Source organism: Niastella caeni (assembly GCF_004834005.1).
Classification (GTDB): Bacteria; Bacteroidota; Bacteroidia; order Chitinophagales; family Chitinophagaceae; genus Niastella; species Niastella caeni.
On sequence record NZ_STFF01000001.1, the window covers coordinates 939,403 to 1,170,088 of the forward strand.

Annotated in this window: 191 protein-coding genes and 1 pseudogene (2 of these 192 running past the window's edge); 80 read left to right on the top strand and 112 right to left on the bottom strand. The window is 42.9% G+C overall.

What is annotated here, in order from left to right; genetic code table 11:
* The 3 genes in view from FAM09_RS03585 to FAM09_RS03595 are tightly spaced (at most 19 nt apart) and all read right to left on the bottom strand, a layout consistent with a single transcriptional unit that may run on beyond the window.
* Positions 1-287 carry the 5' end (the start) of a RagB/SusD family nutrient uptake outer membrane protein gene (locus FAM09_RS03585; RefSeq protein ID WP_136575697.1) on the bottom strand. It extends 1,306 nt beyond the left edge of the window, so only the first 287 of its 1,593 coding nucleotides appear in the window; it begins with the start codon at positions 285-287; the stop codon falls past the left edge of the window.
* Positions 288-304: 17 nt separating this feature from the next.
* Positions 305-3,421 (bottom strand): SusC/RagA family TonB-linked outer membrane protein, encoded by a 3,117-nt coding sequence (locus FAM09_RS03590; protein ID WP_136575698.1) that lies wholly within the window; start codon positions 3,419-3,421, stop codon positions 305-307.
* A 19-nt stretch (positions 3,422-3,440) separates the two neighbouring features.
* A complete protein-coding gene (locus tag FAM09_RS03595; protein WP_136575699.1) occupies positions 3,441-6,296 on the bottom strand; it encodes a TIM-barrel domain-containing protein in 2,856 nt (951 codons plus the stop codon).
* Positions 6,297-7,086: 790 nt separating this feature from the next.
* Between FAM09_RS03595 and corA the strand changes: the two genes are divergently transcribed.
* The 4 genes from corA to FAM09_RS03615 all read left to right on the top strand — a co-directional run bounded on the left by corA (position 7,087) and on the right by FAM09_RS03615 (position 15,365).
* Positions 7,087-8,061: a magnesium/cobalt transporter CorA gene (gene corA / locus FAM09_RS03600; RefSeq protein ID WP_136575700.1), complete on the top strand. Its 975-nt coding sequence runs from the start codon at positions 7,087-7,089 to the stop codon at positions 8,059-8,061.
* A gap of 210 nt (positions 8,062-8,271) precedes the next feature.
* Positions 8,272-9,702: a tail fiber domain-containing protein gene (locus FAM09_RS03605; RefSeq protein WP_136575701.1), complete on the top strand. Its 1,431-nt coding sequence runs from the start codon at positions 8,272-8,274 to the stop codon at positions 9,700-9,702.
* Positions 9,703-10,190: 488 nt separating this feature from the next.
* Positions 10,191-11,879, top strand: coding sequence for a CBM96 family carbohydrate-binding protein (locus FAM09_RS03610; RefSeq protein WP_166437015.1), 1,689 nt, complete (start codon positions 10,191-10,193; stop codon positions 11,877-11,879).
* A 36-nt stretch (positions 11,880-11,915) separates the two neighbouring features.
* Positions 11,916-15,365: a PQQ-dependent sugar dehydrogenase gene (locus FAM09_RS03615; protein ID WP_136575703.1), complete on the top strand. Its 3,450-nt coding sequence runs from the start codon at positions 11,916-11,918 to the stop codon at positions 15,363-15,365.
* A 110-nt stretch (positions 15,366-15,475) separates the two neighbouring features.
* On the opposite strand, the gene FAM09_RS03620 is transcribed toward FAM09_RS03615, so the two are convergent.
* From FAM09_RS03620 to FAM09_RS03635, 4 genes are read right to left on the bottom strand one after another with little or no spacing between them, the layout of a single operon-like run.
* Complete coding sequence (locus FAM09_RS03620; RefSeq protein ID WP_136575704.1) at positions 15,476-18,316, bottom strand: outer membrane beta-barrel protein; 2,841 nt, start codon at positions 18,314-18,316, stop codon at positions 15,476-15,478.
* A gap of 4 nt (positions 18,317-18,320) precedes the next feature.
* The gene (locus FAM09_RS03625; protein WP_136575705.1) at positions 18,321-19,550 is read right to left on the bottom strand and encodes a 6-bladed beta-propeller; all 1,230 of its coding nucleotides are present in this window, start codon (positions 19,548-19,550) and stop codon (positions 18,321-18,323) included.
* Between the two features lies 1 nt (position 19,551).
* Positions 19,552-20,157: a hypothetical protein gene (locus FAM09_RS03630; protein WP_136575706.1), complete on the bottom strand. Its 606-nt coding sequence runs from the start codon at positions 20,155-20,157 to the stop codon at positions 19,552-19,554.
* A gap of 25 nt (positions 20,158-20,182) precedes the next feature.
* A complete protein-coding gene (locus FAM09_RS03635) occupies positions 20,183-21,448 on the bottom strand; it encodes a 6-bladed beta-propeller (RefSeq protein WP_136575707.1) in 1,266 nt (421 codons plus the stop codon).
* 136 nt (positions 21,449-21,584) lie between these two features.
* Between FAM09_RS03635 and FAM09_RS30620 the strand changes: the two genes are divergently transcribed.
* Positions 21,585-21,746, top strand: coding sequence for a hypothetical protein (locus tag FAM09_RS30620; RefSeq protein ID WP_153825440.1), 162 nt, complete (start codon positions 21,585-21,587; stop codon positions 21,744-21,746).
* A 537-nt stretch (positions 21,747-22,283) separates the two neighbouring features.
* On the opposite strand, the gene FAM09_RS03645 is transcribed toward FAM09_RS30620, so the two are convergent.
* The 4 genes from FAM09_RS03645 to FAM09_RS03660 form a co-directional block, all read right to left on the bottom strand.
* Positions 22,284-23,690 (bottom strand): hypothetical protein, encoded by a 1,407-nt coding sequence (locus FAM09_RS03645; RefSeq protein WP_136575708.1) that lies wholly within the window; start codon positions 23,688-23,690, stop codon positions 22,284-22,286.
* Between the two features lie 16 nt (positions 23,691-23,706).
* The gene (locus tag FAM09_RS03650; protein ID WP_136575709.1) at positions 23,707-24,822 is read right to left on the bottom strand and encodes a hypothetical protein; all 1,116 of its coding nucleotides are present in this window, start codon (positions 24,820-24,822) and stop codon (positions 23,707-23,709) included.
* 59 nt (positions 24,823-24,881) lie between these two features.
* Positions 24,882-26,300: an FAD-dependent oxidoreductase gene (locus FAM09_RS03655; RefSeq protein WP_136575710.1), complete on the bottom strand. Its 1,419-nt coding sequence runs from the start codon at positions 26,298-26,300 to the stop codon at positions 24,882-24,884.
* 316 nt (positions 26,301-26,616) lie between these two features.
* Complete coding sequence (locus FAM09_RS03660) at positions 26,617-26,865, bottom strand: helix-turn-helix domain-containing protein (RefSeq protein WP_136575711.1); 249 nt, start codon at positions 26,863-26,865, stop codon at positions 26,617-26,619.
* Positions 26,866-27,816: 951 nt separating this feature from the next.
* Between FAM09_RS03660 and FAM09_RS03665 the strand changes: the two genes are divergently transcribed.
* The 7 genes from FAM09_RS03665 to FAM09_RS03695 all read left to right on the top strand — a co-directional run bounded on the left by FAM09_RS03665 (position 27,817) and on the right by FAM09_RS03695 (position 36,203).
* The gene (locus FAM09_RS03665; protein WP_136575712.1) at positions 27,817-28,962 is read left to right on the top strand and encodes a glycosyltransferase family 2 protein; all 1,146 of its coding nucleotides are present in this window, start codon (positions 27,817-27,819) and stop codon (positions 28,960-28,962) included.
* Positions 28,963-29,177: 215 nt separating this feature from the next.
* Positions 29,178-30,893 carry an NPCBM/NEW2 domain-containing protein gene (locus FAM09_RS03670; protein ID WP_243751580.1) on the top strand — a complete coding sequence of 572 codons (1,716 nt, stop codon included), beginning with the start codon at positions 29,178-29,180 and terminating at the stop codon, positions 30,891-30,893.
* Positions 30,894-31,155: 262 nt separating this feature from the next.
* Positions 31,156-33,255 (top strand): TlpA family protein disulfide reductase, encoded by a 2,100-nt coding sequence (locus tag FAM09_RS03675; RefSeq protein WP_166437016.1) that lies wholly within the window; start codon positions 31,156-31,158, stop codon positions 33,253-33,255.
* Positions 33,256-33,359: 104 nt separating this feature from the next.
* Positions 33,360-33,596, top strand: a complete 237-nt coding sequence (locus FAM09_RS03680) for a WG repeat-containing protein (protein ID WP_136575715.1) — start codon at positions 33,360-33,362, stop codon at positions 33,594-33,596.
* A gap of 96 nt (positions 33,597-33,692) precedes the next feature.
* Positions 33,693-34,259, top strand: a complete 567-nt coding sequence (locus FAM09_RS03685) for a transposase (protein ID WP_136575716.1) — start codon at positions 33,693-33,695, stop codon at positions 34,257-34,259.
* 41 nt (positions 34,260-34,300) lie between these two features.
* Positions 34,301-35,200, top strand: a complete 900-nt coding sequence (locus tag FAM09_RS03690; RefSeq protein ID WP_243751618.1) for an IS3 family transposase — start codon at positions 34,301-34,303, stop codon at positions 35,198-35,200.
* Between the two features lie 781 nt (positions 35,201-35,981).
* Complete coding sequence (locus FAM09_RS03695) at positions 35,982-36,203, top strand: hypothetical protein (protein WP_136575718.1); 222 nt, start codon at positions 35,982-35,984, stop codon at positions 36,201-36,203.
* Between the two features lie 7 nt (positions 36,204-36,210).
* Here FAM09_RS03695 and FAM09_RS03700 read toward each other — a convergent pair whose 3' ends face one another.
* Positions 36,211-36,804 carry an RteC domain-containing protein gene (locus tag FAM09_RS03700; protein WP_136575719.1) on the bottom strand — a complete coding sequence of 198 codons (594 nt, stop codon included), beginning with the start codon at positions 36,802-36,804 and terminating at the stop codon, positions 36,211-36,213.
* Positions 36,805-37,265: 461 nt separating this feature from the next.
* On the opposite strand from FAM09_RS03700, the gene FAM09_RS03705 reads away from it, so the two are divergent.
* The 4 genes from FAM09_RS03705 to FAM09_RS30870 all read left to right on the top strand — a co-directional run bounded on the left by FAM09_RS03705 (position 37,266) and on the right by FAM09_RS30870 (position 43,286).
* Positions 37,266-40,043, top strand: coding sequence for a hybrid sensor histidine kinase/response regulator transcription factor (locus FAM09_RS03705; RefSeq protein WP_243751581.1), 2,778 nt, complete (start codon positions 37,266-37,268; stop codon positions 40,041-40,043).
* Between the two features lie 315 nt (positions 40,044-40,358).
* Positions 40,359-40,724, top strand: a complete 366-nt coding sequence (locus FAM09_RS31645) for an HYC_CC_PP family protein (protein WP_449406772.1) — start codon at positions 40,359-40,361, stop codon at positions 40,722-40,724.
* A gap of 117 nt (positions 40,725-40,841) precedes the next feature.
* A complete protein-coding gene (locus tag FAM09_RS31195) occupies positions 40,842-41,276 on the top strand; it encodes a heavy metal-binding domain-containing protein (protein WP_136575720.1) in 435 nt (144 codons plus the stop codon).
* Positions 41,277-42,224: 948 nt separating this feature from the next.
* Complete coding sequence (locus FAM09_RS30870) at positions 42,225-43,286, top strand: T9SS type A sorting domain-containing protein (protein ID WP_166437017.1); 1,062 nt, start codon at positions 42,225-42,227, stop codon at positions 43,284-43,286.
* A 475-nt stretch (positions 43,287-43,761) separates the two neighbouring features.
* Here FAM09_RS30870 and FAM09_RS31515 read toward each other — a convergent pair whose 3' ends face one another.
* The 14 genes from FAM09_RS31515 to FAM09_RS03780 form a co-directional block, all read right to left on the bottom strand.
* The gene (locus FAM09_RS31515; protein WP_394347798.1) at positions 43,762-44,046 is read right to left on the bottom strand and encodes a helix-turn-helix domain-containing protein; all 285 of its coding nucleotides are present in this window, start codon (positions 44,044-44,046) and stop codon (positions 43,762-43,764) included.
* 268 nt (positions 44,047-44,314) lie between these two features.
* Positions 44,315-45,019 (bottom strand): restriction endonuclease, encoded by a 705-nt coding sequence (locus tag FAM09_RS03720; RefSeq protein WP_136575721.1) that lies wholly within the window; start codon positions 45,017-45,019, stop codon positions 44,315-44,317.
* 113 nt (positions 45,020-45,132) lie between these two features.
* Positions 45,133-45,504 (bottom strand): very short patch repair endonuclease, encoded by a 372-nt coding sequence (locus FAM09_RS03725; RefSeq protein WP_243751582.1) that lies wholly within the window; start codon positions 45,502-45,504, stop codon positions 45,133-45,135.
* Positions 45,497-46,681, bottom strand: a complete 1,185-nt coding sequence (locus FAM09_RS03730) for a DNA cytosine methyltransferase (protein WP_136575723.1) — start codon at positions 46,679-46,681, stop codon at positions 45,497-45,499. The genes FAM09_RS03725 and FAM09_RS03730 overlap by 8 nt, the downstream gene beginning before the upstream one ends.
* Positions 46,674-47,744, bottom strand: coding sequence for a PD-(D/E)XK nuclease family protein (locus tag FAM09_RS03735; protein WP_208025472.1), 1,071 nt, complete (start codon positions 47,742-47,744; stop codon positions 46,674-46,676). Before FAM09_RS03735 ends, FAM09_RS03730 begins: the two co-directional genes overlap by 8 nt.
* Positions 47,744-53,851, bottom strand: a complete 6,108-nt coding sequence (locus FAM09_RS03740) for a DEAD/DEAH box helicase (protein ID WP_136575724.1) — start codon at positions 53,849-53,851, stop codon at positions 47,744-47,746. The genes FAM09_RS03735 and FAM09_RS03740 overlap by 1 nt, the downstream gene beginning before the upstream one ends.
* The gene (locus tag FAM09_RS03745; protein ID WP_136575725.1) at positions 53,848-56,673 is read right to left on the bottom strand and encodes a hypothetical protein; all 2,826 of its coding nucleotides are present in this window, start codon (positions 56,671-56,673) and stop codon (positions 53,848-53,850) included. Before FAM09_RS03745 ends, FAM09_RS03740 begins: the two co-directional genes overlap by 4 nt.
* Positions 56,674-57,389: 716 nt before the next feature.
* A complete protein-coding gene (mnmE, locus tag FAM09_RS03750; protein WP_243751583.1) occupies positions 57,390-59,018 on the bottom strand; it encodes a tRNA uridine-5-carboxymethylaminomethyl(34) synthesis GTPase MnmE in 1,629 nt (542 codons plus the stop codon).
* A gap of 30 nt (positions 59,019-59,048) precedes the next feature.
* Positions 59,049-59,882 carry a TonB family protein gene (locus FAM09_RS03755; protein ID WP_136575726.1) on the bottom strand — a complete coding sequence of 278 codons (834 nt, stop codon included), beginning with the start codon at positions 59,880-59,882 and terminating at the stop codon, positions 59,049-59,051.
* A gap of 328 nt (positions 59,883-60,210) precedes the next feature.
* On the bottom strand, positions 60,211-61,044 hold the full coding sequence (locus FAM09_RS03760) for an energy transducer TonB (protein ID WP_136575727.1): 834 nt from the start codon (positions 61,042-61,044) through the stop codon (positions 60,211-60,213).
* A gap of 245 nt (positions 61,045-61,289) precedes the next feature.
* On the bottom strand, positions 61,290-62,126 hold the full coding sequence (locus FAM09_RS03765) for an energy transducer TonB (RefSeq protein WP_136575728.1): 837 nt from the start codon (positions 62,124-62,126) through the stop codon (positions 61,290-61,292).
* A gap of 53 nt (positions 62,127-62,179) precedes the next feature.
* Positions 62,180-62,722, bottom strand: a complete 543-nt coding sequence (locus FAM09_RS03770; protein ID WP_136575729.1) for an ExbD/TolR family protein — start codon at positions 62,720-62,722, stop codon at positions 62,180-62,182.
* Between the two features lie 38 nt (positions 62,723-62,760).
* On the bottom strand, positions 62,761-63,420 hold the full coding sequence (locus FAM09_RS03775; RefSeq protein WP_136575730.1) for an ExbD/TolR family protein: 660 nt from the start codon (positions 63,418-63,420) through the stop codon (positions 62,761-62,763).
* A gap of 122 nt (positions 63,421-63,542) precedes the next feature.
* The gene (locus FAM09_RS03780) at positions 63,543-64,409 is read right to left on the bottom strand and encodes a MotA/TolQ/ExbB proton channel family protein (protein WP_136575731.1); all 867 of its coding nucleotides are present in this window, start codon (positions 64,407-64,409) and stop codon (positions 63,543-63,545) included.
* A gap of 540 nt (positions 64,410-64,949) precedes the next feature.
* Between FAM09_RS03780 and FAM09_RS03785 the strand changes: the two genes are divergently transcribed.
* Positions 64,950-67,478 (top strand): zinc-dependent metalloprotease, encoded by a 2,529-nt coding sequence (locus FAM09_RS03785; protein WP_136575732.1) that lies wholly within the window; start codon positions 64,950-64,952, stop codon positions 67,476-67,478.
* A gap of 271 nt (positions 67,479-67,749) precedes the next feature.
* Here FAM09_RS03785 and FAM09_RS03790 read toward each other — a convergent pair whose 3' ends face one another.
* Positions 67,750-69,024, bottom strand: coding sequence for an ABC transporter permease (locus FAM09_RS03790; protein WP_136575733.1), 1,275 nt, complete (start codon positions 69,022-69,024; stop codon positions 67,750-67,752).
* Between the two features lie 213 nt (positions 69,025-69,237).
* Between FAM09_RS03790 and FAM09_RS03795 the strand changes: the two genes are divergently transcribed.
* The gene (locus tag FAM09_RS03795; RefSeq protein WP_136575734.1) at positions 69,238-69,852 is read left to right on the top strand and encodes an outer membrane beta-barrel protein; all 615 of its coding nucleotides are present in this window, start codon (positions 69,238-69,240) and stop codon (positions 69,850-69,852) included.
* A gap of 244 nt (positions 69,853-70,096) precedes the next feature.
* Here the strand turns inward: FAM09_RS03795 and FAM09_RS03800 are convergent, their stop codons facing one another.
* The 20 genes from FAM09_RS03800 to FAM09_RS03890 form a co-directional block, all read right to left on the bottom strand.
* Positions 70,097-71,485: an NADH-quinone oxidoreductase subunit N gene (locus tag FAM09_RS03800; protein ID WP_136575735.1), complete on the bottom strand. Its 1,389-nt coding sequence runs from the start codon at positions 71,483-71,485 to the stop codon at positions 70,097-70,099.
* A 102-nt stretch (positions 71,486-71,587) separates the two neighbouring features.
* Positions 71,588-73,054 carry a complex I subunit 4 family protein gene (locus FAM09_RS03805; RefSeq protein ID WP_136575736.1) on the bottom strand — a complete coding sequence of 489 codons (1,467 nt, stop codon included), beginning with the start codon at positions 73,052-73,054 and terminating at the stop codon, positions 71,588-71,590.
* A 135-nt stretch (positions 73,055-73,189) separates the two neighbouring features.
* The gene (gene nuoL, locus FAM09_RS03810) at positions 73,190-75,106 is read right to left on the bottom strand and encodes an NADH-quinone oxidoreductase subunit L (protein ID WP_208025473.1); all 1,917 of its coding nucleotides are present in this window, start codon (positions 75,104-75,106) and stop codon (positions 73,190-73,192) included.
* A 131-nt stretch (positions 75,107-75,237) separates the two neighbouring features.
* The gene (nuoK, locus tag FAM09_RS03815) at positions 75,238-75,567 is read right to left on the bottom strand and encodes an NADH-quinone oxidoreductase subunit NuoK (protein WP_136575737.1); all 330 of its coding nucleotides are present in this window, start codon (positions 75,565-75,567) and stop codon (positions 75,238-75,240) included.
* 99 nt (positions 75,568-75,666) lie between these two features.
* A complete protein-coding gene (locus tag FAM09_RS03820) occupies positions 75,667-76,164 on the bottom strand; it encodes an NADH-quinone oxidoreductase subunit J family protein (RefSeq protein ID WP_136575738.1) in 498 nt (165 codons plus the stop codon).
* A gap of 18 nt (positions 76,165-76,182) precedes the next feature.
* Positions 76,183-76,740: an NADH-quinone oxidoreductase subunit NuoI gene (gene nuoI, locus FAM09_RS03825; protein WP_136575739.1), complete on the bottom strand. Its 558-nt coding sequence runs from the start codon at positions 76,738-76,740 to the stop codon at positions 76,183-76,185.
* Between the two features lie 106 nt (positions 76,741-76,846).
* Positions 76,847-77,914 carry an NADH-quinone oxidoreductase subunit NuoH gene (gene nuoH, locus FAM09_RS03830; RefSeq protein ID WP_136575740.1) on the bottom strand — a complete coding sequence of 356 codons (1,068 nt, stop codon included), beginning with the start codon at positions 77,912-77,914 and terminating at the stop codon, positions 76,847-76,849.
* Between the two features lie 9 nt (positions 77,915-77,923).
* Positions 77,924-79,012 carry a 2Fe-2S iron-sulfur cluster-binding protein gene (locus tag FAM09_RS03835; protein WP_136575741.1) on the bottom strand — a complete coding sequence of 363 codons (1,089 nt, stop codon included), beginning with the start codon at positions 79,010-79,012 and terminating at the stop codon, positions 77,924-77,926.
* A 40-nt stretch (positions 79,013-79,052) separates the two neighbouring features.
* Positions 79,053-79,262: an endonuclease domain-containing protein gene (locus FAM09_RS31520; protein WP_394347800.1), complete on the bottom strand. Its 210-nt coding sequence runs from the start codon at positions 79,260-79,262 to the stop codon at positions 79,053-79,055.
* 11 nt (positions 79,263-79,273) lie between these two features.
* On the bottom strand, positions 79,274-79,423 hold the full coding sequence (locus FAM09_RS30995) for a DUF559 domain-containing protein (RefSeq protein ID WP_208025507.1): 150 nt from the start codon (positions 79,421-79,423) through the stop codon (positions 79,274-79,276).
* A 59-nt stretch (positions 79,424-79,482) separates the two neighbouring features.
* Entirely contained in the window at positions 79,483-80,847 is a 1,365-nt protein-coding gene (gene nuoF, locus FAM09_RS03845) for an NADH-quinone oxidoreductase subunit NuoF (protein ID WP_136575742.1), read from the bottom strand.
* Between the two features lie 63 nt (positions 80,848-80,910).
* Positions 80,911-81,411: an NADH-quinone oxidoreductase subunit NuoE gene (nuoE, locus tag FAM09_RS03850; protein ID WP_136575743.1), complete on the bottom strand. Its 501-nt coding sequence runs from the start codon at positions 81,409-81,411 to the stop codon at positions 80,911-80,913.
* A gap of 27 nt (positions 81,412-81,438) precedes the next feature.
* The gene (locus FAM09_RS03855; protein ID WP_136575744.1) at positions 81,439-82,455 is read right to left on the bottom strand and encodes a WG repeat-containing protein; all 1,017 of its coding nucleotides are present in this window, start codon (positions 82,453-82,455) and stop codon (positions 81,439-81,441) included.
* 119 nt (positions 82,456-82,574) lie between these two features.
* On the bottom strand, positions 82,575-83,798 hold the full coding sequence (locus FAM09_RS03860; protein WP_136575745.1) for an NADH-quinone oxidoreductase subunit D: 1,224 nt from the start codon (positions 83,796-83,798) through the stop codon (positions 82,575-82,577).
* A gap of 98 nt (positions 83,799-83,896) precedes the next feature.
* Entirely contained in the window at positions 83,897-84,400 is a 504-nt protein-coding gene (locus FAM09_RS03865) for an NADH-quinone oxidoreductase subunit C (RefSeq protein ID WP_136575746.1), read from the bottom strand.
* Between the two features lie 85 nt (positions 84,401-84,485).
* Positions 84,486-85,064, bottom strand: a complete 579-nt coding sequence (locus FAM09_RS03870) for an NADH-quinone oxidoreductase subunit B (protein ID WP_136575747.1) — start codon at positions 85,062-85,064, stop codon at positions 84,486-84,488.
* Positions 85,065-85,209: 145 nt separating this feature from the next.
* Positions 85,210-85,620, bottom strand: a complete 411-nt coding sequence (locus tag FAM09_RS03875) for an NADH-quinone oxidoreductase subunit A (protein ID WP_243751584.1) — start codon at positions 85,618-85,620, stop codon at positions 85,210-85,212.
* Between the two features lie 157 nt (positions 85,621-85,777).
* Positions 85,778-87,478 (bottom strand): tetratricopeptide repeat protein, encoded by a 1,701-nt coding sequence (locus tag FAM09_RS03880; protein ID WP_136575748.1) that lies wholly within the window; start codon positions 87,476-87,478, stop codon positions 85,778-85,780.
* A gap of 62 nt (positions 87,479-87,540) precedes the next feature.
* Positions 87,541-88,473 carry a PstS family phosphate ABC transporter substrate-binding protein gene (locus tag FAM09_RS03885; RefSeq protein ID WP_136575749.1) on the bottom strand — a complete coding sequence of 311 codons (933 nt, stop codon included), beginning with the start codon at positions 88,471-88,473 and terminating at the stop codon, positions 87,541-87,543.
* Between the two features lie 143 nt (positions 88,474-88,616).
* Positions 88,617-88,850 carry a hypothetical protein gene (locus FAM09_RS03890; RefSeq protein ID WP_136575750.1) on the bottom strand — a complete coding sequence of 78 codons (234 nt, stop codon included), beginning with the start codon at positions 88,848-88,850 and terminating at the stop codon, positions 88,617-88,619.
* Positions 88,851-89,101: 251 nt separating this feature from the next.
* Between FAM09_RS03890 and FAM09_RS03895 the strand changes: the two genes are divergently transcribed.
* The 5 genes from FAM09_RS03895 to FAM09_RS03915 all read left to right on the top strand — a co-directional run bounded on the left by FAM09_RS03895 (position 89,102) and on the right by FAM09_RS03915 (position 94,715).
* A complete protein-coding gene (locus FAM09_RS03895; protein WP_243751585.1) occupies positions 89,102-89,587 on the top strand; it encodes a low molecular weight protein-tyrosine-phosphatase in 486 nt (161 codons plus the stop codon).
* A 97-nt stretch (positions 89,588-89,684) separates the two neighbouring features.
* On the top strand, positions 89,685-91,061 hold the full coding sequence (gene hisS / locus FAM09_RS03900) for a histidine--tRNA ligase (RefSeq protein ID WP_136575751.1): 1,377 nt from the start codon (positions 89,685-89,687) through the stop codon (positions 91,059-91,061).
* Positions 91,062-91,083: 22 nt separating this feature from the next.
* Positions 91,084-92,775, top strand: a complete 1,692-nt coding sequence (locus FAM09_RS03905) for a DUF4836 family protein (RefSeq protein ID WP_136575752.1) — start codon at positions 91,084-91,086, stop codon at positions 92,773-92,775.
* 92 nt (positions 92,776-92,867) lie between these two features.
* Positions 92,868-93,509: an ATP-binding cassette domain-containing protein gene (locus FAM09_RS03910; RefSeq protein WP_136575753.1), complete on the top strand. Its 642-nt coding sequence runs from the start codon at positions 92,868-92,870 to the stop codon at positions 93,507-93,509.
* Positions 93,510-93,518: 9 nt separating this feature from the next.
* On the top strand, positions 93,519-94,715 hold the full coding sequence (locus tag FAM09_RS03915; protein WP_136575754.1) for an FtsX-like permease family protein: 1,197 nt from the start codon (positions 93,519-93,521) through the stop codon (positions 94,713-94,715).
* Positions 94,716-94,727: 12 nt separating this feature from the next.
* On the opposite strand, the gene FAM09_RS03920 is transcribed toward FAM09_RS03915, so the two are convergent.
* From FAM09_RS03920 to FAM09_RS03940, 5 genes are all read right to left on the bottom strand, one after another.
* Positions 94,728-95,303 carry a hypothetical protein gene (locus tag FAM09_RS03920; protein WP_136575755.1) on the bottom strand — a complete coding sequence of 192 codons (576 nt, stop codon included), beginning with the start codon at positions 95,301-95,303 and terminating at the stop codon, positions 94,728-94,730.
* Positions 95,303-95,749 (bottom strand): DinB family protein, encoded by a 447-nt coding sequence (locus FAM09_RS03925; RefSeq protein WP_136575756.1) that lies wholly within the window; start codon positions 95,747-95,749, stop codon positions 95,303-95,305. The genes FAM09_RS03920 and FAM09_RS03925 overlap by 1 nt, the downstream gene beginning before the upstream one ends.
* 49 nt (positions 95,750-95,798) lie before the next feature.
* Positions 95,799-97,508: a WG repeat-containing protein gene (locus FAM09_RS03930; protein WP_136575757.1), complete on the bottom strand. Its 1,710-nt coding sequence runs from the start codon at positions 97,506-97,508 to the stop codon at positions 95,799-95,801.
* Between the two features lie 96 nt (positions 97,509-97,604).
* On the bottom strand, positions 97,605-98,180 hold the full coding sequence (locus FAM09_RS03935) for a hypothetical protein (protein ID WP_136575758.1): 576 nt from the start codon (positions 98,178-98,180) through the stop codon (positions 97,605-97,607).
* A 212-nt stretch (positions 98,181-98,392) separates the two neighbouring features.
* A complete protein-coding gene (locus FAM09_RS03940) occupies positions 98,393-99,592 on the bottom strand; it encodes a thiolase family protein (protein WP_136575759.1) in 1,200 nt (399 codons plus the stop codon).
* A 299-nt stretch (positions 99,593-99,891) separates the two neighbouring features.
* Here FAM09_RS03940 and FAM09_RS03945 point away from each other — a divergent pair, with 299 nt between their 5' ends.
* The 5 genes from FAM09_RS03945 to FAM09_RS03965 all read left to right on the top strand — a co-directional run bounded on the left by FAM09_RS03945 (position 99,892) and on the right by FAM09_RS03965 (position 104,933).
* The gene (locus tag FAM09_RS03945) at positions 99,892-100,677 is read left to right on the top strand and encodes a DUF6438 domain-containing protein (RefSeq protein WP_136575760.1); all 786 of its coding nucleotides are present in this window, start codon (positions 99,892-99,894) and stop codon (positions 100,675-100,677) included.
* Positions 100,678-100,788: 111 nt separating this feature from the next.
* Positions 100,789-101,841, top strand: a complete 1,053-nt coding sequence (gene rlmN, locus FAM09_RS03950) for a 23S rRNA (adenine(2503)-C(2))-methyltransferase RlmN (protein ID WP_136575761.1) — start codon at positions 100,789-100,791, stop codon at positions 101,839-101,841.
* Between the two features lie 319 nt (positions 101,842-102,160).
* Positions 102,161-102,790 carry a Spy/CpxP family protein refolding chaperone gene (locus FAM09_RS03955; RefSeq protein ID WP_136575762.1) on the top strand — a complete coding sequence of 210 codons (630 nt, stop codon included), beginning with the start codon at positions 102,161-102,163 and terminating at the stop codon, positions 102,788-102,790.
* Positions 102,791-102,895: 105 nt separating this feature from the next.
* Entirely contained in the window at positions 102,896-104,221 is a 1,326-nt protein-coding gene (locus FAM09_RS03960; RefSeq protein WP_136575763.1) for a pseudouridine synthase, read from the top strand.
* Positions 104,214-104,933: an RluA family pseudouridine synthase gene (locus FAM09_RS03965; protein WP_136575764.1), complete on the top strand. Its 720-nt coding sequence runs from the start codon at positions 104,214-104,216 to the stop codon at positions 104,931-104,933. Before FAM09_RS03960 ends, FAM09_RS03965 begins: the two co-directional genes overlap by 8 nt.
* Before the next feature lie 71 nt (positions 104,934-105,004).
* On the opposite strand, the gene FAM09_RS03970 is transcribed toward FAM09_RS03965, so the two are convergent.
* Positions 105,005-106,276: a metal-dependent hydrolase family protein gene (locus tag FAM09_RS03970; RefSeq protein WP_136575765.1), complete on the bottom strand. Its 1,272-nt coding sequence runs from the start codon at positions 106,274-106,276 to the stop codon at positions 105,005-105,007.
* Between the two features lie 185 nt (positions 106,277-106,461).
* On the opposite strand from FAM09_RS03970, the gene FAM09_RS03975 reads away from it, so the two are divergent.
* Complete coding sequence (locus FAM09_RS03975; protein ID WP_136575766.1) at positions 106,462-107,058, top strand: DUF6436 domain-containing protein; 597 nt, start codon at positions 106,462-106,464, stop codon at positions 107,056-107,058.
* Positions 107,055-108,824, top strand: a complete 1,770-nt coding sequence (locus FAM09_RS03980) for an ATP-binding protein (protein ID WP_166437018.1) — start codon at positions 107,055-107,057, stop codon at positions 108,822-108,824. The genes FAM09_RS03975 and FAM09_RS03980 overlap by 4 nt, the downstream gene beginning before the upstream one ends.
* A 72-nt stretch (positions 108,825-108,896) precedes the next feature.
* Here FAM09_RS03980 and FAM09_RS03985 read toward each other — a convergent pair whose 3' ends face one another.
* Positions 108,897-109,532: a peroxiredoxin gene (locus FAM09_RS03985; RefSeq protein WP_136575768.1), complete on the bottom strand. Its 636-nt coding sequence runs from the start codon at positions 109,530-109,532 to the stop codon at positions 108,897-108,899.
* 171 nt (positions 109,533-109,703) lie between these two features.
* Positions 109,704-110,849, bottom strand: a complete 1,146-nt coding sequence (dinB, locus tag FAM09_RS03990; RefSeq protein WP_136575769.1) for a DNA polymerase IV — start codon at positions 110,847-110,849, stop codon at positions 109,704-109,706.
* Positions 110,850-111,163: 314 nt separating this feature from the next.
* On the opposite strand from dinB, the gene FAM09_RS03995 reads away from it, so the two are divergent.
* A complete protein-coding gene (locus tag FAM09_RS03995) occupies positions 111,164-111,727 on the top strand; it encodes a DinB family protein (protein ID WP_166437019.1) in 564 nt (187 codons plus the stop codon).
* Here FAM09_RS03995 and rimM read toward each other — a convergent pair.
* From rimM to FAM09_RS04015, 5 genes and pseudogenes are all read right to left on the bottom strand, one after another.
* Positions 111,724-112,239: a ribosome maturation factor RimM gene (gene rimM / locus FAM09_RS04000; RefSeq protein ID WP_136576521.1), complete on the bottom strand. Its 516-nt coding sequence runs from the start codon at positions 112,237-112,239 to the stop codon at positions 111,724-111,726. The two genes, FAM09_RS03995 and rimM, sit on opposite strands and share 4 nt — an antisense overlap.
* 406 nt (positions 112,240-112,645) lie before the next feature.
* Positions 112,646-112,870, bottom strand: a complete 225-nt coding sequence (locus FAM09_RS31525; protein WP_394347803.1) for a hypothetical protein — start codon at positions 112,868-112,870, stop codon at positions 112,646-112,648.
* A gap of 30 nt (positions 112,871-112,900) precedes the next feature.
* Positions 112,901-113,077 (bottom strand): annotated as a pseudogene (gene rpsP / locus FAM09_RS31530) (30S ribosomal protein S16); the annotation flags it as partial.
* Positions 113,078-113,352: 275 nt separating this feature from the next.
* Complete coding sequence (ffh, locus tag FAM09_RS04010) at positions 113,353-114,669, bottom strand: signal recognition particle protein (protein WP_136575772.1); 1,317 nt, start codon at positions 114,667-114,669, stop codon at positions 113,353-113,355.
* A 308-nt stretch (positions 114,670-114,977) separates the two neighbouring features.
* Complete coding sequence (locus tag FAM09_RS04015; RefSeq protein ID WP_208025475.1) at positions 114,978-115,853, bottom strand: sigma-70 family RNA polymerase sigma factor; 876 nt, start codon at positions 115,851-115,853, stop codon at positions 114,978-114,980.
* A 313-nt stretch (positions 115,854-116,166) separates the two neighbouring features.
* Between FAM09_RS04015 and FAM09_RS04020 the strand changes: the two genes are divergently transcribed.
* Positions 116,167-116,547 (top strand): START-like domain-containing protein, encoded by a 381-nt coding sequence (locus FAM09_RS04020; protein ID WP_136575773.1) that lies wholly within the window; start codon positions 116,167-116,169, stop codon positions 116,545-116,547.
* Here FAM09_RS04020 and FAM09_RS04025 read toward each other — a convergent pair.
* Positions 116,544-117,155, bottom strand: coding sequence for a hypothetical protein (locus FAM09_RS04025; RefSeq protein ID WP_136575774.1), 612 nt, complete (start codon positions 117,153-117,155; stop codon positions 116,544-116,546). The two genes, FAM09_RS04020 and FAM09_RS04025, sit on opposite strands and share 4 nt — an antisense overlap.
* Positions 117,156-117,403: 248 nt before the next feature.
* Between FAM09_RS04025 and FAM09_RS04030 the strand changes: the two genes are divergently transcribed.
* The 5 genes from FAM09_RS04030 (at position 117,404) to trmD (ending at position 122,907) form a co-directional block, all read left to right on the top strand.
* Entirely contained in the window at positions 117,404-118,864 is a 1,461-nt protein-coding gene (locus tag FAM09_RS04030) for an LptF/LptG family permease (RefSeq protein ID WP_243751586.1), read from the top strand.
* A gap of 51 nt (positions 118,865-118,915) precedes the next feature.
* Positions 118,916-119,899 (top strand): cation diffusion facilitator family transporter, encoded by a 984-nt coding sequence (locus FAM09_RS04035; RefSeq protein ID WP_136575776.1) that lies wholly within the window; start codon positions 118,916-118,918, stop codon positions 119,897-119,899.
* 200 nt (positions 119,900-120,099) lie between these two features.
* Positions 120,100-121,461: a dipeptidase gene (locus FAM09_RS04040; RefSeq protein WP_136575777.1), complete on the top strand. Its 1,362-nt coding sequence runs from the start codon at positions 120,100-120,102 to the stop codon at positions 121,459-121,461.
* Positions 121,462-121,803: 342 nt separating this feature from the next.
* Entirely contained in the window at positions 121,804-122,202 is a 399-nt protein-coding gene (locus FAM09_RS04045) for an RNA-binding S4 domain-containing protein (protein ID WP_166437020.1), read from the top strand.
* 24 nt (positions 122,203-122,226) lie between these two features.
* Positions 122,227-122,907, top strand: a complete 681-nt coding sequence (gene trmD / locus FAM09_RS04050; RefSeq protein ID WP_136575779.1) for a tRNA (guanosine(37)-N1)-methyltransferase TrmD — start codon at positions 122,227-122,229, stop codon at positions 122,905-122,907.
* A gap of 384 nt (positions 122,908-123,291) precedes the next feature.
* Here trmD and FAM09_RS04055 read toward each other — a convergent pair whose 3' ends face one another.
* Together FAM09_RS04055 and FAM09_RS04060 are read right to left on the bottom strand one after the other, a co-directional pair.
* Positions 123,292-125,760: a TIM-barrel domain-containing protein gene (locus tag FAM09_RS04055; RefSeq protein WP_166437021.1), complete on the bottom strand. Its 2,469-nt coding sequence runs from the start codon at positions 125,758-125,760 to the stop codon at positions 123,292-123,294.
* A gap of 145 nt (positions 125,761-125,905) precedes the next feature.
* A complete protein-coding gene (locus FAM09_RS04060; protein ID WP_136575781.1) occupies positions 125,906-126,628 on the bottom strand; it encodes a LolA family protein in 723 nt (240 codons plus the stop codon).
* A 208-nt stretch (positions 126,629-126,836) separates the two neighbouring features.
* On the opposite strand from FAM09_RS04060, the gene ade reads away from it, so the two are divergent.
* From ade to FAM09_RS04100, 8 genes are all read left to right on the top strand, one after another.
* Entirely contained in the window at positions 126,837-128,483 is a 1,647-nt protein-coding gene (ade, locus tag FAM09_RS04065; protein WP_136575782.1) for an adenine deaminase, read from the top strand.
* Between the two features lie 216 nt (positions 128,484-128,699).
* The gene (locus tag FAM09_RS04070; RefSeq protein ID WP_136575783.1) at positions 128,700-129,353 is read left to right on the top strand and encodes a Crp/Fnr family transcriptional regulator; all 654 of its coding nucleotides are present in this window, start codon (positions 128,700-128,702) and stop codon (positions 129,351-129,353) included.
* A 378-nt stretch (positions 129,354-129,731) separates the two neighbouring features.
* The gene (locus FAM09_RS04075; protein ID WP_136575784.1) at positions 129,732-130,592 is read left to right on the top strand and encodes a LiaF transmembrane domain-containing protein; all 861 of its coding nucleotides are present in this window, start codon (positions 129,732-129,734) and stop codon (positions 130,590-130,592) included.
* Between the two features lie 35 nt (positions 130,593-130,627).
* On the top strand, positions 130,628-130,987 hold the full coding sequence (locus FAM09_RS04080; protein ID WP_136575785.1) for a DUF4288 domain-containing protein: 360 nt from the start codon (positions 130,628-130,630) through the stop codon (positions 130,985-130,987).
* Positions 130,988-131,084: 97 nt separating this feature from the next.
* Positions 131,085-132,122, top strand: a complete 1,038-nt coding sequence (locus FAM09_RS04085) for a sensor histidine kinase (protein WP_136575786.1) — start codon at positions 131,085-131,087, stop codon at positions 132,120-132,122.
* 60 nt (positions 132,123-132,182) lie between these two features.
* Complete coding sequence (locus tag FAM09_RS04090) at positions 132,183-132,923, top strand: LytR/AlgR family response regulator transcription factor (protein ID WP_136575787.1); 741 nt, start codon at positions 132,183-132,185, stop codon at positions 132,921-132,923.
* A gap of 207 nt (positions 132,924-133,130) precedes the next feature.
* A complete protein-coding gene (locus FAM09_RS04095; RefSeq protein WP_136575788.1) occupies positions 133,131-134,036 on the top strand; it encodes a T9SS type A sorting domain-containing protein in 906 nt (301 codons plus the stop codon).
* Between the two features lie 350 nt (positions 134,037-134,386).
* On the top strand, positions 134,387-134,779 hold the full coding sequence (locus FAM09_RS04100; RefSeq protein WP_136575789.1) for a hypothetical protein: 393 nt from the start codon (positions 134,387-134,389) through the stop codon (positions 134,777-134,779).
* A 149-nt stretch (positions 134,780-134,928) separates the two neighbouring features.
* On the opposite strand, the gene FAM09_RS04105 is transcribed toward FAM09_RS04100, so the two are convergent.
* Complete coding sequence (locus FAM09_RS04105; RefSeq protein WP_136575790.1) at positions 134,929-136,659, bottom strand: M28 family peptidase; 1,731 nt, start codon at positions 136,657-136,659, stop codon at positions 134,929-134,931.
* Between the two features lie 228 nt (positions 136,660-136,887).
* Positions 136,888-138,006, bottom strand: a complete 1,119-nt coding sequence (locus FAM09_RS04110) for an anhydro-N-acetylmuramic acid kinase (protein ID WP_136575791.1) — start codon at positions 138,004-138,006, stop codon at positions 136,888-136,890.
* A 97-nt stretch (positions 138,007-138,103) separates the two neighbouring features.
* Between FAM09_RS04110 and upp the strand changes: the two genes are divergently transcribed.
* A complete protein-coding gene (gene upp, locus FAM09_RS04115) occupies positions 138,104-138,754 on the top strand; it encodes a uracil phosphoribosyltransferase (RefSeq protein ID WP_136575792.1) in 651 nt (216 codons plus the stop codon).
* 153 nt (positions 138,755-138,907) lie between these two features.
* Positions 138,908-139,930, top strand: a complete 1,023-nt coding sequence (locus tag FAM09_RS04120; protein ID WP_243751587.1) for a PorP/SprF family type IX secretion system membrane protein — start codon at positions 138,908-138,910, stop codon at positions 139,928-139,930.
* Positions 139,931-140,094: 164 nt separating this feature from the next.
* Here FAM09_RS04120 and FAM09_RS04125 read toward each other — a convergent pair whose 3' ends face one another.
* Genes FAM09_RS04125 through FAM09_RS04140 form a run of 4 tightly spaced genes read right to left on the bottom strand, consistent with a single transcriptional unit; the run spans position 140,095 to position 141,886 of the window.
* Positions 140,095-140,673, bottom strand: coding sequence for a YdeI/OmpD-associated family protein (locus tag FAM09_RS04125; protein ID WP_136575794.1), 579 nt, complete (start codon positions 140,671-140,673; stop codon positions 140,095-140,097).
* A 13-nt stretch (positions 140,674-140,686) separates the two neighbouring features.
* Positions 140,687-141,067, bottom strand: coding sequence for a DoxX family protein (locus FAM09_RS04130; RefSeq protein WP_136575795.1), 381 nt, complete (start codon positions 141,065-141,067; stop codon positions 140,687-140,689).
* A 6-nt stretch (positions 141,068-141,073) separates the two neighbouring features.
* Complete coding sequence (locus FAM09_RS04135) at positions 141,074-141,556, bottom strand: SRPBCC domain-containing protein (protein ID WP_136575796.1); 483 nt, start codon at positions 141,554-141,556, stop codon at positions 141,074-141,076.
* Positions 141,557-141,562: 6 nt separating this feature from the next.
* Positions 141,563-141,886, bottom strand: a complete 324-nt coding sequence (locus FAM09_RS04140) for an ArsR/SmtB family transcription factor (protein ID WP_136575797.1) — start codon at positions 141,884-141,886, stop codon at positions 141,563-141,565.
* A gap of 189 nt (positions 141,887-142,075) precedes the next feature.
* Here FAM09_RS04140 and FAM09_RS04145 point away from each other — a divergent pair, with 189 nt between their 5' ends.
* The gene (locus FAM09_RS04145; RefSeq protein WP_136575798.1) at positions 142,076-143,188 is read left to right on the top strand and encodes an SGNH/GDSL hydrolase family protein; all 1,113 of its coding nucleotides are present in this window, start codon (positions 142,076-142,078) and stop codon (positions 143,186-143,188) included.
* Between the two features lie 132 nt (positions 143,189-143,320).
* Here the strand turns inward: FAM09_RS04145 and FAM09_RS04150 are convergent, their stop codons facing one another.
* Complete coding sequence (locus tag FAM09_RS04150) at positions 143,321-143,944, bottom strand: DNA-3-methyladenine glycosylase (RefSeq protein WP_136575799.1); 624 nt, start codon at positions 143,942-143,944, stop codon at positions 143,321-143,323.
* A 181-nt stretch (positions 143,945-144,125) separates the two neighbouring features.
* On the opposite strand from FAM09_RS04150, the gene FAM09_RS04155 reads away from it, so the two are divergent.
* Both FAM09_RS04155 and FAM09_RS04160 read left to right on the top strand, forming a co-directional pair.
* The gene (locus tag FAM09_RS04155; protein WP_136575800.1) at positions 144,126-144,896 is read left to right on the top strand and encodes an EI24 domain-containing protein; all 771 of its coding nucleotides are present in this window, start codon (positions 144,126-144,128) and stop codon (positions 144,894-144,896) included.
* Between the two features lie 166 nt (positions 144,897-145,062).
* The gene (locus tag FAM09_RS04160; RefSeq protein ID WP_136575801.1) at positions 145,063-145,773 is read left to right on the top strand and encodes an SAM-dependent methyltransferase; all 711 of its coding nucleotides are present in this window, start codon (positions 145,063-145,065) and stop codon (positions 145,771-145,773) included.
* Positions 145,774-145,878: 105 nt separating this feature from the next.
* Here FAM09_RS04160 and FAM09_RS04165 read toward each other — a convergent pair whose 3' ends face one another.
* Positions 145,879-146,253 carry a hypothetical protein gene (locus tag FAM09_RS04165; protein WP_136575802.1) on the bottom strand — a complete coding sequence of 125 codons (375 nt, stop codon included), beginning with the start codon at positions 146,251-146,253 and terminating at the stop codon, positions 145,879-145,881.
* Between the two features lie 131 nt (positions 146,254-146,384).
* Positions 146,385-147,749, bottom strand: coding sequence for a M20/M25/M40 family metallo-hydrolase (locus FAM09_RS04170; protein WP_136575803.1), 1,365 nt, complete (start codon positions 147,747-147,749; stop codon positions 146,385-146,387).
* A 29-nt stretch (positions 147,750-147,778) separates the two neighbouring features.
* On the opposite strand from FAM09_RS04170, the gene bshA reads away from it, so the two are divergent.
* Positions 147,779-148,981, top strand: a complete 1,203-nt coding sequence (gene bshA / locus FAM09_RS04175) for an N-acetyl-alpha-D-glucosaminyl L-malate synthase BshA (protein ID WP_243751588.1) — start codon at positions 147,779-147,781, stop codon at positions 148,979-148,981.
* A gap of 50 nt (positions 148,982-149,031) precedes the next feature.
* Here bshA and FAM09_RS04180 read toward each other — a convergent pair whose 3' ends face one another.
* The 7 genes from FAM09_RS04180 to porU form a co-directional block, all read right to left on the bottom strand.
* Positions 149,032-150,258: a murein hydrolase activator EnvC family protein gene (locus FAM09_RS04180; protein WP_136575804.1), complete on the bottom strand. Its 1,227-nt coding sequence runs from the start codon at positions 150,256-150,258 to the stop codon at positions 149,032-149,034.
* A 144-nt stretch (positions 150,259-150,402) separates the two neighbouring features.
* Positions 150,403-151,794 carry a murein hydrolase activator EnvC family protein gene (locus tag FAM09_RS04185; protein WP_136575805.1) on the bottom strand — a complete coding sequence of 464 codons (1,392 nt, stop codon included), beginning with the start codon at positions 151,792-151,794 and terminating at the stop codon, positions 150,403-150,405.
* Positions 151,795-151,883: 89 nt separating this feature from the next.
* A complete protein-coding gene (locus FAM09_RS04190; protein ID WP_136575806.1) occupies positions 151,884-152,702 on the bottom strand; it encodes a DUF4292 domain-containing protein in 819 nt (272 codons plus the stop codon).
* 3 nt (positions 152,703-152,705) lie between these two features.
* Complete coding sequence (gene dut, locus FAM09_RS04195; RefSeq protein ID WP_136575807.1) at positions 152,706-153,149, bottom strand: dUTP diphosphatase; 444 nt, start codon at positions 153,147-153,149, stop codon at positions 152,706-152,708.
* Positions 153,150-153,286: 137 nt separating this feature from the next.
* Complete coding sequence (gene ispF / locus FAM09_RS04200) at positions 153,287-153,760, bottom strand: 2-C-methyl-D-erythritol 2,4-cyclodiphosphate synthase (protein ID WP_136575808.1); 474 nt, start codon at positions 153,758-153,760, stop codon at positions 153,287-153,289.
* A gap of 224 nt (positions 153,761-153,984) precedes the next feature.
* Positions 153,985-155,160 (bottom strand): type IX secretion system outer membrane channel protein PorV, encoded by a 1,176-nt coding sequence (gene porV / locus FAM09_RS04205; protein WP_136575809.1) that lies wholly within the window; start codon positions 155,158-155,160, stop codon positions 153,985-153,987.
* A 176-nt stretch (positions 155,161-155,336) separates the two neighbouring features.
* On the bottom strand, positions 155,337-158,768 hold the full coding sequence (gene porU / locus FAM09_RS04210; protein ID WP_136575810.1) for a type IX secretion system sortase PorU: 3,432 nt from the start codon (positions 158,766-158,768) through the stop codon (positions 155,337-155,339).
* 297 nt (positions 158,769-159,065) lie between these two features.
* Between porU and FAM09_RS04215 the strand changes: the two genes are divergently transcribed.
* Positions 159,066-160,649: an SUMF1/EgtB/PvdO family nonheme iron enzyme gene (locus FAM09_RS04215; protein WP_136575811.1), complete on the top strand. Its 1,584-nt coding sequence runs from the start codon at positions 159,066-159,068 to the stop codon at positions 160,647-160,649.
* Positions 160,650-160,868: 219 nt separating this feature from the next.
* Positions 160,869-162,149 carry a UDP-N-acetylmuramoyl-tripeptide--D-alanyl-D-alanine ligase gene (locus tag FAM09_RS04220; protein ID WP_136575812.1) on the top strand — a complete coding sequence of 427 codons (1,281 nt, stop codon included), beginning with the start codon at positions 160,869-160,871 and terminating at the stop codon, positions 162,147-162,149.
* Positions 162,150-162,284: 135 nt separating this feature from the next.
* Here FAM09_RS04220 and FAM09_RS04225 read toward each other — a convergent pair whose 3' ends face one another.
* The 3 genes from FAM09_RS04225 to FAM09_RS04235 all read right to left on the bottom strand — a co-directional run bounded on the left by FAM09_RS04225 (position 162,285) and on the right by FAM09_RS04235 (position 165,203).
* Positions 162,285-163,091, bottom strand: coding sequence for a CHAD domain-containing protein (locus tag FAM09_RS04225; RefSeq protein WP_136575813.1), 807 nt, complete (start codon positions 163,089-163,091; stop codon positions 162,285-162,287).
* A 208-nt stretch (positions 163,092-163,299) separates the two neighbouring features.
* Positions 163,300-164,463, bottom strand: coding sequence for an O-succinylhomoserine sulfhydrylase (locus FAM09_RS04230; RefSeq protein WP_136575814.1), 1,164 nt, complete (start codon positions 164,461-164,463; stop codon positions 163,300-163,302).
* Positions 164,464-164,756: 293 nt separating this feature from the next.
* Positions 164,757-165,203 (bottom strand): OsmC family protein, encoded by a 447-nt coding sequence (locus FAM09_RS04235; RefSeq protein WP_136575815.1) that lies wholly within the window; start codon positions 165,201-165,203, stop codon positions 164,757-164,759.
* Between the two features lie 69 nt (positions 165,204-165,272).
* Here FAM09_RS04235 and metX point away from each other — a divergent pair, with 69 nt between their 5' ends.
* The 3 genes from metX to FAM09_RS04250 all read left to right on the top strand — a co-directional run bounded on the left by metX (position 165,273) and on the right by FAM09_RS04250 (position 167,288).
* Positions 165,273-166,295, top strand: a complete 1,023-nt coding sequence (gene metX, locus FAM09_RS04240; RefSeq protein WP_136575816.1) for a homoserine O-acetyltransferase MetX — start codon at positions 165,273-165,275, stop codon at positions 166,293-166,295.
* A gap of 178 nt (positions 166,296-166,473) precedes the next feature.
* Complete coding sequence (locus FAM09_RS04245) at positions 166,474-166,794, top strand: ArsR/SmtB family transcription factor (RefSeq protein WP_136575817.1); 321 nt, start codon at positions 166,474-166,476, stop codon at positions 166,792-166,794.
* Positions 166,791-167,288, top strand: a complete 498-nt coding sequence (locus FAM09_RS04250) for an SRPBCC family protein (protein ID WP_136575818.1) — start codon at positions 166,791-166,793, stop codon at positions 167,286-167,288. The genes FAM09_RS04245 and FAM09_RS04250 overlap by 4 nt, the downstream gene beginning before the upstream one ends.
* A 300-nt stretch (positions 167,289-167,588) precedes the next feature.
* Here the strand turns inward: FAM09_RS04250 and FAM09_RS04255 are convergent, their stop codons facing one another.
* From FAM09_RS04255 to FAM09_RS04315, 13 genes are all read right to left on the bottom strand, one after another.
* Positions 167,589-167,771, bottom strand: a complete 183-nt coding sequence (locus FAM09_RS04255) for a hypothetical protein (protein WP_136575819.1) — start codon at positions 167,769-167,771, stop codon at positions 167,589-167,591.
* 569 nt (positions 167,772-168,340) lie between these two features.
* The gene (locus FAM09_RS04260) at positions 168,341-169,942 is read right to left on the bottom strand and encodes a hypothetical protein (RefSeq protein WP_136575820.1); all 1,602 of its coding nucleotides are present in this window, start codon (positions 169,940-169,942) and stop codon (positions 168,341-168,343) included.
* A gap of 676 nt (positions 169,943-170,618) precedes the next feature.
* Positions 170,619-173,270 carry a T9SS type A sorting domain-containing protein gene (locus FAM09_RS04265; protein WP_166437022.1) on the bottom strand — a complete coding sequence of 884 codons (2,652 nt, stop codon included), beginning with the start codon at positions 173,268-173,270 and terminating at the stop codon, positions 170,619-170,621.
* 229 nt (positions 173,271-173,499) lie between these two features.
* Entirely contained in the window at positions 173,500-176,535 is a 3,036-nt protein-coding gene (locus FAM09_RS04270; protein WP_243751589.1) for a TonB-dependent receptor, read from the bottom strand.
* Positions 176,536-176,776: 241 nt separating this feature from the next.
* Entirely contained in the window at positions 176,777-178,294 is a 1,518-nt protein-coding gene (locus tag FAM09_RS04275; RefSeq protein ID WP_136575822.1) for a TSUP family transporter, read from the bottom strand.
* Positions 178,295-178,309: 15 nt separating this feature from the next.
* Positions 178,310-179,995: an assimilatory sulfite reductase (NADPH) hemoprotein subunit gene (cysI, locus tag FAM09_RS04280; protein ID WP_136575823.1), complete on the bottom strand. Its 1,686-nt coding sequence runs from the start codon at positions 179,993-179,995 to the stop codon at positions 178,310-178,312.
* A 43-nt stretch (positions 179,996-180,038) separates the two neighbouring features.
* Positions 180,039-181,787, bottom strand: coding sequence for a diflavin oxidoreductase (locus tag FAM09_RS04285; protein WP_136575824.1), 1,749 nt, complete (start codon positions 181,785-181,787; stop codon positions 180,039-180,041).
* Complete coding sequence (cobA, locus tag FAM09_RS04290; protein WP_136575825.1) at positions 181,771-182,634, bottom strand: uroporphyrinogen-III C-methyltransferase; 864 nt, start codon at positions 182,632-182,634, stop codon at positions 181,771-181,773. The genes FAM09_RS04285 and cobA overlap by 17 nt, the downstream gene beginning before the upstream one ends.
* Positions 182,635-182,646: 12 nt before the next feature.
* Positions 182,647-183,621 (bottom strand): cysteine synthase A, encoded by a 975-nt coding sequence (gene cysK, locus FAM09_RS04295; RefSeq protein ID WP_243751590.1) that lies wholly within the window; start codon positions 183,619-183,621, stop codon positions 182,647-182,649.
* Positions 183,622-183,635: 14 nt separating this feature from the next.
* Complete coding sequence (epsC, locus tag FAM09_RS04300; RefSeq protein WP_136575826.1) at positions 183,636-184,463, bottom strand: serine O-acetyltransferase EpsC; 828 nt, start codon at positions 184,461-184,463, stop codon at positions 183,636-183,638.
* Positions 184,464-184,505: 42 nt separating this feature from the next.
* On the bottom strand, positions 184,506-185,744 hold the full coding sequence (locus tag FAM09_RS04305) for a sulfate adenylyltransferase subunit 1 (protein WP_136575827.1): 1,239 nt from the start codon (positions 185,742-185,744) through the stop codon (positions 184,506-184,508).
* Between the two features lie 76 nt (positions 185,745-185,820).
* A complete protein-coding gene (gene cysD, locus FAM09_RS04310) occupies positions 185,821-186,729 on the bottom strand; it encodes a sulfate adenylyltransferase subunit CysD (protein ID WP_136575828.1) in 909 nt (302 codons plus the stop codon).
* Between the two features lie 29 nt (positions 186,730-186,758).
* Entirely contained in the window at positions 186,759-187,475 is a 717-nt protein-coding gene (locus FAM09_RS04315; RefSeq protein WP_136575829.1) for a phosphoadenylyl-sulfate reductase, read from the bottom strand.
* Positions 187,476-188,086: 611 nt separating this feature from the next.
* Between FAM09_RS04315 and FAM09_RS04320 the strand changes: the two genes are divergently transcribed.
* From FAM09_RS04320 to FAM09_RS30875, 4 genes are all read left to right on the top strand, one after another.
* Entirely contained in the window at positions 188,087-188,779 is a 693-nt protein-coding gene (locus tag FAM09_RS04320) for a ClpP family protease (RefSeq protein ID WP_136575830.1), read from the top strand.
* Between the two features lie 167 nt (positions 188,780-188,946).
* Positions 188,947-189,591 (top strand): ClpP family protease, encoded by a 645-nt coding sequence (locus FAM09_RS04325; RefSeq protein WP_136575831.1) that lies wholly within the window; start codon positions 188,947-188,949, stop codon positions 189,589-189,591.
* A 123-nt stretch (positions 189,592-189,714) separates the two neighbouring features.
* The gene (gene clpX, locus FAM09_RS04330) at positions 189,715-190,959 is read left to right on the top strand and encodes an ATP-dependent Clp protease ATP-binding subunit ClpX (RefSeq protein WP_136575832.1); all 1,245 of its coding nucleotides are present in this window, start codon (positions 189,715-189,717) and stop codon (positions 190,957-190,959) included.
* 145 nt (positions 190,960-191,104) lie between these two features.
* A complete protein-coding gene (locus FAM09_RS30875) occupies positions 191,105-191,254 on the top strand; it encodes a hypothetical protein (protein WP_166436976.1) in 150 nt (49 codons plus the stop codon).
* A gap of 25 nt (positions 191,255-191,279) precedes the next feature.
* On the opposite strand, the gene FAM09_RS04335 is transcribed toward FAM09_RS30875, so the two are convergent.
* The 3 genes from FAM09_RS04335 to FAM09_RS04345 all read right to left on the bottom strand — a co-directional run bounded on the left by FAM09_RS04335 (position 191,280) and on the right by FAM09_RS04345 (position 194,072).
* Positions 191,280-191,729 carry a c-type cytochrome gene (locus FAM09_RS04335; RefSeq protein ID WP_136575833.1) on the bottom strand — a complete coding sequence of 150 codons (450 nt, stop codon included), beginning with the start codon at positions 191,727-191,729 and terminating at the stop codon, positions 191,280-191,282.
* Positions 191,730-191,880: 151 nt separating this feature from the next.
* A complete protein-coding gene (locus FAM09_RS04340) occupies positions 191,881-193,023 on the bottom strand; it encodes an acyl-CoA dehydrogenase family protein (RefSeq protein ID WP_136575834.1) in 1,143 nt (380 codons plus the stop codon).
* Between the two features lie 116 nt (positions 193,024-193,139).
* Positions 193,140-194,072, bottom strand: a complete 933-nt coding sequence (locus FAM09_RS04345) for a ComEA family DNA-binding protein (protein WP_136575835.1) — start codon at positions 194,070-194,072, stop codon at positions 193,140-193,142.
* A gap of 199 nt (positions 194,073-194,271) precedes the next feature.
* Between FAM09_RS04345 and FAM09_RS04350 the strand changes: the two genes are divergently transcribed.
* Genes FAM09_RS04350 through FAM09_RS31370 form a run of 3 tightly spaced genes read left to right on the top strand, consistent with a single transcriptional unit; the run spans position 194,272 to position 196,937 of the window.
* The gene (locus FAM09_RS04350; protein ID WP_136575836.1) at positions 194,272-195,411 is read left to right on the top strand and encodes an FIST signal transduction protein; all 1,140 of its coding nucleotides are present in this window, start codon (positions 194,272-194,274) and stop codon (positions 195,409-195,411) included.
* A gap of 13 nt (positions 195,412-195,424) precedes the next feature.
* Positions 195,425-196,753, top strand: coding sequence for an ATP-binding protein (locus FAM09_RS04355; protein WP_136575837.1), 1,329 nt, complete (start codon positions 195,425-195,427; stop codon positions 196,751-196,753).
* Positions 196,740-196,937, top strand: a complete 198-nt coding sequence (locus tag FAM09_RS31370; RefSeq protein WP_136575838.1) for a response regulator — start codon at positions 196,740-196,742, stop codon at positions 196,935-196,937. The genes FAM09_RS04355 and FAM09_RS31370 overlap by 14 nt, the downstream gene beginning before the upstream one ends.
* Before the next feature lie 11 nt (positions 196,938-196,948).
* Here the strand turns inward: FAM09_RS31370 and FAM09_RS04365 are convergent, their stop codons facing one another.
* From FAM09_RS04365 to porX, 3 genes are all read right to left on the bottom strand, one after another.
* Positions 196,949-197,725, bottom strand: a complete 777-nt coding sequence (locus FAM09_RS04365; protein WP_136575839.1) for an MBL fold metallo-hydrolase — start codon at positions 197,723-197,725, stop codon at positions 196,949-196,951.
* A gap of 119 nt (positions 197,726-197,844) precedes the next feature.
* On the bottom strand, positions 197,845-198,132 hold the full coding sequence (locus tag FAM09_RS04370; RefSeq protein WP_136575840.1) for a hypothetical protein: 288 nt from the start codon (positions 198,130-198,132) through the stop codon (positions 197,845-197,847).
* 220 nt (positions 198,133-198,352) lie between these two features.
* On the bottom strand, positions 198,353-199,909 hold the full coding sequence (gene porX, locus FAM09_RS04375) for a T9SS response regulator signal transducer PorX (protein WP_136575841.1): 1,557 nt from the start codon (positions 199,907-199,909) through the stop codon (positions 198,353-198,355).
* 141 nt (positions 199,910-200,050) lie between these two features.
* On the opposite strand from porX, the gene FAM09_RS04380 reads away from it, so the two are divergent.
* The 5 genes from FAM09_RS04380 to FAM09_RS04400 all read left to right on the top strand — a co-directional run bounded on the left by FAM09_RS04380 (position 200,051) and on the right by FAM09_RS04400 (position 205,953).
* Positions 200,051-201,271 carry an HD domain-containing protein gene (locus tag FAM09_RS04380; RefSeq protein ID WP_136575842.1) on the top strand — a complete coding sequence of 407 codons (1,221 nt, stop codon included), beginning with the start codon at positions 200,051-200,053 and terminating at the stop codon, positions 201,269-201,271.
* 151 nt (positions 201,272-201,422) lie between these two features.
* Complete coding sequence (gene lpxD / locus FAM09_RS04385) at positions 201,423-202,475, top strand: UDP-3-O-(3-hydroxymyristoyl)glucosamine N-acyltransferase (RefSeq protein ID WP_136575843.1); 1,053 nt, start codon at positions 201,423-201,425, stop codon at positions 202,473-202,475.
* A gap of 417 nt (positions 202,476-202,892) precedes the next feature.
* Complete coding sequence (locus tag FAM09_RS04390) at positions 202,893-204,296, top strand: bifunctional UDP-3-O-[3-hydroxymyristoyl] N-acetylglucosamine deacetylase/3-hydroxyacyl-ACP dehydratase (RefSeq protein ID WP_136575844.1); 1,404 nt, start codon at positions 202,893-202,895, stop codon at positions 204,294-204,296.
* A gap of 171 nt (positions 204,297-204,467) precedes the next feature.
* Positions 204,468-205,331 (top strand): acyl-ACP--UDP-N-acetylglucosamine O-acyltransferase, encoded by an 864-nt coding sequence (gene lpxA / locus FAM09_RS04395; RefSeq protein WP_243751591.1) that lies wholly within the window; start codon positions 204,468-204,470, stop codon positions 205,329-205,331.
* Positions 205,312-205,953 (top strand): ABC transporter ATP-binding protein, encoded by a 642-nt coding sequence (locus FAM09_RS04400; protein ID WP_136575845.1) that lies wholly within the window; start codon positions 205,312-205,314, stop codon positions 205,951-205,953. The genes lpxA and FAM09_RS04400 overlap by 20 nt, the downstream gene beginning before the upstream one ends.
* Before the next feature lie 113 nt (positions 205,954-206,066).
* On the opposite strand, the gene FAM09_RS04405 is transcribed toward FAM09_RS04400, so the two are convergent.
* The 4 genes from FAM09_RS04405 to tsaE form a co-directional block, all read right to left on the bottom strand.
* On the bottom strand, positions 206,067-207,317 hold the full coding sequence (locus FAM09_RS04405) for a hypothetical protein (protein WP_136575846.1): 1,251 nt from the start codon (positions 207,315-207,317) through the stop codon (positions 206,067-206,069).
* 217 nt (positions 207,318-207,534) lie between these two features.
* Positions 207,535-208,794 (bottom strand): hypothetical protein, encoded by a 1,260-nt coding sequence (locus tag FAM09_RS04410; RefSeq protein ID WP_136575847.1) that lies wholly within the window; start codon positions 208,792-208,794, stop codon positions 207,535-207,537.
* 291 nt (positions 208,795-209,085) lie between these two features.
* On the bottom strand, positions 209,086-210,300 hold the full coding sequence (locus FAM09_RS04415) for an alanine dehydrogenase (protein ID WP_136575848.1): 1,215 nt from the start codon (positions 210,298-210,300) through the stop codon (positions 209,086-209,088).
* Positions 210,301-210,509: 209 nt separating this feature from the next.
* Complete coding sequence (tsaE, locus tag FAM09_RS04420; protein ID WP_136575849.1) at positions 210,510-210,923, bottom strand: tRNA (adenosine(37)-N6)-threonylcarbamoyltransferase complex ATPase subunit type 1 TsaE; 414 nt, start codon at positions 210,921-210,923, stop codon at positions 210,510-210,512.
* Positions 210,924-211,063: 140 nt separating this feature from the next.
* On the opposite strand from tsaE, the gene FAM09_RS04425 reads away from it, so the two are divergent.
* The 3 genes from FAM09_RS04425 to FAM09_RS04435 all read left to right on the top strand — a co-directional run bounded on the left by FAM09_RS04425 (position 211,064) and on the right by FAM09_RS04435 (position 215,701).
* Positions 211,064-213,184, top strand: a complete 2,121-nt coding sequence (locus FAM09_RS04425; RefSeq protein ID WP_136575850.1) for a heavy metal translocating P-type ATPase — start codon at positions 211,064-211,066, stop codon at positions 213,182-213,184.
* Positions 213,185-213,429: 245 nt separating this feature from the next.
* On the top strand, positions 213,430-213,747 hold the full coding sequence (locus FAM09_RS04430) for a four helix bundle protein (protein WP_243751592.1): 318 nt from the start codon (positions 213,430-213,432) through the stop codon (positions 213,745-213,747).
* A 49-nt stretch (positions 213,748-213,796) separates the two neighbouring features.
* Positions 213,797-215,701 (top strand): RecQ family ATP-dependent DNA helicase, encoded by a 1,905-nt coding sequence (locus FAM09_RS04435; RefSeq protein WP_136575852.1) that lies wholly within the window; start codon positions 213,797-213,799, stop codon positions 215,699-215,701.
* A gap of 61 nt (positions 215,702-215,762) precedes the next feature.
* Here the strand turns inward: FAM09_RS04435 and FAM09_RS04440 are convergent, their stop codons facing one another.
* From FAM09_RS04440 to FAM09_RS04450, 3 genes are all read right to left on the bottom strand, one after another.
* Positions 215,763-216,305, bottom strand: coding sequence for an ester cyclase (locus FAM09_RS04440; protein ID WP_136575853.1), 543 nt, complete (start codon positions 216,303-216,305; stop codon positions 215,763-215,765).
* Positions 216,306-216,415: 110 nt separating this feature from the next.
* Positions 216,416-217,978 (bottom strand): helicase HerA-like domain-containing protein, encoded by a 1,563-nt coding sequence (locus FAM09_RS04445; RefSeq protein WP_136575854.1) that lies wholly within the window; start codon positions 217,976-217,978, stop codon positions 216,416-216,418.
* Between the two features lie 380 nt (positions 217,979-218,358).
* On the bottom strand, positions 218,359-218,730 hold the full coding sequence (locus FAM09_RS04450; RefSeq protein ID WP_136575855.1) for a co-chaperone GroES: 372 nt from the start codon (positions 218,728-218,730) through the stop codon (positions 218,359-218,361).
* Positions 218,731-218,953: 223 nt separating this feature from the next.
* Here FAM09_RS04450 and FAM09_RS04455 point away from each other — a divergent pair, with 223 nt between their 5' ends.
* Complete coding sequence (locus tag FAM09_RS04455) at positions 218,954-219,655, top strand: response regulator transcription factor (RefSeq protein WP_136575856.1); 702 nt, start codon at positions 218,954-218,956, stop codon at positions 219,653-219,655.
* Positions 219,656-219,854: 199 nt separating this feature from the next.
* Here FAM09_RS04455 and ruvB read toward each other — a convergent pair whose 3' ends face one another.
* On the bottom strand, positions 219,855-220,901 hold the full coding sequence (gene ruvB, locus FAM09_RS04460) for a Holliday junction branch migration DNA helicase RuvB (protein WP_243751593.1): 1,047 nt from the start codon (positions 220,899-220,901) through the stop codon (positions 219,855-219,857).
* A 121-nt stretch (positions 220,902-221,022) separates the two neighbouring features.
* Here ruvB and FAM09_RS04465 point away from each other — a divergent pair, with 121 nt between their 5' ends.
* The 3 genes from FAM09_RS04465 to FAM09_RS04475 all read left to right on the top strand — a co-directional run bounded on the left by FAM09_RS04465 (position 221,023) and on the right by FAM09_RS04475 (position 223,148).
* Positions 221,023-221,670: an NADPH-dependent F420 reductase gene (locus FAM09_RS04465; RefSeq protein WP_136575857.1), complete on the top strand. Its 648-nt coding sequence runs from the start codon at positions 221,023-221,025 to the stop codon at positions 221,668-221,670.
* Positions 221,671-221,693: 23 nt separating this feature from the next.
* On the top strand, positions 221,694-221,978 hold the full coding sequence (locus tag FAM09_RS04470; protein ID WP_136575858.1) for a hypothetical protein: 285 nt from the start codon (positions 221,694-221,696) through the stop codon (positions 221,976-221,978).
* Between the two features lie 87 nt (positions 221,979-222,065).
* Positions 222,066-223,148 (top strand): DUF6688 domain-containing protein, encoded by a 1,083-nt coding sequence (locus tag FAM09_RS04475; protein WP_136575859.1) that lies wholly within the window; start codon positions 222,066-222,068, stop codon positions 223,146-223,148.
* 14 nt (positions 223,149-223,162) lie between these two features.
* On the opposite strand, the gene FAM09_RS04480 is transcribed toward FAM09_RS04475, so the two are convergent.
* Positions 223,163-223,873 (bottom strand): peptidoglycan DD-metalloendopeptidase family protein, encoded by a 711-nt coding sequence (locus FAM09_RS04480; protein ID WP_136575860.1) that lies wholly within the window; start codon positions 223,871-223,873, stop codon positions 223,163-223,165.
* Between the two features lie 237 nt (positions 223,874-224,110).
* On the opposite strand from FAM09_RS04480, the gene FAM09_RS31375 reads away from it, so the two are divergent.
* Positions 224,111-224,242: a hypothetical protein gene (locus FAM09_RS31375; RefSeq protein ID WP_262711641.1), complete on the top strand. Its 132-nt coding sequence runs from the start codon at positions 224,111-224,113 to the stop codon at positions 224,240-224,242.
* 3 nt (positions 224,243-224,245) lie between these two features.
* Here FAM09_RS31375 and FAM09_RS04485 read toward each other — a convergent pair whose 3' ends face one another.
* Positions 224,246-224,731 (bottom strand): hypothetical protein, encoded by a 486-nt coding sequence (locus tag FAM09_RS04485; RefSeq protein ID WP_136575861.1) that lies wholly within the window; start codon positions 224,729-224,731, stop codon positions 224,246-224,248.
* Positions 224,732-225,069: 338 nt separating this feature from the next.
* Between FAM09_RS04485 and FAM09_RS04490 the strand changes: the two genes are divergently transcribed.
* Positions 225,070-226,110, top strand: coding sequence for a hypothetical protein (locus FAM09_RS04490; RefSeq protein ID WP_136575862.1), 1,041 nt, complete (start codon positions 225,070-225,072; stop codon positions 226,108-226,110).
* Positions 226,111-226,209: 99 nt separating this feature from the next.
* Here the strand turns inward: FAM09_RS04490 and leuS are convergent, their stop codons facing one another.
* Positions 226,210-228,981 carry a leucine--tRNA ligase gene (gene leuS / locus FAM09_RS04495; protein WP_208025476.1) on the bottom strand — a complete coding sequence of 924 codons (2,772 nt, stop codon included), beginning with the start codon at positions 228,979-228,981 and terminating at the stop codon, positions 226,210-226,212.
* Between the two features lie 277 nt (positions 228,982-229,258).
* Here leuS and FAM09_RS04500 point away from each other — a divergent pair, with 277 nt between their 5' ends.
* The 3 genes from FAM09_RS04500 to FAM09_RS04510 form a co-directional block, all read left to right on the top strand.
* Positions 229,259-230,134 (top strand): cell division protein FtsX, encoded by an 876-nt coding sequence (locus tag FAM09_RS04500; RefSeq protein WP_136575864.1) that lies wholly within the window; start codon positions 229,259-229,261, stop codon positions 230,132-230,134.
* Between the two features lie 135 nt (positions 230,135-230,269).
* Positions 230,270-230,524, top strand: a complete 255-nt coding sequence (locus FAM09_RS04505) for a DUF3098 domain-containing protein (protein WP_136575865.1) — start codon at positions 230,270-230,272, stop codon at positions 230,522-230,524.
* Positions 230,525-230,654: 130 nt separating this feature from the next.
* Positions 230,655-230,686 carry the start of an undecaprenyl-diphosphate phosphatase gene (locus FAM09_RS04510; RefSeq protein ID WP_136575866.1) on the top strand. It continues 766 nt past the right edge of the window, so only the first 32 of its 798 coding nucleotides appear in the window; the start codon lies at positions 230,655-230,657; its stop codon lies off the right edge, out of view.

The following is a 230,686-nucleotide window of genomic DNA, read 5'->3' on the forward strand; positions in this document are numbered from 1 at the left end:
TTGTCAAATTCATCCATCATTTGAATACCTAATCCGTCTGAAGCACCACCTCCGCCATATGCGTTGTCAGACATTATCTCTGTTGCCAGGGGCAAAGCAAAACCGCCTGACCATACACGTTGTAATCCATCATAGGTGCCAACCAATGCTTTCCACGCATCGTCGGTTGTTTTGTAAAAGTTCTGCTCTGTGGCAGTGGTTACATCCTCTGTGTCGAGAAAACTTTTTTTACAGGCTGCCAGCGACAACAGAGCGATGACTGGTATATATAATCTTAATTTTTTCATTTCTCTTACGATTTAAATTAAAAGCGAATATTTGCACCGATCATTACTGTTCTGGGCCTTGGATAATAACCCAGGTCAACGCCCGATGAAAAGCCTTCATTATAGCCCACTTCAGGGTCCATACCATTGTAATTGGTAAAGGTGAAAGCATTTGTTACGGCAGCATACAACCTTACTTTGCCCAGGTAATTTTTCTTGAGTATGTGCGCAAAATCGTAACCAAGCGTAATGGTGCTGATGCGCAGGAAACTTCCATCATGAATGTACAGATCAGAGAATTGCGTCCAGTTGCGGTTGTCTTCGGTCACTCTTGGAATTTTATTCGAGGTACCGGGTCCATGCCAGCGGTCAAGGATCTCGCTGGAATAATTACTGTTTGCACCCGACTGATTGCGCCATGACTGTACAATTTGATTACCGGCTACACCGGAAGCCTGCACGGCGAAGTCGAATCCTTTATAATCCAACGCTATATTAAAACCAAAGGTGAAATCAGGATTAGGATTGCCGATGTTCGTTTTGTCTCTGTTATCGATCACACCATCATTGTTCCGATCAACATACCGAACATCGCCCGGTTGTGCATCAGGCTGTATCTTTTTGCCAGATTTGTTAACATGGGCATTAACTTCTTCTTCGGTCTGGAAGAGCCCGTTCGTTTGGTATCCCCAGAAGTAACCTACCGGTTCTCCATTATGGGCCCTGTAAAATTCGCCTGCATTGGCATATAGAACGTTTGTATTTCCATGCAGGGTGCTATCGGCAGTAGGAATGTTGCCGATGGTGTTTTTATTATAGGCCCCGTTGATCCCGATCGAATAATTCAATTTACCAATATTGTTGTGGTAATTCAATGCCAGTTCCACACCGGTATTCTTTACATCGCCGCCATTGATCAGTACACCATCAACACCAGAGGATGCCAGCAATGGTTTAAAGATCAACCAGTCTTTTGTTTTCTTAACATAATAGTCAAACGAAACATTCAAATTCTTCATCAGCGTAGCGTCTAAACCGATATTTGTTTGCTCGGAAGTTTCCCATTTCAGATCGGGGTTACCGAGGCGGTTGGGAAATGCACCCTGTGTAGACCTGCCTTCTCCCGTTCCGAACATATAGCCGGCATTACTAAAACTGATGCCAGACAAATATTGATAAGCCGCTACGTTCTGGTTACCAACCTGGCCCCAGCTTGCGCGCACTTTCAGGTAATCCATCCAGGTTAAGTCACGCATAAAGTCTTCGCTCGACGTAACCCAGCCTGCTGATATAGAAGGGAAATAACCCCAGCGGTGATCAGGTGCAAACTTCGACGAGCCATCGGCCCTGAATGTAGCATTCAGCAAATATTTTTCCCGGAAATTATATTGCAACCTGCCAAAGTAAGACATCAATGCATTTTCATAAGGGGCACCGTTCAGGCCTATATAATTCGCGTTGTTCACATTTTGCGCAACTGACAGATACGCATAGTTGATATCGGCAACCCGAAGGTCCCAGTTGGAGCCATACATGCTGCTACCCTTTGATTTCAGCGATGAGCTACCGGCCATTACACTGAAACTATGGTCCATGCCTGCCCTGAAATCATAACTGAGCAAATTGTCGAACTGGATGGTTCGGCCATTACCCATCGATTGCCAAACCCTGGCCGTATCATTAAATGCATAAATAGACAAATGATAAACCGGCGTATAACCATGGCCCTGATCGGAGTTATAATTCAAACCGATGCTTGAACGGAACTTCAACCCTTTGATGGGTTCAACCTGGATATACACATCGCCCACCAAACCCTGTCTGCTGTTGCGGTTACGGTTGTTATAATCCATTCCGGCATATGGATTGGATTCACCATTGTTCCATGCCTGGTCGGGTTTTCCGGGATACCAGCCTGTTTTATCAGCGCTGAAGTATTTGCCGGCTGAATCGTACATGGGCAGGAAGGGGCTGGTGCCGAATGCAGACCGTAAGGTGTTATTATACTGGCCATCAACCAAAATGCCGCGGGTATTTTGATAATTGAAAGTAAGGTGTTCACCCAACTTTACGATATTCTGATATAGATTATGTTCCGAGTTCATGCGGAACGTGTAGCGTTCAAAATTTGAAATGCCTGAACCACCCACTATACCGCCCTGGTTGGTATAACCTAAAGAGGCAGAATAAACAGATCCTGCTCCACCGCCCTGTAGTCCCAAAACATAGTTTTGAAAAGGCACATTCTTTTTAAACATCTGGTCCATCCAGTTGGTGCTTACAGGCAAATTGTTAATGACATCATTGGTGAAATAAGGTGCTTTGCCCGAATTGATGGCCGCTTCATTCATCATGATGGCATATTCTTTTGCGTTCAGCAGATCAGCTTTGCGGGCTACATTCTGCGAACCATAAAAACCATCGAGGGTAATCGTCATTTTTTGGTTACTCTTTCCTGTTCTGGTAGTGACGAGGATAACACCGTTCGCAGCCTGTGAACCGTAAATGGCAGCAGAAGCCGCATCTTTCAGCACATCTATAGATTCGATATCGGCGGGGTTCAGGTAAGAAATATCGCCGGTTTGAACACCATCCACAACATACAGGGGACCGAAACTACCAATGGTACCCTTACCACGAATGATCACATTCAATCCCGAACCAGGTTGTCCTGAATAAGAAGTGATCTGTACGCCGGGCGCCTGTCCCTGCAAAGCCTGCAGGGCATTGGTGGTGCTTTGTTTTTGAATGTCGGCGCCTTTAACCTGTACATTGGCGCCGGTAACCAGCTTTTTCTTTTGTGTACCGTAACCGATCACCACAACATTTTCGAGTTGTATGTCGGTTTCCTGCAATGAAATTCTCATTTCACCGGAACCAATAGTTGCTTCCTGTGAAGCAAAGCCGATGGAGCTTATGACAAGCACTTCGCCGGCAGCAGCATTAATGGAAAATTTTCCGGTAAGATCACTAATCGCCGTGCGGTTGGTGTTCTTTACACTAATCGTAGCTCCTGCCACGGGTTCGGATGTACGTTTATTTATAACCGTACCGTTCACCCTTTCCAATTGGGCAGTAACAGTGCTAACAAGGAATATCGTCATTATTCCCCATAGTAGCGATGATCGCAAGCAGATCGTTTTGGTTGATTTCATGATTAATTGTTTAGCTTAACTAGAGTTTAATTATCAGTTTTTTTCCTTCATAAACAACTTCTTTGTCACATTTTGCCTCAAGGTCAAAAGGCTTTATTCCATTAGGTGTGATGATATTTATACGGAAGGCCCTTTTCTGCAACATTCCATTGAATGATCCTTTACGATCACCCACTGTTATTGTTTTTGTTGCTTCGCTGTATTTTATTGGAATGATGGAGAATGCGCCTTTCTCATAATCGTAATTGGTGCCTTCATCTTCGTACAGATCGAAGGAAGCGTCTGCACCCGCGTACACATTCAGCGTAATGGTGTCTGCCGGCTTTTCGGTTGTGTATTGCAGCTCGGGCCCGAAAGGAATTATAGAACCTGCTTTTACAAACAGCGGCATTCGCTCATACGGCGCTTCTGCCGTAATTTTCTGGCTGCCGGCATACCATTTTCCTGAATAGAGGTCATACCAGCCTGCGCATTTTGGTAAATACAGTTCGCGTTTGGTTTGTTTGTATTCACAAACTGGATTTACCAGTAAAGAAGAACCGAACATATACTGATCAGCGATATTTAATACGGCTGTATCTGACCCAAAATCCATCGCCAGGCCACGCATAATAGTATAGTCGTCGTGGTAAGCTGCGCCCGCCAAAGAATAGATATAAGGCATTAACCGGTAACGCAGTTTATCGTAATAAAGAAAGCTTTGGTAAGCCGGATGTGTTTCAGGCGCCGTGTTGAATACTTCCCGGAATGGAAACTGTCCATGCGAGCGGAACAAAGGAACAAAAGCGCCGAATTGCGTCCATCTCGTCATTAGCTCCCGCCATTCTTCCAGGCTTTCTGCATCGGGTTTCTCAAATTTTTCGGGCACTACAAATCCGCCGATGTCCATAGTCCAGTAAGGAAGCCCCGACATTGAGAAATTAACACCTGCGGCAATTTGTGTTTTCATATCGTGCCAGGTAGAGCCGATATCACCGCTCCATATTGACGCAGCATAGCGTTGTGAACCTGCAAAACCTGAACGTGTTAATAAGAACACGCGCTTGTTGGGATCTGTTGAACGCTGTCCTTCATAAATGCCTTTTGCATTTTGTAAAGGATATGCATTCAAATATTCTGCTGCACTACCCAATGCGGTAGGTGTCATTTGCAGTTTTCTTTTTTCGGGATCTACATTGGATAGGATATCGGGTTCGCTGGCATCCATCCACCAGGCATCAATTCCTTTGGTATATATTTTTTTGTTGATCAGGTTCCAGAAACCTTTGCGCGCTTTTTCGTTAAAGGCATCGTAGAAAGTAGAAATATATCCTTTGCCAATCCAGTCTCTTTGCCTGTCGGCAATGTTTCTTTTATACAGCCAGCCGTTCTTATCAAACTCGTTGTAGGTGGTGATGCCTTCATAAAATTTCGGCCACACAGAGATCATGATCCGGGTGTTGTATTTTTTATGTAACACATCGATCATGCTGTCGGGAGCAGGAAAACGTTTTTCGTCAAAATCCTGGCTGCCCCATTCGGCTTCGCGCCAATAGCTCCAGTCTAATACAATATTGTCGATGGGGATCTTTCTTTTACGCAATTCATCAACAGTAGTAAGAATTTCATCCTGCGTTTTATATCGTTCCCGGCTTTGCCAGAAACCCAATGCCCATTTTGGTACAATAGTAGCTTTACCGGTAAGTGTTCGATAACCGGAAATCACTTCATCCATGTTATTACCATAGATAAAATAATAGTCTACCTGTTTGCCCGCTTCAGAGCTGAAGCTGAAAGCATTTTTTTCTTCCTGCGTAAGTGGTTCCTGCCATTTCACTGCCATATACGATTCAGCTCCTTCAGGGACCCATTCAATGCGAATGGCCACTTTTTCACCGTTTTTAAAATGAACAGGAAGCAGTGCCGGTGCGGGATTCCATGCTTTACGCCAGCGATCGAGCACTAATTTCCCGCCTACCCAAACTTTAAGGCTGCCACCAAATACAAACCTGAATTTATGCAATCCTGAACAATAACTTGCGAGACTGCCTTCCCAAATTACAGACCCGGTGGCCGGGGTAAATGCTGCTGGAAGAATAATTTTAGAATCGCCGAGAAACTCCATATTGATAGCTGATTCTGATCTTTCCAGCGTTATATCTCCGGGTTTCAGTTTGTTATTGCAATAAGAAGCGGTCAACCAGCCCTGCTCTCCATTCTTCGAAAAAAGCTGCAGGGAAGTAAGCTGCTTCATCGCCCTTACATCGCCTGCTTTCGTAAGAGAATAATTATCCCACAGAATGCCGTAATTTTTATTCGAGATCAAAAATGGAATAGCTACCTCCGTATTATTCTGGAAGAAAGTAACCTGCTGGTCTTTATAATTGATAATACCATCCTGGTGTTGTCCTAAACCATACCAGGCATCATCGGCGGTTGTTTGAAATGTTTGCTTACATGCGTACAAACGTTGGCCATCAAATACCGCGGGTTGAAAATTTCTACCGAGCGGCTGCTTTTCAGCCAGTATTTTCTTGCCTTTTTGATCAAGAAAAGAAACGGCACCCGATTTCAGGTCTACAACCGCAGTAATGTATTTTGTTTTTAGTGTGAGGCTGGTTTTTGAAGGGATCACATTCCACACGATGCCCCGCTTTTTGGAGTAGGTAGTGATCAAACTTTCGGTAGCAGCGATCTCCTTTCCCGGAGCCGCAATCACTCTTATAATATTATCTGCAATCACTTCCAGCTTAACCGCTCCAGGTGCACCTGTGACCAGGGGATCGGTGAAAATAATTACGCCATCAGGGGTTGTTCTATATGCAGGGGATTCTGCCAATACGGCATTAAAAAGCGAAGTGCACAGAATACTAAAAAGTAGCAATCTTAATTTCATATACAGCAATGCAATGCGTTAATTGATGCTGTAAATGTATCGCTACCAAAATTGACACTGGGGGTATAAATGTTACAAACTAGGGTATGAAATGTAATAAAATAACTGAATGTCATTGGGTTGTGATCCATCACGAAGGGCGCGATGACTTATACGGATAGTTCCCGGTTCTTAGTTTTAGGTTCTTAGTTTCTGGTTTCAGCTTCTAAACTGGAAGCCGTTTGAATTGAAAAATTGGCAACCAAATAGCAGGTCGTTTGTCAATTAGCAGGCCGGGTAATTGAATCAGAAGGCCATATAATTGAATTAACAGACCGTGTAATTGAACTGGCAGACCGTGTAATTGAATTAGCAGACCGTGTAATTGCTTGAAAGGTTGATTAAAATCAAATGACATAGAGTCGCTCTTAAACAAATCGCCTTGATTATTAATAAAATAGAAACAATTACCTATAAAAGCTGACTACACAGGGCTTCGGCGAGCCAAAGGAAAAGGGGGACCCGGGGAGCGGGATCCCCTGAAATTGAGCATCTCATCATTCGATTTACCTTTTTATAACTGACCAACCGTCCGGCATTCAATTGCCCCCCTATCCAGAAATCGCAGTACCTGCAGGCAGATACACCTTTTGCTTTTTGATGGTATTGAGACCAACAGCGGTGATACCATTAATATATGGATCGTTATACCGGAATTTTTATAAAACTGTTGTTGTACCATTTAATTTGCAGCGGTTCTTTACGAACTTTCAGGTACGGATTTTAATTGCCACTTTGAAAAAACAGCGTTATGAAAGAGATAGTCAATTGCGCCGCCTATTCAGCCGGCCACCGCACTGCCGATGTTGAACTAAACGATATACATGAAATACTTAAGGATCCCAGCCAGTTTGTATGGATAGGCTTGTATGAACCTTCAGAAGAATTATTACAACGGGTACAGAATGAATTCGGCCTGCATGACCTGGCCGTTGAAGATGCGCACCGGGCCCACCAACGACCCAAGATAGAGCTATACGGCGACTCGCTTTTCATTGTACTTCGAACTGTGCAAATGACGCCGGATTGCCACATTCAATTTGGAGAAACACATTTTTTTGTAGGTTCAAACTTTATTGTGGTAGTTCGGCATGGTTCATCTGTGCCTTATACAGATGTGCGGGTACGTTGCGAAACCATGCCCGAATTATTAGGCAAAGGGCAGGGATTTGTTTTATATGCCATCATGGACTTTATAGTTGATATGTATTTTCCCGTAGTACAGGAACTGGAAGTAGCTTTGGAAAACATAGAAGATAAGGTATTTAAGGAAAACCCCAGCCGTAAAACCACAGAACAAATATACCAGTTAAAGAAAGATCTGTTGGAAGTGAAACGGGCGGTATCGCCACTTATAGACATTTGTAACCGCCTGATGCGATTTGATATTAAATATATTTCTCCTGAAACACAACCTTATTTCCGCGACATCTATGACCATGCCCTACGCATAAACGAAATGGTAGATAACACCAGGGAATTGCTGAACACAGCATTAGACGCTAATTTTTCATTGATCTCTATTTCTCAAAACGACACGTCAAGAAAATTCGCCGGCTGGGCTGCTATTATTGCGGTACCAACCATGGTGGCGGGCTTTTATGGAATGAATTTTAAATTTATGCCTGAATTGGAATGGGCCTATGGCTATCCGATCGTTGTGGGACTTACGTTCATTATTTGCGTTACCGTTTATTATTTCTTCCGCCGATCTGGCTGGCTATAGTTTTTCATGTGAATATATAACTATAATGAGCAGTTGATATCTTCTGATTTTATTCTACCTTGCAGCTCAATCAATAACCGGCTTCATTACTACCGCTTGCCGGTAATTTCCGCTTAATATTTTCTGGCCCATAGGGCATACTGTTAAATTCACTACTGGCATAGGGATAGAGGGCGCTATTTTCCCTAACCTTAAATTTTTTAATTAATTATGAAAAAGAAAATTACAACACTGTTCGCTATTGTGTTAATGGCCGCCACCGGCCAGGCACAATGGAGCCTTACAGGAAATGCGGGTATAAATCCTGCAACTAACTTCATCGGCACAACTGATGCACAACCCCTGTTATTCAGAACCAATAATTTTTCCTCGGGCATTATTGACCCAAGCAAGTATAACGCTGCCCTCGGCTGGCGCGCGTTTGAGTATAATACTACAGGAATTTATAATGCCGGTTTTGGTACCTATGCCTTGTTTTGGAATAACACGGGCGAATACAATACTGCCATGGGCACTTACTCGTTGATGAACAACAAAGCCTCTAACAATACTGCTATGGGTGCCTTTTCGATGTACTTTACCGATAGCGGCGAATACAATACAGCGGTAGGCCATTCTGCATTAGTCTTAAATAAGGCGGGCCATTATAATACTGCAACAGGGTATGGCGCACTTTATAACACCGCTGCCGAAGGCAACTCGGGATTTGGCACCAGTGCACTTGGCAAATGTGAAAATGGCTGGTATAATACTGCAATAGGGTTCCTGGCAGATTTCAATACCTGGGCTTCTTATTCAAACTCAACAGCAATAGGGAATCAAACCATTATTTCTGCTTCTAACCAGGTAAGAATCGGTGACAATAATGTTACCAGCATAGGTGGTATCGTGGACTGGACAACGCTGTCGGATGGAAGATTCAAATCGAATATACAACCTAATGTTCCGGGTCTGGCCTTTATTAAGCAATTAAAACCGGTTACTTATACATTAAACATTACAGCGCTTAATAAATTTCTCCATCCAAATGGCATCACCGACAAGGATGGAAAAAAGATAGAAATTCGCGGCGCAGGTGCTGACATAGCTGCCAGTGAAAAAATTGTACGTACCGGTTTTATTGCGCAGGATGTTGCAACAGCCGCTGAAAAAGCAGGCTTTGATTTTGATGGGGTAGACAAACCAAAGAATGAAACTGATGTTTATGGACTTCGGTATGCAGAATTTGTAACGCCTTTGGTGCAGTCGGTGCAGGAATTGAGCAATATGAATGATAGCTTAAAAGCACAGATCAGCGACCTGAAATCGCAGCTCACCGATCTGTTGCAGCAGGTAAACAACCTGAAAAACAGCATCGTTTCAACTTCTATAAACGGCACCCTTCCTGTTTTAAAACAAAACAGCCCCAACCCGTTTACCAATAATACGGTAATCAGTTACTATCTTCCTTCCACTACAAAGCATGCGCAACTGGTAGTAAGTTCTGTAAAGGGGCAAATATTAAAAAACATTCCCCTGAAAAGTTATGGCGAAGGACAGGTTACCATAAGTGCCGGTGAACTGGCTGCAGGCAGCTATTTTTATACACTAACAGTAGATGGCCAGCGAATAGATACCAGGCAAATGATCTTAACGAAGTAAATAATAAAATAGAAATGCCCTGGGGCTGACCAAAAAGGTTAGCCCCTTTATTTTTGCATTGTTTGATGTCTGTTTTGCTTGTTGGTTAATCGTTGAATAATTAGCTTTATGAATATTTGAATGAAACCCGAATATTCGCGGCCTCAGCCATCTGGCAATCAATCCATCTAACCAGGGAAAAGAGTCGGGGCCGGACTTTTTAATCAGCCCCGTATCATGAAATTCCCAACATACAATAATGATAATATAAGAATAAGGTATTATTTGAATCAATACATATTCATTACCGTTATAATTTATTAAGGTTAAAATAGTTTATTATTCGGCCAATTGCCTGTATGCTGTATATAATAGAATGTAGTTACTTCAGATAACCTTCTTCAAATTACGATTCCCCTTCACCTCCTACCCGCCTACCGTATATGCCAACAGGTTGTATTAATAACCTGAACGAGTATGCATTTTTTACACTTAAAGCCTTATTCAACATGAAACCTTTACAATTTACAGGGTTTATTATAGCTGCTACAGTTATAATATTACTGTTATCCAAAGTTCCTTTGCAGGCACAGGTTACATTGAGCGCTACCGGTTCGGGTAGTGCATATGACCTGATTGACTCAAAAGGATTTGGTAATGAAAATCCCGATTGCGGGCATACTTCATTTGGCCCGCATGTTACCCAGGCATTTGATAATGCGCTGGGAAAATATGTTTTTGTATTTCACAGTCATGCTGATGCCGATGATGACCGTTGTACAAACGAAGACCGGGTTCGCATGGAAATCAAAGGCGGTTCAGGCTCTCCTGCCGATATGCAGCATACACAGGGACAAACGGCCTATTATCGTTGGAAATTCAAGCTGGATGCCGGTTTTATTCCTTCCAGCAGGTTCACCCATATTTTCCAAATCAAAGCAATAGAGGGCGATGCCGGTGCGCCGCTGATCACTATTACTCCCAGGGCTGGTAATCCGCAAAAGATCCAGATCATTCATAGTTCAGGAGAAGGAAGCGGTAGTTTGGGTACCGTTAAAGAAGCCGACCTGGCCCCATTTAAAGGAAACTGGGTTGAAGCTTACGTGAAATACAAAAGCAGTAATGGCAGTGCCGGAACATTTGAGATCACTTTAACGCGGGTAAGCGATGGCGCTGTTTTGCTTTCTTATACCAACAACAGCCTCGATATGTGGCGCGAAGGCGCAGATTACAACCGGGGCAAATGGGGCGTGTATCGTGGTAAAGCAGTTGTTTTACGTGATGAACAGGTGCGGTTCAATGATTTTTGTATTACCGAAAGCAGCGCCAGTCTTTGTCCCAGCGACATTGGCGGTAACCCCGGACAAACAATTAATCTTTCACCGCAACACGATGCGTATGTACGGGATGGTACAAATGCTGCTATTACCCATGGTACAACAGATGCGGCCAACCTGATCACCAAAGTTGCTCCAACTGGTCAGTTGAACAACAACCGCGAAACGTATCTCACCTTTGATTTGTCTTCCCTTTCCGGTAATATTACCGGAGCTACTTTAAAAGTTTTCGGGCGTACCGAAAGCACCAGTGATGCCAATGTAGGCGTAGGCGCGTATGCCGTTTCCAACACTACCTGGACAGAATCGGCCATTACCTGGAACAATAAACCAGCTTCCGCTTCTTCAGCCATTACCACTGCTACTGTTACTGATGCTACAGGCCGGTATTACAACTGGAATATCACCAGTTATATTCAGAGTGAAATTGCAGCAGGCCGAACTAAAATTTCATTGGTACTGAAAAATCAACAGGAAACTTCAGGCCGCTTATTATGGAGTTCAAAAGAAACCGGCAGCAATGCACCCCAGTTAACGATCACTACATCCTCTTCACTGGCGGCTGCACGAAAGGAAACAGACGAAGTAATAATTCCAACCACTATAACCAGCGGATTGAACAGTTTTCCCAATCCATTCAGGGAAAACAGCACCATTACATTTACGCTCGAAAAACCAGCATATACCCATCTTGCGGTGTTCGATATAGCCGGCAAACAGGTAGCCCTTTTAGTAAATGGCCTATTGCAACCAGGAAATCACAAAGCCATCTTTAATGCAAACCGCCTTTCTCCCGGCATTTACACACTGAAGCTACTATATAATGGCAAAATCATTACTAGAAAAATGTTGAAGAATTAAACAGATACACCTTATCGTCACCAACCATTTAACCATATGAGAAAAACAAACATCCTCAAAGCATGGCACGCATGCGTACAACTGTGCATTGCACTATTTTTATTATTGTCGCATACGCAGGGACAAACCCTGCCGGCCAATTTTCAACGTGTTCAGGTAACTGCATCATTAAGTAATCCAACCGCTATGGCCTTTACCCCCGACGGCCGCGTTCTTATTTGCCAGCAGAGCGGCCAGTTACGGGTAGTAAAAAATGGCAGCCTTTTATCAACGCCTGCTGTTTCATTATCAGTAAACACCAGCGGCGAAAGAGGGCTGATCGGGGTGGCCGTTGATCCGGGCTTCACCACCAATCAGTACATTTACCTGTATTACACCCATACCTCGGGGCCGCATAACCGCGTTAGCCGTTTTACCATGAGCGGTGATGTGGCAGGTTCAGAAACGCCTATCCTTGATTTACCTACGTTAAGCGGCATTTATCACAATGGAGGTGGTTTAGCTTTTGGCAATGATGGCAAATTATATGTTGCCGTGGGCGAGAACCAGGTAGGCTCCAATTCGCAAAACCTGGATAATTACCTAGGTAAATTATTGCGCATCAATTCAGATGGTACGGTGCCAACGGGTAATCCATTTACAGGTAATGCCGCCCGCAGCAGGATATGGGCGTACGGATTGAGAAATCCATTTACCATTGCATCTGACCCGGTAAGCGGAAAGATCTTTGTGAACGACGTGGGCAATGCAACCTGGGAAGAGATCAATGACGCCACTGCCGGCGGACGCAATTTCGGCTGGCCCAATAAGGAAGGTATGTGCACCAGCGGATGTACGGGATTAACCAATCCCATTTATGTATATGCCACCAATAGAAATGATCCGCCACCCGCCGGTCAGGGCTGTGCCATTAACGGCGGTACGTTCTTCAATGGCGCTATCAGTAATTATCCTTCTACTTACAACGGCCGATACTTTTTCCTGGATTATTGTGGTACATGGATCGATAATATCAATCCGGCTGTAGCTTCTCCAACCCGCAGCGGTTTTGGTACAGGTGTTGGCAGCGGATTAGTATATATTAAACAGGGAACAGATGGTAACCTGTATTATTTAAGCAGAAACAACAATGCCCTGTATAGAATTATTTACACTGGCACACGGGGGCCGGTGATCACCACGCAGCCGCAAAGTATTTCTGTATCGCAGGGTAATACGGCTACGTTCAGCGTTACCGCAACAGGTAATCCTGCTCCCACGTACCAATGGCGAAGAAATGGCACCAACATTTCAGGCGCTACGTCGGCTACTTATTCTATTACCAATGTACAACCCTCGCATGCCGGCACGTACAGTGTGGTAGTCACCAATAGCGCCGGTTCTGTTACCAGCAATAATGCAACATTAACCGTAACACAACCCAACACGGCGCCGGTAGCAACTATTACCAGTCCCGCCAATGGCGGTTCATTCAGAGCCGGTACAACAATTAGTTTCAGCGGTACTGCCACCGATGCGGAAGACGGCACGTTACCGGCCGCTAATTTCGAATGGTGGGTAGATTTTCATCATGCCAATCACATTCACCCGGGTCCGGCGATCTCGGATGGTGTTAACAGTGGTTCATTCCCTATAGATGCCGAAGGACATACCGAAACTGATATCTGGTACCGCCTGTACCTGGTGGTGCGTGATGCACAAGGCGCCCGTGATACAACCTATGTTGAAATATTCCCGGTACTGTCTACGTTTAACCTTCGCACAGTGCCATCGGGTTTGCAGATCCGGCTGAATTCTGTTCCCGTTACTACACCGTATACAACACCTTCTTTATCGGGCATGGTACGACCAGTAGAAGCGATATCGCCGCAAACAGTGAATGGCACTACCTACCTGTTCGATTTCTGGGAGCATGGCGGCACCGCATCTCAAAATATAACGATCACCGACAACGAAGCTACTTATACAGCTCATTACAAAGTGGCGCCTCCTGCTATTACCTATACACCTGTACACGATGCTTATGTGCGGGATGGCACCAATGCAGGAACCACCTACGGAACAACTGATTCAACCCTGCTTATTACCAAGCTATCGCCCAGCGGACAATTAAACAATGCCCGCGAGTCGTACCTTATGTTTGATCTTACATCACTTACCGGTAATGCAGCCTCAGTACAGTTGAGAGTGTATGGCAAGGTTGACCTTACCTCGGTGCCCAGCGTACCAGTTGGTGTATTCTCTGTAGCCAATACCACCTGGACGGAAAACACCCTTACCTGGAATAATAAACCGGCTACGTCAACAGCGGCGCTGGCTACAACAACCGTTACCAATACAGCCTTTACTTACTATACATGGGATGTAACCAATTATGTAAAAGCCGAACTGGCGGCCGGTCGAAAAAGAGTGGCCTTTGCATTGAAAAGCGGGCTGGCGCATGATCCGCGCATATTTTGGAACTCCAGTGAATTTGGCTCCAATCCGCCGCAATTATCAGTTATTGCCGATGGCGGCAATGCATTGCCTGTGGTGAATATTACATCGCCTGCCAATGGCGCGGTGTTTACGGCGCCGGCTACGGTTACCATTAATGCTACGGCAACCGATGGCGATGGCAGTATTAGTAAAGTAGAATTTTTCAATGGCAGCACCAAACTGGGTGAAGACAACACCTCGCCCTATAGCTTTACCTGGAACAGTGTAGCAGCAGGTTCATACAGCCTTACAGCCAAAGCTACCGATAATGCAGCCGGTGTTACTACATCTGCTGCTGTGGCTATTACGGTACAGGCTGCACCCGTGTGCGACCCGGTTACTGCGAGTGGTAATGATGGCAATGTGCCTGCCAATGTGCTCGACAATGATCTCAATACCCGTTGGTCGGCTAACGGCGACGGCCAATGGATTCAATTCTGTTTGGCAAACACCGCCACAGTTACAGGCGTACAGATCGCCTTCTACAATGGCAATACACGCACTTCTACCTTTGATGTATTAACAGGTACCGATGGTGTTAACTGGACTACCGCAGCAACAGGACTTGTAAGCAGTGGCACTACGCTGAACCTGCAAACATTCACCTTTGCAGCCCGTACCGCCAAATACGTTCGCATTGTAGGGCATGGCAACAGCGTGAACGCATGGAATAGTTATACAGAAGTAAGAATACAAACCAGTACCTTAACGCGGTCAATGACACCGGTAGAAACTTCTGTTGCCAATGTTTCAAAAGTAACATTGGGCAGCTATCCCAATCCATTCAGGGAAAGCAGTACCATTACATTTTCATTGCCAGTAGCTGGTCATACACAACTGGTAGCGCTTGATATGATGGGTAAACAGGTGGCGGTGCTGGTGAATGCCAATTTACCGGCAGGCAATCATCGTACAACCATTTCATCGCAGCAGTTGCCGGCCGGCGTATATCTGCTGAAACTGTTGTATAATGGAAAAGTTATAACGAAGAAGTTATTGAAAGAATAGAACGAGGACCTGCTATTTGCATAATTAAACCTGTAGGGTGGCATGCCCACCTTACAGGTTTTTAATATTAATATAAGTTATCTATACATCAGGCTACTTACAAGCCTTATTTATTTGGGACTATCCTTCTTTCCAAATTTTCTGGGGAAATAAGCGAATGTGAGCATAAAATATTGTTGCAATACATTTACATTTCCGAGGGTTAGGCTATTATTGTTACCGTAGCTGATAATACCTGTATTTTGATGTAACAGATCCAATGCGGAAAACTTTATCTCTGAAGTATTGCCTTTTAAGAACCTATATGCAACGCTTGCATTCCAAATAGTGAATTTAATATCCCTGGAATACGAAGTAATATTTTTGTTATAGGTAATATTAGTGTTTACGGTAAAATTTTTTGGGAAATTTAAACTTGCACCGATTGCGGTATTAATAGCCGTACTTGTCAATTGATATTTATATACACCTGATTGATTTGATTTGTAAAAATTCAGGGTTTGTGAAAGGTTTAACGCCAGCAGATCTTTTAACGTATAGGTTAAATTAAGATTATAATTGTTGTTTAGGTTGTTCGACAAAATTCGATCGCCATTTACGAAACTCGGCTGCTTGTTGATGTTTAATGACGCAAATGCTTTCATCTGCACCAGGTTTCCTTTAATCTTAAATGCTTTATTCAGGTTCGCAAGCATATTAACATATCTATTCCCGGATACATTTACAGAATAATGAATATTTCTACCAAGATTATCAAACAGACTGCTGTCGGAAAAATTATTGCGAACAGCACCTCCCTTTATTTCAATAAAATAGTTAAAAACATTCTTCGACTTGCTACTGGTATTTTGAATTGATAATTCCACCTCCTCTTTGTAAGATGGCTTTAAATCGGGGTTACCAAGATGCCGGTAAAAATTATTAGAACTATCAACTAAAGGTGCAAGTTGGTTAACCGTAGGATAATACGTTGATGTATTGTAAGCTATAGTATAGGTAGTATAATGCTCTCCAAATTGATCATTCGTATAAGTTATGCTGGCTTTGGGTATGAATCGGTTATAAGAGTGATCAAAATTCTGAAAGCTCTTCCTTGCATCATTTCTCTGATTAAAAAACTGCTCTCTCGCTTCAATGTTTATGGCCAGTGTTTTTTGATATCTGTTAGAAAGCCCTTTTAAAAAAAATCTCGAGAAGTTAATACTTGGTATTTCCTCCACCGTACGATATCGACTATTATTGGTAAGGTAAGGGTTAACCAGTAACTGGCCTGTTCCGGCATCAAAATCATTTATGGCATTATTTTCTTTTTCCGTATTTATTTTTAAATAATTGAAAAAGGAAATCCTTATTTTATATAAGTTCATTCGCCCGAAAAGTAAACCGTTCAGGTTGTTATATTTAAATTCGATCAAATTCGATATAGATCGCATATTGGTTTCATAATTCCTGTCGAATTTTATGTTTTGTGAAGGGCGCAGTATCGATATGAAATCAGATTTTTTAGATTCTCTACTATCAACCTCATTATGAAAAAAGGTATAATCTATTTGAAAATCACCCGGAATGCGCGAAGCCCTGGAGTTGTCGGCTTTATTTTTGAAACCTGTTTTAAATGTAAAAGCATGGGTCTGGTTATTTATTTCATCTACAGTGCTATCCTGGCTTTGTTTACCCAGATGGGTGCTTTCTGAGGCATTTGCCTGCCGGGTATAATTATAGCTTTTATTAATTCTGACAGAGGGCGAGATATAAAATTCGTTTCTACTTTTCTTTAAATCATAATTTAAGTTTAGGTACTGGTCGGTATTGTCAACGATTTGTGCCAAATTACTTTTTTGATTCAAAATGCTATCTAGCCCTAATGTAATTACTGTTTGCGAATTTTTAATAAGGTTGCTTTTGCTGTCATTGATGAAATAGTCGGCACTCAAACGGTTGTTTTTATTGTATCCGGCATCAGGTATAAAATCGTGTTGAAAAGTTACCCCGCCCGACCGTGTGCTAAATATTCCCTGTTTGCCAAAATCGGGTTGAAATTCAATATTTGCGCCAACACCCTTAAAAGCACTATTGAGCATAAGGGTATTTACGTCGGCGGCTATTTTATTAGTATTGTTTATGGAGCTTCCTGCACTGATTTGTGTACGCGGAGTAAACACATTAATCATTCCCTCCCCTAAATACCGATCATCTGTTCCATAGCCTGCCCCAATTTTTCCAAATAACCCCGATTTCTTATTTCTCTTCAACTTAATATTCACATTTGTAGTTGAATCTAACCGATTTTTCTCATTTACCTCTTTATATACCTGTATTTTATCTATGGCGTTTTTAGGTAAATTTTGTGTTGCAATCCTTGCGTCTTTAGTAAAGAATGGTTTCCCCTCCACTAATACACTCTTCACGGGTTTTCCATTAACCGTTATCGTTCCATCGCCCCAAACAATAATCCCGGGTAATTTTCGTAGCAAATCTTCCACTACAGCATTGGCATCCAGTTTGAAAGCGTCGGCATTAAATTCCAGGGTATCTCCGTTCATCTGCATAGGCGGCTTGCGGGCAACAATAACTACTTCATTTAGCACGTTGTCGCGTCTTATCAGGTAAAACGTGTCTAAAATTATTTTTTTAGCATCCGCCGGTATGCTGAACAGCTTATTGAAGTGCTTATAACCGGTGTAACTCACGCTAATCAACAACTGTTGTTCTCTAGGCAGCTTCCTGAAGTGAAATTCACCGAAACTATTCGACAACTGGTAGCTTAGCAGGCTGGTATCTTTTGCTTTGTAAATGGATACTGTCGCTGATGGCAAAAAATAATGATACGCGGAATCTTTGATAAATCCCATCGCATAACCAGTAAATGTTGAATCTGCACTCTGGGTGAACGCAGGTAAAAAATACAACAGTGAGAGGATAAGACTTGTAATTCGGCAATACCGCTTCATCCGGTTATAAGTTTTCTTTGGGTTTTAATTGTACAATAACCGGGTTTTGCTTTTTATTTCCGGTAGCAAAATATTTTTTCAACTCATCACTGAACTGAGCATTCCTGCCGGCAGTATTGAGGTGTGCCTGGAACATCGTCAAAGACGAATAGGAAGTATACAGATAATTTCCATCGCAGGCTAAAAAGTTTTTAACCATGAATTCAACCCCCTCATCCATTATGGGTAAAAAGCAGGATAGGCTGTCGGGTGTGATACGGCCCAGGGAAAGTAAATTATTTGATTGCAGATTATATATAAATGACTGATTCCTGTCAAACGCTTTTCTGCCCAGCCTGAAGAATAAATTATTGCCTATTTGATAAGTGTATGCTATATCAGAAATTTGTTGGGGGTAAGTTTCCAAATGCATAAACCTTTTGCCAATATAAGATGCATTGGTAGTAAAATCGTCTGGGAGCGTATTGACCAAAGGGAAAACGCAACTAAACGCTTTTTGAACGGTGTCGGGGGTTAATCTGTAAATGCTGTAGTCGTATGGTCGGCAAAAGAAGATAGTTGAATTATTGCCCGATTCGTAGAATGGCTCGTGATCCGGGGCGGAGGCCTCCCGGCTTGGCAGCGGTGCTTTTTTCATATTATATGGAAAAAATGTAGCCGTTACTTTATTTTTAATTGTGTAAATGAGTTCATAATTCAAGGAATCTGGCCAACGCTCGTCTACAGAATAATTGTGGTACACAACTTTATTCCCGGGGAATGAATGAAAAAAAATGTTTTTGGATCCTGCCGCTTCTTCCTTTAATTTCTTACCGTTAAAATCATAGTACAAATAATATAAAGTGTTTTTTTTCCATTTATGTAACACGATTTGCTTTCTTTCTTTATTTATTACGCTATGAGCAAGGTTGGTGTTAATAACACTGCCTTGTAACTTGCAATGGAATTTCCCGTTTTTAAAGAATAATAATATACAATCGGTATCCCTGTCATAGATGATGAAATACTGATCAGTGACGTTTAGTTCATTGACGTCTCCAAAAAGACTTTCTCTGGTAGTTTCAAGCGGGATGTATTTTACTTCGTTGAATACTTCTGAAGCGGTTCCGCCCATTGCGGAGGCGGGGTCTATCCGTAGTGTAGTTAAGGAAGTGGAACCCTGCGCATGAATGTTAACCGTGGCTAAGAGTAAACATGCTGCTGTTAATAAATAAGCTATATTCAAAGTACGCATGTTAAAATTTTGATGTTACTTCATCACAGTATGCCTGTGTTAAATCGGGTAAGGCTTTTTCAGCCAGGAAGACATTTGATATTCCGTTGGTCGATTTGTCTGCCTTAAAATAGTACGGCGAATATAATTGCTCGATGGCTAATTTAACAGGAGCGGCCTCAGGAACAATATTGTATGCGTCGACTTCTATATTGTTTTCCTGTAGAAAGATCTTTAGCATTTTCATATTACTGAATGAAGCAAGGATAGCAACATTCTGCTTTCCTATTTTACCCGATATTTGCTTCATAAAAGAAAATTGTGATTTGACGCATTCCATACAATATGATTCCGCTATTCTAAAAACAATTTTTTTAGGCGAGTTTAAAAACGTTATGAAAGAAGCCTGTTTCCCGCTCGTGTCTTTTACAATAAGCTTATTTAAATCTAACGGAATGGATGAAACTTTACTCTGAATCATTAAATTATTGGCTAATGCCTTGTTTACTGTTTCCAGTCTTGCAATCGCGTGCGTCATTTTTTCCTTATCCTTCTCATTTTTCTTCCAATATAATAAAAATCCCAGTGAGATCAGTATTAATGAGCAACATAGAAATATCGTTTTCATATTAACCTTTTTTTTCATTGATTATTTAAAACTGCTTTAACTTATAGAACAGAAGTACCGGATTGTCGTTTTCATTCATGGTGGAAAGTATTTCCTGTAAATGATGCTCCCTTGGAGATTGGGGAAGCTGATTCTCTCTGGCAATCCTGGCAAAAGTTCTTTCCTGCCTGGCAATTATATCAGGGTCCATTACGCTTATAAATTCATCTCCTGTTGAGGCAATGGGGTATGAATAATATGAAACATGTACTGTATCCTTAACCTGCACATTCAATATAGGATTCCAGCCAATGATCTTTCCTGTTTTTTGTGAATAAAAAATACCTGTATTGAAAGTTTTTCTGGTTAATTCAATAAATAAGACATCATTGGCAACAAAACATTTTCCATCGAAATTGTAATGGCCGGCCTGTGTTAGCATTTCAAGGTCTTTTACAGTAGTAACCTGGGACTTATTGTCGATTATCGAGTTTTTTGCAGAAAAGTTGAATTTTATTTTGCCGGTTATTTCAGTTGTCTTGTCATTTTTAATTTCATAAATGGTATGGGAAAATTTTGGACAGAAATAAACTGTTTCTCCTGAATTTGGAAGGTTTAAATTATAATCATAACTGCTGATTGTACTATCATTTCGATAAGCTGTATAGCTGATATTGCATTTTTCATCTCCAATGGCCAAAAGAAAATCGTTGTACCCACCCCCTACTCCTCTGTTTACGCTTGGTTCATAAAATGCAAATTTGTTTTTCCCTATATAGTTAAATCGCATGAACGATAGATCGCTACTGCGGTATCGATTTAAATATTTTCCACTTTCAGTAAACTGGTAAATATAGTTTGCTTTATAATCGTATACAATTATTCGGTTGTTATCATAGTCATATGTCATATCTTTAATATTTTCCAGCCGAATTGAATCTGAAGGTTTATTTACACTTATTTTACCTGCAAACTGTCCCTGTTTAGTAAAGAAAAACACCGAATTGGATATATAGAAATCACCAATAACAATGAAATCAGGTGTTACAATTACTTTACTGATCGTTCCAATTAAGCACTCATTATTTGATTCAAGTTTCACATAACGTACATCCCGTAACATGTCATTGTAGTAAAAATGCATTGAATCCAGACTTTCCGGAATATTTACAGTTTTTGTATATGCCGCAACTGAATCTAATGGAAATAGTTCGATTGCTGAATTTTCTGAATTGGTAAAATGACAACTCGAAAAAAAAAGAATTGCAAGGATAGAAAAGTAAAAGCGGCCTGGCTGGATTAATATATTCACTGTAAATAATTAAAATTATGAAGAGAAAAAATTGCTGATACAATTTTTAAGCGAAGCAATCTGCTTAGTTACACTATAGGAAATATAGAGTCACCAAATCTTCTTTGGTAACTCTATATTTTCCTTACCAAAACGAATGGAATCCACTGTTGCTTTTTTTATCTTTAAGAACAGCCCAAAAGACAGGCTTTTACAGGAGGACATGGAGTACAGCCAAGACCAGGCTCATTCCTACATTCAATCCAGGAAGTATTGTATGCTGGAAAAGTTGTCGGGTTTGTGGTATAAGATCCTGTAGCTGTTTGGCTGGCATAAGCACCTGCTGATACCAACCCATTACTATACACTGTTTTAACAACCTGACCTATAGTCTGGTAATAATATACCGTTGCATTAATAGTTTGTGCCGGACAAGCGTAATTCAAGTGTGTTATAGGTAACCAGAAAAGCGAGGCATCACTCTCGGAACTGCTTGATGAACCGGATGAATTAGAAGAACTGGATGTACCAGACGTACTTGAAGTACTTGAGGTACTTGAGGTACTAGAGGTACTGGAAGTACTGGATGTACTGGATGTACTGGATGAGCTGCTGGAAGAAGTTGCAACATCTGCCAGTACCCGGTTAGTAAATCCTACATGTGGATCTGATTTGGCATTTTTACCTAATACTTCAGAGACATTCGAAACGCATAAAGCGACTGTCGCCACTATTGCAAATAGTGTGAACACTTTTCTTTTCATACAAAGTTTTAATTGATTGGTTAAAAATAGTGGTCCTTTTATTTTGGTATAAGTTTAATAGTTAGCGTAGCTTATGATTCAAGCTTTTTTATTTATACGGTTTCATTTCTTACGCTCTCCGGTTTCGGCATTGTACCAAAACGTTTAAATATTAATATTTGACTAAATTGCTCTGTCAGGTATAAAAACAGCGGAAGTGGAAGCAGCCACATAACACGAATCTGATAACGTGGGAATACACCTGAGAAAGTTCCACAAACCCATGCATTGGCTATAAGACTCAATAAAATGAATGCTATAAAAAACCGGTACCTAACAGTCATTTTATTGAATATAAAAACAAGACTATAAATAACCAGGCAAGCGGCCACAACAATGTTTTGTGCAAAATTGATAAATCCAAAACTTATTGAATCGGTACTTTGTTTTGACCGGGAATGTCTTAGGGATTCCGCAGAAGCGTAATTTGCAGCTATTGCTTCATTTACCCGGTTACTTGGGACCTTGACTTCGACAATATCGAAATTAAAGAACTGCTTACATGTATATACCCATGATTTATAACTAAACATCCGCAGGTATTTGGGGGTCATTAACATGTCTTTAATTATTGTCGCATATTTCTTTTCATTGCCTTCCCAGCCACCTGTTTTATAGATGGGTCCATTTTCAGCCCACAGGAAATTATTTGGAAGACTATCTTTGTATCGGCATAATTCATAGTTTTTCTCTTTGCAACTTTCGGTAAGGTATCTGTCGATGATACCCATTTCAATCAGGTTGCTCATAATGAAGATGCTTCCGCCCCGCGAGCTTTTGAACCTTCCTTCAAACATATAATGTACAGCGCCTACAAAGAGATTACCGGCAATAATCAGGATCATCACAAAAGCTATTCCTTTTAATCGCACCCCTGCAACCCGGTATATTTTCAGAATAGATCTGAAAGCAAAGCCTATCAACAATAACAGAGAAAGCCCCATGCAGATATAGAAATGCGAATTGTGTATACCAATACTTAGAACAAGCAACGACGATATGATGATATTGTCCCTTACTTTCAATTCATTTGCCAATAGCAGCCCCATGCACAACACGCACACAGGGGTGAATACATCAGGCATCAACCAACTGACATTAAACGAACCTCCCATAAAAAAAGAAATGAGCAGCGTAAAACCCAGATAAAAGGGTATGAAATTGGAGGCAGGTGCAAAATACCGGAAATAATAATATATGATCAATGATACGATCAAAGCTTGTGTGATCACAGAAAACCACAAAGTTTGCTGAAGACTGGAAAAGTAAAGGAATAACCCATATAGGATCGGACGGTCATAAGCAACTGTTCCGCCAAATCCGTTTTCCAAATACACGCCCGAATCATGATTGAATGTTAATGGATATCTATTATATAATGCCAGAAAGCACAGGATGAATGCGGAAACCAATATGGCTACGAGATGATTATATTTTATTTTATGCAGGTAGGTCCTCATGTAATGACGTTATTTTTTACGAGATTTTATTTGTGCCAATTTTATTCCACTTACTTATAAAGGGTGCTTCGGATAAATAAATAAACAAGGGTATTGGCAGCATCCAGATGAGGTGGCCGGGAATGTTATTATTTCTTCCATAAACCAACGCGCCGGTAAGTATTTGTATAATTAATGCAATGAAAATGTAAAAAAAGAGGTTCCGTTGGCGATAAAACGTTTTACGGAGCAGTAACAGGAGGTTAAGACCTAGACACAAGATGGCCGATATCACCTTGCAGTAATTCAAATAGTTCAATGACAACCATCCCTGAAATTGCCGGCTGAGATAATATTCTCTTACTTCATCTTCATACCATTTGCAAAGACCAATAAGCGTATTCCCACTTACTCTTGAATATCTTTCCTTATTTATGGCGTACATCGAATTTAGCAGCCGTGGTAACATGGAAATTTTATTTTCCCGAACAATACCCAATCCGGCACCAAGGAAAAAATGGATAAGAGATACAAGCGCACAGGCCGAGAGAAGGAGGGCTCCCGTAATAAGTAGCTGCTTTGGATTTGTTTTTATGGGATCTTGCATTTGTTCTTTTTTAGTCCATAAACAGCGCAAAGTATAAAGAACCAACACCAGGAATGTTGTAATAAGGTTCATTATATCCATTCCAAGACTGAGAACAAAAACAATGGTAATGATGGCCAAATCCCGCTTAGAAACATTTTTTGCAAATAACAAAAGCATCATGCACAATGATGCAATATTTGAAAATACCGCAGCAGACACTGTGCTTGCAGTAACAGATGCCGACATAAAAAAAGCAATAAAGAACAGGCATGGGAGAAAAAATAAAGTACCATTTATACTGCTTGAGAAATAGCGAAAACAATAAAACAACACGAGAGAAAGGATCAGTGCCTGACTAAAGATCACAAGCCATAAAGAATTTCCCCAGCTTGTATGTGCAATAAACAGGCCATACAAGACCGGCCGGTCAAATGGAACATTCCTGCTGAACCCCGAGTCTATATACACGCCGGTATCGTTTGTAAGCAGCGGAAATTTATTATTAAATCCTGCAAAACACAGGATAATGGCGCCAATCAATACCAACGCTATTTTTTGTTTCATTGTTTATTCATTTTATCAAATGAAGGTGCACAGGCTCACTTGTTAAACGACAATGGGAATTATTGCTTTTGCAAACCCGTTTCTGTGATAACATAGGATTCCTGGTAGTTCTCGTAATCAGTATTAATCTCAAACAGGTTGTGTTTCGTTTTTACAACAATATTTTCAGCAGCTTTTAAACCCATAAGGATACTGTGGTCCTGGTTGTTATATTTAAAAGAGCCGTACCTTCCTATAACAGAAAGATTTTCTATTGAAGAAACATAGTTATTGATAGGGCTTACTATTTTTTTATACCCTTTATTATATACCGGGTAGCACTTATTGATCCGATATACATAACCATCTTCGATCAACGCAGGTTCTACAAGCCCGGTTTTAGCCATCTCTGTTGAAGCAAGCTTAATAAAATCCTGATCTTTATAATTCCATAGTTCCGAATTATGGTTACACCAGTATTCAATGGCTAAAATGGTTTTTTGCTCATTGTTATTAATATGTGGTACCCAATTACTGAAATTAGTCACCCGGCCCATTAATAATTCGGATGAATGAATGTAAAGCCAGTTATCGGGAAAGAGGTTAGTACGATTAATGAGCAAATACACAATTACTGTATTTCTAAATGTAAGCTTTTGGGCAAGTGCAGTAATTTCCCCGGGAACCTCGGTTAAGGTTTGTACCATTAAAGTATAAGGCATGGTAGAAACCACATGGTCATATTCTTTAAAAGTTCCGTCTTCCAGTTCAATTCCCATTACCCGGCTGTTATAATTTACTACTCTGTAAACCGGTGTATTTAAATAAACGTGATTTCCGGATTGTTTTACAAACCTGGCCATTCTTTCGTAAACCATACCCGTGCCTCCCAATGGGTAAGCGAATTGATCAACCAGTGTCTTATGTTTATTGCCTCTTCCTCTTAATACTGCATTCTTTATGGCCTCAAACAGGGATAATTTTTTGATCCGCTGGACTGCGAAATCTGAATCAAGTTCACTGCATGGTATACCCCATAGCTTCTCTGAATAGGTTTTAAAAAAGATGGAAAACAACCTTCTTCCAAACTTGCTTTGTACCCAGGCTTCAAATGATCCATCCTGGTTTGATGCATTGAATCTTTCAATTAAATAACTAAAGAGGCATCTGCCGGCTTCAAGCACACCCAGATTCCTTAGCGTATCGCCTATTCTGAGCGGGTATTTAAAAAAATTATTGTTATAGTATATACGGGTAAGCCGGTTTACCATTTCATAATCATCGCCTACCACCTCTAACCAAAGATCGTTCACTTGTTTATCGTTACTAAAAAACCGGTGCGGGCCAATATCAACCTTTTGATTCCATAAAGTAATGGTAGCTGCCATCCCTCCAACCCTGCCGCCTGCTTCAAAGACATCGACCTGGCAATTTCTTTTAGTAAGTGAATAAGCAGTTGTTATACCTGCTACACCTGCTCCTATAACAGCAACTCTCATATATTAGGTTTGGTAAAAAATCAGCTTCCTGAAGTTTTAATACTGTCAACCGCACTCTTTGCAGTATTACCGGTTATCGCATATAATAAAATAGTAATTCATGGTAATAGTGTAGCTGCCCTGGCTCTTTGTCAAGAGCTGGTTCATTGCAGAATAACCACTATAAAATCATGCAAAAACGAACCACATAATTTCAATCGGAAGTTTCCATTACATTTAAAACCAAAATTACACCCCACTGCTGCAATTTATTTGCAGCGATGAATCAGTCGATAATTTTTAGAACAGCTTAACATAAGAAGACAAATGGGAATGATCAATTCTCAGTTACGCTTTTGTCTTTTTTGAACTTAAAGTAAAAGCTACCGCTCTCGGTATAATAATAAGTTTCTTTTTCTTTATTATAAGCTATGGGTGCACCGAGAGATTTCAATATATCAATATAGCCAAAGATAGTTCGCACTGATAGGTGTAATTTTTTTGCCAGGCTATCAGGGTTGCCGGTTGCCTTAAGTCGAATTAAATAATCAAGATGTTCAAGGCGGTTAAAATGGTGTCTTGCCATAAGAAGCCATAAGGTTTAGAATTACTAATAATTCAATAATTCCTTGTAAGGAAACATTTATGCTTAAATCTTTTTATGATTTATGTTATAAACCGTTTTGAGCAGGAGGTTGCTTCAGCAACAAGGCATAAGTGATATTGACCGTGGTCCAATTTGATCTCACCTGATGGATCAATGTGATTCGATTTAGTAGCAGATGTGGGTTAGTTGCTTCTTTCAGAAGCCAATCAATTTTCAACATGGCAATGTTTAATTAAGGGTTAAGATATTCGATTAATCTATCTAAAGGTAAAAAGGTTTTAGTAGAAACAATACACTAAAGATGTTAATTTGATAAGTGTGCAGATTTGAAGTAAAACCGTGTAGATTTTGGATATAAGTGTGAATTGCACGTTTAAATAATACCTAAATTAACCTAATTAAAGGTATTTAATACATTTATTAACCTCAATTATCAACCAGGCAATAAAAATAAGCTCCAGCGGGCATTGCAGGCATTTATCATAGCACAAAAAAATATCTTATTTCGGGTGTTTGGGGATTATTGATCTTTAAATTCTTTTGTCTAACATATCAGGCTGCCATTATAAAAATGTCAGAAATGATCTCACCTGCACGTTAGTATTATAAATATAAAAAGCTCATAAAATTAACTCGCTTCTATCTGCTGCAAGTTATTTGCAGTGCTGGATAGTAATTTTGAATTCAGCTTTTCAAACAATCAACAATACTTAAGTAACAAGAAGTCGTGAATAAGATTTGCGCCTGTCACTGTGCAGGGCAGGCAACGTTTTGCACATTAATGAAAAGAACAGGCAACTTTTTACCCAACAAAGTGAACGTAGGATATAAGATAGTGATTGCAGCATAACTGCATGCGTAAGAAACTTTCTGTTATAAAAACAGCACGATAATTAAACCCAATTTAGAAAAAACAACAAGGTTATTTTTATGGAATTAACCATTCTAATGCCATGCCTTAATGAAGAAGAAACGATCAAAGCGTGTGTATTGAAGGCACAACATGCACTGAAAGCAAATAAAATAGATGGTGAAATTTTGATTGCAGACAATGGCAGCATTGACTGTTCGCCCACAATAGCAAAAAGCCTGGGAGCACGGGTGATTCATGTAGTTGAAAAAGGTTATGGTAAAGCTTTACGTGCAGGCATTGAACAGGCAAAAGGCAAATATGTAATTATGGGTGATAGTGATGATAGTTATGACTTTACTGACATTCTTCCTTTTGTTAACAGGCTGCGCGACGGCTACGACCTGGTTATGGGTAACAGGTTTAAGGGTGGGATTGAAAAGAATGCCATGCCCTTTCTTCACAAGTACCTCGGCAATCCAGTATTATCTTTTATCGGCAGGCTTTTTTTTAAAACAAGCATTGGTGATTTTCATTGCGGGTTAAGAGGGTTTAATCGCAGCTCAATTTTAGACATAGGATTATGTTCTTCCGGGATGGAGTTTGCTTCGGAAATGATCGTAAAGTCTTCATTAAATAACTTAAAGATCTCGGAGGTTCCCATAAAACTATATCCCGATGGCAGATCTAAACGTTCCCACTTAAGAACATGGCGCGACGGCTGGCGGCATTTACGGTTCCTCTTATTGTTTAGTCCAAAATGGTTATTCTTATATCCCGGTCTTGTGTTTATGATGATTGGCATGCTTACTACCGCAGTGCTTTTTCAGGGACCTGTAAAAATCGGGGCTGTGCAGTTTGATATTCATACCATGCTTTATTCTGCCATAACAATAGTGATAGGCTTTCAGTTGGTAACACTTTACTTTTTAGCAAGGATCTTCGCCATAAAATCCGGACTTGATAATAACAATGAATGGCTTAAAAAATTCAACAGATACTTTTCCTTAGAAAAAGGTTTAGGTACCGGAGTATTTGTTCTATTATCAGGAGTTATTTTATCGGTATATAGTTTCAGTATATGGAACAGGCATTTATTTGGAAATCTTAACCCTTTGCACGTTTTGCGTTTTGTTATTCCGGCTGTTGCCTGCCTGTTACTGGGAATTCAAATAATCTTCAACAGTTTTTTCACCAGTATACTGCATCTCAAAGTAAAACAGTAAAGTTACACGAGTAAGAAACGGGTTTAAATTTATCACTTCTATTCACCGAAGTCTGATCGGCTTCTACGCTATTCAATAAGGCTGTATTTTTTATGACAACAAGGTCCGTATCAAATAAAATTTTAAAGTTTGTTCTTTTAACAATTACTGTATGTACCGCATGTACGCAGCCCGGCAAAAAAAATGATTTTCACAGTTGGTCACCAACACCTCCTATGGGCTGGGACAGTTGGGATTGCTATGGTCCAACCGTTACAGAAGCAGAAGTAAAAGCCAATGCGGATTATATGGCCACCCATTTAAAGTCGTTCGGATGGGAATATATCGTGGTAGACATCCGGTGGTATGTTGGGAACGATAAAGCACATGGATATAACGAAAAAAATCCCGAATATTCAATCGACTGCTACGGCAGATTTCTGCCTGCTGTAAACAGGTTTCCGTCTGCGGCGGATGGCAGGGGATTTCAACCGCTGGCTGATTATCTCCATAAAAAAGGGCTGAAGTTTGGTATTCAGATTATGCGTGGTATACCGGTAGAAGCAGTAAAACGAAACCTTCCCATTAAAGGTACACAACTCACCGCCAATGACATTTATACACCAGACGATCAATGCCGTTGGCTGCATGATATGTACACCATTGTTCCCGACAAAGCGGGCGCCCAGGAATATTATAATTCCATTTTTGAATTGTACGCTTCCTGGGGAGTTGATTTAATTAAGGTCGATGATCTAACAGCGCCTGTTTATTTTTCCGGCGAAGTAGAAATGATCAGAAAGGCCATTGAGAAAACAGGCCGCAAAATTGTGTTAAGCACTTCACCAGGTGAAACCCCGCTTAATTATGCAGCGCATGTGCAGCAACATGCCAATACATGGCGCACTTTAAACGATTTCTGGGATACATGGCCGAAATTAAAAGAACACTTTGAAATATTTGAGCTATGGAACAAATGGCGTTCATACGGAGCATATCCTGATGGCGACATACTGCCACTGGGTCGAATAGGCATCCGTGCTGAAATAGGGGACCCAAGAATGACCAATTTCACCAAAGATGAACAATACACATTGATGACGCTTTGGAGCATATTTAAATCGCCATTGATGTTTGGAGGTAACCTTCCGGATAATGATCCGTTTACAGATTCGCTAATTACCAACAAGAACGTATTGTATGTGTTGAATAAAAGCGTCAATAACCGGCCGCTTTTCCGAAATGAAAAGCAGGCTGCCTGGATAGCGGAAGACCCCGCCAATGGTAATAAATTTTTGGCCGTATTCAACATTGACGACCTGGATGAAATGATGGAAAGTAAAGCAATATGGAAAAGCAACGTAATCAACAGGCAACGGCAATCCCAAACACTCGATATAAAAATCAATGGTGATAAAAAACTGTTTCTGGCCGTTTCAGGGATAGAGAATATTGAAGCTGACCATGGAGACTGGATAAATCCCATATTATATAGGGGAAATGATTCCATTTCATTAACTACGCTTACCTGGAAGAAGGCTACTACAGGATGGGGGAAGCCGGGTGTTAACAAATCAACATCAGGCGGCGACTTAATAGTCGAGGGCAAAAAATACATTTCGGGCCTTGGGGTACACGCCAATTCGATAATTGAATATAACCTTCCTGAAGGAGTAACCCGATTTACAGCCATGACAGGTCTTGATAAAGGAGCCGCCGATCAGAACATCGGCGCTACCATTAAGTTTATGATCTTTACGCAGAATCCTTCAGGTCCGGTGCCACCCGCTTCAGCAATCATTGATATAGATCTGGCGACGTTGGGCTTGCAGCAATGTAACATCCAGGATTTATGGACCGATAAGCAATTAGGGTTGTTTAAGGATACATTTTCTGTTAGCATAAGAAAACATGGTGCAGGTTTATACAGACTTACCAGCGTGAAAAAATAACAGATGTTGTTAAAGCATAGTGGTGTTTGAGTATTGTTCAGCCAGAGCAAACCACCCAATACAAGATAAAGACCTGCCTCTTATCTTTGTTACCATGTACATAATTGGCACAATCTTCATCCGGCCCGCATCCCTTTCAGCCTTTCGGTTAGTTACCCTGTATTTAACAATACACTTATACCTTTCGGCAGGTTTTATATATTCCCAAAGCCCCACAACCCGGGCTAATTATGCCTGCGTAGAGAAAAACGGGAAATTCGGTTTGATTGACACTACCGGGGCTATTATCATTCCTGTTTGCCACGACGGGTTCATCACGGCTTATAACGACAGTACTTTCTCTGTAAATGGAGACAGTGCAATAGTGATAACTGCCCGGTCGCAGCAGTATGCAGCATTTTCGCTGAAGCTGGATGGAAACTGGTTTCTTCAAACAAATACCAACGTATGGGTGATTGGCTTTTATGACAAGCTCGTTTATTTCAAAAATGATTTCTGGCAATACAAAGTGGTTACAAAAAAGGAGAATGATCTACAAATCCTGCTACAAAAAGGGAAGAAGAGCTTTCTATTGCCTGTAACCATTAACAGCGATAGTACTATAAAAGTCACGCACAATGCTACGGCCCTTTTACTAACTAATAAGCGACGCAGGATGGCTGCAGAAGAAGTGCTACCGCCCTCAAAAGAAATCAAAGACACCGCTTTTATAAAGGGTTATGTTGACCACCGGCAATTAACCAGCTTGAAGCTTATGGAATTCAGGGTGAGTAATTTAATATTAGGTAATACGACGGTTCAGAATGCCACGGTTGATGAAAACGGACAATTCAATCTTCGCCTGCCACTTCAATTCCCTTCTTCTTTGGTAATTATTGAGTTTGGTGGAGTGTTTGAGTATGTATTCATGCGCCCGGGCGACACCGCCATCGTTTATATAGATATTTTACCATATCAAAATGCAAAGTCAGCAGATGAAATACGCAATATCAATTGCAACATGGCGATAGCCGGAACCAGAGGCGCATTTAACAATGAATACAGGGACTACAGATTGTATGTAAAAAGACCGGATGATTATAAGGAGCAAGCTAAAATGATCCGGGAAAGTGATCAAAATACATACAAAGAGTATGAGCTTACCAAAAAGCAATTCTCTGATTCTTTGGTCGCAGCATACCGCGCACAATTCACCATGAGCAACCTTTTATGGCAAACTATTAAAGAAACAAATAAGTATCATCTTGCCAATTCGCTATATCGATACCGGTGGCTGCACAAGCCGGATAAAGAAGTGAGTCTTTCTGCAGGGTATCTTAACCTGGTTTATTCATTTACTGCAGATGATAATTATGCCCATTTGGCCGGATTTGAGTTTGATGGTTTTATAAGAGAAGTGATAAACAAGGCTGTCAATGAACACCTCACAAACAGGAAAGAGATAGACAGTTTTATTACTATCAATTCATCGTTGAAAAAAGGATTGCAATATGTTCAGAAAAATGATAAATCATTGACCGAAGATCTGATAAAGAGCATTGAAAGTTTAAAAGAGTTTGGGCCAACCTTTGGGGCTTCTACGAGTGGTTTTTCGGTCAGGTTTTCGACAAAGGATTCCGCGGAAGCAATAAAGTTCATGCAACAATACGGCCATCTCATGAAATTTTTGGATAATAATGATTACTGGTATTATTATTATTCAGGAATGGAGTTGTTGTATGGTCTTTCCCGAATTGACTCCTTGTTCCCAAAAGGTATTTTTAGAAATTACTTATTAGGTCATTACCTGTATACCTGGTTTATTGAAAACAACCGGCTAAACCCTGATGAAGGTATTTTAAACAGGATAAAAATGATGTGCAGTGATTCTGGAACTTATGCCATCATTGCCAGGGAGATTTTTCGAACAAAACGACAATTGGAAGAAGAGAAATATGAGGACATGGTTTCATCCACTTGGTTACGTGAGAAGGAGACCGTAATCAATAAAATTGCCCGCGAAAACAAAGGCAAGGTAATATATATAGATATTTGGGCAACCTGGTGTGGACCCTGCATAGAACAATTTCCTTACAGTAAGGAGTTGCAAAAGCATTTTGAAGGAAAACCAGTTTCTTTTGTTTATTTATGCGCAGACTCTGAAAAAAGTAATTGGCAAAGCTCCATAAAAAGGTATGGCCTTTCCGGGCAACATTTTTTTGTGGATTCTGATGAAATTTCCAAGTTGCGGGCAAGATATAATTTCAGCGGTTATCCCCGATACATGATCATTAATAAAGAAGGAAGACTTGTTTCCAGCAATGCTTTGCGCCCTCAGATCAAGGAAGCACTTATATCAATAATTGAAGATCTGCTTAAGTAACCAGCAACGTAAAGGATGGACAATGGATCCTTCAGCCAGTATATGACACCATTGATACAAGAAGTTTCAATACATGGAAGGTAAGAAAGAACGGAAAGATCACCATGTGCGATACCACAGGAAAAATGTTAGCGCCCCTTCGCTTTAGCGATATAGGTTACCTGGATGGCAATTTCCTCGACGTAAGTCAGAACGGTAAATGGGGTATCTATAATTCAGGCACCGACAGTGTGGTTATTCCTATTCAATATGACGGCTTTGATCTTTGTGGCGGATGCAGCCATAGCGCCGATTATGTACTAGCCCATTATTTATTCCGCGCAAAAGTTGTCAATGTGTGAGCAAAATTGGTAAACATTACAGGCAAAGTAGTCAACTAAATTTTTATCACACCTTGCCTCGTCCTAAAAAAACTATACACTTTAAACTTAAAATGTATGGTAGAAAACGACAAGGAACAACAATTAATTGGGCGTTATAGCGCCACCGGCTTTTATGACAAACGATTCATATCCCAGGTTTTAGAAGAAATTCACAAGGGAATGCCCCACCAATTGGCATGTAAACAGTATAATGTCAAGCCAAGAACTTTAAGCAGATGGATGGAGCTAAATGAATTAGGGCTCACATCCAATGGGCTTAACAAGCCAGCGACTATTCAGTTTAAAAGATCTGTTGTACGTGCTGTTGAGAGTGGAAGTTTGAGTATTAAAGAAGCCCAACGCACCTATGGCATAGGATGCTCTCAAACGATCAAAAACTGGATTGAACAATTAAAGCAGGAAAATGACGATCTTGCCATTGTTTACGACAGCGAAATGAAGAAAAAGAAAGCATCCAGGAATAGTTCTACAGATGACAATCAAGATGTCAAAGCCTTACAACGGGCTCTAGAAGAAGCGCAGCTAAAAATAGCAGCCCTCAATACCCTCATTGATGTAGCAGAAGACCAGCTTAAAATCAATATCAGAAAAAAGCCTGGCGCCAAACAGTCCAACGATTAAAACAAGATTTTCCTAAAGCAGGAATAGGAAAGTTATGTCAACTGTTTGGCAAAACCCGTCATGCCTTCTATGACTATGGGTGGCGTGCCAGCCAACAAGGTCTGCAGGAGGATATTATTCTGTATTATATACATCAACAAAGGAAACTAGTACCTAACTTGGGAACCCGTAAGCTGCATCTCAATATTGCACCGCTATTGCAAGAACATGGAATTCAAATTGGCAGGGATTATCTTTTTGATTTACTACAACGCCACAAGCTACTCATACGGCGCCGTAAAAGAAAAGTAATCACCACTGATTCCCGTCACTGGATGCGCAAATACAGTAATCTTACTATTGATTTTCGTTGCGAACGATCAGAACAGTTATGGGTGAGTGACATTACCTATATCCGCATGGGTAATCAGTGGGGCTATCTAAGCCTTATTACAGACGCTTACTCCCGAAAGATTATGGGTTATTGCCTACGGATGGATCTGTCCACACAGGGATGCATCGATGCCTTAGAAATGGCCCTTGCCAACCGGCTTTACGCCAAACGGGCTCTTATCCATCATTCTGACAGGGGTTCACAATATTGTTCTGCTGATTATGTGCGCATACTAAAGGAAAATGAAATAGCTATCAGCATGACAGAAAATGGTGATCCTTATGAAAACGCCCTGGCTGAACGGGTTAATGGAATTCTTAAAACAGAGTTTAATCTTTACAGTTCATCCTCTGGTTTTGAACAAACCCGCGAGCTTGTAAAAAGCAGCATAACAGCCTATAACGAGCATAGGCCTCATAGTAGCTGCGATATGCTAACTCCAGCCCATGCTCATCTGAAACAAGGTGTTTTAACCAAAAGATGGAAGCAATACCCTAAAAAACGAGTTGACAGCAATCTGCAGTCTGAAAATGTAATGCAGAACTTGCAGCCTGTTGATGACAGGTAGTAACCAGTAAAAAGAGGCGGGGCGGCTCCCTTTTTAAGCCAGGCCCCGCCTCTTTTTGCGGATTAATAAAACCAATCCCTTATTTTTGAAAACTCAACCTGTAAAGTAACTTTAGGATTATCACTTGCCTATGTATAGCTTCTTCAGGACTATCAACTGCTTGTGTATAGTTACTTCAGGATTTTTTCTTCACATGTATAGCTATTTTAGGACGAGACACCTCTAATGTATTATGCCGCATTAGTAACTTACTATGACTCATCAATAGCTAACTTTGGACCAACCTGACTAAACTTTGGAGCATCTTTTCAAACTTTGGGGCAACTTTAATTAAATATGGGAAAGCCTTTACAACATTTACTAATAAGTTCATAACTATGGAGCATAAGTAATTAATTAATCATGTAAAGTCATTACTTACATGCACAAGTTATATACTTATGCCGCAATATTACGTACTGATGCTCCATAGTTGGTTATTGATGATCTATTTAAAAGAATTGATACAAAATAATCAGGAATCGATGCAAAATAATACGTCATTGATCATTCTTAATGAACGAGGGTTAATTCAGAGAATGGAGACAGCACAAGAATGCTACTCGATCGTGCCGGTAATAGACTGCTTCCGTAATATTACACTAATATTATGGAGGTGGAAGGTGATGGCAAAGCACCGGGTTATTCTCTGTTTTTAAAAATGATAAATACGGTTTGTATAATCGCCCGTCGCGGAAGCTCACGCCCCCGAAATATGATGATAATCCGACCCTCTGGCTTAATGAGTATATTATCATTGAACGCTCAGGCAGGGAAGGCGGAAGATGGGACGTTTATCATACCGCCTGTTTATGATGACATCCAGTCGAATGATATCAATCCATACGGAAATGTTGCTAATTTGGTTTTTCCCTTGCTATGCTATGACGGGAAGAACTGGAAGTATATAACCTTGTCTGGCAATGTCCTTCCTTTTACGGCCAGTAAAATTACACAGCCGTGATGCCTGTTCAATTAGCCGAGGATTGGCGTTCCAAATACAGGTCATTTTCCAACGAACCTGTGGTTTCATTCAATTTACTCTGGATGTACTTTTCATATCTTTTCATAGCAATCAACCTGCCGCGCAAATAGCTGTAAGAAATATCAGTAAAATTATTCCGGCTTACGTTGAGTCCGAAAAGTAATGGTTGCTGATTGTTTTGTTCCAGAAAATAGATATCCGTATTGGACAATTCCTGCTCATAATACTGGCAGCCTGAATGATATATGAAGAGCAACTCCCTACAATTCTTTAATTCATGTTTCCAGTATGCGATAGAATCATCTGGCTGAAATACAACAGATTTATAAAGAAGAGTAAAATATTCAATCAGCCCGATAAATTCCGGCTTCAGGTTTTTATAAAAGTATATTTCTTCTTCCCGATCCAAAAAATGGTTATTACTGGCCATTTCCTCTATGTTGAGCCAGGTTTTCATAACCAACCCAAACGCCCGCTCAATCCATTTTCCCTCGTCGGTTTCCAGTGTACCTTTCTCAATTTGCTGTTCAATTAATTTATAAACCTGGCTGCTTTCTGTTAATAGGGATGAGTATTTCATACATTTTTACTTAAGTATTTAAAAAAGAGGGTAAGTAAATACAAACCCTGGCATTAAATCATTCACAAAGGCGGATTTCAATTAAAAAGTATGATATCGGTCAACATCCCGGAAGCAAGTTTTCCTTATTCATACCACAGGCAATCGTCTGCAAAATACTTTAGCTGAAGGCTTCGGATGTTCTGATCCTGTTCTAAATGATTTCTAATTAATAAAAAGAGCTTATGCTCTTATAAAAGATTAATGTTCAATAAATAGTAGAATTAAAGTTTTTACCCGCAGCTTAAAGTATTTAGAAATTGTAATGTGGTCTTTCAAATTTGTTTCAAAATTGTACCCAATAAGTTGCTCAAAAAACTGTACATCCCATCTTGACTTCTTAAATTTATAATAGAAGAGGATGATCTGTTTGCTTTCCATATAGTGCCGGTATGATTACAATACGACCAATTATGAAGTGCTTGTCATCAATCGAACCGGGCAGCTTTGTTAAAGCCCGCCTGGTTTTATGGACCATTGTTTTGCTTGTATTTTTCGGGGCTTGTACCAGTGAACAGAAGCAGAGGTATTATACAATCGCGTTCTCGCAATGTGTAGAATCAGATGACTGGCGAAAAACCATGCTGCAGGAAATGAATCGCGAACTGGCTTTTCATCCCAATATAAATTTCCTTTACCGGCAAGCGGATGGTAACAGCCAGAAGCAGGTAGTGCAGGCGAACGAGTTGCTAAAGGAAGATCCTGATCTGTTTATCATCTCTCCCAACGAAGGCGAACCATTGACCCCCGTGGTTAAACAGGCTTTTCTTAAAGGTATCCCTGTAATAGTGGTTGACCGCAAAGTAGCCACGCCCCATTACACCGCTTATATAGGCAGCGACAATTATGAAATTGGCAAAACGGCCGGCCAGTATGCTGTGCATCTGCTCAAAGGCAAAGGAAAGATCATTGAAATTACCGGGTTGCCTAAATCGTCGCCTGCCATAGAACGACACAACGGATTTGCCGACGCTATCAAAAACTATCCTTCGCTACAGGTGATACAACAGATAAACGGCGAGTGGTTACCCGAAACGGCAAAAATTGAATTGTCGAAAATAGCAGCCCGTTATCCGGATGTAGACCTGGTATTTGCCCAAAATGATATGATGGCGCAAGCTGCTTACGAGGTATTTAAAAACATGGTGGGCATTAAACCGTACATCATTGGAGTGGATGGTTTGCCGAGCACCGGTTTGAAATTCGTTTCCGACAAAACAATAACTGCTACCATGCTTAACCCTACAGGGGGAGAGGAAATTATCAGTACAGCCGTAAAGATCCTTAATAAAGAAAATTTTCCCAGAGAAAATCTGATTCAAACTACGGTCATCGATTCAACCAACGTGCGCATTATGCAATTGCAGGTTGCGAAAGCTGCCAGTCAGCAATCACAAATTGAGCGGCAGGAAAACAGGCTGGAGGAACAAAAAAGGATCTATAACAACCAGCGCACATTTGTATACATACTGGTTTCATCGCTTTTTTTATCGCTTGTTTTAGGAGGCCTGGCATTTTACTCGCTGCAGCAATATCGCAAAATCAGTAAAAAGTTGCAGATACAAAACCAGGAAGTTCTTGAACAGCAGGCGCAATTGGTTCAAATGTCGGAAAAAGCAAAAGCTGCCAACGAGGCAAAAGTGAACTTTTTTACCAATATATCCCATGAATTCAGAACGCCTTTAACCCTGATCTTAGGACCACTGGAAGATCTGATGGCCAGTAACAAAAACCAGTACAACACCAGCCAAACCATTGGTTTAATTCAAAAGAATGTAATGCGACTATTGCGACTGGTGAACCAGCTAATGGATTTCAGAAAGATAGAGGTGGATAAAATGAAATTAAAAGCATCTGAAAACGATTTAATAGTTTTCGTTTCAGACATAATTCAATCGTATAAAAGCATTGCTCAAAAGAGAAATATTGATTTAAGGTTGATCACGAAAGAACCACATTTGAATATCTGGATGGATGTAACGATGCTGGACAAGGTTATTTTTAATTTGCTTTCCAATGCGTTCAAGTTTACCAGGGACAATGGCTATATACATGTTTATATCAGCAAAAACGAAAACAGTAACAATGCTGTTATAAAAGTTGAAGATAATGGGATGGGCATGTCGAAAGATGCTCTTGAACATGCATTTGATATATTTTACCAGGGTGAATATGAGAACTACAAAGGGTCGGGGCTTGGTTTGGCGTTGTCGAAAAATCTGATTGAACTGCATAAAGGTTCCATTACTGTAGCAAGTGAAAATTTAAAAGGTACTACATTCGAAATTCGCCTGCCGCTGGGCAGTGAACATCTTGCAAAAGACGAAAGAGTGAATTCATCGCCTGAGGCAATTAATTTAATCAGATACGAACATGAAAAGATATATACTGCTGATCTTACTACCGAACCAACCGTAAAGCCTGAAGTAGAATCAAGCCAAACAAAAAAAGAATATACGGTTTTGATCATCGAAGACAATGCAGATCTTCGGCAATTTCTGGCAAAAAAATTAAATACGCAATACGAAATACTGGAAGCAGATAACGGCCAAACGGCTTTGCAGCAGGCTTTCGATCATATTCCAGACCTGATCATTTGCGATGTGGTGATCCCTGGTAAAGATGGCCTGGCGCTAACCCGTATTATTAAAACCGATTTCCGTACTTCGCATATCCCTGTTGTTTTATTAACTGCCAAAACTTCGATAGAGCAGCAAATTGAAGGCATGAAAAATTGGGCAGACGCCTATGTTACAAAGCCTTTCAACACACTATTTCTCGATCAAACTATAAAAAGCCTGTTGACCAACCGCGCGCGGTTGAAAGAACATTTTACCGGTGAAACACCTGTTGCTTTAAATACACAAACAATAAGTAAACCCGACAGGAAGTTTGTTAGTGAATTTACAGCTTTGGTAGAAAGTAATTTGTCGAACGAAGATTTCAGCGTAGACAGCATTTGTAAGAACATGGGCATTTCAAGAGTTCAGTTGTATAAGAAGGTAAAGGCATTATTGAATATGAATGTTAATGATTATATTTTGAATACGAGATTGCAGAAGGCCAAATACCTTTTAAAGAATGAATCCTTTACTATTGCAGAGATAGCATCCAGAACAGGGTTCACCTCTCCGGCTTATTTCTCAACTGTCTTTAAAACAAAAGTGGGGGTAACACCGAAAGAATTCAGGGAGAAGTAAATTTTGATGGTTGCTTTAACTACTTCGATTTCCATTCCTTTGGCTTTCAAATATTTGCCTATCAAGAGGTACAATTCACGGCCATGCCTATCTCAATATTTTTCGTTTCCTGCTTTACGTTAACACCTGCAAGTCATCCCCATAAAACGATTATATGTTCCTGATGCTACCAAATAGCCAAAGCGGTATAGGGAAAGTTGCCAGGCGCTCTTATATTGCTTATAAAGTACATGATAAAAATCATACCCACCTATAATGCCAGTCATTCACGCTGAGATATCATTAAAATAGCTTTGGGATGTGAAAAAAATCAAAGTGATATTACTTCTCCTGATTTACGCTGGCAGCGTATTTGGAGTAACTGTTAATTATCATTATTGCTGTGGGAACCTGGTAAAAATTTCAATCCTGGGTTCTAATAAACCCCAAGGCTGTGCCTGCAATCCAAAGAAAATGAAGGGTTGCTGCAAAGACTACTTTAGCTACCAGAGGAATGAAAACCATAGAGTGGCACAAAACTATGAATGCATCATTGCTCCACCAATGATACATGAATCGACTACATTATATTATATTGATCTCTTTTTTTCACCTGACCAAGATGTAGCATACTATATCAAAGGTACTCCCCGAAGTAAATCCGAGCCTCTTTTTCTATTCTTCCATGTACTTCGAATTTGATACCCGTTATATAGCCTTCATTATTACCTGAATGGGTATTTAAAATATTTCTATAGAACTCATTCTCAGCCCTATTTCATATACTGACCATTATTAACCATTTCTAAATAAACTAAAATGAAAAATATAATAATACTTACAATGGCATTGCTATTCGCTTCTCCTGTTGTTTTTGCACAAACAAAAGCAGGCAAAACAGATACAACAAAGCATGCAACATTTTATACCTGTGAGAAGCACCCAGACTTCATTAGTGACAAGCCTGGGAAATGTCCAAAATGTGGTATGGAACTTAATCTCTCTACAAAGGAACAAATGAAAGCAGGTATAACAAAAAATTATGCCTGTCCTGTACATCTGGATGTTCAAAAACATGATCCTGGTAAATGTCCCAAATGCGGGAGGAAACTGAATCTGTCTCCAAAGGAACAAATGAAGGCTGAGGTTGCAAAAGTTTATACGTGTCCCATGCATCCCCAAGTAGCGTTGGATAAAGATGGTAAATGCCCAAAGTGTGGTAACGCCCTGGTTGAAAAGAAACAAAATAAATAACAGCAGGCGGTGGCATCCAGTACCAAACCCATAAAGCAGTCTGTTCACAACTCGCGGCTTCACTACGAAAATATTATTAAACAATCGTGGTGAAGCCGCATGGGCAGACTAAAAATTTCAGTTCTTTAGAATGGCGTTTGCCCACGAGGGTTGGTACTTAGTGTAAGAGACCAGGTCCGTTGGGCCGGAATTGCATGCAATCGGAGATTCAGAAATTCACGCCTGGTATATTGTTTGTTTGCGGATTCCAACCCGGCGGATAGTAATCTATGTACAGGCTAATCGGGCAAATACCTGCTTCATAAGGAAGCATTGAACAGCATTACGGATGTGCAACCTTCCGTAATGCTGTTTGTTCGCTGTTGTTGCGGAAATATCTATAACAGAAGGAAGTATAGCATCAGCAAGCTCCGTATAACTTCATTTAATGAACCCAGTAACTATCTCATCACATTTAAGGTCTCACTCCAGCTTGTTGCGAGGGGCTTATTGAAATACTTTATTAAAGTGCGTATGGGGTATCAGTTAATACCAAACATAAATTTTACAAAGCACGGTTATTTGCCTAACCTAATCAATGAGCGCCATCAGCATTTTACGGTTTAAAGATGAAGGCAGCCGAAGTGGTATCGAAAGGCATTGTGAGTATTATTCTTTGGTAGATTTATTAAGGATGTTTGTAACCATAACTGGTTCACCTTTCACATTAGAGTCATGATATAAGGGAAGAATAGAATTAGCCGGTCTTTTGTAAAGCGCCTGGTAATATATATTAGTGTTAGTGATGATAGCAATCATTTTATTTTTTCCTGAAATAACCGTTCTTTGTATAATCACAAACAGTTTCATTAAGATTCTGCCCCTGATAAAAGCTTCCTGTTTCCCACCAATCCAGCCATAACATCTTTTTTAGACAGATCCGGATTATTCACTTAAAAAGTTATAGTTATGACAAGTAATTTTTACTTCCTGAACAAAGCTTTCAAAAGGATCTTTGGCAAGATTTTATGCGCATTATTTGCTATTTTAATGACAGGCAGCGTACAGCAGGGCCATGCACAAAACTTTGTTATCGGGGGCGTTAGTTATATTGCCTGTTCTCCTTCCGAGACTGTCGTGGCGCCCTTCACTACCACAGCTGGTGGTGTCACAACGAATCTTTATTCGAGCTTGGTTTTGATCAAGGTTTCGGGAACCGGCCAGGCGTCCGGTACGTCATTGAATGATGCGTTCTATTTTAATCTTCCGGAAAATCCCACGCAGGATCCCAATATCTCTCTCCTGGTCATAACCACAGGAGCATCTGTCTTTGAAGCGCCTGTTAATCCCAATACTGCGACGCGGCACATTGTTTATGATGTGGATGCTGGTACTGCTGTAACGCCGCCTTATGTGCCCGCATTCAGGGCAGACAATACCTACACCTTTGTTATAAACATGAATACGTTAGTGCCGGCGCCCACTGGTCCCGCTATGCTAAGGTTCGGTGTAAATGACCTATTTACTATTGATAACAGCGGAGCTTATACCGTTCAGGTTACCCAGCTATGCGAAGGATGTGGCAAAAATGGCGATAAAGCCCTTATCTGTCATAATGGAAATGAGATCTGTGTCAGCCAGAGTGCTGTAAAAAGCCATATCGGTCATGGAGATGTATTTGGTCATTGCCCTTTAGCCTCTATACAGAGTGGGAGTGAAACAAGAAGGGAAACTGTAGAGACTGATGGCGTACTGCCCGATAAACTGCAGGTATCGGTATCTCCAAACCCTGCATTAAATTCAACCAGAATATTTTATGAACTCCCATTTGATGGCCATGTTGTTATAAAGGTTTATGACCTTTTAGGCAAAGAAATTGCAACGCTTGTAAATGCAGACAGCAGAGCGGGTTATTACAGCAAAGAATTCAATGTATCAACGCTTCAGAAAGGTTTATATTTTTATCGAACTACTGTAAAAACAAAAAGCAAAGTATGGGTGCAAACCGGAAAGATCAATGTCGTAAAATAAATTCTTTATTGCCTGTTCAAATAATTCATTCACTGGGCCAACACCTGGTTGAACGATAAACCTTTAGTTCTGGCGCCACGCTTGATGTCAACAGGAAGCTGTGGCGCCAGTTTTTTACTGAAAAGCATTAACATAGGAAAGCTGATGAAAACAAGGAAAAGTAAAAGAAAGGCCCTACTTCCCAATACAGAATTTACATTCCGTTGACTTTCAAACATTTGCTTACCAAGAGGTACAAACGAGGTACAATTTACGGCCATGCCTATCTCAATATTTTCGTTTCTTGCTTTAAGTTAACGAGACATTCCATAAAGCAAATTTATGTTCCTGATACTACCGATAAATAAGCTGGCTATTTATTAAGAATGCCTAAATAGAATAATAAGAGGTTCGCAATATACAAACGACACCTGTGACTGCCTTCACAATGTGGCAGTCTTCACATCGAAATATTTTTCTGTTAACGAACTTCAAACTACTGTAGGTTTGAAAACGACTTGATATCTTCTTTCAATTCCGACAAGTAAAAATATTTTTTCTTACTCCCTAAATCGTGCCGTCTGATATATCCGAGTTGTACATATCTCCGCAACGTAGGCGCCGATACACTCAAATATTTACAAGCTTGTCTTATTGTTAACTGTTGCTCTTCATTCCCCATTTGTAGTTTATATTCATTCAAGCAGTCTTTAACGATGTTTTTAATGAAGCTTTTTGCTTCATCCTCAGTATATCCCACAAATAATATTTCACGTCTCATAAAAAATACAGCAAGAAGTACTAGTACACTTCCTCTTAAATATTTATCCAGAAAATCTGTTCGAGGTACAAAAATATATATAAAGCCAGTCAATTATACATAGCAATAATAATCAATCAAATAGATTCTGCGCGGGAAACGCCGGTCAGCAAACGCTCACTATTGCTAGCCGCCACGGCTGCAGGGGCGTACAGTACGACTAATTTCTCATAAACGTTCCTGCCAATAACATTGTAAAGACTTGCCAAGCTTTTCGTGGTCGGATAAGCTACATAGGCCTTCTATCAATGATTTCGTATGTACCATTTCCCATTACTAGTATTAAATAATTTCCTTCCCTCTGCTCTTCATTTTGCTGCCCTTCTGGTTCTATGGATGTAAGCCAAAACCAAGGGCCTTTGCAAGCGCATTGCCATTCATCTTCCTTTCCCAAAGCATTTCTATTTCCGCACCCCCAACACCACACATGGAATTTGCCACATTCATCACATTTGCCAGTTGATTGCACAACAACAGTACCCTCAACAATAATTCCGGGCGTCGCATCCCAAAGCACCAAACCATCGATACAGCTTAGGTTTCTGCATTTATCCCATGAATTGAGATCAAAATATTCTATCTGCTCCGGCGAGATTAATCTAATTCCTATATGATCCTGAGCCCTTCGCCCAGCCGCCTTCGTATAGCCATTTGAACATACAATAAATCCCCTCTGTGCGCCCACATCCTTCATCAAACCTTCAAATGCCTCAACTTCTTTTATATCGACGGGTCGACTTCTATTTTTAGCATCAATAATTATCCGTTTACTCAAATCTGTATTATATCTATAATCGACTAAAACATCAATCTGTCTTTTGCGCTGGCTAATATGACCTTTGATGCGAGCATTAGGAATTACTGTAAATGAATCATAATACTCATCGGAAGTTAGTAAAGCTACAAGCCTTTCAAAAATTCGCCATTCTTTCATTATTGCACGTTGAAGTTCTTATACTGTATATACATCGTGACTGAAATTAATGTCGGATTTACCAAAAAATTCTCCACGGGATTTCCTTTACCGCTATTATTAGACAATAAAAGCTATTTAAGGTTAGAGACAATTTTATTCAAAGTCATTTCAAGTTGCTTTTCGATTTCACATTCCCAAACCACTATTACATTCCAGCCAGCTAATTCCAAAGCGTCAATATTTATTTTATCCTTTTTGATATTTCGCTCCAATTTCTCTTTCCAAAATTTTGAATTACTAGAAGGTACGCGACCTTCCCTGCAATCTTTATGATAATGCCAAAAACATCCATGGACAAAGATTGCAGTTTTATACTTTGCCAAAACAATATCAGGCGTCCCTGGCAACTTTTTTACATGAATCCGGTATCTGAGTCCTAATCGAAAAAGGGCAGATCGCAAAAGCCGTTCTGGCTTTGTGTTTTTCCCTTTAATTTTAGCCATTACCAGACTTCGCTTTTGCTTTGACCATATGTCCATTGAACTTAAAGGGCTTTATAATTTGATTAGTTTCCAAAAATTCCTTCATAGCCGATGCAATGGCTTTAGCCATCGGCACAGGCACACCATTACCGATCATCTTAAATTTCTTCGACAAAGGTAGTTCAGGCGGCAAAACATACTCATCTGGTACTCCTTGTATTCTAAGGGCTTCCCTTACAGAAATCCTTCTATGTTTGTACGGGTGTAAATGCACTTCATTGTTTCCATAACAAGCTGTAGGACTGTATCTAAAGCGATGTAGCCGCTTGAAAGAAGGTCTGTTTGTTTGACCTTCATGTATTTTTCTTAGTTTTTCCTCACTTACATGTAATTTGAAATACTCGTTTGCGTTTGAAATCTTGTCCATTTGTTCCTTAGGGATAAGACAATTTTCCACACATAACTCTATTGGGATATCAGGAGGTTTACTCAATTTCTTTCCAAAATCAGATGTATCTGGCCATGCATATTTGTTGAATGAATCTTCATAAATTTTATTTACTGGCCAAGGAAACCATTGACCACTCAAATCAACCTTAATTGCTTCTTTATTTATAATTTTCTTTTTGATCCCAGTAAAGAAAACACGTTCACGATATTGTGGTACCCCAAAGTTTAAAGCATTTATAGTATTATAATCAATATAATAGTGGTTTTGGAGTTTTGTTAAAAGTTTAACCAGATGTTCTCTGTTTGACTTCTGCCTTATCAGACCTGTAACATTCTCCATAACGAAAAAAGTGGGCTTAAGCTCAATGATTTTATTGAAGAATAAAACGGTTAGCTTACCTCTGTCACCTTCAAACCCGCCACGACTTCCATAAACGCTAAAATCTTGGCAAGGCGGCCCCCCAATAATTCCAAAATGATCAGGTTTTCCATTGGGGAACGCTTCCTTTAATATAACCGATGTCTTTATTTCCTCTATAGACTTTGTATTAAAAATTTCGGCCTTGATACCATTACCTTGGGATTTTCGCCAAGATGTAATTCCTGCAGCATGAAGCTTTGCGAAAAGCTCATTGTTTTCATTTGTCCAAACAATTTCAAATCCGGCCTGTTCAAAACCCATATCCATGAACCCACCCCCGGAGTAGAAAGAGAGAATTTGAATTTTATGCTTGAGATGGCTATTCATAAATCATTGTCGTCTTTGTTGCAGAATAAACAAACCCGGTTGCTTCTTTCCGCAAATTATAAATGCTTAATTGTTTATTCCTGGTATCGTTCAACTCATCAAATTTTTCAGACGGGAAACTTGTAACAGTAATCTGCTTCCCACCATTCTGTAAAAACACACTCACATTTCCATTTTGATATCTCACAACATTCCTAACTAATCCAGAAACATCATTGAAAGAATAGTCCATTCCAATGTGTTTCAAAAAGAAGGAGCAAGCGGGTCTGTATAAACAATATTTGCAATTTGCTTCTGTCGGATTTGCTGCAAATATTCCTTTCTTTATACTTTCATTTGTAGAGTGAAGTAACCTTTTTGCTTCTTCATAGATAGCGCTACACTCAGACTGGGAGAACTCAACCGTGAACTTTTGCTTAGCCAAATCAACTAAACTCAAATGCGTTGGGAACTTTCCCATGTTCTCAAAATACAGGTACGCATACAATTTAAGTTGCTCTTTGTATCCTTCTTTTACTTCTGAAAAAACTTCTCCGGCATCATCTAAAACATCTTCAGTTATCGCTCCAGTTTTGAAGTCAACTACTTCAGTTTCATCTCGATTCTCAATTAGTAAATCTATTTTTCCACCAATTAATTTGTCCTTTGATTCAAACCACTTTTCGGAATGATACTTCACACCACCTGACTTTAATGGTTGTTCTGAAACTGCCCGCAAATGCTTTTTCAATAGAATTTTTTTCATTCCAAAGTCCCTTACATTTTTTTGGAGTGGAACATAAAAGCTGTAGCCCTGCTGCTGCAAACTTTTTTCAATTGCTTTCACTTGCTCATCAAACATTCTATTGAAATCATTTTCACTTTGCACAACTCCATTTGCAATCAGTTCAAGCATTTTGTGCAACACTGTTCCAAAGTAGGCATTGGGTGAAATCGGCAACAATGGCTTGTTTTCAAATGCCGCCGCCAAAAGAGATTTGTAAGCACAATTCTTCATTGAGTAAAATTGGCTTGGCGAAATCCTCTTAATTTCCTTGAAACTAATTTTTCCAATATTTTTCATTATCTGCTTACTAACTTTTCGTAACACCATCCGGGGCGCCGGTGTAAATTAAATGTGTCAATAATACTTACAATACCATTTCTGCTACTTGCATGCTCATCAATCTCCGCTTTGATTTCAGCCAACCAATTTGCTTCCCTGATATTTCTCAAATCCCAAAACGGATGAACAATCATAATTATATTTTTTTGATTTCTTCCGAACCTGATTATTGGCAAATCGTTTATCTCTGTCAAATGAGTAAAGCCAAAACTTTGAGCAAAATTGTTTCTTAATTCAGTTGCAAAATCGAGCCAATCGTGCAATTCAAGATATGGGGCAAAATTTCCATCAGCACCACACACGAAAGTTGAATCGCTTAAGATACGCATCATTGCTAAACCTAATTTCCAGTCCAGCAAGCTGTGGTAGTTCATGTTCCTGTAAACTTTCAGGCAGTCGTAACACGCATCCTTACATTTTCCATAATGCGTATCTGAATGAATTTTCCCCAAATAATTATTTGGATCAGACGGATTCATTGTTTCACTCAGAATATTTTGAAAGTCATTGTATAAGTATCTCACAAAACCCGACCCGTTAGGCAATTCATCCGTCAAAATAATTTCTGAAATTCGCCTGTCTGTACCGTCGTCAAGCGTTTTCATTGAGATGTCAGCGATTTCAATTTCAGTAGGATCAACATCAAGCTTATCTGCTAAAATTCTTTGCAGTAAAAATGCTGCTGAATAATAGCCCGAACGAACTCCGTTGCTTTGTGCTTTGATGTGAGGCACGTCCGTTTCCCTTGAAAACATATTCAGGTCAAGCTCTAAAGGAACACTTGCCGGTGCTATTCTAAATATTTCTGTTTTTTTGCTACTTGCCAATGCAATTTGTTCCTCAACACCTGCCGCATTCGTTTGAATGAAAATTGAGTAGCCGTTCCCATTTGAGTTCACCGCAAAATCATTCAACAACCATTGGTCGTTAAACCAGAAACCAGTTGCAGAGTTGAAAGGAAACCGGTTATTTACGTTGTAAAGTTTTCCGGTAAAGTAGCGATCAGAGTTTGTATTCACTCTCCAGGTAACATCTTTGTCACTAATAGTTAAATCTGCATTGTTTATAACTTGGTTTTGCTCGGGGTTAGCAGGGTCATTTATTTTCTCCGCAAAAATTGGCGGCCTAGAAAGTAGTAATTCAGATTCGTCCTTTGAATCACTGCCCGATGAAAGATTCGTTCTGTAAGCCCGCGGTGACTTTAATTTAACAGGCCGTTGATATTTGTCGGGATTTATTTCTCCGCAGTTGGGGCAACTGTCGAATTGGCTTTGATTTTCCAACTCTGTTTTTCTTTCTTCAGAATAGGTCTCAAAAAAACCACAAGCCCTGCATCTAACAAACCAACGGTTCAGAGAAAAAGGAAGTTTTCTAGTATTTGTTACAGTTTCATTACCGTTTATACGTGTTTTTATGATGTCACTTGTAAAGCCGATTACCTGATGAATGGCCTTGTCCTTTGTTTTCTGCGCTCCCGGTGCAAACTCGTAAATCGCCATTGACTGTGCCCTGTCAATAGACAGTGGTTCAAGATCCTCGTTGATACCATGATATAAATTTCTTACTGTGGTTGGCATTCCAAACATAGGAAGGATTCCTCCTTCAGCCAATTTTTCAGAAACATCAGTTGTAGCAATTTCATCATTATCAATTATGCTTTGGGCCTTTCCAATAAGACCATTTGCAGTTGTAGTGTCTGCAATCCAATTGATGAAGTCATTTTTCCTAAAAAGCAATTGGGGCGTTATCAAAGCATCGATCGTTTCTTCTATTTGTGACCTGCTGGTGGTTATCCAGTGAATGATTTGACTTTTATAAACAGTCCAATTCATTTGTACATCTCCAATATTCCCAAATTCGCCATGAACACTTGACTTTTCATCTGCAGAAACGTCAATTCCTTCACCAATATAAGCCCTTCTTAAAATTTCTTTTGCAAGCAATCGCTTGAAAATTCTTTCCTGTCCCATTGTAAGGAAAGGTGTTGGGGGTGAATCTCCTGTTATTTTTTTAGGACTTGCAAAATAAAATTCGTCATGACTTCTACCTCTGCAAAAAGTCAGGATTACAGAATATGCCTGTCCTCTCCGTCCAGCCCGCCCGACTCTTTGTTGGTAATTGAACCGTTGTGGGGGCATATTTCCCAACATAACTGCTTGAAGTGATCCAATGTCAACACCGACTTCAAGTGTCGTTGTAACACTCAACAAATCAATTCTTTTTACCTGACTCACCCCTTCATCCGGCAGGATAATATTTCTAAAATGTCTTTGCCTTTCAAACTGGTCGTCCGTTTGTCCGGTAAGTTCCTCGCAGTGCAAACGGATTGGTGGCCGTTGCTCTTTGATTGCATTGTATGAGAGATAATTTTCTCCCCAAATGTCATCACATACACCTCCAGGCCGTGTTTGTAGTGGTGTAACGGAATACGTGCAAACACCAGCACTAAAGTGCAGGTGCGGTCTGCTCCCACGCGTACTTTTCCATACAGGATCCGTTGCCTGGGCAACCTTTATGAAAAGATTTTCAATTTGAATTCCGGTGTCACCTGTCAGTAAACCACTTGCTGACAGTGTAGTATAAACTGCTTCACCAATTTCATTTTCCTGCTTTGATAAGCGTGCGGCAACGGCGCGGATATATTTTTTTACCTGCCCAGGTAATTCCCTATATGATGTGAAGTTGAAAGGATTAGGATCATCAACTTTATTATGCTTGTATTTGTCGCCCAGAATTCTAATAGTGGAATTTATGATTTGTAAAAATTCATCTCTTGCAATAGCTACTGTAGCGGCCTGATCAGTGATAATCCGTAACTCAGGGTTGATACTCACATAACCTAATGCAGAAGATTCGAAAGAATAAAATAGTGAACCAAAAAAAATTGCTGCAAGGCCAGCATAATTCCCTGTCCTGATTTCTTCAATAAAAGTATCGCCGATTCCCACCTTCCATTCTTCCCTTTCAAAATCTATCAATTCATACCAGGGAATAAATCTTCCATCGTGCAACCAACTCTGTATTGAAATACCATTGCCTCCTGGATTGATCCCCAATTCAGAAAACCTCTTAATGATTGGTGCAAGATTTAGTGAATTGGAAATATGAACCATTTCCCTCACATTTACTATTAGTGAACGGAATTCGTTCAACTTTGAAATTGAATCCTGTTTTTCACGTAACCGGTTTGTGTTTGTTCCAGTGTAAATTGATTTATCAAAGAGGTATTCTATTTCGTCAAAAATTGTTTCTGATTTTTGACGGAATTCTGTTTGTTTTGCTATATCACCACTATCAAAAGCATTTACAATTTTGGAACGCAGCAACAGATTTGTATGTAGCTCATTCACCAATATTTCCCGCATTAAATCTGTGAAATGATTTCTCTCAATACCATCTGCAATTTGCGCAGCATCTTCTCGACTGTCAGAAAACACAACTAACTTCCTTTCTTCTTCATTGCTTGGAAGCTGATACATTAGCTCTTTTGCAAATATTTGAGTTGTCTTTGCAAAACCGGTCCTGAACCCGCGAATTGAAGATGTTTTTCTTTTGTTCCAATCTTGTCTCCGTTTTTGATGATTGACCCCACAACAAGGACAGACATTAGGTAATGCTCTGTGCGTCTCCCTTGTATCAATATTTCCGTTTGCATCAGGAAAAGCAATATCACGAATTGAATTGTTTTGTGTGATAGTGAAGTAATAACCCTTTATCCAGTGTATACTGTCTATATTGGCTTTATCGTGACTGAAATCGATATCTCCTGAAATACAATTCAAAGAAGCTGGAATCCAGTTAGCTTCATAGTCCGTTTGCTGAAAGCTTCCTGTTGTTGCCTGCCTCCAAAAATTCGCTGAAATACCCGGCTCTGAATCATGCCGTGTAAACTGCTGATTGCCACATGGCCAAAACACTGCATATTCCTGATAACTCCTTTTCTCAACGAGTTTTGCCGGTGTTTTTTCAGGGATGCCTTCAATGTTCGGACTGATTGGAAGTAATTCAAAAGAATGGTTGCCTGATTCATTTCTCGTGACTAACCGGCTTCCTCCAAACAAAGTTGTTCCACAATTATCGCAATAAAGTAATTCCAAAACCCTGTTGCCTCTCTCAGAATTTATCCTTGTAGTTGAATAGAGTTTTCCCATTGTCCGTTCGCCATCTGAAAAGGCTGTATTGTCAATGTCGTCTGGTTTAACGGATGCCCAAACACCTTCAATGTTTCTAAAGAAGTAATGAAACCGGAATCGCGGTAATTTTCTTTCATCAGGAATTTCATCGGCAATAGCTTTAAATTCAGCCTCATCCAACATTGCTCTCGTAATTAATAAGCCACGCAGAGCATTCTGTAAATCTTCCTTGTTATCTATCTCTTCAAAAAGAGTTTCAGCAAAGTATTTTCCCGTAGCATCATCACCATTTGCTTTTATTGAACAAACCGCTTTATAATTATCGCAGGGCGAATACAATCGTTCTTTTAGTTTAAATAAAGGATCTGTAATTAAGGTAAGAAGTTTTGAAATTCCATTGCCAGTTTGTGTCAAACCAAAAGCTGTTGCAAGTTCCGTTGCTGCGATTTCACAAGCCGCAATGAAATCTACATCTGCCATATTCCCCTTTGCTGCTGAAAATTGAATTGCTATTTTTTTGAACGGGCTCACAGGAAGCTTTCCTTCATTCTCTGGAAATGCAGTCACAGGATTGTTTCTTCCCTCAATTAATTTGAACTTTTGGTCAAAATGTGCTTGGCTTACACCAAAGAAGTCACATACAAAATTTTTACTATCCTCGTCACCCGTTTCAAGAGATGCACTGGATGCAAGTATGCGCAATTGAGTATGATGGGGGTGTAATCCTAACCGGTTGAGCACGAGTTTAAGCAGATAAGCTACCTCTGTTCCTTGTGTGCCTCTATACAAGTGCAACTCGTCAATAATTAAATGGAAAATTCTGTCCTGCTTTTCTACTTCTCTTTGATTTTCTGGCAAATCTTCACAAGCCAACCATTGTCTTGTTTCATCGAAAATTCCTTTGTCGATATCACGCATCAGCATAATACTTAGCATGGAATAGTTCGTAATCAAGATGTCAGGTGGCGCAACTTGCATATCAAACCGGCTTCTCATTTCTGCTCCGTCCAAGCGTTGGAAAAACGATCTCAAGTCTTTCGCCTCACTTCCGGTTTTTCCCGTTGAATGAATGTACTCGGCAACACGGTTTGAATCAATTTCAATCTGCTGCAAATGTTCTTTAAGTTCGTCTACTTTCTTCGTATTAATTGCAAGAGTTCCATCATCTTTTATTTTTTTCAACTCTCCCGCCACAGGGGAACTACCATTGTATCTGCCGAAGTAGATTGCATTTCCATTTGCACTTGAGTTCAACCATTGCCGTGTATCGTCTGAATCAAGTGCTTTTCTCAAACGGCTCATTTGGTCTTCTACCAATGCATTCATCGGGTAAAGAATCAATGCTCTTACCCCTGCTTTTCTTTTTTCGTGTTGCCTCTGCCTTACCGCATCGCTCAAAGTGAAGTTTGAAACGTTTACAATTTGTGTTGTAGTGAGTCCTCCGTCTGCTCTATCCTTCCACCAGGTATTTACTGTTGACGGCTTTGCATGAGGTTGTTGCCAATTTGTAAATTCCTTTGCAAGCTGTGCAAACAATGGTAATAAAAAGGATTCCGTTTTCCCCGACCCTGTGCCTGATGTGATAATACAGTTATTACCCCTTAATGCTTCCTTCAACATCTCCGCTTGGTGCAAATACAATTTTCCAGATTCAGGAAATAGCCCAGTCTTCGCAAGCCCCCTAAAAGTTCTTGCTTGGTTTTCGTTTAATGCATTGCCTAAATCCTCAATTGTTAAATCATCAATCCGCTTGTTGCTTGAAACATAATCAGGCAAAGGTTCAATCCACGGCTTCCGGTAAAGAACCTTGTCGTAATTTAGCAAAGCATATCGCTCTCTTTCGAGGCCGTTGAATTTTGTCCCGAAAGCCGTCTCAACATACCTGATAAAATTTTCTTTTATCGTTTCAAATGAACCAATTGGATCTTTCATTTTAATTCTGTTTTTATTGGCTGTTGACTTAATTTGCGAAATAAGTTTTCAGTGAATATACCTGGAATATTTTCATATACCCAGTAATACTTCCCATCAATTTCTCTAAAATCGGGAGCCAACCCACTTAATAGCATAATTGATTCTGATAATAATCTTGGTACTGGAGTTTCCCATGGAATGGCTACCCGGTTCCGGTCATTGTCAAATAAAATCACATTCTTGTGGATCCGTTTCAATGCAAGATACTTTCCCCAATTCCTGTCTACCTGATAACACCTGCCGTCTTCCCAAAGCTTATAATAGTAGGTGTATTCGTTCAATTTGTATTCTATCATTGAAAATGATTTGTCCAATGTTGCTAATTCGCTTCTTTCAAAACTCAAATTTTCTGCATTGAAAACCCTTCTCGCCCAACCATAATCATTCTCATCTGTTAGTTGCTTTGAACTTTCATATTCCGAAATACCGGAAGAAAACTCTTGTAAGGCAATCTGCGGAAAGTAGTCGTTTGAGTATTTTATTTGCAATTTTTTGGCAAATTCGGCCAGGTTTCTCTCTCCATAATTTTCAGTTGAATTACCAAACGATCTAATAGTGATTGCATCTGGCAAAAGCAATTTTTCATTGGAAGAAAATTGCTTTATGACTTCAACCTGAAGATTGTATTTCGGAGCAGTGTTTATGATTTCTTCAACCAGCGCTGAATCTCGTCCCCCGATTAGTAAAACTTTTCTTCCGTGTGAAGCCGGAATGAAAATGAGTTGTGGTGGATTTACAACAATCTTTTTCATTTCATAATCGTAATCCAGGATTCCAGTGTAATCATAAAAATTTAGCGCTGTCTTTTTTGTTCTTGTAAGATTGAAACTTGCGGTTGTTTGTCTCTCCGAAAATTCTTTAGAGTAGTAGAATTCAAAAGCACTGAAAAATTCTCCTGTGGTTAAAACATTCTTCAAAGTAAGGAACCCGCACAGCATGTTTCCACAATGATTGTTGAAGGTTGCTTTTGAAACTTGCGAAGCAATTTCCCAATTAGTTGATGTAAAAAGATGACTATATGGAGAATAAAGCCTCATACTTGATTTATGTGGATTAACAATGTTGCTTCCTATACAATATTGGTTCGCGTGCCCTTCAATGTACTTCCCAAATGAGTCCCGCTTCGGGAGTTGCATTCCATCGATCCTAATCGCTGTCCCATTTGATGAAGTGAGATTGTAGGCAATCTCATTTCCTGAAAAATTTTCATTTTCAACTTTTATGTAGAAGTCAATATTCAGCAAAGTGTCTGGCGGTAGCAGCCAGCGGCTGATGTAGGATTGTTTTTTAGCAAGGAAGATTTTTTCTTCTGTATTCCTGTATTGCAGATAAACCTTTTCGTTGCCGTCTGAATTTGATATTTGAACTTCCGGTAAAAAGTCATTGATAAATGTTCTGAAATTTACTTTCAGTCCTCCAGTAAGTTCAATTCTTTTTTGCGTGTAAAGCGTCAATAGCGGAATGCTGGGGTGGCTCTTTACAGGATTGAGAATTTTAAATAATGAATAGCCGTCTGGCAATCCATCCAAATCTTCGATTCTAAAATTCCCACTACTAAATGTTTTTCCCCATTCAATAATTGAATCACGCTTACCGTTCCTACAAAGCAGATACATTGGATCTGTTTTTGAAAGCGATTCAGTTTCTATCCAATAGCCTGTGCTTAACTGATAAGTTCCTGCACTTAGAAATAATCTCACATCACGATCGGGAAATCTTGCAACCCACTTATTGAAATCATCTTTGAGTTCAAAAGATTCTTTGAAATCAAAATGCAATGTTTTTGACCAGCCATTTGTCTCATAAATATTTTCATTCGTACCAAAACACAAATCTTCGGGATAATCATTTGAAGAATATGTCCTGAATGAAAACGAAATGAATCCATCATTATCATTGACACTGAATTGCAAAAATAACGGAGCGACCGTGTAATTTCTGCTTATGCGCTGGGTAGTTCCTCCTTCTTCACCATCATGTGTTTCACCTGTCCATTTTCTGTATTCACGAATAATAATTTCTATTATTGATTGTCCTAATTCATTTGAATCACTTTTTCTGATAAGCTCAAGCACACTTTCTTTAAGTCCAAGGATATTCGTACCATGCCTCAAAAGGATTCTCCTGAATTCTTCCTTTGAGAAAGCGGAATTAGGAATCAAGCCGGCCTCAAAAAACAGTTCAGGAAGTTTGTTTATTGTACTTGGCGGTAAAACACACTGTGAAAATGGTTTTCCAACATGGATCCAATTTTGATTACCGAATTTCTTGAGTTCAAATATCCCAAGGTCGCAGTTCTTTGTAAGAATTGACCACTCTTCAAGTTCGTTCCAAAGATGGGAGATGTTTTGAAAATTGCCCGTGCCAATAGATTGTTCTGTATGTTCATTCAGGATTCTATATTTTTTGAAAAACACATTGACCTTGCCGTAATAGTTTGTCGCATTAAAATGTTCATCGTATGTTTCTGTAAGAGGAATGATATATAAAATCAGATAAGCAATAAATGGTGGTGTGTCTGTTCCATTCCAATTTGAAAAGAGCTCCAGGGGTCGCTCTATTGGCGAATAGGGTGTTCCCGAATTGTTTCCACCTTTTTGACCGTATTTGATTGCATAAACAAAATCAGTCCAAATTTCGTCGTCAGATTTATCAGCAAAAATAGGCCTTGAATATCTTATTAAATCTTGCTTGGTGAGATAGAAAAGAATATCCCTGCCTGCATTTTCAGGTTTGAAAAAAAATTTTGCTATATGGTCATTCCAATCAAGATATTTCATAAGGAATAAGACTAGCGCTTAGGAAATAATTTACTTTTAAATCTTGTGTTTCAATAAAGCTTGCGTGGACAATTGTGCAATTTGGTTGGGAGTAACTTCTAAAAAAGTTATGAATAGTCGAAAAAGTAAAACATTGAAGCCTTGTATAGTGTATGTTTTTGTTATTAAAATAAACTACCTTGACATATGCAATTAATTCTTAATAATTAATACTTGTACCCCTTGAACTTCCGCTCATTAAGTTTAATCAACATGTGATAAATATAAGAATTTTTACGGGGTGGCAGTATTTTAATCAATTTTTTGTCAGCAGTTCGCATACCTTAAAGAAGTAAGTAAAACTTAATGCACTTGACAGTATCTAAAGCGATTTAATTCTTCTTCTAGCTCTTATAAGTAAAAATATTTCTTTTGGGGGACGGAGATCATGACGTTTTATGTTTACAATCTTACATTCAAAACAACTTCAGAGATCATAGTCCCGTACAGATTACACTTTTACAAATCATTTCTCCCAGCTTTCTCCCATCTGTGAGAAATCGCTTTTTCGAAGCTTCATATTTGCTTATAATATCGGGATAAGAGCGAATTGCATAACGAAAAAAGAAAGCATTATGATTCCAATAACTTAGGAAGTTTATACGATATTTTTAGAGCGTTTTTCGCGACTTTTATTATTAAGTGTATATGAAAAAATACACATAATGATTTTCTATCTACTTCCCAATACAAAACTTACTAAAAATATAATCCAACTGATCTTCGGTTGTGATCTCACCGGTGATCTCGCCCAAATAGTGTAAACACCTTCGTATATCCAACGCTACTAAATCACCGGGAATTTTATTTTCCAATCCTGTACGAATATCAACTAATGATTGCAGCACTTCCTGCAGCGCATGGTAATGCCGCGCATTGGTGATGATGGTATCATCAGTTTGCACTTTGCCTTGCAGTACCAGGTCTACCAGTTTCTCCTTTAAGACTTCGGTATGCTGGTTTGCTTTGGCGGAGATATAAATAATGCCGGGGATATTGCTGAACTTTTCGCGCAGCCCGGCTTCGGGCAACATGTCGGACTTGTTACCCGCCAGAATGTATTTCAGCTTTTTGTTGTTCAGTTCGTTGACGATAGATTGCAACTCCTGTACCGCCACTTCGTTTACGTCAAACAGGTAGATCACCACGTCGGCCTGTTGCATTTTGGCCAACGCTTTTTCCATTCCTATGCTTTCTATTACATCGTGGGTATGTTCGCGGATACCGGCCGTATCTATTAGCCGGAACAGAATACCATCTATATTCAGCACTTCTTCGATCGTATCGCGAGTAGTACCGGCGATATCACTCACAATAGCGCGGTTTTCATTGAGCAGGGTATTCAGCAGGGTCGACTTACCGGCATTGGGTTTTCCGATAATGGCTACGCTTACGCCATTCTTGATCACATTGCCCAATTGAAAGCTGGCAGCCAGTTGTTGCGTGGTTTGTTGTGCTTCGTTCAACAGATCGAACAATTGGGTGCGGTCGGCAAATTCTACGTCTTCCTGTGAAAAATCCAGTTCCAGTTCTATCAGGGCAGAGAACATGATCAACCGTTCCCGCAAACTTTTCAACCTTTCCGAAAACCCACCGCGGATATTATGCAGGGCTGTTTTTCGCGAAGCTTCGGTATTGCTGGCAATCAGGTCGGCCACAGCCTCGGCCTGCGCCAGGTCGAGCTTGCCATTTAAAAAGGCGCGTTGGGTAAATTCTCCCGGTTTGGCCAACCTGGCTCCCTGGTTCACGCAGGACTGTATTATCTGCTGTAAAACATAGGGAGAACCATGACCTGATACTTCTACCACATCCTCGCCCGTGTACGATCTTGGGCCTTTAAACAGCGATACAACCACTTCATCGAGCACCTTCCCATTTTCTTTTAAATAGCCTACATGCAGTGTATGTGAGGCTTGCTGCGTGAGGTCCTTGGCAGGGTATAACCGGTTGATAATATCAAATGCCTGGCGGCCGCTTAAGCGTATTACGCCAATGGCGCCTATCCCCTGCGGTGTTGCCAGTGCTACAATAGTATCTTCCCAGCCGATTGATTTTCCCTGCATAACGTTTGTCCTTTTTAAACGAATGCAAAAATACGCTACAAGCTGCACGCTGCAAGCTATAATATAAGCTGAAGGCAGGGAAAGAAATAAGGAATGAAAAACAGAGGAATTAGGAAGGGAAAAGAAAGTTGACAAGTTAACCGGGAACTGGTACCCGGCAACCGGTAACTGGTAACTGGTACCCGGCAACCGGTAACCGGCAACTAAAAAAGGTGCGCCTCCCCTCGCCTGCGGGAAACGCACCTTTTTCCTGTGTGAAATAAACCTAACTACCTACTCTTCGGGAAGCTGAAAGCCCAATGGCTGTTTTTTGTACGATTTTACCTGGCGCCCGTTTTGAACGGCGGGTGTCCATTTACCGCTTTTCTTAATTACCCGAATGGCTTCTGCCCGTAATTCTTCCGGACCGCTCACCGCTTCTACATTACTTACATTGCCATCCTTGTCAACAACGAACTGAACCACTACAAAACCCTGAACGCCCTGGTCTATCGCAGCCTGTGGATAATGGAGGTTCTTGCGCAGGAACCGCTGCCAGGCTGCTTGCCCGCCGGGGTACTCCGATTCAATTTGCACAGAAACAAAGATCCCATCATCGTCCTCTTTTTCTTTTTTAGGCAACTCAACTACATTTCCATTACCATCTCCGGGCGGAGCAATCACTGTTCCATCATCACCTACTCCATCCGGGTTGTTCATTGTACCAATCTTTGCATTTTCCAGGTCTGCATTAACAGGTGGTTTGTCTACTTCAGACACTTTATCATCCGGTACAATGGTGAGTGTAGTGTTCCTGATCGTTTGTACCTGAACGGGCGGTGGCGCCGGGGGCTTCATCGGTGGTGGTGGCGGCTCTACTGGCTTCTCCCGCGGTTCTACCGAGGCCAATTCAATGTCCTTCGTAAGGAACACAGGGTCCACCTGCTTTTTTTTGCCGGCAAAAACAAACCCGATGAACAACATGAAAATTACAGACAACATAACAGTGATGGACAATGTTAAACGCTTTTTGTATGTGCGTCGCAGATCATATGCGCCATACTCTTTATTGCGCCCCTCGAATAAAATGTCGAGTACATCTGCCGTTAGAATGGTTGAAGTTTCCATGGCTATGCTTTATTACTAAGATGCATGCCTTGATGGTTTCCACAACCTTTTTGCTTTTAAGTTATCTTTTAGTTTCTCAAAATACCAATGTGCAAATTAGCAAATTCGAAAATGTACAAATGGAAAACTAAAGTACTCAGTTATTTCATTAATAATGATTATCAAGGCATCAACCATCAGTAATTATAGTTTTAATCACTATGCTACGCTTAGCTTCATTTGCACAATTGCTAATTGTCACATTTGCTAATTTGCTTCTAACTACCTCCATGAAACAAAAAATCCCCTCCGTTACCAGAGAGGATCTAAAATCTTTATTGAGTAATAACTATTCTTCTACAAGACGAAATGCGATCCCTTGATTTTTATACGATTTTACCTGATGGCCATTTTGTATCGCCGGTGTCCATTTACCACTTTTCTTAATTACCCGCACTGCTTCTGCGTACAATTCTACCGGCCCGCTTATGGCCTGCACATCACTCACCATACCATTTTGATCTACAATGAACTTTACCACTACAGTGCCTTGTATCTGGTTATCTATAGCTTCCTGCGAAAAGCGAAGGTTTTTTGTGAGGTAGCGCTGCCAGGCAGGCGGCCCACCTGGGTATTCGGATTCAATTTCAACCTTCGTAAAAGTTTTTTTCCAGTTTTCTTCTTCCTCTTTCTTTGGCGCTACTATTACTCCGTTACCACCATCTTCTATTGGTGGGGCTACAATACCTTCATCTTTCAAACCTTCCTGGTTCATGATGCCAATTTTGGTATCTTCCAGTTTCGCGGTTTCAGGTGGCTTCTCATCTTCTTTTACCTCTTCATCCTTTACAATTTTGGGTGGTGTGAATTTGGCCATCTCTACCTTTGGCGGATCTGGTGGCTTTGGTGGTGGCGGCGGTGGTGGTGGTTCTACCGCACGATCTGGCTTAATATCTGCCAATGTTGCGTCTGGTGGAATAATAAATTCTTTCGCCAGTTGTGTTTTTTTGCCGGCAAAAACAAACCCGATGAACAACATGAAAATTACAGACAACATAACAGTGATGGACAATGTTAAACGCTTTTTGTATGTGCGTCGCAGATCATAAGCGCCATACTCTTTGTTGCGCCCCTCGAATAAAATATCGAGTACATCTGCCGTTAGAATGGTTGAAGTTTCCATGGCTATCATTTATTACTAAGATGCATAGCCTAACAACTTCCATAATCTATTTGAAAATTTGAAGATGTGCTAATTTGAAAATGAAGAACAGCTACGCTATCGCATTCTAATAATAATACAAGTACTACTCAATAAAAGCGATTGCAGTATTAATTCATAAAGCTTCACTTTCAAATCTGCACTTATAGAAACAAAAAATCCCCTCCGTTACCGAAGAGGATTTAAAATTTTTTATTGTGTGATAATTATCCTTCAGATTCAAGACGGAATACGATCGGTTGCTTTTTGTACGATTTTACCTGGCGTCCGTTTTGTACGGCAGGTGTCCATTTACCACTTTTCTTAATTACACGTACAGCTTCAGGGCGTAATTCCTGTGGTCCGCTGATGGCTTCTACATCGCTCACATTTCCTTCCTTGTCTACAATGAACTGTACCACTACAGCACCTTGTACTTCGTTATCGATAGCTTCCTGGGGATAGCGGAGGTTCCTGTTCAGGTAGCGCTGCCAGGCGGCGGCTCCACCGGGATACTCCGACTCAATTTCCACCTTGGTAAAGGTTTTATCCCAGTCTTCTTCGTCTTTTTTGGGTGCTTCCACAACCCCTTTTCCGCCATCGTCAACAGGAGGAGCCACAATTCCTTCATCTTTCTGACCTTCCTGGTTCATTGTACCAATCTTGGTCTCTTCCAGTTTGTTAACTTCTGGTGGTTTTTCTTCCTCTTTTACCTCTTCATCTTTTACGATTTTAGGAGGTGTGAACTTTGCCATCTCCACTTTGGGTGGATCTGGTGGTTTTGGTGGGGGCGGCGGTGGCGGCTCTTCTTTCTTCTCCTCTTGTTTTATTTCTTCAAGCTGCACGTCTTGCACCACCACGTTCTTGGCTTCAGCTTTGTCATCGAGTAAATTGGATACTACGTACCCAACAAACAACAGAAGACAAAGCGCGCCTACTATAAGAAGCGATGTTACCAGTCGCTTATTATAGCTCTTGCGCAGTTGATAAGCACCGTAGTCCTTATTCCTGCCCTCAAAGATGATGTCGAGAACATCAGCGCTTAATATTTTATTGACTTCCATATTAAAAAATCTTTGTAATTAGATGCATTGAATGCAAAATTCCATAAAGCAGCTTATTTAATCCCCGCGTTTTGCTCTGTAGCTCTCATCAACTGAATTTCAGTATCAAAGATATCTACCATCGCATACCGCTTTACATCATTGATGGTCATTTCATCAAGCATGTCAACGGTGTTTTTGTAGGTTGCCTCAGGGCCAGGTTTAATAACCACTACAAAATCTTCCGGCTGGGTCGATTTCTTTTTATTGATGATAACTTCGCGGATATCTTTAAAGTTGCTTGGTTTGAAGTTGGAACCATCTGGTAATAACTCCCCTTCATAATAATAAACACCATCTTTCTTACCCAACATAATGCTCAAAGCGCCAGACGCTTTTATTTTATTCTGCTCTTCTGGCTTATCCGTGTCTTTCGGCAGGAAAAGCTTCATAGCAGTGGGTTGGCTCATTGTGGTGGTAAATATGAAGAAGGTTATCAGCAGGAATCCCAAATCCACCATTGGCGTCAGGTCAACGCGTGTAGAAAGTTTCTTACCTTTCTTAACACCAGGCCCTTTTTTATGTCCCCCGCCCGACGAGGTATCCATTTCTGCCATATCGCACTTTTTTTAAAAGTTAAGAATTTAATTCGCTGTTAATCCTCTTTGGCACCTGATTCTCTCTTGGTAGCCAGTGCAGTTCCCTCAGGTACACCCTCTGGGTCGGTGATCATCGAAAACTTAAATATTTCGTTTTTCTTGAATGCATCGATCACCCCTTTGAATGTTGGATATTTAGCGTCGTTATCACCTTTTACCAGCAGGGTCATTTTAGAACCCGTGAAGGCATGGTTAGCAGCGCCCATCCATACAACCAATTCATTATTAGCCGTATCGAGCGGAATGCCTGGAGCAGTGTATTTTTTTAACTGATCTTCATTCAGTTGCAGGTACGACTTTAACATTGAAAAAGGAACCCCAACATATGAACCGCTTCGCGTAAATGCAGCTTTTTCCTTGTCGGTTAAGCCCAGCGATTTCTGCTGGTCTACCGCATCAATGATTTCCTGTTTTTCCTCTGTGGTGTTGTCACCAAGGGAAAAGTAGGCTTTTCCGTTCTTGTCCATAGTGATCATTACCACGTTCTTCTCTTCCGCAGGCTTGGTTGAAACCGATTTTGGGGTTACAACTGTCACATCTTCAGCCGCCTTGAACTTGGTAGTGAGGATGAAGAAAGAAAGCAACAGGAATGCCACATCACACATCGCCGTCATGTCAACAGTGGTACTCTTACGCGGCATTTTTAACTTTGGCATATCTTAAAAATTTCTGATTCAGGTATAAGATTCACTTTCTTCCAATTTCCACATGCATTTCCTGCATTTTTATCCCGATAGCTATCGGGAAGCATTTATTCCCCAAATTGGGCAATTACCGCTTATTTGTACAGAGATGCAAAGCTTTGCGTGAGGGTGAAACCAGACTCATCGATACCATAAGTTATTGAGTCGATCTTAGTAGTAAAGATATTATACATGATGATCGCGATAGCTGATGTACCGATACCCAATGCGGTATTATACAACGCTTCAGAGATACCTCTTGATAACTCTGCAGCAGCGGCGCCACCACCTTCAGCACCCAGGGCCGCAAATGAAGTGATCATACCCAATACGGTTCCTAACAGACCCAACAGGGTTGCCACCGAAGCGATCGTTGAAAGAAACACCAGGTTCTTCTCCAGCATAGGCAGTTCCAATGCAGTAGCTTCTTCCACTTCTTTTTGAATTGCTAAAACTTTTTGCTCAGTATCCAACTCAGTATTAGAGATCATTTCTTTGTACTTGCGCAAACCGGCTTTCATTACATTACCAACACTTCCGCGTTGACGATCGCACTCAGAAATAGCCTGGTCAACATTCTTGTTAGCCAGGTGGTATTGCACTTTACGAATGAACTCTGCAATGTTACCTGTACCGGTAGCTTTAGAGATCGTTAATAAACGCTCAATAACGAAAGTAATAACGGTTAAAAAGGTAGCGAGCAACAGCGGTACGATAATACCTCCTTCATACATTCTCACCAAACCGCCTTTAGGTCCTTTATGATGAGGCCAGAAGCCACCGGAAAGATCGGGTTGAGTAAAGTTGCTGGGGTCCCCAAGCAAAAAACGCCAGATTACATAACCGGCGATGATACAAACAACAGGGGCTACCCATGAAATGGCATTGGATTTCTTTTTTGGTTGAACGGAAGTACTACTCTTCGCTGCGGTTGCAGTCGCAACGGGTCTTGTTTCAGCCATGATTGTGTTTTTTAGTGTTTTATAAATTTTAAGCTATCAGTAGATCCTAAATGGGCTCACAATTCTAAGGAAAAAGTCATTTCCCTCGATCAATTTGATCAAGAAAAATTTTGATAAGGTTCACAAGTTAAGAAATTTCTTAACTGATCGCCTAAAAAACAGGCGATTTGATTGAATAGAACGGCAACAATATATGCCATAATTAGAAACAAAACAAGCCTGCCAAATCGATAGGTAATAAGCAATAATCAATTGATAAATAGATATAGGTATTGGAAGGGCCCTTGACCATTGCGAATTACCCATTGTCCATTATCAATTTCTTAGTCTTCCAAAGCTCCATACTTTAGTTTTTTGATCAGCGGTAATAAGGGTTGTACAGTTAGAAATTGATTTTCTTACCTTCATCCATTGAATTTTCTACATGGTTTAATCTTTCAGATGGAAAATCTAATACAACGTTTTCGTAAATAATCCACGGTTATGAAAAATTGGTATAGGTTTTATATCCATCTGGCCCAAAACAATTATTAAATACTGATGAAAAAATGTTTGTCTTTACTGGTGTTAATGGTGTGGTGTAGTGTAATGGTTATCGCTCAACAAAAAAAATCCGTTACCCCATCACCTGCCGATACTGCTAAACGCCCTGCCGCTTTAGCCCCCCGACCGCCACAAACCGGCCCTAAACCTTACAAAGAAGTTATAACCGATAAGGCAACAACCCGCAAAGGTTTGTTTACGGTTCATAAGCTCGAAGACAAATGGTACTTCGAACTGGCCGACTCTTTATTAAACAGGGACGTACTGGTAGTGAACCGCATTTCCAAAGCGCCCATCAATACCCGGGCCGGCTTCTATGGATATGCCGGCGATGAGATCAATGAAAACGTGATCCGCTTTGAAAAAGGCCCGAATAACAAGATCTGGCTGCGTAATATTTCCTACTCGGTATATGCCAAGGATTCTTCCAAACCCATGTACAAGTCGGTACTCAACAGTAACATTCAACCTATAGCCGCCGCTTTCGATATTAAAGCCTTCTCAAAAGACAGCGCCGGTGTAGTGATTGACATAACGGACTTCATTAACAGTGATAATGATATTTTGTTCTTTGCGTCTTATTTTAAATCATCGCTTCGTATCGGCGGCGTTCAATCAGATAAATCTTATATAGCCGATATAAGGTCGTACCCCATCAATACCGAAATAAAAACGGTTAAAACTTATAGCAAAACGCCCGCGCCCGGCTTAATTCCTGGTATGCCGGTAGCGCCTGCCGGTAATGCCACCTTCGAGCTTAACAGCTCCTTGGTACTATTACCGAAAGTGCCTATGCGCCCCCGCTTTTACGACGACCGCGTAGCCTATTTCACTACCGAGTACACTGATTTCGATGCCGACCCCCAGGGCGTAAAAGATATTAATATTATTACCCGCTGGCGCCTGGAGCCCAAAGAGGAAGACATGGAGAAGTATAAACGGGGGGAACTGGTTGAACCTAAAAAGCCCATCATCTTTTATATTGACCCTAACACCCCTGCCAAATGGGTGCCCTACCTGATCCAGGGGGTAAACGACTGGCAGAAGGCTTTTGAAAAGGCCGGCTTTAAAAACGCCATCATGGCCCGCAGAGCGCCTACCCGTGAGGAAGACAGCACCTGGAGCCTGGAAGACGCCCGCTATTCTGCCGTGGTATATAAACCTTCCGAGATCCCCAATGCCCGCGGTCCGCACGTGCACGACCCCCGCAGCGGTGAGATCCTTGAATCGCATATCGACTGGTACCACAACGTAATGTCGCTGCTGCGCAACTGGTACCTGATACAGGCTTCGCCCAGCGATCCCCGCGCCCGCAAAGCCCATTTCGATGATGAGCTGATGGGCGACCTCATTCGTTTTGTATCCTCACACGAGGTAGGCCATACCCTTGGCTTACCGCATAATATGGGCGCCTCTTCCGCCACGCCGGTTGAAAAACTGCGCGATAAGGCCTGGGTAGAAGCGAATGGCCATACATCCTCCATCATGGATTACGCCCGCTTTAATTATGTGGCGCAACCCGAAGACAAAATAGGACCCGCAGGTTTGTATCCACGTATTGGCGAATACGACCTATGGTCTATTGAATGGGGATATAAATTATTGCCTGGCAAAACCGAGGAGGAAGAAAAAGACATTTTAAATGATTGGGTGAAAAGCTGTTTCAGCAATGCGCGGTTGCGCTTTTTGCATGCCGATGGCATGGACCCACGGGCGCAGACCGAAAGCCTGGGCGATGATAACATGAAGGCCAATGAATATGGCATCAAGAACCTGAAATGGATTGTGCCGCAATTACCAAAGTGGCTCAATGAAAAGGGTGAAGACTATAAGAACCTCGACCAGGTATACGATGAAGTGTACACTACCTATAGCCGGTATATGGGCCATGCGGTAACGTATATTGGCGGAATATATACCGACCTGAAGACGACCGACCAGGATGGCGCCGTGTATACCGTTGTGCCCAAAGCGTTGCAAAAAGAGGCCCTGGCTTTCCTGCAAAAGAACCTGTTCACTACCCCTACCTGGCTGTTAAATAAAGCTATTATGGAGAAGGTAACCTCTCCGGTAGAAGAAAAGATCAGCAGCCTGCAGGATACCTGGCTGGGCGCCCTGCTGAACACCTCCCGTTTACAACGGTTGATCTCATCTACCAACCGCGATGCCAATGCGTATCACCTCGATGACTATATGAATGACCTGAAAAAAGGCATTTGGAGCGAATTGACCACTCGCGCACCAATTGACAACTACCGCCGTAACCTGCAAAAGGCCTTTGTAGAAAGGTTGAGCGTACTGGCTTCCAATACTCCGCCTACTGGCGGCGGCGGTGGCGGTATTTCAATTTCGTTTGGCCCATCGGTTGAAGTAAAGAAAACCGACATCATTTCTGTTGCCCGGGGCACCTTGCGTGCGCTGAAAGCGGAGATTGCAGCAGCCATCCCTGCTTATGCCGACAAAATGAGCCGGTACCATTTACAGGACCTGAATGAGCGAATAGACAGAGTGTTGAACCCCAGATAGTTTGTGGTTTGTGGTTTGAGGTTTGAGGTTTGTAGTTTGTAGTTGCTTCGCAGTTTGATCCTTACTACCAACCCGGGCTCAAAGATTTTCGCAGAAATAGTTTATACTACAACATAAAGTCCGAAAGAAGGAATGCCGTAACAGGCACCTCTTTCGGACTTTCTTATTAGGTTTTGTAAATTGAGAATTGAGCTTGCGATCGGGGGCGAAATTTGAAACCTGGACTTTAGGTTCAACTTGGGGGAACAACCATAAACCACAAACAATAAACCTACTCATACCTCAACGCTTCAATCGGGTTTAACCGGGCGGCCTTGATGGCAGGATACAACCCCGCTAATAAACCAACTAACGAGCAAATAAGAACACCGGTAAACACCCAATCCCACGGTACCACAAAACTGGTACTTAATAATATACCCACCACGTTCCCTAAAATAATACCCAGCACAATACCGATACCGGCGCCCAGCAAACTGATGATGATAGATTCATAAAGGAACTGGTACCTCACATTCTTTCTTTTACCCCCGATGGCCTTTACCAGGCCAATCTCTTTGGTACGTTCGGTAACGGCCACCAGCATAATATTCATCAATCCAATAGCCGCGCCCACCAGGGTAATTACCCCTATCAGCAAGGCCGCCACGGTAATAAAGCTCAGGTTGCGGATCAGCATTTCGGCAAAACTGTCGCTTTTGTCGACCATGAAATTATCGGTTTCGGTAACGGTTAGTTTACGAATGGTGCGGAAGGTGCCGGTGGCTTCGCCAATAGCGCCGTCAATGAGTTTTATATCGGGCACCTTAACCTGTATATTAAAGGAGGCATTGGGATTGGAATTTAAAAACCGGCGTACGTTGGAATAAGAAGTGATGATGATATTATCCAAACTTCTACCAAAGGTAGACCCCTTTGGCTTTAACGTTCCGATTATGCGGAACGGAATGTTATTAATGCGGATGACCTTATCCAACGGTCGTTCGAAGCTTTCGCCAAAAAAGCGGGTAGCTACATCTTTTCCGATCAAACATACATTACGACTTGTTTGAATATCCAATGTATTCAGATCGCGGCCATATAAAACAGAAAAGCCATTTAAGCTGGTGTAGTTCTCATCGCCACCAATTACATATACGTTGGGATTGGTCTTTTTGTTTTCATAAGAAACGATCGCATCCCGCGCTCCCATGAGGCTGGTGCTTACGAGCGCCGGAAAATGATAGGTACTTTTAAACGCTTCAGCCTGGGTTTTGGTAATAGGCTTGCCCATGTTCGACTTTTTCTCTTTCCTGGCGCCCTTCTTTTCTTTCTTCACTTCCTCATTATTGAAATGACGGCGCGGCTCCTGGTAGCGGAGGGTAAAACCGGTTGCGCCCATGGTAGAAAAGCTCTCAAGGAATTTTTGCCTGATGGCGGCAATGGCGGTATTAATGCCAATAAGCGCCGTAATACCCAGGGCTATAATAGCCACTGTGATACCCGTACGTAACTTATTACTGCGCACCGTACGAAAAGACAGTGAAAGCGTATCGCGAAGTGTCATGATTTATTGGTACAACTAATGTAAGAAATATTACGAGCCTGAAACAGGAAAGTTGGATGGGTGGTGAAGGCAAGGGTTAGACTTATAAAAAATTAATGTCATTGGTGCAGTTGTATTGGCCTTTATTAGTTTTTCATTCACAGAAGTATATGTTAAAGGGATTGTTCACCAATTTCTTTTTGTATTTCTTGCATCATCACTAAAACTTTATTTATGAAAATCATTTTTACATTACTGTTAGTTTCCATGATTTGTTCTACCTCCTATTCACAAAAACCTTCCTTTGGAATTAAGGCCGCTGTCACTTCCAACTACCTCAGCCTTCGTAGTACTATCACCTCCGGTAAAATGGAAGGACAACAGATAGGCTTTTATTTTGGCGGCATTTTAAATATGCAGTTGAGTAAGCATCTCGCTTTTCAACCGAACCTGTTAATTGCGAAGAAGGGTGCGGTGGTTGAGGAGTTGAAATTTAATACCTGGCATATAGATCTGCCGCTACACCTGCTATATACTCATGCAGGTTTTTTTGCCGGTGCAGGACCTGTTTTGTCATATGGGATGGATGGAAGAGTAAAATCAAAGCTGATTCCCGATGGGGAAACAGATATTTATGCGCAGGGAGAAATGAATAATAACGAATTTAAGCGTTTTGAAATAGGCTCCAATGTATTGATGGGATATACACTCCCCGGTGGCGTTTCGCTCAGCGCCAGCTTTGCACATGGCTTTAATAACATTTGGTCAGGAGAAACCAAGACACTTAAAACCCATTCCAAAACATTTGGTTTTTCAGTTGGGTATATATTTGGTTCCAGGAAACATTAATTCAGCTAATGGTCGGCCATATTATGACATGGGGCTTTACCTAAAAGGTTAGCCCCATTATTTTGGGATTGTTTGATGGCTGAATTGCTTGATGGTTTTGATCGTTGAATAATTAGCTTTATGAATATTCGCAGTAAACCCGAATATCTGCAGGCCTGGCCATCAATCCATCTAACCATGAAAAGAGGCAGGGACGGACTTTTTAATTAGCCCCACTAATTATGTTAACTGACCAATTATGTCATTACAGATAAAAGAAAGAATACAACTGATTGAGCAACCAGTGCGGGAAGATACCCAGCAGGATCACCACCGCGGCAATAACGATCAACAAACCTTTGAAGCTGCGGGAAGTTTCTATTTCCTGGGGATCACCGTCTTTAAAATACATGGCCTGTATAACGCGGAAATAATAATACACGCTGATGGCGGCGCATAACACCCCAACTATAACCAGCCACAATACATTACCATCTTCTACAGCGGCTGATAACATATAGAACTTGGCCCAGAAACCGGCCGTGGCGGGAATACCAGCCAATGATAACAGGAATACAGTATTGGTAGCAGCCAGTACCGGTTGGCGTTTGGCCAGTCCATTGAAACCTTCAAAGGTGTAGTCCTTCATTTTCAACAGTACGGCAAAAATGCCAATGGTAGCCAGGCTATAGGCGGCAGCATAAAAGATCATCCCCTCTTTGGCCATATTGTTCATGGCCACCAGGGCAAACAACATGAAACCGGCTTGCGCAATACTTGAATACGACAACATTCTTTTTACACTTTGCTGGAACACAGCCGTAATGTTGCCGATAAACAAAGTTGCAGCCGTAATAATAGCCGCCAGCAATTGCCATTGTCCTTTTACGTCGCCGAAGCAACCTTCGAACAAACGGATAAAGGCAATGAAACCGGCCACCTTCACGATCGTTGCCATGAAAGAAGTGAACACGGTTGGTGCGCCGTCGTATGCATCAGGCGTCCAGAAGTGAAAAGGCACCGCAGATACTTTGAACGACATGGCAAACAACAGCAGCAATAAACCGGCTGCTATCATCGGCGTTAAATTCAACGTACCCTGGCGGATCACTTCCATATCAAAACTACCTTTTACGCCATAGATAAGGGTAATACCCATGAGCATAATGCCGGTAGAAAAAGAACCCATTAAAAAGTATTTGAGCGCAGCTTCATTGCTTTTGAGATTGCGCTTATCGCTTCCGGTTAAAATATACAGCGGAATAGAAATGATCTCGATACCCAGGAACAGCATCAACAGTGAATTGAATGACGACACGATGGCAATTCCGCACAGCACAAAAAATATCAATGCAAAGTATTCAGCCAGGTTCACGCCCACGCGTTCCATATCCCTGCCCGACAGCAGAAAATAGATCCAGGTGCTGCCAAAGGCAATGGTATTGAACAGCAAGCCAATTATGTCGAAGGACAACATGCCCCTTACGTTCACCTTTTCAAAAAAATGATATCCGCCCATGTCCAGCACATTGGATACTACCAAACCCAGCAGGCCAATGATAGCTACCGTGCGTACAGCGGTTTTACTATTCGTGAACACGCCACAGAACATCATCACTACACCCAGAACAGCTGAAATTACAATTGCATTCATAAATCAATTTGAAAATTAGCAAATTAGCAAATGTGCCAATGGAATACAGGATTTTCATTTTCGCATTTGCACATTTTCACATTTGCATATTTATACGTTCGCTTATGGTAATTTGATAAACATCTTTGAGTAAATGGCATCTACCGCATGCCTGGTTGCTTCGATCATTGGTTTTGGATAAACACCCATTACCACAATGCCGATCAGCAGCACCGCCAGCACAAATTTTTCATTGAACCGGATGTCGCGGGCATTTGCCGTTAAACTGCTGGTATTGCCATACAATACTTTCTGGATCATATTTAAAGTATATATAGCCGACAAAATGATGCTGATACCGCCTACTACCGTAAAGATGTAATGATAGTTAGATGATTTGGAACCAAACACCCCGTTGAACATCATGAACTCACCAATAAAGGCATTGGTAAGCGGCAGCGCCACATTGGCCAGTGATACTACCACCAGCATGATCGACAGGGACGGCGCTTTCTGTGCCAGTCCGCCCAGCTCACTCATTTTACGGGTACCAAACTGACGCTCGATCAGTTCTACCACGATCCACAGCCCGATGATGTTGATACCGTGATTGAACATTTGCACCATCACGCCTTGTATACCTACCGCAGATGTTACGAATATAGCGAGGCCCATTAAACCCATGTGGGCAATAGATGAATACGCGATCAGGCGTTTAAGGTCATCCTGTTGCATGGCCACGAACGATGCATACAGCATGCCTACCACACACAGCGTAGCGGCCGTGTCGCCCCAGCCCCATAAACCTACTGGTAATACCGGCGCCAGCCAGCGCAGGATCCCAAACACCCCCATCTTTACCATGATGCCGCTCAATACCATGGTAACCGCCGTGGGCGATTGTTCGTAGGTATCAGGCTGCCAGGTATGAAATGGGAACAGTGGTATTTTAATGGCAAAAGCCAGGAAGAACAACCAGAACAACCAGCCCTGTGTATTACCGGGCAGGTTCACTTTGTAAAAAGAGCTCATGGCAAAGGAGTGATCGGTTGTATGGAAGTAAACCCAGATAATACCGATCAACATCAACAGCGAGCCTACAAAAGTGTAGATGAAGAATTTGAAAGTAACAGCGATCCTTCTTTCGCCCCCCCATATGGAGCAAAGGAAATAAGCAGGTATCAACGCCAGTTCCCAGAAGAAGTAGAACAACAACGCATCAGATGCTACGAACACACCCATTAAACCCGTTTGCATCAACAGCATCAACGCAAAGAACTGGTGGGCATTTTTATAACTTGTATTCCAGGTGGCTATGAGTATACCGGGGTAAGCAATACCTGTAAGCAAACACAACAGCTTGCTCATACCGTCCATAGTCACCGAAAAACTGCTGCCCAGGTTAGGCAACCAGGGTACATTGGTTTGCAGGTATTCAGGTTTGTGTAATACAGCTATGCCCAGTATGGTAACAACCATGGTAACAAGGGATGTTAATAATGCCCATACTTTCGCACTCTTTTCCTGTTTGATCAGGAAAGCAAGCAAACCACTCACCAACGGAATAACTATCAGCAGAACAGGTATCATAATAAGTTATAAAATTCGTGAAACGTGAAACGGATTTCGTGAGTGGTCAGTTGTCAGTGGTGAGTTGGCTCCTAAAATTTCAGATCTCCTTTTTTCGCGAGCCCTATTCACCCTCACTACTCATCATTCACCTTCTTATTTCTTCAAAAAAAACTTTACCACAAACAGTGCGAGCATGCTCAGCACCATCAACAATACATAGTTGCCCACCAGTCCGCTTTGCAACAGGCGAACCTGGCGGCTGGTATAATTCACCGTACGGCCAACGCCATTTATCAACCAATCAATAAAGTTCTTTTCGATAATATTATTCAGGAACCTGGCGAACCACTGCATGGGCTTTACAATAATGAATTGATACAATTCATCGATGTACCATTTGTCGGCCAGCACTTTTCCAAAACCGGCGGGTTCATGCACTTCAGGTTTCTTGCTGTAGCGGAACAGGGCAACCAGGATGGCCAGCACTGCCACGCCTACCGAAATGCCCATGAGCATATATTCGGTTTCATGATCGAGGTGCGGCACTTCTTTATAACTGGCTGAGGCCTCAAATATCGGGGCCAGAAAATGCTCCAGTTTGTGTTCACCCATGTTAAACACCTCCGGCATACCAATAAAACCACCTGCAATGCTCAGAATGGCCAGCACGATCAAAGGAATGGTCATGGCAGCAGGGCTTTCATGCAGGTGATGTTTTTGTTCTTCGGTACCGCGAAATTTACCCAGGAAGGTAGTAGCGTATAACCGGAACATATAAAAAGCAGTCATCAAAGCACCGGCAACACCCAGGTAATAATACAGGTGGTCTTTGGCGAAAGCGGCTGCTAATATTTCATCTTTTGAGAAGAAACCACTGAAAGGGGGTATACCGGCAATAGCGATACAACCGATCAGGAAGGTCAGGTGGGTGACGGGCAAATGCTTTTTCAATCCACCCATGTTACGAATGTCCTGCTCGTGGTGCATGGCATGAATCACAGAACCTGCACCCAGGAACAACAGGGCTTTAAAGAAGGCATGCGTCATAACATGGAACACCGCGCCGGTATAAGCGCCAACGCCCAAACCCAGGAACATATAGCCTAACTGGCTTACCGTACTATAAGCCAGTACTTTTTTAATATCGTTTTGTTTGATGGCAATGGTAGCAGCAAACAAGGCGGTAGCCAAACCAATAGCAGCCACCACGCTTTGCGTTTCGGGCGCCATGGTATACAGGATGTTGCTACGGGCGATCATATAAATACCGGCCGTAACCATCGTAGCGGCGTGGATCAATGCCGACACCGGGGTTGGACCCGCCATCGCATCTGGTAACCAGGTGTACAAAGGTAGCTGCGCACTTTTACCGGTAGCGCCTACAAACAGTAATAAGGTAATACCGATATAATCAGTTCTTGTTAATTTATTGAACACGTCGAACACACCGGTGCCTTCTGGTGTAGTATAAGTAACAGTGCCCAGTTTGGCAATGAGCCAGAAAATAGCGATCAAAAAGCCGAGGTCACCGATCCGGTTCATGATAAAGGCTTTCTTCGCCGCATTGTTGTATTCGGTATTCTTGAACCAGTAACCGATGAGGAGGTAAGAACACAATCCAACGCCTTCCCAACCAATGAACATGATCACATAGTTGGCGCCCAGCACAAGCAACAACATGGAGAACACGAACAGGTTCAGGTAACAGAAATAGCGGCCGAAGTGATCATTCCTTTCTTCATGCATGTAGGCGGCAGAGTATACATGTATCAGGAAGCCTACGCCGGTAATGATCAGCAGGAAGAGAGAAGAAAGCTGATCTATTTGAAAGGCGAAAGGAATAGATAATGAGCCAAAGCTAATAAAGTCAAACAGGTTGGCTACATGGGTGTTCCCGTTCTTTACCTCGGTAAAAAGCAGCACACTCACAACAAACGAGGCCAATACCATACCGCTGCCAATAATACTGATCAGCGATTTGGAAAGCTGTTTTCTGAACAAACCGTTGATCAGAAATCCAACCAGTGGAAAAAAGGGAACCAACCAAACTAATTGTAACACGTTGTTCATACAGTTTAAGCTTAACGCTTAACGCGTAATGCTGAACGCTGCTCTCCGAATTTCGGACCTCCCGCAAAGAAACCAGACATCTTGAAATGCGGGCGGGGGCGTTGAGCGTTCGGCGTTTAGCGCTCCGCGTTTTAGTGTTTTAACCTGTTTAAAAAATTTACATCTACCGAATGCGTATTGCGGTACATCATCACAATAATGGCCAGGCCCACACTCACTTCCGCAGCAGCCACCACCATGATAAAGAATACGAATAATTGTCCATCGATACCGGCCGAAGCACTTTTGGCAACGCCTGCCACGTGATGCATTTTTGAAAATGCTACCAGCAACAAATTCACGGCATTCAACATCAGCTCAATGCACATGAAGATGATGATGGCATTCCGGCGTGCCAGCACTCCTACAATGCCGATACAAAAAAGGGCAATAGCCAGGTAGATATATCTTTCAATTAACATAACTCTTTATAATATGCTGAACGCCTAACGCAAAACGCTTAACGCAAAACCAAATCTGTATTTGCTTGCAGCGTGAAGCGTGTAGCTTGCAGCCGTTTTTTATTTCTTACCGATAACAACCGCACCAACCATGGCGCTTAAGAACAAAATACTGCTTATTTCAAAAGGCACTACGAAATCGGTGAACAGGGCATTACCCAGGTTCTTTATCAAACCAATATCACCGGTTCCCAGCTCCGCCACTTTTCCTTTTACTTCTGCCTGTTTTAATGCAGCTACCAGAACCAGCAGCAGGCAGCCACCTGCTACCACACCGGCCAGCTTCAGCCATTTATTCTTTTGTGGTTCGGTTTCGGCATTCAGGTTCATTAACATGATCACGAACAGGAACAATACCATGATGGCGCCTGCATACACGATCAGGTTCACAATACCCAGGAACTGGGCATTCAATAAAATATAATGTCCTGAAATGGCAAAGAATGTAATGATGAGCCACAATACACTGTGTACCGGGTTACGACTGATCACGACCATAATGGCGCTGCCCAGTGCCATTGCACTTAAAGCATAAAATAATACTTGTGATATATCCATTGCAGCTTGTTGGTTCTGTTAATTGCTCTGTTCTTTATTTGCTTTCCGGTTGCCCACAGCTTTCCAGTATTCGCCGGGGTTTTCTTTCGGGTTCGGGATCAAGAGATCCTCTTTTCCATATATAAACCCTTTACGCTGATAATTTGAAGGCGCAAAGGTTTCACTTAAATACACAGCGTCTTTCGGACAAGCCTCTTCGCACAATCCGCAGAAAATACACCGCAGCATATTGATCTCGTATTTAGCGGCATACTTCTCTTCACGATACTGGTTTTCTTCTCCCGGCAAACGCTCGGCTGCTTCCATAGTAATGGCTTCGGCCGGACAAGCCAACGCACACAAGCCACACGCAGTGCAACGCTCGCGTCCTTCTTCGTCGCGATTCAGGATATGCAAACCACGGAACACCGGGCTAAACGGACGTTTTTGCTCGGGATAGCTGATGGTCGCTTTCTTTTTAAATAGATGCCGTAAGGTAATCATCATGCCCTTCGCGATATTCCACATGTAGAGTTTCTCCACAAGGGTCATGGGCTTACGACTTACCGGTTTGGCTCTGTTTGTTAATGCTTGCATTATAATAAGTTAACTTAATCTGCTTAAACAATCTTCACTACTAAAACCGCAAATGTATTTTTCTCCTTTCAATACGCCAACTTAAATCTCCCGCGGTGTGGCGGGATTAAAATTTCCAGCCATTGCTTTTCAACAATACGATGGCGGCGGTTACGATCATATTGATAAGGCTCAGGGGAATTAACCCTTTCCAGCCCAGGTTCATCAACTGGTCGTAGCGGAAGCGCGGGATGGTCCAGCGCACCCACATGAACAAAAATATAAATATAGCCACCTTAATGAACAATGCCAGTCCCTGTAAAGCCGCCAGCCAGTTACCCCAACCGGCGAGGCTGGCATCATTCACGAACGGAATATCATATCCACCCCAGAATAAAGTAGCCATCACCACGCTGCTGATGAACATGTTGATGTACTCAGCAAACAGGTAAAAACCCAGTTTCATAGAGGAGTATTCCTGGTGGTAACCAAAGTTCAATTCATTTTCTGCTTCGGGCAAATCGAATGGCGTACGGTTACACTCGGCAAACGCACACACCAGGAAAATAAAGAATCCCAGCGGCTGGTATAATACATTGTACCAGCTATCGATCTGCTGGCCTACGATCTCACTCATTTTTAAAGAGCCGGTGAGCATCAGCAGGGCAATCAGCGAAAGGCCCATAGGCAATTCATAACTGATAACCTGGGAAGCGCCGCGCAGGGCAGCCATCAACGAGAATTTGTTGTTAGAAGCCCAGCCGCCGATCATGATACCATATACACCCATGCTCACCACGCCAAATACGTATAAAATGCCAATATTAATGTCAGCGATCTGCAGGTTCATTTCCCTGCCAAACACATTGATCTTGCCACCCCAGGGAATTACCGCCGATGTCATCATGGCCGCCAGCATTGCCAGGCAGGGCCCCAGGATGAACAGGAAACGGTTTGAGGTATTGGGAATGATCTCCTCTTTCATGAACAGCTTTAACCCGTCGGCCAGTGGTTGTAAGATACCAAACGGTCCGGCGCGGTTTGGACCCCGGCGATCCTGGATCCAAGCAGCTATTTTACGTTCAAAATAGGTTTCATACATGGCTATGCCCAACGATATGGATACAATGGCTATAATGAGGACCAGTTTCTCGATCACAAAAAACACGTCAATAGCTAATAAAGCAGAATGCATTTTATTCTTTTAGTTAGATTCTTTAAAGTCGTTCGAGTGCGCCGGGCCCTGGATCTTCGACAGGTCCACATTCGGTTTGTTCACTTTACTTATCGAATGAATGTCCATCAACAGGCGGGGCTGGCGTCCACCCATTACTTCGGGTAAGGCTTCATGTGGCTTTTTCACATCCACATAATGGTTGGCGCTGATCACCGAATGACGGCTTACTTTGGTTGGGCCATCAATTACCCAATCGCTTGTTTTCTTTTTCTCGAAACGGCATTCGTTACAGATCCAGTCTTTTACTTCACCCCACTCGTCTTTACGGCCTGTAACGCGGAACACTTCATCACCACGATGCCACAATGTTACTTTGCCGGAACATTTGGAACAATTGCAATGCGCATCTACCGGTTTCAGGAACCATACACGGTTTTTAAACCGGAAGGTTTTATCGGTTAGGGCGCCTACCGGACAAACGTCAATAACGTTTCCGATAAAATCATTATCCAGCGATTTCTCTATGTATGTAGCTATTTCAGCGTGATCACCACGGTCTAATACGCCGTGCACGCGTTTATTGGTAAGCTGGTCGGCAGTGAATACACAACGGTAGCACAGGATGCAACGCGTCATGTGCAGTTGTATATAGGGGCCGAGGTCATGCTTTGCGAATGAACGACGGGGAAATTCGTACCGGGTCCCTTCTCCTCCATGTTCGTAGCTCAGGTCCTGCAGGTGACATTCACCGGCCTGGTCGCAGATAGGACAATCGAGCGGGTGGTTGATGAGTAACAACTCTACCACACCCTTTCTGGCATCCATTACGCGTTCGCTGGTAATATTCTTTACCACCATGCCATCCATCACGTTGGTACGGCAACTGGCCACCAGTTTAGGCATCGGCCGCGGATCGGCCGTAGAGCCTGCCGATACTTCTACCAGACAGGTACGGCATTTACCACCGCTGCCTTTCAGTTTGCTGTAATAACACATCGCCGGCGGCGCTACTTCTCCCCCAATCATACGCGCCGCATTCAGGATACTGGTTCCCGCTTCCACCTCAATGGTGATGTTGTCGATGGTTACTTTAAATAATTTAGGTTGATCAGCCATATTCACCCCAAACCCCTAAAGGGGCTTTATGAACCTTCCGTTAAGAAAGCTCGTTGATTAATAAATTTATCTTTTCTATTACTCTTTCCTTCGTCTTCAATATTTCTTCGTTTGTAAAACGAACAATCTTTAAACCATCCAATTCTAATTGTCGCTGCCTCTCCACATCAACATCTTTTACTGCCTGCAGATTGTGTATACTCCCGTCCACTTCAATTACCAATTTCAATTTGTGGCAGTAAAAATCCACTATATAAATCCCTAAGGGATGTTGCCGTCTGAATTTGAACCCAACGGATGTTGTCTCAAATACTCCCAAAGAACTAATTCTGCTTGAGTCATGTTTTCACGAAGCGCTTTTGCCCTGTCAAAAAGCAAATTAGATGCTCCGTAAAACATTTTCTTTTTCATATGCACCCTTTTAACTTCACCTGCTCCCGTTTTGCTCCCCCTTTAGGGGGGACAGGGGGTTAGGCCACTCCTTTTGAAGCTGCAGGCAACGGATCGGCATAATGCGCCAAACCATAATTCCTGTTCTGTGCCGCATTCGGATATTGCACATGCCATTCAAATTCATCTCTGAAATGACGAATGGCCGCAGCTACCGGCCAGGCAGCAGCGTCGCCTAACGGACAAATAGTATTTCCTTCTATCTTCCGTTGAATATCCCACAACAGATCAATATCGCTCTTCTTGCCTTTCCCGTATTCAATGTTCTTCAGGATCTTCTCCATCCAACCGGTCCCTTCGCGGCAGGGCGAGCATTGTCCGCAACTTTCATGGCGGTAAAAACGCGCCAGCGTTAAGGTATGCCGCACCACGCACTGGTCTTCATCCAACACAATAAAACCGCCCGACCCCATCATGGTACCAGTGGCAAAACCGCCATCAGACAAACTTTCATAGTTCATTATCCTGTTCTCGCCTTTGGCTGTTTTCAATAACAGGTTCGCCGGCAAAATAGGAACTGATGAACCACCCGGGATACAGGCCTTGAGGCGTTTGCCATTGGCAATACCACCACAATACTCGTCGCTGTAAATAAACTCTTCCACCGAAATGGTCATGTCTATTTCATACACGCCGGGTTTATTAATATTACCGCAAGCCGAAATGAGCTTGGTACCGGTAGATTTTCCAACACCTATTTTAGCGTATTCATCACCGCCAATATTAAGGATAGGCACTACAGCGGCAATCGTTTCTACGTTGTTCACCACTGTTGGGCAATCCCACAAACCTTTTACCGCGGGGAACGGAGGTTTTATTCTCGGGTTACCTCTCTTCCCTTCCAGCGATTCTATCAGGGCAGTTTCTTCACCGCAGATATAAGCGCCGGCGCCACGTTGTACATATATTTCACAATCGAAGCCGCTGCCCAGGATATTCTTACCCAGCCAGCCATTGTTCTTTGCTTCTGCAATGGCCTGCTCCAGTATATCAACGATCCACGCGTATTCACCACGGATATAAATAAATGTTCTGTTCGAACCTAACGCAAAAGAGGCAACGATCAGTCCTTCTACCAGCAAATGCGGAATAAATTCCATCAGGTAACGATCCTTGAAGGTACCGGGCTCCGATTCGTCGGCATTGCATACTAAGTAACGGGGAACGCCTTCAGGCTTGGCCAGAAAGCTCCATTTCATACCGGCAGGGAAACCCGCGCCACCACGACCCCGCAAACCACTTTTCTTTACTTCTTCAGTTACCTGGTCGGGACTCATGGTCTTGAGCGCCTTTTCTACGCTGCGGTAGCCGCCTTCACGACGGTATACATCGTAATTACGGATTCCCGGAACATGCGCTTTTTCTAATAATAATTTTCTTCCCATATTAATATGTTACCGGTTACCGGTTGCCAGTTCCCGGTATCCGGTAACTGGCAACTGGTAACACTAATTATTCGTCACTGCATTTCTTTCACACTCTTCGATGATCGCATCGATCTTTTCTTTCGTCAGGTGTTCGCGGTAATGTTTGCCCAATTGCATCATGGGAGCATAACCGCAAGCGCCCAGGCACTCTACTGTTTTCAGGGTGAACAACCCATCGGCAGTTGTTTCCCCTACTTTAATGCCCAGCTTGTTCTTTATATAATCAATAATGTCGTCGCTGCCGTTTATCATACACGGACCGGTTTGGCACACTTCAAAAACATACTTACCTACCGGCTTCAGGTTGTACATTGAATAAAAAGTGGCTACTTCATACACCTCAATAGGTTCTATTTTGAGTATAGAAGCCACATAATCCATGGTTTCTGCACTCAACCAGCCACCAAATTCTTCCTGTGCAATATGCAATACGGGTATCAGGGCACTTTTTTGCTTTCCTGCCGGATAGCGTGCAATGATCTCGTTTACCTTATTTAATTTCTCTGCAGAAAATTGAGCCACTTTCTTTATTATAATTTATGTTTATAATCAGTCTTCGAAATATTCGGTGCCTTTTGCATCAATCAATCCTCTTTTGCCTTTATACTTTACCCAGCACAAAGTTATTTTCCTTATAAAATAATCACATTCATCGTACTTACAGGGAATAACCAGTTTTCCATCTCTGTTTATAAAACCCCATTTGCCATTTTTTTGTGCCGGTGAAAGTGTAAACCAGTAAAAAGCATCGATTCTTAATCTTTCATATGGTTCAGTAGTCAGCTTTTTACCATCTATATCATAAAGTGTATTTCCAATTTTATCACTCATGCATATCAGGCTGGTATTACGACTGTATGGCAAAAAAACGTCGGTATAAATGGTAGGGATGATCAGGTTATTATTAACAATTACACCCACCTTCCCTTTATTACTCACTTTATATGCGTTGCATTCAACTCCGTTCTTTTGTACTTCAAACAACCGTTCAATTTCGTCAAAGGAAGGTTCTACTTTCCATTTTTCCGGTTTCACATCTAAAATGCCCCATTTACCATTCAGTTTCGCCCGCACTTCATACAATTCGTTATGCCTATCCCAGTATATATAATCGAAGCGCGCCGTCAATACGGTATCCCGGCCATAGATCAATCCGAATTTTTTCGAAGCCGGATCTCTAAATATTTCTCTTGTTTTATCGTCTGCAGGCAGCGACATTCCCATCGGAGGCAATTCTCCCATCGATTCCTTTTTGGGTAATTCAACCTCTTCAATTGACCTCAGTTTCCCTGCTCTGTTTATCAAATAATCCTTCGTTCCTTTTTTCACCCAGGCCAGGGTATCGGGTACTTTAATTTTAAGATGAACGGGCGTTTCTCCAAACGTTCGAACATCATCAAAGCTCACGGGAATTATGATCTTTTTATTCCTATCACAAAATCCCCATTTATTTCCCTTACGATATGGAATCCTGTCGGGCAATGAACCTACCTTTTGACCATATATTGACGATTCGCATACAACCAACAACAAAAAACAAAGAGCTTTACCAAATACCTTTTTCATTACCAAATACCTATTTAAATGTGAAGTAAACGAACAAATTATTGCCGATTACTTTTCCCCTTAGCTTTTCCTTTATCATCACCCGTCTTAGCCAAGGCTACGGACGGGCAAGCATTAACCTAAGCATCCATCTCCCCTGCAATCAAATTCAGGCTACTCATGGTAATGATGGCATCACTCAGCATGGCGCCTTTCGTCAACTCTTCATATGCCTGGTAATATATAAAGCACGGACGACGGAAATGCAACCGGTAAGGCGTACGGCCGCCATCAGTGATCAAATAAAATCCTAACTCACCATTGGCGCCTTCTACCGATTGGTACACTTCACCAGCCGGAATATCTATTTCGCCCATGATGATCTTGAAGTGCCAGATCAGCGCTTCCATCTTCGTATATACATCCTTTTTCTCGGGCAGGTAATACTCCGGAATATCGGCATGGAATACTTCGGCTTCTTTTCCTTTAAACTCTTTCACCTTGCGAAGCGCCTGTTCAATGATGCGCAGCGATTGCCACATTTCCCCGTTACGAACAAGGTAACGATCGTAACAGTCGCCGGTGCTGCCCACCGGTATTTCAAATTCAAAATCTTCGTAGCTGCTGTAAGGCGTATGCACCCGTACATCGTAATCAACGCCGGCTGCCCGCAGGTTCGGACCGGTAAAACCATAATTCAACGCACGCTCGGCACTGATAGGCCCGCACCCAATGGTACGTTCCATGAAAATGCGGTTACGGGTGAACAGGTTCTCAAACTCCTTCAACACCTTAGGGTATTCTTTCAGGAATTTCTCGAGCTTTTCAAAAGCTGTATTGTTGAAGTTCCTTTCAAAACCACCGATACGTCCAATATTGGTAGTAAGGCGGGAACCACATATTTCCTCATATATTTCGTAAATCAGTTCACGGTATTGCATCACATACAGGAAGCCTGTATAGGCGCCGGTATCAACCCCAACAATAGAGTTACAGATAAGGTGATCGGCTATGCGCGCCAGTTCCATTACAATCACGCGCAGATAATCTACCCGTTTGGGGATCTTCACGCCCAGCAACTTTTCGCAGGTCAAATGCCAGCCCATGTTGTTAATGGGAGCTGAACAATAATTCAACCTGTCGGTAAGCGGGGTGATCTGGTACAAAGGCCTGCGCTCGGCAATTTTTTCAAACGCACGGTGAATATAACCTACGGTTTGTTCGGCAGAGATAATCCGTTCCCCATCCAGTTCCAGGATATTTTGAAATACACCATGGGTAGCCGGGTGGGTAGGCCCTAAATTGAGGGTTGTGGTCTGTTTCTCAATAGAACCCTCGGGTAATTTTATATGCTGATCACTCATAAAGTCAATTTGAAAATAAATCAATTTGAAAATTTGAAAATAAATGCCCAAGGCCTGTGCCAACCATTTTCAAATTAGCACATCTTCAAATTTTCAAATTATCTACCAAACATATCATCGTCCTTGTCAACACGGGTTTGCTCTTCCAGCGGAAATTCTTTGCGCATCGGGAAGTAATCCATCTCATCCACATTCAGGATCCGCTTCAGGTTAGGGTGACCGATAAAGTTCACGCCGTAAAAATCATAGGTCTCCCGTTCCATCCAGTTAGCGCCGGAAAATAAAGCAGTAGCACTGTAAACATCCGGTGTTAAAATATCGGTAAACACTTTAAACCGGATCCTCACATTGGCACTGAGGCTATGCAGGTGATACACTACCGCCAGTTCACGTCCTTTATTATCGGGATAATGAACGGCCTGCAGATCGGTCAGGAACCGGAATGCCAGCTCATCTTCATCGAATAAGTACTGAAGCACTTTCAGATTAAGTTCTTTAGGCGCTTCAAACGTGAGCATGCCATAGGGCTCCAGAAATCCCTGAACCTGGTCGCCAAACTTTTCAGTTAACCGCTGTTTGATATATTCGTTCGTTAAAGCCATACCCCATCCCTAAAGGGAGAAATTTATTTTAGTTAAAAAGACACCATTAACAACCGCCCTACTCCCCCTTTAGGGGGCTGGGGGGTTATTGTATTCCGTAACTCTCCATTAATTGCTTATACTTATCGCTGTTCCTTCTGCGCAAGCTCTCTTTCCCTATCAGGTCCTGAATTTTGATAATGCCATCGATTACTGCTTCAGGCCGGGGAGGACAACCAGGTACATATACATCTACGGGAATGATCTGGTCTATACCCTGCAAAACGCTGTAGGTATCAAAGATGCCGCCACTGCTGGCGCAAGCACCCATAGCCAGCACCCAACGGGGTTCGGCCATCTGTAAATATACCTGTTTTACAACGGGCGCCATTTTTTTGGCAATGGTGCCCATCACCATCAACAGGTCGCACTGACGGGGAGAAAAACCCACCCGCTCAGACCCAAACCGGGCCAGGTCGTAGTGTGCGCCCATAGTAGCCATAAATTCAATTCCACAACAGGAAGTAGCAAAAGGCAGTGGCCAGATGGAATTCTTACGGGCCAGCCCAACTACTTTATCGAGGCTGGTTGAAAAGAAACCTTCGCCCATATAACCTTCAGGACCTTCCTTAACCAGTTTCACATCGGTTTGACCGTATATATTGTATTGAACGGGACGTGCCATAAATTAAATTTGAAATTTAGCCAATTAGCAAATGTGCAAATGATATTTTATATAACAACCCACTTATAATTAGGTTGCTTTTTCCCTAAATGAATGCAGCAAAGGCATTTTCACATTTGCTAATTTTTACATTTGCACATTGATTTTAGTCTTCCCACTTTAACGCTCCTTTCTTAATAATGTATATAAAGCCTGCCAGAAAAAATGCAATGAACATCAACACCGCAAAAAAGCCATTCCACCCCAGTTCTTTAAAGTTGACGGCATAGGGGTAGAAAAAGATCACCTCCACATCGAAAAGCACAAATAAGATCGCTACCAGGAAGTATTTAATGGCCATAGGCTGACGGGCGTCGCCATGGCTTTTAATACCGCTGGCAAAGGTTTCCAGTTTGTCGGCTGTATTACGTTTAGGCCCCAGCCAGTGGGTAACACCCATCATAACAGCTACAAAAATTACAGCGAAAATTAATTGAATAGCAATAGGGAGATACCAGTAGGAACTATCGGGATCGTGGGCAACGGTATTGGAGACTTGTAACAGGTACATATTCATAACCCGTTTTGGTTTAGTGGCAAAAATAAGACAGGGTTTTAAATTTTCAACTTTAAAATCAATTAAATAAAAATCCTCCCGACCCTATTTTTAAAAAAAACGGGTCGGGAGGACTGAATATGATACGATTAATTGTTAGTTTACCATTTGTTAACCGTTATTTCTTCGCAGCGCCGCCTGGTTTGCTGGTGGTACTGCTGCTTCCACCTGTTCTTTTGGGTTGCGGAGCCGGTTGAGCCGGTCTGCTGTTAAGCTGTTTCTGCAATACAGGTTTGGCCGCGTTGGCAAACTGATTGGTAGGATCTATTGCCAAAATTTTATCAACATACGTCAACGCTGTTTTGCTGTCTTTTTTAGCATCATTATAATAAGTGGTGAGGTAAGTGAATGCACTCACTATTTGCGCCTTGAATTTTGTTGAATCGAGCTTGGCAGCCATTTCTGCCAGCTTTTCATACGGTGCTACGGCAATTCCCTGGGTCATAGCAGTATCCATAGCCTGTTTTGCGCGGGCGCACCACAGGTAACCATAGATCTGATCAGGGAATTTAGATTGATAAATACCGCAGAAAATGCTGTCGGCAGTGGTGTAGTTAGCTGCCTGGTAATGGGCATAGCCCCAGTTATACAGATCACTTTGTGTGGGCTCTTTCTTCAATTTATACGCTTCACCCAGCCAGTTGGCTTCCTGTTTGCGATCGCCCATTTTTTTAGCGAGGGCGGCCGCTTTGGTGATGTATTTTACCTTGTTTTCCGGAATCGTATCCAGGTCAACTGCTTTTTGCAGGTTGACAAAAGCCTGGGTTTCGCTGCCTGGTGTTTTTGTGTTCAGGTTGGCCAGTTCTTCGTAGTCAGCGGGCAATACATCATCCGGGTTCTGCTTGGCAAAATAATCGGCTATGTATTTATTGGCGCAGTTGATATCCTTCAGGGTATCGCAGGCATACGCCACCATTTTATACATACGGGGCGCTACTTTATCACCAAACTGGCTGATCAGGCTCAAAGCTTTGTCCTTCGCTTCTCCAAATTTGCCAGAGGCATATAAGAAGTCGGTTTTCAGGTATTCCACATCGGGGCCCTGATCGGCATTGGCGGTATAGCTGGCCAGGTAAGGAGCGGCTTTATTTACATCTTTAAAATACCAGTAATAGAACAATTCAAAATAAGTAGGCGCATAAGCCGGATCTATCTTTATAGCTTCCTCGAAAAGTGGTAAAAACATTTCAGGGTTCCGCTGGGTAAGATATACTTTAGCGCTCTTATGCTTGGCGGCCGCATATTTAGGATCGAGCGTAAACGCTTTGTTGTAAGAAGTAATGGCATTGCCACCATCAATTAATTTACGGTAAGCATCGCCTATGAGAATGTAGGTCTCAGGATCTTTAAACCCTTTAACCTGTGTAGCCAGGTTCAGCTTTTCGATGGCATAAGTAGCATCGCCGTTTTTGGCATCTACATTAGCGCGGCCAATAGCGTTGAACACTTCTACATCTTTTCCTTTTGTTAAGGAGATGGCAGTTTCAAAACGCTGGCGGGCATCATTGGTTTTACCTTCGCGCAGTTCTATTTCGCCCATGCCTACTAAGATCAGCGGGGCATTGCCATTTTGTTGCAGCGCTTTCTGATACAGATTTTTAGCGCCAACAGAATCTTTTTGTTCCAGCAAGGTTTGGCCAAGCCAATATGTAGCATCGATATTATTCGGATTCGCTGCCAGCACTTTTTCAAAATTCTCCCTGGCACTTTTGTATCGTTCGTAATAGAAAAACTTCCTTCCCTGCTCCACACTCTGGGCAAATAGCACATTGCTACCCAGTACAACCATGGTTACAAAACTGATGAATCGCTTGCTCATTGTAAGTTGCTATTTTTTTAAAAGTTTTATAATGTATTAGGAATCCGTAGTTTAAAGTTTAATTACTGGATCTGCATCTTTCGTTCTCCGAAGCTCATTCTGGCCGGCAATAAGTATGCCCGATAGAATATTTTTTGTCCCTTTTCGTAGATAAGAAAATTTGCAAAACCGTTGCCAAGCCCGTCATAATTTTCCTTTAAAATATAATATAGCGGTCTGAGCATGGGGTATCGGCCATACGCGATATTATATTGTACCGGATCAACATATGTGCCATTACACCCCCGGCACTCGATTTGTGCAATTTTAACCTTTTTTAGGAAACTAAGCTGGGTGGTATCATCTTTATTACCGATCCAGCTTACCCCTAGCAAACCTATAGCGTCCTGATTATTAGAAATATAGTCTATTACACCTTCGGTATTTTGAGCCGCCACTATATTAGGGCTCAATGATTGTCCCTGCAATAATGAGTCCACTACAAACCGTACCGTGCTGGTAGCCGTTTTCCCATCCAGCAACATTTTGTATTTATAGCCGCTGGTGCCCTTGGCAATGGAACGGATGTCCTGCATGGTGAACAAAGTGTCTTTTACCTGGTTGTTCACGATCACCGCAATAGCATCATAGGCAATGGGGCCAAACACCGGCTTGAATGATAATTTATTGGTAAGTGTAGTTTCCTCCGTTTCACTCAGGCCCCTGGTTACAATTACCATGCGAATACTGTCAACATTCAGGTCGCGCAAGCATTCCGCCTCTGGCTTATACTGTACCACAATATGTGCGTCGGGATGTTGAGATTCAAATACCTTGATCTGTGAGTCGATTACCGGTTTAAAGCTTTCATCCACACTGATGTGAATGGTACCGCTGGTAGTAGTTTCCTGGGGCTTATTTGTTGGAGCTGAACTACATGCAGTTACAAACAAATTGATTCCACCGATCACTACCAAAACCCGGAATACCGATTGAGCTAACCCTATCCATTTCATCTTAGTATCTTCTTTTTTCTGGAAAACCACGTATTAAAACTGTCTGGTTTAATCATAATTTAATACTGGTTCAGTCCAGTAAGTTTATCAATTTCAATTACTGCTGCAGCCTGGTGTTTAATGACTGCGTTTAGTGAACTGCTTTATCGATAATAATTTTTCCTAATGCCGCGGTAGATCCTAAACCCGCCATACAACAGACACAGACCGCCGAAGATGTAATTAAAAGGCTCAGAGAACACGCTGTCTAACCCAACCTTGCTGGCAAAAAACATCAATATAGCCATACCGGTATAAATGATTCCCATGCCAAGGTCCATGATAGCTCGCCTGTTGATATAAGCCCTTTGTTTTTTATCATCAAATTCCGATGCCATGTGTACGTTTTTAGGGTCCGGGCAAGATAAGAAATAAACACCGAATGAAAATCTTGCATTTAATGACTTTATACAAAAAATAAGATGCAAAATGAGCAGGTTTCCATAAACGGGATGAATTGGACGTTTTACTATGTATTTGAAGTACACCTCAAACACATTTTCTATACCCCGCCCCGAACATACCATTCGGTACGGGCGGGCTTAAACCTTAAACCACAAACCAGAAACTAAAACTATCTTTGCCGACTATGAAAATTTTAATGGTTTGCCTCGGCAATATTTGCAGGAGCCCGCTGGCCGAAGGCATTTTGCAACATAAAGCCCAACAGGAGGGATTGTCATGGACCGTTGATAGCGCCGGCACCAACGGTTATCATGTAGGGGAAGCACCGCACCGGCTATCACAGAAAGTAGCCCTGTTGAACGGCATAGATATCAGTCACCAACGTGCGCGCCGCTTTACGGCCGTCGATTTTAAACAGTACGATAAGATCTATGCCATGGCGGAAGATGTGATCGATGAAATGCAGCGCATAGCCCGGAAAGATTTTGACGCTGCCAGGGTTGATCTGCTGATGAATGAACTATACCCCGGCAAAAACATGGACGTGCCCGACCCCTGGTATGGCACCGAACCCGGCTATCATGAAGTATACGAGATGATCGATAAAGCATGCGATAAAATCATAGATAAATATCGAATACTGAATGAAGAACGCCGAATGTCGAAGTAAAGGCAAAGCTAATCCGGTATTCACTTCAACATTCAACATTCGATATTCGACATTCAATATTTAACAATCAGGATACTATAAAATTCAGCAATAATAAATGTCAAAACCGTCATTACCACAGGGAACAAGAGACTTCGGACCAGAGGTGGTTCGCAAACGACAATATATTTTCAATACCATTCGTAGTGTTTTTGAATTGTATGGATTTCAGCCGCTTGAAACGCCCGCCATGGAAAACCTGGAAACGCTTATGGGCAAGTATGGCGAAGAAGGCGATAAGCTGATCTTTAGAATATTGAACAACGGCCTCGAAAATCCCGACAAACATCAACAGGCCCGGGCCGATTTTGAAAAAGTGCTGGAAGGAAAGAATGTAAAAGGCCTTACCGAACGCGCCCTCAAATACGATCTTACCATTCCGTTTGCCCGCTATGTGGCCATGAACCATGGGCAGCTCACCTTCCCGTTCAAACGCTACCAGATACAACCGGTATGGCGGGCAGACAGGCCTCAAAAAGGACGCTACCGCGAGTTTTATCAATGCGATGCAGACATTGTAGGCAGCAATGCTTTATTAAACGAAGTGGAACTAACGAATATTTATAATGAAGTATTCACACAATTAGGAATAGCCGATTACGAACTGCGCATCAATAGCCGCAAAATACTCACCGCACTGGCAGAGTTCTGCGGTGGCGCCGATAAAATGATCGATATTACCATTGCCATCGACAAACTCGATAAAATTGGTCTTGATAAAGTAAAAGCAGAACTGGCGCAACGCGGCCTGAACGACGAACAGATCGCCACTATTGAAAAATACCTGAACATTTCCGGAACGAATGAAGAGAAACTGCAATTGATCAAATCATTGATCGGCCATCTCGAAACCGGAAAGAAAGGTATTGAAGAGCTTGAATTCGTGAATCGGTCCCGCTCGGAAGCGGGAGCAATCGGCAATTTAATTATTGATTTCACGCTTGCCCGCGGCCTTAACTACTATACTGGTATCATCTTTGAAGCCAAAGCTCCTGCCACCGTTAAGATCGGCAGCATCGGCGGCGGCGGCCGGTACGACGACCTTACAGGTCTGTTCGGCGTTCCCAATATTCCCGGCGTTGGCATCAGCTTCGGGGTCGACAGGATCTATGATGTAATGGAAGAACTGAAATTGTTCCCCGAGGGCGTGTACACCGGCACCCAGGTATTATTCTTTAATATGGGCGCCTCAGAAAGCACCACCGCATTTTCCGCCATGCAATCGTTAAGAAAACAGGGCGTACGCTGCGAGCTGTTTCACGAACCTGCCAAAATGGATAAGCAGTTTAAATATGCCGAAAAGAAAAATATCGGTTTTATTGTAATTATTGGCAGCCAGGAAGTACAAAATAATACGGGCGTTATTAAAAATTTAAAAACTGGCACGCAGGAAACCGTATCGCTTGCCAACCTTACCAATAAATTGTTTATTTGATCTCTTTTTTAAACAAGATGATATGCAACGCAACCTTTTATCCCTGGTACTGCTTTCAATAGTAATTTCCGGGCTCGTATCCTGTAGCCGTACGAAACCGGGTATTGCTGTGCCTAAAGACGCCTCCCTGGCTGTGCACATCAATATCAATTCCCTTACCTCTAAAGTAAGCTGGCAGGAAATTCAGCAAAACGATTGGTTCAAGGAATTATACGCCGATGAAACCGATTCGCTGAGCAAAAAAATACTCGACAATCCTGCCAATTCAGGGATTGATATAAAAGCTGACCTGGCCTTTTTTGTAAAGAAAGAAGGACAAGGCGGTTACATGGCCTTTGAAGGCGGTGTAAAGGACGCGTCGGCATTTGAAGCGTTTGCTACAAAAGCGAACAAAGGCGGTAAAGTGGTAAAAGAGGGAGATGTAAATGTGCTTGCAACCAGTCTTAAAAGCCTGGTTGCCTGGACGGACAGCCGATTTATATACATCGCAGATGCATCGATGCCTTCGGTTTCAGGTCGTTTGAACAGCAGCAGCTTCGATTCAAGGGAGCCGTTCTCTTTTCGTACCGATAGCTTACAAAAATTCGCAATGCAGTTATTCGATCTGCCCGGCAAAAACAACCTGATGAGCGACGACCGCTTTGCTTCTTTGTTAAAAGATCCCGGCGATATACATTATTGGGTAAATGCCGAACAATACTATAACAGCCTGGGCGGCTTTTTGTCATTGCTGAAGCTGAACGTTTTGTTCGAAGGCAATGCATATGGCGCTACGCTGAATTTCGAGAATGGAAAGATCGCTTTTAAATCAAGAGCATACTACAATAAGGAATTAAACGATTTAATGAAGAAATATGCCGGCAGCAAAGTAGACGCTGCAACCATAAATCGAATTCCTTCTAAAAATGTGGTGGCCGTTTTTGCATTAAAATATCCGCCGCAAGGATTGAAAGACCTCATTAAACTGATTGGGGTAGACGGTTTTGTAAACAGCTTTTTTAGCGGCGTTGGCTATAGTACCGATGAGTTTGTAAAAGCCAACAAAGGCGATCTGCTGTTATCAGTAACCGACGTTGAAATGAAAACGCACTCAATAACAGCTGAAGGCCCCGATGGCGCACCTTATCCGCAGATGGAAATACCCGACCCCGGCGCAAAGGTCTTATTTGCTACTTCTGTTAATGACAAACCTTCATTCGACAAACTGTTCGGCATTCTGCAAACAAAAGCACAGGAGTTTGTGCCTGATTTCTATAGCAAAATTCATTTTCAGTTGAACAACGACTGGTTTGCAGCCAGCAATTCGCCCGAACAGGTGAATGCCTTTTTAAGCGGTGGCAATAACCAGTTCCCCTTTGCCAACCGCATCAGCGGCAAAGCATTTGGCGGTTATATTAATGTACAGCAATTGCTGAGATCAGTTAGTCCTGCCTTTGCTACCGACAGCAGCGCCAAATTAGCCATGGATGCTTCTATCAATATGTGGCAGGATATAGTAATAACAGGCGGTGACCGGGAAGGCGATGCCTTTATTGCAGAAGCGGAAGTGAACCTGGTTGATAAGAGCACCAATAGTTTGAAACAACTGAATAAATATTTGGATACGATTTCCAAATTAAAGCATCCCAGGCACAGGCGGTACGATGTGCAGGTTAACTACAGCGATCCGGCGGCATTAAGCCTGGCAGCGCTTAAACCTGTTTTGCATCCATAAATAATTAAGATATAAAATTAAGAACAAGCCTGCTCACCGGAACAATACCATCGGGCAGGCTTGTTGCATAATCAGTAACCATTAGGCAATACATGCAACTTCAATTACAGCAACTCTTACCTGTTTACTTCGACGAAAGTCAGCGCAACGCATCTGAGGTGTGGCGCAGGGACCTGATTTTTTCAAAAGGTGAGTATGTAAAGATCGTAGCGCCTTCGGGCAGCGGCAAATCGTCGCTCATGCATTTTTTGTATGGCCTGCGTAATGAGTACAGCGGTAATATTGTTTACAATAACCAGGATATCAGAAACTATTCAGCCGAAGATTTTGCCAGCTTCCGCAAAGATCATGTGAGTATCGTATTCCAGGACCTGCGACTGTTTCCCGAACAAACCGTATTTGAGAACATTGAATTGAAACGGCAACTGAATCCTTTTCATGCTGCAGAAAAGATAAGAGAAATGGCAGAACGGTTAGGCATTGGTAACAAACTATCGTCAAAAAGCCGCATCTGTTCGTATGGCGAACAACAGCGCGTGGCCATCATTCGCGCCCTTATGCAGCCATATGATTTCCTGTTGCTGGATGAACCGTTCAGTCACCTCGATGATGTGAACTCGCAAAACGCCATGCAACTGATGCTGGAAGAAAGCAAATTGCGCAATGCCGCCATCATTTTTGCCGACCTGGAGCGCATTGATTATTTTCCTTACACCCGATTGTTTCATTTGTAATCATAATCCGTGGCAGTATCTTTTACACCCATCCGCTCATTATTGCAAACAGGCACCAATACCAGTTCCCGCTGGTTCTCGTATCTTGGTTTAGGTATTGGCGTATTGCTGTTGTTGTGTTCTATTCAAATGTTCATCAACATTCAGCAATTGTTGGGCGGGGAAAGTCCGCGCAAAGAAGGGTACGACTTCATCTCCATCTCCAAAACCATTACCAACGAAACCATGGGGCAGCGGGAGAAGAACCTGTTCAATGAAAATGACATTAAAGAGATAGCTGCCCAGCCATTCATCCAGGGTGTTTCTCCGTTAGTAGCTACCCGCTTCCGGGTAGAGCTAAGCGCCGGTGACATTATCCCATTCAGCACCAATATGTTCCTGGAATCGCTGGATAATAATTTTATCGACACGGTTCCACCCAACTTTAACTGGCAGGAAGGCCAGGACTATATTCCCATCGTTTTCTCTTCCGACTTCCTGGAAATATATAATGTATTCGCCCCCGGTTATGGCCTGCCGCAATTGTCTGAAGCAACCGCTTCCCAGGTAATGGTGTATATTACCTGTTACGGAGAGAATCACGTTCAGCAAACCTTTCGCGGTTCCATTGTAGCCCTGAGCGACCGGGTAAACTCCATCATTGTTCCCAAGAACTTCATCGACTGGGCCAATAAAAAATTTGGTAGCACCTCCGATGTAAAAGCATCCCGCTTATACATTAAGACCAAAGACGCCAACAATCCCGATTTCCTCAGCTATCTGCAACAAAAGAATTATAAAGTAAATAAGGATAAAACAAAATTCGGTCGCGTAAAGCAGGTACTGCAGGGCATATTCAGCGGACTGGGCATCTTTGGCCTGCTGGTGGTTATTCTGGCGCTGATGCTGTTTTCATTTTACCTGCAATTAATGATCGCGCGTAGTAAAGACAACCTGCAATTATTACTAATGCTCGGTTATTCACCCAACTGGCTCAGCAAAAATGTGTCGAAGCAATTTATTCCTGTATATATACTGGTGGTGGTGATAGCACTGGGGCTTACCGAAGGCATGCAATGGGCCTTTCATCATTTCGCCATGTTCAACCGGCCCGAATTGTCTTCGTGGTTGCATTGGAGCGTACTGGCAACTTCTCTTTTATTGATCGGTTTATCGCTCATCACCAATTATCGAATGGTGAAGAAGTTGCTGTATAAGCTGGTGTAGCGGACCTGAAAATCAATAACCGTATTTATTCTTAAATGCAGCCAGTTCCTTATCATCAAATCGCTGTAACAGGTATGTTTGAATACCGTCGCGATCAATCTCAATAAAAGGAATTCTTTTATAATAAAATTCCTGAAACAGCTTACAAAGCGTTAAAGTGTGAGTAGGTCCATCCAGGTAAAAACGGCAATTTATTTTCTTTTCATCAACAGTAAAAGAAACATAATTATTCATACCATCTGATGTTTTAAGGCCATCAGCCATATAATCGAGACCTGCATAGGAGTGTATCCTGAATTGCAGGTCTTTTATTTTTCCCATTTCATATACATCCCCGGCAATTTGTACAGATGAAGTTGATATTAATAATTGGCTTTTGGATAATCCATGACTTTGTATGTTGCCCTTTTTAACGAAGGCAAAAATTATTCCTCCAACTGCCATTATTAAGAATAAGTATGCAGCAATTGTTGCAAACCCTGTTAAACAGGCAATGAATACACCAGCTATCAAACCAGCCACAATTTTTGCAGCAACGTCAACTGATTTGTCGGGATTTCCTTCAATTATGTAGGTAACAAATTGCATTACTCTATTTGTTTCAAATGATGCTCCATGTGCTCAACATAATCAATGATAACCCATTCGAGTGTTTTAGATTCACCGGAAGGAATGATAACGGTATAAGATAGTTTATCGGCAGGAATAGTGCTGATAATATTCAGTATTTGTTGGTTTAACACGATCCACAACTGCAACAAGTGCGCAAGCGGCAATTGCTGATAGCGATTAATAGCTACCAGTTCATCCTGGTTATAACGAATTATCGTATAAGGCTGTGGGAAATATTGGGCATCGGTAAAACGCTTCAGGTTATTGATGGCCGAATCTATAAGGTGGCCGAGGATTTCCTGTTTCGACCATTTATTGGGAGCCGGTTTTTGCAGAAGAATATCAAACGGCGTTTGTTTATAACGTTCAGGAACTTCCCGGATATGATTCTCTAAGCGAAGTAAAGAAGTTTGCAGGTTCATTCTGGTATTTATTGAACCTGCAAACTAGCGAATTTAAATTGGAAACGGGCTAATTACCCACTTTTGTAATCTTGTTACTGCTAACCCTGAATTTTTCATAACTGTCTTTATAAGCGATAATTGTACCGCTCTTGTGACTTACAAACTGGTATTCAAAAGGTAATACAACATTGTTATTATTATAAATATCAACAACACCGTATTTGCCATTTTTGCCGGCAATTACCAGGAAAGAGTTCAGGTATTGCAGATCGTCATATACAAAAGGCAGTGCTACCTCGCCATTCATTTCAATAACGCCATATTTGTTGTTCTTCACCGCAATAATGGAATTATTGAAAGACTCGGTTGAACTATAGCTGTTTCTGCGGGTTCCTATCAGATCGTCATAAATAAATTCAATTCGGGCTTTGCCGGTTACACCATCCACCATTCCTTTTTTACCGTTTTTGGCGCCCACTAAATAAGGAGAATTGTAACTGTCTGCAATAGATATCCGGTTCAGCGCATCATACTCAACCGGTAAAATAGTATTTCCATCCCGGGCTATAACACCGTATTTATTATTTTTCTTTACCAGGAAATACTTGTCGCCATCAGTTAGATCATCATACTCTACGGGTATCACCACCTTGCCATCGATCATGAGTATGCCTTTTTTATTATTCTTTGAAACACAGATCATATCATTGCTAATAGAAGAGATCATGTCATACTGTAATGGCAGCGCCACCTTTCCATCTGCACCCAGCAAACCATATTTGCCCCCTTTTGCAGCAATAAATAATGAGCGGGAAGCATAACCGCTACGCATCCTGTTCAAAACATCATATTCCAATGGAATGATCTTTCTATCATCCATACCGATCAACCCTTTCTTTCCATACAATTCAGCAATGGCCAGCTCATTGTCGTTAATTACATCCAGCTGGGTGTACCAATTGGAAAGCGCCTTTTCGCCGGTCAGGTTGAATAAAGTATTCAGGTTACCTTTTCTCACCATTACCAGGTTGGCCGATTGAACATGAATACGATCGTACATAACAGGTATAACCTCTTTGCGGGAAACAAAATTCATCAGCCCCGACTTTCCGCTTTTGGTCACCTCTAAATATACATTGGCATTATATTGTTTTGAGATATTGTCGTATTCAAAAGGAATTATTGATTCATTCTGAGCATTGATAACACCAAACCGGCCATTCTTGCTAACGATATAATACATGATACCATCAACAGTTATGGTATTCATATCGTCATAAATGCAGGGAACAATTATTTGGCCCTTTGTATTCATAAGGCCATTCTTTCCATTCAGCCTCACTATGGAAAGATCACTTTCATAAAAACCTGAGATGCTTTCGAAGACAAAAGGAGTAAGCTTTTTCTTGGAGTAATATTCAAGCAAACCGAAACGCCTGTTACTGTAACTATTGTCATTGCCCATGTAAGCAATGGTGATGTTCTTTTCGCTATTGCTCGAATAAATATAAAAGGGCTCCCCATCAACTACATTGGGGGTGTTTTCTGGCCGTCTGGCAGGCTCTTCCGCTACCATTATTTTAGTTTCCTCTATACGTTCTTCTTTGGGAGCCTCAAAAATTACCTCTTCCTCTATTGGTATTGCAACATCCTCTACCGGTGCGGCCTTTACAGCTTTTTCTGCTTTTACATTTTTCTTTTTAGGAGTGACTTTTTTTGTCTGGGCATTTACAAACAGGGTACTTAACAAACCAAGAACAAGTAAACATTTTCTCATAGCGGTATATTAATTGAATGGTAAAAGTAAAAATTCGATATCCCCTTGCAAGTTATCGTGTGTTAAATAAATGTAGAAGTTACCATTTAAAATGTGCTACTTTTTCTTTTTACGGCTCTTTCTAACATATTGCTTATCTACAAACTCCCGGGTAAATGCTTCTTTTACAATTACCGGTACGCCGGCAGCCCGCCATTCATCAACCAGTTGGCATAATGTTATATAACTGTTATAATCGCGCAAATGAAATTCATTATCGTAGGAGACGCCATTGAATTTAAACAGCAATACATTATTATCGCCATACGTGATCTGCGGCTTTAACAAGCCTTCGCTTCTGATGCTATAAATAAAACCGTCGTAGGCAGTAATATGTAACTCAACAGCAACATCCCTGATAGCATATCGCTGGTTGCCTACCTTAATATACGTTGATGATAAAGTAAGCAGCCGGCTATCCAGCGCCCTGAAATTGAAGATCGATTTTTTAGAAATTGCGCCATACACCAATGGCAGTGCCCAGATACACAACATAAGCCATATAATGTACGTGGGAATATGATCGCAGGTAAACAGGCAAAACAAAAAAATGCTTACTATATACAATACGACGAAAAAACGCGCATACGGATTGTATTTATAAATAAGCGTGGTGAGTACAGTTTCCTGCATAAAATATTTCACTGGGTATGATCATAAAAATAATAAAATATTAGTAAGAATTTAGAGATCCCGGGATTTAGAGATTTTGAGGTTTGTTCAAAGGTTCGCACCAGGGAAATCCCTAAATCCCTAAACCTGCCTGCCGGCAGGAAGGTCCCAAAAACAGAAATTAAAGACTTTTTACTTCGGAAATTTTTATGAAAAGAAGCCGCTTGGGACATTCACGATACCCCTTCATATACAATGGCGCCCCCCTGCCCTACGCCCACACACATGGTGGCCAGTCCATATTTGGCCCCCTGCTTTTTCATTTCGTGCACTAAAGTAGCAGAAATGCGTACGCCGCTGCAGCCCAACGGATGACCTATGGCAATAGAACCACCGTTCACGTTTATTTTTTTAATATTCAACTGTAGATCCTGGATGCAGGCAATGGATTGGGCGGCAAACGCTTCATTCAATTCAATGAGATCGAGGTCATTGGCGGTAATGCCTGCCCGTTGCAGGGCTTTCCGGCTGGCCGGTACCGGTCCAATACCCATAATGGCCGGATCAACACCCGCAACCGCCATCGACACAATGCGCGCTATGGGTTGCAGGTTATATTTTTGTACGGCTTCTTCACTGGCCAGCAGCATAGCGGCAGCGCCATCATTAATGCCTGAAGAATTACCGGCGGTAACCGTTCCATCTTTTATAAAAGCGGGCCGCAGTGTACTCAGCTTTTCGAGGGAAGTGATGCGTGGCGGTTCGTCTTTTTCCAGGAAGATCTTTTCATCGCGGCCGCCAAAAATTTCAACTCCGCTTATCTCTTCTTTCCATTTGCCTTTTTCCAAAGCAGCAAAGTATTTCTCCTGGCTTTGTAAAGCGAATTCGTCCTGGGCCTCCCGGCTTATTTTCCATTGGCGGGCAACATTCTCTGCTGTTTCGCCCATGGAATACGGATAATATGCATCGGTAAGTTTTTTATTGGGAAAGCGCCAGCCAATGGTTGAATCAACCACTTCGGGAGTACGGTTCCAGGCGCCGGATGATTTCAACTGCACAAAGGGCGCCCTGGTCATGCTTTCAACCCCACCGGCAATTAACAGGTCGCCGTCACCGCACATAATGGCGCGAGAGGCATCCATAATAGCCTGTAACCCCGATGCACACAACCGGTTCACGGTATTACCGGGCACGGTTACCGGCAGTCCGGCCAGCAGGGCTGCCATGCGGGCCACATTCCGATTATCTTCCCCCGCCTGGTTGGCATCGCCGGCAATTACATCCTCAATGGCATTCACATCTATGGAGGCGTTGCGTTGTAACAATGATTTAATCACATGAGCGAGCAGATCGTCTGGACGAATGGTACTTAATGCGCCACCGTATTTTCCAATAGGTGTTCTAACCGCATCGATGACATATACTTTCTTCATATAGTTTTTTTTCCGCTAACTGGCGGATCGTTGAGCAATACCGGCAAGCCGCCGGATTTTTTATTTGCCGCAAAGTAATTGTAAAGTATTTAATTTGAAGGCCTTCAATAAAAACTTTAATAATTAAAACAATTCCAACTACTTAATAAACTAAATTTCATCCTACTATTTATGAATTCACACAGTTCAGGCATCTAATAATAAACCCATTCCCATACATGTTGAAACCTATTGCCTTATCATCATTCATCTGTTTTCTATTTGCGTGTCGTCCACAAGAAGACAAAAACAACTTTACTATGCTTATTAAGGGTGACTGGATCGGCCAACAGCAAAGCAAGGAATACACGGAAAATGAAACAATATATGGATGCTTTGCTGATTCTACCTACCAGAACTCTTTAATGCAGGACACTTTCAAATATGAAATCAGAAAAGATTCATTATATATAGAAAATGTTGACTTTGAAGGAAATAAGACATTAAATAGTTTCCCGATCGTAAAGCTGACTACGGATTCACTCATTTTATTAGATGGGGTAAAACAGGAGTATACACTTAGGTTTTCAAAAGTTCATGCAAAAAATAAGCTCACACCGACTGCCATTTATTTTGCCAGTTCGGGATGTTATGGCAAATGCCCCATAATGTACCTTGAAATCGACTCCTCGCGAAATATTCGTTTTTATGGAGAAAGGTATACTTCAGCAACAGGAGGCTTCAAGGGAAGAATTAGTGAAAATGAATACAATTCGATCATCGATAAAATCAGAAACCTTCCAGTTGATTCATTACGCGAATTCTACGAAACGTCGATGACAGATCAAGAAACATTGGGAATCTCTATTATTCATGGAAACACGGTGACCCGTTCATCGGCCTATGGCCATGACCAGGAGCCAATGGAATTACATATTTTGTTTGGAAAGCTGATAAACTTATACAAGCACATAAGCATGAAACCTGATTCATCGGTGAACTCAAGCTATTTTTTATCTAATCCGAACGTAATGTCATTAAAAGAGGTGACGGTGCCTTCGCCAAGTGAAATACGAAAATTTACCCGTCCTAAGATAGTAGAATAACTATTCCCCGTTAAACCTTTATAAGCCTGACTTTCAATATAATATCCCTTATCCGGAATGCCAGGGCATGCCCCATTAGCTAATCCGCCCAACCCGTTGTACCTTTGCGGCATGTTAAAAACGGCGAATAAGAATATCAGGCAGTTGAGCCTTAGTGAGCTGGAACAATACTTTGAAACCCTGGGCGAAAAGAAATTTCGCGCCAAACAGGTGTATGAATGGCTTTGGCTTAAACAAGCCCATTCTTTTGAAGCCATGACCAACCTGAGCAAGGAATTACGCACCAAACTGACTGAAAACTTTTCTTTGCCCGCTTTAACCATAGATGCCACGCAATACTCTGCCGATGGCACTATTAAATCTCGCTTCCGTACGGTTGATAAACACCTGGTAGAAGGTGTGCTTATTCCTACCGACGACCGCAAAACCGCCTGTGTTTCTTCACAGATCGGCTGTTCGCTGAGCTGCAAATTCTGCGCTACCGGCTATATGGACCGCAAACGCAACCTCGAATTTGATGAGATCTACGACGAAGTGGTGTTGATCAACCAGCAATGCGAACGCGTGTACAATAAAAAGCTCAGCAATATTGTATTTATGGGCATGGGCGAACCCCTGCTTAATTATAAGAATGTACTGCACGCCATAGAACGCATTACCTCACCCGACGGATTGGGCATGAGCGCCCGCCGGATCACGGTTTCTACGGCCGGTGTTGCCAAAATGATCAAGCAACTGGGCGATGACAAGGTGCGGTTCAAACTGGCGTTATCGCTGCACGCCGCCAACGATAACAAGCGCAATGAGATCATGCCTATCAATGAAACCAACAACCTCAAAGCGCTGATAGAAGCCCTGAATTATTTCTACAAGAAAACAGAGAACGAGATCACCTTCGAATACATCCTGTTCAAGAACTTTAACGACAGCTTAAAGGATGCCGATGAACTAATAAAAATTTACCGGCAGGTACCCGCCGACCTGGTGAATATCATCGAATATAATCCCATCGATGCCGCCCGCTTTGAAAAGCCCGAAGAGGCTACGGTAAACCAGTTTATGGCATACCTTGAACGGAACCGGGTAAACGCCCGCCTGCGCCGCAGCCGCGGTAAAGACATTGATGCCGCGTGCGGACAGTTGGCGAATAAGGATCAGCTATAAATATAGAATGTTCAACGCCGAAGGTTGAAGTAAAGGCAGGATTATGTACCCGGCTTTAGGGTATCTATTGAGCTGTTGTTGCGTCGCACACTTGTACGTTCGGTTCGCTGTTCACCATGCCCCCAGAACTTAATAACATATAAACTCAATAACTTACTAACTTTCTCCAACCTTGTCAACCTCCATCTACGAATAATTTCTTACATCCGTTAAACCTGCCGGCCTAACCGCCGTCTATGTTACTGTTTAAGCAATTTTTTAACAAACACTGCCGGAGGTTAACCCCTTCAATGGCATCTAAACAGTAAAATAAATAAATATGAAAAAAGCGTTTTTAGGAATGGCGTTCGCTGCATTAATAGCAACAGGCGCCTGTGCCCAGGATCAGTCGACAGGTTTAACCGAGCGCCCGAAAGGTCATTACCGCATCGATAAAATGGAACAGCTTAACTTAACCGATGACCAAAAAAGTCAGTTAAAGACCATTAATGACGATTTTAAGCAGCAAATGACCGATCTGAAAAATAGTGAAGACAAGATAACCGTGAAGGAATGGAAAAGCAAGATGACCACCCTTCGCAAAGAGCATGTGGTAAAAGTGCAAAACATATTGACCGACGAGCAAAAGGCCAGTCTCGGAAAAATGAAACAGGAACGCAGGTTCGATAGAAAACATCATGGCGCCCGCCGGTTAGAACACATGAAAAAAGAATTGAACTTAACAGACGACCAGGTTACAGCTTTGAAAAAGAACCATGAAACCATTAAACAGCAATTTAAAGCAGTGCGTGAAGACAAAAACCTGACAGAAGACCAGAAAAAAGTAGAAATAAAGAAGTTTAAGGAACAACAACACCAGAACCTGAAATCAATTCTTACCGAAGAACAGTTGCAAAAGCTGGAACAAAAGAAGAAACATCAGGCCGATAAGGTCGGCCTTCAATCATAAAGCAGCACTGTTAACAAATGAGGCTCTTCCGGTCAAAAACCGGGAGAGTTTTTTATTTCGTACCTTCGCCGCTCACTACTGTTGAAAAACAGCAAACTACTACACATGGCACAAGGATTTAAGAAATTCATGGATAAGGGCGATAGCGGCTCCAAAAAGAAAGAACGCATCCGCCAGGAAAAGAAAAAAGTTCGTCAGGAAACCAAGGAATACTTCGAAAAGAAAAAGCAGGAAGCCCGGGAAGCCAGGGCGCAAGGGCAGGCTGGTTATAAGAAAGCTGCAAGCTTCAAGCCTAAAGCGGAAAGCAGAGGCAACGAGGCAACAAGGCATAAAGGCATAGAGAAAGCTGCAAGCTTCAAGCCACAAGCTGCAAACAATACAGGGAAAGCCCAAAAAGCGGGAGCCCAACCACAAACCACAAACAATAAACCACAAACTACAAAAGCGGGCGCCCAACCAGAAACCACAAACAATAAACCACAAACTGCAAAAGCGGGCGCCCAACCACAAACCACAAACAATAAACTACAAACTACAAAAGCGGGAGCCCAACCACAAACCACAAACAATAAACCACAAACTGCAAAAGCGGGAGCCCAACCACAAACTTCAAACCACAAACCACAAACCACAAACTACAAACCACAAACCACAAACAATAAACCAGAAACTGCCGTTTCCGGCTCCATGCCTCTAAACAAATTCATTGCCCATGCAGGTATCTGCTCACGCCGCGATGCAGCCGAAATGGTAAAGGCAGGCAAAGTAATTGTGAATGGCGAAAAGATCACCGAACCCGGTCATAAAGTAACCGACAAAGACGACATTAAAGTAAATGGCAAGAAGCTGCACATTCGCAAGAACCTCGTCTATATTCTGCTCAACAAACCAAAAGATTATATCACCACTACCGAAGATCCGCAAGGCAGAAAAACGGTATTGGACATTATACGCAACGCAACTCCGGAACGTGTATACCCCATCGGTCGTTTAGACAGAAATACCACCGGCGTATTGTTACTCACCAACGATGGAGAGCTGGCCCAAAAGCTTTCGCACCCCAGCTATGAAATAAAAAAGATCTACGAAGTAAAACTCGATAAACCACTGGTAAAAAAAGATTTCGATAACCTCCTGAACGGCGTTACCCTCGAAGATGGGTTCGTTGCACCTGACGGCCTGGCCTATGCCGACCCCAAGGACAAAAGCGTTATCGGTATCGAAATTCACAGTGGCCGCAACCGCATCGTTCGCCGCATATTCGAACACCTGGGTTATGATGTTCGCAATCTCGACCGGGTTATGTATGCCAACCTCACCAAGAAAAATGTAGACAGAGGCAAATGGCGCTTCCTCACCGAAAAGGAAGTACGCCTGCTGAAATACCTGAACGCCTCTTATACAAAAAACAAAACAGTTGCACGTGGTTAAAGTATCACCGGAGATCATTTTCGAGAACGATCATTTTATTGTAATCAATAAACCGCCAGGCTTATTAAGCATCCCCGACCGGGAAGGAAAGGAAATTTCGCTGAAGCAAATGCTACAGCAGAAATACGGCGAAATATATACCGTTCACCGCCTCGACCGCGAAACCAGCGGTATCATCGTATTTGCCAAGGACTCCGAAACGCATAAGTTCTTATCGCAGGCATTTGAAGATAGAACGGTGGAGAAATATTATGTAGGCATTGTGAGCGGCACCTTACCCGAAAAACAAAAGACCATCGAAGCGTCTATCAGGGAGAGCACCGTTAAAAGAGGGCTCATGCTCATTCATAAAAACGGAAAGCCCGCCATTACCGATTATGAAGTGGTAGAAGAGTTTGGCAAGTTTTCGTTTTTGCAGTTCCGTATTCATACCGGCCGTACCCACCAGATCAGGGTACACATGCAATACGTTGGTCACCCGTTGGTATGTGATGAATTGTATGGCGATGGCATCCCGGTAAAGATCTCTTCTTTTAAACGCAACTATAAATTGTCGAAATACGAGGAAGAAGAAAAGCCTATTCTGGCAAGAACAGGTTTGCACGCGCAACGGTTACGTTTTACCGATATGTTGGGTAAGGAATACGACCTGCAGGCCGAAATGCCGAAAGATATGCGGGCGTTATTACAGCAGTTACGAAAAAATAGTTAATTGGTTATTGAGTTATTGAGTTCGTGATTTAAATTATGAACTTAATAACTCAACAACTTACGAACTTCGAACTACTTATAAATAACTCCCTCCTTCATCACAAAAGTTACTTTCCCCATCGACTGAATATCTTTAACAGGATCACCCTCAACGGCGATAATATCAGCTAATTTACCTTTTTCAATACTGCCGATCTTATCATACACACCAATGAGGTCGGCTGCCGACACCGTAGCTGATTGAATGGCTTCCATCGCCGGCATGCCCGCTTCGTTCATATAAACAAACTCCAGCCAGTTTTTCCCATGCGCATATACGCCGGCATCTGTACCAAAGGCAATTTTCACGCCCGCTTTGTATGCTTTGGCAAATGTGTTATGAATTTTCGGCCCAATGGCCAACGCTTTAGGCGTTACCAGTGCGGGGTAATATCCGGGTTTCTTTGCAGAGTCACCTACGGCTTTACCCGCAGTGATAGTAGGAACATAATACGTACCATATTGTTTCATTAGCTGCATCACTTCATCATCCATAAGCGTACCGTGCTCAATACTGTTCACGCCTGCCTTCACAGCTCTTTTCATGGCTTCTGCGCCATGGCAATGCGCCGCTACCTTATAACCATTATCCCGCGCTGTTTCTACAATCGCTTTAATTTCCTCTTCCGTAAATTGAGGGTTCTCCCCGCTTTTCGCTACACTTAGCACTCCACCCGAAGCAGTGATCTTTATCAGGTCACTCCCCTCTTTATATCGCTGCCGAACTGCCTTCCGGCATTCATCGGCGCCATTGGCTACTCCGGCCGCCGGGCCTGGATCATCCATCAGGTCTTTTCTATAACCATTCGTAGGATCGGCATGGCCACCTGTGGTAGCAATAGATTTACCGGCAGTGAATATGCGCGGCCCTTTAATAAGCTTTTTATTAATAGCATTCCGCAAGGAAATGTTTACCCCGGTACCACCCAGGTCGCGCACCGTTGTAAACCCCGTCATCAACGTACGTTCTGCATATACAACCGATTGAAAAGCATAGTCGGCGGGGTTATTGGTAAATACTTCCAGGTACCGGTTCGGGCTGGTTTCATGCTCCATATGTACATGGCAATCTATCAGTCCGGGAAGAACGGTCTTGTTTTTAAGATCGATCACTTTATCGGTGGCCGAAGGTTTTGCATACCCTGCCAGCACATCTATGATCTTATCTCCTTCAACAATAATAGAATATTCATTAACAACCTGCCCTTTGGCAACATCTATCAGTTTACCACAATGCAGTATAATTCGTTGCGAGAACAGGAATAAGGGATTGCAGATCAACAGCAAAAGCAGTAATCTCTTCATGCGACGGAAATTTACCGGAAGATAAAGCATTTAGGCCTTTCTCTTTTACCCGGCCCTGAATACCTAACAATAAATGTATTTACCATATCAAATTAAGGATTACGGTTTATGAGCCGGAACCAGTGGCCGGTTAATAAATTTTTTTTTATAGTTACGCGTTACTTAAAAAAAATATCAAATATCAAATGCGCAAGGTTGCAGTGATAACCTGGCTACTGGTTTTGCTGACAACCATCGTAGCACTGTTCTGGCACAATGAATGGGTATACCGTTTACCCACTCCTGTTCCAAACAACTACCGGCGTGTTGAACCTGGCACTGCTATTAATGAAAACAATAAGCTGCCTTTTACTACCAACAAGCCTGTTTTCCTGCACTTTTTCAATCCCGACTGTCCCTGCTCCCGGTTTAATATACCACATTTTAAATCGCTGGTAAAAACATATAGTCATCAAATAACCTTTGCCATTGTTCCGGTTACCCGCAAACGGATAACGGCTAATGAGATCCTTAAAAAGTTTGGCTTTGCCATTCCTGTGTTGTTCGATTCCACACTGGCCGCTACATGTGGCGTGTATTCAACACCGCAGGCAGTAGTCCTTGATACCAACCGGCAATTATACTTCAGGGGAAACTATAACAGAAGCCGGTACTGTACCGATAAAAAAACCGAATATGCCCGTATGGCGATTGATAAATTATTACATAATAACGCAGCTATCATTTTCGACCAGTTTGCATTAAAAGCATATGGTTGTCAACTCCCCAAATGTTCCAAATGAAAAAAAGCACTACCATCCAGCATCAAACGGCCCTGGAGCAGCAAAATGCTGTTCAAAGGCTGGACGTAAAAAAAAGAGCTGATAAGCTAATGAACTATTTCCTTATCGGGTTCTTTGCAGGCGGTATAGGCCTGGCGTTCTTTTTTGATACCTGGCTCATTGCTTTCGGAATAGGCGGAACGTTATTAGCGGCCTATTATACTACCAAAATTACTTTACCCAATTCCAACTTATATCAATATGTGCTGAGCGTTGTATTAGCTCTCTTTATGGCGCAATTCATTTACCAGATGCACGGCATGTTCGAAATGCATTTCTTTGCCTTTATTGGCAGCGCCATATTGATCGCCTATCAAAACTGGAAACTGCAGGTGCCCATATTAGTGGTTGTTGTGCTACACCATGCCATACTCGGTTACTTACAGGACATTGGTCATACGCAAGTGTATTTTACAAGACTTGATTATTTTGACGTTATTACATTTACCATACATATTATTCTGGCCGGTATCATATTCTTTATTTGCGGATTGTGGGCTTACCTGTTAAAAAAGTATAACGTTCATTTAAGGAAAATAAATGCAGAACTGGATAAGGCCCGCATCGAGGCCGAAACCGCCTGCAATGCGAAAAGTATTTTCCTCGCCACCATGAGCCACGAAATACGAACTCCTATGAATGGCGTTATCAACATGTCGTCTATGTTAGCTGAAACACCCCTTACCGAAAAGCAAAGAGAATATACCAATATCATTAGCACCTGCGGCGAAAGTTTGTTGAATGTGATCAACGACATACTCGACTTTTCAAAAATTGAGTCGGGCAAAATGGACCTTGAAAAAGAAGATTTTCTATTACGTAACTGCATAGAAGATGTGCTGCATATTTTTAGCGCTAAATCAGCCGAGACAGGCCTGGACCTTTCATACCGGATTGAAGGCACTGTACCCGATCAGATCTTAGGCGATGAATTGCGGTTACGGCAGATATTAACTAACCTGATTGGGAATGCTATCAAGTTCACCAATGAAGGAGAAGTATTTGTAGGTGTTCGCACCATTTCAAAGGCTAACGATCAATATGAATTGCAGTTTGAAATACGCGATACAGGTATTGGCATTCCTGCCGATAAAATGCAGCGACTGTTCAAAGCATTTTCGCAGGTTGATTCTTCAACCAACCGAAAATATGGTGGCACGGGGCTGGGATTGGCCATTGCTCAGAAACTGGTAGAACTGATGGGCGGCCGCATATGGGTAAAAAGCGAACCGGGCAAAGGGTCCAGCTTTTTCTTTACTATACAAACCAAAGGCAAAAGCAGCATACCTGATGTTACCAACCAGCGGAATAGCAAACATGAAAAACTTCCGGGCTTTTTTTCAGAAATATATCCGCTGCACATTCTTATAGCAGAAGATAACTTATTCAACCAGCAGGTGATTGTTCATATCCTGAATAAAATGGGGTATCAGCCCAAAGTGGTAGAAAATGGCGCACTGGCCGTTGCCGCATCACAAGCCGAAAATTTTGACGTGATATTTATGGATATGCAAATGCCCGAAATGGATGGCCTGGAAGCAACGCGGGCCATTCGCAAAGCCCTGCAAATTCAACCGGTGATCATTGCCCTAACGGCCAACACTATGACCGGCGACCGCGAAAAATGTATTGATGCCGGCATGAACGATTATATTGGCAAACCGATAGATCTCGAAGACGTAGTATTGAAACTGGAAAAATGGGCTTTGCATAAAATGACCGGCTAGTAAACCGATAGTCTATAATGCAAAAATCCCGCTGTTAAACGGGATCTTGCTATTATAAAAAATGTATTCAGTTTATATATTCGGCTGAGGCGTATAACGCAGGTAAGGTTTTACCACTTTTACACCTTTAGGGAATTTCTTGATAGCATCATCAGTAGACACGGCAGGAACCACGATCACATCTTCACCATGTTTCCAATCTGCTGGTGTAGCTACGCTGTAATTAGCGGTCAGTTGCAGTGAATCAACCACGCGCAATACTTCGTAAAAGTTTCTTCCGGTAGAAGCAGGATAAGTGATCATCAGCTTAACCTTTTTATCGGGGCCTATCACAAACAGTGAGCGTACTGTAAATGTTTCAGAAGCATTGGGGTGGATCATATCATACAAAGTGGCCACATTCCTGTCTTCATCAGCAATGATCGGGAATCCAACGCTGCAATTTTGGGTTTCGTTAATATCACTTACCCAACCCAGGTGTTTGTCGAGCGGATCAACACTAACAGCCAGCACCTTAACATTGCGTTTAGCAAATTCTTCCTGTAATAAAGCGGTTTTACCTAATTCAGTAGTACAAACAGGTGTATAATCAGCAGGATGAGAAAACAATATTCCCCAGCCATTTCCAAGGTATTCATAGAAGTCAATATCGCCGGCTGTTGTTTTAGCCTGGAAGTTAGGAGCGATGTCGCCTAATCTTAAACTCATATACTTAAGTATTTAAGGTTGAAAAAATAATTGTTATCCTCTTTTGGGGGTACGAAGATACAAATCCCTACTCATAAAGTAGACTGCTGCCTTATTTTTTGTTTTCCGGGTCAAAAATGCCTAGTCAGGACGCGATCGTAGCTATCTGGGAGCTGGCTGTTTCATAAGATATCACAATCCGGTGGCTTTTGTTAAAGAATTTCCGCCGAACCGGTTTTTAACGTCATCGATAGCCTTATAAAGCTCGGTCTTTTTTTCAACATTGCTGAACAAATTCGTCTGCACCGCTTCATCAGTAAGTTCACTCAAACGTACTCCCAGCAATCGCACTGCCTGGCCTTTGCGGTACAGCTTGTTAAACAGGTCTTTAGCCTTGGGAATAAGTTCGTCGTCATAAAAAGTGTAGGCAATGGCGCTTTGGCGGGAAGTAGTTTCGAAATCGGGATAGCGTATTTTTACCGCAATGCATCCGGCCATTTTATTTTCCTGCCTGAGCTCATAGGCCACCCTTTCCGTCATGCCCACCAGTTCGTTCAGCAAACGCTCCGTATCAAGAATATTTTCCTCAAATGTACTTTCTGTGGAAATAGATTTTGCTTCATGATATGGCACTACCTCGCCATGATGAATGCCATGTGCTTTGTTCCAAAGATCACCGCCATACTTGCCAAAGCGGTTTTCGAGCAGTGCAATGGGTTGCAACGCCAGGTGTTCAATGGTTTCTATGCCCAGGTCGCGCAGGGCCTGGTACATGTGCTCGCCCACCCCGGGGATCTTATTCACCTTTAAAGGCGCCAGGAATTCTTTTTCACGCCCGAAAGCAATATGCAGGTAGCCATTCGGTTTGGCCTCGTCGGTAGCGATCTTGGCCACCATTTTATTACCCGCCAGGCCAAATGAAATTGGCAACCCGGTTTTATCAATGATCTCCTGTCGAAGGTCGATGGTCCATTGATAAGGATTGAAATATTTGTCCATCCCTGTTAGATCAAGATAGAACTCGTCGATGGAAGCTTTTTCGAATAACGGTGCTTTGGCAGCAATGATCTCTGTAACCCAGCGCGAATACCGGCTGTACTCGCCCCTGCTGCCACCTACTACGGTCACATGCGGACATAAACGCAAGGCGGTTTTCATGGGCATGGCGGAATGAATGCCGTATTTCCGCGCTTCGTAACTACAAGCGGCTACCACGCCCCGTTCGCGTCCGCCAACAATCAGCGGCTTTCCTTTCAATGCAGGATTGTTCAGGCATTCAACAGAAACGAAGAATGCATCCAGGTCGAAGTGGGCGATTATTTTCTGGGGACTGTTCATTCAATACACAAGTTAGTGAAATTGGTGAATGGTGAGTTGTGTCGTTGCCGGTTACCAGGCTCTAAATTTCAGCATTGCTGCCAATAATCAAGCTGTTCTTGTTTTCAGCCCTGGAAACCGGTAAATGGTAACCGGGAACTCATTGTTTAAGATTATTTTAATTTTATTGAAAATGAATCTCTATTGGAAGAAGGACTTGAACATTTGAAAAAGCATGTTTTCTCAATTAAATCTTGGCCCCCGCCAAGATTTTTGAATTAACCGGCTGGTAGCTTTGTACCTGTAATAAACATACAGCTCTAAACATGTGTTTCATGAAAAAGATCCAGGCATCCGCGTTTCTTGAATCGTTACAAACAGACACCCGCCAAATAATGCTGAGGGTAGCCCGGTTGAAGCAGCTACCGGCCAGCCGGCTGGTACAGCAACCCGGTGAAGGCCGATGGAGTGTTGCTCAGGTTGTTGAACACCTGAACACTTATGGCCGTTATTACTTACCAAAGCTGCAGGAAAGCATCAGCAACGCCAACAGTAAGCCTACGGAATGGTTTGTGCCGGGTTGGCTGGGCGGTTATTTTACCAACAGCATGAAGCCAAAGCCCGATGGAACAATTGGCAATAAAATGAAGGCCTTTAAAGGGCATATTCCACACCCGGAAATAGACCCCATAAAAGTTTTAGATGAATTTGAGCAGCAGGAGGTGCTCTTGCTTCAATTGCTCGATAAAGCGCAGCACGTTAATATCAATCGCATACGTATTCCCGTATCCATCGCCTCGTTCATTAAACTAAAATTGGGCGATACCTTTGGTTTCATTATTGCCCATCATCAAAGACACTTTGTGCAGATAGAAAACATAATCACATTAGCACATTAACTATATATATCCAGCAACCCCTCCGGCAGCTCCACATGCACCTGCTTTTTCTTTTTATCAATTTTCAGCAGGAAGTCTTCATGCACAGGGATCAATGCTTCCTTGCCTTTGTAATCGATGCGGCAAAGGAGCTGGTGCGGCTGTTCAATCACTTCCAGGATTTCGCCCAGGTTGGCGCCCTCATTGATGATATGATAGCCCAGCAGCGCAATAGGAGCCGATTTGGCGGCATATTTTTCAAATTCTTCCTGTGGCAGCCAAACACGCTTTTGCATCAGCCGGTGAGCCGCTTCCCTGGTGTCGATGCCTTCGAATTTCAGGAATAATTCCTCCTCATTTTTGATGCGGGTGCCTTCCACGAAGAACGGCAGCATCTCATCTTTCTTTTCCTCTATAAAAATGGTTTCGAGGCCTTTAAGCGAGGTTTTCTTCCCTAATTGGTGGTGCAACACTATTTCTCCTTTCACCCCGAAAGTGGCCACTATTTTTCCAATGCTGTGATAATTAGTCATAAGCCCGGCAAAGGTAGAGGAATCGATAGACAATAGGCAATGGTGTAACAAGTTGACAAGTTGACGAGTTAGGAAGCAAGGGGTTCAATTGGAAATAACCAATTGGTAACCATGATATAACGTCTCATGCTAGGGTCATGCCAAGGTTATCCTAGGGTCATCCTTGGGTTTAAACCTTAGGATGACCCTAGGATAATACTAAGATAACCTTAAGTTGAACCTGGGATACAGGCTTCATGTAGCCTTGAGAACTATTTAAGATGAGGGCATTGCCAAAAAAAGGCGGCCACCCCCTGAAGGATGACCGCCTTTTGCGGGTTCATGACCGCTTTCTAAAAGAAAAAAATCCCGCCGGGTAAACCGAAACGGGATTTAACAAGTTGACAGCTAGCTATACTGCGTAGGATTATTCTCCTCTGCCTTTTCTTACGGGTGGACCACCCACACCGCCTCTACGGGGTCTTCTATCCCGTGCATTTGTCTCCTGGCGCTTTTTAACCTGAACCTCGTGCTCAGCATGCCACTTCTGGAATTTCTCCATAGCGGTAGCTTCGTCGAATAGACCCAGTTTTACACCACGCAACAAATGTTTCAGGTACAGTACACCTTTGTAAGACAGGATTCTGCGCACAGTATCAGTAGGTTGAGCGCCTTTGTGCAGCCAATCTAAGGCTTTCTGGCGATCTAACTGAATTGTTGCAGGAACTGTAAGAGGGTTGTAAGTACCTAATTTTTGGATAAACTTACCATCACGCGGAGAGCGTGCATCGGCCACTACGATGAAATAAAAAGGTCTCTTTTTAGACCCATGGCGTTGCAGTCTGATTTTAACTGGCATCTTAAATAGAAATTTAAATGCGTGAACAAATAGGGTTACTTTCCATTATAACGATTGCAAAAATAGCAATCGAACTGATTTTTCCAAATTTATAATTCAGATCAATTATCAACAGCTTTATTAGTCTATAATTCCGAATAAAACACATGAAATTAATCCTGAAAATATTGCTAAAAAAACCCTTCAGCGCACAAGGTAACGAATTGGCAGGGTAACCCAATCCAATATGACCTGATTTACTTTTTCAACCTGAAAATTTAATTGTTTCTACTTACTTAGCGCTTCATCCCCATACGCCCCATCGGCATTTTATTCATCATTTTCATCATCTGTTTCATCTGCTCAAACTGCTTCAAAAAGGCGTTCACTTCGTTGAGGTCTTTACCTGAACCTTTGGCAATGCGTTGTTTGCGGCTCATATTTATCAGATCGGGGTCGGTGCGTTCTGCCTGGGTCATAGAGTTGATCATCGCTTCAATTCCCTTAAACGCATCGTCGCTGATATCAATATCCTTGATGGCCTTTCCCACACCCGGTATCATACCCAACAGGTCTTTGATATTACCCATCTTCTTTATTTGTTCCAACTGCTGTTTAAAGTCCTCGAAGTTGAACTGGTTTTTGCGGATCTTCTTTTCCAGCTTGCGGGCTTCCTCTTCATCAAATTGCTGTTGCGCTTTTTCTACCAGGGTGGTAATATCACCCATACCCAAAATACGCTGGGCCATACGTTCGGGGTAGAACACATCGAGCGTATCGAGCTTTTCGCCACTGCTTACAAATTTAATGGGCTTTTGAACTGTGTATTTGATAGAAAGGGCAGCACCACCGCGGGTATCACCATCGAGCTTGGTGAGCACCACACCGGTGAAGTTAAGCCGATCGTTAAACGCTTTTGCCGTGTTCACTGCATCCTGACCGGTCATGGAATCCACAACAAACAGGATCTCCTGCGGATTAACGGCTGATTTAACGTTGGCAACTTCGGTCATCATAGCCTCATCGATGGCCAAACGGCCGGCAGTATCGATGATCACTACGTTTTTATTTTTACTGCGGGCTTCCCTGATGGCATTGGTAGCAATCTGCACCGCATTCTTATTCTCGGGTTCGCTGTATACATCTACCTGGATCTGTTCGCCCAGCACTTTTAACTGGTCAATGGCCGCAGGGCGATAAATATCGGCCGCTACGAGCATAGGCGAAAGCCGGCTTCTTGTTTTGAGGAAATTGGCCAGTTTGGCGCTGAAGGTGGTTTTACCAGACCCCTGGAGGCCGGCAATTAAAATAACGGCGGGATTGCCTTTGGCGTTGAAATCGCTTTCACTGCCGCCCATCAGTTCGGCCAGTTCGTCTTTCACGATCTTCACCATTAACTGGCCGGGACTTACAGCAGTTAACACTTTATTTCCCAGCGCCTTATCCTTTACTTTATCGGTAAATTCCTTGGCTATTTTATAGTTCACGTCGGCATCTACGAGGGCGCGACGGATATCTTTTACTGTGGCAGCAATATTGAGTTCGGTAATACGGCCTTCACCCTTTATCTGTTTAAAGGCTGACTCGAGCCGGTCGGTAAGATTTTCAAACATTGGTTCCTGTTTTATCTACAGTCCTTAAATTCTGATGGTTTGATGATTTTATTGCTTGATGGTTATGGTTTCCGCTATTCGTTCAGGTTGCCAATTATCAGAGCGCCAGCCAGTTCAACAACCAAACCATCGAACCATTAAGCCATCTAACAATCAATCGCTCGAACAATCAAGCCATTCAGCCATCAATTTGATAAAAACAAAAAAGTGAATATATCATAAGTTATATTCACTTTATGGACTGCAAATTTACAGGAAGTAAATTTTGTTTGTGTAAAGTTTCTTTTGCCGGCTATAAAATTTTAAAGTTAAACGCCCAAAAATCCCCGCAGGGCCTTTGAACGCGAATTGGTGCGCAGTTTGGTTATTGCCTTGTCTTTGATCTGGCGAACCCGTTCGCGGGTGAGATTAAATTTTTCTCCGATATCCTCCAGGCTCATGGGATGATCGACACCTAAACCAAAGAAATAGCATATCACTTCTTTTTGACGCTCGGTGAGCATTTTCATAGAGCGCTCAATTTCCTGCTTAAGCGACTCTTTGTGCTCGATGTTTGTTTCTGCCCGTTCAGCATTGTGATTTTCCAACACATCTATCAGGGTATTGTCTTCCCCTTCAGACAGTGGCGTGTCCATGCTAACGTGCCGGGCTGCAATGCCCAGGGTAGCTGATACCTCATCGGTTTCCAGCTCCAGCAGTTCGGCCAGTTCTTCGGGCGAGGGTTCACGTTCAAACTCCTGTTCCAGTTGCGAAAATGCTTTCTGGATCTTGTTTGTTAACCCTACTTTGTTCAATGGAAGCCTAACAATACGCGATTGTTCGGCTAATGCCTGAAGAATGCTTTGGCGGATCCACCACACGGCGTAAGAAATGAATTTAAAACCACGGGTTTCATCAAAACGCTGCGCTGCTTTAATGAGACCCAAATTACCCTCATTGATGAGGTCTGGTAAAGAAAGGCCTTGATTCTGATACTGCTTGGCTACGGATACGACGAACCTTAAATTCGCTTTCGTTAGTTTGTCAAGGGCTGCCTGGTTTCCTTGCTTGATCAAACCCGCGAGTTTCACTTCTTCTTCGGGACTGATCAATTCAACTTTTCCGATCTCCTGCAAGTATTTTTCAAGGCTCTGAGATTCACGATTCGTAATTGATTTCGTGATCTTGAGCTGCCGCATACTCATAGGTAGGTCATTTTAAAGGGTTTTTTAGGTTTTTAAGTGGTCAATGGTCTAGAAAAAACGAAATACCTGTCCTATTTGTTATATGAACAAGCATTTTGTTCTTAAAAAACTATTCACCTAATATAGCCAAGTTTCCTATTTTCATCAAAAATATTCGTAAACTGCTGGTTGTCAGACCTATGAATTTTTTTTACTTATTTATTCATTTTTAGCGCTTTTTCACCTATTTATTCAAAAAAAAATTTTGAGGGTAGCATTATTTTTCTATAATTGCACCATTGGTACTTGCAAAAAAGATCAATACAAGGGTTAGATGAGTAAGAAACACATATTTACGTTAGAGTATCCGGTAAGATGTTCTCCTTCCATTTTATACGAATTCTTAAGTACGCCTGCAGGATTGCAGGAGTGGTTTGCTGATAAAGTAGACGAACGAGATAGCGTTTTTAGTTTTTCCTGGAATGGAACTACAGACAAAGCCGAGGTAATGGAAAGCGAAGAAGAAAAGTTTATCAGGTTTCATTGGTTGCACGCACCCAAAGAAGAATATTTTGAATTCAGAATTGAGAAATCAGAAGTAACGAATCAGACCATCCTTGTGATCAAAGATTTTGCAGAAAAAGGGGAAATTAAAGATCAGAGTCAATTGTGGGCTTACCAGGTAAAAGACCTGTTTCACCGGCTCGGTAATTAATGACCGATGGATGTAATGATTGTTTCGTGCAGATCAAGTAATAATTCTTTCGAGTGATTCCATTGCGGAAGTGAAATTTTGGCGGATAGCTTGCAGAAATCGTTAGCCAGCAGAATTTTTTCTACAGCAGATGAATTCAACTGGGTGAGAGGCGTGTAATTGTCTTCTTCAAATTCATGCCGCCATTCTTCTCCACTTATACATACATAAAATTGCTGTGCTGCCAGTAATGGTAAGTTGTTAATCAGCTTTTGCTGGTATTGTTTTTTGTACTGTCCCTTCAAATGCAGGGTAACGCTAAAAAAATGCCCCCACCAGAACATAGTGCGAATGGCAAATGTATCTTCCCGGCTAAATAAGCGCGGATAATCGAGCATTACATACGGTAACCCCTTATAATTCTCTCCTTTTGATATTTTCGGCGAAGGGACCAGCACCTCCTCCAGCAATAACCGGGGTTTTGCGGCAATATGATCGCGCATTTGGTGGGCGATATCGCCAAATAGAGCAAAAACTTTTTCTATAATTGTATTCTTTGTTAAAAGCCAGCCGGCATTTTGAACCAGCGATAATTCCTCTGCTGAAAGCTGTATTTTTGCGGCGTTCATTGTATAAAATTAAGGCAACGAGGCATTAGAAAAGGCAACAAGGCATCGAGGCATAAAGGCAACGGGGAACTGGGAATGAGGAATTGGGAATTGGCATACTGTTACAAGTTAAAGGTTTCAAGGTACCGGCTTCAAGTTATTGGTTTTGCCTGCAGCTTGAAGCGTGCAGCTTGCGGCCTGCAGCTATTAAAAATAAGTAAACAGAATAAGAACTAAAGCCTGTGATAAAAAAATTAGACATACTGGTTTTGCGATCATTCATCGGACCTTTTATCGCAACCTTCTTCCTTACCCTGTTTGTACTGATCCTACAGTTCTTCTGGCTGTGGATCGACGATTTTGTAGGCAAGGGCATTGACGTTATTACCATGCTGCGCCTCGTTGTTTACCTGAGCGCCACACTGGTTCCATTGGCCTTGCCACTGGCCATTTTGTTATCCTCCATCATGACCTTCGGCAACCTGGGCGAAACCTTTGAACTGGTAGCCATTAAATCGGCCGGTATCGGATTATTGCGCTTCATGCTTCCACTTACCGTAGTAGCGATGTTATTATCGGCTCTGGCATTCCTGTTCAATAATTATGTAATTCCGGTTGCCAACCTGAAAATGAAAACCCTGCATTACGACCTGGTAAATAAAAAACCGGCCTTCGATCTCAAAGAAGGCGTATTCTATACCACCATTCCCGATTACGCTATCAAAGTTTCGAAAAAAGAAAATGACTCCATTTTACACAATGTGATCATTTATGAAACCAGCACCGGACCGCAGGATAATATCGTAGCGGCAGAAAAAGGCATTATGCGCATTTCGGCCGATAAACGTTTTCTTGAATTTACGCTCTTCAATGGCTGGCGCTATGAAGAACGCGGCAACCGTTATGCCAACAACACCGATTTCATCAGGCTGGGTTTTAAAGAATATAAAAAAATATTGGACCTGAGCTCACTGATGTTGGCCCGCACTTCAGACAGTACCTACAAAGACCGTTACGAAATGTTAAGCACCCGGCAGTTGAGCAGGAACATCGATTCTTTGCAAAGAATGCTTGACAAATTCAAAGAACGCGACCGGCAGGACCTACAAGGCTACATGGGTTTCTCAAAATACCTCGATACCGGCTGGATGGATGTAAAAGCGCCGCCAATAAAAAAAGGAAAATCATTTATTGATCAATTGCCCGACAGTTTAAAAATGTCGAAGACAGATAATGCGCCTACAGCAGTAAAACTATCGGTGGTTGACCAAAGTATTTCCTTCGCCAACTCTTCAAAATCTACCATCGAAGGCCCCTCATGGGATTATGATGGCAAAAGAAAAGAGCTGCGCCTGAGCATGATGACCTACCATGAAAAGATCACTATGTCAATTGCCGTGCTGGTCTTGTTCCTCATAGGCGCGCCGCTGGGTTCTATTGTACGCAAAGGAGGAATAGGTACGCCCGTGGTATTCGCCGTAATATTCTTCGTTATCTTTTTCCTGCTGAACAACTTTGGGAAAAAGTTCGTGAAGGAAGATGTGTTGCAACCGGCCGCCGGTATGTGGCTGGCCACTGCCGTGCTAATGCCTATTGCCATTTTCCTGATCATTAAAGCCCTGAACGATTCACAATTATTTAATAAAGAATTTTACTTCCGGTTTTACAGAGCCATCAAAAAGCTGGTTGGCAGGAATAAAGTGGCGAAAGAACAACCGCAGGTTAGTTAGGATTTTTTTGTTATGGCTTATGGTTTGTAGTTTAGCACTAACGAACTAAGAATGAACTCAGGCAGGGAAAATCTTCGCATACAGAAATGGGTGGTAACGGTTGCCGTACTGCTGTTCATCATTAAAATGGTGGCATTTTGGGTGACCCACTCTGTAGCCATCTTAACCGATGCGCTGGAAAGCACCGTAAATGTAGTGGCCGGGTTCATTGGGTTGTACAGTTTGTATGTGGCCGCCAAACCCCGCGATGAAAACCACCCGTACGGTCATGGGAAAGCGGAGTTTTTATCAGCTGCTGTTGAAGGAACGCTCATCATTGTAGCCGCACTGGTCATCATTTACGAATCAATTATTCATTTCATTTATCCCCGCGAGCTGCAACAACTCGACCGCGGTATCATACTCGTAGCCATAACAGCCCTTATCAATTTTGTAGTTGGGTTTATCAGCATTCGTAACGGAAAGAAAAACAATTCCCTTGCCCTGGTGGCCAGCGGCAAACATTTGCAATCAGACACCTACTCTACCCTGGGAATAATTCTTGGCCTGGTACTGATACGATTCACGAAAATGGCGTGGCTCGATAGTGTGACCGCCATTGTTTTTGCCTTTATCATTATGCATACCGGTTACCATATTTTGCGGCATTCCCTCGCCGGTATTATGGATGAAGCCGATAAAGAACTGTTGCAAAAAATGCTGGCCGTACTCAATGCCAATCGCCGCTCCAACTGGATCGACCTGCACAACCTGCGTGTGATCAAGTATGGCGGACAGTATCATATTGACTGTCACCTTACCGTGCCCTGGTACCTGAACGTGGTGGAAGCGCATAAAGAAGTGGAAGAACTGGGAAGGCTTATTAAAAAAGAATTTGGGACGGTGTTTGAACTGTTCGTGCATACCGATGCCTGCCTTGATTTTTCCTGCAGTATTTGCACTAAAAGCGAATGCACGGTGCGCAAACGCCCCTTTGAAAAACAGGTAGAATGGACGCTGGAGAATGTGTTGAAGGATAAAAAGCATAGCTTGTAAGAAGCGAGTAGCTAGTAGCTAGTGGCTAGTAGGAAGAAAAATAGTAGGTACGATTTGGGAATAAAGTGAAGCAAGCGATTAGTTATGAGTTTCGAATAAAAGCCCTACTAGCTACTTACTACTTACCACTAGCCGTTTTAAAAAACCTATATTCGCTTTCAATTCACTATTAAACTTATTACTCAAATAAACACATGATTATGCAAGCCTGGAAAGATTACCAGGAGAAGAACAAAGATCGCTTCCTGGATGAATTACTGGAATTATTACGCATTCCTTCTGTGAGCGCCAACAGCGACCACAAGGCGGATATGAGAAAATGCGCGGAAAAAGTACAAGAACGGCTGCTCGAGGCCGGCGCAGGTACAGCGCGGGTATACGAAACAGCAGGGCACCCTGTAGTATACGCCGAAAGGATCGTTGATCCTTCCAAACCAACCGTACTGGTATACGGCCATTATGATGTACAACCACCCGACCCGTTGAATCTTTGGCACAGCGGTCCGTTTGAACCGGTGATCAAAGAAGGTCGCATTTATGCCCGCGGTTCTGCCGATGATAAAGGGCAGTTCTATATGCATGTGAAAGCCCTGGAAATATTAACAAAAACCAATTCGCTCGGGAACAACATCAAGTTTTTGATAGAAGGAGAAGAAGAAGTGGGCTCACCAAACCTCGCCGCCTTTGTAGCAGCCCACCAGGAGCTGCTGAAATGCGATGTGATCCTTATTAGCGACAGTTCTATGATCAGCATGGATACACCATCCATTGATATTGGGGTGCGCGGACTGGCTTATATACAGGTTGAGGTAACAGGCGCCAATCGCGACCTGCACAGTGGCGTGTACGGTGGTGCGGTAGCCAATCCCATTACAATTCTGGCAAAAATGATCGCATCCTGCCACGATGCCAACAATCATATCACCATTCCCGGTTTTTATGATGATGTGGTAGAATCTACAGCAGCGGAAAGAAAATTAATGGCGGAAGCGCCTTACGATGAAGCGGAATACAAAAATGATCTAGGCGTAAAAGAACTTTGGGGAGAAAAAGGATATACCACCAATGAACGCACCGGCATTCGCCCTACCCTCGAAATAAACGGTATCTGGGGTGGTTATACCGGCGAAGGCGCCAAAACCGTATTACCATCAAAAGCCTATGCTAAAATATCGGCCCGGTTGGTTCCTAACCAGTCATCTGAAAAAATAACAGAAATGTTATTGCAGCATTTCAGAAAGATAGCCCCGGCCGGTGTTGCGGTAGAAGCGTATAACCTGCACGGTGGGGAACCTTACATGACGCCTATTGATTCAAAAGCTTACCAGGCGGCGGCGCAGGCCATCGAGACCACGTTTGGCAAAAAACCTATTCCTGTACGTGGTGGTGGCAGTATTCCCATTTGTTCTATTCTTGAAAAAGAACTGGGCGTAAAGATCGTGTTCATGGGCTTTGGGTTAGACAGCGACAACCTGCATTCGCCCAATGAAAAATTTGACCTGGTAAATTTTTATAAAGGCATTGAGACCATTCCATATTTCCATAAGTATTTTTCAAGCTAGTGGTAAGAAGCTAGTGGCTAGTGGGGTTTAATTCGGAACTCGCTATTAATAAAGCACTCAGAATTTCCCACTAGCTACTCGCTACTTGCCTTTCCTTGTATTTCAAACCTAGCTACTTGCCACTTCTCACTTGCCTTTCTTGTATTTCCCACTAGCTACTTGCCACTTCCCACTTGCCTTCCTTGTATTTCCCACTAGCTACTCGCCACTTCTCATTTGCCTTCCTTGTATTTCCCACTAGCTACTCGCCACTTCCCACTTGCCTTTCTTGCTATTCACCAGTGACCTTTGACCATTCACCATCATTTTTTTAACTTTGAGATAAGTTGAAAATGGTGAATTATGAGCAACACTGAAAAATCAGATAAACTTCGACTCGATAAATACCTGTGGTCCATTCGCCTGTTTAAAACGCGCTCAATGGCTGCAACCGCCTGCGATAGTGGCAAAGTAAAATTCGATGGCACACAGGCCAAGGCGGCCAAACAGGTGCACGTAGGCGATGAATATGATGTGAGAACGGAAGGCCGCCTCTGGCGGATAAAAGTCACCGGTCTTTTGCACAACCGCATGGCCTATTCCGAAGCCATCAAATATTATAGTGATATTACCCCTGCCGAAGAACTGGAACGCCTTCAATTGCAGCGTCAGGCATCGAGCTTCCATACCGGTAAACGCCTCAGTAAAGTTGGCCGGCCTACCAAGAAAGAACGTAGAGATCTGGACGAATTTATGGAATAAGCTCCATCATCCTATCTTTGCGCCATGCGTATTGACATTATCACCGTTTTGCCCGAATTACTGGAAAGCCCTTTTTCCCATTCTATCATGAAAAGAGCCCGTGACAAGGGTTTGCTTGAGGTGCACGTGCATCATTTGCGGCAGTGGGCAGTGAATGAATATGGACAGGTTGATGACTACCAATATGGCGGCGGCGCCGGCATGGTAATGATGTGTGAGCCCCTGGCCAATGCCATTGAAACATTGTCGAAGGACCGGAAATACGATGAGATCATTTTTATGACGCCCGATGGCGAACGGTTTAACCAGTCGATAGCCAACCAACTGTCGCTGAAAGAAAACATGATCATCATTTGCGGTCACTACAAAGGCATCGATGAACGCATCCGCGAGCATTTTGTAACAAAGGAAATATCAATTGGCGATTATGTTTTAAGTGGCGGCGAACTCGCAGCCGCTATTGTTGTTGATGCTGTAGGCCGGTTATTACCCGGCGTGCTGAACGATGAAACCTCTGCCCTCATGGATTCCTTCCAGGATAACCTGTTAGCCCCACCAGTATATACCCGCCCCTCCGATTTCAGAGGCTGGAAAGTACCTGATATTTTACTCAGCGGTGATCCTAAAAAAGTAGATGACTGGCGGTATGAACAATCCCTGCAACGCACCAAAGACAGACGACCCGATCTGTTAGATAAGCATTAAACATTACCGTGGCTTAAACAAATACTTTGTTCGTTCCCAGCTTGCCGGGATGGTCAGGCGGAGGCTAAAAAAAAAGCGATCCGACCAAAAGGTCAAATCGCTACAAGTAACAGGATAGTAAACTATGCTATCAAAAATATGAGCAGGTAAATTACCAACTGCATAACGAGTGCAAAGACGATTGTCTTTTTCATAAGGGTGGATTTACGCCTATACAAATGCATGCCGCGTGCCAAAGTGAAATTATTTGCATAGGAGTTCTACGTACCGTAATTAACCCGCCCGCACTGATGCTGACTATCAATTATTTTAGTAATATTAATTTTTCAACAACACGGACCGGGACGCCACTTTTTCATTTCTCCGTTTCTTATTCTTCGTTTTTTATTTCAAAGTGATCTCCACCTTCACCGGCTTTCCGTTAAATTCTACCGATACAAATTCATTGGTTAGCTGCTGAAACTGATTTTTTTGTTTGCCAATACTTTCAGCGCCTAATGGTTTCCCATTAACCAACACTTGCTGACCTGCTGCCAGCGCAACGGGCAATTCAAAATTGAACTTGCGTTTGAATTTCTTCCCGTACTGATTGGGATTATTGGTCGTAATATCGATGGTTACTTTATTACCTGCAGTAACACCTTTAAAAGTTACCAGCTCGTAATCGGCCTTCTCCAGCGTTCGGGTACTGATGCCATCATCATCATACCAAACATACGTTGTAGCGTTGGCAGAAGGATAGTAACGGATGGTTATGTCTTTTGAGTTGTAGCTCCCGGTTGATTTGATGGTATCTTTCGTGATCCATAAAGGAACAAAGCTGCCTTCTTTTACAAACACCGGTATTTGTTTTATATCAGCCGGCTGGTTGATAAATTTACCACCATCTGTAACCGAATTATTGGCCAGGCTATACCATTTACCAGCAGGTAAATACAACATCCGGGCCGTTGCGCCCTGGGTGGTTACCGGAGCTACCAGTAAATTATCGCCCCAATAATATTCTTCTTCGGCTCTTAAAGCGTTGCTGTCTGCAAAATTATAATAATACAAAGGACGCATCAACGGCTTGCCCAACACGGCCTGATCATAGCTTAAGGAATAATTGTACGGCAATAGCTGGTAACGCAGGTTGATATAATTGCGAACAATGCTTTTATACGGCTCCTCAATAAAGCAGGGTTCAGAGGGAATGCTTTTGGTGCCGGGATCAAGATCTTCCAACGCCGTGCCATGCGGACGAAACACCGGCGTAAAAGCAGCAAACTGCAGCCAGCGCGTATACAGCTCCGGGTCAGCCTGATCAGCTTTGGCAAAACCGCCGGCATCGGAATGAATGTAGGGCAACCCGCACAGGCTCATTCCTAATAAAACCAATGGTTGTGACTTCAAGCCGCTCCAACTACGGGCCACATCGCCCGTCCAGGGAATTACGCCGTATCGCTGGCTGCCGGCAAACCCCGACCGGTTCAATAAGAACAACCGCTGGTCGCTAACTTCAGAACTATACTTTTCAAAAAACATTTTACTAAAGTAATGTCCATATACGTTATGTACCTCATCGGCGCCCATAGCACGGGCAACGCCATAATCTTTCAGATTGTGCATCATGCCTGCAGGATGCTTTTCGGGTTCTGCCAGATCGAGCCACCAACCGCTTACGCCATTGCCAACCTGCTTTTTATAATACTTCCAGATCCAGTCCTGCGATTGCTTGCGGAAAATATCAACCAGTCCACCGGTGCCGAAATAAAGATCAGGGATCATCATGGCGCTGCCATCGGCCCCGGTAGCCAGGAAAGGGGTGGCTTCGGCATACGTTTTCGTATTCTGCAAAATATAAGGCTCTGTGATCAGTACCGATTTTAAATTATCCTTTGTTTTAAAATCAGTGAGCATTTGTTTGGGGTTAGGCCATTTTTGCATGTTCACCCAATCAAGGTTGCCCAGTGTTCCTTTAATGTTATCGCCAAACCAAAACAGGTCAAACACCAATCCATCCATAGGAAACTGGTCCTTTTTCATTTTGTCAACCACCTGCGTCACCTGTTCTTCGCTGCGATAGCCAAACCGTGATACAAAATTGCCGAATGCCCAACGGGGTGGCAATGGCTGACGACCGGTGATGGCGGTATAATTACTCAGCATTTCATCAATGCTTTTTCCAAATACAACATAGTAAGTTAGTTCGCCGCTGGTAAAACCAACCTCAAGCACATTCTTATCGGCCTGACCAATATCAACATAGCCTTTTGAAGGATTATCAAAGAATAAAGCATAGCCGGCGGAAGAAATAAATACCGGCACAGAAAAGTTCAGGTTTTCGGCGCCCAGTCCATAACCATAAGAAGGGCTGTTATATAAATTGAAGTGATATCCCCGGCGGTTCATCGGTAATGCGCGTTCGCCGCCGCCAAAGATCTGCTCATCATTAAAAAGCTGGAAGCGGAAGCCCCGCGCATCGCCCTGCGTAAAATAAGTAGCGGATTTTACTTTTACTTCTTTTCCAATTTTATAATAGAGTTTTTCGCGCTGAACAACTACGCTTGTCAGGTTGTCCCATTCAACGGTTTGCGAAACAGCATTCGTTATTTTCGTATTAATGGAAGGTGGTTTGGCAATAACGGCATCAGATATTTGTTCGGTCTTGCTGTAGTCGGAAGGTTTGTAAGTGGTTTTAATAACGGCATTGTTAAAACCCTGGAACGTCCAGGCGCCTTCTTTTGCTTTGTAAACTACTTCCGTGGTCTTACTAACGAGCGGATCTTTACCAACTGTATTAATGATAACCTGTTGGGCATGCACCGTAACAAATACAACCAACAAAATAATGCTGCAAATACTTCTTTTCATAATTGCCATATTGCCAGATTAAAGCATCAAATTAAAGAAACAACCGTTACCGGCAAACTAACCACAAAAAAATTGCCACGGCGCCCTTATACAAAGGGAACCGTGGCAACAATAATATTATTGCGTTTAGAAAAAGTTAAAGTTATTACTTCGGCATATCGAATAACTTCATATCCATTTCTTTATTGATCTCGATCTTTTTGCTGGTAACATTCAGCGTTAAACCCTGCGGCAGGGATACTTCCGTATTGGAAGGAACCACAAAACCATACTCTGTTTTCTTATAGTTCGAAAAAGCCACACTGGTTTCCATATCCATTCCGTTCACATGGGCTTTTACAGTGCTTTTTAACACGTAATACGTTGAAGGATCTATCCAGTAAATGCTCTCGGTTCCATCCTTACCTTTTAATTTCAGTTTGAAGGTAGTTTTGCCATTAACCGAATCCTTGCCCAACAGTTCAACAGTATTGCCTTTGGCAGCGTAGTTAAATAAAGGACCACCTACATCCAGTTGGCCCTGGCTCATTTTAACCTGGTCGGCGGGCATTGCTTCCGGTGCGGTTTGTCCCATCATCGGGTTTTGGGCCCAACCACCTTTATCGGTAATACACTGAATGATCTTCTGACCACCGAAATCTACTTCATTCTTGTATGCCTTGCCGTTCATCAACCAGGTAATACCCGAAACCTGCTGGCCCATTACTTCCATATCGTATTCGGTGTACACGGTTTTAATTGTCGACAATTTGTCTTTACCACCCAGGGCCTCAATATGTTTATTGATTATTTCATCGGCGGTTTGCGCATGCACAGAAACTACAGACAGCACACTGGCTGCCATCAAAGCTACTCTAAGGGATCTCATTTTTTGACTTTTTGATTGGTAAAATGGTTATTAAAAATCGGCCGTTCCTAAATTTAAAGCCCGTCCGGCCGGTCATTGAGGCGGGCGGTGCGGAATCAATAAAATTAGTGCGTTATCGCCTTAAAATATTACAAATGGGCCATATCTTTTTAATTTAATATTGTGGGCGGAGAGACTCATAAAATCCGCATTCCAACAAACAGAAAATATGCAATTCACCATAAAGGGCAAACTCGCAGACACATGGCAGAAAAAAATATACACTGCTGCTATAACCGTGGTTAATGGGAAAATAGAATCCATTACGCCAATAGAAGATGAAGGAGAGACGCAGCCCTATATTATTCCTGGTTTTATCGACAGCCATGTGCATATTGAAAGCTCCATGCTGGTGCCACGCCAGTTTGCCCGGTTGGCTGTAGTGCATGGCACGGTGGCTACGATCAGCGATCCGCATGAAATTGCGAATGTGTGTGGAATGAAGGGGGTTGAATACATGATCGAAAATGGTAAAACAGTTCCTTTCAAATTTTTCTTTGGCGCACCGAGCTGTGTACCCGCCACGGGTTTTGAAACCGCAGGCGCTACCCTCGATACGGATGAGGTAGCCGCCCTGTTGCAGAAAGAAGAAATTCCCTATTTAAGCGAAATGATGAATTTCCCGGGTGTGTTGTACAACGATGCGGTGGTAATGAAAAAAATACAGGCGGCCCGGCAAGCCGGGAAACCCATTGATGGGCATGCGCCGGGATTACGAGGGGAACAGGCCCGCTTGTACATTGAAGCAGGAGAGCCAGGGAAAGTGATCATCAGCACCGACCACGAATGTTTCACCCGCGAGGAGGCTCTGGATAAATTGCAGTACGGCATGAAGATCATTATTCGCGAAGGAAGTGCCGCCCGCAATTTCGAAGCATTGATCGACCTGCTGAACGACTATCCGCAACACATACTCTTTGGCAGTGATGATAAACACCCCGATAGCCTGGTAGCCGGTCACATTAACCAGCTTTGCGCACGGGCAGTTGCCAAAGGCATCGATGTGTTCAGTGTATTGCAGGCCGCTTGCGTAAACCCTGTTTTACATTACAAGCTTCCGGTTGGCTTGCTACGCACCGGCGATGCGGCTGATTTTATTGTAACCAATGATCTGGATCAGTTCCAGGTGTTGCAAACCTACATTAACGGCGAGTTGGTAGCGGAGAATGGGAAATCCCGTATAGCCTCGCAAACTTCTGGCAACATCAATAATTTCAATTGCAAGATAAAGGCTTCATCCGATTTCCATATACCCTGGAAAGGGGAACAGGAAATACCGGTCATTGAGGCGCTCGACGGTCAGTTGATCACCAATAAATTGATGTTGCCGCCCAGGATCAGGGAAGATTATATGGTGAGCGATACGGACAGGGATATCCTAAAAATAGTAGTGGTGAACCGGTATGCCAATGCGGTTGTAGCCAGGTCTTTTATAAAGAATACCGGATTAAAACAAGGCGCCATTGCGTCGTCTGTAGCCCACGATAGTCACAATATTGTGGCGGTAGGCGTAGATGATGAAAGCCTTTGCAAAGCTGTAAACCTGGTAATTGAACAACAGGGTGGCGTAAGTTGTGTGGGGCCGCAGGCTTCCCTCGTTTTGCCGTTGCCCGTTGCCGGACTAATGAGCGCCGAAGACGGGTACGAAGTAGCCAATGCCTATACGGCCATTGACGCCATGGCCAAATCGCAGGGGTCTACCCTCTCCGCGCCTTTTATGACCCTGTCGTTTATGGCATTGCTGGTTATTCCGCATTTGAAATTAAGCGACCTGGGACTTTTTGATGGAGATGAGTTTAAGTTGATGCAGTCTTAGTATTTAAACCGGCTAAACCTTCTGCAACCGCCTGCATTTCTACCCATTTACCACAAAATCGCATTATCTGCAACTTCATATTATAAATACTAGTAAACTAAAAATATTCTTTATATCTTTAATAGTAACATTCTTTGCAAATACCCGCGCCTTTCCTTTGAAGCTGATAAAGGTTTAAAACGTATTCTCAATTAAGGAACCAAAAAACCTTACAAGATGACTTCATCAACAGTAAACAAGAAGCCAGGCGTGGAGCAATGGTTATCTAAAACTGCAATTCCCGAATCACCTTTTACTTTATTTGTAAAAAATATATATCCCGTTAGTAAAGAAGCTCAGGAATACCTGAATCAAAAGAGCTATCCCAGTCAGTTGGACAAAGGTGAATTTCTAGTTACAGCCGGGTCCATGTGCTCCCAACTATACCTGATACGAAAAGGCATTTTACGTAGTTATGTAAAAGAAGGTGCAAGAGAGATCACCACCTGGATCTCGAGCGAGCAGGAACTGGTAACCTGTATCACCAGTTTTGGTTTACAGCAACCCGCACGCGAAAACATCCAGGCGTTGGAAGATTGCGAACTCTCTGGCCTCAGCTTTGAGGACCTGCAATATTTATACGATCATTTTCCGGAAGCGAATATTGTAGGCAGAAAAATCCTCGAAAAATATTATCGCGATGCTGAGGAAAGAGCCTTCATTGCCCGCTTAATGGAAGCCACTTCCAAATACAAACATTTTATTGCCACTAAAAGCGACCTGCTGAACCGGGTTCCGCTTAAATTCATCGCTTCTTACCTGGGCATGACCCTGGAAACACTCAGCCGTATCAGAAGCAAATTGTCGAGGAATATTAATGAATTCAATTAGATGAATGGTGAATCCGGCAAACCGGAACCAATTTGCAAAAGAAAAATCCGTTACAAGCTGCACGCTTCAGGCAAGGCAATTTGCTAAAGTTACCGGGTACCGGTTGCCAGGTACCGGGAAAACACTGTGCAAGTTACAAGGTAAACCTGCATGTTAACCTCCCTGTAACCTTCAACTTGAAACCTGTAATCAGGCATTTGGATACTGCCAACTTCTTCGCCCTGTAACCGGTCGCGGCTAAGCCGGGAGCAACCGGCAACCAGTTCTTCCGGCTTCACCGGTCAAATAGCCGGTTTTACCGACATATATCTTCTGCCTGTCGGCCAGCGCTTGCTGTACGCCGCCGGGGAGTATAGCTTTGTGTAAAATTAATCCCTCATGCGCGATAAGACAATCAAGGAACAGCGGAAGGCTTACAGAAAAGAAAGAAGAAAAGAACTTATGAGAAGGCGGAATAGAAGCGGCAGTGTACTGGCCGGTTTGTTGTTGCTGTGTATAGGATCTATTTTTCTATTGAAAGAGTTTGGTGTTCCATTTCCAGGCTGGTTATTTACCTGGCCTATGATATTAGTTGGGTTCGGGCTTCTGGCCGGCGCCGGCAATTCATTTCGCGATCCGGGTTGGGTTGTTATTACTGGTATAGGTGCTGTATTCCTACTGGATGAGATCTGGCCCAAAGTTCCCATTCACCATTTCATTTGGCCGGTGGTTATTATCGCTTTAGGGTTAATCATAATGCTGGCGCCCCGCCGCCATCGCAAGTGGCATGAGAAATGGAATCAATGGAATGGAATGCAGGGAGATCAGTACAAGCAAAATATACCCAATGTGTATGATGTGCCAGACCCAACCATCCCTGAAACAATGATCAACCCTGCTGCAGAAAGCAATAAAAAAAATAGTGATAGCTGGCTGGAAGTGGTAACCATCTTCGGTAGTGTAAAAAAGCTGGTGTACTCAAAAAATTTCAAAGGCGGCGAAATTATTTCCATATTCGGCGGCGCCGAAATTAATTTAAGCCATGCCGATTTTAACGGCCCCATCTCCATTGAATTGGTACAAATATTCGGCAGTACCAAGCTGATAGTACCCCCGCACTGGCAAATACGTTCACAAGTGGTTGCAGTGTTCGGTGGCATAGAAGATAAACGTCCCCCACAATCGAACTACGATGAAGACAAAGTAATTGTTTTGAACGGTACTACTTTCTTCGGCGGTATTGATATAAAAAGCTATTAATAAATTCTTTCATCCCAACCATTAAAAAGTTTTATATGAACTGGTTCCTGGCAAAAATAGTATACCGGATCATTTGCGGCGAAGGCAACCACACATCCCAGTTTGATGAACAGTTGCGACTGATTCAGGCCAATGACGAAAACGAAGCATTTGATAAAGCAAAGGCCATTGGTGAACAGGAGCAGGAAATGTTCCTGAACCAGCAACAAAAAATGGTATCCTGGCAGTTTGTGAATGTGTGTGAGCTGTATAAGATCTCTGCGCTTATTGATGGCGCCGAATTGTACTCACGCATCCAGGAATCTGATAATGCCGGACAGTATATTGAACTGGTTCATAAAAAAGCCGCTCATATCAAATCGAGCAATACGCATAAGTATTTGCAGTTATTTTAGCGTGAATCGTGAAAACTGCTGCAAGCAATACAGAACACGTAAGACAGAACCGGTAACCAACAACATGTAACCTGTAACTTGAAACCTGTAACCTGAAATGGCTTCTTCTCCACTTGGCACTTTTAAGAACAAAACCATATTTGCAGCAGGCTGGCTTGCCTGGTCGCTGATGCAGGTTAGGATTTTACATGGCTGGGGATTCACCTGGTATATATCGGCCATGGACAGCCTCGTGAGCAATGGATTGCTGGCATTAAAAACCATTCTGATTGTTAATAACCTCTGGTACTACCGCCCTAAGAAAGGAAAGTATATCCATATCATTATAATTTGTGCAGCCGTCTGTGGAATATGGAGTGTTATCGTTAAGTATGCCATGGCCCATATTCTCCCCGATCAACCCGAATACCTGCAATTCCTTGACAAGTTCATGCCCATACGATTTGATATAGCCTTACTGATCACCATCTGCATGGCGCTGATCAGTGAACTGTATTTAACACTGGAAGAACAAAAAGACAGTGAACACCGAAAAACAAATGCCGAGAAACTGTCGCGCGAAGCGGAGTTATATAAATTACGCCAGCAATTGCAACCGCATTTTTTATTCAACAGCCTTAATTCAATCAGTGCTTTGATCACCATACAACCGGCACAGGCGCGTAAAATGATACAACAGTTGTCGGATTTTTTACGAGGCACTTTAAAGAAAGAAGAGAACCAATGGATCAGCCTGGAAGATGAATTACAACATTTACAATTATACCTAGATATAGAAAAAGTTCGGTTCGGTCACCGGTTGAATACTGCCATTAATAGTTCTGACGCAGCTAATAAATTGCAACTGCCCAGCATGTTGTTACAACCGCTGGTTGAAAATGCCATCAAGTTTGGCTTGTACGACACCACCGAACCGGTAACCATAAATATACAGGCCGCACAGGAAAGCAATTACCTGGTTATTACCATTCAAAACCCTTTTGACCCGGAGACTTCATCTCCCAAACAGGGAACAGGATTTGGATTAAGCTCAGTACAGCGGCGTTTGTATTTGTTGTTTGCACGAAACGATCTGCTGATCACGAAGCACTCCGATAACCTGTTTACCACTGTTATAAAAATTCCACAGCTTTAACTTTTGATAACGCAATTTTGTATTTCATAATAGAATAACACCCATACAAACAATACTGAGATGAAAAAAGCCATTATTGTAGATGATGAACCGCTGGCACGACTGGTTGTAAAAGAATACCTTTTACAACATCCTGACATAACCGTAATGCAGGAATGCAATGATGGCTTTGAAGGTATTAAGGCAATCATGCAGCACCAGCCCGATGTGATCTTCCTGGATATACAAATGCCCAAGATCAACGGGTTTGAAATGCTGGAACTGGTAGAACAACCACCGGCCGTAATTTTTGCCACTGCCTTTGATGAATATGCCATCAAAGCTTTTGAAAGCCATGCGGTAGATTACCTGTTAAAGCCCTTTAGCCAGGAACGCTTCGATAAAGCCATTGAACGCTTAATAGAGCGTGATACCGCTGTAACAGCCAACAATACCCGCGAACTGCTGGAGACCGCCGCCCAGGGGCCGCAACAAAATCAACGGATCGTTGTAAAGACCGGCAATAAAATAAAGATCATACCTATTGATGAAGTACACTACCTTGAAGCTGCAGATGATTATGTAAAGATCCACACCAGGGAGGGCGCCTTTCTAAAGAACAAGACCATGGGGCACTTTGAAAAGGTGTTGAATCCGCAACAATTTGTGCGCACGCACCGCTCTTATATGGTAAACGTACAACTGGTTACCCGGATCGATCCATATGAAAAAGAAAATTTTCTGGCGCAATTAAAGACCGGCGCACAAGTGCCTGTAAGCAAAACCGGTTATGCCAAATTGAAAAACGTTTTAGGGATCTAAAACCAACTCATAATGTGTATTCAACTCACTATTAAGTATTAACACTTACACTATAATTACTATAATTATTTAATAAAGTTTCTACCTTTATAGGGCACTAGTCCTCATGCATGTGGTAATTTGTTTTAGTATACATTAAATAATTACAACTAAGGTTAAGCGTTTCAGTTAGTAGCATATTCAAATTATCATTAACCCTATAAACTTATGAATCCGACACCCGAAATCCGCGGGAGTAAGATTATTTTGTTCTTACTCTGCTATGCTCTTACGACACCTCGTTTTGCCCAGGCCCAATGTACAGCTTCCGGCCCCAATAGTCCGGGCACCGCAACAAGCACCTCATTTGCAGGAAGTGATTATTCCTTTAATAACCCGTCGAACATTTCAGTTGATGATAACAGCCGTTCTACCGCTTCATCAATAATCAGCCTGCTCAGCGGCCAAACAGAATATTTACAGGCCACTAACTTCGGTTTCTCTATTCCTGTAGGATCTACTATTTGCGGCATAGAAGTAAATGTTGTTAAAAGCGCTACCAACGTGGTGCTCAACCTTACTTCTGTAACAGACTACAATGTACGCATCATCAAAAACGGAACTGTTTCCGGAACAAATCTGGCAGATGGAAGTACTTTGTGGCCATCTTCAGATACATACACCTCATACGGTAATGATAATGAGCTGTGGGGCACTACCTGGTCGCAGGCAGATATTAACAGTAGCGACTTCGGGATTTCCTTTTCTGCCGAAATAAATGGCCTGGTCGGTTTGCTTCCCTCTGCAAGGATTGATTATATCAGTATGACCGTTTATTATTTAGACCCGTCTGTATTGTCTGGTTCAGGTGAGGCTCGTAATTCAACTGTTAGAACCAGTAAGGCAACCGACAATACATTAATAAAATGTTACCCCAATCCATTTACTACTGCCATACAGGTAGCGGGGGTGTTACCAGGGGAACGGGTAGCTATTACTAATATATTCGGACAGCGTTTATACCTGTCGCCACCCGCCATTAATAATACCATGCGCATTGATGTGAATGATTTACAACCTGGTATGTATGTTATCAGTACGGGGAACAAAAAAATGAAGATCCTTAAAAAGTAATGATGTAACCTTTACCGGTAGTTTTTTTCAACCCCTGACCCGGAAAATAAAAACACGGTAAATAACGGTTGGGCATCATGGCCTCCAGATACGAAAACCCGCTACCACAGCGGGTTTTAACTTTTTATAAGGGCCTTACCCATCCTAAAAACAGCCTTTTGTTGGTTTTCGCGGGCGCCTGACCGGATGTATGTTTGCATTACGAAACGCAACAAACGACACAAAAGAGTGTAGATCTGGTAAAAGTACGTTGCTCACTCCACGAAAATCTACGCATTGCCTGCCTCACGCGATTGTAACTCCATACAAAAAGTTCGTAAACAGAAAATAAACATAAAAACATTACATCTATGAAAAAGGCAATCGCTATTATCGCATTAATCGCTTTAACTGTAGGATTCTCAACTATTACACTGGCTAACGACGAAGGTAAACCCAACAATATAACAGAATTGAAGTTCATCGGAAACATGGAAAACCAACCTGTATTCCAATTGAACCTGACCAATGCAGAAGAAGATGAGATCACTGTAACTTTCCGTGATGAAGTTGGTAATGTGTTGTATACCGATAAATTCAAAGGCGCTAACATCTCTAAAAAGTTCTTATTGAAATCTGAAGATTTTGGAAATGCAGCTTTGCATGTAGTAGTGAAATCTAAAAAGAACAACACTTCTGAAGTATATACTATCAACAGAAGCCACACTTACGTAGAAGAAACTGTGGTGAATAAGATCAAGTAATTAAAGCAGTCCAGTCATTTAACTATCAAATAATTTCACAAAAACATCCCGATTTATCGGGATGTTTTTTTTCGTGAATCAGGTAATCGACAAACGTGAATAGCTCTTTAAGCTTTCCGTCGATTTCCTTTTCTCTCTGCAGTTTTTCTTTACAATTGAGAAATATAAACGGCCGTTTGTTGCCTGATGTGCTGCTGCGCTTTTTCTATCGCCTCCCGAACCTTTCTGCCAGCCTCCCCAGCCGGAATATCAATGGTACAAGCCAACGCTTTTATATACCAATCGCTCCATACCTCGAGTATATGTTTTTCTTTCGCTTTGTCATTTCCTTCCTGCACCGCCTTAATACTGAGGTTAAATTCGGTTTCTAACCGTTTCAACGCATTACGGGTAATATCGTTAATAAGCGCTACGGCTGTTTTATTATCAGCCGTTGTAAGCAGGTAGGCGGTGGCCAATGCGCTTTTTGCAACATGCTTCATTTCCATAGGGGAAACCATATCCAACCGGTCTGCATCGGTATGATAAAAAACATCTGTAAAATGCCACATCAGCAATCCGGGGATCCTGGCGTTTAAAAAAGGCGTATGGTCACTGCCACCCTCAAACGGATTGGTGCGCACTACCCAGCCTGTATTGGCTGCTTCAAACAAACACCGGTTTAATAACAGGTCATTAAAATAATGCGGGAACATGTCTTCCTCTTTCATCGGACTCCCCCCCCACTCGCTGTGCTTCTCCTCACCACGCGTCCAGATAGCCGAAGGATCGGGCATTTTTTCAATCAGGAAAGTACCGCCGGTCTTTTGGGTGTCTTCGCCAACCATATCCAAACTCAATCCCCATTTAATGCCTTTGGCCCGCACGGTATCATCCTGTATATAGCGACGGGTAGAAACAACTTCATCGCCCCATAAAAAAGTGAGCGTGCGTTGTGGCACTACTTTCTTTTTTTGCACCAGTAAGGCCGTTGTACGCGCCATTTCGGCCAGCGTACCTACACCCGTTGCATTATCATTGGCGCCCGGTTCCTGCACGTGGGCGCTGAATACAAATCGTTCATTGGGCTGGGTTTTACCGCGCACATTGGCCACCAGCGTTAATTCTTCCGATTCATATATTCTGGTATTGACAACCACTTTTACCGTTACAGGTCCTTTCGCTATTGCCGCTTTCAGTTTTTCTTTGGCAGCATACGATAACAGGAGGCCCCATTTCTGTCGTAATGAATCGGTATAACCAATACCCTGGAACTGGATGGAATTTGTATATTTTGTTGGTTGATTATATGCGTGCATGGAATAGGCCAGTGCGCCAATGGCCCCGTTCTTCATTGCATTACTATAAACACCGCCAATGCCGGCTTCGCCCATTACAATTTTGCCTTTTACATCTTTCCCCTCCCACTCTTTTGCAGAACCTTTGCCGATGTACACCAGTTCGGCCGTTACGCCTTCGGCAGGTGTAGAAGCGGAATACATGGCGATCATATTGCGATTGGTCCTGAACTGCAGCAATGGTTCTTTGTCGCCAACGATGTATAAGCTGGCGTCAACCGGCTCCCACGTTTTATGTTTCATGGGTCTTTTTTCAATGCGGTAGGTAAGCGTTCCCGTTGCTTCGCCGTCAGTTTCTTTTTTATACCCTGCCTGTTGCAGGATCTTTTCTACATGATAAATGCTTTCATTAAAACCGCTGTTGCCGGCCAGTCGCCAGCGTTGTTCTACAAACCATACGGTATTGTATGCCTGTTGTTCATCGAACGTTTTCTGCAGCAGGTTGAAGTATTTTTTTTCGCGGGCAGAAGGTTGCGCCCATAGCGATGAGGTTGCTGCATGTAGCAGCAGGAGTGATAAGGATAAAGTCAGTAACTTTTTCATGAATAAGGTTTTTACTACGGAAATAATATTCGGAACTAAATATACTTATTCCCGAATAACAGGGGAAATGAAGAATTAAAAATGAAGAACAGAGAAATGAAAAAGGAACCCGGAACTGAAAACCTCTATCCGGTAATCAAGAACTGTATTTACTTTCTTCTTCATTTATCATTTTTCATTCATCATTTCTCTCCTTTCAATATTCAATATTCGACATTCAATATTGCCCTACGCTTCCTGTCCAATCCACACCGCGCCGCCAATACTGCTGCGGGAAGCGCCGGTTACCGAGGCCAGTACATTGTTCTCTTCGCGCCAGCGTAAAACGCCTATCAGCGCCATAATAAGCGCTTCCTTGAAATCAATAATATCTTTATCAGGCACGACCACTTCCACTCCAGCGGGCTGTAATACAGCATGCAGGCGTTCCATCAAAAAGGTGTTATGCGCGCCACCACCGGTTGCAAGCAGTTTTAAACTGGCTTCCCGATTGCTATCGGGAGCCGGCGCCTCCTTTTCCAAAATATTTATAATAGAGGCGCTTATTTGCCGGGCAATATGCTCAACCATGGTTCGCATGGCATCGGCGGTTGAAGCGCCGCTGCTTTTCAGCAACGGGTACAATACATCGGTCCCAAAATCATTGGCCAGCGATTTAGGATAGGGCAACTCGTAATACTCCAGCTCATCCAGCATTTTCAGGAGGTTCGGATGCAGGGTACCTGATGCGGCCATTTGTCCGGCATCATCAAAAGGTTTCCCGGCATCATGCGCCAGCATATTCAAAACCCGGTTGGCCGGACAAACATCAAATGCAATGTATTTATCGGGATGATTGTAGGACATATTGGCGATACCACCCAGGTTCAGGAAAAAAGTATAGTTGCCCAGGAGTAGTTTTTCGCCGATAGGCACTATGGGCGCGCCTTGTCCGCCCAGGGCCACATCCATCGCCCGCAGATCGCTTACCACGTTAATGCCGGTAACGGCGGCTATGGCGGCTCCATCGCCCAACTGACCGGTCATTTTTTTAGCGGGGGCATGAAAGGTAGTATGCCCGTGCGAGGCGATCAGTTGTACCTGGTATTGCAGGTTATGGTGAGCAATGAAGGCATTCACCTGCTCCCCAATATAATGGCCATATTCGGTATGTAAAAGATGATAATCCAGCGCATTAAGATGAATGGCGTTCCGCAGCTTTTTCACCCATTCTTCTGAATAAGGGTAACATTCAGCCGCTTTTATTTCATATTGCCAGGTGCCTGAACTTTCGTGAAATTCAACAAAAGCAATGTCTAATCCGTCGAGTGAACTTCCGCTCATAATGCCAATTGCCCGATATATCATAACTGTTGGTAGATTTCTGGTATTAAAAAAGAATATTTAGAATAGATTTGCCCGTCAAATTTCATATATCGCCACCCAAAATCCAAAACTCTTATCAATGGTTATTAACCTTAGCACTCAATGTTCCCTGGTTTGCGACTGGATCAGCGAGATCCGGGATGTTCAAATCCAGTCAGACCGCATGCGGTTCCGCCGTAATCTGGAACGTATTGGTGAAATAGCCGCCTATGAAATCAGCCGCCAACTGGTGTATGAAGAAAGAGAAGTGCAAACGCCGCTGGGAATTTCCCAATGTAAAGTACTTAAAGAACAACCCGTGCTGGCCACCATTCTACGGGCCGGCCTGCCGCTGCACCAGGGATTGTTGAATTATTTCGACAAAGCCGACAATGCCTTTATTTCGGCTTACCGCAAACACCAGCACGATGGCAGTTTCGAGATCAGTTTGGATTATATCTCCTGCCCCGAGCTCGAAAACCGGGTAGTGATCATTTCAGACCCCATGCTGGCGACAGGTTCCTCCCTGGTAAAAACCATTCAATATTTGCGTGACGAGGGTCATCCGCGCGAAATACACGTAGTAGCGGCCATTGCCTGCACAGTAGGAATTGAATATGTGCAACGCAGCGAACCCCAGGTGAAGATCTGGTGCGGGGCCATTGACGAGGAACTAACTGCCAAAGGATACATTGTTCCCGGACTGGGAGATGCCGGCGACCTCGCATTTGGCACCAAAGTTCAGATGTGAGGGGGAAAGAAGGAAAAACACAGTATTAGTTAGATATTTCGTTTTTTATGCACATGGAAAACGACTAAAAAATTAATACCCGATTGTACCGTTATAAGTTCGCACTTGTCGTTTTTATTTCGTATTTTGTTACTAGACTCGAAACCTATGCGGATGAGGAAATTTTATATAACAATTCTAGCTTGCACCCTGCTGAAGACAGCCTCGGCACAAGACCCTAATTTTTCACAATTTTTCGTTTCTCCCCTTACACTGAACCCTGCCTTGACAGGTAAGTTTAACGGCGATTTCCGCATAGCTGGTAATTATCGCGATCAATGGCCCGCGATCAGTAAAGCATTTGTTACTTCTACCGCATCGTTCGATGCCCCGATCTTACGCAGTAAAATTTCAGAAATAGATACCTGGGGTGTTGGTGTGCTGGCAATGACAGATAAAACAGCTAACGGTATCCTATCCACTAACCTGATCTCTATATCTACCTCGTATCATAAAGGAATTGATGAAGATGGACTGAACTCGATCGGCGTAGGCTTTCAGGGTACATACAATACCAAACGCCTCGATGGCACCAAACTGAATTTTGAAGACGAACTCGACCAGTTCGGTGGCTGGACGAACCCTAGCGGTGAGGCTGTGAACGACCGGCAGATCAACCTCAGCTATTTCGATCTTTCGGTAGGCGCCCTGTTCAATGGTTCTACCGATGGCTTTAATAATTATTACCTCGGCGTAGCAGGCTATCACCTCAATAAACCAAAAGAATCGTTTACCGGTGATATCTTCTATACATTAAATCCCCGTTTAACCGTGCACGCGGGTGGCGCGCTTCCATTGGCCAATAATACCCGCACGGTATATTTCAGTTCATTATTCAGCCGCCAGGCAGGCGCTACGAATATTGTAGCGGGTGGTGCTGTTGGTTTCAATATGAACCAGGATGAAGATAACCCTACTAACTTTTATGCAGGTTTATGGACGCGTTTCAACAATGTAAACGATGCCCTGATCCCTTACCTGGGCCTGGAGTTTGGCGGGTTTAGACTGGGCGCTTCCTACGATGTCAATATCTCCAGTTTGAAAGCCGCTTCACAAAGCCGTGGCGGTATAGAAATCTCACTCATCTTTATCAAACGTCCGCCGGGGAATAAAGGAATTCCCTGTCCGCATTTTTAATTATTTAGAAGATCCGGTCATTGCCGGGCTGACTAAAAGGGCGAAAAACCTATTATAGATGGTCTGATTGCCAGATTGATTTATTTTTTTAGTTGCTGAAATTCAAAAGCGATCCTACCGCTCAGAACTCCGCCAATCGAACCATAGAACTATCTAACATTGCATTAATCATCTATTCCCTTTCCTTCAAGGATCTGTGGTATATATTTTTCAACCCTCGACTCCCGGGTTTTGGCTTGTTTGGCCTGGGAAAAATAAAAAATATATGCTCTTTGCCGTCCCGGCGTCAATGCTTCAAAAGCCTTTTTCAGGGCAGGCATTTTATTTAGTTTCTTTTGAAATTCCTCGGGAATGGCGAAGTCTGAAGTCTTTTTTAATTTCACTTTCAAACCGGCTCTTTCCACTTCAATAGCTTCATATATATAAGCTTTGATGATGGGTTCCATTTTCACTATTTCCCTGGTACTGGTGAACCTGATCTGGCGCGCCGCCTGCACATTTTCCGTTTGTTGAATGAGAATACCATCGGGATCATTTAACAGGGCACCTTTGAAAAACAACAACGCACAGTAGTCTTTAAATCCATGGATCAAAACCAGGTTATTGTTCTGAAAGGTATAACAAGGGCAACCCCATTTCAATTCTTCGGTAAGTCCGCAGTCGAGCGTGATCATTCTCAACTTTTCATATTCTTTCTGCCACTTTTCGGCTTTATCAAAATACCAGTCAACTTCAGGATTCATGTTATTCATTTTATTAATTAGCTGAAATTGTTTTTCTGTCTGCAGGTCTGAAATACCACGATACCAGCGTCAGGACCAGCAAAAGTAAGGAAGGAAATATTTCACTCATCGAAGAACCCGATGCAATGCGTGAAAATGTGGCTCCGGTCATGGCAAAGAAAAAGCCGGCATAAGCCCATTCCTTTAGTAAAGGAAATTTAGGAATTAATACTGCTACAACGCCCAACATTTTCCAAATACCCAATATGGTTAGAAAATAAACGGGATAGCCCAATTTTGAAATGCTATTTACTTCATCTTCCATTTTTAATAGCTGTACCAGTCCGGTCGACAGCATTCCTAATGCCAGCCAGCCGGTTGCAATCCAATAGATAATTTTATTTCTCTTTGTCATAAGGTATTATTTTAATTTGCTTAGAACGTCCTGAAGTCGGTTATGCGCCATGTTCATGCCATATTCAAAAGGCATCTTCAGATGTTGGTCTCTGTATTCAACTGATTTATATACTATCTGCATTTTAAGTCTGCAGGTATCTTCAGTAAGCTGTTCAAATTCCAGGTACTCAATCTGAACGGGAAAAGGCGTATTTTCCATTTCAAATGTGCGGGTGATCTTCTGGTTCTCAACAAACTCATGAATTACCCCATTGGCCCCAAATAACATGTTTCCCTGGGCATCTGTTGTTTCAAATCGCCAACTACCGTGCCGCCTGGCTTCCAGTTTTTTCACTTTCGTTGTTCCATATTCGTGAGACATCCATTCTTCAAAAATCTCAGCCTCTACATGTGCTTTAAAAAGCAGCGCTACCGGCAAATCAAATTCCCTTGTTATCACTAAATCCTGTTTACCTTCTTCTGCGGTGATCTTTGTTTTCTTTTCCATGGGATCCTATTTTTTTGGTTTGTATTTTTTCATAATGCTTTCCAGTTTATTAAACCGGTCATCCCACATTTTGCGGAACGGCTCAATAAAGTCTGCTATTTCTTTCATCTTCTGAGGATTTAAGTGATAGTAAATTTCTCTGCCGTTTTGCTCTTGCCCAAGTAATTCGCACTCGGTAAGTATTTGCAGGTGTTTTGAAACAGTTGGCCTGGCGGTGTCGAAGTTTGCAGCTATTGCCCCTGCCGTCATGGCTTGTGAGGCTACCAGCAGCAATATAGCCCTTCTTGTAGGGTCTGCTATGGCCTGAAATACGTCTCTTCTTAAATTCATTATGTAGCTATTTGACTACAAATATATGCGTAGCCATTTAACTACACAAATTTTTCTTTTATGCCTTATAGCAGTGCCGGGTTATTCAGTTTTTTAGCCTGGCCACTACCAAAAAAGTATGCGCAATGGGCAAAATAATACCAGCGATATGCCGGCAAATCAAATATTTTTGGCAGCAATAAGATTGCGATGTCAACTAAAAAATGCTGTCTTGGTATAGTAGCCATTTATATTGTATGCGCTGGTTGTTTTGTAGCCAAACCAGCCTCCGCCCAGGCTTATCGTTTACCAGCTGCCGCCTTCCACCCTTTCGGCCGTAGTATAATCAATGAACAACACAATCTTGAATTAATTAGTAGCGCCTGCCAGGTAGGTTTTAGGTATACAGGAACCAAATTTCAATTAACGGTATCAATTCCATCGTGGATGCATCACAACTACCTGCAATACGAGTTGGATGGCGTATATCAAAAACGCATTCGCGTCGATTCTGCATTAAAAGAACCAATAGAAATAACAGCCCCCACAGCGGGAGCGCATACCATTTGGATCTACAAAGCCACTGAAGCGCACACGGGCGCCATTATATTACATGCAGCAAGCGCTCAGGACATTCAGGCCCTTCAACGGCCCGCAGCACCGCTGATTGAATTTATCGGTAACAGCATTACCTGCGGTGCGGCCGCTGATGCCTCGGAAGTGCCTTGTGGCGCCGGGCCATATCACAATCAACACAATGCTTATATGGCCTATGGACCGCGCGTAGCCCGGGCATTAGGCGTGAATTATATTATGAGCAGTGTAAGCGGCATTGGCATCTATCGTAACTGGAATAGCGATAACCCGATCATGTTGCAGGTGTATGAGAATACCGATTTCCAGGTACAAAGCCAGCATCGCTGGAATTTTTCAACCTACACACCGCAGATCGTAAGCATAGCGCTTGGCACAAATGATTTTAGCGATGGCGATGGTAAAACGCCCCGCAAACCATTCGACAGCGCCACTTATGTACTGAAATACATTCAATTTATACAGTTAGTAAAAACAAAATACCCAACCGCACAAATAGCATTGCTCAGCAGCGGTATGTTGCATGATAAAAAGCGTGAGCAGTTACAAAACTGTCTTACAACTGTAAAAGAAAAAATAGATGCCTTATACCCTTCCGCCAAACCGGTAGCCCTGCACTTTTTTCAACCTATGTATGCCAAAGGCTGTACCGGGCATCCCAGTGTGGAGGACCATGAAGTACTTGCTAAAGAGTTGATACCATTTTACAGGAAGTTACTTTCGAATTAGTTTCTGGTTTCTTGTTTATAGTTTATGGTTTGCCATGCGGGCAGACCGCCATTTTTTAAACTCTCCGAATTAAGAACCATAAACTATAAACCATAAACTATAAACTAAACTATAAACTCATCAATAGCGGCGTTATAAAGACATTGAATGATTTGCTTTTTTTCCACTCACATATGGATTGTCCTTCAAAATAAAACGGTAGGGTAATTTCGCGTCTTCGCCTGCATAATCTACGCCAATACGCGGGGTGGCTATAATATCTTTTTTACCAGGTGTAAAATCATCATTGGCAATATATATTTCCTCCTGCAGCAAATTGTAACCGGTATGGCCGGTATGAATGCCTAACGCTTTTGACACATTCCCTGGTCCTTTGGTTAAAGTATAGTCGGCCTTTTTCTTGCCGGTTCGCTCCAGCATGGCATTAATGCCCTGTATAGGATCAACAGCCCGTATTAAAATGGCATGAGGAATATCTTTTTGATTGGTGACTACATTAAACAAATGATGAATGCCATAGCACAGGTAAACATAGGCGGTACCACCGGGCTGGTACATAACTTCGGTCCTGTTGGTCCTTCTGCCGCCAAAAGCATGGGAAGCCCTGTCGATGGCGCCTGCATAAGCTTCCGTTTCTACAATACGGCCCGACGTTATAACTTCCCCAAATTGAGTAACCAGTACTTTGCCGATCAATTCTTTCGCTATCTTCACCACATCGGCACGATTATAGAAACCGGTATCTAATTTTTTCATCGACAATAATATTTGCAATATTTATCCGGCACCCGCTTTAACGACCATTTTTATGCAGGAATTAACCATGTATTATACTCAAAATTCTGTGAATACAGATTCATTCAATGCCCTAATTGAAATATTTACTAAGTTTGACCCCGCCCAACAATAGAATACGGAAAATTCAAATTTATAAACATTGCTGAAAGAAATCGTTACAGCCATTCAGTCATACGCCAGGGCACATCGCTTTATTCGGGAGCACCGCCTTTGGAAATGGATCATAGTGCCGGGGATCATTTATACCCTGTTGTTTATAGCGGGCATGTATTTTTTCTGGACCTCCTCTAGCCAGGTCGTTTCTTCCTTCAATCACTGGCTGGGTATCGACCGCTGGTTACATCAGCAACGCAGCCAGATCCTGAGTTTCCTGTTCCTGATGGGTGAAATAATGGTGCGCCTGATCATGATGCTGTTTTATTTCTCCCTGTTCAAATATCTTTTCCTCATTATTGGTTCGCCAATTTTCGCCTACCTGAGCGAAAAAACCGAATCCATCATGGAAGGCAAGGATTTCCCCTTTAGCTTTAAACAACTGATGGCAGATATCATGCGGGGTATAAAACTGGCATTGCGTAACACCTTATGGCAATCGGTTTATACCATTTCTTTACTCATTCTTTCTTTTATTCCCGTTGTAGGCTGGGTAGTTCCGGTAACCACGTTGCTGGTGGAATGCTATTATTATGGATTCTCCATGCTCGATTACAGTTGCGAACGCCACCGCCTGTCGCCTTCTGAAAGTATTCGATTTATTGGCAAACACAAAGGACTGGCCATTGGCAACGGCATGATGTTTTACTTAATGCACCTGGTGCCCTTTGTAGGTTGGGTATTGGCGCCTGCGTATGCGGTTGTGGCTGCTACCATTAGTTTATATCATCGGGATGATAAGGTAGGGGTAGAGTAAGTATTGCATTCATTAGTTCTTTAATTTCCGGTCACAGGTTACATGTTGCAGGTTTCAGGGCCTTTAAATTGGAAGCCTATAACCAATCAGCAACCTCAAACTCAAAGCCTCCCTGTAACTTGTAACCTGAAACATGTAACAGATTTTTGAACAACAAACAGTTTCATTGCCATCAAATAGTATAATATATCTCATTCCTTCCGTTGTTGCAGAAAATGCAACCGAAACCATTCCAGCTTACGTGCAGGAAGCTGTTAAACAATGCCAGGTATTTTTTGTAGAGAATGAACGCACCGCCCGCCGTTACTTAAAAAGCATTTGGAAAGAAATTGTAATAGACAACTACACGTGGGTATTGATTGATAAAACCAACAACGTTGCAACCCTCACGGCTTTCAATTCGCATTTAAAGGAAAACAAAAACATTGGCATTATCAGCGAAGCCGGTTGTCCGGGCGTAGCCGATCCCGGCCAGGTGTTGACAGAAGCCGCGCATGCAGCCGGCGCTACCATAAAACCGTTGGTGGGACCCAGTAGTATTTTGCTTGCCTTAATGGCCAGTGGTATGAATGGACAACAATTTCAGTTCGTAGGTTATTTACCTATCGATACCGCTCAACGCAGCAAGACCATTAAAGAGTTGGAAGCAGAATCAGCTAAAAAGAACTGTACGCAGATATTTATTGAAACGCCTTACCGGAATAATCAACTGCTTGAAACACTCATAAAGACCGGCAAGCCCACTACCAAATTGTGCGTTGCGGCCGATATCACCGCTAATACAGAATTTATTCAAACCAAAACACTGGGGCAGTGGAAGAGCAAATTGCCTGATCTGCATAAAAGACCTACTATTTTCTGCTTGCACGCGACTTAACCGTTTTTTGTTTATAGTTCTTTAATTCGCAGATTCCGATAAGATCCGGAGACTCCGAAATGCGGGAATAACCACAAACCACAAACCATAAACCACAAACCTGCCTTACCTATCGTCTCGCATTGAAATAATGCTATCAACAATGTAAGCCGTATTACCGCGCCAGGGAACCACATTGTGATATTCCTTGTATTGCAGATCGAACCATTTACCGCTGTTGGCCATCAACTTCTCGGCTATCGATTTATTCACTACCGAAAATTCAAATTCATACGACCCCATAGTACCGGCTGTTCTTGGCCGGAAGCCTTCCTGGATCAGCTTTCCTTCATAGGTTTTGAACAGGTCGCCCTTTAACACAACATAATTCAAATGACCCGATTTAACGCCCTGTCCGAATACATAAAAATATTTCCAGTAGATGATTATTCCAGCTCCGGTTAGCAGTAGTGCTGCTACTATAAAAAATATCTTTCTCATAATTTGAATATGCTGAACGCTTAACGCTAAAGGCTTAAGGCATTTCTCCACAATGGGTACTTCCTGATTATGCTCAGATGACCCATAGTTCGGGCTTGCGTTAGGCCTTAAGCGTTCGGCATTTAGCGCTTTTATAGCCCGTATTTATCCACAAGATATATCAATGCAACCATAGAAACAGCGCCCAGTTCCAGCTCCCTTTTGTTAACCGATTCAAACACATCGCTGCGGGCATGATGTATATCAAAATACCGTTGCGAATCGGGTTGCAAGCCGGCCAACGGTGTTCCCAGTTCGCGGTACAATGGACCAATATCAGATCCGCCACCGCCGTGACTAATATCACAGATACCATATGGAGACAGCAAAGGCAACCAACTGCGTAATTTATTCAGTTGCTCCTGACTCATGGTTACCCCAAAACCACGCGGCGTAAATCCACCGGCATCACTTTCCAGGGCAAAAATGTGTTTCTCTTTTTTTGTACGTGCTTCCTCGGCATATTTGCTGCCACCGCGTAAGCCATTTTCTTCATTGGCAAATAACACCACACGGATCGTACGCTTTGGTTTATACCCGATGGCTTTCAAGGCGCGAATCACTTCAATCGATTGTACGCAGCCACTGCCATCGTCATGCGCACCTTCGGCCGGGTCCCACGAATCGAGGTGACCGCCCACGGTAATGATCTCATCGGGAAATTCACTACCGGTAATTTCACCTATAATATTATGCGCAACTGTATCGGGCAACATTTTGCCGTTTGTTTTCAGGAATACAGTAGCGGGTTCTTTTTCCAATAAGGCAGCCAGCCGGTCAGCATCCTGCAAACCCATGGCGGCTGCGGGTATTTGGGGGAAAGAATCGTTGTAACGGGTAGAACCGGTGTGCGGATTGTTATCTGCCGCATGGCTCATAGAACGGATCAATACGGCCGCAGCGCCGTATTTGGCAGCCTGGCTGGGCCCTTGTCCGCGATACCCTACCGCATCGCGGTAGGCATCAAAAGTTTTTATATACGTATCGTTAAATTTATAATTATAGAAAACGATCTTTCCTTTCAGCGTTGCTTTTTTCTGTTCCAGCTCATCAAAAGAATTGACCAATACAACAGGCGCCTGAATGCCTTTGGGACCGGTGCCTACCGAATTACCCAGCGCCAGAATATCGAGCGGTTGATTTTTTTTACCTGGTAAAACGATCGACGCCTCGTCTTTACCGCCGCGGATCCAATGCGGCACCAGGCACGATTGCGATATTACCCGGTCGGCGCCGGCCTGTTGCAGGGCTTTCTGGCCCCAGGCTTCTGCCTTATAGGTTTGTGGCGAGCCGGTGAGCCTGGCACCCACCTGTTTGGTAAGGATATGTAAATTATCGTAGGCCTTGCCGTGCAGCAGGATATCATTGGCAATAGCCCGTATTTTTAGCGAATCTTCATTTTGAGCATAGCCTGTCGCGGAAACAATTAACAATGCCGTAAACAATTTAAATCTCATGTGCGTTATTTTACGCTAAAATAGTCAAAATGATCCCTTGGGCATTATTGGCTGTTTTAAATTACCTTCACACCCTTAATATAGATCGCTATATGCGCATTGGAATTGTATGCTATCCTACGTTTGGCGGAAGCGGCGTTTTAGCAACGGAATTGGGAAAGGCTCTGGCTGATAAAGGACACCAGGTACATTTTATTACGTACCAGCAACCGGTGAGGTTGAGCGAGTTTAATGCCAACATTTTTTATCATGAGGTGCGGGTGCCCACCTATCCGTTGTTCGATTATCCGCCTTACGAAACGGCTTTATCCAGTACCATGGTAGATGTTATAGTAAATAATAATATCGACCTTTTGCATGTACATTATGCCATTCCGCACGCATCGGCTGCGTATATGGCCAAAAAGATCCTGGAAAAACAAGGAAAGATCATTCCCGTTATAACTACCCTGCATGGTACCGATATTACCCTTGTGGGCAAGGATAAAACCTTTGCACCGGTGGTTACTTTTTCTATCAATGAAAGCGATGCCATTACCGCGGTATCTCAAAACCTGGCGGCAGAAACCTATCGCAATTTCAAGATCGAAAAAGAGATCAAGGTTATCCAGAACTTTGTAGATGTAAAACGCTTTCGTAAAAAACCCATCGATGCGTTTCGCCGGGTAATTGCACCGCACAATGAAAAAGTGATTTTGCATGCTTCCAACTTCAGGAAATTGAAAAGAGTGAACGACGTAGTAAAAGTGTTTGCCGAGATCAATAAAAAAGTGCCCAGCAAATTGTTGTTCGTTGGCGACGGACCAGAACGCCCAGCGGCGGAAAGCCTGGCCCGTGAGTTGGGGGTATATGATGAAACCCGTTTTGTAGGCCGGCAGGAGCAGATTGAAGAAGTGCTGGCGATCAGCGATCTGTTTATTCTGCCTTCCGATTATGAAAGCTTTGGATTGGCGGCATTGGAAGCCATGGCAGCCGGGGTGCCGGTTATTTCAAGTAATGCCGGTGGTTTGCCCGAAATAAATGTAGAAGGAGAAACAGGTTACCTGGCCGATGTAGGTGATGTTGATACCATGAGCAAGCGGGCTATTGAGTTGTTATCGGATGAGAAAAAATTAGAACGTTTTAAAACTAAAGCGGCTGCTCATGCCCGCTTGTACGATATAGATACCATTGTACCGCGGTATGAAGCGCTGTACAATCGCTTTTTACAAAATATCAATAGCAGGGTATAAATTCGTTAACCGTGTCACGGTTTGGAACCGCGGCACGGTTTCTTTTGAAACTATCGCTTCCTGATCCATTTCTCAGGGTCTACGTTATTCCTTTCTTTCATCAGAATAAATTCAATTTCCCCGTTACCATCGGCATTGGTTGCTGCGGTCCCCAGCACCTGGCCCCCGGTTATCTTTTGATTTTTTGATACACTTACCGACGCCAGGTTGCTATATACCGTGAAGTATTTTCCATGCCTTACTATTACAGACCAATTCCCTTCAACGCTGAACACGCTTGTTACATCGCCTTCAAAAATGGCTTTTACAGTTCCTCCCGGTTCTGTTTCTATGGTTAACCCCGGGTTATTACCAACAATATCTACTATCCCCGGTATGCGATAAGACCCAAAATGAATTTTGATCTGTGCTTTTTCAACAGGCCAGGGTAACCGCCCTTTATTATTTTCGAAACTCCCGCTGATCCGCAATCCTTCGGGTGTGGTCTCTAACACACTTTTATTATGTTCATTTTTAGAAGTGGAATTATTGTTTGAAGTTTTCTCAGCCCTGTTAAATACATCGCCGATAGCGCTTTGTATCGCCAGCCTTAATTTCATGTCGGCCTTCTTTTTCGCGGTCAATTCTTTGGTTATTTCCTTCTCCCGGCTCTTTAGCGTTCTCACTACCGCATTCTTCTCTTTTTTCTCTTCCTCCAGTTCCTGCTTTTGCTTTTCCTGCTTTTGTATAATGGCATCTTTTTCCTTGCGCGTCAGCTCCAGGCCGGTGATCTTTCCTTCCAATACCCCTTGCGTATTCTTTATGGCAATTGCCTGCTCTTCGCAGTATTGATGGTAGGTGCGGAAATATTGGATCCTGCGTAATGCATCATTAAAAGAGGAAGCAGAAAAAATAAAATTCAGGTATTCGTAATTGCTGCGGAGTTTATAGGCGTATACGATGTTGCGGGCGTATTGTGCTTTCATGGTATCGAGCCGGTCTTTCAGGCTGTCAATCTCACTTTTCGATTTACCGATATTCCCTTCCAGGATGTTCATCTGCCGGTTGATATTATTGATGGCCCGTTCGCGCAACCTGAGCTTTCGCTTCACCATTTCCAATTGCATAACCCCCGCGCTGGTGCGCTTTTTTGAATCTTTGAGCGTATTCTTCAGCTCATCTATTTCACGCTGAATTTCCGATTGCTTCTGCTTTAATTCTTCACTGCTGCCCGGTTGCCGGGCAAACAAGGTTACTGTGATGATCAGGGCTACAAAAGTGGCCATCCATTTTTGCATAGGGGCAGATTTAAAATCAATAAGCAATGGGCAAGCTTTAAACGCGGCAATTGCCAATTGATTATTAAATGTATTTAGTTTAGCAGCGTTGCAACTTCGCTGAGGATCTATTTGCCAATTGTTTATTGCATATTGCCAATTGGTTTACCTTCTGCGTATCCAGCTTTCAGGATCCAGGTTCCTGTTTTCCTGCATCAGCAGGAATTCAATCTCCCCGTTGCCGTCGTCATTGGCGGCAGCACGGCCTAACACTGTTCCACCCGATATTTTCTGATCTTTTGATACGCTTACGGATGATAGGTTACTGTATACGGTAAAGTATTTTCCATGACGAACCAACACACTCCAGTTGCCATCGATATCGAAGATGCGCGATACTTCGCCTTCAAACACGGCCCTTACCACTGCACCCTGTTCTGTTGCCAGGGTAATACCGGGGTTATTACCACGCAACCTTGTGCCTTCAATGGCATACGTTCCAAAATGGATCTTCACATTGGCTTTTTCAACTGGCCAGGGCAACCGGCCTTTATTACTTTCAAAACTTCCACTTATCCTGAATGCTTCCGGCGTTGCTGTCAACGGGCTTTCAGCCGGGTTTTTGGGTGCTTCTTTTTTGGGTTCAACCTTTACTACAGCAGGCGTAGTGGCCGGGGTGGTAGCAGGTGCAGTAGCAGCGTTGGCTTTTTCCTTTTCTGCCGCTGCTTTTCTGGCTGCTTCTGCGGCAGCAGCTTTCCTGGCATTTTCTGCCGCCTCTGCTGCTTCCCTGGCTTTTGCTTCGGCTATTGCTTTTTCACGGGCAATCTTTATCTCCCGGTCAATTGCGGTCCTGATGGCTACCTTTAATTTCTGATCGGCCTTTTGCTTCGACGTAAGCTCTTTGGAAATTTCCTTTTCTCGCGCCTTCAACTTGCCCAGGATCTCGTTCTTCTCCTTTTTCTCATCTTCCAGTTCTACCTTTTGTTTTTCCTGCTTCTGCAGTACGGCGTCTTTTTCTTTACGCGTATTTTCAAGCCCCGCAATCTTATCGTGCAACAACACCTGGGTGTTTTTTATGGTAGAAGCCTGCTCTTCGCGATACAGCCGGTAAGCGCGTAAATATTGCACCCTCCGCAACGCATCGTTAAAACTGGCTGCCGAAAATATAAAGTTCAAAAAGTCGTAGTTGCTGCGATTTTTATACGCATACACAACGCTTTTTGCATACTGCTGCTTTAACGTATCGAGCTCGCTTTTCAGGCGCTCAATCTCATTTTTCGACTTACCGATGCTACCCTCGATAACGTTTATTTGCTGATTGATATTGCCGATGGCCTGCTGCCGTAAGCGTAGCTTTTTTTGCACCATCGCCAACTGTAACAAACCGGCTTTGGTATTCTTCTTGGTATCCCTCAGTGTACTTTTCAGCTCATCTATTTCACGCTGAATTTCAGCCTGTTTCTTTTTAAGGTCTTCACTACTGCCTGGTTGTTGTTGCGCAAAAAGGGCAACCGAAACAGCCGTGGCCAGCAAACAGGTAAACATCATTTTCAGCATACTGAAAGATTTTTAAGTGTTAATAGGTTCAGGCATGGGTTCTCAATCGTGGTTATCAATAGGATTGAACGGCTTTTATCTTATAACGCTTATTGGCGCCTATAATTTTTCGGAATTGTAAAAGGAAAGCTTAAATCAGCGTTAAAATCAAACTGCTTGAACTGCATCTCAATATCGAGCTTCGACTTTTCAGATACCGTAATTTTACGATAGGTGGAAAATCGAATGCCATTTTTATACTGGTACTCGCCATAGGTAAGGTAAGCGGTACGCGCCCTGATAACATCCACATCATCGAGCTTGCTATATTGCAAGGTGTAATCATCTTTATTAACGGTTAACAGGTGTTTGAACAGAATGCCCAGGCTGATAAGGGAAATGGTCCTTTCGTCTTTTTTATACGAGTTGATATTGCTATCGAGAAAAATAGGATTGCCAATGAGCAGGTTTTGCAGGTCAGCAAAGGTCATTGGCATCCGGGTCACTTCCTGCAGCGATTCTACCGACCGCAACTGAACGGTTTTATTGAGCTTGTTGATGACCTTCACACTGTCGGGCGTTACCAGTACCCTGAAGGCGTCGAAGCCCAGGGCTGCATTGATATTGATCCATAAAACGCTGTCTTTCTTTATTCGAACGAAGGCGTTGAAATCATTTTTCTTTCCATCCCCACCTTCAAAATCTACTTTAATTTTTGCAGAGAAGGTTTGAAAATCTATGTTGTTCTTACGAATGGTATCCCAAACTTTTTTAATATACAACATGGAGTCGGCGCGATGATCTACCACCGGTACTACATGGGCTGTATCTTTTTTGGCAATGGCCGTTTGAATAGTTTTCGTTGACCTGCAACTGGTGGCTGCAGCCATTACCAAAGCAAGTAAACATATACCAGCAATATACTTCATGCATTACGATTTACCGGTATGGCCAAAACCACCATCGTGGCGCCTGGTTACCGAAATTGATTTAACGGGTTTCCATTTTACACGTTCTACGTCGTGTACCACCATTTGGGCAATTCGATCGCCGGGGTGAATGGTTTGGGGTTCCTGCGATAAGTTTATCAGAATGATCTTTACCTCGCCTCTGTAATCGGCATCTATTGTGCCTGGACTGTTCAGGCAGGTAAGTCCCTGTTTGATAGCCAGGCCGCTGCGGGGACGTATCTGGGCTTCGTACCCTTTGGGCAGCTCAATGAACAAACCGGTTGGTACTAAAAACCGTTCCAGGGGTTTTAAAACGATGGGCGCCTCAAGGAAAGCGCGTATATCCATACCGGCTGCTTCATCCGTAGCATATTCGGGCAACGGATTATTTGACTGGTTAATGATCCTGACTTTTACTTTTGACATGACGCAAAATAATGTGATAATTAGGTAATTTGAAAATTTGAAAATGGTGGGCATATTGTTCAGGTTCTCCAAAATGTAAGCGCACATTTTGTAATTCGGCCGCCAATCAATTTTCAAATCTTCAAATTCTCAAATTTTCAAATTCTTTCCAGCAATACCGTTGCATAAGCCACCAATCCTTCCTCTCTGCCCACGAAACCCATGGTTTCAGTGGTAGTGGCCTTTACCGAAACATCCTGTTCAGTAATTTCCAGAATACCGGCAATCACGCTACGCATTTGATCGGAATACCTCTTGATCTTGGGCGCCTCCAAACATATAGAAGAATCTACATTGATCACCCGGTAATTCCGGGCTTTTATTAATTCATAACTTTTTTGTAACAGTATTTTGCTGTCGATGTCTTTGTAAGCCGCATCTGTATTGGGAAAATGCATTCCTATATCGCCCAGGGCCAGGGCGCCTAACAAGGCGTCGCAAATGGCGTGTAACAACACATCGGCATCGCTGTGGCCCAACGCGCCTTTATGATGGGGAATTTTAACACCCCCGATCCAGAGGTCCCTGCCTTCTACCAACTGATGAAAATCGATACCGAAACCGATACGCATTAATTTGAAAATTTGAAAATGTGCAAATTTGAAAATGAATACTGTCAGCGCACCAGGCGCTAAAGCGCCAAAGCCCGCTGACTAATAAAAAAAGCGTTCTGAGAATCTCAGAACGCTTCAAATATATTCAATTTGGCAATGCTCTCATTGAATACCCATCTATTCAGCTTTCACGCAATGGAGTTATTCCCATTTTCAAATTTTCAAATTAGCATATTTTCAAATTATTCCGCTGCTGCTCCCAGATCATCTAAATCGAAGATCAGGCCGAAGCGCAATGTATTAGACAATGGGTTGCGGTTAACACCTGATCCTGACGGAACAAGGTAAGAGAAATTCAAACCAAACACATTGTATTTAACACCTAAACCAACAGTAAAATATTTACGGTTGCCTTTGGTTTTATCTTCATAAAAATAACCCGCGCGGAAAAAGAACTGATCATTATAGGCATACTCGGCACCCACTGATACCTGAAACTCTTTCATCTCTTCTTTAAATCCATTGGGCGCATCGCCGAATGAACTGAACCAGCTGCTTACTACAGATTTGTTTCTGTAATCGGCCACCAGTCCTGAATCCACACTGGAATTACCTGTCCATTTGGGAGGCGTAGGCACCAGCAGTTTATGCAGGTCTAAACCGAAAGATATTTTATTGGCATCATCGAATGCTTTTGTATAAGTAGTACCGATGCTTAAGTTGGCAGGAATATAATCTTTCTGAGTAGCGTCATTGGTATAACCGATCTTCATACCCAGGTTGGTTAAAGTGGCGCCGAAGTTCCAGCCCTGACCGGCTTCGTTCAAACCAGAATAGAAGAACGAAAGATCACCGGCTACTGCATTACCTGGTTTGTAGGTAGTACCGGTTTGGGCCAGGTTACCAGCCAGGTTTGAATGGATATAACGCAACGCAACACCAAGACCAATTTTATCAGATAACTTACGGGTGTAACCTACGTCTACGCCAAATTCGCGGGGACGACCTGAACCGAAATCATTACCGCTTCCATCGGTAAATTGAATATTACCCAGGCTAAAATAGCGTACAGACGCTGCCAGGGCAGCTTCTTCATCCAGTTTATAATATCCGCTTAATGCCAACAGGTATACATCGTTCAAACCGAGGTCTTTTAACCAGGGCGTATACGTTAACCCTATGCTGAAGTTCTTTTGTGCAAAGGGCACTTTTGCCAGGTTCCAGAACGGAGAATTGGCATCTGGCGAAGTAGCCACGCCTAAATCACCCATACCACCGGCACGGGCATCTGGAGAGATCCGTAAAAAGGGAACAGCAGTTGTTACAACATTAATAGAATCGGTTTGGGCTTTTACTGACATTCCACCCACCACCAACAGGAACAGACCTACAGTTAGTTTCAAGATGTTTCGTTTCATTTTTTTGAATTGTCTTTAAGGATCAAGACCGCTTTCAACGTTTTTCTCAATAGCAATTTGGTAGAATAAAGCTTTTACCCTGCTTTTGTATCAAAGCCTGTTGATGCGGAACAATAATAATTTTGGGTAAAATTTCCTGTCGATAGATGGCTAAAATAAGTATTTCTAAAATGAGATTATAATATAAACAACTTTTCAAGCTTTTCCGCTGCTTTACCGTCTGCAGTTTGTACTCGTAAACGGTAAAGATATACACCACGGCCGATTTTATCACCATATTCATCCCTGCCATTCCATTCCACGTCACTCGAACGGTTTCCGGGAGAAAATATTGTTTTGTTAATATTTTTTACCAGCTTTCCCGTAATCGTATATACCTGAATCCTTATAAGTAATTCTTCCCCAGGCCTGTTATGCTCAAACCAGAAGGTGGTATGCGTGGTAAACGGGTTCGGATAGTTCAATACATGGCTTAGGGTAAAGTTCTGTTGGGCAACCACCCTGAAATCAATAGTAGCCTCCCCTGAATTATTGGCTGCATCCCAGGCTTTTATGGTCAGCGTGTGTGCACCGGCGGCCAAAACGGGTAGCTGAAACCGTACTGTTCCCTGCCGGTAATTATTCACATCGCTTTCATAAAAGCTATTCAGCACAAATTCATTTTTTTGATCATTATCAAGCGTTGCAACCAGGTCGTGGCCTATGCCCGTACCCAGGATGTTTATGCCCGAAGAGTCGGCCAGCTTTACCAGCAATATGGGCCGGTCGTTAGTAATGCTGCCGTTCACAAACTTCTCGTCATTTAAATACGCTTTAATCGTCGGACCGAGGGGGTCGTTGACGCCATTTCCTGAACCGCCGATGATAATATTGTTCAATACCCCATTCCCGTCTTTATTGCCGTTATCGGTATAGTAACTGATCTTTCCGTTGCCGTATTGGTAGCTGATGTCTTTGGGTACAATAAAACTGAAGGAAAATCGGCCATTATTCACCGTGGCTTTGCCTTTGAACAGGATATTCTTCTGCACCTGGATGGGCACCGCCTGGCTTCCGGCATCGTTGCCCAGGGTATTTATCGTTTGCACCTTATCGAAAATAGTTGGGTAAATGGTACCGTTAAAATCGTTGAGGGTATTGCCGGCATTGTCCTGCACGGTTCCGCTAATGGTATATTCCGATAAAGCTTTTAAGGTATCTGGCGTGCTGGTCACTGCCTGTCCGTTTATGGCCGTGGTTTTAACCTGGTAGACCGGGAAGGCCAGGGTTAAAGCGGGGTCACCCAGCAGGGTGAATTTTCGGTTATTCACCACGTCGCCTAAAAAGTTATAGGTAACATTCTTGGCCATTCGAACCGCTTCGCCCAGGCTGCGGTAGCTGCTGTCGGACTTTTTTTGAAAAGCTGTTTTCAGGTAGTTCTCGTTCATGATGCGGTTGCTGAACGCAAAAACCAGCCGGGTGGTGGTCATAAGGGCAATGGCGCCTGTTCTTTCGCGCAGCAACAGGTTCTCACCTATTGAGCTTACTAACGGGTTATCATAAGGCGCCACATCGCAGGTGGCTGTTATAAATAAGGGCAGCTTTCCGGGATTGTTGAAAGTGTTGATAATGTCCTGGTCAAGCACCACTTCTTCTCCCAGCCGGCGGTAACCGCCATGGCCGGCATAGTTCCACATGAGGGTGCCGCTGTATATTTTATTATTGATGGCCTGGTTTACCGCCGGGTAGCGGCTGCCGGCCGAACTGCTTTCCTGCCGGAAGGCATCGAGGTAAATTTTATCGATGTTTTCCTGCGGTGCAGCAGTTTGTACCACCTGCGTCATTATTTCGGCATCCTGTAAGTGCAGGTTATTATCTTCATCATCGGCCACAAAAGTGACTTCGTTGCGCCAGGGGCCCAGGCTTTTTACATCGTTGTAGGCCAGAATTTTATCTACAATTGCTTTTGCTTCCCGCACATTCCGGGCCGGTATTCTGCCAATTCCCACATCCAGCAGGTAAGTGCCGGTTCCGTTGATATCATCATTATCGCCCAGCAGGCCAAAAAAGTCGTCGGAGGTATAAGTGGCCAACGGGTCCAGCGAAACCGGGCTTTCCCAACAGGGCACCAGGTTGGTATTGTTTGAAATGCGGGTGCGGTAATCGAAAGATGCATCGCCAAAAAGCAACAGGTATTTAGGCGCTTTGGAAGAATCGCCACCGGCGCGGTCGTAAAACATTTTTACAAAATCGCGCAGGGCGGCCGGGTCGGGTGAACCGGAAGAAAATTCATTATACACCTGGTTTACGGTCACCACCAAACCCGCAAGGTTGTCGCGCTGCTGATGGTATTGGGCCAGCCGTTGCGCCTGCCCTAACAGATCGGGATGGGTAATAATTATATACTGAGGCATTCCGCTGCCATGCAGATTTTGATTGGGCACCGCCCCCACCTTTACCGGGGTTAAAAAACCGGTGGTGCTGAAAGCGATGTACTCGCGAAGGCGACTGCATTCGTTTACAAACCGCCAATCGCTGCCGGCGAGGGCGCCTTGCATTCGAACGGGTTCCAGCGCATTGGTTATATCCCACACCTGCATGCCGGCGGGGGCATTTTTTATAGTGTAGCTGCCCACATTTCCGGCGCCTACACTATTCCAGTCGTGGAATTGTAGTTGGTTATTGCCGGTCATAGACAGATCGACCCTGGCGTGCACTTCAACCCAATCGAGCCAGCCCTGGCTACCGGAACTTCCGGGCGTATAATCGAACCGGATGGAAAGCGGCGATTGAGTGGTGCTGAAAGAAGCGGCTGACTGGGCCGCCATGGCAAAAGGATCATAAGCGCCGGTAGACGTAGCAGGCACTGTTATTTGCATAGCCTGCTGATTATTAATGCTTACCGTAAAACGGCTGGTTGTTCCAAATGACCGGGCTACACAGGCGGATGCAATGGTAGCCGGGTTTGCCAGTATGTTGGGCAAGTTCACCGTATACGTTCTGCTTAATGACTTACCGGCATTGCCCGAAAATTCTTCCCCATACCATTGCCGGCCGCTGCTGAGGAAATTCACGGTATCCAACTCATGAAACCAGTTGCGGGTGACCTGGGTAATGGTAGTATTGGGGGTTGTGGTAACATTTGCAGTTGTTATTCTTTTACCGTTTTGCCCAATGGAAAGGTAATAATAGGCCGTATCGCTATATATATTCTTTTGATGGTGAAAACTTTTACTGATTGAATCTTTTATCCAGGCATGGGGACCGCCGGCATAAAAGAGAATATAATCTGATCCATTTAGTTGTCCATCCCCCCCATCTTCTACCCATAAAGCGTTTTCAATAAGGTCATCTGGTTTTGTGTTTAGCGGCTTTTCGGGCAGCATTTGTCCGCCATTGCCAAACAACCTGACAGAAGAAGAGGAAAGAGAAGACGTATTAACACCGAGGGAAGAGAGAAAAGGGAGGTCGATTTTATAAATTCCGGGCAAAGTTGTACTTATTTTATACCAGTTACCCATCGCCAATACCGAATTGGCCGTATACATACGTTGGGACAAGGCCGGCATATAATTCATGACTAAAAATATGCCTGCCATCATAAGGCGGATAACAGGTCTGCTACGCATCTGGTCAAAAATAGCTTATTTTATGCCATGTTTACCGGAGACGAGGTAGCGGGTAAAAAAATAATGCAATTCCGGCGGCTCCCGGCTCAATTATTGAATAAGGGAATATACGGATGTAAACCCAACTGGTTTCCATGAATTAACGAAGCTAAAACAGCCTGTAATACAAGTTGTTTTATCAAAAACAGGTATATTCGCCGTCCCTATAATTTTTGTGGAAAAGCAATTAAAACCACGTACAATATTTGCTCTGTAATAGCGTTTAACCAAATTGAACTAAAGGCAAAAGTCATCAAAATGAATTTGAAAAACCTATTTATCGTACTATCCTGCGCTGCCGCAGTTTCATCCTGTAAGTCCAACAAGAAAGAGAAGTCGGACGTTACCGGTTGGAATTACAATGACAAAAACATGGGCGGTTACCAGGTATCCCGTGAAAAAGAACAACGTACCGGTCCCGGACTGGTTTTTGTTCAGGGCGGTACCTTCACCATGGGCGCCACAGAAGAAGATCCTATGGGCGACTGGAATAACATTCCCACCCGTAAAACAGTAAACTCATTTTACATCGATCGTACCGAGGTAGCAAACATTCACTACCGTGAATATTTGTACTGGATAAACAACGTATTCGATGGTGATGAATATAAAGATGTACGATCAGGTGCATTGCCCGATACCCTGGTATGGCGCAGTGAGCTGGCGTACAACGAGCCTTTGGTTGAGTACTACCTCCGCCACCCATCTTACAACTACTATCCGGTTGTGGGTGTAACCTGGAGACAGGCACACGACTTTTGTTTGTGGCGCAGTGACCGCGTAAATGAAAAAGCGTTGCTTGATAAAGGCTTCATTAATAAAACAGCAGTTAAAAATATTCAGGGTCAGGGAAGTGAGTCGTTCAATACCAAAGCTTATTTGCTTGGTTTAACAACGCCTACTCCCGGTAACCAGGTTCGTTCTAAAAAGAATCCTTTAAAGAACCCGAACGGTACTCCCAGAACTACAGTAACCTTCGAAGACGGTATTTTGTTACCGAACTACCGGCTCCCAACAGAAGCTGAGTGGGAATATGCTGCAATGGGTCTTGTTGGTCAAAACCCCAACCCCAGCCGCAAAGAAGGCAAACGGGGTGAGGAGTTGATCACCAACAAACAGGTGTATAGCTGGACACAAAACGTGAACGGTTTACGTGATAGCCGTCGTGGAGCATGGCAGGGAACCTTCCTGGCTAACTTCAAACGCGGTAACGGTGATAACATGGGTGTGGCCGGTGGTTTGAACGACCGCGCTGTATACACTGCACCGGTAACTTCATTCTACCCTAACTCATTCGGCATCTATAATATGTCAGGTAACGTGAGCGAGTGGACTGGTGATGTTTACCGTCCGCTGTCACCCACCGATAACGATGATGTTTCTCCTTATCGTGGTAACCACTACCAGAATGTACTTCGCAATAAAGATGGTGAGTTTGAAAAAGATAGCCTGGGACGTGTTAAAACAGTATATGTAACTGATGAAGAAAGCAAAAACCGTCGTAACTATCAAAAAGGTAATGTTATCAACTACCTCGATGGTGACTCCATGATCACCGGTGTTGCTTACGGTACCATGGATGTTGCAGAAAACATAAAAACCGGTCGCGGTTATGGTGTTAGCACCCTCATCAGCGATAAATCCCGGGTAATTAAAGGTGGTAGCTGGAATGACCGTCCATACTGGTTAAGCCCTGGCACCCGCCGATTCCTGGAAGAAGATCAGGGAAGTTCTACTGTAGGTTTCCGTTGCGCAATGGACCGCCTGGGTAGCCCTGAAGGTAATGGCCGTAAAACCGGTATCAATTACCCAACAAGACGTCAGAATACCAGAAAACGATAAATGGTTTTTTCAAATTCTTATAAAAACCCCGACGTTACCGTCGGGGTTTTTGTTTGTGGTTTATGGTTTGTAGTTTGTGGTTGCTGTCGCGCTTTGAGCCTGTTGATTTAATGCAAGCTGCTATGAATGCGGGAAGTTAAAATACAATCAGCCTTCCCGAATAAAAGAACCATAAACCACAAACCATAAACTGTCATACGTGTATCTTACATTTGCTTTATGACCATTGAACAACTCTACGACATATACCGGCAATATCCTTCGGCACAAACCGATACCCGGAAACTAAAAGCAGGCGATATCTTTTTTGCATTAAAAGGACCCAATTTTAACGGTAATCAATTTGCTTTGGCGGCACTGGAAGCCGGCTCGGCATATGCTGTGGTTGATGAAGCGCCTGTAACTCCAGACAGTCGCATTATTGTTGTAGACGATGTGCTCACCACCCTGCAGCAACTGGCGAAATACCATCGTCAGCAATTCAATATTCCATTTATCGCCATCACCGGCAGCAATGGCAAAACCACTACCAAAGAGCTGGTATATACCGTTCTTTCGGCTGGTTATAAAACATATACTACACAGGGTAACCTGAATAATCATATTGGCATTCCCCTTACCATTTTATCGGTTAAATACGATGCAGAAATGGCGGTGATTGAAATGGGCGCCAATCACCTGAAAGAAATTGCCAGCTATTGTGAATATACCCTGCCTACCCATGGCATTATTACCAATTGCGGCAAAGCGCACCTGGAAGGATTTGGCAGCCTTGAAGGAGTTAGAAAAGGGAAAGGCGAACTATTTGATTATTTACGCGCCCATAATGGTACCGCCTTCGTTATGTGGGATTACGACTACCTGCAAACAATGAGCGCCGGCATACCTGTTGTAGTAAAATACGGCACAGGGGGTGCAGCTGATGTGCGCGGTACGGTGCAGCAAAGCGAACCGTTCTTAACCGTCTCTATTGACAAAGGCGCTAATATACCCGCTATACAAACCCAACTGGTAGGTTCGTATAACCTGCCTAATGTATTGGTGGCCGTAACAACCGGCAAATTCTTTAAGGTGCCCGATGAAAAGATAAAAAAGGCGATTGAAGATTACATACCGTCGAACAGCCGTTCGCAGTTGATTGAAAAGAATGGCAATAAATTTATCCTGGATGCCTATAATGCCAACCCCACCAGCATGAAAGCCGCTATTGAAAACTTTGCCGGCATACATGCTCAGCACAAAGTGTTAATGCTGGGCGGCATGGCCGAATTGGGACAAGAAAGCCTGCAAGAGCATGAAGCGATCATTGCGCTGATAAAACAACATCCCTGGAAAGCGGTTGTACTGGTAGGTGGAGATTTTGTTAAGATCGATCATCCCTTTATCAAAATGGCCAATGCTACTGAAGCGGCGGACTGGTTTAAAAGCCAACAATTCAACGATACCTATTTCCTCATAAAAGGATCGCGGAGTATGCAGATGGAGAAAGTATTGGGGTAAGTTGATAAGTTGGTACATTAACAAGTTGACATGTTATAGAACAGATGCTGAGTTCTTAGGTTTATAGTTATTCAGTTATTGAGTTATTCAGTTCGCAGTATTAAGAAGTTATAACTTACAAACTCAATAACTTCATTAAAACGAGTGTTCCATATTCAACGTTCTCACCTGTTGCAACAAATCACGTTGCTGCGCTTCTTTCAGGTGTAGCCAGTGCCTGTGCAGGTCCTGTAAAACAATTTTCTCTTGATCATTACTGGAATCGCTATAGACTGCCTGCAGCAAAGAAATCGCTCCACAGCGGTCGTTAAAATCACCCAGGCTGCCGGCCATGTCGTTTAACTGTGTTTCGCTTTGCCACGCTTTGATAGGAAAAGGAATACCCCAATCCTGTTCATACACGCGAATGGTATAGATGATATCTTTTAACTGCTTGCGAATGATATGCAGGTCGTTTTCATTATCGGCTGCCAGCAGTACAATATGGATCGCTGCTATTTTTTGATGCATGAACTTATGCAGGGTTTCATCATGCAATTGGCGAGGCAATTCTTTCGTAATGCCGTTGAGTATTTTTTTGAATTGTACCGCTTCTATAGCAGCTACCATTTGTTCTTTGGATATAAATAATTGCTGACACCAATGGGTTATGGAAGAAGGTATTTGCATGGCCACCCCAATACCATACAACTCAGCCAGGAACAACTGCATGTCTCTTACTTTACCGCCAGCATGGTAAATGGCTTTTAATTTATCCGGTATTTTCAGGTCGCCGGCATCTTTTTCCAATTGCAGCAGTCGTAAAAAAGCCCTTGTTTTTTTGTATTCAACACGCAGGTCATGAATGTCTTCCTGTTCAAAAGATCCGGGTAACCGGTTGCAGAACTTTTCCAGATGGTTACTATGCCTTATAACTACCTCTTCTAACTCCCGCCTTTTCATCTTACATACCCTTTTGACTATAAGTTACGATTTTCCAGGCTGCCCATAAAAACAAACGGGTTGGAGAACCAACCCGTTTACCAGCTCAATTTTTAAAACTTTTTTATTGTGAAAAAGAATCAGACATAAAGGTAACTTTCCATTTCTTCCATTGCTATGATGTTTAGCACACAAATCGATGATTTACGTCACTCCCCTTTCCTCTTGTTTAACATTTTTCCAATGCCTGCCTTATATCGTTAATGATATCGTCAACATGCTCAAGCCCTACAGAAATTCGGATCAAACCAGGCGTAATGTTTACGGCCAGCCTTTCTTCCTCTGTGAGTTTGGCGTGCGTGGTACTGGCCGGGTGCGATGCAATGCTTTTGGTATCGCCCAGGTTGGCAGTCAGCGATAACATTTGCAAGCTATCCAAAAATTTGCGGCCACTTTGTAAACCGCCGGCCAGCTCAAAACATACAATACCGCCGCCATTCTTCATCTGTTTCAGGGCAATGCGGTGCTGGGGGTGACTGGCCAAAAAAGGATATTTCAGCCATTTGATCTTAGGATGTGCCTCCAATGCTTTGGCTAGTTGCAACGCATTGTTGCCATGGCGTTCCATACGCACATCAAGCGTTTCGAGGCTTTTGCTCAACACCCAGGCATTGAAAGCAGATAATGCCGGACCTGTACTGCGGCAGAACAAATAAATATCATGGATCAGCGTTTTCTTTCCTACTATAACGCCACCGAGTACGCGGCCCTGGCCATCGATCCATTTGGTAGCGGAATGCACTACCAGGTCGGCGCCAAAATCAATAGGCCGCTGATTCACCGGCGTAGCAAAACAGTTGTCGACGTTTAAAATGAGGTTATGCTTTTTGGCAATGGCCGACACTGCTTCCAGGTCTACCAGCTCCAAACCGGGGTTGGTAGGCGTTTCCACATAGATCATTTTGGTATTGGGACGAATGGCCTTTTCCCATTCTTCCGGTTTATCGGCCGGTACATAGCTGTATTCAATGCCAAACTTGGGCAGGTATTTGGTGATCACCGTATGGGTGCTGCCGAAAATGGCGTTGCAGGATAGCAGGTGATCTCCTTTTTTCAATAATGCCATAAACGAAGCAAAGATGGCGCTCATACCCGATGAGGTGGCATAGCCGGCTTCGGCACCTTCGAGGGCCACCATTCTGTCGATAAACTCCTGCACAGTGGGATTACTGAAACGGCTGTAAATATTATCATCGGTTTCATCGGCAAAAGCAGCCCGCATGTCTTCGGCATTATCGAAGCAGAAGCTGCTGGTCAAGAACATGGGCGATGAATGTTCCATTTCATTGGTTTGATCGGTACGAATGCGGATTGCTTTGCTTATTGGGTGCATGTGTTAGTTTATGGTTTCTTGTTTATAGTTTATTGTTGGGCCGCCATATTTTGGGGCTCGCTACTAATAGTTACCGGTTGCCGGTTCCAGGTTACACGTTTCAGGTTGCAGGGGTTCAAGGCTTCACGATTGCCGTTTCACGATTGCAGACTGCCGAACAGCGCTCCGAACCCTGAAGTGAGTGACACAACAGCCGGTGCTGGTAGCACTGGTGCTGGCCAAAAAATTGCCTTCCCTGTTTGCCTTTTGCCTTAGGCTTGAAGCGTGCAGCTTGTAGCTGTATTTCTTTCCTCCTATTTCTGACTTCCTACTTCGTTCTTTTGGTTCACCCGCACTTCCCATTTCAGCTCTCCACCGGCGCGGCGCAAGGTTTCAGCAACGGAACAATATTTATCCATCGACAGCTCACAAGCCCTTCTGGCTTTATCAGGATCAATATTGCCGGTGAGCTCGAAAATAATGGTAACATTTTTCCAGATGGAGGGTTCTTTTCCGGCTTCGCGCTCCCCTTCTATCTTCATGTTGAACCCTTCAATATGCTGCCGCTGCTTTTTCAGGATGTTCACGATATCGATACCGCTGCACCCGCCCAGGCCCATCAGGAGCATTTGCATAGGCCGAACGCCAAAATTAGTACCGCCGCCGTCGGGACTTGTATCCATCCGTACGGTATGGCCATTAGCGTCTTTCGCTTCAAATCCGTAGTCACCTGCAGCCCTTTCCAATTCAATTTTTATCATGGTAAAGATTTTTGCAAATGTAATTCATGCAAGCATTTACTTTGCACCCTTAATTATAGCCAGGGGCCAATGAAGCGTTTTGAACATAATCAACCTTTCAAACTCGAAAACGGGCAATTACTGCCTTCATTAACCATTGCATATCATACTTATGGGACGTTAAATGCCGAAAAAAACAATGTGATCTGGGTATGCCATGCACTTACCGCCAACTCCGATGCAGCCGACTGGTGGCAGGGAGTGGTAGGAACCGGCTGTGTTATTAACCCCGAAAGGTACTTTATTGTTTGCGCCAATATACTGGGTTCGTGCTATGGCACCACGGGACCATTGAGTATCAACCCCCTATCGGGGAAACCCTGGTGTCATCAGTTTCCGCTGATCACCATTCGCGATATGGTAAATGCCCATATTTTACTGCGCCAACACCTGGGCATCGACTCCATTCACCTTTTAATGGGCGGCAGTATGGGCGGCTACCAGGCCCTGGAATGGAGCATTGTGGAAAAATCAGTGATCAAAAACCTGTTCTTACTCGCTACCTCCCCTACCGAAAGCGCCTGGGGCATTGCTGTGCACGCCACTCAACGGCTGGCGATTGAGGCCGATTGCACCTGGCAACAGGACACTCCTGAAGCCGGACAAAAAGGGTTAAAAGCCGCCCGGGCCATTGGGATGCTCACCTACCGCAACTATGGCATTATGGTGCAAAAACAAACCGACTCCGATTCGGAAAAGCTGGATAATTATAAAGCAGCCTCCTATATCGATTACCAGGGCGACAAACTGGTGAAACGCTTTAACGCCTACAGCTACTGGCTGCTTACCAAAGCCATGGATAGCCATCATATTGGCCGTGGCCGCGGCGGCGATGGAGAGGCCATACTACACAGTATTAAACAAAGAACTTTATTGATTGGCATTACCAGCGATATACTTTGTCCGCTCGAAGAGCAACGCCATATGCAACAACATTTACCCGATTGCACCCTCGTTGAAATTGATTCGGCGTATGGGCATGACGGGTTTATGGTTGAGGTTGGGAAGATTGGGGAGGTGTTGAGAGAGTGGTTATCTACAACTCCCGTTTAAATATTTTTTGTGCCTGTATTCCAGCTCCTGCCTGGCGCCATCGGGTACCCGAATAAAAAGAGGCCGTATCATACTTTTGATACAGCCTTTTTTGTTTTTGGCAGTGAAGCAAAATAAAATTTGCGCAGCCGATTGGCTTCACATATATTTGCAGCCGAACGGCTTCATATTATAATTCATGAGACGCGATATTTTTCAAGCAATTGCAGACCCCACCCGACGAGCTATCCTTGTTCTCGTTGCCGTGCAGGCAATGACTCCCAATGCCATTGCGGAGCATTTTGACATCAAAAGGCAATCAATATCAAAACACTTGCGCATCCTATCGGAATGCGACCTCTTGGTTCCAAGGCAAGAAGGCAGGGAGATCTTCTATGAACTGAAAATCGATAAAATGAAAGAGATCGATACCTGGCTTGACCAGTTCAGGAAGATTATGGAAGAAAGTTTCAAACAACTCGATGAAGTATTGTTCACCTTAAAAAATAAGAAAAAATGAACTTACTATTTGAATTTACCGTTGACAAAGCAGCGAAAACGGTATTCATAACGCGAGAATTTAATGCTGAACTATCGCTTGTATGGGATGCATTTACCAAAGCAGAAATCCTTGACCAATGGGTAGCACCTAAACCCTGGAGATCAAAAACAAAATTTATGGACTTCAAGGTTGGTGGACGAAGATTTTATGCGATGGTAAGCCCCGAAGGACAAGAGCGTTGGGCAATTCAGAAATACACTTCAATTAGCCCAAAAACCAATTTCAAAATGTTTAATGCTTTTGCGGACAAAGATGAAAACCCTGAATTACCGGGTTCTGACTGGGATTACACTTTCAGCGAACAGAACGGAAAGACGACAGTGCGTATTACTATTTATAACGAATCTCTTGCCCGTATGGAGAAGATGATAGAAATGGGCTTTAAAGAAGGATTCACTGCGAGCATGACCAACCTGGAAAATCTATTGACGACTTTATCGAAACGGTCCTGATCCCGATAGTTATCGGGGATGAAAAGACAAAGTAAGCAACCCGCACTTAAACTCAATACACAAAAAGCGACGAAATACTACTAGCTGGTTAGATATTTGTTGAACTAAGGGAACATGAAATTCACAAGTTTGATGGATCATTAAAGCATATAATCCGCAATTTATGCGGAGATTAAGGCCAGTATTCTCCGCATAAATTGTTTTTCAAAAGAATTAAATCAGGAACATCTTAGCAGGATGTCGCATAAAAAAAAACCCCTCGGTAAGCCGAGGGGTCTTTATTTACATCAACTATGTGACTTAACTTTTCTCACACTTCCCTTTCTTACAGCAGGGCGGACAAGGTTCGGGGCAAGGCTTCGGACATTTCTTTTCAGTCCTGGTCTTGCTTCCTTTTGTTTTATCCTTTCCACCATCGTTGGCAAAAGCTACAGAACTGCCCATAAGCATGGCAATAGTAGCCAATAGAAATAACTTTTTCATATTGTGTTTTTAAAATGAAATAAAAATTGATTGTAAATGATAGCTGGTATGTATTAAATGCCGTTCGGTGGCTTCCAGCTTGAAGGATAGTAAATGAAAAGATAGGTAGACGTATAACGAGGATATGCCCTTTTTATCAGTTGCGTTGAATTGGATGGCAGAGTAACATTATTCAAGGTCGTTACATAACAGAGTGGACAATTACTTGTGCAATTGTTAGTGCTATTACATTCTTTGGACTGCGATGGTTTTTCGCAAGACCTATTTGCCGTTTTCTTGCAGCAAGAGCTTTCGGTCTTTCGTGTACAACTGTTTTCCGCATTGCCGGAATGCTTACAATACACAGGTAAAGCCGCCAGTTCCACAATGTATATCAGGAGGCAAAAAGTTAATATGTATGTTTTAAACTTCAAATGGAAGATGCTGTGAAAGCTAAAATAGTTAAAATGATTTTAACCGGTTTACCGTTTGTGGAATTGAGGCCAGCCCTTAAATCCGTTTCCAAAACTACCTGGCATAAAAAACCACCGCCGCATAATGAATGGTTAATTATTTTCTACCCTTCACCCCTACTTCTGGTTCATCCTCTTCTCCGCATTGGTAAATCGCCGGTTGATCTCTTCATTTTCCGGCAAAAGCTTTTTGAAGAATGCGAGTATATCCCTGGCCGTTTTATAATCCTGTTTACGTACATAAAACCCACATACCTCGCCTATTGCTAATTCAATGTATTGTTCTCCACGCCTGGCCAGTTCGGGTTTCCCATCCAGGGCAGCTTTCATCTCTTCTAAATATTTACGCCCTTCTTTCTCGTTTTCGAGGTCATATTTCATGCCTGTCTCCCGCGCAAGACAATAGATTTGATAATCTTGCAGTTTGCTGTTTGCCGTTAAAAAAGGATATGCCCTGAAATAATCTTTCAATGCCGCCACACCTTCTTTCCCCTCTGGCAACTTATAGAGGATTTTCATTACGGTTTGTGATATCAACTCCTGTACCAGCAGATCTCCCGTGTTCATATTATATAGAGAATCCAGGTAAGTTTTTGAAGAATCGATATTATCCTTAATTGAATAATAATGGGCCATATCATTATAATGATCGTGGCGAATGATCCTCAATAACGCAGAATCTTTAACCATGTTAACAATACTGCTGTACATTGAAAGATACCTGGGCATATCAGGATATTGGAAAAGATATTTTTTTGAGATCTTCTCCACAAAATCACCGATCAATTCATTGGCCGCAACGCTGTCCCCTATTTGTACATACCTTTTAAATGCATTTAATTTTTCTTCTTCGCGCATATTTGCAGCCTTGTAAATGTGTGTATACAGTGACATGCTTACGAAGTATTTCATGCGTGAACCTGGATGCAAAAAATAAGCTTTCTCAAAATTCTTATACGCAGTTACATAATCATCCTTTTGTGCAGCCTCAACACCCAGGTTATAATATAACAACCCACACAGTTGCTGCAGGTTGATCGCTTTATCACCGTAAAAATATTTTTCGAACAAGGCATTTCTGTCACTGTTTTCCCATTCTTCCTTTCCAATAAGTTTATTGTCATGCAGATAATCCAGGTATTTATTTTTCACTTCCTGATTCAACTGATATAAAGTAACACCTGGGGCTGTGGTCTCATAAACCAGATTATGAGATGAAGGCGCCACCACGATATACACATGGGTAGGTTTTTCCCGAATGCTGTATTCTACATTTAATTTATTTAACAGGATTGCATACAGGGCGGAAGCTGTTGCGCAATTGTAATTGCCATTAGCAAATATCGCCGCAAAAACAGGGTTGTCTATATACTGAGTAAAAAATGTCTGGTGTATTTCGGCATATAACTTTTTTAATTCTTTACTGCTGTATTGTTTACCCACCTCTTTTCGCTGAACAAATGTTTCAATTTGCCCGGTAGCTTCAGCTACGGTTGCAGTGGAATGGGATGCATTGCCCGCCACCAGCATTAATTGAAACAGGTTGGTACTGCCGGTTGAAGCGATCTCTTTAAAATATTTCTTTTCAGTATCACTGGAAAATATATTCAGATTTAAAATGAGCTGTTTTTCGGCATTGATATTATCCTGGCACCGGCCGGTAATAAAAACTACCGATAATAGCGCAACGAAGAAAAACGACAAATAAGGCCTGCTCATTTTAGGGGATTTATACACTAAATTAATACCTCCCGGGAGAGTTTAAAAGTTTATTTCAAACTATGACTTAACCCTGACGCATTTTCATTTATTCAAAAAAACAACCCCGACGGTACCGTCGGAAGGAATGAACGTTTTACATATGTGCAAAAGAGCAGGATCTTTTCTCCTGAAAGCAACCTTATTTTTTATGAATAACAAGCGCTTTCTATTAAAACAGTTCAGGTTTACATGAAAGAGGAAACTGTATCATTTTTCATGAAACAATATCCTTTCTAATAAACGAAATAAATTCCTCATGAAAAAAATTCTTTTTCTGTTAAGGAATGATCCATTTTCATGAAAATGACATCGCTTTTCATGAAGAAAGATCATTTCTCACGTAAATAGCATCCTTTCTCATGCAAATGGCATCATTTTCATGAAAATGATATCCTCTCTCATGGAAACAATACCATTTCTCATGAAAATTGGTCATTTCAATTAAAAGAAATATCAGTTCTAATAAAATAAAATCATTTTTCGTGAGAACCATTCCCGACAAATTTTGGCAACCCCTTGCTTTCGAATGTATTACGAATAAACTCAGGTCATAGTGATAATCTTTTAATGGCTTTTTGCAAAAAGAAAGGGTGGCCAATAAGCCACCCCGGTTTATAAAATACGTGTCAGGTAACTATTGCTTCACTATTCTGAACTGCTTATTGATGGAATTACCTTTTACCAGCAAATAATATATTCCTTTTCCCATACCATTCATGTTTATTGATAATGAGTTACTTCCTGCATTAACATTCCAATGTTGAGATCGTAAAATCTTACCGGTATTATCTATAACCCGAACCTGTATCCATTCCGGTTTGTTAACCGTTACAGTAACTCCGGCTTGTTCTTTAACCGGATTTGGATAAACAATTACAACCCTTTCAGATTTGTTAACCGTTAATGGAACAATTCGGGAATACGTATACTTACTGTCGATATCTTTTTGTTTAATCCGGTAATAAACAACAGAAGCGCTCAACAAATTAAAATTCCTGTCTTTAAAGTTATATTGATGAATACCCGCTTTATTAATAGCATCTACTGTTCCCACACTGCTATAGGTTCGGCCATCTATACATCTTTCTACTATAAACGCAAGTGTATTGGCTTCATTATTTGTTTTCCAGGTAAGCAGGGCTTCGTTCTCAAGCAGCTGGCCGTTAAATTGAAGGAAGCTCAGGGGAAGTGTTGATTCAATAATGCTTTTTGCGAAAGCATCTCCGCTGCTATAAACAACAATAGGTATACCGTTGGGGCCAATGGCCATGGTAACATGTTCTGCCCAACTTGATGAAAAGCCTTCTGTGCCTACAGTTACCCAACTGCCACTAAGGAATTTTTTTACAGTTACCCTGGCCGCATTGCTTTCATCTCTGTATGCTACATACGGCGTGCCGTCTGCATTAAATGCCAGGGAAACAAAACCGGCATATCCGGCTGAAAAGCCGGCAGTTCCTACATCTTCCCACGTACTGCCATTAAACCTTTTCACCGTTGCCCGATTGCCGTTGTCAAGGTCCTGGTAAGCTACATAAGGAATATCGTTCCCATCAATAGCTATAAATACCCCATTTGCATTTCCTGAAAAATTTTCTGTTCCTACGGTTACCCAACCGGTGCCATTAAATTGTTTTACTGTTACTTTACCACCATTGGATATACCATCTGCATCATCCTGGTAGGCTACATAAGGAATGCCACTGCTGTTAATTGCAATAGAGGCGAGATCCGTAGCTCCTGACGAAACCCCATTCACGCCCACGGCTACCCAACTGCTTCCATCGAACTTTTTTACGGTTGTTTTATAACTGTTGCTGGCATCACTGTACACAACGTACGGCGTATTACTGCCGTCAATAGCTATAAACGTGTACTGAGCGTTGCCAACCGAAGGACCAACACTACCTAAGTCGGTCCAACTGCTGCCATTGAATTTTTGTACGGTCGGTCTAATATTATTAGCATCAATATAGGCTATATAGGGAGCGCCTGTTGCATCAATAGCCAAAGACGGCGTACGAACATTTGCGCTCGTAAACCCAGCCGTACCCACATTAACCCAGGCGCTTCCATCAAATTTTTTAACGCTTGCCCTATCGCCATTGGCGCCATCATCATACACTACATAAGGAGTATTATTAGCGTCGACTTTAACTGAAAGATAATGCGCAGCCGCTGGAGTAAAACCTGTTATTCCTACCGGAACCCAACTGGTTCCATCCAATTTTTTTACGATTGTCTTATTGAACTGGCTATAGTCATTGTATGCCAGATAAGGAATATTATTTCCGTCAATGGCAATTAACGGGTAATTAATTGAACCGCCGAAATAATTTTCAATGCTTGTACCTACTGTTACCCAGGTAGTACCCGTGAACCTTTGTACTTTCACAGTTCCTTCATTGTTATCGGTGTACACAACATTAGGCCTGCTGTTAACATCAAGGGCCATCGAAACGTAATTGGTTTGGCCAAACGAACCTATTGTTAACCAGTTGGCCCCGCTCAATCTTTTTACGGTAGCTACACCACCATCCAGAAACGCAACGTAAGGCGTATTGCTGGCAGTAAACATTATTGAAGGGAAAAAAACAGCGTAAGTTGAGAAACCGGCTACGCCTACTGTTATCCAATTGACGCCATCAAATTTTTTTAAAGTGGCTTTTCCCCCATTACTATCATCTCCATAAATTACATAAGGGATATTGACGCCGTCTATCCCTATTGAGGCTTCAGCGGAGGGAAAGCCTGTTGTGCCGACCGTTATCCAATTGGTTCCATCAAATTTTTTTACATACACCGCGTCGGTAGTAATGTACAGTACATAGGGCGTATTATTGCCGTCAATAGCCAGTGAAACGGAACTAACAGCATCATCTGAAAAACCCACCGTTCCTACGGTTATCCAATTGGTGCCATCAAATTTTTTCAATGTTGTCTTATTGCCCTGGGGTACATCCCGATACACTACATAAGGTATATTGTTGCGGTCAAAAGCGATGTCAGGGTTTCTTATTTCTCCTTCCGAAAAACAGGGCAATCCTACATTCGTCCAGGCGCCGCCTTCAAATTTTCTTACCGTTGCTTTGTAGCCATTTATATAGTCATCGCTGAACGCTATATACGGGGTTCCTGTGCTGTTTAGCTCCATGGATACATTGCTCGTTGGATAAAGAGAAGGCTGGTTATTATCGTTAGGCCCTACAGGTTGCCAGCTTTGTGCATGAACAGTAAAAACAAATAAAAAACTAATAAGAGTTGATAAGGAGATACATTTTTTCATAGAAGACAGGTGTGTGATTTTCAAATAAGGGTATTTGTAAAACAAATAAAACAAAAGTAATCTAACGGTAACAGCCATTGTACGAATAAATATTTTTTATATATCTGCACAACGCCCATGAGATGGATTATATTCCTGAATCATTGAGCAATTCATAAATGGCATAAAAAAGGGTGAGCCTTCAGCCAACTGGCGGAAGACTCACCCAATGCATTTTCTGTCCTTCCCTCTATTTCAACAATCCGTCAACTGTAATTGCCACATAATATAATCCACCGATCGTTGGTCCGCCCGCATACTGAATATAGCGGTGGTTCAACAAATTGGCGCCACCAGCTTTGATGCTTGCTTTCACTTCTGGTATCCGGTAAGTAACCTGTGCATCAATGGTGCTGTAAGAAGAAATTCCTCCTGTTACCAGCGGGCTCTCCCACAGGAAAGCATCCTGCCATCTCCACACTACATTAAAACCAACATTTTTGATCACCTCGCGGTTGCCAAAAGAAAGATTGGTCGACCATTTTGGGGTATTGAACCCTGTTACAAAGATATCATCCGTCTTGTTGGATTTCATTTGATTGAAATTCACATTACCAGCAACCGTATATTTTTTATAGAAGTTGTACGTAATACCCAACGCTGATCCATAATTGTAATAAATGTTCTTTGCATTGGTGTACACCCGGTAACGGTCCTGGCCTTTGCTGGCTGCATTACCGCCACTGGCCGTGGTAGCATCCCGGTTGCGGTCGAGCATAGCGATCACTGCCGCATCGGAACCAACGGCTTCGCCTTTGGGCACATACACCTGCACCTGGCCCAGGAATCCATCGTACTGGTTAGTATAAGCATCCACATCGATAATCAAGGTATTATTTAACAACACACTCTTGTAACCAACTTCAAAGGAGGTAATGCGCTCGGGACGGGCTTTTGGCAGGTTGGCCCATACCAACAGATCGCGATTGGCCAGCGCCGCAGCATCGGTGTTACCGGCTGCACTTACTGCCGCATTGAAATTTACAACAGAAGCCTGCGTATAGCTGTTCTCCAGATAACCCAATCCGTCATTGATATAGGAAAGACTACCCACACGTTTAACACGTCCATTGTTTACATACGACAATGCTTCGAACAAGGCGGGGAAACGGTATCCCTGCTGATAAGTGAAGCGGAAATTATGCCGTTGATTGGCGGTATACACGGCCGCCAGGCGCGGTGTAAACTTCGGATCAAACTCCGGATTGTAATCGTACCGCAGCGAACCAAACAATTTCAACTTGTCTTTGAAAAAGGTTTTGGTAATCTGTGCAAACCCGCCAAACTTCTTATAGTATATGTTGCTTCCAAAATTATTGCTATCGGATACTTTGCCATCAACCATTACAGGTTTGTTCCTTTCATCGATAGGCCGGCCGAAATCAACAAAGTTGTTACCATCGGGGATGATCTCATAAATACGCGCATCGCCGCCTACCAACAGATCAACCAACTTCACGTATTTCGACAGGTCCCATTGTCCCTCGGTATGGTACAAACGGCTTCTTTGCACCAGGGCAGCGCCACCGGTTACGGGCGCATCGGGAATAGTGCCTGATTTAATATCCCAGTTATTGATTTTAGTGATCGTGTTTTTCAACTGGTTAAACTCAGGGGTACCAGGCTCAACGCGACCGGCATCTGCTTTTTCCCGGGCATACTGATTAGCAGCAGCCAGGTTCGCTGATGTAAGTCCGCCGTTGTTACTCGTATATTCAGTAAGCGCATTTTTGTATTTGGCAGCCCATGCCGAGCTTGAACCGCCGCTGTACAGGTCCATATTGTCGGCCAACGGCTTTACGTTGTAAGAGTCACCAGTGTTCTCAATAGATACGTAGCTGCGAACTACATAATTACTTCCTTTCAATTCCAGGTGATGGTTTTGCACTTTTACATTATCGAGCCGGATCTTATTGCCGCGTTGAAATACGCCATCCATTTGACCAAAGCGATAAGAATAAGACAATTCAGCGTTTTCGGTAATACGATAATGCAAAGCAGCATCCACTTTCAGGTTGCTCACCTTAGGGCTAACCAGGTCTTTCTCCCAGTAACCGGTTCGCACTACGCGCAAGGTTTGGTTGGCTTTTCCATCAATTGTAAGACCGCTGATAGAAGAAGTATTACTGCCAGCCAGCGCATCATCGCCATATTTATTCCAGCCATCGAATGCAATATTATTGGCGCCATCCAGGGCAGGATAATTTGGGTTGGCGCTTTTAAGATTATTAGGGTTTTGATCGAGGCGGGTATCTGAACGCCAGTCGATCCCCTGCATATAGCCCACGTTTACTTTAAAGGCAAATTTATTATGAAATGCTTTCGCATACCGAATAGCAGACTCCGTTAAAAGCGCAGCAGTATGATCTCTGTTATCAACATGGTTAACACCTGTTTTATGATAAATGCTCAGGCCCTGGCTGTTAAAAGGATTTTTGGTAAGCAGGTTGGCCATCCCGTTAATGGCATTCATACCATATAAAGCAGAAGCAGCGCCAGGCGTTATTTCCACGCTTTGAATATCGAGCTCGGTGGGCCCGATGGCATTTCCCAGCGGTACACCCAGCGTAGCAGCCTGCATATCTACCCCATCTACCAACTGCATAAAGCGGAAGTTGTTCGGGATATTAAAACCCCGCGTATTGGGCACTTTAAAAGTTAAACTGGAAGTGGTCATTTGCACGCCCTTTACATTCTCCAGCGCATCGTAGAAGTTAGGCGCCGGGGTTTCGCGGATCGCCCGGATATCGAGCTTTTCAATCGCAACCGGCGATTTGAGGATGTTTTCAGGTACGCGGGATGCAGTTACAACTACTTCATTACCCAATACCGTTTGCGTTACCATGGCCACCTGTAATTTGGAGCCCAGGCTTTTTATTTCCAGCTCCCGTGGTTGAAAACCTACGGATGTAAAAACAAGTGTAAAAGGCAATTTTTGTTTTGTACGAAGTATAAAGCCGCCGGTATTGTCGGTAATAGTTCCGGTTACCGAACCTTTTATCTGCACACTTACATCGGGCAAAGGTTCATTCTTTTCATGGTTGATCACCGTGCCGGATATTTCAATAAGGGCCACAGTTTGAGAAAAAGCAGTTGAGCTTACAAAGAGTGCCAGCGATGCTAAAACGACCAATTTCAATTTTTGAACCCGGTTATCCTGTGCAAAAAGGCCTTTGTACAAAGTTTTGGGTGCAAGCATCCAGGCTGATGGATTTGCAGATTTCATTTCGTTGATTTTTGCTTATACAATAGCCTATTAATTCAATAGACTAAAATGTTGTAAAAAAACCCGGTTAGTAACTGTACCGGGGAAGGGCGCTAAATATGTCTACAATTCTTATATACTAAAAGAACCATTAAAAATCCTGGTTGCTATTCCAGGATCTGAATTGCGAATATAGTCCATTATTTTAATAGACTAATACATTATTTTAAATCCCGGTCACTTTTCAGTGCCGGGAATACTATTAAAAGATCTTTACAATAATTTTCAGGCTCCAGAATATTACCAGTATACCCAATAAGATCAGAGAGGTTTTACGAGGTAATTTACCGGCCAGTTTCGCCGCCAATGGGGCTGCCAGTAAACCGCCTATAACCAGGGCCACGATCACCTGCCAGTGCGTAACACCCAGCATGGTAAAAAAAGTAAAGGCGCTTGCCAGTGTAACAAAAAACTCTGTAAGGCTCACCGATCCTATCACAAACCGCGGGCTACGGCCTTTGGTAATTAACGTAGTGGTTACTATAGGGCCCCAGCCACCGCCGCCAAATGAATCGAGGAAACCGCCAAAACCGGCCAGCCAGCCATAATGCTTGAACTTCTTTTTTTTCTGCTCGCTTTTAAAGGCATTCCAAAGTATACGAAGGCCCAGCAACATGGTGTAGCTGGCAATAATTGGCCGTAAATACGGGGTATGCGTATCGCCATATTTTGAAAGCAGTATGGCTCCCAATATAGCGCCCAATACGCCCGGTATAACCAGTGCCTTGAATAGTTTCTTATTTACGTTGCCGAATTTATAGTGGCTGTATCCCGAAGCGCCGCTGGCGAACATTTCTGCCGTATGTATACTACCGCTCATCGCCGCCGGACTCACCCCTGCCGTTAATAAAATGGTTGCGCTGGTAACACCATAGCCCATCCCCAATGCACCGTCTACCAACTGTGCCAGGAAACCGGCCAGCAGCATCCAGTGAAAGTTCTTATCCAGGTGCTGGTACCATCTTACCGTATCATCGGCTATTCGCTGAAACGGTAAGTATGAAAATATAAAGTGACCTACAAGCATCAGGGCAAATGCGATCAGGGAATACGTAGCAATTTTGCGCCAGCGTTTTTCCCTTTCTACATTATCCTTTTCAACGAGTATGCGGGTGATCTCGTTCAGCCGTTTTACTTTGTATTCAAAATTGCCATTCAGTTTATTTCTAACTGCATGCAGGTTATTGATCATGTCGTCCAGCTCAGCCGGTAAGGCATGATTCAATACTTCTTTTATACGTTTGGCAGCAGTAGGTGATTTACCATTGGTTGAAATGGCAATCTTCAGGTTGCCTTTCTGCACAACAGAGCTCAGGTAAAAATCGCATTGCTCCGGCGTATCCGCTACGTTCACCAGGATCTTTTTCTCTTTGGCAGCCGCGCGAATAGTAAGGCTCGATTCTTTTTCGTTTACAGCAATTACAACCAGGTCTTTATTTTCAAGATCGGCTTCTATAAACGCCCGCTCATGCAACGTAACGTTGGGATGGTGTTTTGCCAGCTTACGTACTTCATCGGAAATATGGATAGCGACAACAGTGACCGGTGCTGCAGGTGAATTACCCAGCAACGCTGATAATTTTTCTGCGCCTACCTTTCCGCCTCCTACCAGCAATACTTTCAGTTCTTCCAGCTTTAAAAAAACAGGAAATAAAAGATTGCCCTGATCGCCGGAAGCGCCAGTTGTTTGTTTTACCGGTATCTTTTGATCTGTTGACATGCTTGTCAGCATTTTTTAAAACGTTACCAACTTTTCCCGAACTGCAAAATCACCAAATGTTTCGCCTGAATTCCTGTTCTTGCTATATCTTTCAAACAGTTCATCCAGCTCTTTCAAAATTGCAGGCTCGTCGATATTTTCTTTATACTTTTTATTTAAACGGAAACCTTCGCGGTCGCCACCCAAATGCAAATTATAACGTCCATACGCAGTGCCTATAAAACCGATCTCCGCTGCATACGGCCTTCCGCAACCATTGGGACAACCGGTCATACGCATTGAAATTTCCTCATCCTGCAGGCCATACTTTGCCAATATTGGCTCAACTTTAGTGATGAGCGATGGCAGATAACGTTGTGCTTCGGCCAACGCCAGCGAACAGGTGTTGAAGGCTACGCAGGCTATGGCGCTTTTACGCATGGCGCCCGCATTGTCAGTATGTGCAATAATACCAAAATCGTTCAATATCTTTTCTATCGCTTTTTTGTCTTTCTGCGCAATGTCGCTGATGATAAGGCCCTGATTACTGGTAAACCTGAAATTGGCTTTACCGGTTTTTGCCACTTCGAGCAAGGCTGTTTTTAAAGCCACCTTTTCATCGGCTATACGGCCATTTTCAATAAATACGGTATAATACCATTTGCCTTCGTGGTTCTTATGCCAGCCATAATCATCCTTTCTGCTGGTGAAGGTATATGGTTTTGGCTCTTCGAGTTTGAAACCACAACGTTTTTCCAGTTCTGCCTTGAATGCTTCCACTCCCATTTTGTCGATGGTATATTTCAGCCTCGATAGCTTACGATCGCTGCGATTACCATAGTCGCGCTGAACGGTAATTACTTCCAGTACCGCTTTCAGCGTTTGTTCTTCGCCGCGTACAAAACCGAGCATAGATGCCAGGCGTGGATAAGTGGCAGCGTTACCATGCGTAGTGCCCAGGCCGCCACCCGCAGCAATATTAAACCCTATCAGTTTGTTATTTTCAACAATGGCAATAAGACCCAGGTCATTGGTAAATACATCCACGTCGTTGTTTGGCGGAATAGCTATACCTATTTTGAACTTACGGGGCAGATAGCGGTCCTGGTATAAAGGATCTTTTTCTACTTCTTCTTTTTCCTTCGGGTCAAGCAGGGGCTTTTCATCGAGCCATATTTCATAATAGGCTTTTGTTTTGGGCAAACCCAGCTTGCTTATTTTTGCCGCATAAGAGAATATTTCTTCATGTATTGGCGAGAATTTGGGATGTGAAGCACAAGCCACATTACGGTTCACATCGCCACAGGCTGAAATAGAATCAATGAGTATGGTGTTGAAAGCCTTAATAGTTGGCTTTACATGCGATTTTAAAATGCCATGCAACTGAATGGTTTGGCGGGTGGTGATCTTAATAACCCCAGTTGAATGTTCACCGGCAATATTATGCAGGCCCACGTATTGTTCACCGGTCATAAAACCACCGGGCAAACGTAAACGGAGCATATATGAATACAGCCATTCCAGCTTTTTAGCGCTACGCTCTTCGCGGCGGTCCCGATCGTCCTGCTGGTACATGCCATGAAACTTAACCAGCGCCTGGTCATCTTCACGTATGGCACCTGTTAACTCGTCGTGCAGGCTCTCTTTTAATGTACCCCGCAAGCCGTCGCTGGCCATTTTTATTCTCTCGGTAGAAGACAAATTATTTTGATTCGTGCTCATAATTTTCAATGTTCAATGTGGAAAAAATGTAAACTCACTTTTACTAATACACGTCTTTCAGGAACCGGCCTTCTTCTTTCAGGTTAATTAAAAATTCAATAGCCTGCGCGCTTGATTTGTTACCAAAACGCTCAATGATCTGCAGAAGGGTGTTCTCCACATCTACACTCATTGGTTCCTTGGCACCGCATATATATACATAAGCGCCATTTTGCAACCACTCATACAGCTCCCTGGCATGTTGCAACATTTTGTGCTGTACATATATTTTAGTTGCCTGATCTCTTGAAAAGGCTACGTTCATTTTTGTGAGTACACCGGTTTGCATCCAGTTCTGCAATTCCGTTTGATACAGGAAATCGGTTGTGAAATGCTGGTCACCAAAGAACAGCCAGTTGCGACCGGTAGCACCCGCGGCATCCCGCTCAGCCACAAACGACCTGAATGGAGCAATACCGGTTCCGGGTCCGATCATGATCACATCTTTATCGGGCGCCGGCAACCTGAACTGGTTGTTTTTGTGCACATAAAATTCCAGGGTGCTGTCAACCGGCAATTCTGCCAGGTAATTAGAGCACAAGCCATGTTTTACTTCCCCGTTCACTTTAAAATTATCGCGGGCGATGGTAACATGCACTTCACCACTATGCGCCTGGGGTGAAGAAGAAATGGAATACAGGCGCGGTGTGATCGGTTCTAAGATGCCAATCACTTCTTCAAACTGTGAAGCATTATTCACCGGGTATATTTTCAACAAGTCGAGCAGGCTGATCTTTGTTTCAGGAATATCCTGTTTAACAATAGCAGCATATTGCTTTACTACACGTTCCGGCAAATAAGCGATGTTCAGTTTCTTTTTCAACAGTTCTAAAACCGTATGCGACTCATTGCGGAAAGGCACTGTTTTCTTCGCATCAATACCGGTCAATGCAATGATCGCATCTATAATAGCTGGCGCATTCTCAGGAACAATCCCGATTGAATCACCGGGTTGATATTCCAGCTCATCCGCTGTTATTTCAATATGGTGTGTTTGTTTGTTAGAACCCCTGTCGTTCAGATTAATATTGGTAATGATGTTACCGGTATATGTTTTTTTACCGGCAGGCTTCTTAGCCACCACGGTAGCGCCCACTGATGCGCTGCCATTGCTGCTGGTGGTTGTGGTGAGCGAATGTAATACCTGGGAAAACCAGCCTTCTGCATCGCCCTGGTAATCGGTATCGCATTTTATTAATGGTGCGATCCTTTCCCCGCCCAGCTTTTGCAATTGCTGATCTACATCTTCGCCGGCCTTGCAAAACAAGGGATACGAAGTATCGCCCAACGCCAGTACGCCAAACTTTAATTGATTCAACTTAAATCCATTCTGATGAATATGGTCGTAAAACTTCTTTGCGGTAGCAGGTGGTTCACCTTCGCCCTGTGTGCTGATGATCGTAAAGAAATATTCTTCTTTCGACAGATCATTCAGCCGGTATTGATCGAGGCTTACCACTTTGGCATTGATACCGCTCTTCTTTGCTTTAGCAGCCAGGTCGGTTGCCAGCTTTTTAGAGTTGCCGGTTTCAGTGCCATAAGCAATAGTAATTTTGGATACGGCTGGCTTATCGGAAGCAGGTGCAGCAACTGGTGCAGACGCAGTTGCAGGTACTGAAGCTGAAGCCAGCGCGGGTTGTTCGTGGCAATTCATTAACACCCCGGCCAGGAATCCATTCATCCAAACCAGTTCTTCTTTGGTTGAAGACCTTACTAAATCCTGTAACAATTTCAATTTATGCTCTGCTAACATGTTTATTTACTTTTTCCGCGTTTTCAGAATCGGATGTTGTTGTAATCAGTTTGGCTAGTGGTTTAAAATAATGCTCGGCACTATTGCTGTTTTCAATCCATTTGAATTGCTCGTGCAAAGCCACCACTTTTCCTATGATCACCAGCGAAGGAGAAACAAATGTTTTTCCCCGCAATTGTTCATCGTATTTATATATATTGGTAACATGTACGTTTTGCAAAGGCGTAGTAGCCTGTTCAATCACTGCCAGCAACTTATCGTCGCCAATGTTATGTTGAACCAGGTTGTTCACTACATGATCCAGTGTTTCAGATGACATATAAAACACCAGCGTATCATTCGTTTGCGCCAGTTCTTTCCAGTAAGCTTCGGTAACTACATCCAGTTTATAACTGGTTAAGAAACGAACGGCTGTAGTATATCCTCTGGCTGTTAATGGAATGCCTGCATACGCAGCCGCACCGAGTGCTGCCGTTACACCGGGCACAATTTCATACGGTATGTTGTTTTGTACCAGGGTTTGCAACTCATCGAGGATGTTCGAGAACATAGATGCATCGCCCCCTTTCAACCGTACTACCAGTTTACCCTGCAAAGCATAGTGCACCATCAGTTCATTAATGGTATACTGAGGTGTGGAGGAACCGCGGCTGCACTGCTTTCCTACATATACGATCTCCGCGTTGCCGTTCACATACTCCTGCAAAATCACCTCACTTACCAGGCGATCGGCCAACACCACTTCAGCCTGCTGCAGGTAACGCACCGTTTTTACCGTTACCAGTTCCGGGTCACCGGGACCAGCAGCAGCCAGTATTACTTTACCATATGTTGGGTTCGTTTGCATGTACCTGTTTACTTATTTATACAAACCGTCAATTGACAAATAGCGTTCACCGGTATCGTAATTGAATGTCAGTACCCGGGCGCCTTTAGGGATCTCGGCCAATTTTTTAGCTACTGCGGCCAATGCTGCACCGGTTGAAATACCAGCCAATATGCCTTCTTCTTTAGCCAGTCGTTGCGCAAAGTCAAATGCTTCATCTTTACCAACCTGTATTGTTCCATCGAGCAATTTTGTGTTCAGGATGGAAGGAATGAATCCGGCGCCGAGCCCTTGCAAAGGATGTGGTCCGGGAGCGCCACCGCTGATCACGGCTGACAACTCAGGCTCTACAGCATATACTTTCAGGTTAGGGAATTTTTCTTTCAACACTTCTGCAACACCAGTGATATGTCCACCAGTTCCCACACCGGTGATCAGATAATCGATTCCATCAGGGAAGCTTGCTAAAATTTCCTGCGCTGTGGTTTCCCGATGTACTTTAACGTTGGCTGCATTATCAAACTGCTGGGGCATCCAGGAGTTAGGAGTTTGCGCAACCAGTTCCTTTGCCTTTTCAATAGCGCCCTTCATGCCTTTCTCACGCGGCGTTAATTCAAATGAAGCACCGTACAATTCCATCAATTGTCTTCTTTCCATACTCATTGATTCGGGCATTACCAAAATCAATTTGTATCCTTTTACCGCAGCTACCATAGCCAACCCGATACCGGTGTTGCCCGAAGTAGGTTCAATGATCACACTGTTTTTATTCAGAATACCTTTTTTCTCTGCATCATCTATCATGGATAATGCAATGCGGTCTTTAATGCTATTGCCTGGGTTGCTGCGCTCCAGTTTTATCCAAACTTCATGATTATCGCCATACAGCCTGTTTATTTTTACATGCGGTGTTTGGCCAATTGTTTCTAAAATGTTACCGGCTCTCATTCGCTGGTTGTTTTGGTTGTCAGTAATATTATTTGTTTTGCTTGGTTGTTCTGTGATCATTGTAATAAGTTTTTTTATATGACAAAGTTTAATGGCTCCGGAAATGGATTGTTATCCCGCACCTTTACTTCACTTTTATGATACACCACCGAGAATGAGGGCACGCTGTATGTAAGCCAAACATTACCGCCTATGATACTATCTTTTCCAATTACAGTTGTGCCACCCAGTATGGTTGCGCCTGAATAAATGGTCACATTATCTTCAATGGTAGGGTGGCGTTTTGATACATTGTCCTTCGACACGTTTAAAGCGCCTAATGTTACGCCCTGGTATATTTTTACATTATTACCTATTTCAGTTGTCTCCCCTATCACAATGCCGGTACCGTGGTCAATGCAAAACGATTCGCCGATGCGTGCGCCAGGATGAATATCAACACCGGTTTTGCCATGTGCATATTCTGTAAATAATCTTGGCAAAATTTCTACGCCTTGTTCCCATAACTGGTGCGACAAGCGATAAACAGCCGTTGCATAAAACCCGGGATAGGCCACTATCACTTCTTCTACAGAGCGTGCCGCAGGGTCAAACTGCAACAATGCATACGCATCTTTCATCAGCTTCGCATATAGGGCCGGTATAGCTGCAAAAAACGTTTCGGTAATTTTTTCTGCCTTCTCTTTCTTGTGCACCACATCATAAGCCAGGCTGGTAAGATGACTCTTCAATATTTCGAGTTCCTTTTCCAGATCGCTTACCTGGTGATGTTTTTTATTAGGCAGAAACAAAAAATTAAATGCCTGATCAATGAACTGCGCTGCTATTTCCTTATCAGGAAATGCAGTATCCACCTTTTTATGTTGTGCAAATAAATGCTGTATAAATTCGTTCGTGCTCATAATAATCAAGATTCAACGTTCAACACATTATTGACTGTTCATCTATTGAATCATACAGGCGCCTACCGTTACATGGCTTGTTTCATCTATCAGGATCGCACCGCCGTTCTCGCGCAATTCGCTATATGAATCGTACGGGATAGGTGACGCTGTTTTTATTTTTACTTTTATTACATCATTCAATGTAGCCGATGTAGCATCTGTTTTCTGCAGCGTATTTACATCCAGCTTGTATTCAATTTCTTTTACCACGCTTCTAACCAACCTGCTGTTGATCTGCAATAAATATTTATTACCGGTAACCAGGGGTTTATTATCCATCCAGCACAACACCACGTCCAGCTCCTGCGTCAATTTTGGCAGGTTGTCGCTTTTTACGATAATGTCGCCACGGCTGATATCAATATCATCTTCCAGGTGCAGAATAGCGCTTTGCGGTGCAAAAACTTCTTCTACTTCCTTTCCGTTGTGTTCAATGGATTTTATGGTGCTGGTATGTCCTGACGGAAGTACGGTTATTGCATCGCCTGTTCGATAAATACCGCTGATCACCTTTCCGGCATAACCGCGGTAATCGTGCAGTTCCTCTGTTTGAGGACGAATTACATATTGCACAGGGAACCGGGGGTCGGTGAGGTTAATATCTTTATCTACCTCTACGCTTTCCAGGAAATTCAGTAGGGAAGTGCCTTCGTACCAGCTCAGCTTGGGTGATTTTTCAACGATGTTATCGCCAAACATGGCACTGATAGGAATATAGGTCACATCTTTCAAACCTAATGATTTTGCCACTTCGGCATAATCAATCACGATATTGTTGTAAACATCCTGCGAGTAGTCAACCAGGTCCATTTTGTTAATGGCCACCACCACGTGCGGAATGTTCAATAAAGAAGCTATTATAGAATGCCGGCGGGTTTGTTCAACCACTCCATTACGGGCATCAATTAAAATAATGGCCAGGTCGGCAGTAGAAGCGCCGGTAACCATGTTGCGGGTATACTGAATATGACCCGGTGCATCGGCGATAATGAATTTACGTTTGGGAGTAGAAAAATATTTATACGCCACATCGATCGTAATGCCCTGTTCCCTTTCTGCACGCAATCCATCGGTAAGCAAAGCCAGATCGATCTCGCCCTGCTCTTTATTCTTACTTTGTTTCTCAATAGCCTCCAGTTGATCGATCATTATACTTTTGCTATCGTATAATAAACGGCCGATCAGGGTACTCTTACCATCATCAACACTGCCTGCTGTTATAAACCGTAATAAATCCATTGTAGAAATTTTGTGATTTTGGGATTTGGGGATTTTGGGATTTAAATCGAAACATCCCGAAATCTCTAAATCAGAATTAAAAATATCCGTTCTTCTTCCTGTCTTCCATCGCTGCTTCAGACACTTTATCGTCTATACGGGTTTCGCCGCGTTCGCTTGTTTTGGTAGCGGTGATCTCGCTGATAATATCATCGATATTCGATGCATGTGATTCTACTGCTGCGGTGCAGGTCATGTCGCCCACGGTACGGTAACGCACTTTCTTTCTCAACACTTTGTCAGTATCATCTAACTTTATAAAATCGCTTACAGCTACCAGTTGTCCTTCGTGATCGATCACTTCGCGTTCGTGTGAAAAATAAATAGAAGGCAATTCGATCTTTTCGCGGCGGATATAATTCCAAACATCCAGTTCCGTCCAGTTGCTGATCGGGAATACCCGTACGTTCTCACCTTTGGTAATTCTTCCATTGTAGGTATTCCACAGTTCGGGACGTTGCAGTTTAGGGTCCCATTGACCGAACTCATCCCGTACAGAAAATATGCGTTCTTTCGCTCTTGCTTTTTCTTCATCGCGGCGGGCGCCACCGATGCAGGCATCAAACTTGAACTCCTCAATAGTATCCAGCAAAGTGTAGGTTTGCAAAGCATTGCGGCTTGCAAACTTTCCTTTGGGTTCTGTGAGGTGCTTTGCTTTAATGGTATCTTCTACGTTACGTACTATTAATTTCTCGCCAAGGGTTTTAGCCAGTTGATCACGGTATTCCAGCGCTTCAGGGAAATTATGCCCGGTATCGATGTGCACCAGCGGGAAAGGGAATTTACCGGGACGGAATGCCTTCAATGCCAATTGCACCAGGGTAATAGAATCTTTACCGCCGGAAAATAATAATGCTGGTCTTTCAAATTGCCCTGCTACTTCGCGGAAGATATGAATAGCTTCCGATTCCAGATGATCCAAATAATCTAAACTATACTTACTCATATTTCTGTTTTCAGGAGTTCAGTTAATAATTATTTATGAATATGCAGCCCACACTCTTTTTTGGCTGCATCTTCCCACCACCAACGACCGGCCCTGAAATCTTCACCAGGCCGTATTGCACGGGTACAGGGAGCGCAACCGATGCTTACAAAACCGCGGTCGTGCAGCACGTTGTAAGGCACATTGTTATCGTTTATATATTTTTTAACCTGCTCAGTGTTCCAGTGCAGTATGGGATTGTATTTAATGATCTGGTTGGTCTCGTCCCACTCGATCACGCTGAGGTCTTTGCGATCGGGAGAATGTTCTGCCCGAAGCCCGGTGATCCAGATCGCATTGCCGGCCAATGCCCTTTTCAGTGGTTCTACTTTACGGATAAAGCAGCACTGTTTGCGGTTTTCCACCGACTCATAAAAGGCATTGGGGCCTTTATCGGTAACAAATTCTTCCAGCAAACGGTAGTCGGGATAGTAGGCGGTTATGTGAGCCTGGTATTTTTCGTTGGTATTGTTCCAAACAGAATAGGTTTCAGCAAATAACCTTCCGGTATCCAAAGTAAAGATGTTAACAGGCAGGTGATTGCTCAGAATTTCATGGGCAATTACCTGGTCTTCATAACTAAAGCTGGTAGAAAACGTAACCTGGCCAGGAAACTGTTCGGTAAGCAGTTTTATAAATTCGCGAATATTTAGTCTATCTGACTGGTGGGTTAATTCTGACAAAGATTCCTTTAGTATTGCGCTCATATGGATATATCATTCATTTCATTCATTAATCTGGATCATGGAAGCAAGTGCGACGGACAAGCGAGTAGGTATTGAGTATTAACAGCAACAACAATACTTGTTGCAACAGGAGATGTACATTATTTGTATGGCGTGGGAACAAAACATATAAGTCTACTCAATTTGTAGATCAAAGATAAAACAGAAAGCTGGATTGTAGAAATTTTTTCTACCAAACGAGTGGACTAAAACGGTTCATTTAACAAAAGCATCTACAAACAATTGTTTGTTTGTTTAATTTTAGCGGGGTTTTCAACCAATGGCTGTTTTTAATTGTTGATTTCGCACTTATTATTCATGCTAAATAAAACTAATGATTGTTCGGTTAACCTTTTAACCTTATTGAGTATTAAAACCGCCTGACAGGCTTTCGGACGTTTTTACATAGGACTACCTGTTAGGGTACAGAGAAGGGAGAAAGGGGCTTTTTATGCCAGCCCGACTGCCTGTATAGCAGCCTCAAAAGGCTTGTTTATGAAGATATTAGGTCAAAATGGCTGTTTTTTTATGTAGCACGGTATTTGGTTTCCCACAAAGACTTAAATTGCCAACTCAAATAATAGAAAAGTACTATGAATCTTGGAAAAGAATTTGAAAAATACGCGGTACACCACAGAGGTATTTCAAGCAATACCCTGCACAGTTACCAAACGCACCAGGTTACGAACCTCACTCCCAATATTATTGAAGAACGTCCAATGAATATTGCTGTCATGGACGTTTACAGCCGATTGATGATGGACCGCATTATCTTTCTTGGCTACCCCATTAATGACGAAGTGGCAAATATCGTAACCGCCCAGATGTTGTTCCTGGAGAGCACCGATCGTACACGCGACATCCAGATGTACATCAACTCGCCCGGCGGCAACGTATATTCAGGTTTGGGCATGTATGACACCATGAATTACATCACCCCCGATGTATCTACCATTTGCATAGGTATGGCTGCTTCCATGGCTGCTGTATTGTTGTGCGCAGGTACAAAAGGAAAACGAACGGCTTTAAAGCACAGCCGGGTAATGATGCACCAACCCAGTGGCGCTATTGGCGGTCAGGCCAGCGATATCGAGATCACTGTACAAGAGATCAAAAAGATCAAAAAGAACCTGTACGACGCTATTTCTTTCCATACCGGAAAAACAGTGAAACAGGTTGAAAAAGATTGCGATCGCGATTACTGGTTAACTTCTGAAGAAGCCAAGGAATATGGCCTCGTTGATGAAGTTTTATTGATCAATCCACGTAAAGAGAAGAAAGACTAACAGCCTCCTGGCCCTTCGACTTGCGCCTCCGCTAAGCTTCAGCGACACGCAGGCACTCAGGGTAAGGGCAGCATCCTTCCACTTTCCGCCAAAGGGCGGAACACGCTTAAGGATTGGCTCGGGATCTTTGAATAACTAATTCTATCGAACTTCAAATAAAAATTATCATGCAGAGATATTCTAATCATTTATTCCAACCATTTCGCATGGACGATGAAGATGAACCAAAAGAAAACGGCAAAGAGGAAAAGAACGCTGACTTTGGGGTGCTGGCCAAGAAAATGGAAAAGTTCTTTTTTGAAAAAAGGGCCGTGTACCTGTGGGGCGTTGTAGAAGATAAATCAGCGAAAGATATTGTAACCCGTTTGTTATTGTTAGATGCCGATAAACCTGGTGAAGAAATTAAATTCTTCATTAACAGCCCCGGTGGCGTGGTTACCAGCGGCATGGTTATTTATGATACCATGCGTATGCTAAAAAGTCCGGTTAGCACCATCTGTATGGGCCTGGCAGCCTCTATGGGCTCCATTCTGTTAAGCGCCGGTGCAAAAGGAAAACGCATGATCTTTCCGCATGGGGAAGTAATGATCCACCAACCTAGTTTGGGCGGTTATATGCAGGGCGTAAGTGCCGATCTGGAAATTCAGGCAAAACAAACCAGAAAGACCAAGGAAATGGGCGCCCGAATACTCGCAGAAAACTGTGGAAAAAAGTTTGAGCAGATCATGAAAGATTTTGATCGCGATTACTGGATGGATGCAAAAGAGGCTATTGAATATGGCATTGTAGATCAGCAAGTTGAAAAGCTGTAAGTACATATAAACCTGTAGAAGTCCCAAATTCCGTATACTAATTTTCTGGAAAAGGAGTTTGGGATTTTTTATTGGGATTTGGACAGGCATTTAGATACCTTTGTAAGCGATTTTATACTAAACATGGCTAAAACAACATTACATTGTTCTTTTTGCGGACGCAGCCGCGATGAAGTAAAGATTCTTATTGCCGGGCAGGAAGGACATATTTGTGAAAATTGCGTTGAGCATGCACGCGAGATCATTGAACAGGAGTTGATGATCCGCCATGAAAGTACCCCGCCTTCTACTTCGTTCAAACTGAACGTTAAGAAACCCGTTGAAGTTAAACGCTTTCTTGATGAATATGTGATCGGTCAGGATGATGCTAAAAAAGTATTAGCCGTGGCCGTTTACAATCACTATAAACGCCTGCAACAAAAACCAACCACCGATAACAACGATGTTGATATTGAAAAAAGCAATATCGTAATGGTGGGAGAAACAGGTACTGGTAAAACGCTGTTGGCCAAAACCATTGCCCGGTTACTGAATGTACCGTTCGCGATCGTTGATGCTACCGTGTTTACCGAAGCCGGTTATGTTGGTGAAGATGTTGAAAGCATTTTGACCCGCTTGTTACAGGTATGCAACTACGACGTAGCCGCTGCCGAAAGAGGCATCGTGTATATAGATGAAATAGATAAAATTGCCCGCAAAGGCGATAACCCTTCCATTACCCGCGACGTTAGCGGCGAAGGCGTACAACAGGGCTTATTGAAATTGCTGGAAGGGACCGACGTACTGGTTCCACCCCAGGGCGGCCGTAAGCACCCTGAGCAAAAGCTGATCAAGATCAACACGCAAAACATCCTCTTCATTTGCGGTGGCGCTTTTGACGGAATTGACAAAGTAATTGCCCGCCGGGTAAATACAAATGCCATCGGTTTTAATGTAAACAAAGAGCTGCAGGAGCATATGAAGAAGAACCTGCTGCAATACATTAATGCCACCGACCTGAAATCGTTTGGATTAATACCTGAGTTACTTGGCCGTTTACCGGTAGTTACTCACCTGAATCCGCTTGATAAATCAACCCTCCGTTCTATCTTAACAGAACCTAAAAATGCGCTGATCAAACAATACAAAAAATTGTTCGAACTGGAAGGCATTCAACTGACCATCGATAATGATGTGCTGGACTTTATGGTTGATAAAGCAGTTGAATACAAACTGGGCGCCCGCGGCTTGCGCAGCATTTGCGAAAGCATTTTGACCGACGCCATGTTTGAATTGCCTTCTTCAAAGCAAACCGTTTTTCATTTGAACCTGGAATACGCTCAGAAGAATTTCGACAAGAGCAAAATGAGTTTGCTGAAAGTAGCGTAAAATGCGAAACGCCAAAGGCTGAACGCAAAAACGCTAATACCTTGCAAAGACGATACGAGGGCCTGTTTGGGACGTATCATTTAATCACTAAAATATTTCCGTCTGTTGGCGGAGTTAGGGTATGCAGGAACTGATTAAGCAGTTAATGGCTGAAGGATTAACAGAACAACAAGCTTATAAGGCAGTTGAGATCATCAAGAATTTTGCAAAAGATAAATTCCCCATTTTCGGCGGCGCCATCGATAAATTGTTTGATAAATACGGCCCGAAAGAGGAGGATGATATAATGCCGTAAGGATGGGTCATACAGCCGCTATAGCTCATTTACTATGGTGGTCAATATACGAAAGTACGGCGTTGATCTCATCATCCGATAGGTTCGTAAAAGGGGTCATTACTGTGCCATACCGCTTTTGAAGCGTGTTAAAATAAACATTACCCGATTTTAAAACAGCGGAAGGATTCCGGATCCACTTATATAACAATTTTTTATCGGGCACTCTTTCCAGCACGCCTGCCAATGACGGGCCAACCATGTCTTTGAAAATGGAATGGCAGGAAGCACAATTTTCCTGAAATAATGTTTTCCCCCTGACAGCATCGGAAGTGAAGACAGGGGCCGCATTCCCACAAACTCCTTGCATTACTTTATTTTCGTTGGGATCTTCATGAACTGGTAGTGACAATAAAAAGCCGCCAAATTTAAAGGCTCCTATAAACAATAACGTTAGTAAGAAGCCCTGCAACACATAATTGACTTCTTTATTCATACTATAAATGTACTACAGGAATCGAATGATGCATAAACTTTAATCATTCCTGTTTTTTGCACTATTTAATGGCCTGCTAATAAATAAAAAGGCCCCGCATTAAGCAGGGCCTTCTGTCATGACAAGCAACCTTGAGCAGTATTCATCGTCACTAAGCCCGTAACACCTCCCTGGCAATCACTATCTTTTGAATTTCAGATGTGCCTTCGCCAATGGTGCATAATTTACTATCTCTATAATATTTTTCAACAGGAAAGTCTTTCGTATAACCATATCCGCCAAAGATCTGAACGGCATCGGTAGCTACTTTTACGGCCACCTCGCTGGCGTAATATTTTGCCATGGCAGATTCTTTGCTCATGGTTTCGCCACGCATTTTCAGATCACATGCCTGCAGGGTCAGTAATTCGGCAGCGGCAATTTCTGTAGCCATATCTGCCAGTTTAAATGAAATACCCTGGAAGCCCGCAATAGGTTGGTCGAACTGATGGCGCTCTTTTGCGTATTGAATGGATGCTTCGTATGCTCCTTTGGCAATGCCCAGCGACAGAGCAGCTATAGAAATACGACCGCCATCCAACACTTTTAAGGACTGCTTAAATCCATCGCCATAATTGCCCAAACGATTGGTATCGGGTATACGGCAATTATCAAAGATCATTTCAGTTGTTTCACTGGCGCGCATGCCCAGCTTGTTCTCTTTTTTTCCGGCCTTGAAACCAGGCGTGCCCCGTTCTACTACAAAAGCGGTGGCATTATTTTTAGCCCTGGGCTCGCCGGTACGGGCAATTACAACAGCTACATCGGCACTTTTGCCATGGGTGATCCAGCATTTGGTCCCATTCAAAACCCAGTGGTCCCCATCCTTAACGGCCGTTGTTTTCATATTGGCTGCATCACTGCCGGTATTAGGTTCCGTTAATCCCCAGGCGCCCAGCCATTCTGCAGTGGCCAGCTTGGGCAGGTATTTTTTCTTTTGCTCTTCATTGGCAAAACTCAAAATATGCCCCGTACAAAGCGAATTGTGCGCGGCTAAACTTAAACCTATTGAACCGCATACTTTGGCAATCTCCTGTATGATGGCAACATATTCGAAGTACGTCAGCCCGGCGCCGCCATACATTTCGGGTACCAGTACGCCCATTAAACCCAGTTTACCCATTTCTTTAAATACATGTATAGGAAACTGCTGGGATTCATCCCATTCCATCACGTAAGGTTTAATGTGTTGCAACGCGAAATCCCTGGCTGATTGTGCAACTTGATCTGTAAGCTCTGAGGTTTGAAAATTCATAATTAAAATTACCTGAATAACTCGCAAGAATCGCTAAAGGCCGCTGCAATATAGGAGGTTTTTTTCTAAAAACTAACAAATGTTAGTGATTTTTTTAGCTACTTAACTCTGGCTAATTATTCCACAGTTACATAGGTTGCTATCTTCTGGTATAACTCTGGTGTTATCAGCACAATTTGCTGCAACTCTTCCGGCGAATGAAATACCCCATGCTGCTGACGAAACTGAATAATAGCATTGGCGATGTTCCAGCGGATGTAAGGATGCTGTTTCAACGTGTTTACATCGGCCGTATTGATATTGATCTTTTGAACGGGAGTCGAAGCGCATTGCAATCGCGGTTTTATTAATTGAAAAGTAGAATCGGGTAAACCAAACGTCTCCCCTACCTGCTGCACCGAATAAAACCCGCCGAGCTTGTCGCGAAAATTAATGATGCGGTTGGCCAGCTTACTGCCAATTCCCGGCAGGGAAATAAAAGCGGAAGTATCTGCTTGGTTGATATCAATTATGGGGGGCGGCGTCTTTATATATTTCACCGGCGCCTTTCCGGAATTATTAAACGCTGTTGCAGTTGCAGGCGCCGTAATTCGTACGTAGGGCATTAACCGGTCATAGTCTTCTTTTTTCAACCCGTATATCCTTTGCAGCTCGTTGGCGTTCCTGAACCGTCCGCCTTTGGAAATGTAGTTTCGTATAGTGCGAATTGTTCTATTGTTTACGCCCAGCTTGCGCCATCCTGCCGAATCCAGCGTATTGGGATCAAAGGGAAAAAGTTCAACTGCTGGCTGATCACTTGCCGGTTCATAATAGATCTCGTTGTAGGATTGCTTTTCACCGGTTGATGAACGTTTGGCCAGATCAGTTTTTGCATCTTCAGCCTGCGCCTCCTGTAAATAGATAGCTTCAGCTTTTAATTCATTACCCAGGTCGGCAGCTTTAAAAAAGCGGGGAATAAAAGTGCAAATACCGATCCCTGTAAGGAGCACATAGATACCGATGCGTTCTTTCTTTGTGAAAGAGAAATAATCTTTCCAGTTGCTTTCCATAACAAAACATTGAGCTGTGTCAATTTTCGATTTCGGACTACTACTTATTATCTGCCTTTCACTAAGGGTTATTTGAAATTCTCTACAACTTTCTAACGATGTGGGAAAAAAACACTTACTTTTTTATGTCTAAATATAAGTATTTGATTCAATATACGTTACATATATAGCCTTATCTGCACCCTTAAACAATACCTAAATGAAAATCCAACAACTGCAGTATTTAGATAAGGCATGGAAAATTCACCTGCATCCCGAGGACTTTGACCGGATGCAATGCCAATTGGTGCTGGTCTTTGGCGAACCGTCGCTTATTACCGATACCTCTGTTTTTAATTACCTGGAAAGAAGCTATCCCGAAGCGCATATTATATTGTCCTCTACGTCCGGAGAAATTATTCGTAATGATGTTTATGACAATAGTGTAGTAGTTACAGCCATTCAATTTGATAACACGATCGTTCATTGCGCCGAAACCAATATTAAGAGGCACAAAAGCAGTTACGATGCCGGGTTATACCTGATGCAGCAATTGCAGCGAAACGATTTGAACGCCGCCTTTATCATTTCAGATGGTACAAATATTAATGGCAGCGAACTGGTAGTTGGTTTTAATGAAACAAACAAGAATAATGTACCTGTTACCGGAGGCCTGGCTGGCGACGGTTCCCGCTTTATAAAAACTTTTGTTGGGCTGAATCAGTTGCCTGCCGAAGGCGTCATTGTAGCTATTGGTTTTTACGGCCAACAGTTACAGGTAGGTCATGGTTCATTTGGCGGTTGGGATGAGTTTGGTCCGGCACGAACCATTACCCGGTCTGAGAAAAATATTTTGTATGAAATAGATGGCAAAAATGCTTTTGATCTTTATAAAGAATACCTGGGCCCTTATAAAAAAGAACTACCCGGTTCTACATTGCTTTTTCCTTTGTCGGTTAAAGAACCAGGCGCCGAAAAAGCAGTGATTCGCACCATACTAACCATCAATGAAAAAGACCGGTTCATGGTATTCGCCGGTAACATGCCCAATGGCAGCCAGGTGCGTTTAATGAAAGCCAGTTACAACAAACTGATCGACGGATCAACCAGGGCGGCATTACATACCGTTCATACGCAGGTTACAAAACCCGACCTGGCTATACTGATCAGTTGCATTGGCCGCAAACTGATACTACGTGAAAGAACCGAAGAAGAAGTACAAGCTGTAAATGAAATTTTTGGTAAGGCAACCTGTACCACAGGTTTTTATTCATATGGAGAAATTTCTCCTTTCCATGCCGGTAGCCAGAGTGAGCTGCATAATCAAACCATGACCATTACCACATTTACAGAATTTTAAGCCCAAGCCCTTTATGCAGTATCATAAAATACTAGAAAAGCAAATTCAAAAAACACTGTCAGCCCAGCAACTGAATGACCCGGCTATTCAGCGCTTACTGCAATTGATTGATCAGTCGTACAAAAATTATGAGATCGATCAGCAGCTTACCGAACATGCTTTTCTGGTAAGTGAAAAAGAATACCAGGACATATTGCACAACCAACAACTCCAAAATAATATTTTTAGTCAGTCGGTAAAGAAGTTAAAAGATGCCATCATTGCGCATGATCCGCAAGCGGCAGCCATCATAGAAAAAGAAGACAATGTACTGATCAATATTATAGCTTACCTGGAAAAGCAAATTCAAAAAAGAAAAGAAACAGAAGCGGAACTTATCAGGGCAAAAGAACAGGCTGAAGACGGCGCCCGCGCCAAAAGCGATTTTCTGTCGGTAATGAGCCATGAAATTCGCACACCACTGAACGCTATCATAGGCATTGCCCATTTGCTTTTGCAGGACCAGCTATTGCCCAATCAGTTGGAGAACCTGAAAGCCCTGAACATTTCTGCCGAGAACCTGCTTCGCCTTATCAACGATATTCTTGATTTTGGTAAAATAGAAGAAGGGAAAATTGTACTGGCAGAAAAAAACATTCACTTACAACAACTGGCTGAGAATATTAAAACAGCCCATCAGATTCGATCGGCCGAAAGAGGCAATGCCTTCAATATGATCATTGACAATGCCCTGCCTAAATTTGTTTTGGGCGATGAAGTAAGGATTGGGCAAATTTTACACAACCTTGTTTCTAATGCCGTGAAATTTACCCGCAATGGCGTTATAACCATGCAGATCTCATTACAAAAAATGCAGGGCGACGAAGCAACGGTTTACTTTTCAGTGACCGATACCGGCGTTGGTATTGAAAAAGAAAAACAGGTATTGATATTCGACCGGTTCACACAGGCCAGTGTTGATATTGCGCGTGAATTTGGCGGATCAGGTTTAGGCCTGGCTATTGTTAAACGGCTGGTGGCCTTGCATAACAGCGATATCTACCTGAACAGTGAGATCGGACGCGGTTCTACCTTTTTCTTCACCATCACTTTTAAAAAGGGTAAACCAGAAATACAACAGCAACAAACCATAGCGGGTGTGAATGATCTGTCTGGTATAAAAGTGTTGCTGGTTGAAGATGTTGAATTCAACATCATGGTTGCCAAAAAAATGATCACCAACTGGAATGGCGTTGTAGACGTTGCTGAAAATGGAGCCATTGCTATTAATAAGATGCGGGAAACCAATTACGATATTGTGTTAATGGACCTGCAGATGCCGGTAATGGATGGATGGATATAATGCCACGCAACACATCAGGGATTTTAACGACGAGATACCTATCATTGCGTTAACGGCTTCTGCATCGGCCGATATTTTACAAAGGACCCGTGAATTTGGCATGACCGATTACCTGGCGAAACCTTTTAAGCCGGGAGAGTTGTATGAGATGATTTATAAGTATAGTAGGAAGTTGACAAGTTAAAAAAATCAACATCACACTTTAATCACCAACCCATCATAAGCCAGGTGAACGCCGTTTGGTAATTCAGCATCTACATCGGCATGGCGGCCCATTTGATGGCTGAGGTGAGTAAGATAACACTGCGGTATTTTCAATGATTTGGCCACTTCAATACTTTCGCCGAGCGAGTAATGCGAAATGTGTTTCTCTTTACGCAACGCATTCAGCACCAACACCTCGCTTCCCTTTATTTTTTCCAGTTCATGCTCTTCAATGCGGTTGGCATCTGTTATGTAAGTGAAGCGCCCAAACCGAAAGCCGAGCACCGGCATTTTCAAATGCCAAACCAGAATAGGTGTTACCTCAATATCACCGGCCATGAACGGTTCCAACCCAATTGTATTTAACTGAATATCGGGAACGCCGGGGTATTTTGATTCATAAAAAGCATAGGGAAACTCGCGAATGATCACTTCCTGCGTCATGTCGCTGGCATATACCTGCATGGGTTGTTGAGAGAAGAAATTAAAAGCCCGTACATCATCCAATCCGGCCACATGATCTTTATGTGCATGGGTAAAAACAATGGCATCCAAGTGCTTTAAACGGGCCCTCAACATCTGGTAACGAAAATCGGGACCGGTATCAACTACCAACGTTGTTTTTTCTGATTGCACCAGGATGCTGGATCGAAGCCTGTTGTCTCTTTTATCAGGAGATGTACAAACCGGGCATTCACAGGCGATCATAGGCACACCGGCACTGGTCCCGGTTCCTAAAAATGTAATGGTTAATGAAGGATAGCTCACGGGGGTAAAAATACGGAAGAAATTAGCGATTTCGGGATTTCGGGATTTTGAGATTTGTTATTTGGCTAATCATAAAGAAATCGCTAAATCTCAAAATCTATAAATCAGAAATTGCCATCTTACTTCTGATTTTCCGCCTGTACCAATGCATGTCTTTCAAGCACATCATTATATGTTCTGCGAACTTCAGAGGAAAATGATTCCGGATCAACATTCAACTGTGGAATAAGATCAATAAGGGTGCTTATACGACCTTCGAGTTGGAGAAATTTATTTAGTACTACTACTTTCTTTTGTTCTAAAATGCAATATCCGCTTTGAAAATTACCCCGTTCATAGCGTAGCACATATTCCGCCTCATCGAGAATCGCTTCAATTTTGTCTAATGTTGACTGCGTAAATTTCATAGTCTGGATGTAGATGACTTTAAATGATTCGCAAAGTTACTATTCACAATTTTGGTGCTGGAAATAGATAACCTCAACTTTTCCACACAAAACGTTGAGAATTATGCCTTATAGCCCAAAAAAGCGTAAAAAATGCCTTTTTTGGCCATAAAAGCCTGTTTTTTTATCAAAACCCAGCCTACAAACCACTCCCCCTCGCTACTAGCTACTTACCACTCGCTTACTTATTGGTCATCTTTATTATCGGTACAATCATCTCTTCTAAACTAACGCCGCCATGCTGGAAAGTGTTGCGATAATAGTTCACATAATAATTGTAATTATTGGGATAACACAGGTACATGTCTTCCCGGGCAAAAATGTACGATGAATTCACTGTTGGAACAGGCAATCCTGCCTCTTTAGGATCGCGGAAAGCCAGCACATCTTTTGGTTCATAATTGAGGTTGCGACCATGTTTGTACCGCAGGTTGGTGGTTGTTTGCTTGTCGCCAATAACTTTGGCCGGGGTTTTTACCCGTACCGTACCATGGTCGGTAGCCAGAATGAGGTTGAGCTTTTTATCGGCAACCTTTTTCAATGCCTGGTGCAAAGGCGAATGCTCAAACCAACTTCTCGTAACACTTCGATAGCTGGTTTCATCGCCGGCCAGTTCTTTCAGCACTTCCATTTCGGTACGTGCATGGCTCAGCATATCAACAAAGTTGTAAACAATAATATTCAGGTCGTTGCCCATGAGGTTATGAATATTATTTACCAGGTCCTGCCCCGCCTGGTTGTTCAGGATCTTTGTATAGGAGAATTTTATATCATCGCGACGTTGCCGTTTTATAAAGCCTCTGAAAAATTCTTCTTCATGTAAATTTTTTCCGCCTTCATCATCATCGTTTTTCCATTGCTGAGGAAAACTTTTTTCAATATCAATGGGAAGCAGTCCGCTGAAAATAGCATTCCGTGCATATTGCGTAGCTGTGGGCAGAATGCTGTAAAAGCTGTCTTCTTCCAGTATGCGAAAACTTTCGGCAAAGATTGGTTGAATGGCTTTCCACTGATCGAACCGCAGATTATCGATCAATATAAAGAAGGTTGGCGTTCCTTTTTCAATATGGGGAAGCACTTTAAACTTAAGCAGGTTGTGCGACATCACCGGGCCGTCATCACTTTTGGGGTTCACCCAACGCGCATAATTCTTCGAAACAAATTTAAAGAACTCGGTATTGGCTTCGTTCTTTTGGGTTTGAAACACTTCCTGCATTTCAGGGCTGTCGCTCTTTTCCATTTCCAGTTCCCAATACACCAGTTTTTTGTAAATATCCATCCACTCGTTGTAATCGGGATTGCTGTTCAGCGCCATGAACAAATTACGGAACTGTTGCTGATACGCCGTAGTGGTTTTTTCTGCCACCAGCCGTTTATTGTCGATGATCTTTTTCAGGCTTAACAGCACCTGGTTGGGATTCACCGGCTTAATAAGGTAATCGGTTATCTGGCTGCCGATGGCATCATCCATCAGGTTTTCCGTTTCATTTTTGGTGATCATTACCACCGGGATCTGCGAGTTGATCTCTTTTATCTTGGAGAGGGTTTCCAGTCCGGTAATACCGGGCATAGTTTCATCGAGCAACACTACATCGAGCGGATTTTCCCTTACAAAATCCACCGCGTCAAAACCATTGGTAAGCGCAGTTACATCGTACCCTTTATTTTGTAAAAACAGTATTTGAGATTGTAAACTTTCAATTTCATCGTCAACCCAAAGTATTTTTCCTAATGGCATGTATAGTTGTTTATATTATTTATCAGTTTTAAGTTCTTGAATCAACTGCCCCCAATCTAACCAAATTTAATTTATCCCACCAGGCTTTGTACTTTTGCCAGCTGCTTTTAGCAGCAATTTTAACAAAATAGCAGGCAGCGAATGACAAACCGCATCAGAAAGATTATCAATGACCCCGTTTACGGTTTTATTACCATTGATGATCCGCTTGTTTTTCAGGTAATCTCGCATCCCTGGTACCAGCGTTTGCGACGCATTCATCAGATGGCATTTGCCCACCTGGTTTACCCGGGTGCGGTGCATACCCGCCTGCATCATTCACTAGGTGCTTACCACCTAATGTGCAGTGCATTAACCGAACTGAAAAATAAAGGAGTGGATATTACTCCCGAAGAGGAAACTGCGGCTAAAGTTGCGATCCTTTTACACGATATAGGTCATGGTCCTTTTTCACATGCTCTTGAAAATGTGCTGATCAACAATACAAGTCACGAAACGATCAGTATTTTGATCATGCGTGTGCTAAATGAACAAATGAAGGGGCAATTGCATAAAGCCATAGACATTTTTACCAATAATTATACCAAGCCATTTTTACACCAGCTCATCAGTGGCCAGTTGGATGTAGATCGCATGGACTACTTAACCCGCGACAGCTTTTACACAGGTGTTTCGGAAGGTGTTATCGGTTACGATCGTATTTTAAAAATGCTTACTGTGAAAGAAGGCGATCTGATGGTTGAAGAAAAAGGCATTTACAGCATTGAAAAGTTCCTGGTGGCCCGGCGGCTCATGTACTGGCAGGTTTACCTGCATAAAACCGTGCTGGGTGCTGAAAAAACACTTGTAAAGATCGTTCAGCGGGCCAAAGAACTGATTCAACAAGGGCACGAAGTGCCGGCAGCATCTGTTACATTTGACTTCTTTTTAAAAAGCCCTACCAGTAAGGCGTTTATTGAGCAGCATCTCGATAAATTTTGCCTGCTCGATGATTACGATGTGCTGGCAGCTATTAAAAACTGGGTGTTCCATTCAGATACGGTATTAAGCACGTTATGCCGCAGTTTCATCGAGCGGCGTTTACTAAAAGTTAAATTACAGGCTGAACCGTTCGATCAGGATTGGATTAAAACACAACGGAATAACATTTGCCGCCATTTGAAAATAAATGATGCCGATTGCGATTATTTTATTTTTACGGGGGAAGCTGAAAACACTACTTACAACCCTACCGTTGAACGCATCAATATTTTATTTAAGAACGAGACGGTGACTGATATATCAAAAGTTGATAATGCATTGATACATCAGGCATTAGCAAGCCCTGTGAAAAAATATTACATTTGTTACTACAATTGTTAAACAGTTATATAAGTCAATACGTTAAGACCTTTTATTAAAGCGCCTGAACATATTACACTTTTTCTATATACAATTGCTTTAACAAATTTTATTATTTTGATTTATATAACAGATTTGACATATTTGACTTACTTGACCTAACGACTATTCTATGCAATTTACCGCAGCACAAATAGCTATGATCATCAATGGCAAAGTGGAGGGAAATCCCGACGCTTTGGTAAGCTCTTTCGGAAAGATTGAAGAAGCCCAGGCCGGTCAGCTCTCTTTTTTGGCTAACCCCAAATACGAAGAATACCTGTACCGTACAAAAGCTTCCCTGGTTATTATCAATGATTCGCAGGAATTGAAGGAACCTGTGAACGCTACCCTTATCAGGGTTGCCGATGCGTATTCCGCTTTCGCTACCCTGTTAAGCAAATACCAGGAAATGGCTACCCAAAAATTAACGGGTATACAGGAACCTTCCTACATCAGCAAATCAGCCAAAGTAGGTCAACAGGTTTTTATCGGCGCTTTTTCTTACCTCGGCGAAAATGTAGTGTTGGGGAACAACGTGAAAATTTTTCCGAATGTATTCCTCGGCGATAATGTAAAGATCAACGACAATACCATTATACATCCTGGCGTAAAAATTTACCACGACTGTGTTATTGGTAAAAATGTGACCATTCATGCCGGAACAGTTGTAGGCAGTGATGGATTTGGTTTTGCACCGCAGGCAGATGGCAGCTTTAAAAAAGTGCCGCAAATTGGTAACGTGGTAGTGGAAGATTTTGTAGAAATTGGCGCCAATGCTACCATTGATCGCGCCACTATCGGTTCTACCATAATAAAATCGGGCGCCAAACTCGATAACCTTATACAGGTTGCCCACAATGTGGAAGTAGGTAACAATACTGTTATCGCGGCCCAGGCCGGCGTAAGCGGCAGTACCAAAATTGGTAATAATGTAATGATCGGCGGACAAGCGGGTATTGTGGGTCATATTCAAATTGCGGATGGCAGTAAGATCAATGCACAAAGCGGCGTAAGCAAATCTATAAAAACGCCGAATGCCGCCGTAACCGGTAGCCCTGCATTTGAATACACAAGCGCATTGCGCAGCCAGGCCGTTAGCCGTAAATTGCCCGACCTGGAAAAGAGAATAAAAGAACTGGAACAACTGGTAAAACAGTTACTCACTGAAAAAATATCTGAGTAAGGATTACGGATCAAGAGTTACCAGATGCCGTTTACCAGTAACCAGGGTTTAAATCCGAAACTGCCGACTTCGGCTTGCAGGCAAAATTAGAGGTTTTGATTTTCGGGCCCGGTATCCGGTACGGTAACAGCGTTCTTAATTCACCGTAATTATTTCTTTATTGATATGATGAATAAATTAATGGGTTGATGGTTTTACAGGCCATCAACCCATTTCGTTTAATCACTCTTGTATAAGTTTAAACATTGAGCCATGATTGCGTGTTACTGCAACCGTACAACGGCTGGCAGCGGGTACTGGACCTGGTAGGTATCTGGAAAACTATAGATGATTGGAAGAAAAACAAGTACGTCATTTTCAGTACCCTTTCGTCTTAAATGAATCCCTATCTTTGCGCATTCGTTTTAAAAAGCAAGAATGAATAATAACTTTAATCCCGATAAACAACATACCCTGCAGTCGGCTGTAAGTATCTCTGGTACCGGTTTACATACAGGAATTAATGTGGATATGACCCTGAAACCAGCCAATCCCGGCTTTGGATTTCAGTTTCAACGCATTGACCTGCCCGGACAACCGGTGATCAAAGCGGATTGCGACCTGGTTACCGATACTTCGCGGGGAACTACCCTTCAGGAAGGCGATACCAAAGTTTGCACGGTTGAGCACATCCTGGCGGCGCTTGTTGGAATGGGAGTGGATAATTGCCTGATAGAGCTGAATGGACCTGAAATTCCCATCGCAGATGGAAGTTCTGCACCCTTTGTTGAGATCATTGAAGAGGCAGGCGTGTTGGAACAGGATGCGGCCAAAGCCTGGTACAGCATCGATACCAATATTACCCACTACGATGAAAAGAAAAGGGTTGAAATGACTGCCCTTCCCTCAACAGATTATAAAGTTACCACCCTCATAGATTTTAATAGTCCGGTATTGGGCACCCAGCATGCAGGTTTAAAAACCATGCGTGATTTTAAGGAAGAAATTGCCCCTTGTCGTACTTTCTGCTTTTTGCATGAACTGGAGATGTTGCTGGAACATAATCTTATCAAGGGTGGCGACATCAACAACGCTATTGTGGTGGTTGACAAGCCCGTTACCAAAGAGGAAATGGACCGGCTGGCCAAAGTTTTTGGTCGCAAGAACATTGAAGTGAAGAATGAAGGGTACCTCAACAACCTTGAATTACGTTTTCCGAATGAACCGGCCCGCCATAAAACCCTGGATGTGGTGGGCGACCTGGCGCTGATCGGGTATCCCATTAAGGCCCATATCATTGCCAACCGGCCCGGTCATAGCACCAATGTTGATTTTGCCCGCAAGATCAAGCAATACATTAAGAAGAACAAGCATGTAAAGGATGTACCGGTGTATGACCCTGCGTTACCCCCGGTATATACTTTGCAGCAGATTGAAAAAACGCTGCCGCATCGCTTTCCGTTCCTGTTGGTTGACAAGATCATTGAACTAACCGATAAACATATTGTGGGTATTAAAAATGTGACTTACAACGAACCGTTCTTTGCAGGTCACTTTCCCGGTAACCCCGTGATGCCCGGCGTATTACAGGTAGAAGCACTTGCCCAAACAGGGGGTATTCTTTGTATCAATGCCATGCCTCCCGGAGAGTACGATACCTACTTTTTGAAGATCGATAATTGTAAATTCAAGCAAAAAGTTGTTCCCGGAGATACTATGATCCTTAAAATGGAGTTAATGGCTCCAATACGGCGTGGTATTTGCGAAATGCGTGGAACGGTGTATGTAGGCAACAAGATTGCCACCGAAGCCGACCTTATGGCACAACTGGTAAAAAGGTAATTAATTGGTTATTATACCTGAAATGGGTAATTAGCCATAAAATATATTCAGGACATAGGGGTTTATTGAACGAGTTTTGTCTATTTTAGCAGATTAATTAACATCAAACGTCAATCCATCCATAAACAGAGTTTAGGTGACAATCACCAGCAAAATCCCACCGGGGATGGGATGTCTGTAACGCCTATGAATGAATATCCTGCTACAACCCTTAAGAATGTAAATAAAATGATTCATCCGCATACTTATATTCATCCCAATGCCAAGTTAGCCACCAATGTGAAAATTGACCCGTTTACGGTGATTCACCAGAACGTGGAAATTGGCGAGGGAACCTGGATAGGAAGCAATGTTACCATCATGGAAGGCGCCCGGATAGGCAAAAACTGCCGTATTTTCCCGGGAGCTGTAATTTCTGCCATTCCACAAGACCTGAAATTTGAAGGGGAAGACACCATTATAGAAATTGGTGATAATACCACCATTCGTGAGTTTGTGACCATTCACCGGGGAACCAAAGACAGGTGGAAAACCAAGATCGGTAAAAATTGCATGATCATGGCTTACAGCCACGTTGCCCATGATTGTATCATCGGCAATAACGTGATCCTTAGCAATAACTCGCAGGTGGCTGGTCACGTTACGCTGGGCGACTGGGCAATTTTGGGTGGTATGTGCGCTGTGCACCAGTTTGTTATGGTAGGGCAGCATGCTTTTGTAAGCGGCGGGTCCTTAGTTGGTAAAGATATTCCTCCTTATATTAAAGCCGGACGTCAGCCATTGAGCTATGCCGGTGTAAACTCGGTTGGTTTAAAAAGAAGAGGTTTTACCATCGATAAGATCAATCATATTCTTGATATCTATCGCGTCATTTATAACAAAGGATTGAACACCAGCCAGGCGCTCGAACACCTGGAAGAAGAGTTCCCCGCTACCGACGAACGCGATGAAATTGTAACCTTTATTCGCGAAAGCGGTCGCGGCATCATTAAACGCTATTCAAAAAATAGTGTGGATGAAGATATCGCTGATTAATGCCGGCAAACGTTTTAACCGGGATTGGATCTTTCGTAACATTCACCAGGAGTTTATTTCAGGTTTAGCCTATGCTATAACCGGTCCTAACGGGTCGGGTAAATCTACTTTGCTGCAAGTGATTGGCGGTGCCATGATGATGAGCGAAGGGGAAGCGAAGTATGAAGCCGGAAGCCGGAAGTCGGAAATACATATCGACCAGGCGTTCCGGTATATCTCCATTGCAGCACCCTATCTTGAGCTTATAGAAGAAATGACCTTGCTGGAGTTTCTGCAATTTCACGGGCAATTCAAACCATTCCTTTCTTCCTTAAAAATACAGGATATTATTTCCGCCATTGGTTTAAAATCTGCGGCTAATAAACAGATCCGGTTCTATTCAAGTGGAATGAAACAGCGGGTTAAACTGGCGCAGGCTATTTTCAGCGATGTTCCCTGCGTACTGCTCGATGAGCCCTGCACCAACCTTGATGCGGCAGGTATTGAACTCTATCACCAACTGATACGCGATCATTGTAATAACCGCCTCGTAATTGTAAGCTCAAATGATGAGCAGGAGTATAAGTTCTGTACTGAGGTAATAAGTATTCTGGATTATAAAAGACAAGCCTCTTCTAACTAGGTACCTTCGTAGGCTGAACGCGTAACGCTGAAGGCTGAACGCTACCTAAAATTCGGCCTTCCGGGTAAAATCGAACTACCCGATATCCGGGTTGGGCGTTAAGCGTTAAGCATTTAGCGTTTCTGCATATACACATGATTGCCTATTCCAAAATGCGCTTTGTCTTTCGGGTAGAAATAAAATGCCCGGCGCATCGTAGTGCCATTATTAAACCGTAACTCAATAGAGTATCCGTTCAAAGAATAGGCGCCGGCTTCGTCTTTTTTAGTATAAGCCGAAGTAGCGATACTGTAATCAGTATAGTTAGTGCCTACACCTACACCGGTTAAAGCAAAACGGCCCAGTGTATTAAACAAAATATTCTTGCTCGAAACCGTCATCACATTCCCGCCCATAGCGGTATTGCCCGCGCCTGAAATACTGGTAAATGCCCCTTCAATCTTTTCGTTGCCTGCTGCCGGCCGTGCCCAGAACCAGTTTTTCTCCCATCTTTCCGATTTATTTCTGGCAGGCCAGTTAACGGAGATGGCATTGCCGCTTATTTTCCAGGTGCCCCATTTTTTAGGCTCCCGTTGCTTTGAAAGCGCAACATCAAATTCATAGGGACTAACAACCGGGTTACTGTACAAGCTGCCATCATTCAATAACAAATAAGGCATATACTCGCTAATAACGGCGCCCCCTACCCCATAACTATATTCCAGGTTTATTACAACACCTTTTATTTCAGTTGCCTTTAATCCCTTCACTACTTTTGGTACATTCTCATTTGCAATGCGGGGCGCAGGCGATTTTTCTGCAACAGCGGGTGGATTAACCGGCACGGGCGTATTGCTTTTTACCAAATCAACCAGGCCGGTGGTTTCAAAGGCGCCTTCCTGTTTAGCGAGTTTTCCAAAATGCATAGCGGCCGATTTCATGCAATTGGTATAGTAGGTAATATCGGGTGAGCTAAACAGTTTCGCCATCCTGTATTGCTGGTTGTTGGTGCGGTAAGCCATGTAAGCCACATACCATACTTTGCCACCTTTATCGTAGATCTTTCCTGAGTAAGAAGAAAGCGTGCTGTAACTGATATTCTTTTTGTCTTTGCTTTTTGGTAACGAAAACCCCGAGCCGCGCATATTCTTCTCAATAGAACCGGTAAACCACTCATCAAAGCTTCTTCCCTCACTCCTTTCGAGCGGCATTACTTCATATGAGAACTCTTTATTTTCATCACTGAAAACTGCGGTCGGTTTAAAAATAAAGCGCCCTTTATTTTCTTCCATTTTCCAGCCCAACATAGGCTGAACAGGAGTTTGTGCAAAAACCGTGGGAATACCCAAACCCATGATCAGGACTAAAACCAGGATATTTTTCATAGTAGGCTATTTACAGGCATTGGTCAATTTTCGGGCCACAGAAAAGAAAGGTGGATTATGAAGCCTAAAAATTTGTCACATGTTTAAAACTTTTCCATAGAAAAGTTTTAAACATGTATATGCGCCTGTAAATAAAGAGGGATTACCCGGCTGCAGGTAACCCCTCCTTATAAGCTGTTGTTCAATCAGTTCCTTAAACTTCCGGCATATGTAACGGTTAATTGCTGGTTACTTCAGCAGCAGATTGAGATTGCTTGGGCACATAAACGGAATTGCCTACACCGAAATGCGTTTTACCCTGCAGGTAAAAGTAAAAGATGCGGCGAATAACGGTGCCGTTATTAAAACGAAGCTCAATAGAATAATCATTGAGAACGTATGTACCGGCTTCATCTCTTTTGGCAAATTCAGAAGCGGGCAAGGTTGCGTTACCGTTACTATATGGGCTGGTAGTTAACGTAAACTGACCTGCGTTGTTAAATGCGAGAAACTTGGAGGCGCCCGCCTTGTCGAAGCTTTTCAAGGCATCGTTCTCAATACCATTCACCGTCATGAAAGATCCTTCGATCTTCTCTTCCTTCTGAGAAGGAGTTGCCCAGAACCAGTTCTTAAACCATTTTTCCGTTTCGTTGCGGGCTGACCATTCAACCATAAAAGAGTTATTCTTCAACTTCCAGGTTCCCCATCTTTTAGGCTCTTTCAGTTTTGACGCGGCAACATCCAGGCTGTAAGGGCTTACAACCGGTTCGCTGTAAATACTGCCATCATTCAATACGAGGTAGGGCTTGTAAACCCGTACCATTTTGCCATCAGGTGTGGTGTTATATTCAAGGTGGATTAGAATTCCATTAATTTCGTGTGAGTGCAATCCTTTTTCAGGAATATGCTCACTTTGAGTTGGGGCATGAGCTTTAGTTTCCTGTCTTGTATGCGTGGGCGTTGCTTTAACGGTAAGCTTACCAGCAGCGGCCGCAGAAGCATCCAGTTTTGCCAGTTGACCAAAATGGTCGGCAGCTGGGCGCATATAGGTTGCATAATGTTTCACATCGGGTGAACTCATTACACGGGCCATGCGGTTTTCGCTACCAGTTACCTGGTAACCAACATACGTAACGTACCAGGCTTTACCCTTCTTGTCTGTTAATTCAGTAGAAAAGGAGATTATCGTTTGATTGGTGGTAATGCTTTTCTTGCCGGTACCTGCAGGTAAGGCAAAACCTGATTGCTGTATATCTTTATCGATCGCGCCACTAAACCAGTCTTCGATTGATTGCCCTTCACCTTTTGTAACGGGCATTATTTCGTATACAAACTCTTTGGGTTCAGTACCGGTAGTTTTTCCCGGTTTAAGGATGTAACTGCCACTTTTCTCATCCATATCCCAACCTGAAATAGGCGGAACCGAATTTTGGGCAAAAGAAGTGATTTCATTAATCAGTAAGCAAAGTACTAGTAACAAATAGGGCCTTGTCTTCATAACAGGTATTTGATTCCAATTAGCAACTTTTGGGCCATAGAAAACGTGAAAAACACTATTTTATTTCGAAAATCTACGTTTTCTTATCAAGAAAAAGGCCGGCAATTGTTAATTGGGAATGCGTAAAATAATTGGAAACTCGTTAAAGTCAAATGTCCAACGTATTATTAATGGAATTTAATATTCAATAACACGCTAAAATTACGTGAGTGCTGCTCATTATCGTTTATTCGACAATAAATATTGCAACAGTGTAATGAAAAATATTTTTTTCCTTACATGCAACCTTCGTTAGCGCTGGCTTGCAATCAGCAGATTAAGATCGGTATATTTCAAGTCGAAACGTTGACTTAGATGGAAATTGGTGAGCGCACCCTTGAAAAGATATATTCCACTACGCAGGTGAACTTTATGCCATACGAGGTTTTCAAAACCGCCTTCTTCCCCTGCTTCCAGCAACAATGGCATCAATACATTACTGATAGCCTGTGAAGCCGTGCGGGCAAAGCCGGAAGGAATATTTGGAACGCAATAATGGATTACGCCATACTTCATGAATATCGGTTGTTCATGACTGGTAATCTCTGATGTTTCAAAACAACCGCCGCGGTCGATACTAACATCAATGATCACACTGCCAGGTCGCATATTGCTTACCATTTCTTCGGTAACCACTACCGGCGTACGGCCGCTTTGAGAGCCCAGCGCGCCTACTGCCACTTCGCATGTCTTCAATTGTTTAGCCAAAATGCGTGGTTCCATGACGGAGGTCCACATACGTTGGCCGATATTATTTTGTAACCGTTTCAGGCGGTATACACTGTTGTCGAATACTTTTACCGAGGCGCCCAATGCCAGGGCGGCACGGGCTGCAAATTCACCCACAATACCGGCCCCCAGAATAATTACTTTGGTTGGCGGAATACCTGAAATGCCGCCCAGCAATACACCTTTACCATGATTGGCCGAGCTGAGGTATTGCGCTGCAATGAGCATTACCGCACTTCCAGCTATTTCACTCATGCTGCGCACAATGGGTAAACTATCGCTATCGTCTTTGAGGTTTTCGAACGAGATGGCCGTAATGCGCTTTTCCATCATCTTCTGCAGGAACTCCGCCTTCATGGCCGATAAATGAATGGGCGAAATGATCACCTGGTTAAATTGCAGATGAGGCAGGTCCTCTTCTACCACCGGGGCGCTTTTTACCAGTATGGGCGCTTTATATACGGCAGCCTTATCATATACTATTTTGGCGCCGGCCTCGCTATAATCGCGATCGCGAAAATGTGCAGCTTCCCCTGCATTGTGCTCAATAACTACATTATGCCCGTTACTTACCAGTACACCCACCGCTTCGGGCGTCAGCGCTATGCGGTTTTCCTGGAACGCAGTTTCTTTTGGGATGCCAATATGCAACTGTGCCCCTTTGGGTTTTATATCCAGAGTTTCCTGAAGTGTTTCGTAACTAAAAGAAGTGCTGATGATCGGCTTTTGCTGGGACATGTAGCAGTAAATGATTTTACCCCCATTATCGGGGCCACAAGTTACAAATTTAATCGGAAGTCGGAGGGGATTTCATAGGTAAGAGCAGACGTAGGTGTTCAGAAGCCTGATGTCAACAACCGAAGTAAGAAGAAGAATGTAAGAAGAACCCTAAATTATAGCCTCACACCAAATTTTTACCTCAATCTTCGTACTTCTTACCTCCTACTTCAGACCCCAATTATCTGAATGGAACGGGTATCTCTGTCCACTACCTTAATATCTACCCTGGCCGCCTCCTCGGGCAAAATCGCTTCTGCACGGGCAGGCCATTCTACCAGGCATATATCGCCGGAATACAGGCAATCTTCCACCCCCGCCCGCACTGCTTCTTCCTCATCCCTCAACCGATACAGGTCTATATGAAAGAGCCTGCCCCCCGGGTATGTATATTCATTGATTATTGAAAAGGTAGGACTGCCCACCGTGCTAGTTACCCCTTTTTCATCGCACAAAGCATGAATAAAGGTAGTTTTGCCGGCGCCCATAGGGCCATAAAAGGCAATAACCTTACGCCCATCAACAAGTTCCCAAAACCGGCGTGCCGTTTGCCTGATATTATCTAATGTACATTGCAATTGCATAAAGACGCAAAGATAATATCATAGGCCGAAAGATAGATTTAAGTTAAAATTGCAACCCCGTGGACATATTATTGCTTTTATGCCGGGGACATATACCCATTGAGGGGTAAATTTGCACACACATAACCCCATGGATGATCATGAAAAAAGTGAATTGGAAAGTAGATGGAATGACCTGCTCAAATTGTGCGCTGACCGTTCAGCAATACCTCACTAATGAAGGAATGGACAATGTGAAGGTAAACCTGATGGGTGGTGAAGTAAGCTTTGACATCAATGGCAAAAACGAACAACAGATCATCAAAGGCATTGAATCGCTGGGTTATACTGTACAAAATGAAGGAACGGAGGCTCCCAAACGTGGTAAAAAATTATTTTCTTCCCATAAACACCGCTTCTTATTCTGCCTGGTATTTACCCTACCGCTGATGCTTCATATGTTCGACAAATGGCTCCACATTCACTGGCTGATGAATCCCTGGATACAGTTGGGCCTTTGCTTACCCGTTTATGTGGTGGGTATGGACTTCTTCGGTCGCAGTGCTATTAAAAGCATTCGGAACCGAATGCCCAATATGAACGTGCTGATAGCTATTGGCGCCACCGCAGCCTTTGTTTATAGCTTAACGGGCGCCCTGTTGAACCTGGGCCCGCAATACCTTTTTTTTGAAACCACTGCCTCTATCATTACGCTCGTATTCCTTGGCAACTTTCTGGAAGATGCGTCTATACAATCTACCCAACGGGCATTGAACAGCCTGGCCAAATCGCAAAAAGTAATGGCCAATATGATCGCCTTTGATGAACATCACCAGGAGATCATTTTCCCTATTGAAAATACACAACTACGAAGCGGCGATCTTATTCTTATTAAAAGCGGAGAACAGGTGCCGGCCGATTGCAAAATATTATCGGGCGATGCTATCGTAAACGAATCAATAATCACCGGGGAAAGTTTGCCAATTACTAAGAAAGGAAAAGACAAACTCATTGGTGGCAGTATAATCATTGATGGCATTATAAAAGCGCAGGTGTTGGCCGAAGCAAAAGATTCGGTATTATCAAACATCATTAACCTGGTAAAACAGGCGCAAAGCGAAAAACCGCCGGTGCAACAACTGGCCGATAAGATAAGTGCGATATTCGTGCCTGTAGTGCTGGCTATTGCCGTGGTTGCCTTTGCGGTGAATTACCTGTTCCTGCATGACTTTACCATTTCGTTAATGCGTAGCATAGCCATCCTCGTAATTGCCTGCCCATGCGCTATGGGCCTGGCCACACCTGCAGCCATTGCGGTAGGATTGGGAAGGGCCGCCAAAAACGGCGTATTGTTCCGCAATGCCAAAAGCCTTGAATTATTCAGGACCATAAAGCAAGTAGTGTTTGATAAAACCGGTACGCTGACTACAGGCAGGTTTGAACTGGCCAACTACCAGGTGATCGCCGATAACCTCTCAGCTGAAGAATTCAAACACATAGCATTTTCATTGGAGAAATATTCAAACCATCCCATTGCACAGTGTATAACCACCGCGTGGAAACGCAAAGACGCGATCCGGTGGACAAAGGTAGAAGAGAAAAAAGGGACCGGCATGAAAGCCACCACTGCAACAGGCGACCGTTATGTAGCGGGCTCGTTTGAAACAGCAATGCGTTTAACTACCGACGATTCGCATAATGTATATATCCTGAAAAACGATGAGTTGCTGGGCTGGATAGACATAAAAGATGAAGTGCGTCCGGAAGCTATTTCCATTGTTCAATACCTGCGCCACAGAGGTATTCGTACTATTTTATTAAGCGGTGATCGCCTGAATAAATGCAAACTATTAGCCAACTTACTGGGCATTGATGAAGTGATTGCAGAAAAAAAGCCCGAAGAAAAACTGGCTGTTATTGAAGACCTCACACTGCAAGGTCCTACCGCCATGGTGGGCGATGGCATCAATGATGCGCCGGCGCTGGCGAAAGCTACCATTGGTATTTCTTTAAGCGAAGCATCGCAGATTGCCGTTCAAACGGCTGATGTGGTGCTGATGAACAGCGGCATCAAAAACTTACCTTTGGCATTGGGGTTAGGCCGCCATACTTTTCTCACCATCAAACAAAATCTTTTCTGGGCATTTATTTACAATATCATTGCTATTCCGGTAGCCGCGTTTGGATTGCTCACGCCCACCTTTGGTGCCTTGGTAATGGGATTGAGTGATGTAGTGCTTGCGGTGAATTCGGTGAGACTGTTTGTTAAGAGAGTAGCGTAAACGGCAAACGGCAGACGTGAAACGGCAGACGGCAATCGGCAATCGTGAATCGGCAAGTCGGTAGACGGCAAACGTGAAACGGCAGACGGAAGACAGAAGACAGCAAAATACCCGGCTGGCGCCTTCGCCAAAACTTCAACACGGAAAACAAAAGCATGATATTGAATAGCATTCATAGACATTTCGAATAATATGATACTTTTGAATAAAACATGTTTATACCATTAAACCACAAAACCCTCGATGTGTATAAAGCAGCCCATGAAATGCTTTTGGAATGTTATATAATCACACGAGAATTACCTCCAGAAGAAAAATTTGTTCTCGTATCACAAATCAGAAGAGCATCATTATCTGTTAAACTAAATATTGCAGAAGGTGCATCCCGGAAATCAACAGCGGAAAGAAAACGATTTTATGAAGTTGCCCGCAGCTCTGTAGTTGAAATAGATTCCGCTGTAGAAGCTGTTGTTGATATAAAATATGTGGCTTTAGATAACTTACAAAATCTAGGAATACTATTAAACCGTTGCTTTAGTATGCTGTGTAATATGATAAGTTAATGTATTTTTCACGTTTGCCGTTTCACGATTCACGATCTGACACCTAACAATGCAGAACATTCATTCCATATTAAAAGAATATTGGGGCTACAATTCCTTCCGTCCGCTACAGGAAGAAATAGTTACTTCCGTTATGTCAGGTAAAGATACGCTGGCGTTAATGCCTACGGGTGGCGGTAAATCTATTTGCTTCCAGGTACCGGCTATGGTACAGAAAGGCTTATGCCTTGTAGTAAGTCCATTGATCGCATTGATGAAAGACCAGGTAGATAACCTGCGCAAAAAAGGCATCACCGCTTTTGCCATTTATTCGGGCATGAACCGAAAAGAAGTAATCAATATTTTTAAATTAGCCACTAATAGCAATTGCAAATTTTTATACGTTTCACCAGAGCGGTTAGAAACAAAATTATTCCTGGAATATCTTCCGGCCCTCGATATCAATCTTATTGCAGTAGACGAAGCGCATTGTATTTCGCAATGGGGGTACGATTTCCGTCCGCCTTATTTACGCATAGCCGCATTACGGGAAGAGTTACCTGGCATTCCCGTATTGGCGCTTACAGCCTCCGCTACGCCGGAAGTGCAAAAAGATATTTGCGACAAGCTGCTTTTTAAAAACCAGGCGATCTTCAGTCGCTCGTTTGAACGGCCGAACCTATCGTATAGTGTTTTCACTGTTGAATCAAAGATCAACAAGATCACAGAGATATTACAGAAAGTACATGGCAGCAGCATTGTTTATTGTAAAAGCCGAAAGCGCACAAAGGAGATGAGCGATCTGCTGAATATGCATGGCATTACAGCCGACTTCTATCATGCCGGGCTTCAACAGGAAGTACGTATGCGCAAACAAACTGCCTGGATCAATAATTCCATTCGCACCATCGTTTGCACCAATGCATTTGGTATGGGTATCGATAAACCCGATGTGCGCGCAGTGGTCCACGCCGACGTACCCGATTGCCTGGAAAATTATTACCAGGAGGCGGGCCGCGCCGGTCGTGATGAAAAGAAATCGTACGCCGTATTACTATATGACCACAACGAACTGGATGAACTACAACTGTTGCCTGATATCCGCTTCCCTTCGCTGGAAAGCATCAGGCAGGTATACGAAGCGTTGATGAACTTTTTGCAAATACCCTCCGGTGCAGGCGAAGGCAATTATTATGATTTTGACTTTACCGACTTTATAAAAAAATTTCAACTGGATGTTCACCAGGCCATCTATTCAATAAAAGCATTGGAACAGGAAGGCTGGGTATCTTATAATGAACAGATCTTTTTACCGGCCCGCATTCAGTTCATAACAGGCAAAGAATGGCTATACCAGTTTGAAAAAGATCATCCGCAACTGGAGCCATTGATAAAAACATTGTTACGCACGTACGAAGGCATATTTGATATGCCGGTAAATATTCATGAAAAAAGTATTGCTTACCTGATGCGCAAAGAAGAAGCAGTTGTTATGCGCGAGTTGAAAATACTACATGGCAATGCCATCATAGAATACATTCCCCGCAAAGATAGTCCGCAGTTATATGTTATGCTGAACCGGGTAAGAGCAGCCACCCTGTACATAGATATGGCCGGTTATGAAAAAAGAAAGCAACAGTTCATAGAGCGGATAAAGAAGATGATGGCGTATATCCGTGGCAACAAGCAATGCCGCAGCCAATATATCGCTTCTTACTTTGGTGATCAAAAAACAAAACCATGCGGCATTTGCGACAATTGCCTGCAACGAAAAAATCACGGCTTGTCCATTACTGAATTTGAAACCATAGCTCAAGCTGTTTTTTCCGTTATTCAACTACAGCCGGTACAAGGCGAAAGACTACCCCACCAACTGCCCGATATTAAAAAAGAAAAGTTGTGGAAAGTGCTCGACTTCTTACAAACTGAAAATAAGATCTACATAGATAAAGAAGGTTATGTAAAGCCGGTTTAATTAAAAAAGCCCGGATGATAATCTATCACCCGGACCTAATAAACTTTCACAAAACGATTGATCATTTTTTAGGCGGCGTCATTCCTACCTGCCCCATCATGGTATTGGGCGACTGAATGTTGTGGTGCTCAGTAATCTGACCGGCATCATTCAATTTGAATATATCCACATCCTTCAATTTATACGATTTGTTGGTGGCTTTCATACCCATGAAATCATTTTTAAAGGTACCGCTCCATTCACCCCACACCATTACCCAGTCGCCATCGGCTACATACTTAATGTCCTGGCCTTTATTATCAGGAAAAGCGTTCACCCATTGTTTTACCATATTCATAATACTATCCTTTCCTTTGATAGCCGGCATACTGCCATCGTTATAGTCAACGGCATCGGGCGCTACATCTTTAAAAGCTTCATCTACATTTTTTGCGATCATAGCCTCCATGCTGGCCATGACTACTTTTTTGTTGCGTTCCTCTTTGTCTTCAACCATGGTTGTGTCAGTCTTTGCGCCCTCAGTGCCTTCTGTCTTGTTGGTAGTAGTTTCACAGGCTGTAATAATAGCGGTAGATACTGCAAGCAATAGAAATACTTTCTTCATAATTCTTGTTTTAAATTAAAGAATAAATATTCCGGGCGTACGCATTGGCGTAAGGTTGGGCTCACGGAAACAATAGAAGATACGGTATGTTCGCTGCAAAACAGTCCTTATCAGAACCAGCTACCTGATTTACGATGAGACGAACTCTTTCCACCCAAACCCAATGCACCCAGCAGGCTGCGGGTAATAACACTGGCGGCGGTACGACCTATTTGTTTTGTAACAGGGCTTTCGAGCACTTTTTCCAGGGTTGATTTTTCTTCTTTTGATGACCTGGTTGGTTTTTTATCTTCTTTTTGTTGCTCGGATCTTTGGGCTGCTTCTTCCAGTTTTGCGGTTAAGATCTCGCAGGCGCTTTCCCTGTCTTCTGCGTCGGCATATTTTTTAATCAGCTTCGATTGACTGATCAGGTTATCCATTTCAGTATCGGTTAAAACATCCATTCGCGAACGGGGAGGAACGAGCATTGTGTGTACCAGGGGGGTGGGAATCCCTTTTTCATTCAGGGCAGTGATCAATACTTCTCCAATACCTAATTGGGTAAGCAACGATTCTGTTTTATAATATTCGGTCTCGGGATAATTTTCAGCAGCCTGTTTTATGGTCTTTCTATCAGCAGCGGTGAAAGCCCGCAAGGCATGCTGCACTTTCAACCCCAACTGACTTAATATTGCGGCAGGAATGTCCTGTGGGTTTTGCGTACAGAAGAAAATACCTACCCCTTTTGAGCGGATAAGTTTTATGACCGTTTCAATTTGTTGCAACAAAGCATCGGTAGCTTCCTGAAATACCAGGTGCGCCTCATCAATGAACAATACCAGCTTAGGTTTGTCAACATCACCCGCTTCCGGCAAGGTTGCATACAGCTCGGCCAGCATTTGCAACATAAACGTGGAGAACAGCTTGGGCCGGTTTTGCATGTCCGTTACCCGAAGTACATTTATGATACCACGGCCGTCATCGGCAATGCGCATGAGGTCGTCAATTTCAAAAGAAGGCTCGCCAAAGAAAAGATCGGCTCCCTGTTGTTGTAATTCTATTACTTTACGCAGGATGGTACCGGTACTGGTAGTGGCAATTTTTCCGTAAGCCTGCTCTATTTCTTTCTTACCCTCATTGCTTATGAACTGAATTACCTTCACAAAATCTTTCAGATCGAGCAAAGGCATTTTATTATCATCGCAATATTTAAAGATCAGGGATACAATGCCCTCCTGTGTATTGTTAAGGTCCAGGATCTTTGATAATAAAATAGGACCAAATTCGCTTACTGTGGCGCGCAGGCGTACACCTTTTTCATTGCTCAGGGTCATCAGCTCAACCGGAAAATGAGCGGGCTTATATTCGCCACCGATCTTAGCCAGGCGTTCTTTGATGTTCTTATTTTCAGTACCGGCAGCTGCAATACCACTTAAATCGCCTTTAATATCCATCAACAAAACCGGTACGCTGGCGTCGCTTAATGCTTCGACGATCAGTTGCAGGGATTTGGTCTTACCGGTACCGGTAGCACCAGCGATCAGCCCATGCCGGTTCATTGTTTTTAATGGGATGTGCGCATCTGCTCCCGAAAGCACTTCGCCATCCAATACTGCCGTCCCTATGCGAAAAGATTCTCCTTTAAAAGTATAGCTCTCCTTAATTAACTGAACGAAGGCATCCTTATTAGGCATATTCGAATTTTATGGCAGAAAGATACATGTTTACCGGCAATCAACAAGGTTGGGAAGTGAACAGATTATATTTTTTGCGGAAGTGTGAGCGGCAGGCGGGATATTACATAATACTCTGAAAGTAAACACTTTAATAAAGTTCAAAATGGCTATTATCAAGTTTCTGTTACAGGTTTCAGGTTACAGGTTACAAGGGAAAGCACATTTTCATCTTGAACAATATCCTCTCTGCAACCTGCAATTTGAAATATGCAACGGCATTTTATAAGCACATTAACTTACGTTTTCACGCTAAAACAAAAGGAGCCATCTGCTACCGGGCAGACGACTCCTTATTAATCATTTGTGCGGACGTTTAATTAGCATAATAGCTAATTGGCTTACATCTCTTCTTCTCTTTCTAACATCAATATCGCACTTTGCGGAACGATATAGTATTTATCATTTTCGTACAACACTTCGGTAGCGCCACTTAGCAGAAAGATCGCCAGGTCGCCTTCTTTCGCCTGTAAAGGCACATATTTAACCTGTTCATCGGAGCTTTTCCAGGTTTCTTCTTCTACCGGCATGGGAATAGCATATCCAGGGCCTGTTTTTATTACATACCCCTGCTGTACTTTTTCACGTTCCTGTACCCCGGGCGGCAGGTACAACCCGGTTTCAGTACGTTCATTGGCTTTAGCGGGACGGATCAATACTCTGTCGCCAATGACAATAAGCTTTTTGAATTTGTTATCAGTTGTCAAACGCATATAACCATTATTAAAGCGTAAAATTAACCAATTAACGGTTCATACTTGTTATTTGCCCTTCAACCGGCACCCGCTTTCGTGCTCAAACGCCGAAGCTCTGGCTCAATCGGCCAAGGCTACAGCGGGCAAGCACCGGGATTATTAACAAAAAATTACGCGGCGATTGCCGGTTATGGCAAATGTTTTAACTTTATTTACACTATCGAACTAAATCTACATCACAATGGAAGGAAAGAAACCTAAAATTTTATTATGCGAGGACGACCAGAACCTAGGAATGGTGTTGAAGAATTACCTGGAGTTGAATGATTTTGATGTGACGCTGGAACGTGACGGTCGACTTGGCCTTGCCGCATTTCAACGCGAAAGATTTGATCTTTGCCTGCTTGATATAATGATGCCTCACATGGATGGCTTCACCCTGGCGGAAGAGATCCGCGATGTTGACCCGGATATTCCATTATTCTTCCTGAGCGCCAAAACCATGAAAGAAGATATCATTCAGGGTTATAAACTCGGCGCCGATGATTACATTACCAAGCCGTTCGACAGTGAAGTGCTGTTGCTGAAAATAAAAGCCATTCTGAAAAGGAATGAAGAAGTGAATAAAGAACAGGAGAATAAAGAATACGACCTGGGCGAATATCACTTCAATCCCAAATTGCGCGAACTAAGCCACAACGGGAAAACACAAACATTATCACCAAAGGAGAATGAGTTGTTGAAAATGCTGTGCGAGCATATGAACGACCTGTTACCACGTGAACAAGCCCTCAAAAAAATATGGGGCAGCGATACGTATTTCAATGGCCGTAGTATGGATGTGTATATTGCCAAATTGCGCAAATACCTGAAAGACGATGACAGTATTGAGATCGTGAACATTCACGGTAATGGTTTCCGCCTGGTAGTGCCGGTGGCGTAAAGAGTTGCCAGTTACCGGTTACCAGTTTCCGGGCCGGTTAAAATATTAAACGCTGAGTATATAGTGTGAAACCATATACTCAGCGTTTTTCGTTATTGTTTATTACTTATTGTAAATTGGTTATTACAAATTGTATATTACGGCTGTATTCTGTATTGGCTTTGGCTTGCAGCGTGTAGCTTGTTTGTAGCTTTACTTCTTACTCAAACAATAAATTAGCGCCGCCGCTTCCGGGTGCTTTTCTTCCCAGGTGCTCATACGCTTTATGCGTTGCTTCACGCCCACGAGGCGTACGTTTAATAAACCCTTCCTGAATTAAGAATGGTTCGTATACTTCTTCCAGTGTACCGGTTTCCTCCCCTACAGCCGTAGCAATGGTAGTAATGCCTACCGGGCCGCCTTTGAATTTATCAACGATGGTTAACAGAATGCGGTTATCCATTTCATCTAACCCATGCTCATCAACATTCAATGCTTTCAGGCCATGCTGCGTTATACCCAGGTCAATAACGCCATTACCCAACACCTGCGCAAAATCGCGCATGCGGCGTAACAAGCCATTGGCAATACGGGGTGTACCCCGACTACGCCGGGCAATTTCACCGGCAGCATCGGACGTAATTTTAGTTCCCAGGATGCCGGCAGAACGTTGAATGATCCTCTGCAATGTATCGGCCGTATAATATTCCAACCTCGATTTAATAGCAAAGCGCGACAACAGCGGAGCCGTTAACAAACCACTGCGTGTGGTTGCGCCAATCAGGGTAAACGGGTTAAGCGTCAGCTGTATGCTGCGCGCGTTTGGACCGCTATCGATCATAATATCGATGCGGTAATCTTCCATAGCCGCATACAGGTATTCTTCCACTACCGTACTCAGGCGGTGTATTTCATCGATAAACAATACATCCCGGTTTTCGAGGTTGGTGAGCAGACCGGCCAGGTCGCCGGGCTTTTCAATCACAGGACCGCTCGTTTCCTTTATGTTTACACCCAGCTCATTGGCCACTATGCGGCTGAGCGTGGTTTTACCCAAACCGGGCGGGCCATGGAACAGGATATGGTCCAGCGCCTCACCGCGCATTTTAGCTGCCTTAATAAAAATGGTAATGTTTTCGATGATCTGACCCTGCCCCGAAAAATCAGTTATTTCCCGGGGACGGATATTATTTTCAAACTCTTTATCCGCCGCGCTAAGCGTTTCCTTGTTGTTATTTAAGTTGGGATTGGCCATTTGTTTGGACATCTTTGTAAAACTACACAAATGTAAGCGAGTAATTCCAACATCCACACAAACACAAAATTCACTAACTTAATACAGCACTATAATTTACGCTTACATAATTTTTTCATACCAAAACTGATTTATGAAAATAGGCATCATTGGCTCCGGCGCAGTTGGCCAAAAACTGGGCACTGCCTTTTTAGCTGAGGGACATGAAGTCATGCTGGGTACCCGCAACCCCGGCAAAGAAGAAGTAAAAAAATGGAAGAAAGAAAATCCCAAAGGCCAAAGCGCCACCTTTGGTGTAACGGCACAGTTTGGCGACATCCTGGTACTGGCGGTTGCCGGGTCAGTAGCCGAATCGGCCATCAGGCTGGCAGGCACTTCGCACTTCAACAATAAAATATTGATAGATACTACCAATCCCATAGCCGCAGGCGCACCACAAGATGGCGTACTATCTTTTTTTACCGATCTGAAAGAATCGCTGATGGAAAAGCTGCAACGGCAAATTCCGCAGGCCAAACTGGTAAAAGCATTCAACAGCGTAGGTAATGCGCAGATGTATAAACCCACTTTAAAAGGCGGTCCGCCCACTATGTTCATTTGCGGCAACGACGAAAACGCCAAAAAGACGGTGACCAATATATTAACTGACTTTGGCTGGGAAACAGCCGATATGGGAAAAGCCACTGCCGCCCGTGCTATTGAACCTTTATGCATTTTGTGGTGTATACCAGGTTTTCTGCAAAACCAATGGACGCATGCGTTCAAACTATTGAAGGTGTAAGGTAGAAGGTTTACCTTTAGCCCATGAATTTCGAAACCTTTCACCAAAGCTTACAAACGAATACGCCGCCTGCTACCAGTAATGTGTATCTGCAATCGCTATGGCACGATGCCAAAGGAGATTGGGACGAAGCCCATACCCTTATTCAGGACCTGACCGATAAAACGGCAGCCTGGATCCACGCTTACCTGCACCGCCGTGAGGGCGACGTTTTTAATGCCAACTACTGGTACACCAAAGCCGGTAAACGCATGCCTGGTTACTCTCTTGAACAGGAATGGGAAGAGATTGTGAAAGCAATGTTATAAACGCATATCAAAACGGCAAAGCCTTGTACAAGTGGGTCACTTGAGTATTTTTATACTTCAATAGAACATTTTATCCTATTAATGCCCATGGAGCTTTTATTATTATTCCCCATAATTATTTCAAACTTATTTGTTGTAATAAGTCGTTTTTATTTCCTGCATACCGGCAAACAGCTATTTGGAAAAGCATTCCTGGTAGTAGAAATTTTTTCAATAGTTCTCAGCCCTCTATTTTTTCTTTTTTTAGCTGATATAGGACATATCAATGATTGCTGCTTCGAAAATGCAGTGTTTTCACCCGAACACCGGGCATCTATTTATACATTGATCTTTCTTTGCCTGGTAGCTTACTTTTATTCAGGATACCGGAAAGCTATTGCTACACCAGTTGTTGAAATTATCACCAATTCATTATTGATAACAGGCATAGTATTGAATATATTAATGTTCATTCATGAAGAAATAATAGTGACAATCATTGGTAATACACCTATAATTTTTCTGTTTATATTAATGCTGGTTAAAAACCAACGGCTTCTGATAGAGCATATTCAACAAATGGAAATTGAACCCCGTAATAGTCTTGAAGGGTTCGCGTTGAAAATATTATTGCTAAAGCCCTTTGCCAAATTTTCGGTACTATTTGTGCTTTGCCTTCCTTTACTGGCCATCATCACAGGAATACTATTACTGTTTGGCCAGAAACCCGACTCCATGATCAGGGCATTTACAGATACATACAAACATGGTTTTTCACAACTTGATTACATGTGTGCAAACGTAGATTGTGGAGAGCATTTTTTATGTTCGGTGGCGGCTAAAGGGCATAAAGACTTTGTAAAACCTACCCGTTTAGGTATCAGGAAAGAACGGCTAATTCTTTGTAACAGGCAGTTGCTTGTATCCAATGCTTTTGAAGATCTTTTACAGCACAAATTACCTTTTCTGCATAAAACCATCCGGCGTAACTATAATCGCGTTGGCAATCTCATTCATCGCCATTATACTATCTTCAATAACAAATGGGTATGCGACGTTGTGTATGTAATTATGAAACCGGCAGAATGGTTCTTTCTATTGGTACTTTATACCTTCGACAGGAACCCCGAAAACAGGATTGCCAAACAATATATAAGCAGCAATCACCGGCAGCAACTGGAAAGCCAGTGATATTCTTCATCGCATCACTTTCCTATGTGCTTATTCAATTGTAAAATAAGATCCGGGTCAGGACAATTGGCGAGGTATTTTAATCTTTCAGAGTATTTGCATACCCCGGGATAATCGCCTTCTTTTAATTCCATATCGAGGATGATCTGAAAATGAAGATGTGGTGGCCAGTGACCGTTTTCATGCAGTTCACCAAAATGACCAATGGTTTGACCTACAGAAATATATTGTCCGGATGAAAGAGGTTGAATATCGCGGAGACTTAAATGCCCGTACAATGTATAAAAAGGCATCCCATCCAGTTGATGCAATAAAATTAACGTTGCGCCATAGTCGCCAAATTGGTCATTGAATGCAAAACTGTGTACCATTCCCCCCAAAAATGCATACACAGGTGTACCAGCAGGACCCCAGATATCAACGCCCAGATGCAAACGACGCGGCTCTTCGCCAGGAGTTGCGCCATTGAAGACTTCGCTGATACTATAAATGGTCCTGTGTTCAGCATAACCACCTATGCCATACCGGGAGTTGGTTGCTTTTAGTTTCTGTTGAATGTAATTACTAAAAACATATTCATCGCCTAAAATAGCTGGCGTCAATTCTTTGTTTTGCTGCGTGAAATCAAGCGGAAGCAATCGATCCGATTCCGGTATAAAATCCACAACGCGGTGATATATAAACTGATACTTGCGGATGATATTTTCAAATGTACTCTGCTCCAAAAGCTGAATGAATTATAATACGCTAATAATCAGGCTACTGCTAAAAAAGAATTTTTTAATCACGCGACGCCTGATTGCTAATATACAATTATCTCCTTAATAATCAATCTGTAGTAATTAGAGCATAGGTAAATGGGTATGTAACTTTTCAACAAAAAATAAATTTTACCCTTTAGCAGGGCATCAAATTATAAAATGGCATAATTTCTGACTATTTATCCTATAAAAATGAAGGGTATGGATACGTGGATGATTATATTTTATATGATACTGGCGGCTACTATTGTATCATATGCCATTCTGATGAACTATAAAAAAGATCGGAATGAGTTTATGGGCGACCAGGAGGATTCGAAAAAGAGTCATTGATCTTTACTCCATATTGGTATCAATTTCCTGTTCCTCTGGCAACAATTCGCTGTAATCAATTTCAATGTTATTGATCAATTTCTCTTCCAGCATATTCGCCATGGTATCGAAATACAGGATCACATGATCCCGTACATTTCTTTTCAACCATCTAAAGCCGCCGGGTAACCGGTTCAACACATCACGATCTTCGAGATATTCAATATTATGAATATCCGTAGGGGTTAGTCCCAGTTGTTGCAACTTTGCCAATAATAAATTGACAGGAGCATTGGTAACCGGACAACTTTCCTGCGCGAGTTCTGTCCATTCGCCGATGCCGGTATGGGCATAAGTAACAATCTCTTCTTTCGTTAATTGAGTAGTGGCCTGCAATAAATGTCCGCAATTGCAGGCACCATGATGTCCCCAGGCATAATAATTGCCATTTACCAGGCCGGCGGCCGCTTTACGCAGGCCCTCGATCAATGCTGTATTTGGATGTGCCATATTGCAAATTTGCTAATAAATTTAAATCAAATCACAAGAACCAAATTCCGGGAACCCAAAAAGCAAATCCTAAGCAGCAAGAATCAAATAATAAATACAAAATGCCCAAATCTTAAAACCATTGTGATTTGAGAATTGGAAATTATTGGATCTTGAAATTTTAGATTTCTCCTGGAACTTGTGATTTAAGATTTCCATAAGGATTTGTCATTTGAGATTTGGGATTGGGGATTTGGTTAACGGATAAACCCAATTCCAGTCAATTCGTTAATTAAAATTTCTACAAAATATAACCCTGCATAGGGCGTTGTAAATAATAACCAGCAAAATCAATTGCCTTGAAAACATGTATCGCACTTCTTTTAAGCCTGATGCTTTGTGGCATTCTTCCTGTTCTTACGCATGCTCAAACAATTACGGGCGCCTGGAAAGGCAAGATCGGTTCGGCCCATACCGAATTGAAACTCATTAAAAAAGGCGATAGCCTGCTGGGCACGTCGTATTATTACACTTCCCGCAGTAATTACATCCGGTATGCGGTAAAGGGATATTTCGATCCCAACAGCAACAGCGTGATATGGTGGGATGAAGCTATGCTGGAAGACCGCCTTTCGGGTAAAATGTTTGGTGATAAGGAAGCGCTGCTATCCGTGGCGGATTTTAATTGCCCGGGCGAAAAAACCATGATGCTGGATGGAGAAAGCACCGAACGCGATAATAAAAACAAACCTAAAGGCACGGTAGCCCTGCAAAAAATTACCTCCTCAGGTTTTCACGATGAATGGGATTTTGTAATTGAGAATTATATCTATGGTGCTAATGATCCCGAGATCATTGATAGTATTGCCCGGCTACACCTGGTGACGAATGAGGTTACCGAAGAAAAGGAAAGCAGTCTGGAAAGCACCACAATTAAACCGGTGGCTAAAAATAACTCATCCATTGCTGTTACAGGCCCGCCAATTGTAGAAAAGAAAAAACCTACTCCCACGCCGACCACAACAGCACAACAAAAATTTACCAGTCGTGAAAAGAAACTGGCTACCGTAATTCCTATTATAGGCGACAGCATTGAATTGCGCTTTTATGATAATGCGGTAGTAGATGGCGATTCTATTGCTGTTTTTATGAATGACAAGATGGTGTTTGAGCATGTGCGGTTAAACAATAAACCTTACACACTTACTCTTTCGGTGAATGATCTGTCAGAGGATAATGAAATGGTGATGGTAGCCGAAAACCTCGGAACCATTCCGCCCAACACGTCGTTAATGGTAGCTATTGTTGATGGTAAACGCTATGAAGCCCGTTTGGAAAGCACGGAGAATAGCAGTGCGTTAATACGATTTATTAAACAAAAGAAAAAAGCGAGTCGCTAAAATAGTGTTAGGGGCAGGCTGCACGCTTCAAGCTGCAAGCTGCAAGCAGAAATACAGGTTCCGGCTTGTGGCTTGTAGCTTGAGGCTTGTAGCTTTTTCTTACACAACCACATTCACCATCTTACCCTTCACATAAATGATCTTTTTGTGAGGCTTGCCTTCCATCCATTTCTTAATAACTTCATTGTCTAACACGATCCTTTCTACTTCGCCCTGCGGCGCATCCAGCGCAATCTCAATAGTCGTGCGCAGTTTTCCATTTACCGAAATGGGATACTCTTTGCTGCTTTCAACCAGGTAACTTTCATTTACCCTGGGATAAGCCGCATCCAGTATACAGGAAGTATTGCCCACCAAATGCCATAACTCTTCACTAATGTGCGGTGCATACGGCGTAAGCAATATCAATAATGGTTCAAGAATTTCCTTTTTATGGCATTTCAGGTCGATCAAATCATTTACACAAACCATGAAGGCGCTTACACCGGTATTGAATGAAAACCGTTCGGTGTCTTCTTCGATCTTCTTAATGGTCTTGTGCAGTACTTTCAATTCAGCAGGCGATGCCTTCTCTTCATTCCACACTTTTCCTTTCAATTCATCATAGAACAGGCGCCACAGCTTTTTCAAAAACCGATGCACCCCTTCAATACCTTTAGTTTCCCAGGGTTTGCTTTGTTCAACGGGTCCCAGAAACATTTCATACATGCGGAAAGTATCGGCGCCGTATTTATTCACCACATCATCGGGGTTCACGGTATTATACAAGCGCTTACTCATTTTCTCTACTTCCGTACCACAGATATATTTTCCTTCTTCAAGAATAAATTCTGCGGTTTCATATTCAGTCCGCCATTTTTTAAATTCCTCAATATCCAGTTCCACCCCATCTACGATATTAACATCTACGTGTATGGCATCGGTGGAATATTGATCTTTCAAACCAAGCGAAACAAATTTGTTTTCCCCATGAATACGATACACAAAACGGCTGCTGCCTTGTATCATTCCCTGGTTAACCAGCTTTTTGTACGGCTCATCATGTGCAATAAAGCCTAAATCATACAAGCCTTTTGTCCACATACGGCTGTACAACAAATGACCTACCGCATGCTCGGTACCGCCGATATATAAATCAACCTGCCCCCAGTAATCGCTGGCTTTACGGCTGCAGAATTCGGTAGCATTGTGCGGGTCCATGTACCGTAAAAAATAGTAACTGCTACCGGCATAACCAGGCATGGTATTGGTTTCCAGATCGCGGGACGTCCATTCTGCAATATTTGCCAATGGGCCTTCACCTTCCGGACCGGGTTTATAACTTTCAACATGGGGTAATTCCAATGGTAACTCGCTTTCTGATAAAGGATAGGCGATCCCATTTTTCCAAACAATGGGGAACGGTTCGCCCCAATAACGCTGGCGGCTGAAGGCCGCATCACGCATTTTATAATTTACTTTTCGCACCCCAATGCCGAGCTCTTCTATTTTATTGATCACCACTTCCATAGCATTGCGCATTACCATGCCATTCAGAAAATCGGAATTTTCCAGTTTGGCATCTTTGGTGGCATTGGCTTCTTTTCCGTCGTAATGTTCGCCAATGATATTGGTAATGGGAATATTGAAATGCTGCGCAAACTTGTGGTCGCGTTCATCGCCGCAAGGCACTGCCATAATAGCGCCGGTGCCATAGCCAGCCAGTACATATTCACTGATCCAGATAGGTATTTCCCGGCCATTGAACGGATTTAACGCATAGGCGCCGGTGAACACACCGCTGATCTTTTTCTCGGCCATGCGCTCGCGCTCACTGCGACTTTTTACATACGTTATATAGTCCTCTACAGCCTGCTTATGTTCAGGCGTTGTTATAGATTGAATCAGGTCATGCTCCGGCGCTATCACCATAAAGTCAACGCCAAAAATGGTATCGGGACGCGTAGTATATACGGTAAGCAAATCGCTTGTACCCTTTACCTTAAAGCTGATCTCCGCGCCATAACTTTTACCGATCCAGTTGGTTTGCATTTCCTTCATAGAATCGCTGAAGTCAACGCGCTCCAATCCTTCCAGTAAACGATCGGCATACTCAGTAATGCGCAGGTACCATTGCCGCAATTTTTTCTTTACTACCGGGTGGCCGCCTCTTTCGCTCACGCCATTAACAACTTCATCATTGGCCAACACCGTACCCAAGGCTTCGCACCAGTTCACTTCACCATAGCCGCAATAGGCCAGGCGGTATTCCATCAAAATATCCTGCTGTTCTTTCTCTGTAAAACCAGCCCAGTCGGCCGCGGTAAATACGCGCTTCCCGATCTTTGGCACCTGGAATTTATCATTTGGTATTTCATTGCCGGCATTTCCTTCCTTTTCAAAGATTTTTACCAGGTTGGTAATGTGCTCGGCCTTTTTTGTTCTGCGGTTATACCAGCTTTTGAACAATTGCAGGAAGATCCACTGGGTCCATTTGTAGTAAGAAGGATCGCTGGTGCGAATTTCCCGGCTCCAGTCGTAGCAAAAACCGATATTATCGAGCTGACGGCGAAACGTTTTAATATTCTGGTCGGTACTTACCGCCGGGTGCACACCATGGTCGATGGCATATTGCTCGGCTGGCAGTCCAAATGCATCATACCCCATGGGGTGCAATACGTTAAACCCTTTCAAGCGTTTAAAGCGACTGTAAATATCACTGGCAATGTAGCCCAGTGGATGGCCAACATGCAATCCGGCACCGCTTGGGTAAGGGAACATGTCCAGTACATAAAATTTTGGTTTCGGGGAATCATTGCTCACTTTATAGGCGCCTGAAGCCTGCCACTGTTCCTGCCATTTTTTTTCAATATCCCTGAAGTTGTATTCCATAATAATTCTGAGTTCTTAGTTCTGCGTTTTTAGTTTTGAGCCTGCGTTTATGATTCCGGGTTCTGCGTTTTTTAAGAATTTTGCCTTCATTCGCACATTAGCCTGACAATCAAACGTTGAGGAAACGTTAAAAAGTCATCCACCGCTGAAATTTTTATATCATTTCAATCGTTTAGAAGGATGTCAAAAATACGGATAATAACCGTTTTACCGGGATAAAACCGTTATTTTTGCCGCTCTTTTGAGGCATTATCATCCCTTCAAAAACTAATATTACATGGCGCAATTCGGAAAAGCATCGGCCAAGCGTTCCAAACCATCTTACTTTATGGCCATTTTAGGGGTCACTATTGTTCTTTTTTTTGTAGGCGTATTCGGGTGGCTGTTATTAAATGCCAGTCGTTATACCGAAGAACTGAAAGAAGACATTAAGCTGCAGGTGTACCTGCGCAGAAGCGCAACCCAGGCAGACGTTGACACCCTGATGCAATACATTAAATCGCGCCCCTACACCAAAACCGTTGAATTCATAGACAAAGAAACCGCCAAAAAGCAATGGATGGAAAAAGGCGAAACCGACTTCCAGGAACTGCTGGATGAAAACCCGCTGCCCGCATCCATCGATTTTAACCTGAAGAACGCGTACGTTCAGAAGGACACCATTGCCGCCATTAAAGCCGACCTTGAACAGCGGCAACTGGTGATTGAAAGTGTGAAGTATCCTGCTTTCGTGGTAGAAAAAATGGGGTCTTCCGTCCGGGCCGGATTGATCGTATTTGCCGCCCTGGCAGCCCTGTTCTGTATCTTATCTATTGTACTTATCGATAATACCATTCGCCTGGCCATGTACAGTAACCGGTTCCTGATTAAGACCATGCAAATGGTAGGCGCTACCCGGGGTTTTATTGCCCGTCCTTTAAATATGCGGGCTGTGCTGAATGGCCTCATTGCGGCCCTGGTAGCTATTGGTCTTATTTACGGACTGATGATGTTATCGGAATATTTTCTGCCATACCTGGGCGACCTGCGGGATAACAGCAAAGTGGCCATCCTGTTTGGTTTTCTGATCGTACTGGGTATCAGCATTACGCTGTTCAGCACCTACCGCAGCGTGGTAAAATACCTGAAAATGAAACTCGACGAGTTGTATTAATACGCTGCACGCAAAACGCTGAACGCTGAAGTGAAAATTTTCGGGAAGAACTTGTTTCGGAAGGCAGCGTTAAGCTTTAAGCGTTGAGCGTTGAGCATTAAAATTACCTATATTGCGCACCTAATAATTGGCCCAATGAAGGAAACAAAAAAACAAACCGCTCCTGCTACCAGCCTGTTTACCAAGGATAATTACATCTGGATGATCGCAGGTATCATTCTGGTAGGTATTGGTATTATTTTAATGTCGGGTGGTAAAAGCGACGACCCCAATGTTTTTAAAGAAAATGAAGTGTACAGCTTTCGCCGTATTACCATTGCTCCCATTCTGATATTATTGGGCCTGGGCATTGAAGTTTATGCCATTTTTAAAAAACCGAAGGCTAGTTGATAATTTAATCTTTATAAGATAATAAGGCGATGCTTTTTCAAAGTATCGCTTTCTTTATTTTATATATGTATTGATTAACTTGTGAGCCCATTTAATCTGTCAACCTGTTAATTGATCAACCTAATAACTAATGAGCACCCTCCACGCCATTATCATTGCTAT

What these genes read in the sequence shown, in the direction of transcription:
- FAM09_RS04270 (WP_243751589.1), bottom strand. Translation starts at nt 176,535, where the DNA reads ATGAAATCTGCAAATCCATCAGCCTGGATGCTTGCACCCAAAACTTTG.
- bshA (WP_243751588.1), top strand. Translation starts at nt 147,779, where the DNA reads ATGATCCCTTGGGCATTATTGGCTGTTTTAAATTACCTTCACACCCTT.
- FAM09_RS04100 (WP_136575789.1), top strand. Translation starts at nt 134,387, where the DNA reads ATGAAAAAGGCAATCGCTATTATCGCATTAATCGCTTTAACTGTAGGA.
- cysD (WP_136575828.1), bottom strand. Translation starts at nt 186,729, where the DNA reads ATGAGTAAGTATAGTTTAGATTATTTGGATCATCTGGAATCGGAAGCT.
- FAM09_RS03860 (WP_136575745.1), bottom strand. Translation starts at nt 83,798, where the DNA reads ATGAGTGATCAGCATATAAAATTACCCGAGGGTTCTATTGAGAAACAG.
- FAM09_RS03745 (WP_136575725.1), bottom strand. Translation starts at nt 56,673, where the DNA reads ATGAAATATCTTGATTGGAATGACCATATAGCAAAATTTTTTTTCAAA.
- nuoL (WP_208025473.1), bottom strand. Translation starts at nt 75,106, where the DNA reads ATGAACAACGTGTTACAATTAGTTTGGTTGGTTCCCTTTTTTCCACTG.
- cobA (WP_136575825.1), bottom strand. Translation starts at nt 182,634, where the DNA reads ATGCAAACGAACCCAACATATGGTAAAGTAATACTGGCTGCTGCTGGT.
- FAM09_RS04225 (WP_136575813.1), bottom strand. Translation starts at nt 163,091, where the DNA reads ATGAAAAGGCGGGAGTTAGAAGAGGTAGTTATAAGGCATAGTAACCAT.
- FAM09_RS31515 (WP_394347798.1), bottom strand. Translation starts at nt 44,046, where the DNA reads ATGAGACGTGAAATATTATTTGTGGGATATACTGAGGATGAAGCAAAA.
- FAM09_RS03700 (WP_136575719.1), bottom strand. Translation starts at nt 36,804, where the DNA reads ATGAAATACTCATCCCTATTAACAGAAAGCAGCCAGGTTTATAAATTA.
- FAM09_RS03645 (WP_136575708.1), bottom strand. Translation starts at nt 23,690, where the DNA reads ATGAGGACCTACCTGCATAAAATAAAATATAATCATCTCGTAGCCATA.
- FAM09_RS03630 (WP_136575706.1), bottom strand. Translation starts at nt 20,157, where the DNA reads ATGAAAACGATATTTCTATGTTGCTCATTAATACTGATCTCACTGGGA.
- ruvB (WP_243751593.1), bottom strand. Translation starts at nt 220,901, where the DNA reads ATGTCCAAACAAATGGCCAATCCCAACTTAAATAACAACAAGGAAACG.
- FAM09_RS04285 (WP_136575824.1), bottom strand. Translation starts at nt 181,787, where the DNA reads ATGTTAGCAGAGCATAAATTGAAATTGTTACAGGATTTAGTAAGGTCT.
- FAM09_RS04220 (WP_136575812.1), top strand. Translation starts at nt 160,869, where the DNA reads ATGACCATTGAACAACTCTACGACATATACCGGCAATATCCTTCGGCA.
- FAM09_RS04165 (WP_136575802.1), bottom strand. Translation starts at nt 146,253, where the DNA reads ATGAGAAAGATATTTTTTATAGTAGCAGCACTACTGCTAACCGGAGCT.
- FAM09_RS04400 (WP_136575845.1), top strand. Translation starts at nt 205,312, where the DNA reads ATGAAGATATCGCTGATTAATGCCGGCAAACGTTTTAACCGGGATTGG.
- FAM09_RS04410 (WP_136575847.1), bottom strand. Translation starts at nt 208,794, where the DNA reads ATGAAGACAAGGCCCTATTTGTTACTAGTACTTTGCTTACTGATTAAT.
- FAM09_RS03765 (WP_136575728.1), bottom strand. Translation starts at nt 62,126, where the DNA reads ATGGAAGTCAATAAAATATTAAGCGCTGATGTTCTCGACATCATCTTT.
- FAM09_RS04040 (WP_136575777.1), top strand. Translation starts at nt 120,100, where the DNA reads ATGCAAGCCTGGAAAGATTACCAGGAGAAGAACAAAGATCGCTTCCTG.
- FAM09_RS04135 (WP_136575796.1), bottom strand. Translation starts at nt 141,556, where the DNA reads ATGGAAAAGAAAACAAAGATCACCGCAGAAGAAGGTAAACAGGATTTA.
- FAM09_RS03605 (WP_136575701.1), top strand. Translation starts at nt 8,272, where the DNA reads ATGAAAAAGAAAATTACAACACTGTTCGCTATTGTGTTAATGGCCGCC.
- FAM09_RS03880 (WP_136575748.1), bottom strand. Translation starts at nt 87,478, where the DNA reads ATGAGCAAGCGATTCATCAGTTTTGTAACCATGGTTGTACTGGGTAGC.
- FAM09_RS03620 (WP_136575704.1), bottom strand. Translation starts at nt 18,316, where the DNA reads ATGAAGCGGTATTGCCGAATTACAAGTCTTATCCTCTCACTGTTGTAT.
- porX (WP_136575841.1), bottom strand. Translation starts at nt 199,909, where the DNA reads ATGCCATTAGGAAAAATACTTTGGGTTGACGATGAAATTGAAAGTTTA.
- FAM09_RS04190 (WP_136575806.1), bottom strand. Translation starts at nt 152,702, where the DNA reads ATGAAGTATATTGCTGGTATATGTTTACTTGCTTTGGTAATGGCTGCA.
- FAM09_RS31370 (WP_136575838.1), top strand. Translation starts at nt 196,740, where the DNA reads ATGGATGGATATAATGCCACGCAACACATCAGGGATTTTAACGACGAG.
- lpxA (WP_243751591.1), top strand. Translation starts at nt 204,468, where the DNA reads ATGTCTGTAACGCCTATGAATGAATATCCTGCTACAACCCTTAAGAAT.
- FAM09_RS03885 (WP_136575749.1), bottom strand. Translation starts at nt 88,473, where the DNA reads ATGAAATGGATAGGGTTAGCTCAATCGGTATTCCGGGTTTTGGTAGTG.
- FAM09_RS04440 (WP_136575853.1), bottom strand. Translation starts at nt 216,305, where the DNA reads ATGAAGAAAGTATTTCTATTGCTTGCAGTATCTACCGCTATTATTACA.
- FAM09_RS03905 (WP_136575752.1), top strand. Translation starts at nt 91,084, where the DNA reads ATGCAACGCAACCTTTTATCCCTGGTACTGCTTTCAATAGTAATTTCC.
- FAM09_RS03770 (WP_136575729.1), bottom strand. Translation starts at nt 62,722, where the DNA reads ATGGCAGAAATGGATACCTCGTCGGGCGGGGGACATAAAAAAGGGCCT.
- FAM09_RS03940 (WP_136575759.1), bottom strand. Translation starts at nt 99,592, where the DNA reads ATGAAGAAAGTATATGTCATCGATGCGGTTAGAACACCTATTGGAAAA.
- FAM09_RS04090 (WP_136575787.1), top strand. Translation starts at nt 132,183, where the DNA reads ATGAAAAAAGCCATTATTGTAGATGATGAACCGCTGGCACGACTGGTT.
- ispF (WP_136575808.1), bottom strand. Translation starts at nt 153,760, where the DNA reads ATGCGTATCGGTTTCGGTATCGATTTTCATCAGTTGGTAGAAGGCAGG.
- FAM09_RS04345 (WP_136575835.1), bottom strand. Translation starts at nt 194,072, where the DNA reads ATGGAAAGCAACTGGAAAGATTATTTCTCTTTCACAAAGAAAGAACGC.
- FAM09_RS04435 (WP_136575852.1), top strand. Translation starts at nt 213,797, where the DNA reads ATGCAGAACATTCATTCCATATTAAAAGAATATTGGGGCTACAATTCC.
- FAM09_RS04320 (WP_136575830.1), top strand. Translation starts at nt 188,087, where the DNA reads ATGAATCTTGGAAAAGAATTTGAAAAATACGCGGTACACCACAGAGGT.
- FAM09_RS03760 (WP_136575727.1), bottom strand. Translation starts at nt 61,044, where the DNA reads ATGGAAACTTCAACCATTCTAACGGCAGATGTACTCGATATTTTATTC.
- FAM09_RS04505 (WP_136575865.1), top strand. Translation starts at nt 230,270, where the DNA reads ATGAAGGAAACAAAAAAACAAACCGCTCCTGCTACCAGCCTGTTTACC.
- FAM09_RS03960 (WP_136575763.1), top strand. Translation starts at nt 102,896, where the DNA reads ATGGCACAAGGATTTAAGAAATTCATGGATAAGGGCGATAGCGGCTCC.
- FAM09_RS04350 (WP_136575836.1), top strand. Translation starts at nt 194,272, where the DNA reads ATGAAAATCCAACAACTGCAGTATTTAGATAAGGCATGGAAAATTCAC.
- FAM09_RS04020 (WP_136575773.1), top strand. Translation starts at nt 116,167, where the DNA reads ATGAGTAAGAAACACATATTTACGTTAGAGTATCCGGTAAGATGTTCT.
- FAM09_RS03785 (WP_136575732.1), top strand. Translation starts at nt 64,950, where the DNA reads ATGAAAAAATGTTTGTCTTTACTGGTGTTAATGGTGTGGTGTAGTGTA.
- FAM09_RS30995 (WP_208025507.1), bottom strand. Translation starts at nt 79,423, where the DNA reads ATGAAAAAGAAAATGTTTTACGGAGCATCTAATTTGCTTTTTGACAGG.
- FAM09_RS04325 (WP_136575831.1), top strand. Translation starts at nt 188,947, where the DNA reads ATGCAGAGATATTCTAATCATTTATTCCAACCATTTCGCATGGACGAT.
- dut (WP_136575807.1), bottom strand. Translation starts at nt 153,149, where the DNA reads ATGTCAAAAGTAAAAGTCAGGATCATTAACCAGTCAAATAATCCGTTG.
- FAM09_RS04500 (WP_136575864.1), top strand. Translation starts at nt 229,259, where the DNA reads ATGGCGCAATTCGGAAAAGCATCGGCCAAGCGTTCCAAACCATCTTAC.
- clpX (WP_136575832.1), top strand. Translation starts at nt 189,715, where the DNA reads ATGGCTAAAACAACATTACATTGTTCTTTTTGCGGACGCAGCCGCGAT.
- FAM09_RS04140 (WP_136575797.1), bottom strand. Translation starts at nt 141,886, where the DNA reads ATGAATTTAAGAAGAGACGTATTTCAGGCCATAGCAGACCCTACAAGA.
- FAM09_RS03795 (WP_136575734.1), top strand. Translation starts at nt 69,238, where the DNA reads ATGAAAATCATTTTTACATTACTGTTAGTTTCCATGATTTGTTCTACC.
- FAM09_RS04125 (WP_136575794.1), bottom strand. Translation starts at nt 140,673, where the DNA reads ATGAATCCTGAAGTTGACTGGTATTTTGATAAAGCCGAAAAGTGGCAG.
- FAM09_RS03820 (WP_136575738.1), bottom strand. Translation starts at nt 76,164, where the DNA reads ATGGATATATCACAAGTATTATTTTATGCTTTAAGTGCAATGGCACTG.
- FAM09_RS04095 (WP_136575788.1), top strand. Translation starts at nt 133,131, where the DNA reads ATGAATCCGACACCCGAAATCCGCGGGAGTAAGATTATTTTGTTCTTA.
- upp (WP_136575792.1), top strand. Translation starts at nt 138,104, where the DNA reads ATGGTTATTAACCTTAGCACTCAATGTTCCCTGGTTTGCGACTGGATC.
- FAM09_RS03955 (WP_136575762.1), top strand. Translation starts at nt 102,161, where the DNA reads ATGAAAAAAGCGTTTTTAGGAATGGCGTTCGCTGCATTAATAGCAACA.
- FAM09_RS04335 (WP_136575833.1), bottom strand. Translation starts at nt 191,729, where the DNA reads ATGAATAAAGAAGTCAATTATGTGTTGCAGGGCTTCTTACTAACGTTA.
- FAM09_RS04415 (WP_136575848.1), bottom strand. Translation starts at nt 210,300, where the DNA reads ATGTCCCAGCAAAAGCCGATCATCAGCACTTCTTTTAGTTACGAAACA.
- FAM09_RS04080 (WP_136575785.1), top strand. Translation starts at nt 130,628, where the DNA reads ATGAACTGGTTCCTGGCAAAAATAGTATACCGGATCATTTGCGGCGAA.
- FAM09_RS03945 (WP_136575760.1), top strand. Translation starts at nt 99,892, where the DNA reads ATGCTTATTAAGGGTGACTGGATCGGCCAACAGCAAAGCAAGGAATAC.
- FAM09_RS03680 (WP_136575715.1), top strand. Translation starts at nt 33,360, where the DNA reads ATGTGCGATACCACAGGAAAAATGTTAGCGCCCCTTCGCTTTAGCGAT.
- ffh (WP_136575772.1), bottom strand. Translation starts at nt 114,669, where the DNA reads ATGTTTGAAAATCTTACCGACCGGCTCGAGTCAGCCTTTAAACAGATA.
- FAM09_RS04110 (WP_136575791.1), bottom strand. Translation starts at nt 138,006, where the DNA reads ATGATATATCGGGCAATTGGCATTATGAGCGGAAGTTCACTCGACGGA.
- FAM09_RS03875 (WP_243751584.1), bottom strand. Translation starts at nt 85,620, where the DNA reads ATGAATATGTACCTGTTACAAGTCTCCAATACCGTTGCCCACGATCCC.
- FAM09_RS03685 (WP_136575716.1), top strand. Translation starts at nt 33,693, where the DNA reads ATGGTAGAAAACGACAAGGAACAACAATTAATTGGGCGTTATAGCGCC.
- FAM09_RS03615 (WP_136575703.1), top strand. Translation starts at nt 11,916, where the DNA reads ATGAGAAAAACAAACATCCTCAAAGCATGGCACGCATGCGTACAACTG.
- FAM09_RS04390 (WP_136575844.1), top strand. Translation starts at nt 202,893, where the DNA reads ATGAATAATAACTTTAATCCCGATAAACAACATACCCTGCAGTCGGCT.
- FAM09_RS04250 (WP_136575818.1), top strand. Translation starts at nt 166,791, where the DNA reads ATGAACTTACTATTTGAATTTACCGTTGACAAAGCAGCGAAAACGGTA.
- FAM09_RS03980 (WP_166437018.1), top strand. Translation starts at nt 107,055, where the DNA reads ATGAAAAAAAGCACTACCATCCAGCATCAAACGGCCCTGGAGCAGCAA.
- FAM09_RS03595 (WP_136575699.1), bottom strand. Translation starts at nt 6,296, where the DNA reads ATGAAATTAAGATTGCTACTTTTTAGTATTCTGTGCACTTCGCTTTTT.
- corA (WP_136575700.1), top strand. Translation starts at nt 7,087, where the DNA reads ATGAAAGAGATAGTCAATTGCGCCGCCTATTCAGCCGGCCACCGCACT.
- porU (WP_136575810.1), bottom strand. Translation starts at nt 158,768, where the DNA reads ATGCGTAGCAGACCTGTTATCCGCCTTATGATGGCAGGCATATTTTTA.
- FAM09_RS04070 (WP_136575783.1), top strand. Translation starts at nt 128,700, where the DNA reads ATGACTTCATCAACAGTAAACAAGAAGCCAGGCGTGGAGCAATGGTTA.
- FAM09_RS03670 (WP_243751580.1), top strand. Translation starts at nt 29,178, where the DNA reads ATGGGCTGGGACAGTTGGGATTGCTATGGTCCAACCGTTACAGAAGCA.
- FAM09_RS03935 (WP_136575758.1), bottom strand. Translation starts at nt 98,180, where the DNA reads ATGCAGGAAACTGTACTCACCACGCTTATTTATAAATACAATCCGTAT.
- nuoK (WP_136575737.1), bottom strand. Translation starts at nt 75,567, where the DNA reads ATGTTAATTGAAAGATATATCTACCTGGCTATTGCCCTTTTTTGTATC.
- lpxD (WP_136575843.1), top strand. Translation starts at nt 201,423, where the DNA reads ATGCAATTTACCGCAGCACAAATAGCTATGATCATCAATGGCAAAGTG.
- FAM09_RS31375 (WP_262711641.1), top strand. Translation starts at nt 224,111, where the DNA reads ATGGATACGTGGATGATTATATTTTATATGATACTGGCGGCTACTATT.
- FAM09_RS03930 (WP_136575757.1), bottom strand. Translation starts at nt 97,508, where the DNA reads ATGAGAAAATGTTTACTTGTTCTTGGTTTGTTAAGTACCCTGTTTGTA.
- FAM09_RS04015 (WP_208025475.1), bottom strand. Translation starts at nt 115,853, where the DNA reads ATGAGTATGCGGCAGCTCAAGATCACGAAATCAATTACGAATCGTGAA.
- FAM09_RS03910 (WP_136575753.1), top strand. Translation starts at nt 92,868, where the DNA reads ATGCAACTTCAATTACAGCAACTCTTACCTGTTTACTTCGACGAAAGT.
- FAM09_RS04185 (WP_136575805.1), bottom strand. Translation starts at nt 151,794, where the DNA reads ATGCTGAAAATGATGTTTACCTGTTTGCTGGCCACGGCTGTTTCGGTT.
- FAM09_RS03725 (WP_243751582.1), bottom strand. Translation starts at nt 45,504, where the DNA reads ATGGCTAAAATTAAAGGGAAAAACACAAAGCCAGAACGGCTTTTGCGA.
- rlmN (WP_136575761.1), top strand. Translation starts at nt 100,789, where the DNA reads ATGTTAAAAACGGCGAATAAGAATATCAGGCAGTTGAGCCTTAGTGAG.
- FAM09_RS04455 (WP_136575856.1), top strand. Translation starts at nt 218,954, where the DNA reads ATGGAAGGAAAGAAACCTAAAATTTTATTATGCGAGGACGACCAGAAC.
- FAM09_RS04340 (WP_136575834.1), bottom strand. Translation starts at nt 193,023, where the DNA reads ATGAATTTTCAAACCTCAGAGCTTACAGATCAAGTTGCACAATCAGCC.
- FAM09_RS04025 (WP_136575774.1), bottom strand. Translation starts at nt 117,155, where the DNA reads ATGAACGCCGCAAAAATACAGCTTTCAGCAGAGGAATTATCGCTGGTT.
- FAM09_RS04215 (WP_136575811.1), top strand. Translation starts at nt 159,066, where the DNA reads ATGAATTTGAAAAACCTATTTATCGTACTATCCTGCGCTGCCGCAGTT.
- ade (WP_136575782.1), top strand. Translation starts at nt 126,837, where the DNA reads ATGCAATTCACCATAAAGGGCAAACTCGCAGACACATGGCAGAAAAAA.
- FAM09_RS03735 (WP_208025472.1), bottom strand. Translation starts at nt 47,744, where the DNA reads ATGAAAAATATTGGAAAAATTAGTTTCAAGGAAATTAAGAGGATTTCG.
- FAM09_RS03790 (WP_136575733.1), bottom strand. Translation starts at nt 69,024, where the DNA reads ATGACACTTCGCGATACGCTTTCACTGTCTTTTCGTACGGTGCGCAGT.
- FAM09_RS04445 (WP_136575854.1), bottom strand. Translation starts at nt 217,978, where the DNA reads ATGCCTAATAAGGATGCCTTCGTTCAGTTAATTAAGGAGAGCTATACT.
- FAM09_RS04355 (WP_136575837.1), top strand. Translation starts at nt 195,425, where the DNA reads ATGCAGTATCATAAAATACTAGAAAAGCAAATTCAAAAAACACTGTCA.
- FAM09_RS30875 (WP_166436976.1), top strand. Translation starts at nt 191,105, where the DNA reads ATGGCTGAAGGATTAACAGAACAACAAGCTTATAAGGCAGTTGAGATC.
- FAM09_RS04045 (WP_166437020.1), top strand. Translation starts at nt 121,804, where the DNA reads ATGAGCAACACTGAAAAATCAGATAAACTTCGACTCGATAAATACCTG.
- FAM09_RS03730 (WP_136575723.1), bottom strand. Translation starts at nt 46,681, where the DNA reads ATGAATAGCCATCTCAAGCATAAAATTCAAATTCTCTCTTTCTACTCC.
- cysI (WP_136575823.1), bottom strand. Translation starts at nt 179,995, where the DNA reads ATGAGCACGAATCAAAATAATTTGTCTTCTACCGAGAGAATAAAAATG.
- FAM09_RS03610 (WP_166437015.1), top strand. Translation starts at nt 10,191, where the DNA reads ATGAAACCTTTACAATTTACAGGGTTTATTATAGCTGCTACAGTTATA.
- FAM09_RS03660 (WP_136575711.1), bottom strand. Translation starts at nt 26,865, where the DNA reads ATGGCAAGACACCATTTTAACCGCCTTGAACATCTTGATTATTTAATT.
- FAM09_RS04085 (WP_136575786.1), top strand. Translation starts at nt 131,085, where the DNA reads ATGGCTTCTTCTCCACTTGGCACTTTTAAGAACAAAACCATATTTGCA.
- FAM09_RS04235 (WP_136575815.1), bottom strand. Translation starts at nt 165,203, where the DNA reads ATGATAAAAATTGAATTGGAAAGGGCTGCAGGTGACTACGGATTTGAA.
- FAM09_RS03665 (WP_136575712.1), top strand. Translation starts at nt 27,817, where the DNA reads ATGGAATTAACCATTCTAATGCCATGCCTTAATGAAGAAGAAACGATC.
- FAM09_RS04475 (WP_136575859.1), top strand. Translation starts at nt 222,066, where the DNA reads ATGGAGCTTTTATTATTATTCCCCATAATTATTTCAAACTTATTTGTT.
- FAM09_RS03865 (WP_136575746.1), bottom strand. Translation starts at nt 84,400, where the DNA reads ATGGCTTTAACGAACGAATATATCAAACAGCGGTTAACTGAAAAGTTT.
- FAM09_RS04425 (WP_136575850.1), top strand. Translation starts at nt 211,064, where the DNA reads ATGAAAAAAGTGAATTGGAAAGTAGATGGAATGACCTGCTCAAATTGT.
- FAM09_RS03890 (WP_136575750.1), bottom strand. Translation starts at nt 88,850, where the DNA reads ATGGCATCGGAATTTGATGATAAAAAACAAAGGGCTTATATCAACAGG.
- FAM09_RS04150 (WP_136575799.1), bottom strand. Translation starts at nt 143,944, where the DNA reads ATGAAAAAATTAGATACCGGTTTCTATAATCGTGCCGATGTGGTGAAG.
- FAM09_RS04035 (WP_136575776.1), top strand. Translation starts at nt 118,916, where the DNA reads ATGAACTCAGGCAGGGAAAATCTTCGCATACAGAAATGGGTGGTAACG.
- FAM09_RS04145 (WP_136575798.1), top strand. Translation starts at nt 142,076, where the DNA reads ATGTCAACTAAAAAATGCTGTCTTGGTATAGTAGCCATTTATATTGTA.
- FAM09_RS04055 (WP_166437021.1), bottom strand. Translation starts at nt 125,760, where the DNA reads ATGAAAAGAAGTATTTGCAGCATTATTTTGTTGGTTGTATTTGTTACG.
- tsaE (WP_136575849.1), bottom strand. Translation starts at nt 210,923, where the DNA reads ATGCAATTGCAATGTACATTAGATAATATCAGGCAAACGGCACGCCGG.
- nuoH (WP_136575740.1), bottom strand. Translation starts at nt 77,914, where the DNA reads ATGCATTCTGCTTTATTAGCTATTGACGTGTTTTTTGTGATCGAGAAA.
- FAM09_RS03870 (WP_136575747.1), bottom strand. Translation starts at nt 85,064, where the DNA reads ATGGCACGTCCCGTTCAATACAATATATACGGTCAAACCGATGTGAAA.
- FAM09_RS03985 (WP_136575768.1), bottom strand. Translation starts at nt 109,532, where the DNA reads ATGAGTTTAAGATTAGGCGACATCGCTCCTAACTTCCAGGCTAAAACA.
- FAM09_RS04265 (WP_166437022.1), bottom strand. Translation starts at nt 173,270, where the DNA reads ATGAAAAAATGTATCTCCTTATCAACTCTTATTAGTTTTTTATTTGTT.
- nuoI (WP_136575739.1), bottom strand. Translation starts at nt 76,740, where the DNA reads ATGCAAGCATTAACAAACAGAGCCAAACCGGTAAGTCGTAAGCCCATG.
- FAM09_RS03775 (WP_136575730.1), bottom strand. Translation starts at nt 63,420, where the DNA reads ATGCCAAAGTTAAAAATGCCGCGTAAGAGTACCACTGTTGACATGACG.
- porV (WP_136575809.1), bottom strand. Translation starts at nt 155,160, where the DNA reads ATGAAACGAAACATCTTGAAACTAACTGTAGGTCTGTTCCTGTTGGTG.
- FAM09_RS31195 (WP_136575720.1), top strand. Translation starts at nt 40,842, where the DNA reads ATGAAAAATATAATAATACTTACAATGGCATTGCTATTCGCTTCTCCT.
- rimM (WP_136576521.1), bottom strand. Translation starts at nt 112,239, where the DNA reads ATGACTAATTATCACAGCATTGGAAAAATAGTGGCCACTTTCGGGGTG.
- FAM09_RS04275 (WP_136575822.1), bottom strand. Translation starts at nt 178,294, where the DNA reads ATGTCAACAGATCAAAAGATACCGGTAAAACAAACAACTGGCGCTTCC.
- FAM09_RS04315 (WP_136575829.1), bottom strand. Translation starts at nt 187,475, where the DNA reads ATGAGCGCAATACTAAAGGAATCTTTGTCAGAATTAACCCACCAGTCA.
- epsC (WP_136575826.1), bottom strand. Translation starts at nt 184,463, where the DNA reads ATGAGCACGAACGAATTTATACAGCATTTATTTGCACAACATAAAAAG.
- FAM09_RS03970 (WP_136575765.1), bottom strand. Translation starts at nt 106,276, where the DNA reads ATGAAGAGATTACTGCTTTTGCTGTTGATCTGCAATCCCTTATTCCTG.
- FAM09_RS04075 (WP_136575784.1), top strand. Translation starts at nt 129,732, where the DNA reads ATGCGCGATAAGACAATCAAGGAACAGCGGAAGGCTTACAGAAAAGAA.
- cysK (WP_243751590.1), bottom strand. Translation starts at nt 183,621, where the DNA reads ATGATCACAGAACAACCAAGCAAAACAAATAATATTACTGACAACCAA.
- FAM09_RS03805 (WP_136575736.1), bottom strand. Translation starts at nt 73,054, where the DNA reads ATGATACCTGTTCTGCTGATAGTTATTCCGTTGGTGAGTGGTTTGCTT.
- FAM09_RS30870 (WP_166437017.1), top strand. Translation starts at nt 42,225, where the DNA reads ATGACAAGTAATTTTTACTTCCTGAACAAAGCTTTCAAAAGGATCTTT.
- FAM09_RS04230 (WP_136575814.1), bottom strand. Translation starts at nt 164,463, where the DNA reads ATGCACCCAATAAGCAAAGCAATCCGCATTCGTACCGATCAAACCAAT.
- FAM09_RS03995 (WP_166437019.1), top strand. Translation starts at nt 111,164, where the DNA reads ATGAAAAAGATCCAGGCATCCGCGTTTCTTGAATCGTTACAAACAGAC.
- trmD (WP_136575779.1), top strand. Translation starts at nt 122,227, where the DNA reads ATGCGTATTGACATTATCACCGTTTTGCCCGAATTACTGGAAAGCCCT.
- dinB (WP_136575769.1), bottom strand. Translation starts at nt 110,849, where the DNA reads ATGAACAGTCCCCAGAAAATAATCGCCCACTTCGACCTGGATGCATTC.
- FAM09_RS04465 (WP_136575857.1), top strand. Translation starts at nt 221,023, where the DNA reads ATGAAAATAGGCATCATTGGCTCCGGCGCAGTTGGCCAAAAACTGGGC.
- FAM09_RS04380 (WP_136575842.1), top strand. Translation starts at nt 200,051, where the DNA reads ATGACAAACCGCATCAGAAAGATTATCAATGACCCCGTTTACGGTTTT.
- FAM09_RS04130 (WP_136575795.1), bottom strand. Translation starts at nt 141,067, where the DNA reads ATGACAAAGAGAAATAAAATTATCTATTGGATTGCAACCGGCTGGCTG.
- FAM09_RS03920 (WP_136575755.1), bottom strand. Translation starts at nt 95,303, where the DNA reads ATGCAATTTGTTACCTACATAATTGAAGGAAATCCCGACAAATCAGTT.
- FAM09_RS04305 (WP_136575827.1), bottom strand. Translation starts at nt 185,744, where the DNA reads ATGGATTTATTACGGTTTATAACAGCAGGCAGTGTTGATGATGGTAAG.
- FAM09_RS03780 (WP_136575731.1), bottom strand. Translation starts at nt 64,409, where the DNA reads ATGGCTGAAACAAGACCCGTTGCGACTGCAACCGCAGCGAAGAGTAGT.
- FAM09_RS03720 (WP_136575721.1), bottom strand. Translation starts at nt 45,019, where the DNA reads ATGAAAGAATGGCGAATTTTTGAAAGGCTTGTAGCTTTACTAACTTCC.
- FAM09_RS04060 (WP_136575781.1), bottom strand. Translation starts at nt 126,628, where the DNA reads ATGAGATCCCTTAGAGTAGCTTTGATGGCAGCCAGTGTGCTGTCTGTA.
- FAM09_RS03590 (WP_136575698.1), bottom strand. Translation starts at nt 3,421, where the DNA reads ATGAAATCAACCAAAACGATCTGCTTGCGATCATCGCTACTATGGGGA.
- FAM09_RS03895 (WP_243751585.1), top strand. Translation starts at nt 89,102, where the DNA reads ATGAAAATTTTAATGGTTTGCCTCGGCAATATTTGCAGGAGCCCGCTG.
- FAM09_RS04120 (WP_243751587.1), top strand. Translation starts at nt 138,908, where the DNA reads ATGAGGAAATTTTATATAACAATTCTAGCTTGCACCCTGCTGAAGACA.
- FAM09_RS03625 (WP_136575705.1), bottom strand. Translation starts at nt 19,550, where the DNA reads ATGCGTACTTTGAATATAGCTTATTTATTAACAGCAGCATGTTTACTC.
- FAM09_RS03925 (WP_136575756.1), bottom strand. Translation starts at nt 95,749, where the DNA reads ATGAACCTGCAAACTTCTTTACTTCGCTTAGAGAATCATATCCGGGAA.
- FAM09_RS04370 (WP_136575840.1), bottom strand. Translation starts at nt 198,132, where the DNA reads ATGAAATTTACGCAGTCAACATTAGACAAAATTGAAGCGATTCTCGAT.
- hisS (WP_136575751.1), top strand. Translation starts at nt 89,685, where the DNA reads ATGTCAAAACCGTCATTACCACAGGGAACAAGAGACTTCGGACCAGAG.
- FAM09_RS03655 (WP_136575710.1), bottom strand. Translation starts at nt 26,300, where the DNA reads ATGAGAGTTGCTGTTATAGGAGCAGGTGTAGCAGGTATAACAACTGCT.
- FAM09_RS03740 (WP_136575724.1), bottom strand. Translation starts at nt 53,851, where the DNA reads ATGAAAGATCCAATTGGTTCATTTGAAACGATAAAAGAAAATTTTATC.
- FAM09_RS04260 (WP_136575820.1), bottom strand. Translation starts at nt 169,942, where the DNA reads ATGAGCAGGCCTTATTTGTCGTTTTTCTTCGTTGCGCTATTATCGGTA.
- FAM09_RS04470 (WP_136575858.1), top strand. Translation starts at nt 221,694, where the DNA reads ATGAATTTCGAAACCTTTCACCAAAGCTTACAAACGAATACGCCGCCT.
- FAM09_RS04170 (WP_136575803.1), bottom strand. Translation starts at nt 147,749, where the DNA reads ATGAGATTTAAATTGTTTACGGCATTGTTAATTGTTTCCGCGACAGGC.
- FAM09_RS04450 (WP_136575855.1), bottom strand. Translation starts at nt 218,730, where the DNA reads ATGCGTTTGACAACTGATAACAAATTCAAAAAGCTTATTGTCATTGGC.
- FAM09_RS04485 (WP_136575861.1), bottom strand. Translation starts at nt 224,731, where the DNA reads ATGGCACATCCAAATACAGCATTGATCGAGGGCCTGCGTAAAGCGGCC.
- FAM09_RS04105 (WP_136575790.1), bottom strand. Translation starts at nt 136,659, where the DNA reads ATGAAAAAGTTACTGACTTTATCCTTATCACTCCTGCTGCTACATGCA.
- FAM09_RS30620 (WP_153825440.1), top strand. Translation starts at nt 21,585, where the DNA reads ATGGAATCCACTGTTGCTTTTTTTATCTTTAAGAACAGCCCAAAAGAC.
- FAM09_RS04245 (WP_136575817.1), top strand. Translation starts at nt 166,474, where the DNA reads ATGAGACGCGATATTTTTCAAGCAATTGCAGACCCCACCCGACGAGCT.
- FAM09_RS03650 (WP_136575709.1), bottom strand. Translation starts at nt 24,822, where the DNA reads ATGAAACAAAAAATAGCGTTGGTATTGATTGGCGCCATTATCCTGTGT.
- FAM09_RS03800 (WP_136575735.1), bottom strand. Translation starts at nt 71,485, where the DNA reads ATGAATGCAATTGTAATTTCAGCTGTTCTGGGTGTAGTGATGATGTTC.
- metX (WP_136575816.1), top strand. Translation starts at nt 165,273, where the DNA reads ATGAAGCGTTTTGAACATAATCAACCTTTCAAACTCGAAAACGGGCAA.
- FAM09_RS04180 (WP_136575804.1), bottom strand. Translation starts at nt 150,258, where the DNA reads ATGCAAAAATGGATGGCCACTTTTGTAGCCCTGATCATCACAGTAACC.
- FAM09_RS03835 (WP_136575741.1), bottom strand. Translation starts at nt 79,012, where the DNA reads ATGGCTGATCAACCTAAATTATTTAAAGTAACCATCGACAACATCACC.
- FAM09_RS03755 (WP_136575726.1), bottom strand. Translation starts at nt 59,882, where the DNA reads ATGGAAACTTCAACCATTCTAACGGCAGATGTACTCGACATTTTATTC.
- nuoF (WP_136575742.1), bottom strand. Translation starts at nt 80,847, where the DNA reads ATGGGAAGAAAATTATTATTAGAAAAAGCGCATGTTCCGGGAATCCGT.
- FAM09_RS04405 (WP_136575846.1), bottom strand. Translation starts at nt 207,317, where the DNA reads ATGAAAAATATCCTGGTTTTAGTCCTGATCATGGGTTTGGGTATTCCC.
- FAM09_RS03695 (WP_136575718.1), top strand. Translation starts at nt 35,982, where the DNA reads ATGAGTATATTATCATTGAACGCTCAGGCAGGGAAGGCGGAAGATGGG.
- FAM09_RS04255 (WP_136575819.1), bottom strand. Translation starts at nt 167,771, where the DNA reads ATGAAAAAGTTATTTCTATTGGCTACTATTGCCATGCTTATGGGCAGT.
- leuS (WP_208025476.1), bottom strand. Translation starts at nt 228,981, where the DNA reads ATGGAATACAACTTCAGGGATATTGAAAAAAAATGGCAGGAACAGTGG.
- FAM09_RS03975 (WP_136575766.1), top strand. Translation starts at nt 106,462, where the DNA reads ATGCGCAAGGTTGCAGTGATAACCTGGCTACTGGTTTTGCTGACAACC.
- FAM09_RS03855 (WP_136575744.1), bottom strand. Translation starts at nt 82,455, where the DNA reads ATGAAAAAGGTATTTGGTAAAGCTCTTTGTTTTTTGTTGTTGGTTGTA.